The sequence below is a fragment of the Paenibacillus sp. FSL R5-0914 genome, assembly GCF_038004525.1.
Taxonomy (GTDB): domain Bacteria; phylum Bacillota; class Bacilli; order Paenibacillales; family Paenibacillaceae; genus Paenibacillus_AQ.
Window position 1 is genome coordinate 2,998,769 of record NZ_JBBORH010000001.1, and the last position, 230,686, is coordinate 3,229,454.

The following is a 230,686-nucleotide window of genomic DNA, read 5'->3' on the forward strand; positions in this document are numbered from 1 at the left end:
CAGATTATTCTGACCAATCCGCATGGTCAATCGCTACTTGAGAGCTGGAGCGATTTAGAGTGGGAACAAGAGAGTGACATTGAACCTCATACGGAAACGGCTGAGAGTAATGTTCCACCTCCCCTGCGTCCTTTATTTTTGAGCACGTTGAAACAAGGCGGCGATGAGCGTTCTAATGTACATGTCCGGCAGGGCGTGTGGTCCGTCCATATGGCACCTTTATATTCTGAGGGTAGCATTCGTGGAGTGGTTGCTGTTCTGCGTGATGTGACTGAAGAAGTACGACTCGAAAAAATGCGCCGTGACTTCGTGGCAAACGTCTCTCATGAGATTCGGACGCCATTATCGATGATGCAAGGTTATAGTGAGGCTTTACTTGACGGCATGGCTTCTTCACCAGAGGAAAGCAGTGAACTGATTCAGGTCATTCATGATGAATCGCTCCGTATGGGACGTCTTGTAAAGGATCTGCTCGACCTTGCGCGAATGGAAGCTGGACATACGGATATGTTGAAGGCAGAAGTAGATGTGAACGAACTGCTGGAACGAGTGTATCGCAAATTTTCCGTACGTGCGAAAGAGCGTGATATTCATCTGCAGCTAAATAAAGAGAGCGATGTCCTTGTTCTTAAGGCAGCGGATGAAGATAAGCTTGAGCAGGTCTTAACCAATTTGCTCGATAATGCTTTTCGTCATACGCAGGGTGGCAAGAAGATCACAGTTCATACAGGAACTTGTGTCTTAGAAGGGCGTCGCTATTTTGAAATTAAAATTCAGGATGAAGGCGTCGGCATTCCGCAGGAAGATCTGCCTTATATATTTGATCGTTTCTACAAAGCCGATAAGGCACGTGTACGGGGAGAATCAGGTGGAACGGGACTCGGGCTTGCGATTGTTAAAAATATTGTTGAATCGCATCACGGAACCATTTCAGCTTCCAGTAAGTTGGGCGAAAGTACAACCTTTACCCTAAGACTTCCTGTCGAAAAACAGTAATTCCAAACACAATGTGTGATAGCGCCTCTGACAGCAGAGGTGCTTTTTGTTGAAACAAACACATTAATCTTGTTCATCGTGGAACATATCTCATTGTTTATGCTTGGGAGGCCATCAAATGATTTTATCTTTAGACCAAGGGACTACCAGTTCACGAGCCATAGTGTTCGATGAGGACGCTAGAATCGTCTCACAAGGGCAATATGAGGTTAAACAATCTTTCCCACACCCTGGCTGGGTGGAGCATGACCCAGAGCAAATTTGGGCGTCACAGCTTGCAGCTGCAAGAGATGCGATTACTCAGGGCGGGATAACGCCTCAGGAAATATATTCCATTGGAATTACAAATCAGAGGGAAACGGCCCTGATCTGGGATAGAGCAACAGGTAAGCCGATTTATCCTGCGATTGTGTGGCAGGACAGACGTACTGCAGAGCTGTGTGAAGAGATCAAGAGTAAGGGGGTAGAGGTACTCATTGCTAGCAAGACGGGACTCGTTGTGGATGCTTATTTTTCTGCAACTAAATTCTCCTGGATTCTGGATCATGTAGACGGCGCACGAGAGCGGGCGAATAATGGCGAGCTACTAGCTGGGACAGTAGACAGCTGGCTAATCTGGAAGCTTACTGGCGGGGCTGTACATGCTACTGATGTAACTAATGCATCGCGTACGATGCTATATAATCTTCATGAGCGCTGCTGGGACGAAGAGCTAATGGAGGAGCTTCGTGTACCACGCTCCATCCTGCCAGAAGTGAGGATGTCCGGTAGTGAATTTGGAGCAGCAGACGCGCAGTGGTTCGGGACAGAAATACCTATTCACTCTGTATTGGGGGATCAACAAGCTGCTTTGTTTGGACATACTTGTCTTGAACCTGGCAGTGCCAAAAACACATATGGAACTGGATGCTTTATTCTGATGAATACAGGTACAGAAGCTGTAGTCTCCAGTCATGGGTTGTTGACCACTGTAGCTTGGGGAATGGGGGATGAACTCTATTATGCACTCGAGGGCAGTGTGTTTGTAGCCGGAGCGGCTGTACAATGGCTTCAGGAGGGGTTAGGACTCATAACGGAGCCGGCAGGCTCGGAAGACAAAGCACGGGAAGTAGAGGACAGTGAAGGGGTTGTCGTCGTACCTGCTTTTACTGGACTAGGTGCCCCTTATTGGGATATGTATGCACGTGGAGCAGTCTTCGGTCTAACTAGAGGAACCACCTCGGGGCATTTGGTAAGAGCAACGTTAGAGTCATTAGCATTTCAGTCTAGAGATGTAATTGGGGCGATGGAAAAAGATGCAGGCATGCCATTGACCGGACTTCGTGTAGATGGTGGAGCGGTTCGTAATGATTTGCTGATGCAGTTCCAGTCTGATATCCTCGGTAGTGAAGTTACTCGAACTACATATGCGGAGACGACTGCGCTGGGAGCAGCACTTCTGGCTGGATTAACCTCAGGAGTCTGGACAAGAGAGCAGCTAGAAAGCTTTAACAAAGCTGAGAGGGTCTTTTCACCTGTAATGGGTATAGATGAGCGTGAACGACGTTACAACGCCTGGAAAGACGCTGTAGCGCGTACCATGGGCTGGGAAAAACATGAAAGATATCAGTGATCAGGGAGATGCATATGTCTATGTTTAATGGAACAGAATCTGATCTACCGAGTGGACTATCTAAGCCTGCACTTCGAGCACTTCATGGTGCTGGGTATACACAGATTCACCAAATCAGTAAGCTCACTGAGTCAGAGCTTCTGCAGCTCCATGGGATGGGACCAAAAGGGATTGATGTACTACGGCGTGCGCTCACTGAAAAGGGGTTATCCTTTGCCAGCGAGTCCTAAAGAACAGATCAACCTAAAAAGCGGCAAGCTAAGGATAATCCTTGGCCTGCCGCTTTTTAGGTTGTAACGCTTAATATTCAATAACAAATGCAACGTTTTGCCATCCAGCGCCCACTGTCCAGAACAGAACTTTATCTCCGCGTTCGATCTTTCCTGTAGTAATAGCTTTGTGTAGAGCGATAAACGGGCTACTGGTTGAGGTGTATCCGAATTCATCACCTATGTAAACCGCAACCTCACGATCAATACCCACTTTTTCACAAACACCAACGATATTAGGTAGTGAAAGCTGTGAGAAACAGGCCGCTTTTATAGATTCAGGCGCTATGTTGTTATCAGATAGAAGCGTGCGAATCGATTCAGAAGCAGCATCTACGCAAATGGAATCATCAAATGGAATGAACTTCACATTGAATTCTCCAGCCGCGACGCCTTTTCTACCCAGATTAGCCAAGCCTTCAGCCGGGAACATGGAGTTGCCGTAAACGCATGTGTCTGTTTGATAGACAGAATCAATGAAGCCTACCGCATTATCATCGCGCACAAGAAGGACTGCCGCAGCTGCATCACCGAAGTTAGCATAATAGACAGGATCATTCTTATCTGCATGAGGTGCTACATAATCGGATCCGATGACCAAAGCACGTTTAATTCTAGGATTGGCTTGCATTTGACGGCTCACCTGTTCTACGGAAGCAGTCATACCTGCACAGTTAGCGTTGCTATCTATACAAATTGTATGGGATGCGCCGTTAATTAAACGGTGAATCATTAAAGAGTTAGTAGGAAAGATATATTCAGGAGTTTGACTTGCATAGGCAATAAGATCGATATCAGCGCCAGTGAGACCATTTTTATCCAACACATTACTGGCAGCCTCAAAAGCCATCGTAAGAGAATTTTCTTCCTCATTCTTAATGCTATAGCGCGTATCACGACCTAAAGTGGTCAGTAGACCTCGGATATCAATACCCTTTTCGTCAAAATGCTTAATAAAAAAGTCGTTACCAACTTTATTACTGGGATGATAGATATCAATGTCTTGAATACGAATTCCGGTCATATGAATGAATCCTCCTGAAAAACTCTATAGTTTTTTTAGTTATAAGAAGAATTAAGCTGTAACGGTGGAAATGATCTCGATGTTTTCTAGTCCTGCTTTACGACCCAGACGAGCAAGCTGCATTTTAAGAATTGGGTTATTCTCAAGGGTTAGATTTACTTTTACAAATCCATCATTCTTAAACATTACGAAGCAACCTTCCAAAAGAGGCACAACATCAGGAGCAGTTACGTTTAGCTTTCTGCAGTCGATTTGTAATTCATAGTCAGCTGGAGTGATAGGATTAATAGTTTGTTGATAAGCTTGGATAGATTTCAGACCATCTTCTTCAGAAAATGTTCCTTCCAGCTCAATATTGATCACTTTTTTAGTAGTGTCTGTCTTTAAAGTAAACTGTCCCACGTTAACATCTCCCGATATTTTAATTTTACTGAAAATAGTTACTTTATTTCTTCAATCGTTTCGAGAAGAATATTAAAAGCGGTGATGATTCTAGGTGCCCCTATAGCGGGTACTAAGTGTAATAGAATACCTTTGAGTTGTTCTACAGTAACTCCCACACGAAGAGCCATGACATAATGAACACCCAATTGATCAAACTGACCCATCGAAATCAGGGCAGAGATAACTGCGATTTCCTTCCAGTCAGCTTCGATTGTGTTGCGTTGAAAAATATCGCCGTAGGCATTCCCCATAATAAATTCAGCCAAATCGGGGAAATGTTCTTTAATCGGAGCCAGTGCTTTAGCTCCGTAGTCTCCAGAGAGATTCGTGAAGTGGTTCAGACCACTGTTTACATTGTCTTTCATAAGTGACCTCCTAATTTAGGTTCAAAGTACGGTGAGCAGTCGGAGGGACCTCATCACGGTCTGTTAGCAGTTCAATGACGGCAACACGGTTGATGGCAACAGCATCCTTGATGGCTGTTTCGAACTCCTCCGCTGTCTCACATTTGTAACCCTTAGCGCCTAGTGATTCTGCGAATTTCACAGCATCCATAGGGACTTCGTAGATAGTTCCGTCAATACGTCCTGTAGTTTTTTCCATACCTTTTAGAGCCATATCTAGCTGTTTATTATTCACAACAATGAATATGACAGGAATATCCTTGCAGACAGCAGCGTTAATCTCTGCGCCTAGCATCATAAAGCAGCCATCTCCTGTAATGCAGAAGATCGTTTCTTCTGGAGCAGCAACCTTTGCACCAATCGCCATTCCGATGGAATTACCCATACAAGCAAAGTAAGCATCGAAAACAAAACTGCCCGGTTTCTTAACCTTGTACCATTTCGCAGCATGGAAACCGTGACTTCCATCATCAACAAAGACTGTGCTGTTATAAGGAATCAAATCACTCATCGTACTCAAGACCGATGCAAGTGAAAGGTTTGGTAAAATCGGAGGCTCTTCGGTATAATCGGAATTTGTCGGTGCTTCGCGTTTTGTGATGTTGTTCGTGTCAATATTATTGAGATAGTAAACTAGATTGTCCCGTAGATCTCCAGTCACTGGAATCGTTTTAGAGAACAATATTTTTCCGACAAAAGTCGGATCGCTATCAAACTGAATTAATGTTGCAGGATGATTTTCCCTTTTAAGATTACAAATTGTCATATCACTTAAACGTGAGCCGAGAACGATAAATAGATCACTTTGATTCAGCAAGTCATCCCCATGGGTACAACCGCCTACTCCAATTGGACCGTGATAGAGTGGATGATCCCAAGCTATAGCCCCTTTACCACCTGGAGATGTAACTACAGGAATATTAAATGTTTCCGCTAATTGAATTAGCTCACTATGTGCTCCTGAGCGGTTAACGCCTTTACCCGCGATAATTATTGGATTCTTAGAGTTATTTATAGCATCAAGTACACGGTCGATATTAGCATGGCTAACCAGTGATTCGCGTTCAGGGATTACAATATTACATTCCTCTAGCAATTCCGTTTGTACATCAAAGGGAATACAAAGGTGAACTGGACCACGATTACCGCTCAAGGCAATGGATATGGCATGATTAAAGATTGTGCTAAAGTGGTCTCCACGTTCAATAAGCTTGCTATATAAGGTGGCAGGTCTAAACATATCAGCTAAATCAGCTAGAAAAGAGGTAGAGTCCTGACATTGGGGGATTCCAAGCTCTTTAATAGATTGATGGCCAGTAATAAATAGGACAGGTAGGTTGTTAGCCTTAGCATGTGCTGCTGCAGTTAATAGGTTTGTTCCACCAGGACCTGAAGTACCAAAAGCTACACCTAGTTTTCCAGTTTTAAGCGCATACCCGGCTGCTTCGAAGCCGGAACTGGACTCATGTCTCCCGGGAATAAATTCAATACCGTAATCTACCATTTTAAGAACAATAGGACAAATGGATTTCCCGATAATACCAAAGGAATGGGTAACACCTAGGTTCCGTAGTGCTTCCGACATGTAATCTGCGACTGTCTTCAAAAAATACACCTCACAAGTTGATTGTTATTTTAAAATCAAACATTAGAAAACCTGTGCTCTGAATTAGGGCACAGGTTGGTGGCATAAATCGCCATAGAGACTGAACAATTGTTCAGTCGTCTTGGTTTTCTGCAACCTGGCAGTCATGGCCTCTGATTAAAAATGAGGCTGTAGATCCATGGTTTTGCGTCATCCTCTTTCGAAGATTTTGCCAATATTAATTTTAAAATTTATAAGAAGAATTTTCCTTTACAATATATTCCTAGAGAACCTTTGTCAATATATTTTCGCAAATTAACTCGAATTTTGACGAAAGTCTTGTCCAACCTATGAAATAATAGATATAAAAAAACTCCCCCTAAGTCAAAACTTAGGAGGAGTTTTTGGACTTGTTTATATATTTTTGCAAGTGACTTAAAACTTGAAAATATGGATAGTCTTCTGTAGATTAAACACAGCCTGTGTCATTTTCTCAGTTTCTTCAGCAACGGACTGCAGGGCATTAATTTGTTCATTCATAGCGGCGGATACTTCCTCGGTGCCGGCAGCGGTTTGCTGTGTGATTGCAGAGATATTCTCTATTGCACTTGAGATTTTCAAGGCACTTTCCAACATCAGATCACTTTCAGCAGAGAAGGAAGAGATTTGCTCGGTAATATACTGCACACTTTGCACAATTTGAGCAAAGATATGAGCAGATTGAGTGATCATCTCATTCTGTACCTGTACGACTTCTTCGTTGATAGCGATATTGTCAATCGCTTGTTTGATATCAGTTTCGATGCTCCGAACTAAGCCAAAGACTTCCTTCGTTGAAGCCGTTGATTCTTCGGCAAGTTTACGAACCTCCTGTGCGACTACAGCAAAACCTCGACCATGCTCTCCGGCGCGTGCTGCTTCGATGGAGGCATTCAGCGATAAGAGGTTGGTCTGCTCAGCGATCTCTGTGATGGTTTTTGTAATCATCGTAATTCCGCGAGCATTATGAGACAGGGCTTCGATAGTATCAGCTACTTTTTGAGTAGCCTGGATGTTTTTGCGCATGCCTTCAGCTTGAGTATCAACGGACTGCCGTCCTTGTTCAACTAGTTCTAATGTATGTATTGAACGTCTGTTCATTTCTTTCGTTGAGTTCGTATAATTGGATACTTTATTCTCAATATCTTTAATAGATTCTGTCATTTCAGCGATATCCGTAGATATTTCATTTGCACCAAGAGCTAGCTCGTTAGACGAAGAGGCTACCTGTGCCATGACAATTTTCAAATTCTGATTCTTATCTTCGATTCCACGGCTTGCATCCATAACTTGACGAGTGATTTGTGATGCTTCTGTCAAAATCTTCTTGAGCTTGTCAATCATAGTATTAAAGGAACGACTTACGTCCCCCATAGACCCGTTCTCATCGGCTCTACTAGTAAAATCCCCTTTTGAAATACTATGAGATACATTCGCGATGTCATCAAAAGAAGATGTAAGCGTTCTCTCGATAAAGCGGGCCACGGGGAAAGTTAGAGCAGCAAGAACTACGATTAGAACAATACCCAAAATAATGTTGCCTAAGATCATAAAAGTAACTAAAACAGGAATAGCAAATAGTGCGGCAACGAGGTAACATCCGGCAACAATTCTTTGTTTTAACGGAAGTTTATGCATCCAGTTCATTGGTATAATGTCCTCCTTATTAATATTATGTATTGGTGTTATTATATGGGATTTAAAGGTGATTGGTCTATAGTAAGAACTGACATAAATCTTCTTTTCGGAGTAGTTCTTTAGATTTCGTGTCAAAAATCCTCATAAATAGCGGAAATTTTTGCGATAGCAGACTTTACCATCTCTAAAAGTTCTTGCGGTGAAAGTACAATAACCGAGGGACTAAAAGAAAGGATTATCCGGCAGGCCGACTCGATCGTATTAAATTCGGCATCTACGTTTACCCACTCTGCTTTGCTAGTTGGCTCTATCAATTGGACAGAGACGAATCTTTCTCGCTGTAATTCTTTTAAGATAGATGTTCTAACCCTTAGCTTTACTTGATACTTTGGCAGTGCTGCTTTAAAGGCAGTGGTGGACTCTTCCCAGTACTGTTTTAAATCAAAGTCATCAGGTCTTTTAAACCACTCATGAGTCTCCTCAACGTTAACTAATCTGGACACACGAAAGGTCCGTAGTTCATCTTTGCTTTTGGCTACGACATACCATACTCCGCGTTTTGCAACTAACCCAAGAGGTTCAATGAAACGGACCGTTGTCTCGTTGCTCCGGAGATAAGTGATTTTTACTTTGCGGTCCTCCCAAAGTGCTCTCTGCAGTACAGAAAGGAACGGATAAGTCTCATCCGAAGGATGCCAACTGGCGCCATCAATATGAATACGCTCGCTTAGGTAATTTGCTGGGTTACTAAGTCGATGTGAGGATGCAGCCTCTAGTTTGAGAAGAGCGGAAGAGTAGTCGTCTTGTATCCCCAGATCATTCATTATAGATGCGTCAGCGGACAGAAGCAGTGAACCAATCTCTTGTGGCTTCATTCCCGTTAGGGAGGTTCGGTACCCTTCAGTAAGCATCCAACCTCCTTCACGACCACGTTCAGCTAAAATGGGTATTCCTGAAGCACTTAATGCTTCCATATCACGAAACACAGTTCGTTCTGATACCTCGAGTGTTTGGGCCAATTCTCTAGAAGTCATTTTTCCACGATTTTGCAACAGAAGTAATATTGATAACAAACGGTCGGCTCTCATTAGGCTATTGTACCTCCTCGAATTATTGATTAGACGATCACCATTAATCATTTCTAAATCATGATTATATTATATATGTCAGTTGATGTCATATATACGGGCTATACTTATAAAACGTAAGGAATGTTCACAGAATATTGAAATCCGAATTCAGGTGGAAAGGGTTGAGGGCTATGACATTGAAAGGGAAAGTCGCATTGGTTACCGGGAGCAGCAGAGGTGCTGGGAGAGGGATCGCTCTAGAACTAGCAAGAAGAGGTGCTTTTGTCTATATTACAGGGAGGACCACAGATGTATCCGTCACAGAGCATATTAAGGGGAGCATAGATAGCGTACTTAGAGAAATAAAAGAGAGTGGAGGTTCTGGTGCGGTAATACGATGTGACCATACGAAGGATCAAGAAACAGAAGCAGTGATCCGCCAGATCGCTGAAGAGCAAGGTCGGCTCGATATCTTAGTTAACAACGTATGGGGAGGCAATGATTTAGCTATCGAGCAGAAGCCTTTTTGGGAGCTGCCTACAGCTCATTGGGACAATATGTTTAATGCCGGTGTGAGAGCACAGATGATCACAAATTATTACGCAATTCCCTTGATGCGCAAGGCAAAAACTGGTGGTCTAATTATCCATACAACCTTCTGGGATCATTATAAATATTTAGGCAACTTTTATTATGATCTTTCTAAAAATGCACTTTTACGTATGGCTTTCGGATTGTCGAAGGAGTTAAAGGATGACGGCATTGCGGTTATGCCACTTTCACCTGGATGGATGAGAACAGAAGCGGTTCTAGAAGCCATGAATACAGATGAGGAACATTGGCAAGAAGTTGAGGAACTGAACATGAGTGAATCGACGACATATATTGGTCGAGCAGTGACTGCACTAGCCGCTGATCTAGAGGTTATGTCTATGTCCGGTGAGCCACAGCAGGTTGGAAAGCTTGCTGAAAAATATGGTTTTACAGATATTGATGGAAGGATAATCCCTTCGTTCATAATATAGGAAGAAAAAGATTCGTAAAATATAAGAAAGGCCACTCCAATACATTCTGGAATGGCCTTTCTATATTATAGATTAAAGAAGGATGATTTCTTCAGCAGTGTTAATTTCTGGTAAACCAGCGAGTTTCACAAGGACTTGCTTAGGAACGGCTTTGTCAACGGTCAGCAGCATGATTGCAGCGCCCCCAACAATTTTACGTCCCACTTGCATGGAAGCGATGTTTACATCGTTCTCACCAAGCAATGTACCCACGAGTCCGATAATCCCTACTTTGTCGTTATGGGATACAAAGATTTGATGACCTTCAGGAGCAATATCAACTGGGAACTTATTCACTTGAACAATCCGTTCTCCGTAACCTTGCAGCAGGGTGCCGGCAACAAGATACTCTTGGTCACGATCAGCTTTTAGAGTAACAGTAATCAGGTTGGTAAAGCCTTTAGTTTTAGAAGCTTTAGTTATTACTACGTTCACGTCGCGTGTTTTCGCTAAATGCATGGAGTTTACGATATTAACGTCCTCTGCAAAGTGGCGGGATAGCACACCTTTTACAATGTAGCGGGTTAGTGGTTGGGTATCTACATCCGAAAGATCACCAGCGTATTCAACATGGATCTCACGGATAGCAGCAGCTGCAATTTGGGTAACAAAGCTGCCCAGTTTTTCCCCAAGCGTGAAGTAAGGTTGAAGCTTATTCATTACACTTGGAGCCACTGGAGGAATGTTGACCGCGTTAATGAACGGTTCATTACGCAGAATATGCAACACTTGCTCCGAAACATCGATCGCCACATTTTCTTGAGCTTCAATCGTAGAAGCGCCAAGGTGAGGAGTCACGATGATTTTTGGATGAGACAGGAAAGGATGATCTGCTTGCGGCGGCTCTTTCTCGAATACGTCGAACGCAGCGCCAGCAACAATACCGCTATCTATAGCTTCTACTAATGCCATTTCATCAATTACACCACCACGTGCACAGTTGATGATGCGCATTCCCTTTTTCATCACTTCGAATTGTGGGCGAGAAATCATATGGCGTGTTTCCGGAGTAAGTGGAGTGTGCACAGTAATGAAGTCTGCTCCGCGAACAACATCGTCTACGGAAGCCAATTTAACTTCCATCTTTTCAGCACGTTCAGCTGTTAGGAAAGGATCAAAAGCAAGAATTTCCATACCGAAAGCTTTAGCACGTTTAGCCACTTCGCTACCGATTCTGCCCATTCCGAGTACACCTAAAGTTTTGCCACGAAGCTCTACACCTACGAATGTTTTTCTATCCCAGGTTCCACCGATTGTTTTTGCATAAGCTTGTGGAATATGACGGGCCAGAGCCATCATCATTGCGAAAGCATGCTCACAAGTCGTAATTGTATTTCCATCAGGAGCATTGATTACAACAATACCACGCTTTGTTGCAGCATCCAGTTTGATATTATCTACACCAACACCTGCACGACCAATTACTTTTAGATTTTTTCCTGCTTCGATGATTTTGTCTGTTACAGTAGTTTGACTGCGGACAAGGAGGCCATCGTATTCACCGATAATTGCAATGAGTTCGTCTTCGCTGAGTCCTGTTTTTTTGTCAACAACTACATCTTCTGCGTCCATCAATTGCTGAATGCCCAAATCACTGATTGGATCCGATACTAATACTTTAAACATGGTTTCTTATCCCCCTTAAAGTTGAAAAGCTTTATATGTCGAGGACGCCTTTTTGGGCAATCCACAATACCTGAAGATTCACGAACTAGTAGAGAAAAAACATGTGATAATAGTAGATCAACGCGGTGTCGCATAAAAGAAGCTGCGTGCAGAAATGCCGCGGAATCGGTAACTTTGGGCAAAAGGATAGTATAGATTAGGTATTTAGAAATTAAAAAAACTCCCGACCCCCATACTACTGCCGTAGTAAGGGACGAGAGTTATCTTCGTGGTACCACCCTAATTCACTGCAACTTGGAAGAAGCAGTCTCATTGGCCTGCAAAGGCCACACTGGTAACGGAGTTGATCCGATTGCACCTACTTTAAGGTTCGATACAATATCTCAGGAGCGCTAAAGACATCTGTTTGTCACCGGTTTGCACCAACCACCGGCTCTCTGAAGACTTCCAGAATCTTTGTTCCATCATCGTTTTTGATTGATTAATTTTTTCATAATGTAACACGGTAATGTAGATGTGTCAATAGGCTTTGAAAGTAAGCTTTCTTGAAGTGAACTTCATTTTTCGTTATGATTCAATGACTGGTTCTATTCATAAAAAAACGGGAGCTGTGGAATCGTCTCCTTGCTATAGTACTGCTCTCGCCACTTCATAAAATCCTCTACCTGTATAGCACCTGTGGAAATAAGCAGGGTTACTGAGGACTGAACATCCGTAAGATTCAATGAACTGGCTGTACCAGAATGTATCAAATCGTCTATTTTTGCAGTAATGTCCTGAGGATCGTAGGCTGCAAAAATTCCGCGATTTAACATCATATCAGCGATGGATGCGTTCTTTTGAAGGAGAGGCATTTTTTTCCACTGGATAAAGGACATGGTCTTTAGCTCACCAGCAACAGAAGGGATTTTCTGGTTTGTCTTAGAGCCCCACTTTAGCATAGAATCATAAAAGTTCTTTTGTGCGAGCAATCCGAATTTAACCGCACCGGCAGTATAAGGATCATTTTTCAGCAATTTTGCCGTCTCTGCACCAGATGCACTTGCACTTATTTCACCAGAAGCTTTTGAGAATAAAGTTAAGCTTTTGAGTATGTTTAGCTGTGATTGATGTAATAAGGGAGAGTCGGAAAAGATAGAGTCCTGGTTAACTCTTTCATATTGTTTATCTGCTAGAAGGCTAAGATTCTTCATAGCTGCTGCATTTACACGGGCATCTGTACTGCGTGCCAACTTGTCCACTTGTGTGTTCCAATTCTGCTTGAATTCCCGATAAGGCAAAAATACGTTATGATAGAAAGTAACAAGATCCTTCTGTTGGTAAGAGCCCGTGAATTCTTCTAATCCATATCCATTACTGCTCTTTTGTTGCTCATATTTAGCTTCCGTTTTGTCTGCGCCAACCTTGACGCCTGTGAAAAATGCGGCGAAGGCGCAAATAAGGAAAAACAAAAAAAATAGAGTGTACAACATTTGTGTACGGGAGTTACGTTGGCTCATAATAAGTGCTCCTTTTTCTGGGGGAATTATCCTATGTATTATGTATTGATAGCAACATTATGGACGGTTTCTCTTTCGGAGCTGCCCCAAAAAATTAAAGAACAGGCAGGTCACGATGAAAAAATTCAAATTTGGCGAGATTAAGATAAAAAAAGTAGAGCCAGGTCAGTTAACAGACCGTCTTCTGCTCCTCAATCTCTACATTACTCAGGGGCTTACATTAATTATCGGTTTGATATGGATATTATTTCAGAAAAGAAATCCTTTTCAGCTATTAATTTTTCCAGAAAACGTACATTTTGTGGCATGGGGTCTTGGACTTGCTGCTGTAATGCTGGTAGTTGATTATTTATTGACTCATATTGTACCTGAAGAAAGTATGGATGACGGGGGAATAAACGACCTTTTATTTCGAAATCGGCCCGTATGGCACATTGTTGTAATTGCAGCTATGGTATCGATCTGTGAAGAGCTTCTGTTCAGAGGAGCCATTCAGTATTCCATTGGTCCTTATTGGACGAGTATTTTGTTTGCTCTTATTCATGTTCGCTATTTGCGCCACTTTGTACCTACCGGATGGGTGTTCTTAAGCAGCTATGGTCTTGGATATATATACATTCAATCAGGAAGCCTATGGGCACCTATACTATGTCATTTCTTCATCGACCTTTTCTCTGGTCTGGTGATCCGCTACAGGAGGGAATCATGAGTGAGGAATTGAGCCGGTTGAAGTCTCGTCAGAAAAAGCGCAGTGGCGAAGGCAAAACTTCTGGCAAAAGTAAAAAAACGAATCCGCGATCGGAGGGGGCTCCTAGAAAGAGCAATCATTCCCGGACAACAACGGCAACTTTATCAAGGAAAGCGCGCCGTCCGGCAGCTTCTGCGAAGGGATCTAGCGCTGGAAACAAAGAGCAGGAAGAATCTGTTCCATCACGTTCGAATACGTATTCATCAGAACGTGTTCGGCTTAGTAAAATGTTTGTTAACTCTCTGATTTTCATTTTTGTAATATTGCTGGTAGCGCTCCTCTGGTGGGGAATCGAAGGGGCGCCGCCTTTGAGTACTTTATGGTGATTTTTTGGATTTGGGGATTGGTTGTGGTTGTGCTTTTGATTGCGCTAATCATTGCAGTGATTATGGTGAGTAACGCCTTTAGAAGCAGAATTATTACCGAGGAAATAATTTTGAAGTCGCTCCCAGATGAGTTTGATGGATTTCGTCTCTTATTTATAACTGATATCCATCGCCGCCGCCTTCCAACAGCACTGCTGACTCCGTTAAAGGGAAAGGTGGGTGCTGTTTTATTAGGCGGTGATCTAACGGAAAAAAACAGTCCTCTGGATCGACTGACTGATAATATGACTTTAGTGACTTCTATTGCTCCTACCTATGTAGTACATGGAAATCATGATTATCGAGCTGATATTTCACTAATTGATCAGATTATCCGGGGCAGTGGTGCAAAGCTGTTAATGGATGAGAATGTGCGTATTGAACGTGAGGGAGCTTCTCTTTGGTTAACGGGAGTGGATTTTCCGAAAAAGGGTGGTAACACTTCTTATCGTCCATTACCTGAATTAACGTCACGTGCTTCTTCAATAAATAACACTTGTCGTATCATTCTTGTTCACGATCCGCTCTGGTTGTCCAAACGTCAAAGTGTGCCAGCGGATCTGATATTAGCAGGCCACACGCATGGAGGGCAGGTCATTCTTCCTTTTTTGGGTCAAAGACATGTGGAAAATTTCTATCATAAATATGATGCGGGAATGTTTCAATGGCCCAGAAGAGATGGGACAGGAAGGGATGCGAAGCTGCTGATTAGCAGAGGGTTTGGAACCTCTCACTTGCCGATCCGCTGGGGAAGTCCTGCTGAGATGCACGTGCTAACGCTCCGTAAAGAAAAACATTAGAAAATTGTCTTTGTACCGATTGAACGGGTGGACAAAAAAAACAGGTAATCTCCTTTCCATCAAGGGGATTACCTGTTTTTATTTATCCTAATTAGGAATTAGCGCATCTTAAGCTCAATACTGCGAGGATCTACAAAGCTATAACCCTTGCCTTCAAGAGTAGTAAGCAGTTTATCCAACGCTTCAACTGTCCAAGGTAGCTCATGCATCAGAATATTACTGCCAGAATGCAATTGATCCGTCACATTTTTGATTAACTTATCTGTTTTTCCGGTTTCTTTCTCTTTCATTTCCCAGTCCAGTGATCCATTGGACCAGGTCATATACAACATCCCATTCTCAGCGGAAATCTTCTTCCCTACATCTCCGCCAGCACCATGTGGGGGACGGAAAAACTGAGGGGCTTCACCAATAATCTCCTTGACCGCATTTTGAACGTCTTCGATTTGCTTTTTGACCTCAGTGTAAGACTTGTCCTTCAACACAATATGATCCCAGCTATGGTTGCCGATAATCCCTCCGCGGTTATGAATTAACTCTAGAAGCTCGGGATGCGCTTTAACGCGGTATCCATTCACGAAGAAGATCGCTTTGGCCTGATGTTTGTCCAGAACATCCATTAACGGATTAATCATTTCCGCATCTTTGGGACCGTCATCAAAAGTGAGTAACACGACTTTTTTATTTGTAGTTTCCTCATTTGGGACGATGTCGTAATTTTTGTTCATATGGTACAGCAGTGGAATTTCAGCGGAGGCTTCATCCTTACTGGCTGTATTATTACTACCTGTAGTTCCTCCATCTGCTGACGCTTCAGGGGTAGGGCTGGCTGTAACTTCAGGGGAAGGCGCTGTAGTTTCTGCGCTCTGTGTAGCTGCCGCCGTAGGCGTATTGTTTGTGGTGTTTGTATCCTCGGCTGTCTTTCCATTCGCACCGCTGTTGCCACAGGCTGTCAGCAGTAAGGTAGCCAGTAGGAGCACTGATGTCATTTTACCCACTTTTTTCAACTCGCTTTCTTCTTATTAGGTTGCATGAGCGGCAATCTTTCCGCGAACACTAAACATGATTTTACCATACAAGGAGGCTGGAAATATGAATACTTCGTCATTTTTATGTGGGGTGCTGATGGGCGTCGCAGCCAGTATGATTATGTCCAAAAAGCGGAATTCTCTAATGTCTTCGCTGGGGCAATCGGGCGGTTCCATGAGTGGAGCAGCAGATAAAGCAAAAGAAAAAATAATTGGTATGGCTACGACAGGGTTTGGAAACACTGCTGCTTCAAGCAGCAATGCAAGCAGTAATACAAGCAGCAATGCTCAAAGTAATGGTTCGAACAGCGGAACCTCTGAGCATAAAACGGAATCACCGGCAAAATCAAAAGAATCCAATCTCAAATTACTGAAGGATTTCATTCGCAACAATCCTGAAGTGAAGAGCGAAGTGGAGCAAATTCTTAAAGAAACGCATACTGCCATACCGGGATTGTAACCGTAAAGGACTCCTTCAGAATCATTTTGAGGATGAAATATTCCGCAGAATGATTCTTTTTTATATTCAAGGGCTTGAAAATGGTTTATGAATTAGAATAAGCTCTTCAGTAGTGGCAATGCTTTAAGAGGATTTTATATATTTATTTTCGTGCATTTATCTCTGCAAAATGATAACATACATACATAGTAACCATTTTTGGCTCATTACTCGGGACTCATCATACATTATAATAAATGAGCTTGCAAAAGGAGGATCCTGTCATGAGAATAGAGCGATTAAGTCAAGATAAGATACGGATTTTCCTCACTTTTGACGACCTGAGCGAGCGGGGCATCCAGAAGGAAGACATGTGGCAGGAAGTTCCCAAGGTTCATGACCTGTTTACGGAGATGATGGACCAAGCATATAGTGAACTAGGTTTTGATGCTACCGGTCCGCTTGCCGTAGAAGTTTTCGCATTGCCCGCCCAAGGCATGGTCGTTATAGTGACCCGAGGAAAATATGATCACCATCAGTACGGTGCGTCCGGGGAAGAAGAATTGCCAGAAGAGATTTACGAAATGGAAGTTACTCTTGAACAAAGCGACTCCATTGTATATGCATTCCGCGATTTCGAGGTTCTTGTTGAAGCGGCCCATGTGCTCATTGGTAATATTACTTCCCAGGGGAAACTGTATTCTTATAACAATAAATGGTATCTGTACTTCGATCCTAAGGAATTTGAAGAAACAGCGTTGTCAGGTCTTGTTGGCGTACTAGCTGAATTTGGAGATTCCTCACCGGTTACTGAAGCTGTCCTCGATGAATACGGGAAGACAGTAATGCCGGAGAATGCAGTCCAGTTATTGTGCACTCATTTTAAGCGTCAGGATTAAATAGCATGATAGGGCTGATAAGCATCATTTTAGCTGATAAGCCCTATTCTTGTTCTTGATGGTATGGCGGTCATTCTTGAATTAAAGCTGTTATCTGCCTTGCTGTAATCAGCAGAATAAGGCGCTAGGGATATAGGGAGGTTATTCGGTGCTCGTGTTATCGGTTATTTCGTCGGCAGTAGCGCCGGGACTTGCTCTGCTGACCTTTTTTTATTTGAAAGATAAGTATGATCAAGAACCGCTTCATATCGTTATTAAGGTGTTCCTGCTAGGCCTTCTGATTGTATTCCCTGTTATGATCATTCAGAGAGGACTAATGCTGGGACTGAATGGCGGTCCTTATGTGGAGTCGTTTCTCATATCCGCTGGCGTGGAAGAATGTCTAAAATGGTTTGTGCTTTACCATATGATTTACAATCACACCGAATTTGACGAGCCATATGATGGGATACTATACGCCGTAGCGATTTCGCTCGGCTTCGCAACAATAGAAAATATAATGTACGCTTGGTATAGCAATGCATCAATCGGTTCCATGTTCCTGAGAGCACTGCTTCCGGTTTCTGGACACGCTATGTTTGGTGTAATCATGGGCTATCATTTAGGGAGAGCCAAGTTCTCAAAGGGAGCTAAAACAAAAGGGATTCTGTTAATCTCTATCTTGCTGCCATGGTTGTGGCATGGGATTTATGACTTTATTTTGAGTACGACAGCTAACTACTGGATATGGTTTATTGTTCCTCTGATGGCTATTCTATGGTACGGAGGGATGGGGAAAGTGGATAGGGCGAATAGCCGGTCCCCTTTCCGCTTTCTGAAACGAGAAGAAGAGGTTAACCTATAATCGAGATGGACACACTTATATTCAAAGGATTGTTCCTTAGCGGGAGATTCCAGAGAGGAGAGAGGTGTCTTTTTTTGCGTATAAAAGTCCGTATACTTTGCAAACAATGCGGTGAGACCTACATATTAAGAGGGATAAAAGAGCAGGGTGTGATTCAAACCGGCTTTAAGCAATGCCTTTGCAGTAATAGCAGTGGCTTTGAAATCGAAGAGAGAGCATAAGCGCTATGCTATGCAAATTTGGAGTGAAATCCCTCTATTCAAACACTTTAGTCATATTGTGTTACAGAAGGGTGCATAAGACTCCTAGTTTATTGTCAAACTAACGCCAATAAGCTATCGAAAGGAGTCTTGTAGCCCTATGTACAAAAGATTAAGTGCTGTAATGTTCCCGCTGACTGCGCTGCTGTTAATTGGAGCGCTCGTGTGGGGTTATCAGGAGAATCAGGAGAAGAATGCGATCCTAATTAAGGCGGAGAACCAATATCAGCGTGCCTTTCATGATTTGTCTTACCACGTGGAGCGTCTTCATGGAGAGCTGGGAAACACACTAGCTGTTAACTCCGCTTCTAACGGGATGCACCGCAAAGGACTTGTTAATGTGTGGCGGATGACCAGTGAGGCGCAAAATGAAATTAATCAGTTGCCACTCACATTACTGCCATTTAGCAAAACGGAGGAGTTTCTGTCTAAAATCTCAAACTTTTCTTATAAAGCTGGGATTCGTGATTTCGCTAAGAAGCCTTTGACAGATGGTGAATTGAGCAATTTAAAAGCATTGTATAAGAGCTCTGGAGAAATCTCAAAAGATTTGCAAGATGTTCAGAATAAAGTGATTGGTAGCCGTTTGCGCTGGATGGATGTTGAAACCGCATTGGCTACAGAGAATAAGGCAGAAGATAATTCGATTATTGACGGCTTTAAGTCGGTGGACAAACGTGTCGAAGGTTACCCTGACCTGGATTGGGGTCCTTCAGTTGCAAGCATTTACGATAAACGCTCTGTAAAAATGCTCGGAGGTACCCCTGTTTCAGTTGAAGATATCAAACGTAAAGCCATTAAGTTTGCTAATGCAGGCTCAAATGCTAAGGTAGACGTTAAAGAAAACGGAAAAAATACGAAGTGGCCTTCTTATACGGCTACAGTCAGTGGTTCGAATAATAAGCAGATTATCAGTATGGATTTCACCAAAAATGGTGGTTTACTGATCTCTTATTACGATAACCGTGAGATAGGACCTGCTAAGGTGACCCTAGAAGAAGCAGTTACCAAGGCGGAGCAGTTTCTTAAGAAAAAAGGATATCCTCATATGACTGCGGTTAATGCTGACCGTTATGATAATATCGGGAATTTAACCTTTGTAACGAGCCAAAATGATATCTTGATTTATCCTGAGAAAATGACGATCCGCATTGGACTTGATACTGGGACAGCGGTTGGATTTGAGGCTAGCGAATATGTCAATGAGCATAAGGACAATCGTAAAATTCCAAAGCCAAAGCTGACTCTGGCGGAAGCGAAGAAATTTCTGAATTCGGATTTCAATGAGAATTACCATCGCATGGCGTGGATTAAAAATGATGACTCCGTAGAAGTCTTGACTTACGAATTTGGCGGAGAGGTAAATGGTACTCAGTATCGTATTTATCTTAATGCGGACGACGGCATTGAAGAGTCCGTGGAAGAAATCAGGCCTTCTTCAGGAGTAGAACAAAAGTGAAAAAACAGGGCTCATCCATTATTTGGATGGGCCCTTCTTTATTTTTGAAATTCAAATAATATTTATCTCATTGGGTGATATTCCCATGCTATAATCATTGTTAACTATACTGATTTGGCGGTGACATCTTTGTATCCTAAAATTAATGAATATCTATACATACAGGTTGCTTCCAGTGACGCTGCTGAAGCAGAAGTTGAATATAGATCGAGAATTGCAGAGACAGAGGACGACGCATTCCTGATTGAAATTCCTATGCAGGAGAGTGACGGTCGTCTGAAACGACTTTTTATGGGGGACGAGCTTTCGGTTTATTTTATTACTGAGGGTGGCATTAAAAATTACTTTAATACTCATGTTCTCGGGTTTAAAGAAGATGTAATTCGTATGGTCCGGATACAAAAACCAGAGGCGGATTCGATTTTCAAAATTCAGAGGCGAAGCTTTTTTCGGGTGAATGCAGATCTTGAATTAGCTGTGAAGGATAGCTTTGGCAAAAGATTCCTTGTACGTACAGATGATATCGGCGGCGGAGGAACGTCTTTCTTGGTGGATCACCAAGTGAAGCTCGAGGTGGGAGCGAAATTATCCTGCTGGGTTCTAGTGCCTTATCGAAATGGTAGTATTGAGCATGTGGACTTTGAAGGTGAAGTGGTTCGGATTAAAAAGCTTGAAAACGGGCGCCAATTGGCCATGCTGAAATTTGTGGCTATTACGGATAATGAGCGTCAGAAAATAATACGTTACTGCTTTGAACGACAGTTTGATTTCCGCAACCGATAGGCATTTTTCTTAGCTCTATTAAGTGTTCTGATTTTGCACTGAAGTATAAACTGTGGTATAATTTTATAAGTCGCAGGCAATGCCTGCTTTTTTCTTGATAATATCATCAAGCATATCCATTTGTATGTGCTCCTTGATATTGCAGGAACGAACTTGACATCGCTAGATGCTTTTCTTATGAAAGAGTGTTTGAGGAGGAATGCCCCGTTGGATAGGCAGGGTACACATACTTACGACAGAATTAACGTCGCCATCGACGGACCTGCCGGGGCAGGCAAGAGTACTGTAGCCCGATTGGTAGCCCAGAAGTTGTCTTATATTTATGTCGATACAGGCGCAATGTACCGGGCAATCACCTGGTATATGATCCGAGAAGGCATAGAACCGGAAGATCAGAATCAAGTGAACCAAAAAGTTCACGATATGGTTATTGAGCTTATTCCGGAAAAAGACATCCAGAAGGTGCTGATTAATGGGGAAGACGTAACGCCGCATATTCGGAGTCTTCAGGTTAGCGGCCTTGTGTCGCAGTATTCGAAAATCGAAGGTGTAAGGTCCAGACTGAGTCATTTGCAGCGTCAGATGGCGCTTCGCAAAGGCGTTGTAATGGATGGCCGCGATATCGGTACGACCGTGCTGCCCGATGCCGAAGTAAAGATTTTTATGACGGCAAGTGTGGAAGAAAGAGCTCTCCGTCGTTATAAGGAATTGAGAGACGCGGAATCGGTGACGCTTCAGCAGCTTGAACATGATATTGCACAGCGGGATCGTCTGGATGAAGGACGGGAGATTTCACCGCTGCGACGTGCGGAAGATGCGATTCTTCTCGACACGACCTTTATGGATATCGATCAAGTCGTGGAGGCCATTGTATCCCATTGTAGATCTCATGTTGACGGGGAGAGAAATCATTTATGATTTATGTATTTTGCCGAGGATTGCTTCGCTTGATTTACGCAATTGTTTTCCCGCTTAAGATTGTGGGGGAAGAGAATGTGCCAAAGGAGGGCGGGGTGCTGCTCTGTGCCAACCATATTAGTTTGCTGGATCCGATGACTATCGGGATTAAGTTAGACCGTCAAGTAAAGTATATGGCTAAGGCAGAACTTTTTGAGGTTCCTGTGCTTGGCTGGCTCATTAACAAATTGGGTGCTTTTCCGGTCAAACGTGGTGGTGTAAGCAAAGAATCCATTAAAACGGCCCTTAACACACTTCGTGGTGGTAATGTCATGGGTATCTTCCCGGAGGGTACGCGTAACTCTGACGCCGGAGTTGCCAAGAAAGGTGCTGCAAGCTTTGCACTTCGAAGCGGTGCTGCAGTTGTTCCAGCCGCTATTGTCGGTGAGTACAAACCCTTTCGACGGATGGTTGTAGTCTATGGGGCTCCTATAGATCTCAGTCAATTTGCCGGTGCAGGAAGTGAATCTCTCGAGGCTGTTACCGATGTCATTATGGAACGCATCAATGAGATGAAGAAGTCGGGTATACCAACTGTTGGTTAAGGGATAAACGGAATCACAAATTTCGTCCTGTGCTATGATTAAATAACGGCATAGTCGCTATTTTTTGGAACATACTATCTTCAAGTGTAATTTGTAATACCAAGCAATGCTTGTTTTGAACTCTGCTATACGCAGGTTTAAATAAATGGGGTTTTGAATCGAGGAGGCTAATCACATGTCTGAAGAAATTAAAAATCAGGAAACTACGGAGAGCAATGAAACCGTAGAAGCGGTGGAATCCGCTGTGACAGAAAATAACGGAGCTGTAGAAGAAGTTGCTGCCGTTAACGAAGAAGAAGTGACTAACCAAGCTGACTTGGAAATCATTTCTCTGAAAAAAGGCGATACCGTGAAAGGAACAATCGTCAAAATTGAAGATAACCAAGCTTATGTAAGCATTGGATATAAATACGACGGTGTGATTCCGATTCGCGAATTGTCCGCAGTACAACTGGACAACGCTGCTGCAGCAGTAGAAGTTGGACAGGAAGTAGAATGTAAAGTTGTTAGCATCAACGACAACAAGGAAAGCCTTGTTCTTTCCAAACGTGCTGTTGATAGCGAAAAATCATGGGAAGATCTTGAGAAGTACTTTGCTTCCCAAGAAGCTTTCGAAGTTACTGTGGCTGACGTTGTTAAAGGCGGTCTAGTAGCTGATGTTGGAGCACGTGGATTTATCCCAGCTTCCATGGTTGAGCGTCACTTCGTTGAAGATTTCAGCGATTACAAAGGCCGTACCCTTCGCGTTAAAGTGAAAGAACTTGACCGTGAGAACAGCAAAGTAATCCTGTCCGCTAAAGAAGTTCTTGAAGAAGAGTTCGAAGCTAATAAGCTTAAAATTATGGCTGAACTGTCTGAAGGTCAAATCATTGAAGGTACTGTACAACGTCTGACCCAATTCGGCGCATTTGTTGATGTTGGCGGAGTTGACGGTCTTGTACACGTATCCGAAATCGCTTGGAATCACGTAGAGAAGCCTTCTGATGTAGTTTCTGAAGGTGATAAAGTACGTGTTAAAGTACTTAAGGTTGATCCTGAAAAAGGAAAAATCAGCCTGAGCATTAAAGCTGCTGCTCCAGGTCCTTGGGACTCTGCTGCTGGCGAAATCAACATCGGTGATGTTGTAACAGGCGTTGTAAAACGTCTTGTGAACTTCGGAGCATTCGTTGAATTGCTTCCAGGTGTGGAAGGTCTTGTGCACATTTCACAAATCTCCCACAAACACATTGCTACTCCACACGAAGTATTGAAAGAAGGACAAGAAGTACAAGTGAAAGTACTGGACTTCAATCCATCCGAGAAACGTGTTAGCCTGAGCATCAAAGAAACTGAAGAAGCTCCAGCACCTACTGCTAGACCTGAACGCAGCAACAGCAGAGACAGAGCTCCTAAAGAAGTATTGAATAACCCTAACGTTTCTCTAAGCAACGAAGGCCTTAGCTTTACGCTTGCTGAACGTTTTGGAGACAAGTTGGACAAATTCAAAGGTAATAACTAATCCTGCTTTTTGAATATACGGGTAAAGTAATCGGCGAGCCCTCGATACGGGGGTTCGCCGATTCTCTTTTTCCAGTGACAGAAAGATTTATTGGAACTAACATGAGTGTTAGCCAATTTTAATGTTTTTTGCTATGATGAGTATCGTAAGGATGACAGGAGGAATGAATATGGCAAGACCCGTTGTGGCAATCGTTGGGAGGCCTAACGTCGGGAAATCGACGATTTTTAATCGGCTGATTGGCGATAGATTGGCCATTGTAGAAGATAAACCGGGGATTACACGTGACCGGATTTATGGTATTTCAGATTGGAACGGTAAGTCGTTCAGTGTGATTGATACCGGAGGTATTGAAATTGATGGAGATGACACGATTCTGAAATCAATCCGCGTTCAAGCGGAGCTGGCGATTGAAGAAGCGGATGTTATTGTATTTATGTGTGAGGCGAAGAGTGGTGTGACGAATTCAGATGAAGAGGTAGCTCAGATTCTGTTCCGTTCAGGTAAACCGATCGTTCTTGCCATCAATAAAGTGGATAATATGAAGCGTGCAGATGATATTTATGAGTTCTATAGCCTAGGTTTTGGAGATCCAATCGGAATTTCCGGTAGTCATGGTACAGGACTCGGTGACTTATTGGACGCTGTCGTAGAACGTCTGCCAGAGAAAATAGATGATGAATATGATGACGATGTCATTCGTGTAGCTTTGATTGGCCGTCCGAATGTAGGTAAATCCTCTTTGGTTAACGCAATTCTGGGTGAAGAACGCGTTATCGTTAGTGATATTGCAGGTACTACTCGCGATGCTATTGATACGCCTTTTGAACGTGATGGACAACGTTATGTGCTTATCGATACTGCAGGTATGCGCAAAAAAGGCAAGGTATATGAGAACATTGAGAAATACAGTGTTATGCGTGCGATGCGTGCGATTGAACGGGCTGATGTGGTTCTCGTTGTAATTAACGGTGAAGAGGGCATTATCGACCAGGACAAGCATATCGCTGGTTATGCACATGAAGCTGGTAAAGCATCTATTTTTGTTGTGAACAAATGGGATGCCATTGAGAAAGACGACAAGACTATGCAGAACTTCGAATCTAAGATTCGTGACCACTTCTTGTTTATGAGTTACGCACCGGTTGTCTTCTTGTCGGCTTTAACTAAACAGCGCCTGCAAAAACTGCTACCAGTGGTGCAGCATGTATCTCAACAGCATGCACTACGCATTACTACGCATCTGGTGAACGATGTTGTATCGGACGCCATTGCGATTAACCCTCCTCCAACTGACAAAGGCCGTCGCTTACGTATTAACTACGTAACGCAGGTTGCGGTGAAGCCACCGACGATCGTGGTGTTCGTAAATGACCCATCGCTGATGCACTTCTCCTATGAACGTTACTTGGAGAATAAAATCCGCGCGGCGTTTAATTTCGAGGGAACGCCAATCCGTCTCTTTACACGGCGCAAATCCGAAAACGAAGGTTAGGGGAGAAGAAGTGTGGCGCTTGAACTTCTGGTTATCGTTGTAAGCTATTTGCTTGGTTCTGTCAGCTTTAGTGTGCTGTTCGCCAAGCTACTAAAGGGAATTGATATCCGTCAATATGGGAGCGGCAATGCGGGGGCTACCAATACACTTCGTGTACTGGGAAAAGGTCCTGCGATATCTGTGCTAGTGCTGGATGTACTGAAGGGTGTTGCCGCAGTTTGGTTAGGAACTTGGGTAGGCGGCTGGGGAACCTGGGTTGCTGCTCTTTGCGGAATCGCTGCCATTGTCGGACATAACTGGCCGCTTTACTTTCGTTTCCGTGGGGGAAAGGGCATCGCTACTACGATCGGTGTTATGGCCACACTGTGTTTATGGCCTGCACTGCTCGCTGGTGTTATCGCCATAGGATCTATCTTTATCACTCGTTACGTGTCACTTGGCTCGTTGATTTTTGTCGCGCTGACACCGGTCTTTCTATTGTTGACAGGATTTACACAGCCTGTGCTCTGGACCAGTATTATCATTGCGGTTTTTGCCTTCTGGCGGCACCGGACGAACATTGTTAAGATTGTAGAGGGCCGTGAGAACAAGATAGGCTCAAAAGTAAAAGGAGGGAATCGTGTTGTCTGATAAAGTAACCGTACTAGTAGCGGGGAGCTGGGGAACTGCGCTGGCAAGTGTGCTGGCTGCGAATCACTCGGAAGTTTATCTGTGGACACGTAACTCTGATCAAGCTGCCGAGATCAATGGTTCTCATTTCAATAATAAGTATTTACCGGGGATTTCTCTGCCTGCAAACATCATTGCAACCACCGATCTGGAGACCGCAGTTTCCGGTTCTAAAGCGGTTGTTATTGTAGCCCCATCTTCAGGTATGCGACAGGTTGCTCGCAGTCTGAAGCCGTTCTGGAAGGATGAAATGCTATGCGTTCATGCTACGAAGGGCTTTGAGACTGAAAGCAAGAAACGGATGTCCATCGTTATTGCTGAAGAACTCGGCTGTGACGAAGGGCAGATTGTCGTTCTCTCCGGACCGAGTCATGCAGAGGAAGTAGTGCGCCTGTGTCCTACTACAGTTGTTGTGGCTTCACCTGATGATAAGCGTACTGCTGAAGCACAGGAATTGTTCATAAACAATGATTTTCGTGTATATACGAACCGTGATCAGGTAGGAGTAGAGCTTGCCGGCGCACTAAAGAATATTATTGCACTCGGTGCAGGTCTATCCGATGGTCTAGGATTTGGGGATAATGCTAAGGCGGCGCTTCTGACACGTGGACTGGCCGAGATTTCTCGGGTGGGCGTCGAGCTTGGAGCGAATCCTTTGACCTTTGCAGGGCTTGCAGGTGTTGGCGATCTTGTAGTGACTGCTACGAGCCAGCACAGCCGTAACTGGCGTGCTGGCTTTATGCTCGGGCAAGGGAAACCACTGGATGAGGTACTGGAGTCGATGGGAATGGTTGTCGAAGGTATTCGTACCACGGAGGCAGCTTATGCTATTTCCATCAAGCTAGGGGTCCAAATGCCCATTACAGATCAAATTTATCATGTCCTTTTTAAAGGTAGAAGTCCGCGTAGTGCTGTTGAGGCTCTGATGGGCCGTGATCGTAAACCTGAGCTTGAGGCAATATCTCAGGAAACTTGGGAGCAGTGGCATTCCTGATCCTGTTCACCTTTTTCCGCAAATTCTCATATGTTGTATTGGGGATTGACGGAGGAGGGATGAAAAGTGAGCAGAGATTTTTCCAAGGATGCATTGAACGCCATTAACAAAAAGGCGGGCAAGAACATTACGGAAAGTGCCGTCAAAAAGCTAGCCAGTACGGTCAAACCAGGAACTACGCAGAATGAAGCCCAGCTCCGCCAGTTAATTAAGCAGGTGTCATCGATGGCGAAAGTGCCGGTCAGTGAAGCTACTGTGCAGGAAATTGTTAATGCCGTCAAAAAAGGCGGCGCAGGTTCCGGCACAATGGAGTCTTTAATGAAAATGATGCTTAAAAAATAGCTTTAGGTTGGGTGAGTAAAAGATTCAGAATCCATGAGATTCTGTTATCTTTTGCTCTTTTTTTATTTATTGGTAAACTCTCACAGCTAAAATATCTTAATAATAATATATAAAAAATGATGTTTTTTTACAGAATAGGATAAGGTCATGATATAATAATCCCTAATATATTACAGGCGAATGGGGGCTTTGACCTTGGATCCGATGACAAAAATGTGGTTGTCCCTGATTGCAATGCTGATTATGGGACTGTCTGTATTTCTAATAACTTTTGCTCGGAGCAAAACAAAGGGACTGCTTAAAGCACTGCTATCTATCCTTGCGTTTGTCATCATGTTAGTTGGCCTATTGGGCGGAGTTGTTTCGATTATGTAAGCAGTTACATAATGTTGAGGAAGGAAGTAACATCATGAAATCGCAAAATGGCGTCACCGTTATGTTTCAACCTGAAGGTCGTAAAGCTGTGGTGAATCGTGGTATCTCGTTAATGGAGGCAGCTCGTAAAGCCGGAGTGAGCATTACCACTCGCTGTGGAGGCAAAGCAGGCTGTTTGATGTGCAAGGTTAAAATTGCGACTGAAGAGGCCACAGCGCTGAGACCGCCAGGGGATATTGAACGACGTAAGCTTGGAACTACGTTAGAAGAAGGAGTGCGTCTGGCTTGTCAGGCTGCCGTATGGAGCGATGTGACCGTTCAGGTGCCAGAAGATCCACTTAAGGCTGCTGTACGCCGTAAGCTTGAAGCTGCGCGGCGTGGGGAAGAAGATGAGCTGTGGTAGTGTTAGATTGTCACCGTGGGAGGGACTCGGTTGGAGTTTATACGAAGAAAGAAGAAGCTAAAGGCAGGAGCAAGACTTTTTCTGGTAGTGATGTCAATCGCTCTTACTCTTTCCGGATGTCTGTATCCTGGAGAAGAAAAGCGTGCTAGCGTTAATTATCGAGAAAGTGTTAAACGGATACAAGCAGCCGTTGATGATTTTCAACAAGAGGAAGGTGTGCTTCCGATCCTTAATGCGGATGAAGCTACTCCAAGATATGAGAAGTTCCGGATAGACCTAGGCAAGCTGAACAATAAGGGATATTTGGATGATATTCCGGCTACGGCTTTTGAACAGGGCGGAAGCGCTTATTTTCTTATTTTGAATGAGGAAAGCGATCCAGTTGTTAAGGTGATGGACCTTGTTACCGTTCAAAAGGTGAATGATGTGCAGCGTCAGATTAATCGTTATAAATCAGCTCATGACGGCTCTTTGCCCGTACTTGATGAGCTATATCCTGGACTTTACACCATTGATCATAAGAAGGCAGGAACAAGCTCCATATCATTAACTAGCGTCTATTCCGGGCAGGTTCTTGATTTCATCATGGATAAGGCTGGAACGGTCTATGTAGATTATGTCTTTGATATTATAGCTGCCATCGAAAAGAATGGTGGAGAACATGACGAGAAAAAAGATTTGCGACTAGATCTGGAGGAAGCTTCCTATTACGTGCCCGTAAAGTCTTTGCCGTATCTATGGATTAACAATCAGCCTGTCCCGCAGTCTCCTAGTTGAAGTGAAAGTTAAAGCTTAAGAGCGTCTAAGCTTCGGTTATATCCGAAGGATTAGGCGTTTTTGTGTTGTTCAGATATTGCCTTAACTGAAGCTTAATTGTCTTACATAAATCGTAGATGGAATTAAGGTTCAGTTTCATAGCGCGTAAGACTGGATTGCTAGAAATGATGGTAAGAAAGGAGATTCAGCTCAAGCTAGAAATAAATCATGAAATAATCGTAACCGTATAAAATTAGAGGCAAAAGGATGTAGATGACATACGCTAAAATTTCCTTCATGCATATCCACTAAAATAGTTCTATCAATAAATCCTATCTCATATGATGGATGAGTAAGCTTCCGGGCGTCAGACGCCTTGCGGCGCGCACAACTAATTTTTAGAAATTACATTGCAAAATGCGCGATTATGGGTCATAAATTCGTTCCGGATACATATGATGATACTAGTCCAAATGCATGTCCGAGCATTCGGAGTTTAGCGCGGGGCCAGTACGTCCCGGTCGAAAGCAGCTAGGCTTCGGGCGGGCATACGATAAGTCCGGTTGATGTCCTGCAAGGGTCAGATTACCGGCGGAACGCGAAGTCGATGCTCTTCAGGCATTTTTTCTTCGGAGTAATATGAGGAGGGGATCTCTTTTGGAAAAAGTGGATATTTTCAAGGACATTGCCGAGCGTACCGGCGGAGACATTTATCTTGGCGTCGTCGGCGCGGTTCGCACGGGGAAATCGACATTTATCAAGCGCTTCATGGAAACAATTGTCCTGCCTAACATCACGAATGAGGCAGATCGGGTAAGAGCTGTGGATGAGCTTCCGCAAAGCGCAGCAGGCAAAACAATTATGACCACTGAACCTAAGTTCGTGCCTAACAACGCAGTCCAAATCAAGGTTGCGGAAGGGCTTGAGGTTAACGTTCGACTGGTAGACTGTGTGGGTTACGCTGTAGAAGGCGCTAAAGGCTACGAGGATGAGAATGGACCACGAATGATCTCTACACCTTGGTTTGAGGAGCCAATTCCTTTTCAGGAAGCGGCAGAAATCGGGACCCGTAAGGTCATCCAGGAGCATTCAACACTTGGTGTTGTAGTAACAACAGATGGTACGATTGCAGAAATTCCGCGGAACTCGTACGTGGACTCTGAAGAGCGCGTCATTGCAGAGCTGAAGGAAGTGGGTAAGCCATTTGTGCTTGTCATTAACTCCACTCGCCCACGCAGTGAGGAAGCACAGCAGCTCCGTAGCGAGCTAGCCATCAAATACGATATCCCTGTCATGACACTCAGCGCAGCAAACATGACCGAAGAGGATGTAACAGGTGTACTGCGTGAAGTATTGTACGAATTCCCTGTTCATGAAGTAAATGTGAACTTGCCAAGCTGGGTCATGGTGCTTGGAGAGAATCACTGGCTGCGTAGTAGCTATGAGAACTCCGTTCGCGATACGGTAAAAGACATTCGCCGCTTGCGGGATGTCGACCGGCTCGTATCTCAGTTCACAGAGTATGATTTTATCGATAAAGCTGGCCTAAGTGGTATGAACATGGGTCAGGGTGTAGCAGAGATCGATCTGTATGCCCCAGAAGAGCTGTATGATCAGGTTCTGATGGAGGTAGTAGGGGTTGAAATCCGCGGTAAGGATCACTTGCTCCAGCTGATGCAGGAATTCTCACACGCGAAAAGGGAGTACGACCGTTTCTCGGAAGCTTTAGAAATGGTCAAGACTACCGGTTATGGTATTGCTGCTCCTTCACTAGCTGAAATGGCGCTAGATGAACCAGAGCTGATTCGTCAAGGCTCTCGCTTTGGGGTTCGCTTAAAAGCCACCGCACCATCTATTCATATGATTCGTGTTGATGTTGAATCTGAGTTCTCACCAATCATTGGTACAGAGAAACAAAGTGAAGAGTTGGTTCGTTATTTGATGCAGGATTTCGAGAACGACCCGATTAAGATTTGGGAATCCGATATTTTTGGGCGCTCCTTGCATTCCATTGTGAGGGAAGGTATTCAAGGCAAGATCGCGATGATGCCGGATAATGCGCGCTACAAATTGCAAGAAACGCTTGGTCGGATCATCAATGAAGGCTCAGGCGGACTTATTGCAATTATTCTCTAACTTAAATTTAAGCAGATTGGAAGAGTGGGAGAGATCCCACTCTTTTTATGCGTAAAAATAACGAAACTTGATTCCTAGTTCCTATAATAACGGTGAATCTGACTCAATTTTTTTTCTGGAAAGAAGAATTAACCTGGTCTTATAGGTCTATAAAATTAGATGGGAATTAGATGTTTATGCAAGCATAGATGATAATTTCTACTCCTTTTTTGTCTAACTGCTTGAATTTATGGATGGGCTGTATTACTATAAGTTTGTTGCGCTTCAAGGTCTATGGGCGCCAGTGTTCAGTAATAAACGGGATTATCACGTATATTTTACGTTTAAACGGAAACAGTGTATGATACCGGAAATTTACTCAGGGAGGTGAGAAAACATGAATAAATCTGATTTGATCAATGTAGTTACAGAAGCAACTGAACTTCCCAAGAAGGATGCTACTAAAGCTGTAGATGCGGTTTTCGAAGCAATTACAGAAGCGCTGCAAAGCGGTGATAAAGTACAACTGGTTGGATTCGGAAACTTTGAAGTGCGCGAACGTTCCGCACGTAAAGGCCGTAACCCACAAACTGGTGAAGAAATCGAAATTCCTGCAAGCAAGGTACCGGCATTCAAACCTGGTAAAGCGCTGAAAGACGGAATCAAATAAAGATTTCTACATATCAATCCCATAGTCTTTTTAAGTAACAACTATGCCGCCCTCCAAGGCGGCATTTGTTTTTTGGAATAGCATGGGCTGTACATTAGGTTTAGAGGAGGATCAGCGATGACGGATAAAAATACGAGCGAAAATCCGCTTCCGACAGGTAGCGACTATATTGTGGTTAAGGCCAAAGAAAATGGCGTTCAAGTCATTGGGCTAACTAGAGGTACGGATACACGCTTTCATCATACAGAGAAGCTAGACAAGGGTGAGGTGTTGATTGCCCAATTTACCGATCATACCTCAGCAATGAAAATCCGCGGAAAAGCTGAAATTTTAACGAAACACGGACAATTGGAAAGTGAAAGCTGAAAAGCAGGCATAGCCTGCTTTTTTTCAAAATATAGTAAGGGTGAATGATCATATTCACAAAAAAAGTGGGTACTATGGATAAGGGGGCGTGTCCATGAACAAAGCCTGGTTGATTGGTGCCGTATTACTCTTGACTGCGACCTCTGCTGTTATTTTGCCGAAACTGGCAGACTTAGACTCATCCGTACAGCAGAGAAATGGGACAGTGGAGACTTTTACTGGCAGCCATAACACAGTGCTGGGCAATGACAATCTTGTTGATGTTCTGGGCGCTCTTCCGTTGACCTTATCCATAGATAGCGTTGGCTGGGAAGATCATGTTCTGTCACTGGATCTGAAAGTGAGCGGGAACGATCATGAACCTGAGGAACTCTATCAAAATATGGCTCAGGCCATTTCCTTTGCTATTCAGGAAACCTCGAATGTGGATCAACTTCTACTTCGCATTGTGGTAGAAGATAAATGGCTTGGTAGCCGCCGACTGCTGTTAGCTGGTGATATCAGACGTTCTGAATGGTCTTATACGCTGCAAGATGAACTTCAGTCTGCGGGTAATCTTCCTATATCGGATCGTCTCAAAACGGGCTTCCGCATTAGTGAAACCGAGCTCTGGAAGAAACAGTTCATTTATCCTTGAAAGGATTAAAAGAAACTCAGGCGTACCACAGTGCGTGACAAAAAAACATGTGATATAATAGACAAGATTGTGAACAAACGAATTATTATTATGTCAATGGCTTCGGAGGCTGAAATGAAACCGTACTGCATACCGCAACTGGCTAAACCCTACACCGACTACGACATGATTCAGAAGCATACGGATTTGCCGCCGTTTTCTGATGGCCGGGGTCATTTGTTATATATTTTTCTAAATCATGCTTCTTCTGCAAAAGGAAGTGCCGGAGAGTTGTACACGCTTGTGACAGCGCTTGTTCAACTAGGTCTGGACACGCATGAGGTCATTGACCGTTCGAATGATAGACGGGGGGGAGACCCTATGCGTTCCCGTCAATTGAAGGTTCTAGCTGGCGATTACTTCAGCAGCTGGTTTTACCATTTGCTTGCAAAGAGTGATCAGATCGAGATGATTGGAATCTTGAGTAAGGCGATTGCAGATTTCAATGTCTTGAAAGCGAATCTCTACGTGAAGATGAGAGGCATACGTCTTTCGGCTGAACAATACTTGCGGCACATGGTACAGCTGAATATGCGGCTGTTCCTTTCTTTTACGCCTATGATTGAGAACTCCTTAGTGGAGCTGTGGGAAAAACTGCTGGCAGAATTCAGTCAGTGCGAGACCGTTGCTATTGAGCTTCTTCGTAGTGATGATCCTGCGAATGCAGGGAATGGCTATTGCTACTGGAAGATGATGGAGACTGCAACGGAGGAAGAACGTAAGCAACTTCAAGACCTGAACCTTGATCAGAAGGAATGGAAGATGCTAAAAATGAAATATAAATGTGATTCGCAACTGACGGACAAGCTTCATCAATCGCTTCAGTCTATTCAGGGGCTATTGCAAAGCGTTAAAGACGAGAGTTTACTTAGAGAGCTAGAGATCGCGCTGGATCGTTTTCTCCTGCAGATGAAGGTCACAGGACAAGCAGCCGTGGAGGGTTAAGGGATGACTATGGAAAAAACGACAACTGCTGTGGGTGACAACAGCAAACCAAAAGAGCAGTTTGTACATTCCGTATTTGAGAGTATTGCTGGAAAATACGATTTGATGAATGACATCCTAAGCTTTCGCCGCCACAAGGCATGGCGTAAATTCACGATGAAGAAGATGGGGATGAAGCGCGGGGATTCGGCCGTTGACCTATGTTGCGGAACCTGTGATTGGAGCATCGCTTTGGCGGAAGCTTCGCAGACTGGCAATGTAATCGGACTGGATTTCAGCGCAGGTATGCTTGAAGTAGGTCGCCGCAAAGTGGAAGAGCGCAAGCTTCAGGACCGTATTTCGCTGGTGCAGGGCAATGCTATGGAGCTGCCTTTTGAAGACAATGCGTTTGATTATGCAACGATTGGATTTGGACTACGCAATGTGCCAGATCCTGTTCAAGTGCTTAACGAAATGAAGCGGGTAGTGAAACCTGGTGGAATGGTTGTATGTTTGGAGCTATCCAAGCCGATGAAACAGCCGTTTAAAGGTGTATATTTCTTTTATTTCCAGCGTGTGCTTCCATTGCTGGGTAAGTTATTCGCGAAAAGGTACGAGCAATACAAATGGCTGCCAGAATCATTGGCAATGTTCCCAGACCGGGAGCAACTGGCCACTATCTTCCGTGAAACCGGACTTCAAAAAGTGGAATCCTTCCCCTTGACCGGAGGCATCGCGGCATTACATATTGGGCTCAAGGAGAACGGGAATGTTTAAGAAAATCGGTATCTTTTTACAAATGATTAAGTTTGAACATACGGTATTTGCTTTACCCTTTGCCTTTATGGGTGCTTTACTGGGATCTGTGGTCATGAATGATAGCCTCCCATCCTGGAGTCAAATTGGCTGGATTGTAATCGCTATGTTTGGAGCACGCAGTGCAGCTATGGGATTGAATCGATTGATAGACCGAATCAGTGATGCCAAGAATCCACGCACAGCGGGAAGAGCGATTCCTGCAGGGTTACTTAAGATCGGTGAAGTTGTCATTTTTATAGGCATTTCGTTTTTCTTGCTCTTTTGGGCAGCCTTTAAATTGAATCCTTTGTCAGCTAAGCTGTTACCTATCGCTGTATTCCTTCTTGTTATTTATTCATTCACTAAGCGCTTTACATGGGCATGCCATCTTATCCTCGGCCTCACCATTGCGCTTGCACCGCTGGGCGGCTGGGTAGCTGTGACCGGTAGTGTGAATTGGACTTCAATGGTATTTTACTTCACAATTGTGTTTTGGACGGCTGGTTTTGATGTTATATACTCTTGTCAGGATGTTGAATTTGATCTTAAAGAAGGCTTAAAATCCATTCCAGTGCGATTTGGGGTCCAAGGTGCACTCGTTATTGCTCGTGTGTTTCACATTCTTACCGCGATTGGATTCGTATCGCTGCTGTTTTTGACGGATTTAAGCTGGTGGTATGTGGCTGGTATGATCCTCGCATATATTATTCTCTTTTATGAGCATTATATTGTATCTCCGAGTGATCTCAGTCGTTTACAGACCGCTTTTTTCACTATGAACGGCGTGCTAAGCATCGTGGTGTTCTCTTTCACTCTGATTGACTTGGTGGTGCATTTCAAAAAATGACGCTTACTAAACCGAAAAACTTCGTGGTAGGAATTACAGGGGCAAGCGGTGCTATTTATGGTATTCGTCTGATCGAAACGTTGCTATCGCTAGGCTACTCCGTTCATTTGGTAGTAAGTAATGCGGGCTGGCGCGTTTTTAAAGAAGAACTAGGTTATATCGCATCAGACCGGGAAGGCTTTTTGAACGAAAAGTTCAAAGGCTATCCCGGTTCTCTACTTTATCATCCTGTCGCTGATATCGGTGCATCTATTGCAAGTGGTTCGTTTCGTGTGGAAGGGATGATTATTATGCCTTGTTCCATGGGAACATTGTCTGCGGTTGCTAATGGAACCTCCGACAATCTGATGACTCGTGCTGCTGATGTTATGCTTAAGGAAGGACGTCCACTGGTCCTTGTTCCTCGTGAGACACCTCTGCATGCTATTCATCTTGAGAATATGTTGAAGCTGTCCCGTCTGGGGGTTCGGATCATTCCGGCAATGCCGGCGTTTTACTTTGGGCCACAAAGTATGGATGATCTGATTAATTTCATGGTGGGTAAAGTGCTTGACAGCTTTAATATTGAACATCAATTATTTCGCAGATGGGGGGATTGAAAGGATGGAGAATAACAGCCACACCATCATAGGCAAAATCAGCTATACTAACTCATGGCCGGTATTTCACAATTTTCATCCCTCTGCACTGAAATATCCGGCAGAGATGGTGAGTGAGGTACCTGCCATTCTTAATCAGGGGATGAGTCGTGGAACGATTCATGTGGGTGCATTATCCTCTTTTGCGTATGCTGAAGCCAGTGATAAGTTATTGCTGTTACCTGATTTATCGGTAAGTGCGGACGGTCCTGTGAGGTCTATTTTTCTTTTTTCTCGAGTGCCTCTTGCACAGATAGGTACAGGTACGATTGCTGTTACGAACACTTCTGCAACATCGGTAAATTTGCTGAAAATTTTAATGGAAAAGGCTTTTGGCAATAAACCAGAATATATTAGCGCTAATCCTGATTTGGATGCTATGATGCATCAAGCAGATGCCTGCTTACTCATTGGTGATCATGCGATTAAAGCCTCTTGGCAGGATCAAGGGTATATCGTTACGGATCTGGCGGAGCTTTGGAAAGAATGGACGGGCTTAGGGATGACCTTTGCGGTCTGGGCAGTGAATCGAAAAGCTGCGAATGACAAACCGGAAGCCATTGCGGAGATTGCAGAAGCTTTTGCTGAGAGTAAACTGCGGGGACTAAGTGATTTAGATCCTATAGTACTTGCAGCCTGTTCGACAATTGGAGGAACTAAGTCTTATTGGGAAGGGTACTTTCGCAATTTAAGCTATGATTTTGGAGAAAGGCAGCAGAAAGGTCTGAACCTCTATTTCCGCTATGCCTATGAGATGGGTCTGCTGCCGCAGGCAGTGAAGATGGAGATTTGGAGTCATAAACTGTTGACACGGGTGAAGGAATGAAACGACTGCAAATATTCGGATTACTGAACAGAGACATGGATCAGATTGAAAAAGATTTGTACCGTAGCGTACAGGGTGATGACGACCTACTAACCGAGACTTCTCTGCATTTATTAAAAGCTGGCGGTAAAAGATTGCGTCCCGTATTTGTTTTGATGGGTGGGAAATTTGGAAAGTATGATCTTGAGAAGCTGAAGCGTGTGGCGATACCGCTAGAACTAATTCATAGCGCTTCACTAGTTCACGATGATGTCATTGACGATGCAGAACTGCGCCGGGGTGAACTTACTGTTAAGGCCAAATGGGGCGATAAAATTGCCATGTACACCGGTGACTACATATATGCGAAAGCACTGGTGATGACGACGGAGCTGAAGAATCCGCGAATTCATCAGATTTTGTCCAAGGCCATGATTGAAATGTCGATCGGTGAGATGGAGCAGATTCGTGACTTCTTCAACAGTGAGCAAAGTGTGCGTCATTACCTGCGGCGGATTCGCCGCAAAACAGCGCTGTTGATTGCAGTCAGTTGCCAATTAGGTGCACTTGCTGCTGATGCTGAACCAGAGGTGGCTCGTCTACTTTATAATTATGGATACAATGTAGGGATGGCTTTCCAGATTCGTGATGATTTACTTGACCTCTCAGGCACCGAAAAGCAAATCGGTAAACCTCCAGGAAGTGATATGCGGCAAGGGAACATCACCCTTCCTGTCATTTATAGCCTGGAGGATGAAAGATTGCGAGCTCCGCTTCTTGAGGAGTTGAAGTCTATTCGTGAAGGGCACAGCACAGTAGGGCGTGCTATTGATCTTATTCTTTCTGGAGACGGAATTGTCCGTTCCGAGGAGCTGGCTTCGCGATATATCGCGAAGGCACTTGCTGCACTAGATCAGTTGCCTAACAACAAGACTAAGCGTAATCTGCGCGATATTGCCTTTTTTGTAACAGGTAGAGCTTATTAGTATTTTGGTGATCATGAAATTAAACGTTTCCAGAAAGCTCGGTTTCTGTTAAGATAGCGTCAAAACAACCCAACTAATGGGAAATTGGAGAGTGCCTCTATGGAAAAGACGTATCTGATGGTCAAACCGGATGGAGTACAACGTGGATTAATTGGGCGTATTGTCTCACGCTTTGAAGATAAGGGCTTTAAGCTGGTCGCTGCAAAGCTGATTACAGTTAGTGAAGACCAAGCAAAAAGACATTATGCGGAGCATGCTGGCAAGGACTTTTTTTCAGAGTTGGTTTCTTTTATAACTTCAGGTCCAGTGTTTGCAATGGTATGGGAAGGTGATGATGTTGTAGCATTATCCCGTACGCTCATTGGTAAGACGAAGGTAGGAGAAGCCTTGCCGGGTACGATTCGAGGCGACTTTGCCAGCCATACACCGCTTAATTTAATTCATGGATCAGACTCGCCTGAAAGTGCAGAACGAGAAATTGCTAATTTCTTTACTCCAGATGAATTGAATCTTTATAACAAAGAGATCGCAGTCTGGATGTAGGAGCCAAGCGGGAGGCGGGGGATTAACATGTCTGATCGTAATGTTGCAGCATTAACAGCAGATTCAGATTACATCGGGTTTATTCATCATGTTAAGCAAAGCACCGGAATTGATCTGGCTCAGTATAAAGAAGCGCAGATGAAGCGGCGTTTAACGACTCTTCGTGTGAAGAATGGATATCAAACCTTTAGTGATTTTTTTGCCGCAATGATGAAGGACAAGGAATTATTTTATGAATTTTTGGACCGAATGACGATTAATGTCTCCGAGTTTTGGCGGAATCCGAATCGGTGGGAAGTACTGCGAGATATCATTCTTCCTGACATACAACAATCTGGTCGCAGATTGAAACTGTGGAGCGCTGCATGTTCCACTGGAGAAGAACCCTATACGCTGGCTATGATTTTATCGGATAAGAATTTATTGGGGCAGACTGGCATTCTGGCTACGGATATTGACGACGGTGCGCTTTCCAAAGCAAAGCAAGGTTTGTATCTGGAACGTTCTTTAAAGGATGTGCCTAAGGATGTTGCTGCGCGTTACTTTAAACCCGAGGGTCATTTATTCAAAGTTAGCGACACGCTTAAGAAAAACATAGATTTCCGTAAACAGAACCTACTGCTGGACAAGTTCGATGAGGGTTTTGATCTTATCATTTGTCGCAATGTAATGATCTATTTTACTGAAGAGGCGAAGAATAAGCTCTACCATAAGTTCTCGGCTAGTTTACGTCCAGGCGGGTATTTGTTTGTAGGTAGTACAGAGCAGATCTTTACGCCAGCGCAATATGGCTTTGAATCGACGGAAACCTTTTTCTATCGTAAAAAATAAATACTTCTTGCTCCTTCGTCTGTGTACTTTTATAGGTATACTTTCGCTATCGTTCAGTGATACTGGGTAGTAGAATCTGTAAGCTAAGCGAAAGGATCGTTAAACCGATGGACAAAAGCAAGGTCATTGCCGCGTACAAACGAGGCTTTATTACCGTTCGTGAGTGCGGGCAAATTCTCGGTGTAGAAGAAATGCAATTGAAGCGCCTTCTGCAACTGGAAGAGCGTAAGTCTACATTTCCTTCAACAAGTCAGCGGATCGGAAGCTAACAAGTGCCGGACCGAGCCGAGGAGCGCCATTCATACTCTTTAGAGTATGAATGGCGCTTTTTCTTTACACAAAAACCAATTCATTTTGTCGCGAATGGAGTCGTTTTAGGGAGATCCCTTTCTTGTCAAAGAGGATTGCCTATACTATAATGAGCAAAGATCATTAGGATTTTAGCGGTTTACAGTTTAAAAGTATAAAAGGGGGAACGCAGCATGAGTTTGCGCTATTTAACAGCGGGGGAAACGCACGGCCCCCAGCTTACGGCCATTATTGAGGGATTGCCAAGTAATTTGACATTGGATTTTGAAGAGCTTAATTTTCAATTGCAGCGTCGACAAAAGGGTTATGGACGTGGACGTCGCATGCAGATTGAGAAAGATACGGCACAAATTGTAGGTGGAGTGCGTCATGGCTATACTACAGGTGCTCCAGTAGCCTTGGTAGTAGAGAATAAAGACTGGACCCACTGGAAGAACATCATGAATATCGAGCCTATTCCTGGCAGTGACGAAGAAAAACGCCGCGTAAATCGGCCGCGTCCTGGCCATGCAGACCTGAATGGCGGATTGAAGTACAACCATACAGATCTTCGTAACGTACTGGAGCGCTCCAGTGCTCGCGAAACAGCAGCCAGAGTTGCATGTGGCGCTGTAGCCAGACAGCTGCTTGCAGCTTTTGGCGTGAAGGTAGCAGGGCAAGTTATTCGTATCGGTGAAATTGAAGCGCCTGCTAACGATCTGCCTATTGATGAGCTGATTGAGCGGACAGAACAGTCCTCTGTCAGAGTTGTCGACAAAGAAACGGAACAGAAGATGGAGGCTTACATAGATCAGATTAAGGAAGAGGGAGACTCCATCGGTGGGATCGTTGAATGTATCGTCGAAGGACTTCCTATCGGACTTGGCAGTTATGTACAGTCTGATCGGAAGCTTGACGGAGCAATCGCTGGGGCGGTAATGTCGATTAATGCATTCAAAGGCGTTGAAATTGGCATTGGGTTTGAAGCTGGCAAATTGCGAGGATCGCAAGTCCATGATGAAATTATGTATGAAGCTTCTAAAGGATACTACCGTGCAAGTAATCGCTTAGGTGGTTTTGAAGGTGGTATGACTAACGGCATGCCGGTTGTAGTTCGCGGTGTCATGAAGCCGATCCCTACCCTTTATAAACCGCTTCAAAGTGTGGATATTGACACGAAAGAACCATTTACAGCGCAAGTTGAACGCTCCGACGCTTGTGCAGTTCCAGCGGCGTGTGTTGTTCTGGAAAACGTAGTAGCTTGGGAAATCGCAAAAGCTTTCCTTGATAAATTCGGTGGCGACTCACTGGAAGAAATTAAAGCGAACTATGAAAATTACCTATCACAGCTGGAGAGCTACTAATTATGCGTACTATTAATGTAGATTTGGGCGACCGCTCGTATCCTATTCTTATCGGTAGTGGTTTACTAAAGGACATCGCCCATTATTGTACTGAGGCCGGATTTTCGGAGCGTAGTCCACTGTTAGTAGTGAGTGATACTGAAGTAGCGCCAAGGTACTTGCCGGCACTTGAAGAAGCTTTACGTTCTCACGGTTATACTGTGGTTAGTCACATAATGACGGCAGGTGAAGCCTCTAAATCATTAGCCGTGTATGAAGAAGTCATGACAACCGCGATTCAAGCAGGATTAGATCGCAATTCAGCAGTTTTAGCTTTAGGCGGCGGCGTGGTTGGCGATTTAGCAGGATTTGTAGCAGCAACCTATATGCGTGGAATCGGCTTTCTGCAAATTCCAACGACGATCCTAGCTCATGATAGTAGTGTGGGTGGTAAAGTGGCGGTCAATCATCCATTAGCCAAAAATATGATAGGGGCTTTCTATCAACCGTCAATGGTACTCTACGATTTGGATACATTACGTACTCTTCCAGCACGGCAAGTGTCATCAGGTCTGGCTGAAGTGTTAAAGCACGGTCTCCTCGTGGACAAAGAGTTCGCATATTGGTGTCGTGATCATGCCGAAGAGCTGCTAGAGCTGAATGTCGAAGCCTTAGGTTATGCTTTAGAGCGTGGCTGTGCAATTAAGGCAGATGTAGTGGCGAATGATGAGCGTGAGCATGGACTTCGAGCGATATTGAACCTTGGACATACGATCGGACATGCCATTGAAGCAGTTGGTGGGTATGGTGTGTTTCTGCACGGAGAAGCGATTGCGATTGGGATGGCGGGTTCAGCGCTATTGGCTGCGAAGCTTGGGCGGGATACTTCCATTTATGAGGATACTGTATCTATGCTGACCGCGCTGTCACTGCCTGTACGGCTTCCTTCCGAGTATGATGAAGATGAACTGATGGACGCTATGATGCATGATAAGAAATTCAAGGAAGGCAAGATGACCTTTATCGTGCCTGATTCCATAGGCTCTGTAAGCATTGTGAACGATGTGCAGGAGTCGCTTGTGCGAGAGGTTCTCGCAGAGCTTAAGAAGGAGGGAAGACCGTGGTAAACCGAGGAATTCGCGGAGCAACAACCGTGACTAAGAACGAAGAGGCAGAGATTTTACGTGAGACCGTTATATTGCTGCGGGAGATCGTAGAACGTAATGATGTTATAGCTGAGAATATAAGCAATGTATGGATTACGATGACCAATGATCTGGATGCTACTTTTCCTGCAAGAGCTATTCGTGAGATTGAAGGCTGGGAAATGGTTCCACTTATGTGTTCAACGGAAATCCCGGTTAAAGGAAGCTTGCCGATGTGTATCCGGTTGATGGTACAGATTAATACGGATAAATCGCAGCGTGAGATTCGCCACGTTTATCTGAATGAGGCTCAGAAGCTACGTCCGGATTTATCAGAGAGCAAGTCTTAAATTATAGTTGTGGGTTGTCAATGACCCTCGTCATCATGTATAGTGTAGTTAGCCGAGTATAGAAGAGTTTAGTTTAGTTGAGATGAGTATAGTTGAGCAGAGTGCGAGAAGTTTTTTAGATTAGCATGTATCGTGTAAGCAGAGTCTTTATTTTGATATGCACTGAAGTCATTTATCAGTGATATATCTTATTTAGGGATAAGTCTGTAAACACTACATAATTATGCTAATCAATGCTCAAAAACATATACTTACTTACACAAACCCTCTACTTCGGTAGAGGGTTTTTTTGTATTTCGGAACCATTCATATATCTAAGGGGGCATCTAACAATGACGAATCCAAGTGTTCAAGAGGTGGTAAAGCTGTCGCGGGATTATAATCTGATTCCTGTTGTAAAGCGACTGCTCGCGGATATGGAAACACCTATCCGATTATTCCAACGTTTCGCTGAACGTGATCGCGCGTTCTTACTTGAAAGTGTAGAGGGTGGAAAACAATGGGCACGGTATTCGTTCATCGGTAGCGATCCCTTTTTGATGATATCCGGTAAAAAGGGTGCAATTAACGTTGAAGTCGGCGGAGAGAAGAAGCAACTATACGGAAAGCCGATTGAGGAGCTTAAAGCGTTACTTCGTTCATACCGTAGTCCTAAGCTTGACGAAATGCCTCCATTTACTGGAGGGGCTATCGGATTTTTCGGATATGATCTGCTGCAATATTATGAGAAGTTACCTCAGCATCCTGTGGATGATCTCCAAATGGATGATATAAGATTTATGTTTTGCGATCGGATTATTGTTTTTGACCATGTGAAGCAACAGATTCTGCTTGTAGGTAACCTGCATGTAAAAGACGGAGATACAGATTCGGATATCAGATCCAATTATGAAAGTCTGAGTCGTAAGCTGGAGGCTATGGCCGAAGATCTACAAAAAGAAGGCCCTAAGGAAAATGTGAATCGTCGCAGCATTCCGCAGGATATCGAGCTTGGAGAGATTCATTCTAATCTCACTAAAGAGCAGTACATCAACAATGTAGAACAGGCGAAGGAATATATTCGCTCAGGCGATATTTTTCAAGTGGTATTGTCACAGCGGTTGCATATTGAAACGGAAGTTTCTCCATTGCATGTATACCGGATGCTCAGAACTCTTAACCCCTCTCCTTATATGTACTATTTGAAAATGGACGAGGAGATTATTGTTGGTACTTCACCTGAAGCACTCGTAAAGGTAGATGGAAATCGTGTGGAGACACGGCCGATTGCTGGAACTAGACCAAGGGGTGACAGTGAAGCAGCAGACCGGGCGTTTGCTGCGGAGCTCTTGGAGGATGAAAAAGAACGTGCGGAACATCTGATGCTTGTTGATCTGGGTCGTAATGATCTAGGGAGAGTATCCAAATTTGGTTCAGTAAAATGTGATTCCTTTATGGAGATTGAAAGATACTCCCATGTCATGCACATGGTATCGAATGTGTCAGGCACGCTCAGTGAGGATAAAGATTTCTTTGATGCCTTTCTCTCCTGTCTGCCTGCCGGAACGGTTTCTGGGGCACCGAAGCTGCGAGCAATGGAGATTATAGCAGAGCTGGAAAAAGAAGCTCGAGGTGCTTATGCCGGAGCAATTGGATATTTAGGGTTCTCAGGAAACATGGATTCTTGTATCACCATTCGTACCATCATCTTCCGGAAAGGTCGTGCGTACGTACAGGCCGGAGCAGGTATCGTTTGGGATTCGGTTCCTGAGAAAGAGTATGAAGAAACGGTGAATAAGGCGAAGGGCATGCTGAAAGCTATTCGTATGGCAGAAGCTATGTTTCCAACCGAAGTGAAAGAAAAACAAGTTATCAACCAAGATTATATGTACGAATATACCCCTGAACAAGTGGTTTGATTTATATAGTAACTCATTAAGGCTGGGAGGAAGAACATTATGGATGCAACGAAATTAATTCAATCAGGAATCGCCGGACTAATCGAAGGCAAGAATCTGACACGTACAGAAGCACGGGATATAATGGGTGCTATAATGCTAGGAGATGCTTCACAAGCGCAAATCGGTTCACTGCTGACCGCTTTACGAATTAAAGGAGAAACCGTGGAGGAGATTACGGGTTTTGCAGAAGCTATGAGAGGGTTCGGCACATCCGTACTGACTGATCGCGCACGCTTGTTAGATACTTGTGGTACGGGCGGTTCCGGCATCCATAAATTTAATATTTCAACCGCCTCAGCAATTATTTCATCAGCGGCTTCTGTAAGAGTTGCCAAGCATGGAAATCGCTCTGCTTCAGGCAGAGCGGGAAGTGCGGATGTACTTGAAGCCCTTGGCGTAAACATTCATCTGAATGCAGACCAAGCCCGAGAATGTCTGGATCGTATCGGCATTTGCTTTTTATTCGCACAAATTTATCATCCTTCGATGCGGCATGCAGCAGCTCCTCGCAAGGAGCTTGGTGTACGTACGATCTTCAATATGCTGGGTCCTCTTACGAATCCCGCTGGAGCTGACCGTCAGCTCCTAGGGATTTATGACCGAAATAAGACGGAGACGGTGGCTAATGTACTGAAGGAGCTGGGTTCCAAGCGCGCAATGGTTGTAAGCAGTTCGGATGGTCTGGACGAGATCAGCATCTCAGCCTCTACATTAGTGTCTGAACTAAAAGAGGGTGTAGTGAGCACTTATGAAATTACTCCGGAGGGATTAGGTCTTAACAGACATCCACTTGAAGCTGTTTTGGGTGGAGACGCAGCAGAGAACGCAGCAATTATTACCTCTGTGCTCCAAGGTGAGATCAATCCCTACCGAGATATCGTGTTAGCTAATGCAGGAGCATGTATATATGTTGCGGGTCTGGCAGATACCATGGCCGGAGGCGTCGAGAAAGCTAAAGAAGTAGTGGATTCGGGTAAGGCATTATCCAAGCTGAAACAGCTTGTTGTGATGACGGAGGAGCTTAATTATGTATCTTGATAAAATTGTCGCTACAAAGATCAAAGAGGTGGAGGCGCTCAGTAATAGCTTTTCTCTAGCTCAAGCTGAACGTGATATAGCAGCACTCCCTCAGACTAGAGGCTTTCGTAAGGCTCTGACCCAGGGGAAGAACAGGGATATAGGTTTGATTGCGGAGGTAAAGAAGGCATCCCCTTCAAAAGGGCTGATTCGTGAGGATTTCGATCCTGTTTCCATTGCAAAAGGTTATGAAGCGGGCGGCGCTGATTGTTTATCTGTTTTGACGGATACGGATTATTTTCAGGGAAGCGCTGCTTACTTGCAGCACGTGAAGGAAGCTGTAAATCTGCCGCTGCTACGCAAAGATTTCATTATCGATGAGAAACAAATTTATGAAGCGCGTATTCTTGGAGCAGATGCGGTGTTGTTAATCGTTGCTATTTTGACACCGGATAAACTGTCTCATTTTATAGAAATAGCTACTGGACTTGGAATGGATGTATTAATCGAAGTTCATGATCGGAATGAGCTTGCGGTGGTATTAAGTACAGACAAGATAACACATCCTAATATTCTGCTGGGTATTAATAATCGTAATCTGCGTACCTTTGAGACGTCCTTAGAGACAACGGCAGAGCTGGCAGCACTAGTACCTCAAGGGGTACCTGTGATCAGTGAAAGCGGAATTGCAGGGCCAAGTGATATTGACTACTTAAGAACGACTGGCGCTCACGGGGTCCTCGTAGGGGAATATCTAATGCGTCAGGCAAATGTAGAAGAAGCGGTAAATGGATTGCTAGGAATGCTTCCAAATGGAAAGGACCGTGTCCGGCATGGCTGAGACATTGGTAAAAATCTGTGGACTTCAGGACGTTGAAGTGCTAAAATCTATGTTACACTTACCACTAGATTATATTGGATTTGTATTCGCTCCTAGTCGTCGCAGGGTTACTCTGGAGCGTGCTTCCGAACTGATTGCTGAACTTCCGCAATGGAAGACTAGTGAAAAACCTAAAGCTGCAGGGGTTTTTGTTAATCCAGAGCTGAATGAGCTGAGCGAACTGCTTTCCGTTGTGTCACTAGATGTCATTCAGCTACATGGGCAGGAAAGTCCAGCCTTTTGTCAAAAGGTTCGGCAAGCTTTCCCACAAGTTCAGGTGTGGAAGGCATTGTCTGTTGCTGATAAAGAGCGTGATGACGCTGATAACAAATATACATTGGAACAATACGCAGGCTTCGTCGATGCTGTGTTGTTAGATACTTATGATCCTCAGCAGAGCGGCGGGTCTGGGCGCACGTTCGCTTGGGAGAGGTTGCCTGATTATCAGGAAATCGCGCTACGAAATGGGTTGCCGTTATTTGTGGCTGGCGGACTTCATCCTAATAACGTAGGAGAGTTGCTAGATACTTATGCTCCGTACGGAGTAGACGTGTCTAGTGGAGTAGAGAGTGAAGGCGTTAAAGATATTATTAAAATGACAGCTTTTGTGGAAAGGGTGAAGCAATCATGACACAAGTACCGGACCAGCATGGACGTTTCGGTTCATTCGGAGGGCGCTTCGTGCCCGAAACTTTGATGACTGCATTGATTGAGCTGGAGGAAGCCTATGAGAAGTATTCGGCAGACCCTGCTTTTCAAGAAGAAATAGATTATCTATTAAAGCAATATTCCGGACGGGAGACCCCACTGTATTATGCGGAACGTCTAAGTAAACATCTGGGAGAAGCAAAAATATATTTGAAGCGTGAAGATTTGAATCATACGGGCGCTCATAAGATTAACAATGCGATTGGTCAGGGAATTCTGGCTAAAATGATGGGTAAAACCAAGGTGATCGCTGAGACCGGAGCTGGTCAGCATGGTGTAGCTACTGCTACAGTTGCAGCCCTACTTGGTATGGAATGTAAGGTGTTTATGGGGGAAGAGGATACTCGTCGCCAGGCACTCAATGTATTCCGTATGAAGCTGCTTGGTGCTGAGGTAATTCCCGTTACTTCCGGATCGCGTACCTTAAAAGATGCCGGCAACGAAGCGCTTCGCTACTGGGTTAGCAATGTGGAAGATACTTTTTACATTCTCGGTTCTGCCGTAGGCCCACATCCTTATCCGATGATGGTTCGTAACTTTCAGCGGGTTATTGGTGATGAAACGCGGCGCCAGATTCTGGAGGCTGAAGGAAGACTGCCGGATGTGCTTGTTGCTGCAGTAGGCGGCGGTAGTAATGCTATCGGCATGTTCTATCCATTCGTAGAGGATAAAGGTGTCGGTATGATTGGTGTTGAGGCAGCAGGCAAGGGAATTGACACACCATTTCATGCGGCGACGATGAGCAAGGGGACTCATGGCGTATTCCAGGGTTCGATGAGTTACCTTCTGCAGGATGAACATGGTCAAGTAACAGAGGCTCATTCCATCTCCGCAGGTCTGGATTATCCAGGCGTAGGTCCTGAACACTCCTATTTAAAAGATATCGAACGCGCAAAATATGTTCCGATTACGGATGCAGAGGCGCTTGATGCACTGAAGCTGCTATGTGTAACGGAAGGTATTATTCCAGCTTTGGAGTCAGCACATGCGATAGCCCATGTAGTGAAGATGGGTCCAACCCTTACCAAGGATGATATTGTTGTTATCTGCCTGTCAGGCCGGGGAGACAAAGATGTGGAATCGATCATGGCGTACACAGAAGGGAAGGGAAATGAATGACAACCGAAACTACAAACCGGATGGATTTGGTATTCCGGAAGCTTAAAGCTGAAGAACAGACGGCATTAATTCCTTTTCTGACGGTTGGAGACCCTGATCTGGAGACTACGCTTGCCATCATCGCAGAACTGGAGGCGGCAGGTGCAGACATTTTGGAGCTGGGAGTACCTTACTCTGATCCGCTAGCAGATGGCCCTGTCATTCAGCGAGCGTCTGCACGAGCTCTGCGGGGGGAGGTTCACCTGCGTACCTGTATGGAGACCGCGTTAAAAGCTCGTCAAGCCGGAAGCAGCCTGCCCTTTATTTTGTTTTCCTATTACAATCCTATCCTGCAAATGGGGCTGGATACATTTTTCGCAGAACTGAATGCTCATGAGATTAGTGGTCTTATTATTCCAGATCTTCCTGTCGAGGAATCAGAGGAGATGCGTCGCCGCAGTAGTGAAGTTGGCGTTAATCTCATTCCACTAGTTGCACCGACCTCAAGTGAACGTATTGCGAAGATTGTCTCAGGTGCGAGTGGGTTTATCTATTGTGTATCCTCGTTAGGTGTGACAGGGGAACGATCCACTTTCCATGCTGATGTAGAGGCGTTTATTGATTCCGTGCGTCAAGCTACGGATCTGCCGGTGGCTGTAGGATTTGGGATCTCAACTGGCGAACAGGTTGCCCGCTTTGCTCAGATTTGCGATGGCGTGGTAGTAGGTAGTGCGATTGTTCGTAAAATAGAAGAGGTCATTCCGCTGCTCGATAATCCCGCTACACGAAATGAGGGGCTGTTGCAAATTCGAGAATTTGTGGCACAATTAAAAAGACCATAACAGTGTCATTTTGACCTGTGTATAGTGGAGTAATCAACTATGGAGAGCGAGGACTATTCATGAATCCAAAACCGAATATAGTTAATCTCCCTGTCTACAAACCAGGGAAACCTATAGACGAAGTTAAGAAGGAGCTTGGCTTAAGTGAGGTTATTAAGCTTGCATCCAATGAGAACCCGTATGGAGCTTCCCCGAGTGCTAAAGAAGCTATTCTAGCAGAGCTTGAGAATCTTTATCTATATCCAGACGGATCGGCCGTTGAGTTGACGGCAGCACTTGCCAACCGTCTTGGTGTGAACAGCGATAATATTATTTTTGGCTGTGGTTCTGATGAGATTATTGCTCTTATTGCTCGTGCTTTCTTCTTGCCAGGTGATGAGACAATCATGGCTGACCAGACCTTCTCTGTGTATAAGAGTAACGCAGATATCGAAGGCGCTGTGTCCATCGAGGTACCACTTGTAAATGGTACACATGATCTGGATGGGATGTTGGCCCGTATTACGGACCGTACGAAGGCTATCTGGATTTGTAATCCGAATAACCCAACAGGAACGATTGTACCAGAGGAAGCCTTGGTTTCTTTCCTTGATGCTGTTCCTTCCAATGTAATGGTTGTTCTTGATGAAGCATACTGTGAGTACGTAACAGATCTATCTTACTCCAACGGTATCCAATTATTAAATCGTTATACGAATTTGGTTGTGCTTCGCACATTCTCCAAAATTTATGGCTTAGCCGCATTGCGTATTGGTTATGGCGTTGCTAGTCCTGAGATTATTTCATTGATCAACAAGGTACGCGAGCCTTTCAATACCACTCGTCTTGCGCAAGCCGCGGCTCTTGCTGCCTTGAATGACCAAGAATACGTGGAGGAATGCCGTCGTCTTAATAGCGCGGGTATTGTCCAATTACAAGGTGAATTCAAACGTCTGGGCCTTGAATCCTTCCCTGCACACGGGAACTTCATTATGGTAGATGTTCGTAAACCTGCAACCGAGGTTTTCGATGCTTTGATGCGTAAAGGAATCATAGTAAGAGCGGGTCATCAAGTTTACCCTACTTATATTCGTGTTACTGTGGGCTCAGCTGAACAGAACACAGCGTTTATAACTGCGCTGGAACAAACGCTTATAGAGTCTGGTGTGCGCGCTTAGTAATAAACAGCAAGACTAGACTAAAAAAGGCAGGTAGTTCAAAGAACATGACGACAAAAATAGCTATATTCGGTGTCGGTCTGATCGGAGGCTCACTGGCCCTTTGCTTTAAAGGCAAGGAGGGCCTGACCGTCGTAGGACATGCCCACCGTCCTGAATCCGCGAGTAAATATATAAGCAGAGGTGTGGTTGATCAAGCCACGCTTTCTGTTGAAGAAGCGGCACTTGATGCTGATTTCATTTTTTTATGTGTACCGGTAGGGATGTTAGAGGATTATCTGCAGCAATTAAGTAAATTGCCTCTAAAACCCGGCTGCATTATTACAGATGTAGGAAGCACGAAAGCTAGTATTGCCGCATGTGCGGTCTCCTTAGATATTCCTGGAGTACATTTTATCGGCGGACACCCAATGGCAGGATCAGAGCGCTCAGGTGTTGAGGCAGCTTCATCACTGCTATTTGAGAATGCCTATTATGTGTTGACGCCTCCTCCAGGAGTGCCAGATGAGGCTTATCATGCACTGGAGTCTCTACTACACCACACAAGAGCACAGATAGTACGCCTTGATCCAGAACGCCATGATGAGATTGTAGGTGCCATTAGTCATTTACCGCATATTATTGCTGTTGCTTTGGTAAATCAGATTCGTGCCTATGACGATACCGACTCCTTATATAGCACGCTAGCTGCAGGGGGCTTTCGGGATATCACTCGGATTGCGTCCAGCGATCCTATAATTTGGCGAGACATTTTGCTGAACAATCGTTCCGTAATGCTTCGTTTATTGAAGGATTGGAACGAGGAAGTTTCTTCTTTTGTTCGTCTCCTGGAAAGTGAAGATGGCGTAGGAATTGAAGAGGCTTTCCAAGAAGCGAATGGCTTCCGCAGTCAGTTGCCTGAACGGCGTAAAGGCATGATCGCACCTTTATTTGACCTACATATTGATGTACCGGATCATCCGGGGATTATCGGTCGTATCGCTACTGAGCTGGGGGATCAAGGCATTAACCTTAGCAACGTACAAATCATCGAGAGTCGTGAAGATGTGCCGGGTATTATGCGCCTATCTTTTCGACAGGAGAACGATATGGAACGTGCGAAGGTGCTTCTGCAGCAGCACGATTATACCGTATATGTGTAGTTAGTAGCCCTTCCAATATGGAGGGGCTTTTATTTCGTTTTAGGATCTGAAAGAGCATACTGTTGAAAACAGCTACTGCTTCAAGTGGATGCAGAAGAGGGTATTAATAATGAGTGGGGCTAATACAGCGCTTACAGGACAAAAAAAGACCGCTTACAAAGTAAGCGGCTACAGTTCACAATAAATTGGAACCGTGTAGTATTTGGATAGGAGTGGAGAGAAACCATACTGTACTTTTATTATATGTATACGTTTACATTTTGTCAACAGTTTATTAAAAAGAGATTAAAGTCACATTACAGTGATCAAAGTCTTATGGTTGAACTTCATGTTCGTTTATAATCTGTTGTCAGGTCATGCTGACGAGATTACTGCTCTGAAGTCTATTAATGTCATCCTATGAGAATCTGTGATACAATAGATCTGGTATATTTCTAGATTCGTTATAAAATTTATATGCTCATAGAAATATGCCATTTTTCTTTTTATATTCATCACAATCATCATGCCTTAATTATTGGGTGTTTGAATATACATAGGTGTATTTCAAAATTGAAGAACGGATAAGTTGCACGTCATATATTTTCCCTTAAATTCCCACAAGGAACGTTTGTCTTACATAAAAGGTCGACAATATCGTTTCTTCTTGTAATAAACTAAAAAGTTGTAGTAAACCAGCGCAACTTTTAAAGCCCAAACCGGTATAATAAGTACGGACCGGACGGGAAAAGACGTGCAAGGGCGAGGAGGGCCAATCTCACCATGACGGATTCCCAGTTGATCCAGGAAATTAAACAAGGCAACACAGAATTATATTCAGAATTAATGCGTCGTTATCAACGAAAAATATTGGCATTTGTATATCATATGCTTAGAAACTCACAAATGGAGCTAATTGCAGAGGACCTTTGTTCGGAGACTTTCTACAAGGCATTCCGTAGCTTGCATTCCTTTCGAGAGGTAGATGCTTCCTTTTCAACGTGGTTGTACACTATTGCTCGTAATACCGTGCTAAGTGAGCTTCGTAAGAATCGTGCCGGAAATGTATCCCTAGAAGAGAGTGGATATACTCCCGTTGCACCGTTTGAAGTAGCGCCTGAGCAGGCTGCATTGCGTAAAGAACGGATGAATTTGGTTCGTGAGGCAATTAATAATCTTCCGGAGAAACAACGCTCTGCGTTAATCCTGCGTGAATACGATCAGATGGATTATCAAGAAATTGCAGAAATTTTGGATCAGAGTGTAAGCTCCGTGAAATCATTGTTGTTTCGTGCCAGAAGTAGTGTGAAGCTTCAACTCGAATCCTATTTCAATGAGCCTGAAGTTGAAGAGCAGGTTGAGAGGGTGTAAGGCGAATGAATTGCAGGGAAGCGCAAGAATGTATTCCGCTCTTGTGGGACGCTCCCCCCACACATCCTAGGCGGATTTTGCTCGAACAACATATTGAAACTTGTCCTTACTGCGCTGCTGAATGGTCTCTGTGGCAAGAGAGTAGCCAGCTTATGCATGATTTGAAAGAAGAGATTAGTGAAGAGCGTGCAGAAGTTATAAATGTTAAAGTTATGGAGCGGATTTATCTAGAGAGTCCTTGGTTGATGCCAGGGGATGGGAAATCCGCAGGGACATCTGCCATTGTTCGTCATAGGCTTAGTCTCTGGATCGCTTGCTTCCTGGCGGTATTTTTGTCTAGTGTTCTTTACTTTACTATGTTTAGAACACCTGCAGATATCACTGTGGCTCAAAGTGGAATTGTAGAGACTGGCGTTGCTGGCTCTATGGAATGGACTTCTACTTATCCCATTTTAGGCTCTGAAGGTGGGATTATTGAACCGCTTGTAGTAAATATGGGACCTACTCATCCTCAATATTGGATGATGTTATCCATGCTTGGCGTGGGTTTTGCAGTGTTTTCGTTAACCCGGCTGAATCGATATCGCAGATCATAAAGGGTCTATTGATGTATGACTTAACTATTGCAGTATATAATAGTGTTAAGAATGATGTAGGAGTCCCTTTATGTAAAGATAAGGGGCTTTTTTGTATTCTAATACGCATAAAAGAAGACTTTTTATTTCATCCATGTTACATTAAGAGACAAATACTTGGGTGAAAAGGGGGAGGTAATATGCTAATCGGCTTGATACGCCATGGATTGACGGACTGGAACGCAATTGGAAAGATACAGGGGCAAAGTGATATTCCGCTTAATGATGAAGGACGGATGCAAGCTGCTATGCTTGCTGACCGCTTATTACAAGAGCCGTATCGCTGGGATTATTGCATTACAAGTAACCTTTCCCGGGCAGCAGAGACAGGCAAGATCATCGCTGATAAATTAAATGTACCGTTGCTTGATCCTGATGATCGGATCCGGGAACGTGCCTACGGGCAAGTAGAAGGACTTACTGCCGCTGAGCGTGAAGAGAAGTGGGGGAAAGATTGGAGTCAGCTTTCACTTGGTCAAGAAACTGACGAACAGCTTCAAGCACGTGCACTTGCCTTTATGGAGGATATTTCTGCGCAGCATCCCAATCGGAACATACTAGTTATATCTCATGGAGGGTTCCTCGCTCAACTGTATACTGCATTTTACAAAGATAAGTATTCTGAGCGAATTGGGAATTTATCCCTGACAATTTTGGAGAAAAAAGAACGGGAATGGAACCCTATTCTTTATAATTGTACTCGCCATATCCTGCAAAATCAGCGTTAACCCGTGCATCGGGTTATTTTTTTTGCGCAAAGGGGAATAAAAAGGGCTGTATTTCCCATAATGGTAGTAAAACGGTGAGGCGATAAAACATGAATCTGGCGGATATGCTCACTTATGCAGATATTGGACAGCTGACCGCCATAGCGGGACGCTACCGGTGTGAATGCAAGCAGAATTCCAAACATGACTTGATCCAGAGTATTTTGATTATGCTTGGAAGCAGAAGTTTTATGGAGTCTCATATCCGGGAATGTACTCCGGAGGATCTACGGTTTCTGAATACATTACTTTTTGATGAACGCAGCTACTTTAGTCTGGAAGATTTGTTGGCTGTAGCTAGACAGGCTTCTTTTGATGCTCCAGAAGGAAAGACCGGAGGCTTCCGAGAAATGGTGTCTCGTTTCAAAAGCGGAGGCTGGCTCTTTAGCGGTTCCTCCCAGCAAACCAGATACTTGTTCCAAGTGCCTAAAGACTTGAAAGAGCGCTTTCGTGAGACGATGAGCGCACATATCAAGGATAAGGTTGCGGTTAGCTCTGAACCAGCCATGTATCGAAATGAAGGAGAATTGTTATTAAGTGATCTGGTTATGCTTCTGAGATATATCAAGGAAAATGAGCCAGAGCTTAATCAGGAAGGGGCAATGTATAGGCGGTATCAGCAAGGAGTGATGAATGCACTTCATATTCCGGAGGATCTTCTTAGCAAAGGCGGCTGGAGATTTGGTTATGGTAGGGCATGTGAGCATTATCCGCCTAGATTAGCGCTCCTGTATGATTATGTTCGTCATCGCCGCTGGATCACTGAAGAAGGTTTTCGGCTAAGGCTTACGGCGACAGGAGAGGCAGTGTTAGCCAACGGAAAATGTGACTCGTTGATGCAGATATTCTCTTTTTGGTTAAAACTATATAAGGGGGCTGTACCAAACCTGCCTTCACTTGTGTATTGGGTAAGCATTAGTGCTGGGAATTGGGTGAGCGTACCTTCATTAGTGGATGGTATTGGGTGGTTAATTAAACCGTTCTATTATGACAATGCTGCCTCTATTCTGGAGCAACGAATTATTCGGATGATGGTGCACCTTGGGATGCTTAAATTAGGGGAGACTACTGCTGGTCTCACTGTGATGATGACGCCGTGGGGGATGGAGATAGCCGTGCCTAAACATCTATAGTAGTATGAAGGCATACAAGCAAATGCTTATGGGGATTACATACGTAGATGAGGACTTCGCTTTGGTTGTTGATAGGAACAATAGATGAAGTATTGATCAGAATGGGTAAATATGTAGAACGTAGACAGGATTGTTGAATATGATTTAGTAGGTGCCGTCACTTTTGAAACCGAAAACAAAATCATCTTGATGGATATCAAAATATTAAAGCAATAAGGATCTCTTAAACAGCGGAGGTGTATCGAATGGACAAAATGAAGGCTACGTACGAAGTGATGCTAGGACTTGCGGCAGAAATGGTGTGGGATGAAGCGCTGCGAAAGCGTCGCTCCGACATCTTGCACCGTGAGATTGACACGGCGCTGGCTACAGGAGATAAATTGGCTTTTCGAAATCTTACAGAAGAACTTAAAAGTTTGGCATAAAGAAATGCGCTAAGCGCATTTCTTTTTTTATTAAATAGGTACCTGTTCAACTCACTTTCTGTATCAATTAGAGGTGAATGAAGACGAGTGAAAATCTAAATCTAGACGGTTGTCTTCCTCTTTCAATATAATGGGATTTATAACATCGGGCAAATTTGTGAAAAGTGGACGCGAAGAAGGATCGCAAATAGGGAGATGACATTAATGAAATTCAGTGATTTTGAAGTTGAACAGTGGGAAGAAAATCGAAAGTTCTATGATACATGTCTCATACCTTTTACAGGATTAAGTGGGTCCGAGAGTCCTCCTGAGACGGTTCAAGCATTAGAAAGATTACGTGATTTTATGGATTTGGTGGAAATACCGTTTAAGGGACGGATTGTAACTTACCCGGCGATTCAGTATGGAGGAGAAGGATATGTCGATCTAATTAATGAGGTTTGCCGAAAAGTCAAATCCAGTGGTTTCCAGTATGCCGTGGTGTTAACAGCAGATATAGCACTTCTGGAACAAGAAATTTTTGAAAGCGATTTAGTACTCTCTCTGCCTATCATTGAGGGCTCTCTGGAAGGTAAGATTAATAGTGATATTGGTATGAAAATTCAAAAGATGTGGGGACGGTGAGTCTCTTTTAAATGTGACAGAAAATCAACAATTGTAAGTGAAAATCACTTTTTGGCCTGTCACAAATTAGACAATATTCTTGACGGGTTTTAGTGCCTAAGCTATTATTAGGTTGAATCGAAATGGTATGTGATGTATTTCATTGAAAAGATTTGAAAACGGATTATTTATAGTAAGGCATCTCTGATCGGACACCTTAGATACTTTCTTATATCTTGAGAAGGGGGTTATATAACAGTATGAGCAGCCATAATGATCAACAGGATATTTGGCCTGAACAACCACCCAGCCGTAAAGAGATGTCGCGCAGGCAATTTTTGACCTACACGCTAGGTGGCGCTACTGCTTTTATGGGGGCAGGTACAATTCTCCCAATGGTCCGTTTTGTCGTGGACCCAATATTACATAAGAAGGGCGCAGGTGATTTTATAAAGGTTGCTGAAATTAGCAAAATCACCGAAGAGCCCCAAGAGTTTACGTTTGAATTGAAACAGAAAGACGGATGGTACGACAGCACAGCGACGCTGACTGCGTGGATCCGTAAAGACGCAAAGGGTGATATTTATGCGCTTTCACCCATTTGTAAACATTTAGGATGTACGGTTGGATGGAACAATGATAAGGCACATCCGGACGAGTATCACTGTCCTTGCCACGGTGCGCGTTATACCAAACTCGGCAAAAATCTCGAAGTAGCTCCAAAACCGCTTGATCAGTATAAAACGAAATTTGATAACGGGTGGGTTCTTTTGGGTGATATTGTGCCTAATACAGTAGCTAGTGAGGAGGCGTAGGTTCTAATGTTTAAAAATGTCTATAACTGGATTGACGAACGTTTGGATGTTACGCCAATTTGGAGAGACGTGGCCGACCACGAGGTTCCTGAGCATGTTAACCCGGCCCATCACTTCTCTGCGTTTGTGTATTGTTTTGGCGGACTGACCTTTTTTATTACAGTGATTCAGATCTTATCGGGTATGTTCTTAACGATGTATTATGTTCCAGATATTATCAATGCTTATGCAAGTGTTGAGTATTTACAATCTAGTGTTGCCTTTGGACAAATTGTTCGCGGAATGCATCACTGGGGTGCCAGTCTTGTCATTGTTATGATGTTCCTTCATACGATGCGCGTCTTCTTTACAGGCTCTTATAAAGCTCCGCGTGAGATGAACTGGGTAGTTGGAATGCTCATCTTCTTCGTAATGTTGGGGCTTGGTTTAACGGGTTACTTATTGCCTTGGGACAATAAAGCTTACTTCGCGACTAAAGTAACACTCGAAATTGCTAACTCTGTTCCAGTGATGGGACCCGTATTGAAAGAACTTATGCAAGGCGGTACGATTGTTGGTGCAGAAACGTTGACTCGGTTCTTCGCACTTCATGTATTCTTCCTCCCAGCGGTGCTTCTTAGTCTGCTCGTAGGACACTTTATTATGATCCGCAGACAAGGGATTTCTGGACCGTTGTAAGTTAATCTAAGAGAGGAGGAATACGGATGGCACATGGAAACAATTCTAAGGAAAAGGTTGTATATGTCGGTGATACCAGAGTTCGTAAAGGCAATGGATTTATCACACCTCCAGACTATTCAGCCTATCCTGGTAAATCGGAAGCCTTTATCCCTAACTTTCTACTGAAAGAATGGATGGTTGGCGTCGTTGTACTTGTAGGAATATTAGTGCTTACTATTTCAGAGCCAGCGCCGCTAGGGTTTCCAGCGAATGCGAGTGCTACGGTTATCCCAATTCCTGACTGGTATTTCTTGTTTCTCTATCAGTATTTGAAGCTTCCTTATGCTTCAGGTGATTATATCGTTCTGGGTACATTAGGTGTAACCGGTGTAGCTTTTGGTTCACTTCTTTTAGCACCATTTCTTGACACGGGCAGAGAACGTCGCTTCTATCGTAGACCGATCGCTTCATCTTTGATGTTCTTATCGCTAGCGGCGATTGTGTACTTAACAAATACCGCTTGGACGGAATACAAACATGAAATGGCTGAAACTGGTCAAATTCCTGAAGATGTTCAACGGGAAGAGAAGGCGGCAGAGAATAGGGCGAAGGGGCTTCCAACCTCGAGTGCAGTTAAGGCAAAGGAAGTAGCGATTGTAGATAAGGATGATCCGGCTATGGGGCTGTTTAAGCAAGCTACTTGCATCTCTTGTCATGCGGCGGATTTGAAAGGGGCAGGCGGGCCTTCACTTCGCGGCGTTGGGGACACCCATGATAAAGAAGCAATCCTTACTATTATAAAAGAGGGTCAAGGACAGATGCCGAAGATGTATGATATTGCTCTGGGAGCGGGGCTTTCGGATCAAGACATTGATGCCTTGGCAGACTGGCTTGCCAAACAAAAAAGCGAACAGTAAAATAAAAATAACGCAAAACCTGATCGAAACTGCGGTCAGGTTTTTGTATGTCTAAATGTAAAGTTGCCACTACTTGGGAGGTTAATGATCTGTATGTCCGTTCTTGATAAACTGTTTAAGCACCGAGGAATCATTTGGTTGTTATTTATTGTGAATCTTCTCGGTACCATTTATGGCTACATATGGTATGGCAATCAATTGGAGTTCACGGCGGCTAACTTTCCGCTTTGGCTGCTCCCGTTTGTTCCAGATAGTCCAACCGCGAGCCTGTTCTTTACCTTGGCGCTGTTGCTAATGCTCTTTCCTCCAAAAAGCTATACGGGAAACAATGTAAGGGAGCTTATTGAGGCGTTAGCGGTTGTGACGTCTGTGAAGTATGGGATTTGGGCAGTAAGTATGATTTTTGCTGGAGGTTATCAAGGAGATATTCTAGTTTGGAAAGACTGGATGCTGGTGATCTCTCATTTGGGGATGGCGGTAGAAGCTTTGATCTATGCACGATTCTTTTCTTTCCGCAAAATGATTCCGCTAGCGCTGTTCTGGACCCTTGCTAACGATATGCTGGACTATTCCTATGGAATATACCCATGGTTACCTTCTGTACTGAATGATGATGTCACACAGGTGCAATATTTCACGATGGCGCTTACGGTGTTTAGTGTAATTGTTGCTTGGTTGTTTAGTAGTAGACAAAGACCCGTAGACTCTATCTATCAGTTTAAGAACAGGTTATAGTAAGCGGTTCTAACCCTTGTCCGCCTGCCATACATTTAGAATTATAAGAAGTATAAGTTTTATACTATACTTTATCCTTATAATTTTACGAGAAACGAATATCGTCTAATAAAGACGACAACGTCGTTTCTTCTTAGGTAGGAGGGGGATGTCTCATGCTCCGAGGGAGATATTATGTGTTGGTTATTCTAGTGTTTTGCTGGTTATTGACCAGCATGAATGTTGAAAAAGCCTCAGCAGCGCAAGGGAATGCTGGTGAAGGTTCTGGCAAGGTTTCGAAGCAAAGCGCCGACGTTAGTTCGGGCAACGGTTTGACAGTGATGAGCGGAAAGACTGGAGCACAGCAGCTAGAACAAGCCGCTGAGGCATTGTATGGGTATGTCTTGGAAGGGGATGTGATGAAGGTCCGACAAGAGACCGAAGAGATCTCTAGGATCATAGTGTCCTCTTCTTTTGAAGGAATGACCTCTGTAGAGGGCATTAATGCGTTGTCAGGGGTCATTATGGACCTGAAGGCTGCTGTGGCAAGTGCAAAAGTATCTCAGCAGCAATTGGAGGCTACAGCTACCAGGTTACGATTAGCTGCCAACAGTCTTAATCAACCCGGACAACCCATTTGGCTTCAGTATTATAAGCTAATTCGCGAGGATTTAAATGCGATGGAACAAAGTGGTGCTACAAATGATCTGACGGGATGGAAAACGGCTGTAGAGAGGCTACAGGGCAGGTATGAAAATATCCGGCCAGCGGTGATCGTCTCTCGGAAACCTGAAGTTGTAAATGCATTTGATTCTTGGCTCTCATATGCCGCAGGCATTCCTTCTTCCTCACAAAAAATCGAACGGGCCCGGTTGCTTGAAATTGTGTCTTATGGTCAGGATACTGTGCGGGTAATGTTCGGAAAAGAGAAGGATGAGCCGGCTTTGTCAGTACCCCTGGCCTCACAAGAATTTGGGATTTGGGGAGGACTAGCCGCAGGGTTTATTATCGCTGTATTAGCTTATGCGGGTTATCGTAAGTACCGTGGAGAGAATCAGAACTTCAAACCAATTTAGTGGAATGGTTATATAAATAAGTAAAAGGAGCGGGGAAGAGTCCCCCGCTCCTTTTTTAACGAATCAAAACTTATATATTTGGGGCCCCCGCAAAGTACCTGAGTACGTATCGAAGCAAGACCCCAGTTTGTGGGGATATTTTATGTTTCTCTGAATCCCTCGCCTTGTACGTCGTGCACATCGCTAATAATTACGAACGCGTGCGGATCAATCGATTTGACCAGTAAACTAAGACGGCGAATTTCCTGCCTTGAAACTACACAGTACACCATATGTTTGGCTTGCTTAGAATACGCACCGATTGCAGGGATGAGTGTTACACCTCGTTCTAGTTCAGCAGTTATTAGATCAGCAATTTGAGGTGCCTCATCACTAATGATTGTAAATGCTTTGGCGGCATAAGCGCCTTCCTGGATAAAATCGATGACACGGGATGCTATGAACACTGCAACGAGTGTGTACAGAATTTTTTCTTTGGGAATATAGAAGATGGAAGAGCCGATAATGAAAATGTCGATGGCCAGAATAATCTGCCCCATACTCCAGCCGAAATTCCGTCCCAGAATTCTTGCCACAATGTCTACGCCACCTGTAGTGCCACCAAAACGGAACACAATCCCAAGTCCGGTTCCAAGGGTTACCCCTGCGTATAGTGCAGCAAGAATAAAGTCATGTTCGGTACTGAAAGGAACAATCCATCCAGCAGAGATCAATCTTTCGAAGATCCACAAGAAAAGGGACAAAGATCCGATTCCTACCCCTGTGTATACAATTTGGCGGCCGCCTAGGACTTTCCAACCGAGCAGAAACAATGGGAGATTGATTAGAAGTGTTGTTAAAAAGATTGGAATGTCAAAGGCATAATTAAGCAGCAGTGTGATTCCCGTTACGCCGCCTTCCATTAGTTGACTGGGAATGATGAAATACAATAGTCCGAATGCATATACTGCGGTTCCGAGCATGATAGGGGCAACTGTTTTGCTGATTGAAATTACCTTGTTTGAATTCATGGAATCCCTCGTTAGGCCTTGTTAAGGCAGTTTTTCTTTTCCTATAATAAGTATACCTTTTCTTGCAGGTGTTAAAATATTCAAAAAAGATTTGTCTTCAAAACGTCTTTACGATAACATAGGGGCAAACAGAAGGCAAGATATACAGAGGGGGCAAAGATACATTTTATGGATAAAAGTCTTGGTGACATTCAGCGTGAAGTAGACGCTTATATATCGCAATTTAAAGAAGGATACTTCAGTCCGCTGTCTATGTTAGCCCGCATGTCCGAAGAAGTCGGAGAATTGGCGCGGGAAGTCAATCATGAATTCGGTGAGAAGCCGAAGAAATCTGATGAAGCAGAGAATTCTATAGAGCTTGAACTGGGAGATATTTTGTTTATTACTGTTTGTTTTGCAAATTCTCTTGGGATTGATTTGACTGAAGCACATAATAAGGTCATGCATAAGTTTAATACCCGAGATGCTGGTCGTTGGACACCAAAAGACACCGATTAGGCCTCTATAACATATGCTGTACCAAACGAACGGGATTTAGCCGTGAGGATGGTGAGGATATGGATCAAAGGGATTATGTAAGAGAAGCCTATCGCTCTATATTGCGTAGTGACTTTGCAGAAGCTATTGTATGCTTTGAAGCCGCGATTGCAGCAAGTCCGGCTGATGCTGAAGTCAGATATCGTTGTTCCATAACGTATGCCCGCAGTGGTATGCTAGATAAAGCTTTAGTTCATGCTCAGGCGGCTATGAAGTTAGATGGCAGCAAACCTGAGTATAGTCTACATCTACAGCATCTTCAAGCTATGATGCATGTACAGGAAGCTAAGCGGTTGATAGAAGATGAAGATAACAGAACTCGTAACCCGTATCATCCGATTACGCTACTTAAAGAGGCCATCACCCTTGATCCATTATATGGGGATGCTTATGTATGGCTTGCCATCGCACATAGTCGGGTGAATGAACATATGCAGGCTATGGCCGCCTTGAAAGAAGTGATTTCTTTACATCCGGATGATTCTGGCTTGCGAGAATTGATGGTAGACCTTCAGAAATCCATACAATCGTATATGCAGTAACTATATAACTAGTGAAAGCGAGGATGAAAAGATATGAGCAACAAGATCAGAGTTATCGTATCCGGTGCAGGCGGGAGAATGGGTAAAGAGGTTGTTAAACTTGTGCTGCAGGACGAAGAGTTGGAACTAGCGGCTGCGGTAGATCGTTCAACAATGGATATAGATGCAGGCCGTCTAGTAGGTCTCGAAGACTCAGGAGTTATTGTAACTTCAGATCTTGAGGCTGCCCTCGCGGGAAGCAACGGAGATGTTGTGGTCGATTTCACTACACCACAATCCGCGTATATGAATACAGTGCTAGCCATTAAATATGGAGTGCGTCCGGTTATCGGTACAACCGGATTCACACCGGAGCAAATTGTGGAACTGGACAAGCAGTGTCAAGACCAGGGGATAGGTGGACTTATTGCTCCAAACTTCTCCATAGGGGCTATTCTGTTGATGAGATTTGCGGCTCAAGCTTCAAAATACTTTCCACATCTGGAGATTATCGAGTATCATGGTGACCAAAAACTGGATGCTCCATCCGGAACTGCAGTCAAAACTGCAGAGATGATTTCAGAAGTACGGGAAGAGCTTCGTCAAGGAAACCCTAAAGAAGAAGAAACGATTGAGGGTGCGCGTGGGGGTTACTATAATGGATTCCGGATACATAGTGTCCGTCTTCCTGGTGTGTTTGCCCAAGAAGAAGTGATTTTTGGTGGGTTCGGACAATCCTTAAAAATCCGGCATGATTCTTATGAGCGAGCAGGCTATATGCCAGGCGTTAAGATGGGTATTCAAAAGGTAATGGGATACACTGGCTTGATCTATGGATTTGAGCACTTTATAGAATAGACAGGGGAGAACACCATGTTAAAGATCGCATTTATTGCACATGATCGTAAAAAAGATGAAATCGTAAATTTTGTATTAGCCTATGAGCATGTATTTGTAGGTCATGAACTATTTTCTACGGGGACTACTGGCCAACGGATCATGGATGTGACTAGCTTGAAGATTCATCGCTATATGTCAGGACCATTGGGTGGAGATCAGCAAATTGGGGCAATGGTAGCCCAAGATGAATTGGATCTTATTATTTTCTTGCGCGACCCATTAATGGCACAGCCACATGAACCAGATATTACAGCTTTACTTCGTCTATGTGACGTATATGGTATCCCTGTAGCAACGAATATCGCAACAGCTGAGGTGCTTGTGAAGGCGATTGATCGTGGTGACTTTGCTTGGCGTGAACTCGTCCATAAATACAAACCAGGTGTTGATGAATGAAGCTGGACATTCTTGTATTTGGGGCTCATGCGGATGATGCGGAGATCGGAATGGCAGGTACGATTGCGAAGCATACCGCTGCAGGACTAAAAGTAGGTCTGTGCGATTTAACAGCTGCGGAAATGTCCTCGAACGGTACTGTAGAGCTACGCATGGAAGAGGCACAGCAAGCTGCTGATCTGCTTGGCGTGTCTGTGCGGACGAATTTGGGTTTATCTGACAGAGGGCTGTTTATAACAGAAGAGCATGTGGCCGCTGTGACAGCAGAAATTCGCCGGTTTGCTCCTGCGATTGTTTTTGCTCCTTATTGGGAAGATCGTCATCCGGATCATATTGCGTGCAGTAAGTTAGTAGAAGAGGCTGTTTTTAATGCTAAACTACGTAAATATATGCCGGACAAGCCGGCAGTTCCGGCTCCACAGCTGTTTTTTTATTTTATAAATGATCTAGGACGTACGGATCTTATTGTAGATGTTACTAAACAATATGGGCTGAAGGAGCAGGCGTTGTCCTGCTATCGCTCCCAGTTCACCAAGCCGCTCGGTGCCGATGCTGTATCCACACCGCTAACGGAAGGTTATATTGAACGTGTTCGTTCCAGAGACATGTTGCTTGGACAGCGGAGACTTATTCCCTATGCGGAAGGGTTTGCAACAAAAGTTCCCTATGCAGTAGATCTGTTTACTGCAGGGGATCAAACTATATAAGGTATAGAAGGGGACGGAATATGGATCGTTTGAAAATAGGCATCACTTGTTATCCGTCTCTTGGCGGCTCAGGCGTAGTAGCGACTGAATTAGGAAAACTCTTGGCCGAGAAGGGACATGAAGTTCATTTTATTACACACAGCATTCCGTTTCGGTTAGGGAAATTCCAGAAAAATATATTTTACCATGAGGTAGAGGTTAATGATTATTATGTATTCAAATATCCTCCTTATGATTTAGCACTTGCTACGAAGATGGCTCAGGTTGCCAAAATGCAGAATTTAGATCTGTTTCATGTTCATTACGCCGTTCCGCATGCTGTTTGTGCTTTCCTTGCTAAGCAGATGCTTGGTAATGATATAAAAGTTGTAACGACTTTGCATGGCACTGATATTACGGTACTTGGACAGGATGAATCGCTAAAAGATCTAATCCGTCTTGGAATTAATGAAAGTGATGCCGTAACAGCCGTATCGAAGGATCTCATTAGAGAAACACGAGAAGTGCTGGATATTACGCGCGAGATCGACCTCACTTATAACTTCGTTGATCATCGTGTCTATTATCCACGGGATGTATCGAATCTGCGAGAAGATTTTGCTTCTCCTGAGGAGAAGATCTTGATGCACATCAGTAACTTCCGCCCAGTTAAAAGGGTAAGCGATGTTGTCGATATCTTTGCTAAAGTGAATCGTGAAATCCCTTCACGTCTGCTGCTTGTTGGCGAAGGGCCGGATCTTCCTAAGATTCAAGCTAAGATCAGTGAAATGGGTCTGGATGATAAAGTCCGCTTCTTAGGAAGACAGGATGAGATTGCTCAAGTTATTTCGTTGGCTGATCTTCTTCTGTTACCTTCTGAGAAGGAAAGCTTTGGTCTGGTCGCCCTGGAAGCGATGGCCTGTGGTGTTCCGACTATAGGTTCGCAAACCGGAGGCATTCCGGAGCTCATAGAACATGGCAAGACAGGATTCATTGCTCCAATTGGTGATACAGAAACTATGGCGAAATATGCAATCAAATTCCTATCGGATGATCGCATGGTGGAGCAGTTCAGACAAGCTTGTCTGGAAACGGCCTGCAAAGATTTCTGTAAGGATTCGATTACAAGTCAGTATGAGGATATATATTACCGTGTGCTCGGGCGCAAGGTACCTAGACTGGATACAGTCAGGGGGTAAGGAGTTCGTAATGAAATGGAAAATGGCGCCATCTGCTATGGCTCTTGCGGCGGAAAATGTAATTTCTGAGCTAACGCAAAACGGCCATGAGGCTTTTTGGGTTGGAGGCTGCATTCGCGATGAGCTATTGGGTAGGCCAGTGCATGATATGGATATTACAACTTCAGCAGTGCCGGAGGAAGTGATAGCCATCTTCGCACGCAGTATTCCGACAGGGCTAGCACATGGGACGGTCACCGTGCTTCAGGATGGGCATGGATTTGAGGTGACGACATACCGAACTGAAAGCGGATATGTCGATCATCGTCGTCCGGACCATGTTGAATTTGTTAGTGATGTGAAGGAAGATCTTCGTCGTCGTGATTTTACGATTAACGCGATATGCTGCGGGCTGGGTGGAGATTTGATTGATCCCTTCGGAGGCGAGAAGGATCTAGCTCTCCGTGTGATCCGCTGTGTGGGTGATGCAGAGGAACGGTTCGATGAGGATGCGCTTCGCATGCTTCGCTGCGTTCGTTTCGCATCGGTGTTAGATTTCTCCATCGCTAAGAATACGTGGAGGGGGCTCCTGCGTCAGCGAGATAAGCTGGCGCATATTGCTGTGGAGCGTGTCCGCGCGGAGCTGGACCGCATCGTAGAGGGGCCGCATCCTCGGCGCGGCCTTGCTATGCTAGCGCGCTGTGAGCTGCTCGCGCGCGGCAAAGCCCCGTTCCCCTGGACCGGAACCGATCTGGCGGCTGCTGCCGCTTTAACGGCCGGGATAGGGGAACTGAGAGCGCCCACCTGCGGTGGGCGCTTCTCCTCCATGCCCTGAAGCAGTCGGCCCAAGAGGCCGATGAGCTGCTGCGGGCATGGACGTTCTCTGGGATGACGCGTACCAGCGTCGTCCAGGTGCTGCGGGTCCGCGAAGCTTGGACCGCTGCCCTGGAGGCTGTGCCGCCGGGGGGACCGGGCGGCACGGATCTACTGCGGCGGCGCTGGATCGCCGCAGTGCTGACCTTCGGCGTGGAAGCCGCCGAAGGGTGGCTCTCGCTGCTGGCGATCCTGCCAGCAGCTGCCCTTCCCGCTGCGAATCAGCCAGCGGTCACGGAAATCTCGCCCGCTGTCACTATGGTGCCTGCAAGAGAGTGGATCGCACAAATGCCATTGAAGAGTCTCTCGGAGCTTGCTGTTACAGGCAATGAGTTGGCGGAAGTGCTTGAGAAACGTCCAGGACCTTGGCTTGGCAATATGCTAAGTGCACTTCTGCAGGCGACTGCTTCGGGAGATCTTCTTAACAATAAACAAGAATTGCTGCTTGAAGCAAAAAGGATGGATGGACATGAGCTATGAAAAAGCGCTGTCGCTAACCGGGTTGAAGCAGGAAGCTTCTGATTCGAATTGGCTAGACAGAGTTCAGCTCCTGGAGTCTGTCGTATCTACTCAGGAGGAAGCCAAACGATTGGCGGAAAACGGTGCGCCAGAAGGAACAACCGTAATCGCTGAAGAACAGACCGGTGCTAGAGGGCGAATGGGTAGGAAATGGTTTTCTCCTCGTGGCAAAGGCATTTGGATGAGTATTGTATTGCGTCCGAAGTTACCTTTGTTACAGACTCCTCAGTTAACACTGCTTGCTGGGGTTGCTGTCTGTAAGGCAATTCGCCGTGTAACCGGAGTAGACGCCGGGATTAAATGGCCAAATGATTTGCTTGCGGGCGGTCGAAAGATATGTGGAATTTTGCTCGAGTCTTCTCTAAGAGAAGGAGAGCTTCATTATTGCATCGCCGGGATTGGAATTTCTGCGAACTTGACTGAAGACGATTATCCTGATCATCTGAAGGAAGTAGCGACTTCTCTTCGGATTCAGCGGGGCGGTGTCCCTATTGACCGTTCGGAGCTGGTAAGAGTTGTATTGAATGAGTTAGAGCTGCATTTCAATCTATACATGGAACAAGGTTTTAAACCTATCAAAGAGCTGTGGGAGTCGATGTCAGTTACTTTGGGTCGCCAGATCGCTCTGAATAGCCCTCAGGGACGATCTGAAAGTGTTGTGGTAGGTTTGGATGAGTTAGGTGGACTAATCCTTAAAAACAGCGCAGGAGAGATTTCTAGCGTATGCTCAGGTGAAATCGAGCTTTTATAAATCTTTTTTATATGACAGGGTGTCATCCCCTGTCATATTTTTTTCGTGTATTTCCGAGTCCTTTTTGTTATACTATGGGGCAGAGGCGGTATCGTTTTGCGAACTGTACTCTTGATCTGATGAACTTATAATGGTTTTATTATTGGAATCACCTTCATAACTGCGTTAGACGGTTACGTTGGATTCTGCTCTGAGCCGTAAGGACCGAGACAGAAGGGACGATCGCGAGTGACTCTTTTTTGCCCTTCGGACCTTTTTAGCAAATCGTTGCTAAAAGGTTTTTTTGTTGCGATTTTTACGGGGATGTAATTTCAAAAAGGAGGACGAAGAGAGAAATGGCAAACAAACAAGCACTTAATATTGTGAAAATGAAAAAAATGAAAGCAGATGGTGAGCGGTTAAGCATGCTGACTGCTTATGATTACCCATCGGCTCTACTTGCTGAAGAAGCCGGTATCGATCTTATTCTGGTGGGTGATTCCCTGGGAAATGTGGTACTTGGATATGATACAACTTTACCTGTTACGATTGACGATATGGTCTACCACACTCGTTCGGTAACTCGGGGCGCACAAAAAACATTCATTGTGGCAGATATGCCATTTATGACCTACCACGGAAGTATAGATGAAACCTTGCGGGGTGTGCGCAGACTGATGCAGGAAGGGCGGGCTCATGCCGTCAAAATGGAAGGCGGTCTCGAAATTTGTGAGACAGTTACTGCGGTTGTAGCTGCGGGAGTTCCTGTGCTGGGGCATATTGGACTTACACCGCAATCGGTAAATATGATTGGCGGCTACCGCATTCAAGGTAAGGACGCCAAAGATGCAAAACGTCTGATGGATGAAGCTAAGGCCCTTGAAGCAGCAGGTGCTTTTGCAGTGGTACTGGAGCTGGTGACAGAAGAAGTGGCACAAGCAATTTCTGAGGCACTGAGCATTCCGACCATTGGGATTGGTGCAGGTCGTTATTGTGATGGACAGGTATTGGTTTTCCATGATTTGTTGCGTTATGCCTCACCCTACCGTGAGAAACGTTTTGTCAAAACCTACGCGGATGTGGGTAGCCTGATTCGTGAGGGTATCAGCCAATATGTGCAAGAAGTGAAGAATCGCTCGTACCCAGATGAAGGTCATGTTTTTAAAGCAGATGAAACCGTTCTGGAATCTTTATACGGCGGTGCCGGAAAGGATGGGGAATAAGATGAGAGTCGTCAGAAGCATTAAGCAACTGCGCGAAGCTTTGGAATATATGAGACAAGGTGGGCATACCCCGATTGGGTTTGTTCCAACCATGGGATACCTGCATGAAGGACATGCCAGTCTGCTTCGGCGGGCAGGAGAAATGAGCAACACGGTCGTTATGAGCATATTTGTGAACCCGCTGCAGTTCGGACCGAATGAGGATTATGATTCCTATCCGCGCGATGAAGAGCGTGATTTGGAGCTTGCGGAACGCGAAGGTGTCGATATTGTATTTATCCCCAGTGTGGAAGAAATGTATCCGCAGCCTACCCGGACTACTGTCTCGGTATCAGAGCTTACCACTCGACTTTGTGGGGCTTCGCGTCCAGGGCATTTTAATGGCGTAACAACAGTTGTTAATAAACTATTCAATATCGTGCAGCCAGATTATGCTTTCTTCGGGCTAAAGGATGCTCAGCAAGTAGCTGTGCTCCGCAGAATGGTATCTGATTTGAATATGAATGTTGAAATTGTACCTTGCCCTATCGTTCGTGAAGGAGATGGACTTGCACTTAGCTCGCGTAACGTATTCTTATCTCCAGAGGAACGTTCTCAAGCACTGGTGTTATCTCGTTCCTTGCGTGAAGCACGTCAGTCTATTGAAGAAGGAAAAGTAACAACCGTTGCTGAAGTGCGGGAATTGTTGACCTCGGTTATTTCCAGCTCTCCTTTGGCGATCATTGATTATGCGGAAATACTGACTTTCCCTAATCTGGAAGGCTTAGAGAACGAAGTTTTATTAACGGATGTAAATGAGGAAATTATTATTGCGCTTGCCGTGAAGTTTGGCAGAACGCGATTAATTGACAATAATGTATTTATTCCAAAGGAGGTTGCCGCTCTTGTTTAGACATATGATGAAATCCAAAATTCACCGCGCGACGGTGACAGAAGCGAATTTGAATTATGTGGGAAGTATTACCATTGATGAGAACTTAATGGAAGCGGCAGATATTCTTGAGAATGAAAAAGTGCAGATCGTGGACAACAATAATGGTTCACGGTTAGAAACCTATGTTATTCCAGGGCCTCGCGGCAGTGGTGTGATCTGCCTAAATGGTGCAGCTGCACGTCTTGTTCAACCGGGAGATACAGTAATTATTATTTCGTATGCGATGTTGTCTTCGGAAGAACTGGAGTCGCATAAGCCAACGGTGGTATTCGTGGATGAGAACAACAGACCAGTGAAGCTGGCTGATCATGAATTGCATGCTACAATCGCTTAAATTATGGACTTACGCCATGTAATGAATGGCAGGGATGAAAGACCCCGTTCTCGCAGAAAATGAAGTCAGGCAAGCTGAACTGATTTCATCTTCAGTAAGGGGGGATAGCCCATGTTTCAACATTTGTTTGCTGAAATGAACAAGGTGCTTCAGGAGATCGTTACAGATTACCCTACAGCGGAGGGTGCCCGCCGGAATGAGCTTTTATGCAATTATAATATGCTGCATCGACTTAGTGATAAAGTGATGGATGAATGGCTGGCCTTTGCAGAGAAGCTAAGTCACTTTCGTGAAAGTGTAGATTTTACGACTGTGGTTGAAGAGGAAGTGCCAGAGCAGGAAGCACCCGAGCTGTGCATGGATACTTTTGTCAGAGGTCAAGGGTATTATAAGCTGCTGATGTATGGGAAATGTATTGAACAGTTTAAGGAAGTTATTGTGCAATATCCGGATAGCTTGGCTGCTCGATTATATTTAGCCATCTCTTACCTGCAGGAAGGGGAGGGGGAAGCTGCTTGGAGTCATCTGAACCATATGCTCGGTTTGATACGGGAAACCAAGCTGAAGGCAATGGTTTATAACGCTTTAGGTTGCATCAGGGCCTCTCAAGAACGGTTCAATGAAGCGCAGGAGCTGTTTGGCCTTTCTTTGCAACTTGACCCGGCACTTCCTGAACCAACCGTTAATTTGGAGGTTTGCCGCCGCCGAGGAGGTAAGCTTCATTTCGGAAATCAGCTTGTTTCATTATTGTAAATTATTACGTTTACGGTTTATTATTCCGCATTTTCATTCAAGCGATGCATCCCCTGAACCAGTGGTGTGCATCGCCTTTTTTCGCAACTTCTGTTATGCTGATTAAGAGTCTCAATTGAAAGGGAATAGAATTATAATGAAATTTGCCGTGCTTGATTTTGAAACAACGGGAACCCAATCCGTGGGTGAAATTATCCAGGTTGGCCTTGCAATTATAGAAGAAGACCGGTCCATCTCCCGGGTATATGGTTCCTATGTCAAGCCCGGAACGCCGATACCTCCTTTTATAACTGGTCTAACGGGGATTACCGACGATGATGTAAAGGATGCACCTGAGCTGGATGAGATGATGATGGAGCTTGTCCCACTCTTGGATGATGTTGTGCTTGTAGGGCATAATGTCGCATTTGACTTCCATTTTTTGCAAAATGCTTTAGACCGATGTGGGTATTTACCATTTCAAGGGCGGATTTTAGATACGATTGATTTTCTGAAAATCTGCTTTCCTTCTCTCACATCCTATCAACTAGGATCAGTTAGTGCACATTTTGGAGTGACGCATGATCGTCCGCATCAGGCAGACAGTGATGCACTCGCAACTGCTCTTGTATTGCTGAAATGTCTGGAGGAGCTCTACGATTTGCCTCTGCTGACGATTCAGAGACTCTGTGAGCTGTTTACGGAAGAGGATAGTGATCTGGGTTGGTATTTTGATGGTCTGCTGCGTGAACGGGAAGCGGAGACGCTTCAGCCCGAAGGTGATCTGACTTTCTATCGTCAATTAGCGCTTGCTGTAGGAGACTGGAATGAATTAGCTCCACCTCGAGACGAGCATGCTGAGAATCCACTACACAATTTATCTTTTACAGATTATATGGATGAAGTAACGAAACGACTTAAAGAAACTTTGCCACAGTATGAAAGCCGAGAAGCTCAGGATATTATGATCAATGAGGTGATGACGGCACTTGCCGAAGACAAGCATCTATTGATCGAAGCAGGGACAGGAACCGGTAAATCCCTTGGTTATTTATTGCCTGCCATATACCAAAGCGTACGAACTAATGAAAAAGTCATGGTCAGCACTCATACTATTAATCTGCAGGATCAATTGCGTGAGCGTGATATTCCTTTGTTAACGCAGGTAGTTCCTTTTCCATTTAAAGCTGCAATTTTTAAGGGCAGAGGGCATTATTTGTGTCTTCGTAAGTTCGAACATAAAATTAATAAAAAAGACTTTATAAGTCCGAGGGAAGATGCGCTTACTGCGGCTCAGATGATCGTTTGGCTGACACAAAGTGAATCAGGAGATGACGAAGAGCTCAATCTAAGTGGACGTGGCGGAGATTTTTGGGAGACGGTGGCAAGCGATACCGATTCTTGTCTGGGTCGCTCGTGTCCTTGGTTCCGTAAGTGTTATTATCATCGGGCTAAGCATGAAGCTGGTATTGCAGACGTGGTCATTACGAACCACTCTAAGCTTTTCGCAGATGTTAAGGCTGGGCATCAACTACTTCCCGCTTATGAACATCTTGTAATAGATGAGGCCCATCATCTGGAGGACGTGGCTGGCAAGCATTTAGGCATGCATATGAAGCATTTCACGGTGGCACATACATTATCGCGTCTTTATAAGGATAGTCGAAATGGCCAACTTCCTACACTTCGCCAAATGCTTCAGTCATCAGGCAGTGAGGAAGCTTCTGAATGGAGCGGAGTGATCGATAGAATCTATCCGGACCTGCTTACCGTAAAAGAAACCTGGGATCTGCTTAGTGATAAACTATTCAGCCTCTTGCCGGAACGTAGCGATGCAGCGGCGGGAGAAGCCGGCCAGTTAGTCATGCGGCTACTTCCTACCCGTAAACCGAATGATTGGGATGAATTGGTTGCTTTAGAGAATACTATGAATCTGACATTAAGCGAAATTATCCGTAAAGGTGATAAAATGCTTAATGAGATGCGAGATCAAGAAGGTCAATCTTCCTCAGATAGTCTAGTTACCGATATTAGCGGCTTATTTAAGGATTTAGCTTCTATACGTGAGCAAGTACGGTTTTTTATGGGATTAAATGATGAGAATGTAGTATATTGGCTGGAGGCGAATGGAAATTATCGCAGTAAATCGCTACAGCTGTATGCCGTTCCTGTTGATGTTAGTACTCAGCTTAAGGAGCTGTTTTTCGACAAGAAGAAAAGTATCGTACTAACTTCGGCGACACTCTCTGTGGATAAATCTTTCCAGTTTATGATTGATAATCTCGGACTTAATGAAGCTGCGGAAGAGGGGCGTCTGATGACATCACTCCTGCCTTCTCCCTTTAAGTATCGGGAGCAGGCGCTGTTAGTTATTCCGCGGGATTTCCCTAGTGTGAAGGGGAGTGTAGGCGATGCCCGATTTGTCGATACACTCGTACAGTCACTAGCAGAAGCAGCTATTACAACACGTGGGCGGATGCTTGTCCTGTTTACTTCTTACAAGATGCTACGCCAGGTTTACGATCCTCTGAAAGAGGCTCTAGCCTCACAAGAGATCACGGTGCTAGGTCAAGGCGTGGAGGGGGGCAGCCGTAGCAAGCTGATCCGCCGTTTTCAGGACAGTGCAGCTTCTGTACTATTAGGAACAAGCAGCTTTTGGGAGGGTGTAGATATTCCAGGTGAAGCATTAACATGCTTGGCCATCGTGAGGCTCCCATTTCAACCGCCAAACCACCCTCTAGCGGAAGCGAAGTCTGAGTTATTACAAGCCCAGAAAAAGAATCCGTTCATGAAGTTGTCTGTTCCTCAGGCGGTTATTCGCTTCAAGCAAGGATTTGGGAGGCTGGTACGGACAGCGCAAGATCGGGGTATTGTTATTGTGTATGACACAAGGGTGATAGAATCTCACTATGGGAAGTATTTCCTCTATTCGTTGCCTGGCCCGAAAATGGAGCATATGCTTACGGATCAAATGGTTCCTCGTATAGCGGAGTGGTTGGAAGACGGAGGCGTTTCTTGAAAAGAACGTCATCGATCTTATTAATCACTCTACAAGGAAGGGCGGTATAAGAATACCGCTCTTCCTTGAGACGAGGTGCAGATATTTCGATAGGATTTGAACAGAATATCACTTAAATTAGGAGGTAAATTATGAAATCGGATAAAATATCAGAAGCCGTTGTTCGCAGACTTCCTGTGTACTTGCGTTTCTTGAATGATCTCCAGAAACGTGAAATATTAACCGTTTCCTCACAAGAACTAGGACAAAAACTTGATTTAAATCCTGCTCAAATTCGTAAAGATTTAGCTTATTTTGGAGACTTTGGTAGAAAAGGTATCGGGTATGACGTAACTTATCTTATTGAAAAAATCCGTCATATTCTGAAGCTGGATCAACAATTGAATGTGGCTTTAGTAGGTGCTGGTAACCTTGGACATGCATTATCTAATTACAATGCTTATCTGAAAGATACTATGAAGATTACCGCTATATTTGACTCCTATGCACCTAAGGTAGGGCGGAAAATCAACTCTCTTACCGTTCAACCGATGGAGGAGCTTGGTCAGACGGTTCGTGAGCAAGGTATTCGAATTGGGATAATTACTGTGCCTGATTCAGAAGCGCAGAATGTAGCAGATATTCTCATTGAGTCTGGCATTGAGGCGATTTTGAATTTTGCACCAGTGATTCTAAAAACACCATCGAATATCCGTGTTCATGCTGCCGATTTTACAACGGATTTGCAAAGCCTTGCTTATTATTTGAAAGACGGAAAGGAAGAAAGCGGAAATGAAGAGCAGTAAAACGATTATTAAGGGCGGGCGTTTTCTTATTCCGGGAACGGATGAGCCGGTTCTGAGCGGATATATGACTATTGAAGATGATTTGATCACTTACATAGGAAAAGAAGAACCTTTAATGGAAGATGATGTGCAAGTTGTTGATGGCAGTCGTCTGCTGTTTATGCCAGGTCTGGTAAACACACATGGCCATGCCGCAATGTCATTGCTTCGTGGTTATGGAGATGATTTAGCACTTCAGGTGTGGCTTCAAGAGAAGATGTGGCCGATGGAAGCGAAATTCACTGGAGAAGATGTATACTGGGGAACCTCCTTGTCGGTACTGGAAATGCTAAAAGGTGGTACTACAACCTTCTTGGATATGTATGATCATATGGATCGAGTAGCAGAGGTAGTCGAATTATCAGGCATCCGTTCCGTACTGATGAGAGGCGTAATCGGATTATGCCCAGAGGAAGTACAAAATCACAAGCTTGCGGAAGCGATTTCTTTTGCACGAAATTGGCATGGTAAGGCTGATGGTAGAATTACGACGATGATCTCGCCACACGCCCCATATACTTGCCCACCGGACTTCTTTGTTAAGTTTGTACAAGCGGCACATGATTTGGATTTACCGATGCATACCCATATGTCCGAGACCAAACGCGAAGTGGAGCAGAATGTGGTGGATTACGGACTTCGGCCTGTAGCGCATTTAGAGAAGCTTGGAATGTTCACACGTCCGTCTATTGTTGCACATGGCGTTCATTTGAATGATGAAGAGATCGAGATACTGGCTCGTCATGATGTAGGCGTGTCTCATAACCCAGGAAGTAATCTGAAACTGGCTAGTGGAGTGGCTCGGGTTACGGATCTTCTAAAGGCTGGTGTGAAGGTGTCACTGGGTACAGATGGTGCGGCAAGCAATAATAACCTGGATATGTTTGAAGAGATGCGTCTTGCAGCCCTCATCCATAAAGGTGTAAGTGGTGATCCGACGGCTGTCCCAGCTCCGGAAGCGCTGCGTATAGCTACAGAGTATGGCGCAAAGTCTATCTTTTTAAATGATGTGGGTAGACTCGCTGTTGGCATGAAAGCGGACTTTATCGCGATTGATATAGACCAGCCGCATTTGCTACCACACACAGATCTGTTGTCTCATGCTGTATACTCTGCCAGCGCCAAGGACGTTGAGCATGTATGGGTGAATGGTAAACAGGTTGTAAAACATGGAGAATGTATAACGCTAGATGAGGAAGCAATCCGTCGTAAGGCGCAAGAATCATTTGATGGACTGCTTAAACGATAGTCTAAGATCATAACGAATAACTGAAAGGCTGTGACTTTCTGCGATTGCAAAGTTACAGCCTTTTGTGTTTCTGATAATTAGATCATTGAATTGGATATGAAACTTTGGATAAACACACAGGTGTGTTATATAATCAAAAAAGATATATTACTAGAAAGGGAGCTGTACCTTGAAGAAAAGGAAAAAATGGATCCTCCTGGGGTCAGTTCTGATTCTGCTCCTTCTGTTCGGACTTATCCAGTTCTATGCTTATATTATGAAAGATCAATGGAACGAGCGAGATATCGCTAAGGATGTCGCTAAAACCAGTGCTGGTCTGACAGAGGTAACCAAAGCGCAGAAATCCGTGTGGGATGATAATGCGGTGTACTGGGTCTTAACAGGGAAGAATGAAGCCGGGACCGAGTTGATGGTTTGGGTACGTTTTACTGTAGACGGGAAGTTTGCTGAAGGAACCGACGCAGTATATGCTGAAGAACTAAGTAAAGGGACCTCTGAAGCGAAAATGCGTAGCCTTATAAAAGCCGATCTTCCGGACATCAGCATTGAGCGGTTGTTGCCAGGAGTATATAACGGGGAGTATGCTTGGCAGCTTTTTTATAAACAAAGCGGTCGATATTATTATCAATTTTATCGGTTCTCAGATGGGGCTCGAATGGGTGAAGGTTACAGTTTACCTAGCCGCTAAATTAAACAAAAGCATTATAGGAGAAACAAGCGGACCATTTATGGTTCGCTTGTTTTTTAAATGACATATTATTTGATATACTATAAGTACACGAATTGTGATATACTATAAGAGTAGTTTTTATGTATTGGTATTTAAAGATTCATACGAAAAAAGGTCTGTTAGTTAAGAGTAACAGCCCTTTTTTTTGTCGAATTAAATCAATAAATTTAATAAAATGGAAAGAATTAAAAAATAAAATTTTAAATATCTTCACACTTTTTTTCAATATAGTATATACACCTGTGATATACTACTGTTTGTAATTAGAACAGTGTTAGTAGAACGTCAGGCTCTGATGAGCTCTTAGCAGCTATGACTTTGGATCATTCTGTTTACATTTTTTCATCTTTGAGAGGAGGACGTTTCTTGAAATTACGTCTTGTACCTGTACTGATAACGTCTCTACTGTCGGCTATGCTATTATTCGGAGGATTCTTTTTATATCGTCAGTTTGCTTTACAGGAACCGCTCCAAAAGATTGTAACCGGATTTGAGGGAGTAAATACTTCACATATTAGTATTAACCGCGATGAGGTCACTTTGAAACTTGATTTGCAGCCGGGCACGAATTTACGTGATCTAGTATCGTATGTATCCAAAGAAGGAAAATCAGTGATTGAAGGACGTAAACTTAAACTCGATGTGGAGCAAAATTCAAGTGAACTATTGGATGATTACTGGGATAAAGCGATGTTCTCTGTAGCTGAAGCCATGGAGAGCCGTAAATATACGATTATACCTACAGAACTTGATAGATTGAAACAGCAAAATACGGAATTTAAAGATGTGATAGCATCTACTGATATCGACGACAACAATGTGTACGTAAGCTTGAGTAATGGAAAAGAAAGCAAATTTATTATTTTGCCGCGAAAACCTGCGACCTTGGGGGTATGGAATAATGCCTAAGTACCTTAAAGAAATTTTACTCGGATTTATTCCTGTGCTGTTTATTTTCATGGCTTTTTTAGGTATTAATATATTCCCGATTGTTATAGCAGCTGGAATGCTTACTGCATTACTTATAATTGCTCATTTGCGTGGCGGGCTTACGGTGAACGCTGGTGCAGGGAAGAAACGCCAGAAGGAAGGGCCTTCAAAGCTCACTTTTGAAGAAATTGGTGGGCAAGACAATGCGAAGCAAGAGCTTCGTGAGGCACTCGATTTTTTGATCCGGCACGAGGAGATTAGTAAATTTGGGATTCGTCCTTTGAAAGGGATTCTGCTCACTGGCCCTCCAGGAACAGGTAAGACCCTTATGGCCAGAGCAGCAGCGCATTATACAAACTCCGTATTCGTAGCTGCATCAGGTAGTGAATTTGTAGAAATGTATGTTGGTGTCGGGGCTGGTCGGATCCGCGATTTGTTCAAGGATGCTCGTAACCGTGCTGTTAAGGAGAACAAACAAAGTGCCATTATTTTTATTGATGAAATTGACGTAATTGGCGGTAAGCGCGAAGGCGGTCAGCAACGTGAATATGATCAGACCTTAAATCAGCTATTGACCGAGATGGATGGTATTTATAATAACGAAACTCCGCGTATTTTGCTGGTAGCTGCAACAAACCGGAAAGAAATGCTTGATTCAGCATTGTTACGTCCTGGACGCTTCGACCGTCATATTCAAGTGGACATGCCTGACAAAAAGGGCCGCAAATCGATTCTCGAATTGCATGCGAAGAATAAGCCTCTTCATACAGAGGTGAGTCTCGACAAAATCGCTGAAGAAGCCTATGGCTTTTCCGGTGCTCAGCTTGAAAGTGTCATGAATGAGGCTGCGATTTATATGATGCGTGAGGACTTGACGAAAGTTGAGCAGCGGCATCTGTCGATGGCGATTGACAAGGTAATGATGGGTGAAAAAACGGATAGAGAAACAAATCATGAAGAGAAAAAGAGAGTCGCCATTCATGAATTGGGACATGCCATCATGGCAGAGCTCCTTCGTCCCGGAAGCGTTAGTCAGGTTACGCTGACTCCGCGTGGGCAAGCCCTTGGTTATGTGCGACATAATCCTCAGCAAGAGCAGTATTTGTACACCAAAGATTATCTCGAAGATCAGATTATGATTGCACTTGGTGGAGCAGCTGCTGAAGAAATGTATTATGGTGGACGAAGCACAGGTTCACGCGGTGATTTCGATCAGGCGCTGAATATTGTGGAAACGATGATGAAGTCAGGTTTAACTTCGCTGGGTATCGCTAAGCTGGAAATGGTTACCACTGAAGAGCTTATGAAGGAAAATAGTAAGATATTGGATGAGCTGATGACACGCACTCGTGAGCACCTTGAAAAGCAACGAAATGTATTTGATTACTCTCTTGACATTTTAATGAAGGAAGAAGTACTCTCTGGAGAGCAATTTCGATGTCAATTTCGTGACAGCGTCCTTTTACCAGCATAAATATTTATGCTGGTTATTTTTTTTTACTTTTCAGGCATGCTAAGATATCATTATATGTCGGGCTTTATAAATTTTTGCGACAGACAAGGTACAATACAAAAGTATAGATACCTGAAAGGATGGAGACTTTTTTATGAATTTCAAAAAAATAGGTGTCATCGGCGGTGGCACAATGGGACAAGGTATTGCTGAAATGTTAGCAGCCAAAGGCCTGGATGTATTACTAGTGGAGAAAACCGCGGAGAAACTGGACTACTCTTACGAAATGATCGAGACAAGTCTAGATAAGCAACTGGAGAAATGGGCGATCACTCAAGCTGAGAAGAAGCTGATTCTTAGCCGCATTCAAAAAGTGACACATTTCGCGGAGCTCAGCTCTTGTGACATGGTTATCGAAACCATTGTTGAGGATTTGGAAGAAAAGAAAAAGATTTTGAATCAATTGGATCAAGTATGCCCGAACCACATTATTCTTGCCAGCAATACATCAACACTTAGCTTGACTGAACTTGCAAGTTCTACGATGTATCCGGAACGCGTGATCGGAATGCATTTCATATATCCTGTAGCTAAAGTGGATCTTGTAGAAATCGTACGTGGTCTGAAAACTTCAGATGCTACTTTTGAAGATACAAAATCCTTTGTTGATGAGATTGTTGAGAAAAAAGGTGTAATGATTTATGAATCCCCAGGATTTGTAACATCACGCCTCATTTGCTTGTTTATCAATGAAGCTATGCATGTGCTGCAAGAAGGCGTTGCCTCCGCACAGGATATTGACGATGCTATGCGTATTGGTTATCAATTCCAATATGGACCGCTTGAAATGGCTGACAGATTTGGCCTGGATTCGGTACTTGCGGCACTCGAAAATATGTTCCGTGAATACGGAGAACTGAAATACCGTCCTTCTACAATTCTTAAGAAGATGGTACGTGCAGGACAACTGGGTATGAAATCAGGAGAAGGCTTCTTCAAGTACGACAAGGATGGTGACCGTGTATGAATATTTTAGTTATTAACTCAGGTAGTTCTTCTTTGAAATATCAGCTGTATAACATGACCGATGAATCGGTTTTGGCTAAGGGTTTGGTTGAACGTATCGGGATGGATTCCTCCATTCTGAATCATAAACCTACTGGCAAAGCGGAAGTGACAGAAGTAAGCGAAATTCTGGAACATAATACTGCGATCCGCAAAGTCCTTGCTTGTCTTACAGACAAAGAGCATGGTGTAATTGAATCTATTAAAGAAATTGATGCTGTAGGTCACCGCGTAGTGCATGGTGGAGAGTTCTTCAAATCCTCCGCACTTGTGGATGCTGACGCAAAAACGAAAATTCGTCAATTGTTTGACCTTGCACCACTGCATAACCCAGCAGCAATGATGGGGATTACGGCTTCTGAAGTAAATATGCCAGGTGTACCGCAGGTTGTTGTATTCGATACTGCATTCCACCAAACCATGCCTGAAAAAGCTTATATGTACGCTATTCCTAGAGTATTGTACAATAAATATAAAGTTCGTCGTTATGGCGCACACGGTACATCACACGACTTCGTAAGCAAGGCTGCTGCGGAGTACTTGGAGCGTCCGCTGGAAGATCTGAAGATCATTACTTGTCATATCGGTAACGGCGGTAGTGTAACTGCAGTTCAAGGTGGAGTGTCCGTGGATACTTCCATGGGTATGACCCCTCTGGAAGGTTTGATGATGGGTACTCGCAGTGGTGATCTGGACCCAGCAATTGTCCCTTACGTGATGAACAAGGAAGAATTGTCCGTAGGCGAAGTTAACTCCATGTTGAATAAACATAGTGGCCTCTTAGCAATTTCGGGCGTAAGCAGTGACATGCGCGATATTATTGATGGTATGGAAAAAGGTGAGCCTAATTCCACACTAGCTTTTGAAATGTATGAGTACCGCTTGCGCAAGTATATCGGTTCATATACGGCTGCTATGAACGGTGTAGATGCGATCGTATTTACTGCCGGTGTTGGTGAAAATGCTTCATTGCTTCGTGAGAAACTGCTAAATAACCTTACGTTCCTGGGTATTGAGTTGGATGCTGAAGCTAACAAAGTTCGTTCCGGCGATCCACGTCGTATCTCTACGGAAGATTCCAAGGTACAAGTGCTAGTAGTTCCGACAAACGAAGAACTTGTCATTGCACGTGATACACACCGTATTGTGCAAGGAATTAACGGCTAAATTAGAGGAGAGATTGAAGGCATGGCTAACAAGAGTGTAATTAAGAACGTGAATGAACATGTTGGAGAGAGTGTTGTTATCGGTTGTTGGGTAAACAACAAGCGCTCCAGTGGTAAAATTCAGTTCCTCCAGCTTCGCGATGGTACAGGTTATATTCAGGGAGTTGTAGTGAAATCAGAAGTGCCTGAAGAGGTATGGGATGCAGCTAAGAGCCTCACACAGGAAAGCTCTTTGTATGTGACCGGAATTATCCGCGAGGAACCTCGCAGTCAATCTGGTTTTGAAATGACTGTAACTGGAATTGAAGTCCTGCATCTTACAGAGAATTATCCAATTACTCCGAAAGAGCATGGCGTAGATTTCTTGATGGATCACCGTCACCTTTGGCTGCGTGCCTCGAAGCAGCGAGCTGTTCTGGTAATTCGTGCGGAAATTATTCGTGCAATCCAACAGTTCTTCAACGAGAGTGGATTTACAAAGGTGGATCCTCCGATTCTGACGCCAACGTCAGCAGAAGGAACTACTAACTTGTTCCACACGAAGTACTTCGATGAGGACGCCTATCTAACACAAAGCGGACAGTTGTATATGGAAGCTGCTGCAATGGCACTAGGCCGTGTATATTCCTTTGGACCAACTTTCCGTGCAGAGAAATCTAAGACTCGTCGCCACTTAATTGAGTTCTGGATGATCGAACCAGAAATGGCCTTTACAGATCACGAAGAAAGCTTGAAGGTTCAGGAAGAATTTATTAGCTTCGTAGTGCAATCTGTATTGAAGAATTGCCGTGCGGAGTTGGAAGCGGTAGGTCGCGATATTTCCAAGCTGGAGAATATCAAAGCACCATTCCCACGCATTACTTATGACGATGCGATCAAGTTCTTGAACGATAAAGGCTTTGAAGATATTGCTTGGGGTGATGATTTCGGTGCACCTCATGAAACAGCAATCGCAGAAGCATACGATAAACCTGTATTTATTACTCATTATCCTGCTTCTTTCAAAGCGTTCTATATGAAGCCAGATCCAAACCGTCCGGAAGTCGTACTGTGTGCGGATATGATCGCTCCAGAAGGCTACGGAGAGATTATTGGTGGTTCACAGCGGATCGATGATCCTGCGCTGCTTGAAGAGCGTTACAAAGAGCATAATCTTTCGATGGACTCTTACAAATGGTACATGGATCTGCGTACTTACGGATCTGTACCTCACTCTGGTTTTGGACTTGGACTTGAGCGTACTGTAGCTTGGATCTGTGGCCTTGACCATGTACGTGAGACTATTCCATTCCCACGTACACTGTACCGTCTCTACCCATAAGTTCTTATATTTGAAGGGGGACGTTCATGGACGGCAAAGGATGGAGTACCTGGGGCGAAGGCGTCTCCTTCGGTCTGGAGAACGGAATGGCCGTCATACCTTACGCATTACTGAAGTATTACCGGAAGCTGAATTTAAGCGGAAGTGAAGCTATGCTGCTGATACATCTGCTTTCTTTCAGGCAGGTGGAAGGGATTGACTTCCCTTCTCTTGAGGAGCTTCAGGTTGTAACTGACCGTAGCATATCTGTACTAGCAGGAGAGTTGCAGAAGCTTATGAAGGAAGGTTTTATTAGCATCGATGGAGACAACGATGAGCTAAGAGACATCCATTATGAACGCTACAATTTCTCAGGGTTATACGGAAAGCTTGGTGCTTATCTAGCGACAGTTGTACAAGAGCATGAGCAAGATAAGCACGTAGGTGGCTATGCAACGTCGGCACCTCGAGCTGCTTCAGGGGGTGGATTCGGCGGAAAGCCCCCCTCATCTCCTTCTCAACTTGGGGCTGAAGAGGAAAGCCGAAATCTATTCAGTATTTTCGAAAAGGAATTCGGACGTCCGCTATCTCCAATGGAGTGTGAGACGATATCCAGTTGGGTGGATCAAGACCGGTATCCCGAGGAGCTGATTCTGTTAGCGCTGAAGGAATCTGTATTTGCAGGAAAGGTTCATTTCCGTTATATTGATCGAATATTGCTGGAATGGGCCCGCAACCGGGTCAAGAACGCTCAGGATGTAAAGAACTATACACAAAAATTCCGCAATGGTGGAAGATAGATAGATTAGGAGAGAACCGCACTGCTTTAGCCCATCGCTAAAGTCAGTGCGGTTCTTTTTAATATTTTTATAAAAAAATGCAGGGGTAGTTGTTATCGGGCGCGTCTATTGCTGTGGGAAGGAGGGGAGAGTCATTGAAGAAGAGGTATTAATCCAGCGGATTTGCCAAGGTAACGAGGATGCGTTCCGTCAATTTGTAAATACATACAGTCAGCAAATTTACAAAATTACTTATTCTGTATTACGCGATGTCAAAATGGCTGAAGATGCTGCTCAGGAAGCTTTTTTACAAATGTACAAATCTCTCCCTGACTACCGTTATCAAGGCTTAAAGTCATGGATTACACGGATCGCCTTAAATAAGGCAATTGATGCGAAACGTAAACGTGATCGACTTAGGGAACTTCCTGTTGACTATGAGCTTGTACTGAGCCAGACCGCTTCCAACGAAGAGGATGTGTTGTCAGGTGTTATACGCCGTGATCGGATGGATCGGCTGCTCGGTGAAATCAATAGCCTGCCTGAAACTCATCGTGAAATTATGGTGGCTTATTATCTGGAACATAAAAAATATGATCAGATTGCTGCAGAGCAGGGAATTTCCCTGAAGACGGTAGAGTCCAGATTGTATAGGGCGAGACAATGGATCCGAAATCATTGGAAGGAGGACGAATGGCTATGATGAAGCGTGGAGACGATCTAATCCAACGGGAACAAGCGAAATCTTATATTGAAGGTCACATGGACGAGGCGACCAGAGAAGATTGGGAACAGTTGCTGCTGGAAGATACGGAAAGTTTTACTTCATACATGGAAATGTTGGATGAGCTACAGGAGGATCTGCCTTCATTGGAGAATTCGTCTATTTTTACAGAGAGGGTTATGGCAGATTGGGCTAGTATGACGGAATCGTCAGCAGCATTGGAACAAGTGACGGTTGAAGAAGGGGTACGGCGATATCGCTGGTATGAAAAGACAATCTTTCATTATGCGGTTGCCGCGTCACTTACGCTGTTGATAATGACATCTGGTATGTTTGATAAGCTGCACACAGGTCAAATGGAGCTTATGATCCCTAAAAAAGATAATTCCCCATCATTTAGCGAGCAAGTCATACAGACAACTAGCGGATGGTTGGATCAGCTAATGGGCAGCAGAAAGTGATGAGAGGAGAAATGAAATATGCAACAGCAGCGTAGTAAATTAAAAGCTTTTTTTCTTAATTTGATTCCTGGAGCAGGTCATTATTATATGGGAAAACGCCCACAGGGAATTGTTTATCTTCTGTTAAGCTTTGGCATCTTATTTATGTCATTCTTAATAGCTGTGGCTGAAGGTGCCGAGGATATTCTATTAATGGGTGTGATAGGGTTCCTACTTATTGGGACGGTTTCGATGGTGCATCTGGTGGTTAAAATGCTCCAGATGCCTGCTCCGGCAATGACTCCAGATGGATCGAATTTTGATTTTTCTTCAATGCCCGTTAAGACAGACGATAATGAGCGTGTACATGTAATTTTATTATCGTTCATTCCAGGATTGGGTCATTTTCATATGGGGTTGATGCAGCGAGGATTGTCTTTCCTCATTTCTTTCTTCGGTTTTATGACCGTGATGTTATTCCTGGCAGGGATTACGTCAAGTGATGTTTTCCTTCTCCTGTTTGGCGTATTACCAGTGATTTGGTTATATTGTATGTTTGATGCGGTTCAGTTAATCCATCGTAAGCAAGCTGGAGAAGAAATGGTAGATCGTACTTTATTCGAAGAGATGGAGGCTGGGCGTGAGGAGGGGCGCCGTAGCAAAGTTTTGGCTACATTGCTTTCTGCTTTTCCGGGTGCCGGACAAATGTATCTAGGGCTGCAAAAAAGAGGATTACAGCTCATGCTGCTATTTCTAGGGAGTATTTATGTCATGGACCTACTGCGTTTAACGCTGCTATTCTTCCTCATTCCAGTCATTTGGTTTTACAGTTTGTTCGATGGCTTACAGCTTGTCAGCCGACATGGACGTGAACCTTTACAGGATAAGCCAGTCATAGAAGGATTTTTAAATCATCAAGGATGGCTTGGAGCTGCTCTGATATGTCTAGGACTGTATTACATTGTAGTTAATGTCGCAGTTCCTGCGCTTGATATCAGATTTCCTGGATGGCGTTTAGAGTATATAGTCAATGAATATTTCAGGACTTTTATCGTATCTGTGCTGTTGATTGGCGGTGGTTTGAAGCTGATGGCGGGAAGCAAGAACAATAAAGGGAGAAAAGGGACGGGTGGTCATTCTTGAATAATCCGACAGAATTACAGCAAGGAGTTAATGTTTCAAGTGAACGTCCGGTTGCTGAAGATAAATCAAGACGCTGGCGTGTAGGAACGTTGTCGATGGGATTGAGCCTTTTATTTCTGGGAGCTCTAATTATGGTCTCGCAGTGGAGGGGCGCGGAGGTGTTCGAGACGACGTTAGCTTGGTGGCCGATCATTTTTATATTATTAGGCTTAGAAATTGTAATATACACTTTATGGTTTCGTGGAAAAGGAAAAATGTATTATGATGTGCTAAGCGTTCTGTTTGTTGGGTTTATAGCTGTATGTTGTCTAGTTTTTGCGGGATTTAGTTCTTTAGGATTAACACAGGAATTTCGCCGTACCGTTTCAGCTGTGCAAGAAAGTTACGCATTGCCAGATTGGAAGGGAGCCGTTCCAGAGGGCGTTAGTACCATCATTATCCAAGCTGCAGAACCTTATGGGATTAAAGTAGATCAAACGGGTGGAAACGAGCTGAATGTATTCGGGAGTTATTCTTCAAATAAAGGGAAGCTACAAGAAGCACAAGAGCAACAGCTGCTTCAAACTAAGCATGTTGGGAATACGCTATACATCATTTTAGGGGAAACTCCTAGAGATCTGCTATTCGATAATTCTAGGAACACGCTGGACGTGACTGTTGGGGCTCCGGCTAATGTTAAAGTGATTGTTCGAGATACTTATGGAAATGTTGTAACGGGCTAATCATGGCCTTAAATTGAAAAAAAAGATCGCTTCCTGACCAATGTGGTATGGGAAGCGATCTTTTTATTTTACGAATGCAGCTCTTTCTCAAGCGCAGCGCCCATTTCACGGGAACGTTCGGCACAGCGATTTACTGCCGCGATGACAGTTTCAAAAAATTCTCCCTGCTCGAGTACTTCTATCGCTGCTTGTGTAGAGCCATTCGGGGATGTGACCTTCTTACGAAGTGCAGCTGGATCCTCGCCCGTCTGTTGTACCATTCTAGCAGCGCCTAGCACTGTTTGAACAGTTAGCTGTGTGCTTTGTTCAAGCGGCAATCCACCACGGATACCTGCGGCGATCATAGCTTCCATCATATAATAAATATAGGCAGGCCCACTGCCGGAGATACCCGTTAAGGTCTCCATGCGTTCTTCATCAATGACTGTTGTTAGTCCGACAGCTTCAAAGATGTTGAGTGCTAGGCGTCGTCCTTTCTCATCTACTTCTTTGGAAAAGGCTATGCCAGTGGCACCAAGACCTATGGAACTAGAAGTATTCGGCATAGTACGGACGATGGGTTGCTCTTTGCCAAGCAGACCTTGCATCGTTCGAATGGACAGCCCAGCAATTACAGAGACTATGATCTGATCAGGTGAGAGAAGTGGGCTGAGTCCCCGAAGTGCTTCTGCAGCGTCTTTTGGTTTCATAGCCAACACGATTACTGGTGAGTTCCGTAGGTAATCTGTTTTTTGTTCAGGATCATTTGTACCGATTACACCGTAACGACTTCTTAGTTCTGCCAGACGTTCACTACTGCTACGGTTAAGCATAATAACATTATCGGATTTTACGATACTACGGCTAATCATCCCGCGAACGATGGCTTCTGCCATAGAGCCTGCGCCATAAAATACAATATTATGATTCATAAGTGGAATGGAAGGTTGCTGACACATGGCTCAAAATCCTCCTAAAAGTGGTGTAATTAAAAACGGATGCATGGACACTAACCCCGAATTTGACCTGTTCCGTAAATCTTATATTTGGTTGAAGTAAGAGCAGGCAGACCCATCGGTCCACGGGCATGGAGTTTCTGTGTACTAATGCCGATCTCTGCACCAAATCCAAATTCAAAGCCGTCTGTGAAGCGGGTTGAAGCATTGTGGTAAACAGCTGCAGCATCAACCTCCTGTAAGAAGCGTGAAGCGTTATCCGGATCTTCAGTTACGATACATTCCGAGTGCTTCGTGCCATAATGGGCGATATGCTGCATAGCTTCGTCTAAATCGCTGACGATTTTGATATTCAAGATATAATCATTATATTCAGTAGCATAGTCCTCTAATGTTGCAGGTAATGCCCATGGGACAAAGGATAATGTTTCCTGGCAGCCACGTAATTCAACGTTAACATCACGGAAAACTTCGGCCAAAGAAAGCAGATACTCGTTTGCGTAATCCTTATGAACGAGTAGCGTCTCCATGGAATTGCAAACTGAAGGGCGCTGTGCTTTGGCATTCAGACTAATGTTCTGAGCCATTTCTGGCAAAGCGCTTGCGTCGAGATAAGTATGGCAGATGCCTGCACCCGTTTCAATGACGGGCACGGTTGCGTTAAGCACAACATTTTGAATCAGAGAACTTCCTCCGCGAGGGATAATCACGTCAAGTAGTCCGTTGAGCTTAAGCATTTCATCAACGGAGGAACGGTTGGGATCTTCGATCAACTGTAGCGCATTTTTCGGCATTGAAGTATTTGCTAGAGCGTTGTGAAGAACCTCGACAATTTGTCGGTTGGAGGACAGGGCGGAGGAGCCACCACGCAACACAACAGCGTTACCAGTCTTTAGACACAGACCAGCGGCATCAACAGTTACGTTTGGACGTGCTTCATAGATGATGCCGATGACACCGAGTGGAACACGGAGTTTCTGGATGTTGAGACCATTTGGACGTTCAATAGTTTCTAGCGTGTCACCAATTGGATCAGGTAATACAGCGATTTGTTGAAGTCCTTCTGCGATACTGTTAATTCGGCCTACATCTAACGCTAGTCGATCAAGCATGGACTCGGGAGTACCACTTAAGCGTCCGCGTTCCAGATCTTCCCGGTTGGCAGCAATGATAGCTGGAGCTTCACGGCGCAGTGCATCAGCCATAACTAAGAGAGCTTCATTTTTTTGGCCGGTAGTTAGACTTGCTAATACTCCGGTTGTTTCTTTGGCTAATTTTGCTTTATCGACAACTTCACTCATGACGATTCCTCCTTAAATTTGTATGGATAAGATTTCTTACCTCAATGTAATCCATTCGTCACGGTGAATGACCTCCAGCCGGTGTACTTCTCCCAGCTTCGGTACAATCTGACGGCTGGGTAAGCCTTGAATACTGCGCAGCTGAGCGTCATCGTAATTCACAATCCCGCGTCCCAGCAATTTGGAGTCTGGTCCAAGGACTTCTACAACATCACCAGCGTGAAAGTTGCCTTCGATCTGCTTGACGCCGACAGGCAGAAGACTATGACCGCCATGAAGCAGCGCTTCAACGGCGCCTTCGTCAACGTACAGGGAGCCGAGTGGGGTGGACATAAAGCCAAGCCATTGCTTTTTAACAGGTAAAGAAGATAACTTAGTTGCAAAATAAGTACCTCGGCCCGTGCCTGACGCTGCGAGTTGTAAATCTCCGGGCTCGGTAGCTCTCCCAACAAAGACGGGCACACCGCCTCGTGTAGCGATCTTGGCAGCATCGATTTTTGAACGCATGCCACCTGTCCCCACACTAGAGCCAGCTCCACCAGCAATAGCATAAATCTCCGGCGTAATATCATCAACGAACTGATAACGAATAGCATCGGGATGTTTCCGAGGATCTCCACTATATAAGCCATCCATGTCGGTTAAGACGAGCAATCTGGTGGCTTTCAGCAAGTTAGCTACGAGCGCGGACAAAGTATCGTTATCACCGAATTTCAACTCATCAACGGAGACGGTGTCATTCTCGTTAAATACGGGTACCGCTCCTTGGCGAAGCAGCTCTTCTACCGTCATCATAGCGTTGTTCATAGCTCTGCGACTACAAAAGTCGGTACGGGTTAGCAGGATTTGTGCAGTCGTTATTCCATGCTCGGCAAAAGCCTCCTGATATGCCTGCATGAGCAGCACTTGGCCTACAGCTGCCGCTGCCTGCTTCTCATGTAGCAGTTTCGGACGTGTGGGATAACCGATACTGCGAAAGCCTGCGGCTACAGCACCTGAGGTTACCAATAACACCTCGCAGCCATTTCTTTTCAATTCGGCAATCTCTGAAGCAAAAAAAGAGACGGCTTCGCGATTCAATCCACCTTCCATTCCAGTCAGCGAGCTGCTGCCTATTTTGACTACGATTCGTGTGGTCATTCTGTTCACTTCCTCAATAATTTATAGATCCTGAAAATGACAAAAAGCCCCCATCCTTAGACTTAGCAAAGGACGAAAGCTTGTAAACTTCCGCGGTACCACCTTCATTGATGAGGGATCATCCGACTTCATTCTCGTAACGGGAGGATCCGTCCTGCTTAGCACAGGCCGCTCGGGGGTAGGATTCGGAACGAAAACCGCGGTAAATTCTTTCAGCCTGTCGGAATTTACTCTCTAGGCGCGGTTAGACTCATTCTTACTGGTCCCGTCTGCACGTTTCACTTATTTTCAATAGAATACCATGGAGATGGTTGCTTTGCAAAGGAAAAACGAAGGAACTATTTCTCGCATTAGAAAGCTTTGATTATTCAGTTTAACCTCTAAGTAAGGGGGTTGGATACTTATAATCTGTTACCAAGAGGTGGATTAAATTGACTAAAGACAACAATCCTGAGCAGGCGCAGAATCAAGATCTAAACGAAAAAGCGGCCAGTTAATGAAAGTGCGGCTCGGTGTCAGATGATCTGAGCAGCCTTCCAAGGGACTATTCTTCGGTTAATTCAGATACCGTAGATTTAAATGTTTCTACAAAAGCCTTAGCGGCTTTAGATAAATAACGTCCGCGTCGATAGGCTACGACAAGTGTTCGGCTAGGGGCAGGATCAGTGAGCGGTAAGTAGACAGGGACGAATTCACTCCGCGGTGCACGGGCAATAAAATGAGGCACAAGAGTTACACCCATTCCAGTGGCGACCAGTGACTGAACTGTTTCCATGTTATTGCTCTCAAAAACAATTTTTGGTTCGAAGCCAGCGTTTCGGCACAGATCCATAGTCATTTTACGGAAGCCTTGGCCTTCTTTAAGTACGATAAATGGCTCGTCCTTTAGTTCTTCCAAAGAGGTCTTAGTTCCATCTAAGCTACGTTTAGCTAGCGGGTGTTCGGGTGGGACTGCAAGATCGATCCTTTCCTCACCCAGTTCTTCGTAAGCAAGAGCCGGAATTTCGAGCGGCAATGAGAGCAGGCTTAAATCAGTCTGACCACTCGCAGTGAGCTTCTCTAGGTTCATGGAGGAGTCTTCGAGCAGAGTGATTTCTACTTCCGGGTAATTTTGTTTAAAAACCGGAAGCACATGCGGCAGTAAATGTGCACCAGTGATCGGCATACTGCCTACAACGACGCGCCCGGTACGCAGTTCAGAAATATCAGACATTTCTTGTCGCAGCAGTTCTACGCCATCAATGATGATTTGAGCTTGCTCTACGAATTTAGATCCAGCATAGGTCAGTTCAACAGAGCTGGTATTTCGCTGGAACAGCATTACACCGAGCTCTTTTTCCAGCTTGGAAAGCTGCTGACTGAGTGATGGTTGGGCAATGTGCAGCTTGTCCGCTGCACGGGAGAAGTTTTTTTCGGCTGCGATTTGCAGTACATATTGTAGTTGTCTCAGTTCCATGTATAAACTCCTTTGGGAGATTGTTTTTACTTATAAGTATAAACTATGAAACTGAAGTTTTATATAGGTTCACATGTAAGTTCGTGCACGAACGCACTGACCGGCAAATAGGAAGGGGTGGATTACCAGTATTCGCTGGAGTCCTTTATGTTTGCCGGTCTAATTTCGATGCTACGCTATTAGTCTTACTATACTTTGCGGGCTGGAGAGATGCTTTGAGGGTTGTTAAATATATTTCCCGGGTCATATTTAGCTTTGACTCTCCGTAATCTAGGATAGTTCGCTCCATAATATACTGGTCCGGAATTTTTAATTCCCTGGTCTGGAACGTTGATGTAGCTCCCCACGATAAATGGCTGCAGCTTCCGGCGTGTATTTCGTACTACGAATATATTTCTGGCAGCTTCCGATTTCTTGATCCATGAGCTATTCCACTCAACATAGAATTTCGCTTTACGCCAGTAAAAGGCTGTAGATTTGGGTGACTTACGGCTCACAGCTCCACCCCAGTTGAGGAAAAAGAAACCTGCGAATTCTCCCTCCACTTTCTCTAAGAATTCACGCATGGACTTAATTGCCTTGTCCGGGAAGGATTTTCTTACGAAACCGCTGGAGAACTGGTTGCTGACTCTTTGAGTTAGCACTGGATCAGGCGCTAACATAAAACTCACTACTTTTGTATAGGGCAAAGAGCGGATGATTTGATTCGTAGGCGTTCCAACGCTCGTAACGGGCTTTAAGAGGCGGGAAGCCTCTGCCTTTGATCCGAGGAACAGCCCTGTCATAGTGACATTACCGCCTTTTTTCGGACCAATGGATAATTCACTGCCCAGTTTGGTATTAACGCAAGGAGCCCAGAGTTGCCAAGCTTTGAATACCTTCTCGAACTGATCCCAAGGCCAGGTGATACGAAAAACGGTAGCCGAAGCTGGAGCAGGACGTACTTTGAATTTGTAACTGGTGTAAACTCCGAAATTCCCCCCGCCACCTCCGCGGGAAGCCCAGAGGAGATCAGAGTTACTATTCTTATTGGCACGAATAATTTTCCCTTTAGCATCAACCATTTCGAGTTCGATTAGATTATCACTAACAAGGCCCACGGTTCGCTGGAGCGGTCCGATACCCCCGCCTAGGGTGATGCCTCCGATTCCAACCGTAGGGCTATCACCGAATGGAGCCATATATCCTTGCCCAGCAAGCGTGTGTGCAATTCTCCCCACTGTATTTCCGGTACCCACAACAACAGTTTTTGATTTTTTATTTAGTTTGATTTTCTTCATTTCACTTACATCGATGACAATTCCTCCGGTGACCTGTGAAAGATTAACCTCCAGAGAATGTCTACCGCTTCTTGCGCGGATGGGGACTTTATTCTCGTTAGCCCATTTTATGGCGTTCGCAACATCTTGTGTTTTTTGTGCGAAAACAAACACTTTCGGGAATTTGTCAGTATGCGGATCCCAATTCTTACGTGCCGTTTCATACCCTTGATCACCTTTGAAAATAACTCGCCCGGTAAGTCCCGTTCCTGACCTCAATTGTTCCAACTCCTTCTGCGCTAACAAATGCACTGCATTTCAACAACCAGGACCCGATATAGTATGAAGGGCATTCGTCTAAGGAGTGGGCTGACTAGGGTCTCAGCAAAAAAATCATCTTCAATTTATAGGTTAAACCTATCACTTCTATAGATATCATATCTTGGAATTATAAAGATGGTGATGTTATATTTAGATCATTCAAGAGAGACTCCACGCTCTCTTCCAATGAACGATTCTATTAATGAGGTGAAATTATGAGCAACAAGACAATGTTTGAAAAGATTTGGGATAATCATGTTATTCATCAAGAGGAAGGTAAACCTAGCATTATTTATATCGATCTGCATTTGGTTCATGAAGTAACTTCTCCACAAGCTTTCGAAGGACTTCGCCTCAGTAACCGCAAGGTTCGCCGTCCTGAGCTGACTTTCGCTACAATGGATCACAACGTTCCTACCAAGGATCGTTTTAATATTAAAGATCCAATTTCCAAGCAGCAAATTGATACACTTTCTAAAAACTGTGCTGATTTTGGTGTTAGATTGTTCGACCTGAATGATATCGATCAAGGCGTTGTACACGTAATGGGACCTGAGATCGGCTTGACGCACCCTGGTAAAACTATCGTTTGCGGTGACAGCCATACCTCCACACATGGAGCATTTGGTGCGCTGGCTTTTGGTATCGGTACTAGTGAAGTTGAACATGTAATGGCTACCCAATGTTTGCAGCAATCCAAAGCTAAGACTATGGAAGTTCGTTTCACAGGTAAACGCAATCCTGGTGTAACAGCAAAGGATATGATCCTTGGTGTTATTGCTAAGTATGGTACTGATTTTGCAACAGGTTATGTAATTGAATACACAGGTGAAGCTATTCGTGAGCTGTCGATGGAAGAACGTATGACCGTCTGCAACATGTCGATCGAAGGTGGAGCAAGAGCAGGTTTGATCGCTCCTGACGAAACTACTTTTAACTATCTGCGTGGACGTCAATATGTGCCGCAAGGCGAAGCATATGACGCTGCTGTTGAAGGATGGAAGAGTCTTGTTAGTGACGAAGGTGCTCAGTATGATACGGTGGTTGAATTCGATGTGGAGACATTGATTCCACAAGTGACTTGGGGTACTAGCCCGGGCATGGGTACAGATATCAACTCTAGCGTGCCAAATCCGGCTGACTTTACCACTGAAAATGAACGCAAAGCTGCTGAAAAAGCGCTTGAATATATGGATTTGACTCCTGGAACTCCTATTTCTGAAATTCCAATTGATTATGTATTTATCGGTTCTTGTACTAACGGACGGATCGAAGATTTGAGAGCGGCAGCCGTGGTAGCAAAAGGCCATAAAGTCTCTGACAAGGTTACTGCCATTGTTGTTCCTGGATCTGGTCGTGTTAAAATGCAGGCTGAGAAGGAAGGGCTTGATAAAGTCTTTACTGACGCGGGCTTTGAATGGCGCGAAGCGGGATGCAGCATGTGCCTTGCGATGAACCCTGATGTACTGCAACCTGGGCAACGCTGTGCATCTACCTCGAACCGTAACTTTGAAGGACGTCAAGGTCGCGGTGGACGCACGCATCTGGTATCCCCAGCAATGGCTGCTGCAGCTGCGATAAAAGGCCGTTTCACTGATGTACGTGATTGGAATTATAAGACGGAAGCTGTCAGCTCATAGAACTAGAGAGAACACGGGAGGATAAAACTATGGATGCTTTTAAAAAATTAACAGGAATTGTTGCACCAGTAGATCGGGTGAATGTAGATACGGATGCTATTATCCCAAAGCAGTTCTTGAAACGGATTGAACGGACGGGATTTGGACAATTTTTGTTCTACGAATGGCGTTTTGATGAAGCTGGTAACGATAACGCTGCCTTTGAAATGAATAAGCCACGCTATAAAGGTGCTTCTGTCTTGATCTCACGTGCTAACTTTGGCTGTGGTTCCTCACGGGAACATGCACCTTGGGCGATTATGGATTATGGGTTCAGAGTTGTCATTGCACCTTCTTATGCAGATATCTTCTACAACAACTGCTTTAAGAATGGCATTTTGCCGATCAAGCTTTCGGAAGAGCAAGTGGATGAGCTGTTTAATCGGACAGCCGAGCATGATGGCTACCAATTGACCGTGGATCTTGAGAGCAATACACTTCACGATGAATTTGGACTGAGCATCAGCTTTGATCTGGATGAGCACCGTCGTCAGTTCTTGCTGCAAGGTCTGGATGATATCGGATTAACCCTTCAGCATGCAGATGAAATTGCTGCGTATGAAGAGCGTCATGCGGCTAAGTTATTCTCTTAATAATAGGATATAACTGGTTTCGTTCTTAACTTTTACAAAAATTACGCAAAACTTCTATTTCCGGGTGTCGGAAATAGAAGTTTTTTTGCTATAATCGAAATATTGATTGGTGATAAAGGAAACATTTGGTGATTTCTGTCGTCTTAGTACTTATCTAGATCTATTACTTGCAGAAGGAGCGGGGAAATGAAAAGAGTTGGGTATCGAACGTTGCTACTATTGTTGCTGCCATTATTATTACTATCATTCACTGGACGTGAAGCTGCCGCAGCTGGTAGCAGCTCAGGCAGAATTATTATGGACAATCAAGAGCTTGCTTTACCAAAAGGAATTAAACTTGAGAACGTCAATGGTAGCGTTATGATTCCCGTCAGAGTGGTAGTGGAGAATCTTGGATTTGAGGTATTGTGGGAGCAGCAGGCCCGCAAAGTAACGGTTCACCAAGATGGAAAAAGCATTGAGCTGGCTGTAGGAAAAAAAACAGCTGATGCGGATGGAGTAACGTTTGATTTAAATGCAGCACCCAAGCAAAGCGGTGGTACAGTTCTCGTTCCGATTCGCTTCGTAAGTGAGCAGTTCGGTCTAAAGGTTGGCTGGGATAATAGCGATAAAACGGTCTATTTGACGGGTGGACAAGCTTCGGTGGCTACACCTGAGGGAACCGTTACTAGTCCAACAGCAACAAGTACTCCTTCTCCAACTCAGATGACTACACCCGGCGTGGATAATGGCACAAGCGCTGGAAGTGTTTTGCCCTCACCGACACCACAATCATCCTCAGTACCAGGAAGCACTGGTGTGAATGCAGCAGGTCCGCTTGTAAATGGGGTAGCCTTCACTGAGAATCGATTAATCATCGCTGTTTCTGGGGCTCCTAAACCTAGCATCACAAAAATGAGCAGTCCAGATCGAATCGTCGTAGATTTTCCCGGTACAGCTTTTGCTCCAGATTTCGTAGGAGGTCTACCGAGTATTACCACAAACGGAAGTCCGCAAGGGAAGCTGGATGTTACTGGTTACCCTCTAGTTTCTGAGATCCGGTATGCGTTGTTCAGTGTAAGTCCTTCTACTGTTAGGTTCGTGATTCAAACGGTCGGGAGCCAGCCTTATCAATTAAGTACGGATGAAAGTACTGGACTGGTGACACTAGATTTGAATGTTACAGGGAGTGAAGGGAATACCTCAGGTGGTAGTGGAATGACAGGAAAGCCAGTTGTAGTTCTCGACGCGGGCCATGGAGGGACACAATCAGGAGCAGTCAGTCTCACGGGTAAGCTGGAAAAAGACTTCAATCTGTCAGTTATCCGTAAAGTGCAAACACTACTTATGCAGGAAGCTTTGGTTGACGTCGTATTTACTAGGACTGAAGATATTACGTTGGGTCTTCAGGATCGAGTAAATATCGCAGAAGCAGCAAAGGCTAATCTATTTATTTCAGTGCATGGGAATTCACTAGAGCTGGGTTATCCGAATAGAGACAAAATAAATGGCAGTGAAACGTACTATTCGCGTAGTGGGAGTCTGCCGCTTGCTCAGGTCATGCACAAACATCTGATAGCAGGTACTGGATTCAAGGACAACGGAGTAAGAACGAAAAGTCTGCATGTTACAAGAGAAACCAGTATGCCGGCAGTACTTCTAGAAGTGGGGTATCTTACTAATTCAGGAAATGAATCAGGGATGTATAGTGAGCAGCTTCAAGACAAATTAGCGAGAGAAATTGTAGCCGGTATTAAGGAATATCTAGGACTTTAATGCTTAATGTTGGTGAGATTTCTCAATTTTTATGGAATATATTCGCAACCTTTATAGATTATTAGCGTCTAATAGAGGTCTGAGGTTGACGTAGACAGGCCATCACGATCGCCATTCACAGGCGAATACTAGATTTAGAGGTGAAGAATGAAGAAATTCAGTTTGATGTTGTTTTTGTTGCTCTTAGTATTTGTTTTGCCTGAGAACGGACATGCTGCTGCCGGGAATAGCAAGATTTTTCTGGACGGCAAGGAGCTGACCGCAGGGCAAAATGTCCCGGTTGAGAATGTGAATGATACAATCATGGTGCCGTTAAGGTTGATCTCTGAAAGCCTTGGATATAACGTGGGTTGGGATCAGAAGAGCAAGACGGTAACGATTGAACAGCAAGGAAAGGTCATCAAATTGGTTGTGAATCAAAAGATAGCCTCAGTTGATGACAAGACAGTAACACTTACCACAGCACCTATCCTTCGTAGTAATACGACACTTGTACCGATTCGGTTCATTAGTGAACAGTTTGGATTAAATGTCTCGTGGGACAACGTGAAGAAGAGTGTGTATCTTATTACCCCAGGATCCTCAAATGATAACGGCAGTTCAGGTGGAAATACTGAAAATGGTGGATCTGAGGTTGTACCGCCGGTAGATCCTTCTAAGAATTTAACGATGGTAAATGGTGTGAGCTTTAGCGAAAATCGTTTGAGCATTGCCATGGAGGGTAATTCAGTACCGAAAGTGACAGTGATGACTGGGCCGGATCGGTTAGTTGTTGATTTACCTAATGCCACCTTCTCAGACCTATTTGGCACAGGACAGATCCTTGATCCTGACCTAAACGGTAGCTTGGAAGTGAAAGATTATCCCGATGTATCAGGAGTACGTTACTCCCTTTATAGCACGAATCCTTATACAGTACGTTTTGTAATCGATTTGAACTATGCTAAGAATTACAACGTTAGCGTAACTGGAGACGATTCTAAGCTGGTTGTAATCGATCTAAATGCGGAAAGCACTGATGATACTACTACACAACCAGGAAATAATGGCAGAAAGCTAGTAGTATTAGATGCAGGGCATGGGGCTAAAGATTCTGGAGCAGTGGGTGTTACAGGTAAATACGAGAAGAATTTTAATTTGGCCATCGTACTTAAGACAGCTGAATTGCTGAAAAAAGAAAGTAATATTGACGTCGTGTTAACACGAAGTAATGATACTTTCTTGGAGCTTAAAGAAAGAGCAGCTATGGCGAATAATTTAAAAGCTGATATCTTCATATCTGTACACGCCAATAGCTCAGGTTCCTCATCAGCTAGTGGAACAGAAACGTATTATCAACGGGAAGCCAGTAAAGCATTGGCGAACGTGATGCATAAATATCTTGTTCAAGCTACAGGGCTTAGCGATCGCGGTGTACGTTATGGGAATTTCCATGTTATCCGTGAAACGAAAATGCCTGCAGTATTACTTGAAGTGGGATACCTTAGCAACAAAAAAGATGAAGCATTGCTCTTTACAGATGCACTTCAAAACAAAGTTGCGGCTTCAATAGTGAGTGGGATTAAGGAATATTTGGGTATAAAATAACAGACCAGTGGCAGACGAGCGCCGCAAAGTCAGCTTTCTGCTTTTATTTTAAAAGGCAAGAAGTGGTTTTGCGGTACCTGTCTGCCCGTATTCATCTAGAGGAGGCGTTTATTAATGATGAAACAAAAATGGAGTACAATTGGGATCGCTACACTGCTTCTGCTAGTGATTGCTGGCTGTGGAGACAAGCCTACTGCGGCTCCAGCAAATGGTGTGGAGCAAGATACTTCAAATGTTGTAAGTGGTGCGGGGGAAAGTACACCGGCTCCAAGCGATGAACCAGGAAATGAAGTGACTAGCACTCCGCAACCGACAGCAGATAATAGCAACACAGAAACTCAGGCAACTGCAAAGCCAGTAGCAGATGAGAAGCAAAAACAGAGCCAGAGTATCGATGCATATTATACGGATTCACAAGTTATGGATCTGATTCCTGCTAAGACTAGCATTAGCTTCTCTGACGATGCCCAGAAATATACAGAGACGTTCAAAGCATTGCAAAGCAACGAGAATACTGACCTTGTATCATTATGGGGCAAAATTGAACTGAAATCGTTAAAGTTTGTTGATGGTCAAATTGTGATGGATCTTCATAAACCTGATGAAGCACAGCTGGGTGCTGGTGGGGAGTCCTTAGCGATTTCATCACTTGCCAAAACCTATTTTCAATTTGAAGAAGTAAAAAGCATCGAAGTTTTGGTGGATGGTGAAAAGGTTGAAAGCTTGATGGGTCATGTTGACCTAATGCATCCTATGACTAGAGATAATATCTAATTGTTATTACAACAAAGGATAAAAGCATCTAACTGACGAACTTTAAACTATACTATTTATTTGAGTCATAGAGAGGGGAATAATCTATTGTCCGCGCAAAAAAGGTCAAAACGTCCATTGAAGGCTTATTCTACGAAAGCAGTATCGGCTGTTATGGCTGGAACCATGATTTTTAGTGGCGCAAGCGCAGTGTTTGCAGATACAGCCGCTACAGCAGCAACAACTACTACACAATCTGTAGGCATTTTTAGCGATGTGAAGGCAGGCTTTTGGGCTGAAAAGCATATTTATAAATTAGCATCACAAGGAATTGTGGTTGGAAATAATGGTTTATTCCGCCCGGGAGATTCTGTAACTCAGCAGGAAGCCGTGCTTATGGCATTACGGTTTATGAAGTTGCAGGATAAAGTGGATACTTCTTCAACGGTTGCCTTACCTAATGATTTTAAGGTTACGAATTATTACAAGGATTATGTAGTGTTGGCCTTTCAACAAGGTCTACTTGATAAGGCTACTGAAATGGCTCCAGATAATCTGAAGACTTCTTGGGGAGAGCGTAAAGCCTCCCGCGAATGGATTGCTGAACTCTTAATTCGTGCACTAGGAAAAAGTGCAGATGCAGCCGTAGCAGCTAGTGCGCCGACAGGCTTTGCGGATGATGCTAAAGTGTCTGCAAACAAAAGAGGGTACATCAACGTTGCTGTTGATCTGAAACTAGCCAATGGTCTTGACGGTAATCGCTTTGATCCACAAGGGGCTGTGACCCGTGCTCAATTGGCGACCTTTTTCAGCCGCGCAGAAGCTCACAATACGGTTGAATATGACAACACGGTATCAGGAACAATCAGTCAATTAGCAGGTGGGAAACTCTCCGTCTATAACAACGGAAAGACTTCTACATATACCCTGGGAGCAAGCACCGCTTATTACACAAGCGCTTCTGAAAGTAGAATAAATCTAAGTGATGTCCAACCTTACACAAAGGTTACTGTAATTGGAGCGACATATAATGCAGCCTATGTTGAAGTGACTGACCCTACACAACAAGTGGAGAGCCTTTCCGGAAGCTTCGCAATGGTAGCACCTGGTAATAAGCTATGGCTGAAATCAGCTACTGGGTTCACTGAATATTACTACGATGAAGCGACTACCTTTGAAGATGCGAATGGGACTTCAATTGAACCTGCTTCGCTGGTAGCAGACAGCATAGTTACGTTACAGCGTGAAACTTATAGTGGTTCACATAAAGTGGTCAAGGTTCAAGTGACTTCAGGCGTTGTTAACAAAACGACAACAGGTACCGTTCAAAGTATAGATCTTCCTGGGAAAAGCATTACGTTTAAAAATGCTGCTGGTACGGTGGAAACCTTTAAATGGGAAGATGGAACTTCATTATTCAGCTCGCAATCATCAGTGCTGCAGCCAGCAGATTTAAAGACAGGTGCTGCTGTTAAATATACGATTAAGGAAAATGTGATACGTACTGTAGAAGTGACAGAAGGTGTTGAACGGACAGTTCAAGGTGTACTTACCGAACTGAGTAATTCAACAGTTGTGTATAAAAAAACGGACGGAACACGTGAAGTTAAACTGTTAGGCACGAAGCCGGTGATTGTTATTCCGAATATGAATAGCGCTGTGGCTGATGATCTTATAGCTGATACAGTAGGTGGGGACAAAATTCAGCTTACGCTGAACAGCAGTGATCAAGTCATAAAGATTGAAGTGTTAAGCCGTCAAATTGAGCAGTATAGTGGAGCGACGGTTATTGACTATAATACTAAAACACAGCTGTTGACAGTTATGGATACTGAAAAAAAGGCACATGTCGTTCAGTTGGATGAAAAAACAAAATTGTTGATCGAAGGCGTACTTCCTAACTTAAGTAATGTCGGTACGAAACTTGTTGAGAACCGTAAAGTGAATTTAACGGCAATAGGTCAACGGGCTCTGTCTTTGGAAATTGTCACAAAGTACGAAGGAACCCTGTCTGCTGTTAATTCTTCTTTTAAAACAATTGTATTGAAGCTTAAGGACAGTGGGCAAACTATAACAATGCCTTATCCACAATTGGTTGATATTTTTGGGAAGACTAATCCAACCTTAAGTGATGTTCCTGTTGGTAGTAATGTGACAGCCTCACTGACAACTAGTCAGGATCTAATTGCAGTATTGAAAGTAAAGACCGTTCTTCAGGTTGAAGCAGCAACCGTTAATTCTGGAACCAACCGTATAAGTATTAAATGGAATGGGGGGACCAGTGAGATTAATACTGCAGCGCTCCCAATAACAAATGAAGCCGGTGAGAGCATTAAGCTAACCGCTTTGAAATCGGGAGATTATCTGAATGTGACTTTTGATGGAAGCACACCGCTCGCTATTCAGGCAGTTAAGCTTACTACGGGTCAGATTAGTTCAGTAGGAGCTGCAACGAATAGCTTAATTGTGAAGGAGTATGCTGGAGCAGCACAAAACTTTACTGTAAGCGGTGGGGTTAGAATCATACGTGATGGCGCCACAACAACTGCTCTTAGTAACTTAACAACAGCGGACAGAGTGGAGATTCGTAAAGACACGGATGGAGCGACAGTCATTCGTGTGTTACCACAGTTAACTCGTTCATTCTCTCGCTATGACAGTACGACGAACTCATTGGTGACTAAGAGAGCTAATCTGAACGATAAGTATCAGTTCACTCTTGCTTCAAATGTATATATTCATCAAGGAGATACGACATTGTCCGTGCAATCTCTGAAAGAAAATGATAATATTATAATGTATTTCAATAATGATATCGTGGTTGAAATTGTGAAACAATAGTAGCAATGGTGGATTTCTGAGTGAATCACCGTCTTGACACAGGAGCTTTGCCTGCGTCAAGACGTTTTTTTTGAAATATAAGAAAGTATAAGAGTTGTATTTTCTTGAAATGTATGAAACCATACGTTATAATACAGACTTTGCTTATATTTCTTTACATTAGAGATGACACGCTCATGTGAGTTTTAATGAGCGTAATCGCTCCGTGGAGGGGACGCTATGAAAGTTGCAGAGGTCCGCCACATTTTGGATACGATTGGAGACTTGTTCCCTGATGCTCATTGCGAGCTAAATCACAGTAACGCTTTTGAATTAACGATAGCGGTACTGTTATCAGCCCAATGTACGGATGCAACGGTGAACAAAGTGACCGTGGACCTGTTCCAAAAGTACAAAGCCCCCATCGATTATATTTCTGTACCGCTGGAGGAATTGGAGGGGGATATCCGGCGCATCGGCCTATATCGTAACAAAGCTAAGCATATCCAAAGCCTATGCTCTATACTCATAGAACAGTATGGTGGCGAGGTGCCTGAGGCTCATGACTTGCTTGTAACTTTACCCGGTGTAGGTCGTAAAACTGCAAATGTAGTAGTATCCAATGCTTTTGGAGTTCCTGCCATTGCAGTGGACACGCATGTGGAGAGGGTTGCTAAACGACTTGCATTAGCAGGCTGGAAAGATTCTGTGCTGGAAGTGGAAAAGAAGCTGATGAAGGCTGTGCCACGTGACGAATGGACGATCACTCATCACCGGCTTATCTTTTTCGGACGATATCACTGCAAGGCACAGAACCCAAAATGTCAAGTTTGCCCGCTCCTTGATGTATGTCGAGAGGGCAAAAAACGTATGAAAACAGCTGTTGTCAGGAAAGCTAAAGATCATACGCCAAAAAGTTAGAGTTGAAGAAGAGGATGGGATAGAGATGAAATGCATTTCTGTATACACAGATAATTTTGAAGTGTTCTCGGATATTTTTGATCGCGTAGTGGAAAGCCCACTCGAAGAGAACGAAGAGCAAGAAGTAGAAGGTATCACGATCAGTCATTCCGGTGACGTTCCTGAACACTATTTTGAGCGTATGTCAGTGAAACCTGAGGTTGTTGTAATGAGAGATAAATCTCGTGGTTTGACTATTCTGCAACACGGAAAAGTATTCGAAATTCTGTTGCCTGTTTCGGAAACTGCATAAATTTAGAAGTGATAAAAGGAGTCGGCCCTAGGGTTGGCTCCTTTTTTGCTTCTTACTTTTCTAGCGAAAAAGCAGAAAGATGTTTGAATAACCTCATTTCGTAAGAGATGATAGGTTATTTTGTAAGTAGTGTGTATTTAATTTGTGTCAAACTGGTGATAAACTGTAATTATTATTTATAAAAAAGGTTCTGCGTGACATCACAGAAATTACACCTGTATAAACATTGAATAAGCATAAACGTCTTCGGCGTCCTTATAAGGACGGTAAGCGTTTAAGCGAGAAATATAAGGATAATGTGAAACTTTTACTTTCTTATATTTTAAAAATGAGTCTGATTTCGTATTATTGAATGGGTTATATTCAAAGCATGATTAGATGGTAACAGTGGAGGTGGAGAGTCAGTGAGAGCGGAACAGGTTAGAATCGAGAAAGAGACATTAAGTGAAACGGCATCGCTGCTTTTCCAGTTGCGTGGATTAATGCATCGCTGGGGTGATGAAGGCTCTGAACGTATATATGAAGATTTACAACATAAAGAGGGTGGGAATGAGCTGACCCTTGCTTTTTGCGGACATTTTTCGGCAGGGAAATCCAGTATGATCAATCTTCTTTGCGGCAGTTCAGTGCTGCCTTCTGGACCTGTGCCGACTAGTGCGAATATTGTCTCTATTCGCAGTGGAGTTCCACGAGTGCTTATTTATCCTAGAGTTGAAGGAAGTAAACATGATCCTGCTCCTATAGAGACAACTCCAGAAAAATTACAAGAATACTGTCGAAATGGTGGTGAATATTCCGCAATTGAAGTGTGGAATGAGATACCACTGCTAGGCAAGGATGGCGTACTATTGGATACACCTGGTGTAGATTCGACGGATGATGGTCATCAGGCGGCCACCCGCTCTGCGCTGCATTTAGCTGATGTCGTATTTTATGTAATGGATTATAACCATGTACAGTCAGAGAATAATTTGGCCTTTGCTAAAAATCTTAGTGACTGGGGTAAACCTTTGTATCTGATTGTTAATCAGATCGACAAGCACAGGGAACAAGAGATTTCCATTGAGGAATATAAACGTCAACTTGAAAATGCTTTTGAACAATGGGGGATTCATTGTGCGGGAATTCTATTCACCTCTCTCAAAAAGAAAGAGCATCCTCTTAATCATTGGGATCATCTACTCAGCCTTATAACCGAACTGTTGGAACAAAAGGAACAGCTCCTTCAATATAGCTTGTCTCGTTCTATTCATCATACAGCGGATTCTTCTCTAACTGCATTCCGTGAAGATCAGCAGGAGGAAAGAGCAGCTCTCCTTGAAGAACTAGAAGGTACGAATGCAGAGACAGTGACGAATGAACTGAAGTCACTCGAAGAAGAGAAGGAACGACTTGAGGCGTTGCCTCAGCAGTCACGAGCGAGTTTGCGAACTGGCCTAGACACCTTACTTAATAATGCTAATCTAATGCCTGCAGATGTAAGAGAGGCGTCGGGAAGTTATATGGAAAGTGCTAGCCCTACGTTTCGATTAGGGTTATTCTCTACGGCTGCACGGCGGGAGAAGGAACAAAGTAAACGATTGGCAGTCTGGCAAGGACTGTTGACCCGAGAGGTTTCCGCTCAGCTGGAATGGCATTTGATTCAGCTGGTACGTGATTGGGCGGAGAATCTCGGGCTGTGGGAGGAGGAGGCGGAGACGACTCTGAAGCAAGGATTCCCGGCGGTGAGCCAGGAGTGGCTGGCGGCTGCAGTTAAGCCGGGAACGGGGTATAGCGGCGAGACGCTGCTCAATTTCTGCCGCACACTTGCGGCTGATATTAAGAGCCAGTTCCGCCGTGCCGCGTTAGCGGTGAGCGATGAGCTGTTAGCGAAGCTGCCGCCGCTCATGGAGGAGCAGCGTGCCGTACTCCAGCGCCGCGAACAGGCTCTTGCGCGGCAGGCGCGCGCCGTTGACGCGCTAGCCGCGCTGGACCGCGCGGCAGCTGCCCGCGCGCACGAGCTCGCGGCGCTGCTGCCGCCGCGCCGGCCCTCACCCCCGGCATCCTGCCGGAGGTGAGGGTAACCCCGCGAGCGGCTGCGCAAAGCGCCGCACCGCGGGAGGTCCAGCCGCCGCAAAACGTCGCGGCTGGAAGTGCCGCCGCCGCAAATTGGGCGGCGGGAACGGCTTCACCGGCGGGCGGACGCCGCCGGCTATCGGCAGCCGCTGACGCGCTGGCGGCTGCGGCAGAGCTGCTGCGCCGCGAGCCAGCGATGGCATCGGCGGCGCGGAGTCTGGCCGCACGGGCGGAGGATCTCGCCGGCGGCCGCTTTACCCTCGCGCTGTTTGGTGCATTCAGCGCGGGTAAGTCCTCCTTCGCCAACGCTTTGCTCGGCGAAGAAGTGCTGCCCGTGTCTCCACATCCCGCCACGGCTGCGGTCAACCGCATATTGGCGCCGGAAGGTGACTTCCGCCATGCCAGCGCGGTTGTCACAATGAAGACCATGGCAGATTTCTGGGATGACATCTGCCATTCTTTCAGTGTGCTGCAACTAGGAGAACCACAGCAAAACTCATGGACAACAGTTCTAGCAAGCTTGCCTGCTAGGGGAGTTCATCCCTCTGCGTTGCCACATGCTGGATTTCTAAGGGCAGCAGCGGCTGGCTGGGCAGAAGCTGAGCCCTTGCTGGGAACGGTGCGAACGGTTGATTTAGAAGAATACCGAGGCCTTGTAGCGGAGGAGACCCGAGCCTGTTTTGTGCAGGGGATTGATTTGTATTATGCCTGTCCATTGACCGAAAGCGGAATTGTACTCGTGGATACACCAGGAGCCGACTCATTGCATGCTCGTCATACAGGCGTAACCTTTAATTACATGAAAAACGCAGACGCGATTTGTTTTGTTACCTATTACAACCACGCCTTTTCAAAAGCAGATCGAGGTCTGCTTGCGCAGCTAGGCCGAATTAAAGATAGCTTTGCACTTGATAAAATGTTCTTTATTATCAACGCTTCTGATCTTGCTTCAGGCGAAGATGAATTGGAAGAGGTACGAGAACATGTTGCTCAAAATTTACGTGCAGGCGGCCTACGCTCGCCGAGAATTTATGCACTCTCTAGCTTGCTTGCTCTGGAAGGTAAAACTCAGCATGATTATGAACGCTATGAGGCTTCCCGTTTCCATCATTTTGAGCAAGCCTTATCAAGCTTTGCGGGAGATGAACTTCCTCAGCTTTCACTTAACGCAGCTGCAGAGAGCATCGCATCTGTTCGCCGCAGGGCGGAAGAGTGGCAGAATCTCGCTTCCATGGCGGCAAACGAGCGTGAAGCAGGATTAAAAGAAATGCAAGAACGTCGTCAGCTAGCTATGAAGAGACTTTCCCTATTGGAGACCGAAGAACGTCCTAGCAGAGATCTTGTTCATGAAGGTGAGGAACTGATCTATCATGTCTGTCAACGAATTAGCTTCTCCTTCACCAGAAATTTTCAGGAATCTTTCCACCCCTCATTATTACGTGAGGACGCAGGAAATTTAAAAGCTATCTTCGCTGCGTGTGGTGCAGAGCTGATGCGTACCACTAAGCGTGAATTGGAGCAAGAGCTGTGGGCGACAACGCTGCGACTAGAAAGTACCGGGCGTAGACTTGTTCATGAAGCGGCTGAAGCGGCTGCTACTGAGCTGTTTTTCTCTACTCAAGAGTTTCATCTGATGGAGAATGAAGAAGCAGCATGGCCTTCTCCTAGTGAGCTGGAATGCCAGCTTCAGTCCGTGGAATGGCCAACCTTATGGGGACATTTCAAATCCCCTCGCTATTTCTTTGAAGGCGCTGGCCGGGAGCAAGTCAAAGGTGCGGCTGAGCCTCTTGTGAAAGAAGCTGTTAATGTTGCGGCTGCAGAGCAGAAGAAAAAATTGCTTGCGCATTATGTCGATTGCATAACCAGAGAATTAAAGGTTGCTGCAGAACGCCTACAAGAAGGGTTAGCGGAGCAAGAGAAAGCGATGTTAGATCTCCTTAAAGGGGGTGAATCCGCAGATCATTGGGGTCAATTAGGTCACCAATTATCTCACTTGGAACAATCTTTCGTTGATAGATTAGACAAAAATCTTTGAAATTTGTAGGAAATTGTCGAAGAACACTTGCAATCTGGCGTATGATGGATGAAAATAAAGAAGCCTGAAAATATACAATGAAACTGTTTTGTTTTCAGAAATTTATGGAAACGAGATAGTCAATTTGCCGAAAGAGGTTGAAATCGACAATGTGGGGAGCTCCTTTTTCAGCTCAAAGCCGCAAGCTGCTGCTACTGGGCAGCGGGGAACTGGGTAAGGAAGTCATAATCGAAGCTCAACGTCTTGGCGTAGAGACCGTAGCTGTAGACCGTTATAGCGATGCACCAGCGATGGGTGTGGCTCATCGTTCACATGTTATTGATATGCTGGATGCAGAGGCGCTTAAAACGCTTATTCGCTCAGAAAAACCGGATGTTATTGTTCCGGAGATTGAAGCAATCGCTACTCATGCTCTTCAAGAGCTTGAAGAGGAAGGTTTCTTCGTTGTTCCGACCGCACGAGCGGCTCGTCTGACCATGGACAGAGAAGGCATTCGCCGACTTGCTGCTGAAGAACTTGGATTGCCAACAGCGGATTATCGTTTTGCAGATAGTCTGGAAGAACTGCATCAAGCCGTTGCAGAACTAGGCACTCCTTGTGTCATCAAGCCGATTATGAGTTCTTCCGGTAAAGGTCAGAGTGTTTGCAAAAGACCGGAGGATGCGGAAGAATGCTGGAACACTGCTTTGGATGGAGCGAGAGCTAAAGGGACTCGTGTTATCGTAGAGGCATTCGTTACCTTTGAAAGCGAGATTACACTTTTAACGGTGCGGTCCGTGTCTGGCACGATATTTTGTCCACCTATTGGGCATATTCAGAAGGACGGGGATTATGTCGAATCATGGCAGCCTCACTTTATGAAGGCGGAACTTTTGGATGAAGCTCAGTCTATTGCCAAGGCAGTTACCGATCAGCTCGGAGGTTTTGGTATTTTTGGAGTGGAGCTTTTCTTGACGGATCGAGGCGTATTGTTTAGTGAAGTGTCCCCTAGACCTCATGATACGGGGATGGTAACGATGGCAACGCAGGATTTATCTCAATTTGCAGTGCATGTCAGAGCTATTCTTGGTTTTCCAGTCCAGTCAGTACAATTACTGACACCAGGTGCCTCAGCTACGCTGAAGGCTGAAGGAGAAGGACGAGCTTTTGTTGTGACCGGAATTGGTGAAGCTTTGGAACTACCTAGGACTCAGGTTCGGGTGTTTGGTAAACCAGAAGTCCGTCCAGGGCGGCGGATGGCTGTAGCGTTAAGTGCGGCGGAAAATGTGGAAATCGCGCGGACGGTAGCCAAGCAGGCAGCGTCTATGCTAAAAGTGGAGGTAAATGAGGATGAACAGTAGTACCATGGCACCTGTACTGGAAATTCGCAAATGCGGCTTGAATGATCTGGAGAGAGTGACAGCGCTTCTGCGTGAATTCGGCTATCCAACAACGCTTAGCGTGATGAAAGAGAGACTGGAAAGCATGGAGAATAACCATCTCCAATGCACGCTTGTTGCAGAACTAAACAATGAAGTTGTGGGAATGGTCGGTCTTAGACAGGTAATCTCGTATTACAAACAGACAGATTGTATCACTGAGATTACTGCACTTATCGTATCAGAAGAACTCAGAGGAAACGGACTCGGTAAAAGACTTGTGGCCGCAGCTGAAGAATGGGCACGTGAGCAAGGTTGCTGTCAGCTCTTCTTGAGAAGTGGTAACCGCGTAGAACGCGCACCGGCACATGCTTTTTATCGTCATCTAGGTTTCGAAAAGACAGCAGGCTATCGCTTTAACAAAGCGTTGCTATAATACTTATAGGTTCCGATCATCCCCATCCCAGCTACGGCGGGATGGTTTTTTTTGCTCAAAATCTATTTAAATAACTTAACCATAGATGGAATAGTTTGAATCATATAGAATGAATTTTACGACAGTTAAATAAATCTTTTCCAAAGAGGGATGAGAAATGTACAAGTTAATTCTTGCTGAAGATGAAGAAGATGTTAGAGAAGGGGTCATCGGGCAGATTGATTGGGAGCACTATGGTTTCGAAATTGTAGAACAGGCGGAGAATGGACGAGAGGCAGCGGATGCGATAGATCGTTTGCTCCCGGATGTAGTGGTGACTGATATTCAAATGCCTTTTATGAACGGGCTGCAGCTGGCGGAATGGATTCGCGATCGGCATCCTAATACCAAGATCATTATTCTGACGGGGTATGATGAATTTGAATATGCACAGAAGGCGATTAAACTACAAATTGATGAGTATATTTTGAAACCGTTTTCTTCTCAGGAATTGATTGATGTTCTTGTTAAGGTTAGAGCCACCATAGAGGCTGAAATCGCAGAGAAAGAAAATGTTTTTGTACTCAGCGAGCATTATCGAAAAAGTCTGCCTGTACTGCGTGAACAGTTCTTATCTTCACTAGTTTCACGCAAGCTACGAATGAATGAAATAGACGAGAAAAGCTCGGAATACGGAATAGATCTACATGGAAAATGGTTCCAAGCCTCGGTAATTAGTGTGGATTATATTCGTCCAGAGCGGGAAACGGTTGGACATATCTCAGGTAAGCAAATTTCTTTACGTGATACAGGAGAGAGGAATTTACAGCTATTCGCTGTGCTGAATATTGCAGAAGAACTATGTACTAAGCATAGTTTTGGCAGGGTGTTTATCCATCGTGATGAGGTAGTGCTCCTTTCCATTTGTGATGCAGGTGAAGAAGCTGAAATTACGGGGAAGACCTTTGAGATTCTAGAAGAAATCCGCCACAATGTGCAGCGGTTTCTAAAGCTAACGGTAACCGCTGGTTCTGGAACGGTGTGTCACTCGCCGGCTATGCTATTTAACTCCTTTGGAGATGCCATGCAAGCGTTAGATTATCGGCTCATTCTCGGCAATAACCGAGTCATTTGGATCGAGGATGTGGAGTCACGTTCGAATACATTCTTGACCTATGATGAACTGACCCAGCAGTCCTTAATCCGAACCATTAAGATGGGAACCGTACAGGAGCTTAAGGAAGTCGTTGAGGAGTTATTTGGCGGATTAGATGCTGAGCAGGTATCTACTCAGGATTATCAGATTTTTTTGCTGGAGATTATTACATCCATCCTGCGTGTAGCCAAAGAATCCGGTAGTGATGCTGCTAAATTCGTAGGATCTGGCATTTCTTCATTAACCGATATGAATAAATTCAATAGTATGAGTGAAGCCAAGCAGTGGATTATTACGATCTGCAGCCGACTAATGGACTCCATTGCTTTAGAACGCCAATCCAGCTATAAACTGCTTATTGATGAAGCTAAAGATTATATCCGTAGCCACTATGAGGAATCAGATATTTCTATCGGAAAGGTTTGCCAGCATTTACATATTAGTACGGGTTATTTTAGCAGTATTTTTAAGAAGGAAATGAAGATGACATTCGTTAGTTATCTCTTGCAAATCCGATTAGAGGCAGCAAAGGAGCTTTTACGGTCCACGGAACTGAAGGCTTTTGAAATCGCTGAGAAAATTGGCTTTGCTGATCCTAACTATTTTAGCTTTTGCTTCCGTAAAAAATATGGTCAGTCTCCCAAAGAGTATAAAAATAGCTCCAGAGGAGGGTAGTCATGCGGCAAGAAAAGTCCTATTCTTTTCGACTTCGGCCGCAGCATCCCAAAGGGGGGAAACGTCGATTGTCCTCCAAGCTGCGGAGCATTCAAGTGACAATTACGCTCACTTTTACATCCGTTGCCGTTCTAGTAGCCGTCGTTGTTAGTCTTATGCTGTATAACAAGTTTGCGAAGACAGCAGAAGAAAATGCCAATATGAATATGCAGCAGATTATTGAGCAAGTGAACTATAATTTGGAGCTTTATGTAAAAGGTATGCGAAATATTTTTGAAACCGCAGAAGATCAAATTACGAATAGTCCCTCCGTGGACTCCGCTTTACTGATGGAAAGAATGGCGATGTTAATGGGAAGTAGAGAGGATCTGGTTTCTGCAGCGGTTTTTACTCCTCAGGGGAAATACGTCGTGGGTACAGCAGGACAGAAGCTGCGCAGCAACACACAGTTAGAAACTCAGAGTTGGTTTACTACGGCCAAAAGAACATCGGAGATCTCCTATTCAGCGCCCCATATTCAGAACTTGTTTAAAGGTCAATACATTTGGGTCGTGTCGATCAGTAAACTCATTCAATATCAGGAAAATGGAGTCCTAAAAACGGGTATCCTCCTGATGGATTTTAACTTTCGCACCATAGATGAGCTGAGTAAGCAGGTTAAGCTTGGTAAAAGAGGATACGCTTACATCCTCGATCAGTTAGGCAACATCGTGTATCATCCGCAGCAGCAGCTTATTTATGCTGGTTTAAAGTATGAGAATGTGGAGCCGGTATTGGAATATGCTTATCGTAGCTATTTGGATGAGTCTACAGGTGAAAAACGATTTATTACAGTACGTACGTTAGAACAGACCGGGTGGAAAATAGTAGGTGTTGCTTATTATGACGAGATCGTGACCACCAAGCGTGATCTGAACACCTTTTTATCCTGGTTCTTAGCGGTAGTTATTTTATGTGTAATTATCGTATCTGTCGTTTTGTCTGCGCGAATTGCCCGCCCGATCCGTAAGCTGGAACGGACACTTCAGCAGGTAGGAGAAGGGGATCTTAATACTCGAATCGATGTGAGTGGCGCCTATGAGGTAGAACAGTTGTCTAAACGCTTTAACCTCATGCTACAGCGTATTCGTCAATTGATGGATCAAATTATTTATGAACAAGAGACGAAACGTAAGGGTGAGCTTGAAGTTCTGCAATCCCAGATTAATCCACACTTTTTGTACAATACTTTGAACTCTGTGATCCGGCTTGCTGAGCGTGGTAAGACGGAGGAGGTCGTTACAATGATTCAATCTTTATCTAAGTTTTTCCGAATTAGTCTAAGCAAAGGGAATAATATGATTACCGTGCAGGAAGAGCTTGATCATATTCGTCATTATCTTGTCATTCAGAGCTTTCGTTTTAAAAATAAATTCCGCTACGAGATCATTGCACAAGATGAAGTACTGCAGTGTCAGACGATTAAGCTGATTTTGCAGCCGATTGTAGAGAATGCCTTGTATCACGGAATAGAAATGATGCCTGATGAAGGCTTTATCTCTATCCAAGCAGAACTGAAGGACAATCTTGTCATTATAAGGATTAGTGATAATGGATTAGGAATGTCCAAGGAGACTATGAAGGTTATTTTGACAGGCGGCAGTAAGAGTATGAGTGGTTCGGGGGTAGGCGTAAGAAATGTGAATGAGCGTATTGAGTTGTACTATGGCCGTGAATATGGACTTTCTTTTGAAAGTGAAATTGAAGAAGGCACTACGGTTACCCTTATCTTCCCGGCACTAGCAAAAGGCGAAGGCAATGAAGGGCTTAAGGAGGATGAGACATCGTCATGAAAACCTTTCGTTTTTGGCTAACCTTGTTAATGTGTGCGGTGTTATGGACTACAGTTACCTCTTGTTTTAATTCAGCGCCCAATTACATCAATACAAATAAGACCCGTAATATTCATCTTATTGTGAAAATGAACAGGGGCGATTACTGGAATACGGTTAAATTGGGAGCAGAAGCTGCAGCGCAGGAATTCAACGTCAAACTAACCTTCAAAGCTCCGGACTCCGAGAGTGACATCACAGAACAGGTGAAGATGGTGCAGGACTCCATAAAAGAAAAAGCAGACGTGATTATTTTAGCTGCAAGTAGTTACATGGGGCTTGCTCAGGTTGTAGATCAGGCGGCGTATTCCAAAATTCCTGTCATATCCGTAGATGCGGAAGTAGGTTCAGCAAGAGTAAGGACATATATTGGCTCGAACGGCTATGAGGCGGGTCAAAAATCTGCAGAACGATTGATCAAGCTGTTAAAAGGATACGGCGAGGTTGGCATTATTAACTTCACCAATTCAACGCAGAGTGAGAAGCTGGAGTCTTCTAACGGCATTGAGTATGGTGCAAGAGACGCGGAGGAGCGGGAGAAGGGATTTTTAAATTACACTGCACGTTATCCGAATATACAAGTGGTTGAGATTTCATACACGACCTCCAGTATTAAGGATGCAGAAGATCTTACGCAACTGATGCTGCTGAAGCATCCGAATCTTCGGGGAATCGCGAGCCTGAATGAGACTGCTTCACAGGGGGCGGCAATGGCTATCCAAAGTCGGGGGCTGCAAAATATAAAAATGGTAGCCTTTGATAGCTCTCCTTCCATGATGGAATTGCTGCAGGACGGTACTGTTCAAGCAACAGTGATCCAAAATCCTTTTAGCAACGGGTATTTGGCTGTAAAACATGCCGTTGAAGTGATCGAAGGAATCGATGTACCAGAACGCGTCGATACAGGAACAAAGCTAATTGATTTGGACAATATGCTGTGGCCAGAGAATCAAAAGCTGTTATTTCCGTTTGTTAGATAGAAGCTGATTTAAAATAGGCGCCGAAGGCGTTTATGCTTATACGTTTCGTGTAACGGATACCATCCTTGAATGGGGCGGTATTCGTTTTTTATTTTAGAATATAAGAAAGTATAAATTTTTAATGAAAATCATCCTTATATTTCTTCTTGGGTTCATTAGAATTTTTATAGTAATGAGTAGGATTTTATATTCGCAAGCGTTTTCAGGTGAGGCATAATATGGATGTACCCGAGACGATCAGGGGCAAACAAAAAAAGAAGTATAAATAGGAGGTCAATGAATAATGAAAAAAATCACTTCCGTTCTATTAGCTAGTGCTTTGCTGGGTGCTGCTCTGACAGGCTGTGGTGGCAACAACAAAACTACAGATAGTGCTACAGACAAGGCAACTAACGCTCCAAAGACTGAGAACTCGGGCACTACAACAGAAACGCCTAAAGTTGGGGTCGCCATTTACAAATTTGACGATACTTTTATGACAGGTGTTCGTAACGCTATCGATAGTGCTGCTAAAGGCATCGCTACAGTAGATATTGTAGATAGCCAAAATTCACAACCCACACAAAATGACAAGGTTGACTTATTCATCACTAAAAAATATAACGGGATGCTGATTAACCCAGTTGACCGTACAGCTGCTGGCGTCATTATCGAAAAAGCAAAAACAGCAAACATTCCAGTGGTATTCCTTAACCGCGAACCGCTTCCTGAAGATATGAAGAAATGGGATAAAGTTTATTATGTAGGTGCGAAAGCAGAAGAGTCCGGTACAATGTCCGGCCAACTGATTGTTGACTACTGGAAAGCACATCCTGAAGCGGACAAGAACGGCGACGGAGTTCTCCAATATGTAATGCTGAAAGGTGAACCAGGACACCAAGATGCTGAGCTTCGTACTACTTACTCTATTCAAGCTATCGAAGATGCAGGAATCAAGGTAGAGAAGCTGGCTGAAGATACAGCAATGTGGGATCGCGTAAAAGGACAAGAAAAAATGGCGGCATTCCTTGGCTCCCACGGCGACAAAATTGAAGCTGTTCTTGCTAACAACGATGATATGGCCCTCGGTGCAATCGAAGCTCTGAAAGCTTCAGGCTACTTTACGGGTGACAAATTCATGCCGGTAGTAGGTGTGGATGCAACTGCTCCTGCGATTCAAGCGCTGGAAGATGGAACAATGCTCGGTACGGTGCTGAATGATGCGAACAACCAAGGTAAGGCTGCCATCACAGTTGCTGCTCTGCTTGCTAAAGGCGAAACGCCTTCGAAAGACAATGTAGGCTTTGATATCACTGACAACCAATACGTATGGATTTCCTACAAAAAGATTACGAAAGACAACATAGCTGACGCTAAGTAATTAACATCGGCTACAGAGTTACTCATGATCATATGACAGCACGGGGAGCGGATAACCGCTCCTCGGTATTTCTTTTAGGCAGGGAACAGGATGGAACCGCTGTGCCTCTCATAAAAAAGAAAAAAAGCGTAGGGGGCGTAACAACATGGAAAAAGCTGAGTTTTTGCTGGAAATGAACAACATTACTAAAGAATTCCCCGGCGTTAAAGCGCTGGACGATGTTAGTTTAAAAGTAAGACCGGGTTCGGTGCATGCACTTATGGGTGAGAATGGTGCAGGTAAGTCCACACTTATGAAATGTCTTTTTGGTATTTATTCACCGGATGCCGGTGAGATCTTTTTGGATGGCGAGAAGGCTTCTATCAGCAGTTCAAATGATGCGTTAAAAAGTGGTATTTCGATGATTCACCAGGAGCTGCATCCCGTGCCGTTCCGTAGTGTTATGGAGAATATCTGGCTAGGACGTTTTCCAACGAAGGGAATCGGACCGATTCAGTTTATTGACCATAAGAAAATGTTCACTGATACAGAAAATTTGTTTAAAGATCTGGATATCGACCTGAATCCCGAAACATTAGTGGGTAAGCTTTCCGTATCCAAAATCCAATCCATTGAAATTGCGAAGGCTGTCTCTTTTCACTCCCGAGTTATTGTAATGGATGAACCCACTTCTTCCTTAACCAGTGTGGAGGTGGAACATTTATTCCGGATCATACGGGATCTCAGAAGTAGAGGCGTAGCTATTATCTATATATCTCACAAAATGGAAGAGATTCTCGCAATCTCTGACGAAGTTACTATTATGCGTGACGGTAAAAAAATCGGAACCTGGCCAGCGGCGGAATTAACTACAGATATTATCATTTCAAAAATGGTGGGCCGCGATTTGACCAGCCGTTTCCCTGAACGCTTCAACGTACCTGGTGAAGTATACATGAAAGTGGAAGGCTTAACCTCTCCGGAGGAAAGATCTTTTAAAGATGTGTCTTTCGAATTAAGACGTGGAGAGGTCCTTGGTGTTGGGGGTCTGGTAGGTGCCCAGAGAACTGAGGTAATTGAGGCGTTGTTCGGTTTGCGAGCCTTGAAATCCGGAACGATCTCTATTAAAGGCAAGGTTGTTACTATTAATTCTCCGAAAGATGCTAAGAAACACGGAATGGCTTTGCTTACCGAAGAGCGTCGTGTAACCGGTATCTTCCCAGTTTTATCTGTCCATGAGAATGGTGCGATTGCTAATCTCCATCGTTACCAAAAACCGTACCTCTTGCTGAATAGCAAGAAGAAAAAAGTTGAAGTAGATAAAATGATTGAAAAATTACGAACTAAAACACCTACAACCAAAACGTTAATCATGAATCTTTCTGGTGGTAATCAGCAAAAGGTGCTACTCGCCAGATGGCTGCTTACTGAGCCCGAAATCCTGCTTCTGGACGAGCCGACCCGTGGTATCGACGTAGGGGCTAAATTCGAGATTTACTCCATAATTGCCGACTTGGCCCAGCAAGGGAAGAGTATCATTATGATCTCCTCTGAAATGCCGGAGCTGCTCGGAATGTCTGACCGTGTAATGGTCATGTCGGAAGGACGACTTACAGGAATATTAGAAGGCGAGCAAGCTACGGAAACCGAAGTTATGCGTCTCGCTGCACAGCATTAAGGAGTGCGGATAGGAGAATATGCTTGCGTAATTTTAAGGGGGATCACTACTAATGAACGTTAAAAAAGCTCAATCCTTTGTGACTCAAAACGCAATTTACATTGTGCTGGTACTGCTGATTATGGGGATCATCATATATGATCCAAACTTTATGTCCATCAACACCCTACGTGACGTACTGATTCAGTCGTCTACACGCGTTATCATCGCACTTGGGGTTGCCTTTATCCTTATTACGGCAGGTACTGACTTGTCCGCTGGACGGGTGGTTGGTTTTACGGCGGTTATCTCCGCTTCGATGCTGCAAATCCCAGACTATTCCCGTCGGTTTTTTCCAGATCTTCCGCAAGTGGAAGTAATCCTTCCTATAGCAATTGCTATCATTGCTGGTCTTCTCTGTGGACTTATAAATGGTATTGTCGTTTCCAAGCTTCACGTTCCGCCATTTATCGCTACCCTGGGTACAATGCTCATCGTGTACGGGCTGAACTCCCTGTACTTCGATATGGATCCTAACCAATCCCAGCCAATCGGTGGTCTGCGTCCTGATTTCACCAAGATCGGCTCGGGCTTCATCGGGAGCGGCCAATATTCAATCCCGTATATCGTGCTGATAGCCTTGGGTGTCGCCGCCATTGTGTGGGTGGTATTTAATAAAACTAAGCTGGGTAAGAACATGTATGCGATTGGCGGAAATATGCAGGCAGCTAAAGTATCCGGTATCGATGTTTCCAAGAACCTGATTTACATCTATGCCATTGCTGGTGCGCTTTATGGTCTGGCAGGCGTTCTGGAAGCTGCTAGAACAGGTGGAGCAACTAATAACTACGGTAACATGTATGAGCTTGATGCCATTGCAGCTTGTGTAGTTGGTGGTGTATCTACAACCGGGGGTATCGGTACTGTGCCGGGTGTTCTAGTGGGGGTTATCATCTTTACTCTCATTAACTACGGTCTGACCTTTATCGGTATTAGCCCGTACTATCAGTTGATTATCAAAGGTTTGATTATTATAGCCGCTGTCGCATTTGATATGCGGAAGTACTCTTCGAAGATGTAGCAGCGTGGTCGCGTGGTGATTAAGGGCTAACTCCGGGGAATATTGGGCTTACGATCGCTGTTGTTCTCAGATTCCTTGATTGATACCGCGTTAGCGGTTGGAATCTGAGAACAAAGGCGACCACTTCGTTTCTACAGCTCCAAAATTCCCCTCCGTTATCCTTATCACCTCGCTGGGGTAGGGCAGAAAAAGCGTTTGCTAGTTATCGCAAACGCTTTTTGGCATGCCTTTTTCGATGGCTTCGCTTCGAAAAAGTAGCAGGTAAAACAAACAACTAACACTGTCACAAATAAAATTGCGACAACCAAAACTGCTATAACTAAAACTGTTATAACTAAAACTGCCGCAACAACACTGCTACAACAATACTGCTACAACTAACACCGTCACAACCAACATCACTATATCCAATACCGCTACAACAATATCGTGCGAACACCTTCTCCTACTGCCGCCAGTAACCCTATAGCGATTTAGCCACGTCTAAGACCAACTTATATTACATGCAGACACTTCACTTGTTTTTGTTTGAAATGTGGCAAATGAACGGTATAAATCCCGTAGAATCAGCTGAAATGAGCTACAAGTGGTAAAAGAACGGTATAAATCCCGTAGAATCGGCGGAGTTGAGTTATTTGAAGCGGATGCATGAAGAAACAAGGGCATAAATACCCCAGAAATAGCGGAAAAGAGCCAAAGTGGAAGAATAAAGGGCATAAATACCCCAGAAATAGCGGGAAAGTGCCATAGTGGAAGAATTAGGGGTATAAATGCCCCAGAAATACCGAAACGAGCTGCTGTGGAAGAACAGGAGGTGTAACTGCCATGAATCGATAGAAACGAGCTACATAGTGAGATAGTGTTGACGAAACACGCTGATAGCAGCGGAGAGAACGGAATGATTGCGTACAAGCGGTAGCGTTCGCCTATGTCTCCGAATTTCATCCGAAACTGAGGTACAAATCAAGGAATTTGGAGACAGCAGCGATGGGAGCAACGTTCCGTTCGTGGAGCGGCCGCTCAGCACATACCGCATCATCACATCAATCGCACTTCCGTGCTCGCTCAGCACATCTCGCACAAATCAAACCCACCCACATACTTACTCTGCACATCCTACGTTACTCCTCGCTCCAGGCGTGCTCTATCCAAGTCCCTCCGCCCGTTAGTCCGCTCACGCAAGCCCCGCCTCACCACTTGCACAGCTTTCAGTCTCGCCGTCACGTTCTCCCTCACGCAACACCTATTACACACCCTAACCCTTCTCCCACACCTCAAAGATCAAAATCACATAAACCAACATTCTCCCATATTCTATAGGCAAATGCCTTTGTTAAAGGGGAGCGACTCGATGTTAAGGATTAGATTGAATGAGCTGGGGAAAGGGAATGACAATGGTCCATTGCAAGCGGATGTATGGAGATGGGACGGCATTGGCTGGAACGAATATATTACGCAGCAAGAAGAAGATTTCATACGCACAGAAGAGGAGCTGTTCGTTACGATCCCGGCAGAGGCGGGATTATATCGTGTAGACTACTCTAATAAGCCTTATGAGACGCCGTATGTATTACCGGAGTGGGTTGATGACGAATTAAGGAATACTGGGCTACATCCGGCGCCCTTTAATCTTAAAGAGGGTATGCTCTGGGGATATATTAACGACGAAGGTCGTGCTCAGATTGAACCTAGATACGAATATGCTGAGGATTTTCAGAAGAACGGGCTAGCAATTGTACAACGAAAAAACAGTAGCGGACTGATCGACAGCTCTGGAAGGGAGCGGGTGAAGCCCATTTACTCGTTTATTGCCCCTTTTTCGGAAGGACGCGCAGTAGTATCAGATGCGAAAGGGTACACATTTATCGATGAAAAAGGTAAAGAGGTGACTCCAGCCCGTTATGATTATCTAAACTCATTGCATGAGGGACTTGCATTATTTTCGAAACAAAATACAACGGGTGGTCCATCACTATATGGGTATGTAGATGCGCAAGGCAAAGAGGTTTTGCCTGCAATTTATGTGGACGCCAATGATTTCATGAATGGTGTGGCTTTGGTCAAGATTAAAGAGGGAGAGTACGCACTCATTGATCCTGAAGGGAAGATTCTCTATACGTACAATCACCCATTCGTAGGGAGTCCGGGTGATGGGCTGCTCTCCTATCAAGCGACTGAGAACGGTAAGTACGGCTATTTAAACACGGATGGAACAGTAGCTATTCAGCCACAATTTACTTCTGCCTTACCTTTCTCTGAGGGGCGTGCAGTGGTGAATACCGCTGAGAACTATGGCAACGCCTACGGGCTGATTGATAAACAAGGAAAAATGATTATCCCCGCGAAATATTATGAAGTCCTGCAGCTTGGTGAAGGTAGAGCAGCTATAGGAACACCAATATTCCCTAGTCAACCTTATCGAGGCTCACGTTACATTATCGCTGATGCAGAGACAGGAGCAATTCTGAGCAATCATACCCTGCTTGGTGTGAATAATTATCAGGACGGACTGGCATCTGTATATGATGCTAAGGAGACTTTTTTTATAGATCGAACTGGAAAAAGAGCAGCTCAGCCTCCAGTTATTCAAGGGACGGGAACACTTACCCTCAGTGGACGCCTAATTAGAGCAGATATAGATCAACGTACAGCATATTATGATCGTCAAGGGAAGCAGATTTGGAGGCAAAATGGAGTCATCCCACTGAGACCTCCATATTCCGTAGTCGAGAAGAAGTACAAACCGAACAGGGATTATCTGGTTTACTATCCGGTTGTTGAAGGAATTGCAAGCGCGGAAGTTTCTAGAGAGGTTAATGATAAATTACGGAAGCTTTCGCTAGTCGAAGACCCAGGTAGTAATGGAGCAACACAGGATTTCAGTTATAATGGTGATTTTTCAGTGTCCTTTTTCCGCAAAAACCTTCTAGTGCTGGAGTTAACGGGTTACCGTTATCCTTTTGGAGCAGCCCACGGCATGCCTACCAAAATCTATACACATACTAATGTACGTAACGGAAGGTTCTATAAGCTAGGTGATTTGTTCAAGCCAGGAAGTAGATACGTGGAGAAGCTCAGTAAAATCGTAGGTAAGCAGATTGAAAACGATCCTGAGTACTCCTATGTTTTTCCGGATACGTATAAAGGAATTACCTCAGCTCAGCCTTTCTTTGTAGATAATGAAGCGTTATATCTTTATTTCGCACCTTATGAGATTGCTCCTTATTCTGCGGGTTTTCCTACTTTCCGTATTCCTTATGCAGAAATTATGGGACTTATCTCTACTGAGGGAGAATTTTGGCAATCGTTTCACTAGTTACTTATTATCTATTAGCACACAGAAGTTGCTATTCTCTCGAGAATGGCGACTTTTTTTGCTTTTTAACGCCAATATCGAATGCAATTCATGCTCAGGAAACTTACAATCAAGACTAGTAAATGTTAAAAATTAGAAGAGCACAGCTGATAGATTTATGCTACAATGACTGAGGAACAAATTACAACTTTGTAACATTTGTAGCTAGTCACTCTAAGCAGAAACATATATTACACACAAGAAAGAGGAGATGGCAGAATGAAGAACAAGAGATTAAGAGCAATTATTGGTGGTAGTGTAGCAGCTGTTATGGCACTTAGTATTTCTCTTCCACTCGAAGCGAATGCGTCCTCAACTGAGGTAACAGTAATTAAATCAGGTACTAGCTATGAGCAGGTTTTACAATATTTAAAACAAGCTAACCTACAGGGACTCCCTATTTTTAATAGCACAATCGTGGTAACCAAGCCTCAAACAGGAACGGTTCCAAATAAAGATACATCTACCGGAACTCCGGTTACTAAGCCTTCGGATACAACTACTGTAACTAAGCCTGTAACTAAGCCTTCGGATACGACTACTGTAACTAAACCTGTAACTAAACCTACAGAAACTACACCTACTACAGGTGCTGCGAGCAATAAAGGAACTTATGTTCAACAGATCGTAACGCTGGTAAATAAAGAGCGTGCAGCAGCTGGTTTGAAGCCTGTTTCTGGGTTGGACAGCCTTCATAAAGTAGCAGCTACAAAGGCTACGGATATGCGTACTAATAACTACTTTTCACACACTTCACCTACGTATGGTTCACCATTCGATATGATGAAATCCTTTGGTATCACTTATAACGCTGCAGGCGAGAACATCGCTATGGGCCAAAAAACACCAGAAGAAGTAATGAAAGCATGGATGAATAGTCCTGGTCACAAGGCTAATATTTTGAATGCTAATTTCAATTATATCGGTGTAGGTTATGACAATAACTACTGGGTTCAAGAATTTATTGGTAAATAATCGAAAAAAATGTTGCTGGAATCAAACGTTCTCCGATGAAAATCGGGGAACGTTTTTTTGTACCCAAACTTTAATCGCTAAATTTTTTTGAAAAATTTTCGTATTCAGATTCGGGTTAAATAAGCGGATTAGCTGGATTTATTTCTATTTTAGACATTTGCAAAACCGGTATGGAAGATTTATGTTTATGTACATAGTTAAGATCTTTGTAAAATGTGGAACAATACATAATAGAACGGCACACGGAGGGATGGCTTTGAATGATTCAAAGTGGACATGGCGCACGGTCAGCCTGATTTCCATAGTAACAACAATAATTCTAATTGTAGGTTTAGTTTATGCGGTCAGAGACATCATCTATCCGGTTGGAGAAGCGTCAGGGACCAACTTACCTCAGCAAACAGCCGCTCCAGTGACGGAGACGGTTAAGAAGCTCAAAGTTGTTGCTCTCGGAGATTCGCTAACCAAGGGAACTGGTGATAACACCGGAGAAGGATTTGTTAAGCGTACGGTTAGTGGTTTATCCGCTAAAGGTGTCGAAGTTGATTTACTGGGTAATATGGGAATTAATGGTTTAACAACTGCTGGACTGCAAAGCAAGCTGGATGAAGATGGTATAGATTACGCGCTGCATATGGCGAATGTCATTCTGCTCTCGATCGGAGGGAATGATTTATTCAAGGACTCCAATATTTTGCAGAATAGTGGCGCACTTCAAAGTGAATCCACGACTGATCAAGAGCTGACTCCAGAGTCTTTGCTAGCAGCCCTTCCGGAAGCAGTAGAAAGATTAGGTAAGATTCTGGAGAAAATCACGGAAATCAATCCAAACGCTCAAATTTATTATATGGGGTTATACAATCCCTTTGGTGATATACCAGATCTACTTGTACCAGGTAATCAGGCGGTTGCGAAGTGGAATAATGCAGCAATGGATATTATTAATAAGCACAGCAATATGACATTGGTTCCAACCTTCGACTTGTTTAACAAGCATTTGGGCAAATACTTATCAACGGATCATTTTCATCCGAATGGGGATGGCTATCAACGAATTGGAGAGCGATTCATTCAGGCTATACACTAGAACAGAAGTGAGAGCCAGCTTTCTAAGAATGATGATTTGTATTAGATAAAATATCCTTTGAGCAAGTACTAGCCGAGGAAATGACAGTAACAAGGAGCTAAGGAGAATATGACAAAAGCGAACAGTGGAGAATCCAGCCCGGTCGTCTTGTCTGTAGACGGGGTACGGAAAAAAATAGGGCGAAAGTGGATTATAGATGATGTTACGTTTGATGTGAGAGAAGGAGAAATCTTTGGCTTCCTCGGACCCAATGGAGCTGGGAAGACAACTACGATTCGAATGCTTGTCGATTTGATTCGTCCAAGCGAGGGCAAGATTACGGTATGTGGTTACAATGTGAACCGAAATCCGGAAAAAGCGTTGCAATTTGTCGGCTCTATCGTTGAGAATCCTGAGGTATATACTTATTTGACGGGATGGGAGAATTTACAGCATTTTGCCCGAATGCAGCCAGGTATAGATAATGCACGTATTAATGAAGTTGTAGATATCGTTCGGTTGGATCAACGAATCCATGATAAGGTAAGTACATATTCGCTTGGGATGAGACAACGACTTGGTATAGCGCAGGCTCTTCTGGGACGTCCGCGTCTGCTTATTCTGGACGAGCCTACAAATGGCTTAGATCCAAAGGGAATTAAGGAGCTGCGAGAATTTATACGCAAACTAGCAGATGAGGGTTTAGCGGTATTTGTATCGAGTCATTTACTTAGTGAAATCCAGCTTCTCTGCGACCGTGTTGCAATTATTAGTAAAGGGCGAGTACTTGCAGTGGGTGCGGTTGATGAGCTGATCGCTCGAAATTCTCCGTATGTACTTTGGGAGCTGGAGCCTTTTGCTGTTGCTAAGGGATTACTGGCTGATCGCCCGGATATTCAGATTCAGAATCTGGAAGACGTTACCTTGGATGATTCAATAATTGCAGGTATGGGCCCGAATTCTTTAATCACAATTATGGAGCAGGATTTGATCCCCGAGATTGTGGCTGTTATGGTGACTGCTGAAATCGAAGTTAGGGCTGTGCATAAAATCAATCCGACACTGGAACAGCTATTCTTGAAACTAACGGAGGGTGAGAACGTTGAATAATATGCTTCCGCTAATCCGTAATGAATGTTTAAAAATCATAAAAAAGAAACGGTTTTATGTTATACTGCTGATTCTGATTGTACTGGTGCCTATGTTCACCTACGCTCAAATGCGCTCAGCTGAGCGTAGCCGAGATAAATTCAACTCCGATTGGCGCCTGGAGATCCAGCAGCAGATCATTGATAATCAAAATTCTTTGGGTAGCGACCGAATTCCAGAGGAATGGAAGACTTATCGGCGAATATTTGTACAGCAGCTACAGTACTACCTTCACCATGATGTGAATCCGAACGAGCCAAGTGGCGTTACCTTTACCCGTGAGTTTATGGATAATTCCGTTACTTTATTTATTCCGCTGCTCATTATGGCGGTAGCCTCGGATTTAGTTTCTGCGGAGCGAACTACAGGGACGATCAAAATGCTGCTGACAAGGCCAGTTAAGCGTTGGAAAGTTTTGTTTAGCAAATTAGCGGCTCTGCTTATGTTTGTCTCGCTTATTGTGCTCTCCACCTTTGTGATCAGCTACCTTATCTCTGGTCTTGCTTTTGGATATAAGGGCTTTAATATCCCTGTCTTTACAGGCTTTAAGATCAGTGGAGACTCGGTGGATATGTCTACTGTGCATGCAGTACCACAGTGGAAATATATGCTTATGCAAGGTGGATTGGTCTGGTTCGTAAGTGTCGTAGTTGCCCTGCTTGCTTTTATGATCTCTGTACTTGTAAGGAGCACTGCTGCTAGTATAGTGGTCATGATGGCAGCGCTGATCGCTGGAAATATTCTGACTAATATGGCCTCAGCCTGGACAACAGCGAAATATTTATTTATGGTAAATCTTGGACTGACTGGTTATTTGTCAGGAACTCCCGCACCCATAGAGGGGATGTCCTTGTCATTTTCCATGGCTGTACTGGCTGTATGGGGGGCTGCTTCGGTGATCATTTCATTCGCCGTCTTTACGAAAAGGGATATTTTGAATTAGAATGTACAAAGTGACGAAAACGTTTGTTTGCATTTCTAGAGATATAAGAAAGTATAAGTTTTGCACTTATACTGTATGTCTTATATTTCTCGCTTAAAGGCTTACCGTCTTTATAAGGACGCCGAAGGCGTTAATGCTTGAGTATAGAGAAAAGAAGGAGGAGCATGAATGCTCGAACAGATCGATATGTTTGCTGAAGTTTCTAATAACGGCGAGAATAGCCGTACTGGATACGATGCTGACGACATTCAAGTGCTCGAAGGTCTGGTTGCAGTACGCAAACGACCTGGCATGTATATCGGCAGTACAAGTTCTTCGGGACTACATCATCTAGTATGGGAAATTGTAGATAATGCTGTGGATGAGCATTTAGCCAAGTATTGTACGAAGATTGACTTACTACTTCGCAAAGATGGCTCAGTAACGGTGACGGACAACGGTCGTGGGATTCCAACTGGAATGCATAAGACAGGAGTGCCAACGCCGCAAGTTGTATTTACAATTTTGCATGCAGGCGGTAAATTCGGTGGATCTGGTTACAAGAAATCAGGCGGTTTGCATGGCGTAGGGGCTTCAGTAACGAATGCTTTGTCTGAATGGCTTGAAGTAGAGATTTATCGTGAAGGCAAAATCCATCGTCAACGTTTTGAATATTGGGTGGACAAGAAGGGGAAAGAGCATGTTGGGGAACCAGTAACGGGCCTTGAAATTCTGGGCAACACCAACAAAACCGGTTCGAAAATTACTTTTAAACCGGATATTCGCGTCTTTCCAAATGGAATTGCCCTGAATTATGATACGCTGGCAGAGCGAGTACAGGAGATTGCCTTTCTGAATTCCGGTCTGCGTATTACGCTGCATGATGAGCGGAGCAATCGTCAGGACGAGTTCTTTTACGAGGGTGGAGCAAGCCAATTCGTACAGTTCTTGAATGAGGGCAAGGATGTTCTACATGATGTTATTCACTTCAGCGCTGAAAAGGACGATATCGAAGTGGAAGTAGCCCTTCAGTACAATGGAGGCTATACAGAAACCTTGGCTTCCTTCGTTAACTCCATTCCTACTCGTAGCGGCGGTACTCATGAGACAGGCTTTAAGACCGCGTATACTCGTGTGTTGAATGATTATGCCCGACGTACACAGCTGCTTAAAGAAAAGGATAAGAATTTAGAAGGAAATGATTTGCGCGAAGGTATGATGGCTGTCATTAGTGTCAAAATGTCCGAGGTTGAATTTGTTGGACAGACGAAGGATCAGCTTGGTAGTGCTTCTGCTCGTAGTGCAGTAGACTATATCGTATCTGAGAATATGGCTCGTTTCCTGGAAGAAAACCCACAGGTAGCACAGAGCCTTCTGAAAAAATCAATTCAGGCCTCGAAGGCTCGGGAAGCGGCTCGCAAAGCCCGCGATGAGATCCGTACAGGTAAGAAACGTAGCGAGAGCTCGAATCTTGGCGGAAAATTATCACCTGCGCAGTCTAAGGACGTTACACGAACTGAGCTGTTTATCGTAGAAGGTGATTCAGCTGGTGGCTCAGCGAAGCAAGGCCGTGATTCAAAGATTCAGGCGATCTTGCCGCTAAAAGGGAAACCGATGAATCCGGAAAAAGCCAAGCTGCTGGATATCCTGAAGAACGATGAATATAAAGCGATCATTTCCACGATTGGTGCAGGAATTGGTCCGGATTTTACCGTCGAAGACAGCAATTATTCCAAAATTATCATTATGACCGATGCGGATACAGATGGAGCGCATATTCAGGTGCTGCTGCTGACATTTTTCTATCGTTATATGAAGCCGTTAATAGATGCCGGAAAGGTTTTTATTGCTCAGCCTCCGCTTTATAAGCTGACCCGCAAAACGGGCAAGCTGGAAACCGTAAGGTATGCATGGAGTGATGAAGAACTGCAAAATTACTTAAAGGAATTCGGCAAAAACTTCGAGCTTCAGCGTTATAAAGGATTGGGTGAAATGAACCCTGATCAGCTGTGGGAAACAACGATGAATCCAGAATCGCGTACACTGCTTCAGGTGCAGATAGAGGATGCTGCTAAGGCTGAGCGTCGTGTTTCTACACTGATGGGTGATAAAGTCGATCCTCGTAAACGTTGGATTGTTGAGAATGTCGATTTCACTGAAATTGTAGAGTAGTTGCAGTTAGTAGTGCTGCAAGTGACGATAATCCCGATTTTCAAAAAGCTTGGTGATTCTTGGAACGTTGGGGAATTTTGGAACTGTAGGAGCGATAGCGCCCGCCTTTGTCTCCCGATTTTATCCGCATTAGCGGTGTAATCAAAGAAATCTGGAGACAACAGCGGCCGGAAGTCCAAAAATCCCTGGAGTGTTCATGAGAATTACCACACTATTTTAAAACGGGCAGTTTGAGGAACAGAAGGTGAGCAAAGTGAGTAGTTTATCAGAACAATTTTTGCCGGCTTTTCTGGAAGAGGTCGTCGGTGACCGCTTTGGTCGGTATTCCAAATATATTATTCAGGACCGGGCGATTCCCGATGTCCGCGATGGACTTAAGCCTGTACAACGCCGTATTCTTTATGCGATGTACGATTCTGGCAACACGCCTGACAAGCCGTACCGCAAGTCGGCCAAAACCGTCGGGGATGTAATGGGTAATTACCATCCACATGGTGACTCCTCGATTTACGACGGTATGGTTCGTATGGCACAGCCATGGAAGATGGGGCATGTTCTTGTTGACGGTCATGGCAACTGGGGCTCGATGGACGATGACCCAGCTGCGGCAATGCGTTATACAGAAGCACGCTTATCTCCGATTGCAATGGAGATGATGCGTGATATCGAGAAGCGGACGGTGCTGTTTAAGGACAACTTTGACAATACAGCCAAAGAGCCTGTGGTTGTTCCTTCCCGGTATCCGAATCTACTCGTAAACGGCACGAGTGGGATTTCCGCAGGCTTTGCCACTGAGATTCCGCCACATAACCTACGTGAGGTTATTGATGCTTGTATCGCAGTGATGCAGAAGCCGGATATTGAACTTGAAGATATCATGACCTTTATGAAAGGTCCGGATTTCCCTACAGGCGGCACTATTATGGGCGGAGACGGCATCATGGATGCTTACCGCACTGGTAAAGGCCGTATTTATTTACGCTCCAAGACTGAGATTGAAAATATGCGTGGAGGCAAGCAACAAATCGTGATTACGGAAGTTCCATTCCAGATTGTAAAATCACGACTAGTTACCTCCATGGAGAATATTCGATTAGAGAAGAAAATCGATGGCATTGCTGAAGTTCGTGATGAGAGTGGACGAGAAGGACTTCGGATTGTAGTTGAACTCAAGAAAGAAGCGGATGCCCAAGGCGTTTTGGCGTATCTGCTCAAAAAAACCGATCTTCAAATCACCTATAACTTCAATATGGTGGCGATTGTCAACAAGGCTCCGCAACAGCTTGGTCTTAAAGCCATCCTGGAGGCTTATATCGCGCATCAGCGTGAAGTAGTGACTCATCGCACCCAATTTGATCTGGAACGCGCAGAAGACCGTGCTCATGTCTTAGAGGGCTTGGTTAAGGCACTGAATATTCTGGATGAGGTCATCGCTGCCATCAAAGCATCGAAGAACCGTCAGGATGCTCAGAACAATCTCGTGTGGATGTTCGGGTTCAGTGAACGTCAAGCGGATTCTATTCTTACCTTACAATTGTATCGTCTGACGAATTTGGAGATTACTTCACTCCAAAAAGAATTGGATGAAATGATGGCAAAGATTACACATCTGCGTGGCATTTTGGAAAGTGACAAGAAGCTCGTAGCTGTAATCCGTAAGGAATTGCTGGAGATCCGCGACAAATACGGGATCGATCGCCGTTCGCTGATCCAAGGCGAAGTTGAGGAGCTTAAGGTTAGCCTTGAAGCGCTGGTCAACGCAGAGGATGTGTTAGTAGCACTTTCCGCAGACGGTTATATTAAGCGTACAAGTATGCTTTCCTTTACCCGCTCTGGTGGGGAACGTCATACATCAGGCGTTAAAGAAGGCGATCATATCGTTAAGCTGCTCGATGTGAATACCCGTGACAGTCTGCTGGTCTTTACGCGCAAGGGGCAGTACTTCTTACTTCCGGTTCACCAGATTCCAGAGTTTAAATGGAAAGAACCAGGTACTGCGATTGTTAACGTTATCGGATTGTCTAAAGGGGATGGAATCATTAGCGTGATTCCGGTCAATAATCTTGATGATCCGCAGCAAAGCCTCGTGTTTATCACCCGCAGAGGTCAGGTTAAGCGTACAGAGCTCAAGGAATACTCTACAAGCCGCTCTGGAGCCGTAGCAGCCTGTAAGGTAGCAGACGGTGATGAGATCATTACAGTGGCTACTAGTACGAATGACAAGGACATTGTACTCGTGACTCGTGAAGGAATGAGTATTAGATTCCATGAGAATGAAGTTAATCCTATGGGCCGTGTTGCATCCGGTGTAAGAGGCATTCAGCTTCGTGAGGGCGATGAGGTGATTTCTTGCTTCTGGGTCAGTGAAGATGAAGGTGAAATCCTTTCTATCTCCGATATCGGATATGCGAAACGTTCATTACTAGTGGATTATCCATCTCAAAGCCGCGGTGGCAAAGGGATGCCAACCTTTGAATTTAAGGAAGGCAAGCGAGTACGACCAAATGGCAGTAAATTGGCAGGGGCTTTCTATTGCAGAGAACCGCTGGAACTTAATGCAATTACACGGGAGAATGCACATCATACATTCTCTTCTGAATCTGCACCACTCGGAGAGCGTCGTTCTACAGGCAAACAGATTGTTCCTGTGGAGAAAAAGGATGAGATTGTTAATCTTTTCCCAGCAGTTAAGTAAAACAAACTAGTAATAAACAGATTTGTTAAAATAACTTATCAAGGTGCTTAGTCAATTCTTCTTGAGAACTGACTAAGTGCCTTTTTTTAATTTTCCCGCTTATCAGTTTAGAAGATTTATTTTTCTTCTTTTGCAGGAAATGGAATTTGTTTCGCGAAAATGTAGTTATACCGGATAGAACCGCAAGGAAAGGAAGGAATCAGTGTGCACGCTTCTGAATTCAGTAAAATTTGGCATAAAATTTTAAAAGATTACAAACTACATATGGACAGTAATCTTGCCCCATCGCTAACGGATGCCCAACTCACAGTACTTGAACTGCTTCAGGAACGTGATGCCATGAAGCCTTCTGATCTGGCTCCACATCTGGCGACCAGTCCTGCAGCGGTTACTATGTTACTTGATCGGATGGAGAAAAATGGGCTTATCATTCGGGAGAGAGATGCTGCGGATCGCCGTATTGTATGGGTGAGTATAACGGAAATTGGAACGCAGGAGACTGTACGTGGTTTGAAGATCCGCAGTGATTTTTTTGCAGAAGCGCTTGATCCGATATCCTCTCATAATCAACAGCTACTACTCTATTTAATGGGCAAAATGGTTGTTACAACTACACCGGAAGGTTCTACACCATGAATATATACAACAACACTTTATTTCAAAAAAAAGAAGGCCATCCATTAACGGATAGCCTTCTTTTGTAATTCCTTGGACCATAAATCCCAAGGATGGGTTTGCGGAGGCAGGGAAATAAGTTCTACTTCTTCTTTAGTAACAGGGTGGGGAAAGCCTACAAGTGCAGACCACAGTGCAATTTGCTGTCCAGGTCTGTTCACCGAAGCTCCATACTTCTGATCACCGTATAAGGGGCAGCCGATGGAGCTAAGCTGCACTCGAATTTGATGTGAACGACCGGTAAGTAAATCGATCTTGAGCAGGCTGTAACCCTCAGCGCTGCCAAGTACTGTGTAATCCAGAATGGCTTCCTTACCGCCGGGTGTTCCTTTCCGGACTACAGTGACGGTATTGCTCTTGGCGTCTTTAAGCAGCGTATCGGTAAGACGGCCATGAGATGCTGGTGGTTTTCCGTGCACGACCGTTAAGTACACCTTATGAAAGCTGTGAGTTCTGACACACTCGGATAGTCTTGAGGCTGCTTTTGATGTCTTGGCAAAGATCATTGCACCCCCAACCGGACGATCCAGGCGGTGGACTAGCCCCATATAGACGTTGCCAGGCTTGTTAAAGCGTTCCTTCACATCTTCTTTGAGCAGGTTGAGCAGATCAGGATCTCCAGTAGCATCCTCCTGAACAGGAATATTCACGGGCTTCACTATGCCTAGAAGATGATTATCTTCGTATAACACTTCAAAGCGCTTCGACATTCCGTCCAGCGGCTCGTTGCTGCCAGATAAATGCTGTGTCATGGCTTACGCCTCCCAGCGTCCCAGAATACCGCATGGCAGGTTCATGCCGGAGGAAGTGATCGGAAGACCGATTTCACCGGAGGTGAGCTTCCCGCCATAACGTTTACCCATGGTCATCGACAACATATTACGTAGGACAGTTGGAGAAATCCCAGTGGTGTATGAATTGATTAGCATAAACAAAGGTTTGTCGCTCATTATTTGCATACAGCTCTCAAGGAAAGGATATAAGCTGGATTCCAGCTTCCACATTTCTCCGCCAGGTCCTCTTCCATAGGAAGGCGGGTCCATTATAATCGCATCATACTTACTACCACGACGTTGTTCACGTTGTACGAATTTGAATACGTCATCCGTGATGTAGCGAACTGGACGATCACCCAGGCCGGACAGCTGGACATTTTCTTTGGCCCATTGCACCATTCCTTTGGCTGCATCCACGTGAACAACAGAAGCGCCGGCACTTGCTGCGGCTACAGTAGCTCCACCAGTGTAAGCAAATAGATTCAGTACAGAGATCGGACGGTTAGCAGCCGCAATCTTGTCCATCATCCAGCTCCAGTTGGCCGCTTGTTCAGGAAATAACCCTGTATGCTTAAAATTTGTAGGACGCAAATGGAATTTTAATTTTCCGTAACTAATTTTCCAATCATCCGGAATTGTTTTCTTCATTTCCCATTGTCCACCACCCGCTGAGGAACGGTGATAATGACCGTGTACATCACGCCATTTCGCTGTCTCATTGGAGAGTGGCCAAATAATTTGTGGATCCGGACGGCGCAGGATAATGTCACCCCAACGTTCAAGCTTCTCTCCACCGCCAGTGTCAATTACTTCATAGTCTTTCCAGTCGCTAGCTATATACATTTTTTAATCCATCCTTCAAAAATTCATTTAGCCTTTATTGTACATCATTTCACCATATAGCTACAAACAAAATACGCACAAGCCCAACACTCTACTTATTTTATCCAATGAAGATTATGTGTATAATATTTCCATGCTCACAGCTATTATTCTGGCAGATCAAGCAATGATTGTGTATGATCAGATATCAGAGTCTTTACAATATTTATGATCGGAGAATAGCAGCTTATGTTCAATCTCGCGCCTCTATATTTCCCGATAACTGCAAATCCAGCACAAACTAGTGAATTTCTACCCAGTCAAGCTTTGCAGCCATATATTCGCTGTTTCTGGGGCTCTGTCACACCGCGTATTCCTACAGAGGCATCCGTTCACGTAGTGGACAAGGCATCTGGTTACGAACCTCGAATGGAAACAATTATTCCAGATACATGCATGGACATTATTTGGAATCTGAATGAGTCGACAGGCTTAACAACTACCGTTTTTTCCGGCATCAATGATGCTCCTTTTGAAGTCCCTTCAGACAGAGGGGAAGGTATGATCTCAACCTTTGGTATCCGATTTCATTTCTGGGCCGTTCATTTTTTTGCAGATGACCATCTCCGGGATGTCCTGAATGCATTTGTAGATGTGGACCAATACTTTTGTACTTTTAAAAAAGAGCTTGGATTTCTGCTGGAACAAGCAAATTCTATGAATGAAAGGATAGTGGCAGCTGAGGCTTATCTTTTTCAGCGTCTTGAGCATGGTGGACGGACTAATGATCGGATGATGAATGCAATTTATACCCTAATTAAACAAAAGGGTGTGGTAACAGCTGAGGATTTGGAAACCAGCTCTAATCTAAGCCGACGCCAACTTGAAAGACTTTTTCAAGAATACATAGGTGTATCACCTAAAAAAACAGCTGACCTTGTACGATTTCAAAATGTATGGCGGGAAATGTATCAACTGCCTGTGCAGACGAAGAATATGCAGGATCTTATTTTTACGTATGGATTCAGCCACCAGCCTCATTTTATAAACAGTTTCAAGAAATATGCAGGAAGAACACCACTTGAGGCTTTAGTCTATGCGGGCAGATAAATGTCGCAATTTTGCAATACAAAGGGTGCTAGCCTTGTTAAACTCAAGTAAGAAATGGGCACTATGATGATGAGAATGAAAGGGGACAAATTATGATTTCGTCTTTTGAAGGTACTAACATCTACACTAAGGATACTGCTGCGTTGGCTGCATTTTATTCGGAGGTGCTAGGGATTCCAATTCCGTTCGAAGGCTACGGCAATTTTGATGGCGCAAAGATTGGATTCGACAAGAAGCAGCCTGGAATCATCATTTGGGATGAGACGAAATGGGAAAAGCTCACGACTGGCTTTGTTAATTTAGTATTCAGCTGTGATAATCTCGATGAGACGTACGAGCAGTTAAAGGCTAAGGGACTGGATTGTCAGCCACCGGTTACGATGGCGTATGGCGGGAAAGAAATGAATTTCCGCGATCCAGATGGTAATCACATTACCTTGCTCGAAGGAGCATACTAAATAATTTTGAACAAAAAAGGGATTGAACGCAAACATCAACCGTGTGAATAAACGGGAGTTTGCGTTTTTTTTATTTTATTCATTTGACAATGATAATCATTATCAAATAGAATGAGGGTGAAGCACACATCATTTAAATTTTATGTTTAGTAATGGGAGGAACAGAAAGATGACTAAAGTGCTAGTGGCATACGCCAGTCTAACTGGAAACACTGAGGAAATGGCTGAATTGATTGTAGAGGGAATACGCCAAGCAGGCGGTGAAGCCGTTTTGAAATCGGTCACTGAATGTAACGCGGTTGAGATAAATTCATATGAAGGCGTTCTGTTAGGAGCATACACTTGGGGAGATGGTGAGCTACCTGATGAAGCTCTTGATTTCTATGAGGAGATGGATGAGCTTGATTTGACCGCTATGAAATCAGCAGTTTTTGGCAGTGGAGACACAGGTTACGCGATTTATTGTGGAGCCGTGGACTTATTCGTGGAGAAGTTAAAGGAACGTGGAGCTGTGATATTACAGGATAGTCTTAAGATTGAATATGGCCCGAACGCTGCTGAAAAAGAAGCTTGCCGTCAATTCGGTCGTCAATTTATCGAAGCTTGTATGGTGGCATCATAGGATGGGCGGGCCAGCGGGAAGTTGGATGAAGAAACAAGTGAATTTACATACGCCTCCATATAAACGACTGCATGATTATCGAGTGGAGCACATTATGCTTGGAGGGGCCGAGAATTTATCAAGCGGAGCTCCAGCGACCGGGCTCCCACGCTGGCGCCAGCAGGTTCAATATGCTGTAGGGCATACACTTAACGACTTTTATAGTTTGCTGCCTGAAGTTCGAAGGGAGACACCGATACAATTTCTGTTAGAGCGTCGTTGGCCACCTAGGGGGGATGCTTTTCCTTCATTACTGCAATATTGGGATATCAAGACGAGTATAGCGGATGAACTAATGCGTATCGTTTCGACCAATCATTTACTGGAAATTCCGGTAATGCTATACGAGCAGTGGTATGTGCCAGTCCCGGAGATGAGCTTGGAGCTTTCGATGATTACTCAATTAGCTTGGAATTCTACTCAGAATGGTCGAAGCCTGAACATTCAGAAATTTATGGTGAATGGCAATGAGGATACTATTGCGGGCTTTTTGCATATGACTAACGTCTTTTGTTATGCGGCTTACGGTGAACCTGCGGAGACCGTGGAAATCTACTCCTTGCTAGAGGGGCGTAAATACTCTTACAAGGGAAATGCAGTCCCGTATAAGGAGTCTTTGGATTATGTTCGATTGTTATCTGTATTTCTGGAGCAGGACGTGCACGCTGATGGCTCATTAAACTGTAGCGACCGTAGAAATGATAGAGGCGAAGCTAATGTTGGAGGCTTTGGGCTCATGTGATTACTCCTAATAATAAAATAAGGCCTCCTGCTCTACAGGCGAGAACGCCCATTAGACAGGAGGCTTTAATTCTATGGATTAGCCGATATAACGGTAATAATCCTGTTTATTCTGAATGATAAAGCCACAGCTTTCATATAGCTTAAGCGCATTGGGATTATCTAGAGCGACCTCGAGATTAATTCCATTATAGTTTTTACGTTCTCGTTCGATCGTTTGAAGGAGTGCACTTCGTCCAATGCCTAGCCCCCGTAGCTTCTTGCTGACAGTAAATCCATAAATCCAGGTTTCATTATCTTCGGTCCACAGCCGCATTTTACCAACAGGTTGTCCGTCCATTTCGATCATAATATGTTCTTGCAGGCCTTCCTGTTTCTGCAGGTCATAGAGTTCGGCAGCATCTTCAGTCTTTATGTCAAAGCCTCCACAATCCAGCTCAACGAGAATTGGGGCTTCGTCTTCGCGAGCAGGGCGTAAGATCACAGTCCCTGTGGCTGAGCTTGCTTCAGAAGAAGCAACCGAATTTCCGCCCCATTTCATTTGGTATTCCGCGTGATTAAACTCTAGTGGTAGCGTTTGAAGGAATGCTACACCAGATGATGAGGCAGCAGGAGCGTTTAGAAGTAGGGTATCAACATTGCCTCGTTTGATAATAGTTTGCGCTCGGTTCCACAGTGAGGTGAAGATGCCCCGTCGGCGGTAGCCTGGTCGAACCATGCCACAGACCTCCATATCGCTTCCAAATCCATAAAGTCCTAAGAAGCCGACGAGTAAATCATCTTCATATGTCACGAGCCATTCCGTATCTCCTACGCTTGATGGCTGGCGAAGCATATCCCAATTCAATTTCAGTGAAATTCCATCATATTGCTCACAGCGTTCTTGTAATTCTTCTATATTTCTCAAAGTATCAGTAGTAGTCAAACCCGTTTCCTCCTAAAGTGTATTTGAACTAAGTGTATTAGTTCGAATAGGTTAATAAAGCTTCACGGAAACGGGAACGGAGATCAGTCTCGCTCGCCTGTGTTCCCGCTCAGCACGTCCTTATACTCCGGATGCTTCTCAAATTGATGAGCTGCATAGGAGCACACAGGAACAATTTTTAAATTTTCATTTCGAGCCTTATCTACAACAGCCCGTACAAGTTCTTCACCGGTACCTTGACCGCGCAGTTCCTCAGAGACGCGAGTGTGGTCAATGACCAATTCCCCAGCATCTTTATCCAAACTGTATGTGATCTCGGCAAGGTCCTTACCGTCATTCGCAACAAAAAAACGTCCTGTTCCAGTTTGAATTTGCATCTTATGGCTTCACTCCTAAAATGTTATTGCCTATATTTTACTACCACGATTTGCAAAAAGCGAGGAACGAAGCAGATTGATTGCTCGCCCTGGACGTTTGATGGTGTTCCATAGATGGATTTATCGAGGAAGTTAGGATTATTGGTGTGAATGATGCGCTCATGTTACTAAAGGCAGTTGCTTTGTAATGTTTGTTCTGCAAGTAGTCTGGCTTTGCGGAATGGGGATAGGAGGCAGACGTGATCGAGTGACTTTTGGCGAGCCGAGAAGGTGGAAGGGGTTGAATTTCTGGACAACCTAGTGTGCTGGATACGCAAGCCGGCTCAGACATTCCCGGCACTCTGAGGTAGGAATATCCAGGACAGCCGGACTCATGGGAATCCTTGAGACCTCAGCATGCCCAAAATCCCTGTTATCATAATCATCCACTGGAGCTTTCGGACTCAGATGACGTTATTTGCAAATTTTTAGCCGTTTGAGTAAAGTTTCAGACTCCATTGCAGCTATTCCTTAGGAAAAAGCACAAATTAAGACGATTTCTATGCCAATAGCACCTATGGAGTCCGATAGAACCCCAAATTGGGGGGAATACTGCTTATAAGGTCCACTGTGCCCGATAGCAACTTCGTGAGGGTATGTGTTCACCGATGGAGCCGAACTGTAATGTCCTGCTGCATATGAGTAGCAATTCCCTTTTAGACTCTCGCAATCTCAAAATCAAAGTGAGATGCAAATAAATTCTGCATTCAAACAGTAGTCAAGCAGCAGTCAATGAATTTTTATACACTCCCGTTTATAAAGTAGCTTGCGTATTCTCAGGATAATACAATAAGATTAAGAGAATATCTCACTACTGAAAAGAACCGCTAGCAGGAGGAATCATTGTGGAATACAAAGTTGAGGTTGAATTTGGATCGATTTATGAGTTGTTGAATAGCTTACATACTTATCTATGCAAAAAATCCTATAAGAAGATTGACCTAGGGGTAGCGTGGGTTACTGAAATTGAAAGCACCCTAAGTGAGGAACTATTATCCCGTCTGAAGGAAACTGAACTAAACAATGAATGGAAAATGTTGAATCTGCTCATTTACTGTTGTCCATTCAAGGATGATGTAGACAGTGTATTGAACTGGATTGAAGGGTTAACAGTTGGCGAGTTATATGAGACCTTATCAAAATATGTAAAGGTATTTCCAAGCCATATGGAGGATTACCGTAATCGCGTAGTATTTTTACTCTCCGAATGGAACCGCCAGTACTTTAGTCAATGCAATCCTGCGATTCTAAGCAAATTACAACAGCATACGGATTTGAAGAACATGGAGCTTAATGCACTGGAAACTGCTGATTTTGTGAACAAAACGACCAACGGATTCTATTTCATGCCTACTGATGGGCTTAAGAAGCTTGTATTAATTCCACAGTATCATTTTCAGCCTGCTAATATCATCTATTGCTATGGTGAATTAACAATCTGTCATTATGCGGCCTGGATTTCGATGGAGAACGAGGAAATTTCACCTTTTATGTATAGAGCCATTCGTAGTCTGGGTGAAAAAAGCCGCCTGAAAATTCTCCAAGCTCTTAGCGGTGGTCGCAAAACATTCACCGAAATTGTTAAGCATGCGGGAATCTCGAAGGGGATTGTTCACGATCATATTTTTAATCTTCGTTGTGCGGGTTTGCTTCATGCCTATATTGAAGGGGAGAATGTCACCGGATATAGTCTGCGTCTGGAAGGCATTCATCGGATGAATGAGCAGCTATTTGAGTATTTAAAATAATCATTTCACAAAAAAAATATAACCATCTAAAAGTCAGAATTCTCTTATGCAGAGAGGGTTTTGGCTTTTTTTAGTTGTCTTAATTCTCATTTGATTCTGTTTATAGAGAATTTTTTTAAAGTTCTCTCTTTACAGAACTCAAAAACCTTTCTATAATGAACATCAGAAGTTATTCATACTTAACAGGTAGGAATTATAGTTATTATTCTATTAGAGAGAAAAGGGAGATAGGTACATGAGAAAAAATGCGATTGTAATCACTTCATTACTGCTTACGGGTTCACTGTTACTTTCTGCTTGCGCTAACAACAGTAATAACGAATCCTCGTCTGGTAACAACGCGGCTGCAGGGTCCAATTCAACCAATGTGGAAGCAACAACTCCGGCAGAGACTGTTCCTGCGGGTGCGCTAAGCGAGCCTTTTACCGCAACCGATTTGTCCAAACTTCCAGCAGTTGCACAGAAACGTACAGACACCATTATCGTAGGGTTAACGGACCCAAGCGGAGCTTTTACTCCGTATTTTCAGCAAAGTGGTTATGATGGCAATGTATCTTCACTGCTATACGCTTCTCTCGTAACTGTAGACGATAAAGGCGTTCCAACACCGGAGCTTGCAGAGAGCTGGGATGTTTCGGATGATCAGCTTACATACACGTTCCACTTGAGAAAAGATCTGAAATTCAGCGACGGTTCACCATTGACAGCAGATGACGTGGCTTTTACTTGGACGATCCAATACGACAAATCGTATGACGGTAGCTCCCAGCTTCCATCACTAAATGTTAAAGGCGGCAAAGCCTATAAAGATGGTACTTCTACAGCAATAGAAGGGATTAAAGTGATTGATCCACAGACGATCTCAGTGACACTTGAGCAACCAAACGCAACAGCGCTGGTACAGCTCGGCTCGAATGTTCTGTCGAAAGCTTACTATGGCAAGGACTATAAATTTGGAGATCTTGAATACATCAAGAAGCTGCATGAGAAGCCACTTGGAGATGGACCTTACAAGCTGGAAAAATTTATTCCGGGGCAAGAAGTACGTTTTGTGGCGAATGAGAATTATTTCAAAGGTAAACCCAAAACGGAACATTTCATTTATAAAACTACGGAAGGCGATGTATGGCAGTTCGTAGAAACAGGTGAGGTAGACTACGCTTCTTTTAGTGCGACAGACGAGAATATCGAGAAGCTGAAAGCGCTCGGTTTTGTGAATATTATTCCTTACACTCCAAGTACCTACGGTTATTTGCAAGTTAATCTGAAGCATGAACAGCTCAAGGATAAGCTTGTACGTCAAGCCATTGTGTACGGTCTGGATCGTCAGAGTATTTATGTAGATGCAGCGCAAGGTGCAGGCTCAATTGCCAACATCCCGGCATCCCCTATCTCTTGGTCTTACACGGAGGAAGGCATTAATCCTTACAAATATGATCCGGAAAAAGCAAAACAATTGCTGGATGATGCAGGCTGGACAGTAGGCGCGGGTGGTATCCGTGAAAAAGATGGCAAACCGCTTACCATTCACTACCTCGGCTCTAAGAGCAAAAATACAGATATTTTCATTGCTGTAGCTAAAGAGAATTTTGAAGCACTGGGTATCGATTTCCAGCCTGAGGTTTTTGCAGACTTTAACTCTTTGGTATCTAAGGTAGAAGGCGGGGACTACGATCTCGTATCCTTCTCCACTAGTATGTTGACTGATCCGGCTGACGGGTTCATGCAATTCTTCGATGGAGAAATCACGGATTATGACAATCCGAAATTCCTGGAGCTATACAATAAAGCCTTGGCTACTACTGATATTGAAGCACGCAAAGCGGTATACAAAGAGCTGTATCAGCTCTTCAATGATGAACTGCCTATTATTTTCACAAGTTACAAAAAGACTGTATACGCCTATAACGGACGTATTGAGAATCTATCGGTCAGCCCGTTCATCGGTCTTGCTGGCAGTCTGCCAACTTGGAGCCTGAAATAAATAAAACAGTGTCCCCTGCTCTGATGAGCAGGGGACAAATCATAAGGAGTCTGTCATGAGCGCTTATTTATCGAAAAGACTGTTGTATATGGTCATTATCTTATTTGCGGCATCATTATTGATCTTCTGCCTGTATGCATCAACCCCCGGCGATTTCATAACTGGAAATATCAAATTGACTGCAGAACGTAAAGCTGAGCTGCGTGAGATCTACGGCTTGAACAAGCCGATGCTTGAGCGGTATGGAATCTGGATGAAGAATGCGCTGCATGGCGATTTCGGGTATTCCTTAGCCCAACAAAAGCCTGTGCTGCAGCTTTTTAATGATTATATTTGGAATTCCTTTCTACTGGCTGCCGTTTCCACGTTTCTGACGTGGGTGATTGCAGTTATTATTGGTGTGATTTCAGCCTATAAGCAATATTCATGGTTCGATACTCTCGTGATGATCGCTATATTCGCAGCAATGTCACTGCCGTCATTTTTTATAGGCTTATTCCTGATCAAAATCCTGGCCGTCGATCTCAAGTGGCTCCCTCCGGGTGGAATAATCACGACAGGTAGTAATGCTACGGGTCTGGCGTATTTTAAGGAGATTGTAACGCATATGACCCTTCCGGTTGTTGTTATGACTCTACTTGGATTGGGCTCACTCACCCGTTATTTCCGCAGTAATATGATCGATGTCTTAAAACAGGATTATATCCGCACCGCCCGTGCCAAAGGCTTAAAAGAACGCAAGGTGCTATTTACACACGCCTTACGTAATGCCTTGCTGCCCGCAATTACACTGGTTGGTTTCGAGCTTCCAGCACTATTTGGCGGATCACTTATTATTGAAAAAATATTCAATTGGCCTGGGATTGGCCAGCTGTATATGCAGTCCTTCGGACTTAGGGATTATCCTTTGCTGATGGGCTTTACGATGTTTATTGCCATACTTACCGTCATAGGAACGTTGCTTTCGGATGTTTTGTACCGGATTGCCGATCCTAGAGTTCGGCTATAGAGAGGAGGAAGCTGACGTGGCAGTTCAAAGTAATGTAGCGGGAATCTCCAAGCCCCAGACCACCAAAGGAAAATCCTCTTTATTCCGGCAATCCCTTCGGAGGTTGTTAAAGAACAAGCTGGCGGTATCCGGATTTGTGGTAGTGATCTTTATGTTTGCGCTTTGTTTTCTTGGTCCTCTGTTCTCACCCTATACGGATAACAAAATTAATATGGCATTGATGAACAAGGCACCTAATATGAAGCATTGGCTTGGCACTGACGCGCTGGGCAGAGATATTTTGACCCGGGTGATGCAGGCAGGACGCATTTCACTAACCGTAGGACTGGCATCAATGGTTCTTTCGGTGTTTATCGGGGCTCTTTTGGGAGCCATAGCTGGGTATTACCGCGGAATCGCCGATCAAATCATAATGCGGATTGCGGATCTTCTATTGACGGTTCCGAGTTTGCCGCTGCTCTTTATTTTTGGAGCATTATTATCGGAGTGGAAGATTCCAACGGACTACCGGATGTATATCGTTATGCTTATGCTCAGCATTGTGAGCTGGCCAGGTATGGCGCGTATGGTACGGGGGCAAATGCTTAGTCTGCGAGAACGTGAGTTTATGCAAGCAGCTGTAGTATTAGGCCTTCGGGATCGCCGTAAATTATTTAACCATTTGCTGCCGAACATTATCCCGCTGCTGATCGTTATGGCAACGCTCAACATCGGTGGTGCTATTCTGAGTGAATCGGTTCTTAGCTTTTTTGGGCTAGGTGTTATGCCGCCAACGCCAACCTGGGGCAATATGATTGACGCAGCGAATAATATGATCGACTTCAAGGATCGGCCGTGGCTGTGGATTCCGCCTGGGCTATCCATCTTCGCGACAGTAATCGCGATCAATATTTTTGGTGACGGACTCCGGGACGTACTTGATCCTAAACAGAAGAGGTAGGTGACCCTCACATGAGTGATTTAATGAATATAGACGGTCTAAGTACATACTTCTTTACGGAAGAAGGAAAAGTGAAAGCCGTTGATGATGTAAGCTTCCGTGTCCGTGAAGGAGAGACGGTCTGTATCGTCGGAGAATCGGGCTGCGGCAAAAGTGTAACTGCGATGTCCATCATGGGTCTTATTGAAGAGCCAGGGGGCAAGGTTGCCCATGGTAAAATTGATTTTCAGGGTGAAGATTTGTTGCAAATGGACAAAAACACACTGCGAGCCATCCGTGGCAACGAGATCGCGATGATATTCCAGGAGCCCATGTCCTCTCTTAATCCTGTAATCAAGATCGGTGAACAAATTATGGAGCCGTTGATCGTGCATTTGAAGATGAATAAGAAGCAGGCGCGTATCCGGGCGATTGAACTAATAAAACAGGTAGGCATATCACGACCTGAGCAAATTGCTGATAGTTATCCACATGAATTAAGTGGAGGGATGCTGCAGCGGATAATGATCGCTATTGCTATCGCATGCAGTCCAAAGTTATTGATTGCAGATGAACCGACAACGGCGCTGGATGTAACGATTCAAGCACAAATTCTGGATATGCTTCGTGAAATTAAAGACAACTCCGGCATGTCTATTCTATTAATCACCCATGATCTGGGTGTAGTCGCGGAGATGGCTGATTACGTGATTGTTATGTACTCCGGAAAGATTGTGGAGGAGGGGGAGGTTGTTGAATTGTTCAACAATCCCAAACACCCTTATACGAAAGGGCTGCTCAAATCGAAGCCAGTTATCAATCAGCGGCAGGATGAGCTGTATTCCATACCAGGTCAAGTGCCAAATCCGCTAGAGCTGGTACCCTCTTGTTATTTTCATGACCGCTGTGAGCATTGCATGCCTGTATGTGTCAGCCAGCAGCCCCAGCTTAAAGAAGTGGCCAGCAGACAAAAGGTAGCTTGCTGGTTGTATGAGGAGGCGGTTGTTCATGCCTGAGGCACTGCTTGAGGTCAATCATCTGAAGAAATATTTCCCTGTCACTAAGGGATTGCTTAACCGGACGGTTGGGCATGTAAAGGCTGTTGATGATATTAGCATCACGCTTCAGCCAGGGGAGACGTTTGGGCTTGTAGGAGAATCCGGGAGCGGAAAGAGTACGGTCGGACGGACGATTTTACGGCTAACGGATAAAACGGCAGGCGAGATCAAATTCAAAGGGATAGACATTCATTCTTTGTCTCCCGCTGAATTGCGAAATATCAGACCCCAAATGCAGCTAATCTTTCAAGACCCGTATAGCTCACTTAACCCTCGGGTCCGCATAGGTGATGCTATCGGAGAAGCTTTACTGGATCATGGGTTATGCTCAAAATCAGAGGTTCGTGATCGGGTGCTTGAGGCGCTTGAGGCATGTGGTTTATCCTCTTATCATATTGATCGCTTTCCGCATGAATTCTCAGGAGGACAGCGACAACGGATCGGAATCGCGCGTGCGCTTGTGCTGAATCCTGAGCTAATCATTGCAGACGAGCCAGTCTCGGCCTTGGATGTGTCCATCCAAGCACAGATTATTAATTTATTTAGTAAGCTGCAGCAGAGCCGTGGGCTCACCTATTTGTTTATCTCCCATGATTTGAGTGTGGTTGAGCATTTATGTTCAAGAATCGGTGTTATGTATCTTGGATCTATGATGGAGACGGCTTCTAGAGATGAATTATTTAAGAATCCGCTCCACCCGTATACCAAGGCATTGCTATCAGCTGTTCCAATACCTATACCCAAGCTGAAAAGGGAAAGAATTGTCCTTAAGGGGGATATCCCGAGCCCAGTGAACCCGCCTTCCGGTTGTAAATTTCATACCCGGTGTCCCTATGCACAAGAGGTTTGCAGATCTGAAATCCCGGTATTCCGGGATGCCGGCAATAACCATTTTGTAGCTTGTCATTTGGTCTGATAGCTGTCAAAGATACAATGATGATTCGCTCCTAAGTCTTGAATAATTAAAGTTGAATTGTATAATAATACAATTTGACCTTATTTTTGCCTGTGCTCAAAAATTTTTAAGGGTTTCGAAGCCAGGTTAATGGGGTAATAGAGAGTGGTTAGGTTAGACGTACATATCTAATCGGTCTAGTATAAAATCCCTACTTAGGAGGAATCATCGTGAATACAACAGTACGTTTGACAGAAAGATCCGGCTCGACTTCTTCACAGCGCAGAAAAGGCTTTGTACCGGTAGTCGTGTACGGTGCAGGTTCAGATAGCCAGTCCTTTACAGCGGATGCTAAGACAATTACCGGGATTTTGGCTAATAACCCTCGGGCAGTATTAACCTTGGAATTACCAGACTCGGGTAAAAAGAACGTTGTCATCCAAGAAATCCAGCGCCAGCCAGTATCCAAACAACTGCTGCATATTGATTTTCAACAAATTGATATGAAGGCTAAATTGGATACAAAAGTGGCATTCCACTTTACAGGTGATCCAGTAGGTGTGAAGAGTGGCGGCGTGCAGCAAATTGAATTGCATGAGCTGGATATTCGCACACTTCCAGATAAATTAACGGCATCCTTTGAGGTGGATCTCAGTGGACTAGATATTGGTGATCAATTGCTGGTGTCTGATCTTCCGAAGCATGAAGGCTGGGAAGTATTGACGCCTGAGGACACTTTGATTGTCCGGATCGCACCTCCAGCAGCTCAAGAGCCAACCGATGAAGATGCTGCTGAACCAGCTGCAGTCGAAGCTTCTGGTGAAGATAAAGCAGAATAGAATAGTGATTAAATCATAAAGAGCAGATAGAATCCTACCCAAGGAGCTGTCTGCTCTTTTTGTTTTGTCTTCGTGAACACGAATTAATAAAATAAGTGCGGTCTTTCGTATAGTTTCTTAAATGGGATTTATGGTTGTTTCGCCTCATTTAGTTAAAATTTTACAGAAAATCGTTGACGAATAGGCCGCGAAGGCTGAAAATGAGGACAATTACCATGGTAAAGAATTCAAAAGTTCCTGTTGTCGCTGTTTGAAAACGCTTTAGTATTATGCTTCAAAGAACTCTCATTGCCCAGTTCATCATGATTATGAGGAGGAAAGTTATGAAGATGAGGAAGCTGTTTTCGATCTTAATGACAAGTCTGTTGGTGCTTGGGGTAGCTCTACCTTTTGCTGGAAAAGCGAGTGCAGATGCCACAAGTGATGCTTCAAATCGTGCTTTAATCTGGTTGAAGGCCCAGCAGGATGCAACAGCGGGGTATGCTTTTGAGGGATTGGTAGATAGCTTTGAGGATTTCTGGGGTCCAAACAACCCCAAACAGATTGTATACACGTATGATCAAGCTGTTGCAGCCATTGCCTTTATTGTAAAAGGTGAGCGGGCACGGGCAGAGCAGGTGTTGAACAAAATGCGGGACATTCAGGACCCTTCGGGCTTCTGGCTGAACTCTTATTGGTATAACAATGGCTACGGAGAAGAAATTCGTAAACATGTGGGGCCGGTTGTATGGATGGCAATGGCAGCTATGGCTTATGAAAAGCAATATAATGACACGCGATATCGTCCGATGGCGCTCAAAGCGCTCGATTGGAGCTTACAGTATAAAAAAGCAAATGGCAGTATCGCAGGAGGATGGAGTGCTTGGAGTAACTCCGATGAGCCTTGGAGCTCAACCGAGCACAATATCGATATTTACCGAGTGCTGCAGTATTATGCTTCGGTGGATTCCTCAAAGGCTGCCACATACAATAGCGCAGCTTCTGGAGTCAAAACTTTCCTGGATAATTATGTGTGGGATGACAGTGTCAAACGCTTCAAGGGAGGCTGGAAAAACGATACGAATCTGATTGATCCTAAAATTCCTTTAGATGTGAATCCATGGGGAGTACTGGCTTTAGGAGTATCTGGAACGCATAACTATGGAGCAAGCTTAGCCTATGTTGAAAATGCCTCCGGCACCCCGGGGACCCTTGCAAATCCGCGTTACAAGCAGACGCTTACTTACAATGATGCTGGGAATACGCTGACCGGCTATGATTTTGACTGGACGGATGAAGTTTTACCCGCATATGACGATAACGGGAATCAAATCGGTAACACGGGTGCTGATGTATGGTTTGAAGGAAGCGCATTTATGTCGCTCGCCTACTTTATGCAAGGCAATGTATCTAAAGCGGATGCCATTAACACTGAAATTATTAAAAAACAAGGCACAAGCGGCGCTTCGCTTGGGGGAATCCCGTACTCACTGAAAGGGACCAGCAACAGCTATTGGGTGATGGCGCAGCAAAACTGCGTGTCCAGCACGGGTTGGTTAATTCTATCCCTGCATCGATTTAACCCATTCACCGGGCAATACTTGACGGGTGGTGGTAATACTGGAGACACGATAGCACCTACTACACCTGCTAATCTGACAGTAACCAGCAAGACGGATACAGCAGTTAACCTGAGCTGGTCTGCTTCAACTGATAATGTTGGTGTAACGGGATATCTCGTTTATCGCGGAACACAGCAGGTAGCCTCTGTGGCGGGAACTACAGCAACTGTTAGTGGACTTACTCCGAGCACAGCCTATACGTTTACAGTAAAAGCTACGGACGCAGCAGGTAATTTATCATCCGCTAGTAATACCGCAACAGTTACTACTAATCCCACTGGAGGCAGCGGAGGCGGTGATCATGTGACGGCTGACTTTACAGCAGGGGTAACGAGACTTTCTTCAACAGAAGCGAGCATTTATATTACACCTGTAACCAGTGCTCTTTATGTAGATGTGCATTATAAGGTTAACGGGGGGCCACAGCTTAATTACCGGATGATCAATAGCTCAGGTACATGGAAACAGACTGTGAGTGGGTTAAGTGCTGGCAGCAGCATTGAGTACTGGTTCACTTATGAGAAATCCGGTCCACAATATGATTCAGCGCATTATACCTATGTGCAGTAAGGTTAATGAAAGACTTAAACGATAAGATTTGTAGATAGAGCAAGTAAAATAAAGAAGGCTGTCCCAGATGCCATAGTATTGGCTCGGGAGGGCTTTCTTTTCTTTGTTTTAGGCTATGTTAAATCATATTGTTGATATTTAAGTTTTACGAGCGTTTGTTCTGTTATTAAGATGACACTATGGTAAGGAGTTGATTACCCATTGGATTTGAAGGAAATGAAGTAAATTCCAACGGAATCATTTCAAGGTATCGTCGAAATGGACGAGGGGTTTAGTGCAACAAATTTACTTTTACAACGTATATATAGTGCTTCCATATTTAGGGATATTAAAGGGATTAAGAGGAATGTTACTGAAGTATATCTACGAACTAACAAGGTTTTCCATTAGTATTAATTCAAATAATTAGAGGTGATTTCATGAACAAATCTGGATTTATATTTTTTATTGCTGCAATTATATTTTTAATATCAGGATGTCAAAAGGCTGGTTCCAACGATGAATTAGCTAAAGCGCAGGTGCAGGTTAGTGCATTAGGATCATCATTTAGTATCCCTACAATGGATGGATATGAAGTTAGTTATGTACAACATAAATTCCCTCCAAAGGACAAACAAGGCAACTTTATTGGAGATAATCAAGAAGTTTTAGTCATATATACGAAAAACAAAGGGAAACTGGAGAAGTTAACAAAGGAACAAAAAGCGTCCAATGAAAGAGAAATCATCTACGGACCTTATCAAGGAGAAACACTCATTGAAATAACCTATAGCAATACTCAAGTTGATTTGAATGATGCTGATATTATTGGTATTAGCGGCAATCAGGTGCAAAAAATAAAAAAAAATGATTATACGTTTTTAGCATTCAATGTTTCAAAAGGTTCAATCACTTTAAAGTTCAACAGTTTGGATGAGGATACAATTCTAAGCATTGCTCAACAAGTAGTAAATGAAAATAAATAGGATGGAGTGCTGCTGTACATGGAATGCTTAGGATGTAGAATCGCTAACGGTATTGAACCTGACTTGAATATTGTTTATGAAAATGAATTTATTACTTGTGTGCTTGATATTGCTCCTTTTAATGAAGGACATACTCTAATCCTCCCCAAAAAGCATTACTGTGATATCGAAGAGATGGAGTCAGAGACTGCTTATGCTATCATGGATGCTTCGAAAAAACTTTCAATTGCTTTGAAGAGCTTGTTTAAACCTGACGGTATAAGAATTTGTCAAGATGGAGGGAAGTTTAACGACCTTACCCATTACCATATGCATCTCATTCCGAGGTACGAAGGTGATGGATTTATCTGGGGTGAACCATTACACCCACATGGTGCTGAAAAACGATTAAGCCAAACCAAAAAAAAGATTCTGAAGACATTAAGTGAAGAAAAGAGAAGGAGTCGATAAAGACTCCTTCTCTTTTTGCCATAAATTAATATGCTAGCTTAAATCAAAGAATACAGTGCGGGTAAAAGAGCGAAGATCCTCCTCTAGACGGAGGTTCACTCTTTTCTTGTGTCGTAAAATCTTGGAGGGAAACTTTAATGCAATGATTTGTTTCAGTAGGAGATTTAAGGGGGAGTGTTTTATTTACAACGTAACAGTGTTATGTTACGATGTTTTCGAGGAGTGATCGCATATGGAAGATGATTTGATTTCGAAGAAGCAACTACTGGATTTAACCGGTATTTCATATGGGCAATTGTACCGCTGGAAAAGGAAGCAGTTAATCCCCGAGGAATGGTTTATTCGCAAATCTACCTTTACTGGACAAGAGACTTTTTTTCCTAAAGAGATGATCTTGTCGCGAATTCACAACATTGTGAATATGAAAGATGGGCTTTCTTTGGATGAAATGGCTGATAAGCTATCGGATAAGGCATCCTTTGAGAAGGTGAGTTTAACTGCTAAGGAAATTATAGAACGTAACATTGTTTCGACAACAACACTGAGGAAATTTGGAGAAAGTCTCGGTGATGAAAGTAAATATACTTTTGAGGAGCTCGTTCATTTATTCGCTGTAGACCGCCTACTTAGTGCTGGGGAAATGAGTATGGAGGAGGCGGAGCTTCTGTTTCGCACTTTGCAGGAGAAAGTTTCAAGGCTCGAGAGTGGAAGCTGGGAGTTGTTTTTTGTCCGGAAAATGGGGGTTTCATCCTTCATTCTGGCACAAGCGCCTGCGGAGTTATGGTTTGATGAAGGGGTTAGATTAGTCAGTAAAATGACATATGCAGATTTGATCGAACAATTGAAAGGTAAGCTTGCCTACAAGCTTGTTGAATAGGAGGAAGAGTAATGGACAAAAATCAGCTGCCTGATTTGATAATAAACGGGGTTAGTGGTGGGGCCGGAGGTACTTACAACAACGTAAACATGGATGGTGTAGGTAAAGTAGTCGGACCGATCGTGGCGCGAATGTTTAAAGGAAATGGGCATATGAATTTGAATGATGATCTCACAGCAGAAGAAGCAGAATGCAACGGGGTCATCAAAGTGATGGGTAATATGCGTTTTGGTACCCTAAAGGTGGATGGGGTTCTTAATGTAGGTAAGAGTTTTCGAGGTGAAAGCTGTACCCTTAACGGAATGGTGAGTGTCAAAGGGGATTGTGAACTTGAGGATTTTGTAGGTGAAGGTAGCTTTAGTGTTGGTGGTTTACTAAGTGCCGGTCATGTGGATTTCAAACTGCAGAGTCAAGGGAAGGCTAATGAAATTGGTGTGGAAAGCCTCGTGATACGGCAAGTGAATAATGGGTTTTGGAGTAAGATGTTTAGCGGAATCATCCCTAAACTTCGACCTGAGCTATGTGCTCGAACGATCGAGGGAGATTTTATAGATGTAGAATATACAACTGCGGATATCATCAGAGGAAATATTGTCATTATTGGCCCAGGCTGTACACTCGGACGGGTAGAGTATCGCGAACAAATTACAGTGCATCCAGAGGCTAAGGTTGGAAAGGTGGAGAAGGTCGGTGAATGATAATCTGAAAATAATTGGAACAACATCTTCAGCCGGTGGTTCTTTCAAAGATGTTAAGATCACTGGAGAATGCAAATTCGCTGGAGATGTGAATTGCGAGAAGATGAATCTGACTGGAAATGCCAATATAGCTGGAAATCTGCATATGAAGCAAATGAAAATCACTGGCGAAATTGCACTCGAGGGTAATCTTGAAGGGGATTCCTTACGTGGACAGGGTGAAATAAAAGCAGCCTCCGTAAAAATCGATGAGCTTCATCTCTACGGAAATTTGGATGTGAAGGGTGATTGTGAAGGGGAAAAATTGCAAATTTCTGGTGCCTTAAGCGTAGCTGGATTACTTAGTGCTGAGCATTTGGAGATTAAATTGTTTGGTCCAAGTAGTGCGAAGGAGGTTGGGGGCAGTATCTTAACCATTAAGAAGAGTAAAACGGGGAGACTGCTGCATATGATGAAGCCAACTTCGAAAATACTGTTTGAAGCGGGGCTAATCGAAGGCGATGCTATTGATCTGGTCAATACAAAGGCTAATATGGTAAGGGGAGAACGTGTAATCATTGGTCCGGATTGTGAAATTGAAACGGTGGAATTCCGCGATACACTAGAAGTTCATAAGCACGCAACAGTGAAGCATCAAGTGAAGATATAAAGAGAATTGTATAATCATTTTTTTGAGAAAAAGAGGAGTGGAACATATGAGTGCTGCCAAATCGCCCAATCTGGGTATTGTAATCGCAGGTCTCCTATTAGGAATTTTGATGGCCTCCATGGACAGCACCATCGTTGCAACTGCAATGGGTAATATTGTTGGGGAGCTTGGCGGAATGGACAATTTTGTCTGGGTGACATCAGCCTATCTCGTAGCCGAGATGGCGGGTATGCCCATTTTCGGCAAGCTGTCTGATATGTATGGTCGTAAGAAGTTTTTTATTTTTGGAATTATCGTATTCATGGCGGGTTCGGCTCTCTGTGGAACGGCTGATACAATAACTCAGTTAGCTGCGTACCGGGCCATTCAGGGCATTGGTGGCGGGGCGCTGGTGCCAATCGCTTTTGCCATCATGTTCGATGCTGTTCCGCTGGAGACGCGGGGCAAGCTCGGCGGGGCATTCGGAGCAGTATTTGGATTGTCGAGTATATTTGGTCCATTACTGGGTGCGTATATTACCGATCATATTGCTTGGCAGTGGATATTTTATATTAACTTACCCCTTGGACTGTTGGCTTTTGCGATGGTCGTATTCTTTTATAAAGAATCGCATGAGCATTCTAAACAGCCCATTGACTGGTTGGGCGCGGGTACGCTGCTTGGTTCAGTCATTTGCTTAATGTTTGCGCTGGAGCTAGGCGGGAAAGAGTATGCTTGGAATTCTTCCATGATTCTTGGTTTATTTGCAGCCTTTGCCATCCTTGCAGCAGTGTTTCTTGTTGTAGAGACTAGAGCGAAAGAACCGATTATTTCCTTTGCTTTGTTTAAAAAAAGATTATACGCGGTGAGCATTATCTGTGCACTATTTAGCGGTGCAGCCTTTATTGTGGCTTCTGTGTATATTCCGATCTTTATTCAAGGGGTATTGGGCGGATCAGCTACAAATTCAGGACTTGTATTGCTACCAATGATGGTTGGCTCAGTGGTTACAGCTACGATGGGCGGATTTCTGATGTCAAAAACCAGTTACCGCAGCCTGCTGATTCCTACATTCGCACTTTTGGTGATCGGTACTGGACTTGTAGCGACACTCACGCCGGATGCTTCACGACTGCTTGTTACTTTATATATGATTTTAATTGGGCTAGGGATTGGTGCTTCATTCTCAGTGCTAAGTACGGCATCTATTCATGGATTGACGGCACAGCAACGCGGCTCTGCCAGCGCAACACTGAATTTCATTCGTTCATTGGGCATGACCATAGGCATTACTACCTTCGGTATCATTCAAAGTCACTATTTCTCAGGCAGTCTTACCAAGCTACTATCGGCTAATGGTGGAGGAGCGGCTCCGGCGGGAGCTATGGATTTTAAAGATCCGCATGCTTTGCTCTCACCTGAGACTAGGGCGCTCATTCCACCTGAAATTCTGGGTAAGATTACAGCTGGTTTATCCTCATCCATTGTAAACACCTTTGCTTGGGCGGTGATTCCTGCAGCTTTAGCGTTATTGGCTTCGTTCTATATGGGACGTCAGAAGATGGATGCCTCTGCGGAGGGGGATGTTCAAGCGTCTGGGCATTAGCATGTAGTCTAGATAATATTCGTTTGATTATGTTTCAGTGAAAATAGACATATAAAAAAACGACCACCACTTCGGGTACTTCCTAAGTGGTGGTCGTTTTTTGTCTAAAGACATATATGCCCTCCATCACTAGTCCCGCAAACAGGTAGAAAATGGTCGATTGTACTGCGAATTTGGTTCACAAGTATCTGACGGTTTCCCTGATAAGGCGTTCTGCTCTCTATCTCGCCAGAAGCTCAGATTCTGATACTCTGAAAACGTAATCAAAATCTGGGTATAGGAGATTCCGATATGGGGGTACCTGCTGGCGAACTGCTTCCCAGCGTCGATCCGGTTCATCGATCCCGCTGGAAGATGAAGAACAAACATAAGTTGTTCTTCATGGCTTTTCCATTTCTTGTTGTCACCTTTATTTTCTATTATCTGCCGATCAGCGGATGGATTTATGCCTTTTATGATTTCATTCCCGGAATACCGTTGTCTGACACGCCTTACGTTGGTTTGAAATGGTTTAAGACGATTGTATCTAATCCGACACAGACCGCAGAGGTTCTGCGGGTGCTGAAGAACACGCTTGCCATGAGTTCACTCGGATTAATTACATCCATCTTTCCAGTGATCTTTGCCATTATGTTGACTGAGATTAAGTCAGGCTGGTACCGCAAGTTGGTGCAGACACTAACCACGATTCCAAACTTTATCAGCTGGATTCTGGTATATGCATTGGCATTCTCGTTGTTCTCTGTAGATAACGGTGTCATCACTCACATTTTAGTGCAGCTTGGAGTGGTTGATGAAGGGTATAACTTCTTAGCCTCCAGCTCAAATATTTGGGTCACGATGATCGTTTGGTACTGGTGGAAATCGTTAGGCTGGGGTGCCATCCTCTATCTTGCTGCAATCGCAGGCATTGATCAGGAATTGTACGAAGCTGTTGAGGTGGATGGTGCAAGTCGGTTCCGCAAAATTTGGCATATCACCATTCCAGGTCTGATTCCAACCTTTTTTGTACTGCTGCTGCTCTCCATAGGTAATCTAGTCAATAACGGGATGGAGCAGTACTTTGCCTTTCAAAATGCGATGAATAAGGATTCTATTGAGGTGCTGGATCTTTATGTATACAACATCGCTTTCGCGAACAACTTTCCTTTTGCCACGGCCGTCAGCATGTTGAAATCGGTTGTCAGTGTAATTCTACTATTCGCAGCGAACACGTTGTCTAAGATGGTGCGTGACGAATCTATCATTTAAGTCAGGGGTGATCCCACTTGAGAAAGAAAAAACTAACGGCTGGAGAACTTATCTTCCAGATTATGATCTATACGCTCTTTGGATTGTTCACCCTGTCATGCATCTACCCATTCTATTATTTGTTCATCAATACGATCAGCTCGAATGATCTTAGCGCAGCGGGGGATATCAAATTTTATCCAAGACAGATCCATTTTGATAACTATAGTAAGGTGCTAAGAATCAGCGGTTTAGGACATGCGGCAACAGTCTCCGTGTATAGAACGGTTGTCGGGACGTTGCTTACTGTGGGGTCTTCAGCTTTTTTAGGATATTTGTTCACCAAAAAGGAAATGTGGGGCCGGAGTATTTGGTACCGGAGTGTCGTGGTTACGATGTATTTTAGCGCAGGTCTGATCCCTTGGTATATAACAATGCACAATTTGCATCTGACCAATAATTATCTGGCTTATATTTTGCCTACGATTATTACCCCATTCAACATCATTTTGGTCAAAACCTTCGTTGAGGCCATTCCTCCATCCCTTGAGGAGTCAGCGTCTATGGATGGTGCTGGTTACATGCGGGTGTTCTGGAGCATTATTGTACCGCTTACTACGCCAATTTTGGCTACGATTACGATTTTTTCCGCAGTGAATCAGTGGAACTCATTTATTGATACGGCGTTTCTGATGACAGATACGAAGTACTTTACGCTCCAATTCTTGTTATGGCGTTATTTGAACGAGTCCAGCTCGCTCGCAGCTTTAATTCGTAATTCACCAGATATGGCCGCTAGTGTAGCGAATATGCAGACTCCAACCTCTGTACGGATGACCGTAACGATGATCGTCGTATTGCCGATTCTAATCGTGTACCCATTCTTCCAGCGCTTTTTCGTCAAAGGGATTATGATCGGTGCGGTTAAGGGCTAATGAGCTACCGGATCGGTAACGAAATGGGGTTTTCCTCTGCTAGGAGCAGAGTTGAACTATAAGTGAAGATACGAAAGGGAGGGTATAAAGCAATGAGACTAAGAAGAGCATCGCTTGTCATGCTATCCGTAATCCTGGTCTTTGTTCTGGCAGCATGTGGCGGGGGGAATAATACGGCTAACTCGGGTAAAAACACGAGCACAGAGAAGCCTACTTCCGCTGCAACGAATGCGCCGGCGGAAGAAACAGCAGCACCGGATGACGGAGCACTTGATCATTCCAAGCCGCTGAAGCTGACCGTATTCTCTACAACAGCTAACTATGCGGGTCCACAAACCGGGTGGTTTGCCAAAATCATCAAAGATAAGTTCAATATTGAGATGGACATTGTTGCTTCAAACCTGACAGGTGGAGATACCAAAATCTCTGCAATGATGGCTTCCGGAGATCTTGGGGATATCATTATTTTCGGTGATGACAAAAACCATTATCCAAATGCGATCAAAGGAAAGCTTCTCTTAGACTGGACACAAGATGGACTTCTGGACAAATACGGAAAAGACATTGGGAGTACGTTCCCAAAAGCTATTGAGAAAGCAAAGGTTGCTTTTGGTGGTGGATCATCCGTTTTTGGCATCGGAAACAGCGTAGCTTCTAATCCATCTGGACCTTCTGAAGGGAGAGATATGACTTGGGGGCCAGACCTGCGATGGGATCTTTATCAACAAATCGGAGCACCTGAAATTTCAAAGATTGAAGATTATCTGCCCGTGCTGAAAAAAATGCAAGAGCTTGAACCAAAAAATGAGCAAGGAAAGAAAACCTATGCTTTCTCGATGTGGTCTGACTGGGACGGCAACTATAAAATGACACTGGCGAAACAGTTCGCCAACATGATGGGCTATGACGAAATTCCTGATACCGCTGTATATGTTAAAGCAGACGAAGAGAAATATTATGACTTCTTATCCGAAGACAGCTGGTATATGAAGTCGCTCAAACTGTATTTTGAAGCTAACCAAATGGGTCTGGTGGATCCAGATTCTATGACACAAAAATTCGACGATGTTGTAGCGAAATACAAGGATGGTCGTCTGTTATTCTCTTGGTTCCCGTGGCTAGGGGCAGCAAACTACAATACACCGGAAAGAACAGCAGAAGGAAAGGGGTTTGCATTAGTTCCGTTCAAGGATGAGCTGATGTATTCCACTGGCTTCAATGTATACGGTGGTAACGGTATTATAGCAATCGGTGCAAAAGCTAAAGAACCTGCTAGAATTATGGAATTCATTAACTGGATGTATACTCCGGAAGGTGCAATGATCTCTGCAGGAAGCGGAACAGCGGTGCCTAACGGACCTAAAGGTCTGACTTGGGATATGGATGCAAGCGGTAAACCTGTCGTGACTGACTTTGGTTGGAAGGCTTATGCCGATCAACAGAATACGCAAGTGCCTGCAGAATATGGTGGTGGTGATTACTACTACGGCTCTAATCAAATGAACTTCTCTTTTGTAGTTCCGGCGATGGTGAATCCAGACAATAAAGAGCCATACGATCACAATCTATGGACGACAACCCTAGAGCGTAATCCGTCTAAGCTTGATAGTGACTGGAGAGCGAAGATGGGCGTTCTGACGCCTAAAGAGTATTTTGAGAAAAATAATCTATTGGCCGTAGCACCACAAGGCTTCACTGGAAAAGAACCATTGATGATGGACAAAACACTGGAGCAAAAGAACAAACAAATTGGTACGGTCATTCAACAAATTTCTTGGAAAATGGTTTTTGCTAAAGATCAAGCTGAATATGACAAATTGAATAAAGAAATGCATGATAAGGTGAATGGCCTCGGCTATGCCGAAGTTATGGATTTCTCGATTAAAAAGGCTGAGGAACTGTTCGAGGCTCGTAAAAGCGTGAAATAAGGTGTGATTAGAAAAATACAAATAGGGCGGGGCGGCGTGGAGGCTGTTCTGCCCTATTCTATTCAATTAAGGATAAATGTGGTATTCTCACATTGATATATATATATAGAACGCTTACAGGAAGAAGGAAGAGGATCATTCGGATGGTAAGAGTACTTAAGCGTAATCATACCCCAGTTGTCAAATCCTTACGGAATACCTTATTCATCTATCTAGTTATCGGAACACTTCTTCCGCTTCTCTTAGTAGGATTCGTAACCTACACCTCTATTTACTCTATTCTTTCAGGGAAAATTGGCAATGGTATAAGTGCAAGCTTGAAACAGGAAGCCTCTAGCTTGGAGAATGCCATCGACAATATGGATTTTGCCTCTAAACAGTTTGCGCTGGATGGTCAGATTGTGGAAGAAATGTCCTCATTTATTCAGGAAAAGCAAATTTATCGCAAATCGCAAATGATGAACTCCATCAACCAGAAGATCAACCTCGTTAATTTCACGAATCCCTACATTGGACTTACAGCCTACATTATGCCAAGCAGTGATGATCCGGTTCTGTTTACGAATATGAGTGCGCGCAGAAATTTCGATATCAGTACGTTACCTTCTTTTATGCGATATAACGGAGCTGATTATTATGGACCGCATTCTACGATGTATGCCGTCGGCGATAATCTCGTGTTCTCAGAACAGCGCATTGTACGCGTACCAGGTGAACATAAGCTATATATTTATTTAGAGACGAATTACAGCCTGCTTCGCAAAATATTTAATCAGGAATCTTACGGAATGAAAGTAAACCATCTACTTGTGAATCAAGAGGGCACTAGCACTTATGTCATTGATGGTAAATTACCTCAAGGAATTATCAAAGCTGCTGGAAGCAACTCTAATCTATCACATGAAACACTTACCGGATATCATCTGTTTCGATACGCTAGTCCACAGGGATGGAAGCTTATTGCAGTAGTTAAAAAGTCCGAATTCAACAGTGAAATTTATTCTTGGTTCTATAAAATGATCCTGCTCGCGTTCTCGACACTACTCTTTGCCGGAGTTCTGGCTTGGATGATTTGGAAAAAGATTTATGGTCCTTTGCGCAAGGTTAACCTTGAAATTAATCGAATGGCGGAAAATGTTACCTCTCCGGTTGCCTACACGAATGTGGAAGAGTTTGATTTTGTGCTTAGTAACTTCCAGCAGATGAAGAAACAGGTGAATGAGCTGATTGTTGCGGTAGCCCATAATGAGAAGCAGAAAAGCCAATTCGAGATTGAAAAGCTACTTAGCCAGATTAACCCTCACTTTTTGCATAATACATTGAATACGGTGCAGTGGATGGCAAGGCTTAACGGTCAGAAGGAGATCGACAAGCTGGTTACTCTTCTTGTAAAGGTGCTGCATTATAATCTGGGCAAACAAAGCATCATTGTTACCCTTGGAGAGGAAATTGAAGCGATCCGAAATTATATGGAACTGCAGCGCATCCGTTATGACTATGAATTCGAATTTAACGTGGAGGCTGATGAGGATGTATTGTCTGTGGCTGTCCCCAGATTCTTACTTCAACCTCTTGTTGAGAACTCGATTTATCATGGACTAAGCGATAATGGCAGGGTGGACGTCTTGATTACAGAGCATGGTGAAGGAGAAGTTCAGCTGTGTGTAAGAGACAATGGGGCTGGAATGGATGTGGATACGTTAGATCAACTGCTGTCAGAGGATGGCGCCAAGAAACGGGGGCTCGGAATCGGATTCTCGTACGTGAACCGGATGCTCAGAACCTACTATGGAGAACAAATGAAGCTAGAGATGTACAGCAAGCTAGGGGAAGGTACGGTTGTATCTATCGTGATTCCGAGGAAAGGTAAGGAGGACTTCGATGATTAAGGCTGTAGTGGTTGATGACGAGAGACTTGTGCGGAAAGGCTTCATATCTCTAATTGATTGGTCATCCTTAGGGGTTGTGATTGTCGGCGAGGCGGGAGATGGCAAATCGGCCTTGGAGCTACTTCAACAACAGGATGTGGATCTGTTATTTGTAGATTTGACCATGCCCGGCATTTCTGGGTTCGAGCTAATTAAACTAGTAAGGCAGCGTTTCGCAGGTATTCGCTGTGTTGTGCTTACTTGCCATCATGAGTTTGACTATGTGCAGGAGGCCATGCGTTTAGGAGCCGTTGATTATATTGTCAAAACTCTATTGGAGATGGAAAATGCGGACGAGACTATACGTCGCCTGGTCGATCGCATCAAATGGGAGGACAATACAAGGGATGCACTGGTTCATGGTGAAGGTAAAAGGATAGCTGCAGACAAGGCACTGCTCTATTTACCATTAAGCAGCCACTGTAATGAAGAAGAGTTATTTCACCTATCCTTCGTGAAGAATAATCCGCTGATTACCTTTCATGAGATGTGGATGTCGCCCTTGCTTCACCGGTTCTCGGAAGAGGAGGGGAAGCGTGAGCTTAAGAACCAGCTTTCTGGGAGATGGCAGACCGCGCTCATCAGTGGGTTAAGAGATCAGTCACTACAGGAATTGGAGGAGCAGCTCACCACGAAGCTTCGGCATATGCTATTTTATCATTCTAGTGCTGAAGAACTGACCTTTCTGAATTATGAGGAACTAAAGAAGGAAATAGCGATTCCCCATTTAAAACCGGATGAAGCTGATCTATTCGTGCAAGCTCAAAATCTCAAGTGGACGATTGATGGAAACGAATGGGAGAATTTTGTAACGAACATACTCCTGCAGAAGCCAAGGCAAGATAGATTTCTAACGTTCGCCCATTCCCTTTTGCAAAGCTGGAGTTCTTTACTTTTGAAGTCAGAGGATGCTGTTCAACTGGAACGGGATATTTCTTTTAATTTGAACTGGTGCCATTGGAAGACCTGGCTGCGCCGATTTTCTGATCATGTGGGAAGGAGAATGCTCGAGCTAGGATTGACTAAAGAGGTGATGTCTTGCCTTATTCGCGCAGTTCGTTACATGCAGAGCCATGCAGGTGACAAAATCAATCAGAGCGACGTAGCGGCGGAAATTAATATGAGCCGTGGTTATTTCAGTCAATGTTTCGCTCGTTTTGCCGGGGAGACCTTCGGTGAATGTTTACGGGGAATGCGGCTTGAGTTGGCTAAATCATTATTGCGGGAGACTTCATTACCCGTCTGTGAGATTGCTTCAAGGTCTGGCTTTGAAGATGACCGTTATTTCAGTAGACTGTTCAAAGAACGTATTGGTCAACTCCCGAGTGAATATCGTGCGGAGGGGAAGGACCAATGATGAGATTGTGTAAATTTATCCTCTTACTTGTAATGATGATCGGACTTACATCATGCCGTGACCAGAACAAAACAGTAGATTCTACTCGAAGTCCTCAGGGTGAGGTCGAAGATGCTTCTGTAGCGTATAGCAAATACGAAGATCCGATCGTGATTCGTGTAGGATTTAAGGTTCCCGATTCCAGGCTAAATACAGGTGACAGCAACGACAACAATCCAATCACCCGTTATTTGGAGAGCATTACGAATATCAAGGTAGTTCACTCTTGGGAAGCGAAGGGTGAAGATGCTTTTAATCAAAAAGCACAGCTTGCGATCGATAGCAATGATTTGCCGGATGCGATGGTTGTTGATCGAGATCAATTGAAGAAACTCATTGATAATGACATGATAGAGGATCTTACAGAGACCTACAATGTATATGGCTCTGATTTAATTAAGGATATGTACAATTCTACTCAGGGTGAGGCATTATCCGATGCTTCTCGATACGGCAAATTATACGGATTGCCTAATGTAGCCATAGATGCGGATTCGCCTGTTCTGCTCTGGGTGCGTCAGGATTGGCTGGATAAACTGGAGCTGCAGGCACCGCAAACCTTCGAAGATATTGAGAACATAGCGAAGGCTTTTATTGAGAAGGACCCCGATGGCAATGGCAAAAGAGATACGGTCGGACTTAGCGGCTACAAGAATATCATCTATGGGACAAAGCCATTAGTAAATGGTCTGGATGCTGTGTTTAGTGCATTACATGCTTTTCCCACCAATTGGATCAAGGATAACGCTGGGAATATTGTATATGGATCCATTACACCTGAGACCAAACAAGCGCTTGCCAAACTGGCTGATTGGTATAAAAGAGGGTTGCTGGACCCTAATTTTGCACTTTATAAAGAAACGCAAGAGCCTATTATTACAGGGAAATCAGGCATGTTCTTTGGCCCGTGGTGGATGCCATATTATCCTTTGTCAGAGGCGGTTGCTCTCGATACGAAGGCAGAATGGAGAGCGTATGCTGCTCCACTTGATGAGTCTGGTAAGTTTGTTGCTCATTTGGCTCCGGTAACAGACCGTTACCTTGTTGTGCGTAAAGGTTTCGAGCATCCAGAGGCGATTATGAAGCAGTTGAACGTGTTTACAAGACTTGAGAGAAGACAAGACCCTAATTCGGAGGAAGTTAAGAAGCTGGATGATTTCTCTGCGCAAACAGGAATTCAGCTGCGTGCTTATTATCCGTTTGACCTTTTAATTGATTATTCGGATGCGATAGAGAAACATTATGCAGATATCCAGCAAGCTTTGCATGGCAAAATAGACCCGGAAACATTAAATCCAGATACCCGTCTCATTTATGATCAATGGGTGGAGGACACTGAACAACCAAAGAAAGATCTGGAAGGCTGGAAAGCAGCGAATGCATATAAATATGGAGTTGCCGTCTTAACCTCAACTGCTATTGAGGGAGTGCGGGGAGTATTTTACGGAAACACCCAACTAATGAAGAGTAAGTGGACGGAGCTTCAAAATCTGGAGAGCGAGACATTTTTGAATATCATTGTGGGCGATTCACCGCTTAGTGACTTTGATGTTTTTGTAGCGAAATGGAAGAGCCTCGGCGGGGAGGCGATTACGAAAGAAGTTGCTGAAACTGTAAAGGTGAAGTGAGCACGGGATGATATAGATTTTTTCGCTAAAAGTAGCGGAGTGAATGGACTGATTGTGGAAAAGTGGAGTGTCCTCACCAAGGAAACTGGAGCACTGATCGATAATTAGGGAATTTCTCCCTGTAATTCTGAGATTTCTGCTCATCTGACTAATAATTAGGGAAATTCTCCCTATAATTTCGCTGATTTGTTGGCAAATACCGATATTACTCTGATTTTTAGGGAGGATTTCCCTCTTTCTATTCATTTAAAACATTTACCAGCTATTTTCAGGGAGCTTTTCCCTAATAATTCTCAAAAAAAGAAGCTGTCCTTTAAGTAGCCTTTACTACTTTTGAGACAGTTTCTTTTTTTGTCCTATTCTTCGTCAGTGCTGATTTTTTGAAGTAAGTAGCGAAGCTGCTCTACTTCCTCGCTGGTTAATTTACCAACTAGGCTCTTGTTGTAATCATCTAAAATAGACTGAAGAATTGGCGAGAAATCGATTGCTTTAGGCGTTGGATACAGTAGTTGAGAGCGTCGATCATTAGGATCTGGTTTACGTTCAATATAACCCGAATTCTCTAATTGCTTCACGGAGCGTGCGGTGGTGGCTTTATCGAATTTTAGTTCAGAAGTTAGTTGATCTTGTGTAATCCCTGGTCTGGAAGTAATTAGTTTTAGAAAACTATGTTGCCCGCCACTACCTATTCCATAGGGCATGAATTTTTTTACCAATTGCTTTTGATTTTGACGATGAAAATAGGAAATCAACTTTCCTATAGGCTCTTTTTCCAAGATATAGACACCTCTTTGGGTTTATAGTTCGCGCATTTGCTACTCTGAGACAAAGTGTACAATAAATTCGTTGCGTGCGCAACTAAATTGATGTACACTGGGTAAGTAAGTTTTGTTGCGTACGCAACTAAACGTTGATTTTATATTCAATGAGGTGTTAGTTTATGAGTTCTATTAGCGCAACTTATCAGGAAGATAAGGAAATTCAGAAGAAACGATGGATGATTTTAATTGTTCTGAATATTTTCACCTTCATGTCCACACTTGATGGTAGTATTGTCAACATCGCTCTGCCAGAATTATCGAAACAATTGAAGCTGCCTATGGCACAAATCGAATGGGTAACCACAGGATATTTGATGGCAATTTGTGCTGCGATTCTTTTCTTCGGGAAGCTTGGAGATATTGTCGGGAAGATTCGAATCTTTAAGATTGGTACGATAGTTTTTGTTATTGGTTCTATGCTGTGTGGATTTAGTTTAAGTTTACCTGCATTACTTGCTTCACGTGTCATTCAGGCTATCGGAGCTTCGATGACAATGGCGAACAGCCAGGGAATCGTTACGGATATCTTTCCTGCCAATGAGCGGGGGAAAGCGCTTGGTTTCATAGGTACATTCGTGTCTCTGGGAAGTATAGCTGGCCCTAGCTTAGGTGGGATTATGGTTTCAACATTAGGCTGGGAGTATATCTTTTGGGTGAACATTCCTATTGGAGTGATCGCTATCCTGTTAGGCTGGAAGGTACTGCCTAAGGATTTAACTAGGACGAAATCTACAATAGACGTTCCAGGTAGTTTACTCTTCGCTATTTTTATCATAAGTTTGTTCGCAGGGCTATTATTGGGACAGCAGCTCGGTTATGGCGATAGCTTAATTGTGACGTCTTTAATCGTAGCTATAGCCAGCTTCATTGCTTTCTTATGGACGGAGCTTCGCCGGAAAGAACCGCTACTACAATTATCATTATTTAAGAATCCGTTGTTTTCATTAAGTATTTTATGTGGGTTTCTCGTGTTTACAGCGAACTTCTGCTTTAATATCATCGCGCCGTTTTATGCACAGAATATGCTGAATCTATCGCCCTTTGAAGCGGGATTCCTGTTGATGCTGTTACCGATATGTATGGTAGTCGTAGCACCAATAAGCGGTGCTTTATCGGATAAAATCGGGTCTGAATTCCTAACTTTTGCAGGGCTGGTAGTCATGGTTATTGCTCAGTTTGGATTAGCTGAGCTTCATGAAGGAAGCTCTGTTGTGCTGGTAGGCGTGTGGATCGCTATGTTAGGAATAGGGAGTGGTCTGTTTCAGTCGCCAAATAATTCGCTTGTGATGTCCAAGGTGCCTAGAACTCAGCTTGGTTCTGCGGGCAGCGTCAACTCGCTTGTTCGTAATGTGGGGATGGTCGTTGGTATTACGATAGCTACGACGATTCTCTTTCATGTGATGAGCAGTGAAGCTGGTTATCGGGTAACAGGTCTAGTTCCAGGTCGACCAGAGTTATTTATCAGTGGGATGCATGTAGTGTTCATGACTTCGGCATCCATATGCTTTGTGGCTGCACTGCTAACGGGTTGGAGAATGATTAGTGCAAGAAGCACCAGAGTGCAGACTTCGGAAAGACCATAAGGAATAAAAGAAGAAGATCCTTCTGACGCTACGGCGTGGAAGGATCTTCTTTGTGATGATATTGAAGGGCTTTCTTAATGGCTTGCAAGTATTGATACCGATAATGATCATCCGGTTCTAAATAGGCACCCTCAGCCCACTCGTTCCAAGCGTTAATATAAATAAAATCACTTTTGAACATCTTCTTGGTCCTCTCAATTTGTCGTGACAGGTATTGACCGAATTTGTGAGGATTTGCACCTAAAGTACTTTGTCCGGCAGCACCTTTGCGTGGTGTATTATCCCAGTTAACAAATGCTCCCGGATATATAATTTCCCCATCCCTATGAGGTGTCCGTTCTAACATAGATTCCCATAATTCATCGTAATCAATGACAATATGCTTTTGATCCTCCACCTGCTTGGAACTCCATAAGTGCTTTACACCACCATGTGCGAATGTGTAGTGAGGCTCGAATTCTAGACTGGCGTCGAACCCGTGCTCTGCCTTTAGGGGGAATCCGCCCAGTGTCCGGACAAGATGAAGCCCCTTAAGTCCGTTTTGCTGAGCTAAATCACGCCAACATTGAAGCATTTCATCACACCGAGGGATGCTGGAGGATCTATAGATAATAAATACTGGTTTGCCGTCTACGCAAATATATCGTTCATCTTTGAAGGCCTCCAACAAAGCATGAAAATGCATTCGCCAATCCCGTTCTTCTCCATATTCTTGTGGCATCAAGACATCTTCTTCAGTGCCATCCCAGCTTCGTGTCCAAGGTTCGTTAGCCCAAGACAGACAAAAGGGGAAGTCAGGCTCTTTGCTGGCAAGAATCTGCTGAACCGGTTGTTCCAGAAGTCGCCTGCCATTGAACCAATAGTGATAATAACAAAAACCATAAATGCCATGAGCTTTTGCAGTTTCTGCCTGCCATTGTTTCACATTAGGGTCCGTTAAATCGTAGTAGTTATTATTTAATGGTTTTTTCGGTTGATCATGTTCAGGATAAAGGGCTGTAGCCTTCCTGACATTTGTCCATTCTGTAAATCCCTCTCCCCACCAGGAATCGTTCTCTGCTATCTGATGAAACTGAGGCAATACAAAAGCGATGCATTTCAAGTCAAGTCACCCCCTATGGTTCCGTGAATATTTTTTTGAGAAGCAGCTTTCCCTGCTGAAGATAAGAATGATTGTACTTCACTTCCTTTAGAGCACGAGAGGCCGAACTTCTCCTTGCATCACTATGAGCAATATAGTACTTGAAGCTCTCAGAGAGCTCTTTAAAGTTCTGGAAACGAATAAGGCCTTCTTCTGTGATGGGGTAACTTTGAAAATGGGGATGATCTTCCACGAACTGAAATACACCGCAAGCAGCGACCTCCATAATTTGCTGCACAGATCCTGTGCAATTGATGATGATCCTTGCTCCATTATAATAGTTAGATATTTCTATTTTATCGTAGGTGATGTCTATGAAATTTTTGGTGGGCTCCCACCCGCTACCAAAGGTCATTATCTTGAGACCATGAAGTAGTTCCGAATGAGCTAGGGTTTCAAGAACACTATTCATTTGAAAATGGCCGAGAATGAGTACGTCACTGTGGTAACGGTTCTCCACACGTCTTGGATAATAGAGTTCTGTATCTGGAGCATAAGGGAGGTAGCACGAATGTTTCTCACGTAAACCTTGATAATAGATTAGATTAGCTATGTTCTGTGTGAAAATATAATCGAATAACAGCGCTAGATTACGTTCTGTTCGCGTAAGGCAGGTCGCATCTGCCATCCATACGGCCTTAGGAGCGTTATAAGCTTTGAGGGCAGGAATATTCTCCTCAGGGAACAGGGATTCTGATCCCAAGGCTAATATCAGATCAGGCTGATACTGGGCTAAATATTCTTCTAGATTATGATGTAACTTAATGGCAAGCACTTCTTTGACCAGATGCCTTAGCTGATCTTTAAAAAGTCGTACATTAGGCATTTTATCACTTATCTCTGAGGGGACCAGAAGCAATACTCTTAATTGCTTTAGTTCCCGTGTTATGGTTTCCGCTCTGTAAGAGTTCTCGAGAATGAGATTATGGTGTTGCGATTGATGAACTTGGCTGATGGAGACTTCGTGAGTTGAGGGCCTTTGAGGAGTGAGCCTAGTAGCTGTCTTCTTCATAATTCCTCCTGTATTCATTGGAGCCAGTCGTTCGCTCTAGCACCTAGTCTTGCTAATCATTATATGTGTAGGGGGTTCATTTGACTTTAGGTATAAGACCATTAATCTGAATCTTGAAGGAAAAAGCGGATTTAGTAAAAGATGTATATCTATCTATGACCGGATTGTCTTGTCTAACATAAAATATACTATAAAACCTGAAAGGGATGATCGTCTTGCCAACCTTCGATAATATTCTTGTTACAGGAAGTCAGACCATTCAAAATGATCTGCATGTTAACGGGAATGAGACTATCGATTCAAATCTGCACTTGAATGGTAGTCAGACGATAATGGGAAGCCTTAATGTGAACGGTAGTGAATCTATACTTGGTCATTTGGGTGTAACCGGTGAAATTAGTGGTGCAGGTACCATCAAAACTGCGACCCGTTTGATCGCGGTGAATCAGGCTTTGTCACCAGTTTCAGCACCTACGAGCCTTCAACAAGTCAGATATTTCGCTGTGGGAGTTTCAAGTCAGACAGGACTCGTGCTGAAGGGCACGGATGGAAATGACTATGTATTATTTATCGATTTGACCGGGGGAACACCTAATATTGGGATCCAGCGGGCTTAAATCTGATAACATTAACATCTTCAAGCTCTGAACAATAAAAAACAGCAAGTCGCCTAGGTACAATTAGGGACTTGCTGTTTGAGGTTTCTATTAGTTCTTAAAGCTGTGAATTGGAGCAGGAATTCGTCCGCCTCGGTTGATGAAGTTGGCACAATTGAAGCCGTTAACAGCCATGACAGGCGCATATCCAAGTAGGCCGCCAAATTCTACGATTTCGCCTACATCCTTGCCAATGACAGGAATGACGCGAACAGCGGTTGTTTTGTTGTTGACCATTCCGATAGCAGCTTCATCGGCGATGATGCCAGAGATCGTCTCTTTGGTGGTACTTCCCGGAATAGCAATCATGTCCAGTCCTACAGAACATACACAGGTCATGGCTTCTAGCTTCTCAAGCGTAAGAGCACCACGCTGTACGGCTTGAATCATTCCGTGATCTTCACTAACTGGAATAAAGGCTCCACTGAGTCCACCAACATAGGAGGAGGCCATCACGCCACCTTTTTTAACATTGTCATTTAGAATCGCCAGAGCGGCTGTTGTTCCTGGTGCGCCAGCTTCTTCCAGACCCATGACTTGAAAGATCTCCGCAATGGAATCGCCAATTTCTGGTGTTGGAGCCAGAGATAAATCGATAATCCCAAAAGGCACGTTCATCCGTTTCGATGCTTCCTGCGCAACTAGTTGTCCCACACGCGTAACTTTAAAAGCAGTCCGTTTGATCGTTTCACACAAGGTTTCGAAGTCCTGACCTTTTACTTCCTCTAATGCACGCTTGATTACACCCGGGCCACTGACGCCAACGTTGATGACACATTCCCGTTCACCGACCCCATGAAAGGCTCCAGCCATAAAAGGATTGTCCTCGACAGCATTACAGAAGACAACCAGCTTAGCACAGCCGATGGAATCCCGATCCTTGGTGCGTTCCGCAGTTTGAATAATGATATCACCCATTAATTTCACAGCATCCATATTGATTCCACTTCTGGAGGAGCCGACGTTGACGGAAGAACAGACTCTTTCAGTGACTGCGAGTGCTTCTGGGATACTGTCGATTAGAATACGATCACCTTTGGTGCACCCTTTTTGCACAAGCGCAGAGAAGCCGCCAATAAAGTTAACGCCAACTTCTTTGGCAGCCTTGTCCAAAATTTCCGCTACAGGCACATACGTATCCGTCTTCACGGCACCAGCAGCAATAGCAATAGGGGTCACAGAAATCCGTTTATTAACAATGGGTACACCGAATTGTCTTTCCAGATCTTCACCTGTTTTGACGAGCTTCTCGGCGGATCTAGTGATTTTGTCGTATACGTTTTGGTTAAAAGTTCTCATATCTGTATGTGCACAATCCATGAGGCTGATCCCCATCGTTATGGTACGTACATCCAGATTCATTTCACGGATCATCTTATTCGTTTCTTGTACTTCCACCAGTGATATCATGGTCATCCTCCTAAATGCGGTGCATAATATTAAAAATATCCTCATGCTGAAGCTTGATTTCCACGCCGATTGCTTCTCCGATCAAATGTAAATCCTCAACAATATCCTCAAATGCTTTAGTCGCGCCAGAAATGTCTACAATCATCATCATGTTAAAATAATCTTGTACAATCGTCTGAGAAATATCCAGAATGTTCAAATTGTGCTCGGCAAGATATGTACATACCTTGGCAATAATCCCTACTTTATCTTTTCCTAATACAGTAATAATCCCCTTCATAAATACAGCCTCCCTTTGTATATGGTGATTACGCCGTGTAAACGGAATGAACCATTCCAATCATTATTACAAATGCTGAAGCAAGCTTCAACCAAAGGTTTTTTGTCCGTTTGATCATTTTTATATAAAGTCCTATGAATTTAAAGAAAATTCGATTGACAGTATATGAAAAATATGATGAAGTGAGAGATTGATACGATACTCTGAAGGAGTAAATATGACTACACAAAAATATAAAAATATGGTTGAAGAGCGGACCAAACAAACCCTCCAGGAATGGTCGGAACTGTCGGAAGTTAACGAGAAGGACATTTATCGTTTTTTGCATAATTTGAAAGGTACGGCAGGAACAGTGGGGTTACAAGAAGTTGAACAGTTTGCCGATGCAACGTTGCCCTATTTCATGGAAAGTAGCCTTAAGAGCTGGTCTATTGAAGAGTGGGGCGATTATTTGTATCCGCTTATTCCACTGTTTAACCAAGATTCATCGGTTTCTCTAGGTTCAGTTAAGACGTTAGACAAAAAAGGAAATGATGATGCGCTCCCACATAATGATATTTTGCTTATTGATGATGATGTAGAATTAGTGGCTTATTTAAAAGAATCATTGGAGAAGCAGAACTATTATGTAAGCATTGCCTTGTCCGCTGAACGAGGTCTCAAGATTTTTTATGAAACCAAACCGGATCTAATTCTTCTGGATATTCTTTTGCCTGATATCAGCGGAATTGAGGTCTTGAATCAAATTATCGGCAAAGCCAAAAAAGAACGTATTCCAATCATCATTATAAGTGGGGAGTACTCCAAAGCGACTCAACTGCATGCGTATAGGCTGGGTGTGATGGATTTTTTATCGAAGCCTGTAGATATTGATTTATTTCTGGCTTTGATTAAAAACCGCTTTGAGTTAAAGCGGGAGTGGCAGGAATCCATCATTGTGGATGAATTGACGGGTGCGTTTAATCGAAAACACTTTAATCAAGTGATGAAGCAGCTGATTTGCGATTTTAAGCGCACGGAACGGGTGTTTTCTTTAGCACTGATTGATCTGGACTATTTCAAAAAGATTAATGATACATATGGTCATCTAATCGGAGATGAGGTATTACAGTCCTTGTCTGAGCTTGTAAAGGGTTCGATTCGCATGGAAGATACCTTTTGCCGCTTCGGTGGAGAAGAGTTTGCTGTGTTTCTGCCAAATACGGATGCAAGTTCTGCATTGACAGTAATAAACCGTATTCAGGAGCAATTTGCTGCCACCGACTTTTTTGCGAAGAATGAAGTCTTTCATGTGACCTTCTCGAGTGGGATATCAGAGGTAACAGAAGCTGAGAATATTGCCGATAAAATTGTAGAAGAAGCAGACCAAGCTCTCTATGCCAGCAAAGATGCCGGAAGGAATCAGACTACACTCTACACGGACCATTTATCGTCGACTAAAAAGCATTCGGTTCTAAATGTAATTGTTGTGGATGATGATGCGTTGATTCGAAAAATAGTGACTCATCAGATTGATACTTGGGAGCCGGAGGATATTGCTGAGGTGAATATCAGCAGTTATGCGAATGGGCTGGATTTCTTGCAATCGGATTGGTATTCCATAGATGAGAAATATATCATTCTACTAGATGGTGTGATGCCGGATCTTGATGGCGTTGAAGTCCTGGAAAGAATTCGCAAGACGTATCCGGAAGTGAATATATTAGTGATCATGCTGACAGGGAGAAATAATCAGGCGGATATTGTACATGCTCTGCAGATGGGTGCCGATGATTATGTAGTAAAACCTGTCCATATGCCTGAGCTGTTGTCCCGAATGGAACGGTTGGCTCATAGATTTTTGTTCTAACACGAAGGGAATTGTGCGAATATGCAAAAAATAATGGTAGTGGATGATGAAGAAGTATTACGGATGTTAATCGAGGATACATTGGAAGATTTGGAGAATGTTGAGATTCACACAGCGGAGAATGGGTTGGAAGCTCTAACTAAGCTGTCTACGGATCCTTATGATTTGGTGATTCTGGATTATATGATGCCGGAAATGACAGGGATTGAAGTGCTTCAGCAGCTGGATGAGGAGAAAAAGAAAACTACAGCTATATTAATGTTAACGGCCAAAGCTCAAGATGTAGATCGAATTCGAGCAGTTGAAGCAGGTGCGCGTTACTTCATGCCGAAACCATTTAGTCCGATGGAACTCTTGCAGATTGTGGAGGGGATCCTGAGTGGTGAAGAAAAGTAACGCTAATCACAGCATCAAAAATAAATATTTCCGCATCATTGTATTAGTGTTTTCTTTAATCATTCTTATGGGAACTGTTTTTTTTATTTTCATAAACTATGAGCAAGATGAATTAAGTAGAGAACGTGAAAGTTTGCAGTATAAAGCAGACACGATCAGTGAGATGGCGAGCACGTTAAATGAGGTGTTTTTCCGAGCTAGGGGATTCACTTTGCTTAAGGACGAGAATGAATTAAAGCTCTTAAATGCAGCCCTAGTAAAATTTGATCAAATTCTGGATACGTATTCTAATCTTAATTTATCCGCCGAAGAAGCCTTGTTTAGAGATGGTTTAAAATCATTTTATGTCCAGTATAAAAATAAAACGCTACCGGAAGCGATTCGGCTTGTCGAGGCTGATGATTATGCTGCTTTGAGAGTACTATCCGGAGATGGTATTACTAAATCAGTGAATGATTTTCTAACGTATACGAAAGAGTACAGACAGCGATCCGATGCAGCATTAAATACCATGGCTATGGATTATATCAAACGAGCTAACGAATTCACCTTTATCGCCTTCTTTTTTAGCACGATTATTCTACTGTTCTTTACCTTTATGATCTGGCGGATTCTTAAGAATTTGATTAATCCTATTTTGAAGCTGGAAGGGGCCACTCATTCCTTGGCTGCCGGTGAGGAAATTCTTCTCGGCAAGCTTAAGCATCAAGATGAGATTGGTCGGCTTTATAATGCATTTCTAAATATGGCCAGAAGTATTCAGGACAAAGAAGAAGAATTGATGATGCAGAATGAAGAGCTGCACGCGCAGCAAGATGAACTTCAGGATCAGCAGTACAGACTGCAACGTTCGCTTAGTGAAATAGAGAGTATGATGAAGGCACTCGATCAATCCTCAGCGGTGGGGATCCTTACAGATAAAGGCGTATTTACCTACGCGAATGATAATTTAAGCAAATATACCGGCTATAAAAATTCTGAAATTATCGGTTTTACCTATAAGTTATTTGAACTCTATAATATATCTAGAGAACAAATGCAGAAGATCTTCAACAAATTATATACGGGCGGGGTATGGAGCAATGAACTCCAGATTCTGACTAAAGACGGATTGCCAATCTGGATGCATCTGACTGTCGTGCCGTATCTGAACAATGAGGGTGTGATTTATCAGTACATTTTTATCGCGTATGATGTCACCTCTATGAAAAGTGTACAGCTGGAGTTAGCGGAAACGCTGAAGAATACAGAACAGACCAAAAAAATGCTTGAACTTAATAATCAGCTGAATCATGACATTACGTACACCTTAGATAAACAAGAATTTGCAGATAAGTTTATTCAGTTCATGCATCACCTGTATTCATTTGATTCGAGTTTCTTCCTTCTTGTAAAAGATAAGATCGCGGCTGTTAAAGGGATTCCTCAGGAAAATGTAGCGCGTTATCTCGATAATGAGAACAATGAAATGTTATATCGTTTGAAGACGGAAAAAACCTATCTGATTAAGCGTCTAGCTACGCAATCGGAACAGGGAATTTCTGCGAATGAGGTCTACTGTTATGATTTCTATACCACTGTTGTAAATGCAGAAGATGAGATTCTAGCTGTATTTTGCGGAACCCGGATTGGACATTCTTTCAGTAAAGAAGAGATTAATGAGGTTCAAGGAATGATGAACCGCGTAGCTCTGGCGATTGAACGTTTATTCATGTACGAAGAGATTGAACATGGGCGAAAGCTGAACCGCGATATCGTGAATAACGTAAACGAAGGCATTCAGTTCGTGAGTACAGAAGGCATGATGCTTCAGATGAATAAGGCGCTGTGCAACATCGTTAACTATGACTGGATTGAAGGTACACTGACTCCTAGAAAAGAATGGATGGATTATTTCATCGAACGCTCGAATGAGAACCATGAGCTTCGGTCGTTTTTTGAACAAGCAATCTCTGAGGATGCTCTGGAGTCCAGCAGTATGCAATACTCCATTGGAACGGAATCCAAGAAGCATATTGATGTTTATGCGATTCCTGTTTTCCGCCGGGAGCTTAGAATTGGTACATTGTTTGTATATAGAGATATCACTAGGGAGTACGAGCTGGATCTTATGAAATCTGATCTTGTCAGTACGGTAAGTCATGAGCTGAGAACGCCATTGTCGAGTGTATTAGGATTCACGGAACTGCTATTGTCCAAAACCATGAAGCCTGAGAAGCAGCTGAAGTATTTGGAGACGATTCATAAGGAAGCGAAGCGGTTGACTGAGCTTATTAATGATTTTCTGGATCTGCAGAGAATGGAGTCAGGGAAGCAGCAGTATATCACGGAGCATGTAAATCTTAGTGAAATTGTCCTTGGGGTTATCGATCAATATAAACTTAGTAGCACGCATCATGTGCTATTGGTGGATGAGGCTCTGAATGCGGAGGTAGATGTGGACAAGGATAAGATCGTCCAAGTTCTAACGAATTTGTTAAGTAATGCGATCAAGTTCTCACCGTCTAACAATGAAGTGAAGGTACTGCTGCATAATGAGCCGGATCATATTATTGTGCGTATCCAGGATAATGGTCTGGGCATTCCAAAGGATCAAATCGGACAGCTATTCCAAAAATTCAGACGAGTGGATAACAGTGCCTCCAAAAGAATTGGTGGAACAGGTCTCGGTCTTGCCATCTGCAAAGAAATTATTGAGAAACAAAAGGGAACCATCGGTATTGATTCGGTAGAGGGTGAAGGGACAACCGTTTGGTTTAGCCTCCCAATCCTTAATGCAGAAGCAAGCCGGCAGCAAGATGAGCTGAATAAATGGAATGCTGATAAAGAGCTCAAACCGAATGTAATGATTGTTGAAGATGATTATAGTCTTTCGTTGCTTTTATCAGAAGAGCTTAAAGGGAAGGGGTTCCGTGTTACCCATCACTATCATCCACAGCAAGCTTTTGATCAAGCCTTGAAAACACCATTTGTTGCGATCGTGGTTGATTTGATGCTTGGTGAAGAACTGGACGGCTGGGATTTGATCCGAATGCTAAAAGAGGATTCGAGAACAGAGAATATTCCGATTGTTATCTCTTCTGCTCTGGATCAATCAGATAAGAACCAATTGAATGATGTGATACAGAAGTATTTGACGAAGCCTTATCCGCCAGGTGAGTTATCAAATACGCTTGAAGAGATTGTGAAGATAAAGACAGGGGTAGGCGAGGTATTATTTCCCGAAAGTAAGAAGGATTTATAGTTTTTATTTATCACAATATTTTATAAATAGTATCATTTTTTATAATGAAACCGATCAAAACAGGGCAAATCATACTGTTTTGATCGGTTTTTACGTACTTTATTGATACTTTTTCAATAATTAACAATTTTTAGGTGAAAATGACTTCATTGATCGTTTACAAATATTGTGATAGCCTGATTTTATGAGGTTCTAAAAAAGGCTCAGATAAATTCAATTGAGGCACGGATCATAACCAGATTTCATGTTTAGGAGAGGTGGATATTGTTGCAACTACAGGTAACGAACAGTCCTTTTAACGAGAACCAAGTCGAGCTTCTCAATCGTCTTCTACCAACCTTAACGGAGACGCAGCAAATATGGCTCAGTGGATTTTTGTCCGCGATTGGACGTACTACGGCGGCAGCGCCAGCAGGTGCTGAACTTCAAGTGCCATCGAATACGATTGGAAACACAGAGGTTGGTGCTGCCGTAACGAGCCAACCAGCAGCCTCACGGGAAGTGACCATATTATTTGGTTCGCAAACGGGTAATTGCCAGCGGCTTGCGGGGAGCTTGTCCCGCAAACTGGAAGAGCAAGGATTTCAGGTCACACTCTCCGCGATGAACAATTTCAAACCTACAGCGCTTAAAAAGGTTGAGAATCTACTTCTATTGGTAAGTACTCATGGAGAAGGTGAACCACCTGATAATGCAAGGATTTTTCATGAATTTCTTTACAGTAAAAGAGCTCCTCAATTAGAGAACCTGCGGTTTTCAGTTCTGGCTCTGGGAGACACCTCTTATGAATTTTTCTGTCAGACGGGTAAAGAGTTCGAGCAGAGGTTAGAGGAGCTTGGTGGTAAGCGCCTAAGTCCACGTGTAGATTGTGATCTCGATTATGACGATTCCGTTGCCGAATGGTTTGAAGGTGTAATTGGTGCATTAAATGCAAATTTAAATGCTCCAGCCATTGCTGCAAAAGCGGTTCAAGCCGCGGAGGACGCAGAGTCACAAGAACCTCTATATACTCGTAATAATCCTTTTAAGGCAGAGGTACTGGAGAATCTGAATTTGAACGGACGCGGCTCGGACCGGGAGACTCGCCATTTGGAACTATCGCTTGAAGGCTCTAATATACAGTTTGAACCTGGGGATGCACTGGGAGTATACCCAGAGAATCATCCTGAACTGGTGGACGCTATTATTCATACTATGGGCTGGAATCCTAATGATAAGGTTCCGTTTAATAAGAAAGGTGATGAAGGAGCCTTACGTGAGGCACTTCTGCATCATTATGAAATCACTGTATTGACCAAACCTTTGCTGGAGCAAGCGGCAAAGCTGTCTGCTTCAAACAAGCTGAGTGAGTTATTAGCTCCAGATCGTGCTTCGGAGCTTAAAGAGTATATTCAAGGACGCGATCTACTCGATTTGATCCAGGACTTCTCACCGTGGGAAGGTCCAGCCAGCAGTTTTGTGACGATTTTGCGGAAGCTTCCTGCACGGTTATATTCTATCGCTAGCAGTTATAAAGCTAGCCCGGATGAGGTTCATCTAACCGTCAGAGCTGTACGTTATGAGGCTCACGGTAGGGAACGTTACGGTGTCTGCTCAGTGCATTGCGCAGAAAGAGTAGAGCCGGGAGATACATTGCCTATTTACATTCAGCATAATCCTAACTTTAAGCTGCCGACTAATCCGGATGCGCCGATCATCATGATCGGACCAGGCACAGGTGTTGCACCATTCCGCTCTTTCCTAGAGGAACGTGGAGAGCTGGGAGCGGGAGGGAAATCTTGGCTGTTCTATGGGGATCGGCATTTTGTAACAGATTTCCTGTATCAGACAGATTGGCAGAGAATGCTAAAGGATGGCGTTCTAAGCAAGCTGGATGTCGCCTTCTCACGTGATACCGAAGAGAAAGTATATGTACAACATCGCATTTTACAAAAGAGTCGTGAGGTTTATGAATGGCTGCAAGAAGGTGCTCATATCTACGTTTGCGGTGACGAGAAGTACATGGCGCATGATGTTCATTCTGCACTGCTTACGGTAATTCAGAGTGAGGGCGGACTGAGCCTTGAAGCTGCAGCGGCTTATCTGGAAGATATGCAACAGACGCAGCGTTACCAGCGTGATGTCTATTAATGGATAGATGGAGTTATCGAATGACTTCGGGGGGAGATAACAACAATGGCAAACAATGAGAAGGTTCAGCCGATCGGCGGGCCTCCAAGTGATGTTGAGTATATTAAATCGGAGAGTAACTATCTGCGGGGTGCATTAGTTGAGACACTAAGCAATCCGATTACGGGTGGTCTACCTGAAGATGACAATCGGCTGCTTAAATTTCACGGAAGCTATATGCAGGATGACAGAGATTTGCGCAATGAACGGGAACGTCAGAAGCTGGAGCCAGCATTCCAGTTTATGCTTCGCGTAGTTGCCCCAGGTGGTGTAGCTACACCGGAACAATGGCTGGTGATGGATGATCTGGCACAGAAGTATGGTAACGGAACCTTACGTCTGACTACAAGACAGGCATTTCAAATGCATGGCGTTCTCAAATGGAACTTAAAAAAGACCATTCGAAGCATCAATGATACGCTAATGACAACCCTTGCAGCTTGTGGGGATGTCAACCGTAACGTAATGAGCAATCCGAATCCTTATCAATCTGAGGTGCATGCAGAAGTCTATGAATGGGCGCGCAAAGTTAGTGATCATCTATCCCCACGTACTCCCGCTTACCATGAAATTTGGCTAGACGGTGAAAAGGTAGTGGATAGTTTAGGAGATCGGGCAGAAGTTGAACCGATCTATGGTCCGGTATATTTACCGCGTAAATTCAAGATTGGTCTTGCGGTGCCCCCTTCAAATGACGTAGATGTGTTCTCGCAGGATCTAGGCTTCATCGCTATTCTTGAGAATGATAAGCTGGTAGGGTTCAACGTTTCTGTAGGCGGCGGTATGGGAATGACGCATGGCGATACCAGCACGTATCCTCAGCTTGGCCGTATCATTGGTTTTTGCCGTCCTGATCAATTGATCGATGTAGCGGAGAAGACAGTAACGATTCAGCGAGACTATGGAAATCGTTCTGTCCGCAAAAATGCACGGTTCAAGTATACGATTGACCGCCACGGTCTGGAATGGTTTGTCGATGAGCTGCATGAAAGACTCGGATGGCAGCTTGAGGCGGCACGTGAGTACCATTTCGACCATAATGGAGACCGCTATGGCTGGGTGAAAGGTACCAATGGAAAATGGAATTTGACGCTTTATATCCAAAGCGGACGGATTCATGACCAAGAAGGGTACACATTGATGACTGGACTGCGGGAAATTGCCAAGATTCATACCGGGGATTTCCGGCTTACGCCGAATCAGAATTTAACGATTGCTAACGTAACCACTGCCAAAAAGCGAAAAGTTTCTGAGCTGGCTAAACAGCATGGACTTACGGACGGAGCTCATCTGTCTGCGCTACGACGCAGTTCGATGTCTTGTGTGGCGCTACCAACCTGCGGACTTGCAATGGCTGAAGCAGAACGTTATTTGCCTTCGTTGATTGATAAGCTAGAGCTTGTCCTTGATGAAGCTGGTCTACGCGATGAGGAAATCGTGATCCGGATGACAGGCTGTCCTAATGGGTGTGCAAGACCGGCACTAGGCGAAATCTCGTTTATTGGTAAAGGTCCAGGCAGATATAATATGTACTTGGGAGCAGGGTTTACGGGAGATCGCTTGAACAAAATGTATAAAGAAAACATAGATGAAAAAGAAATTCTGGAGACGCTGGAGCCAATTCTTCATCGTTATTCAAAAGAACGTCTGCATAGAGAGCATTTTGGAGATTTCGTGATCCGTGCAGGCTATGTCAAAGCGGTTTCGTCAGGTCTTAATTTTCATGACTAATCTAATATAGACTGAAGAGGTGTCCCAGAGCCTGCATTATGGCTGCTGGGACACCTCTTTGTTGGTTGGCCTTACCTAGAATAAGGGAAGTTTTTTAGTTTCAGACAGGAATAAATATTTTTTTTGCTTAATGATTTGGATTTCTCGTGTTTTTCTTTCATAATATAAAGGGGAAACTAAATACAAAAGAAGAGCCATTGCCCGAGAGTGATGTGTTCTGTACAGAAGAGGCGATATTATGATTATCATGAAAACGATGGAAGAAATCGAAAAAATGCGTGCGGCGGGAAAAATTCTCGCTGAATGTCATCGTCAAATTGCGCAAATTCTACAGCCGGGAATTACTACCTGGGAGATTGATGAATTTGCAGAAAAATTTATACTGTCTCAAGGAGCAACTCCTGAGCAAAAGGGATATAACGGATATCCGTACGCAACCTGTGCCTCTGTAAATGATGTAATCTGCCACGGATTTCCGAAAAAGGAACCACTTAAAGATGGAGATATAGTAACCATAGACATGGTAGTTAACTTAGATGGCTGGTTGGCAGATTCCGCTTGGTCATATGGGATTGGCAACATTAGTGAGCAGGCGACTAAATTGCTAGACACCACAAAGGAATCTTTATTCCGTGGTATCGAGCAAGCAGTTGCAGGCAACCGTATCGGGGATGTCGCTCATGCTATTCAAGTTTACGCAGAGTCTAATGGTTTTTCTGTTGTGCGTGATTTTATTGGCCATGGGATTGGTTCAGAAATGCATGAAGCACCAGAGGTACCTCACTATGGTCCAGCTGGCAGAGGACCTCGTCTTAAAGAGGGGATGGTATTTACCATTGAACCGATGCTGAACACAGGCAGCTACAGAACAAAAATTGATGCGGATGGTTGGACTGCACGTACTATTGACGGCGGTCTGTCAGCACAGTATGAACATACATTAGCTATCACCCCTCAAGGAACCATTATTCTGACTGAACTATAATTTAGGGTAGAAAATAGACCTGATTAGCTTCATCTTCTCATGATGTTGCTGATCAGGTCTTTTTGTTGTTCAATTAATCAGTTAATCAGTAATGTTGCGAGTATAATATTCAATGATATCTTTTCGACGAATAATTCCGACAAACACGCCTTCTTTATCAATCACAGGAACAAAATTCTGATCTGCGGCGAGCGTCAACATATCCTCCATTTCGGCATTTATGAGAACGCTCTCGTTATGAACATGCTTCTGGATATCGCTTACTGGAACTTCTCCTATATTGTCAAAAGTTAGACCTGCTGTGTTTTTTAGCTTCCACAATAGATCACCTTCCGAAAGTGTTCCTACATATTTTCCTTCATTATCAATAATAGGGATAGCCGTATAATGGTGCTGCTCTAATTGTTCTAAGGCTTCCAGCATGGATAGTGAATTAGTGATGTAGGCAACTTGATCTTTAGGCAACAAAAAAGAGGATATTTCCATCGGCATGAACTCCTTTGTATTGAGATTTTTTTAGTTAGGCTACTTTTATTTAAACATACTTTTTGAAGGGATAGGTGTTTTAAATTTTATTATTTAATTATAGGTGAAAAGACCTATTTAATGATAGTCGTATTTTGTCGATTAAAGATAAGGTATATTATCCTAGAGTGGAGTTGTTCAGATGGCGTTATATCGTAGGCTTTCTTTAACGGTTAAATTTGTTCTGGTAGTAAGTTTAGTTATCATTGTTATCTTTTTCTTTAGTCTAATCGCGAATCTGCTTAATCTTCGAAGTGTGAGCATATCGAACGGTGAACTAGAGGCGGAAGTTGCTGGGCGAAGTTATGCGGAAACTATTCAGAATAGTATGGTAGACATAGAGTCGGCAGCAAAGGTATTCACAGATGTACTGGTTGAATCAAGAGAACATCAAACTTTGAGTCGTGAAGAAGTTATTTCTACAATGAAATCGATGCTTGAGAATAGACCCGAGCTTTTTGCAATTAGTACATTGTGGGAACCCAATGCCTTCGATCAAAACGATCAGGCTAATATCAATAAGACGCCATATGATGATGGTACGGGGCGTTTTATTCCTTATGTTCTTAGAAATCAAGGTTCAATAACGGTTGAACCCTTAAAGAATTACGATGTAGAAGGTGCGGGTGATTATTACCTTTTACCTAAAAAAGAGAAAAAACCGATCTACATTGAACCCTATTCCTATGAGACGACTGGCGGGGCTATAGAGATGATTTCGGTTATGCTGCCCATTTTGGACAAATCAGGCACTTTTCTTGGGACGGTAGGATTTGATGTTTCGTTATCAAAGCTCCAGGAGGATGCTGATAAATATAAACCTATGGGTGGATACGTTTCTCTAGTCACGGGTAATGGTAAATATGCAGCTAATCCTAATGATCCAGAAAGTGTACTTAAAGATTTCGGTGATACGGAAGAGAAAGCTGCACTGTGGAGACAAGTGAAGAATGGGAAGTCGGTTCAGGGGTACACCAATAATTCCAAAGGAGAAAATGTACTTCGTATTTTTGTTCCGATTCCACTGCCAGAAAGCGATCAGGTATGGTATACGCAGACTGCGATTCCTAAAGCTACAATCATGGCTGATTACGAACAATCGAAAACAGAATCATTTATTATCATGCTTGTTGGGATGCTGATTCTAGGAATAGTTATAGTCTTACAATTATGGTTAATGGTGATCAAACCGCTTCGAGTATTATCTGAGAAATTGCAGCTTATGGCTCAAGGGGACTTAACACAAACATTGCAGGTTCGAAATGATGATGAATTCGGTAAGATGTCTTCTCATTTTAATCAGATGACATATAAGCTTCGAGAAATGTTTGGACTTGTGGCTGATTTATCGATGTCAGTGGGTGCTACTTCTGAAGAGTTGACAGCGAACGCGGAACAGACAGGGAAAGCTGCTGAACAGATTGCTGTGGCTATTGGACGAGTCGCCGAGGGAGCGCAACTGCAGAATGGTTATGCAGGAGAATCTTCTCTGGCGATGAGCGATCTTAGCATTGGAGTGCAACGTATCGCTGACTCTTCATCAGCGGTGTCTGCATCTGCAGACGAAGTAACCGATCAAACGAAGAGAGGCAGTGCACAGCTTCAAATGGCTGTGAACCAGATGACAGAGCTTAAGCAATCCGTGGATGAGACGAGTCTGGCGATTGAACGACTAGGTGAAAGATCTGTACAGATTAGTGGGATTATTGGTCTGATCTCGAATATCAGTAAACAGACTAATCTATTGGCATTAAACGCAGCAATTGAAGCATCCAGAGTGGGTGAACAAGGTCGTGGATTTGCTGTAGTAGCTTCGGAAATACGCATGTTGGCGGATCAAACGAAACAAGCTGCCGAACAAGTTACTGAATTAGTCGAACATGTGGTCCAAGATACTAATCAAGCCTCACAGGCTATGGCTGTTGGTAATGAGCAAGTACGTATCGGTGTGCAGGGTGTATCTGACAGTGATCTTTTGTTTACATCGATTCTTGCTGAAATGACACAGGTTACAGATCAGATTCAGGAAGTATCTGCTGCTGCACAGCAGATGACTGCTGGTACAGAGCAAATTTCAGCTAGTGTAAAAGTATTAGCTGAACTTGCATCAGAAGCGTCCGCAGATTCACAAAGTGTTGCAGCAGCCTCAGAGGAGCAGCTTGCTTCTATGGAAGAAATCTCAGCTTCGACGGAATCCCTCAGCTCAATGGTGCAAGATTTGCTGGACAAATTGTCTTATTTTAAAATTTAAACTGATGTGATATCGTGATTACAGGTGGGAAACCCTGTCCTTTTCTAAAGGATTAGGGTTTTTCCATTTATTACATAATCTAAAAGGTATCTACATGCCATCGGATGTGCTATAATCAATATATCGAAAGTAGTTACCTGCTAATTCACATAGCGTAGAGGGTTATTCTTAAGATGACAATAACCTTGTACCATATGTGAATTTTTATTTTTTTAGAGATTTTGTAAGAGATTTTTTTGGGATAAGAATAACATGTAAATTAAAAAAAGGTGGTAATTATATTATGCAAACAGGAACAGTGAAATGGTTTAACGCAGACAAAGGCTTTGGTTTTATCGAGGTTGAAGGCGGAGAAGACGTATTCGTACATTTTAGCGCAATCACTGGTGACGGATTCAAATCTTTGGATGAAGGACAACGTGTAGAATTTAACGTAGTTCAAGGCAATCGTGGTCAACAAGCTGAGAATGTTGTAAAACTCTAAAGTTGTGAAAAAAATCCCCAAACTTATAGTTTGGGGATTTTTTTAAATATAAGAAATTATAAGTTTCACACAATACTTTATGTCTTATATTTCTCGCTTAGTAGAAAGGTGGCGGATGTAAGTGCAGGTGTTTGAAGACTGGAATTTAAAAGTGAAGAAAACCTTTAACGCTACAAGCAACAAAGAAGTATTGACTGTGTCTGAAGCCGGTAGCTTGCTTGGTCTGTCTAAAGATCAAATGAAAAGCTATGTAGACCAGCATAAGTTAACCAAAGTCCCAATTATGAGAAGTGTTGTCAGGTATCTTTTACTGAAAAGTGAAATCGATACGATCCTGAACAAAACCTAATGTAACCTCAATATACTTTGCAGACCCATCCTTGATAGGATGTGGTCTTTTTTTTTGCCTCATAAATTTCTTATAAAAAGAAACTTATCGATCCAATGATCGTCTATAATAATGGGATATTTAGGTAATGGAGGGTAGGCACAAATAAAAAGTGATGTTCATTAATGGTGAGAAGTCGCATAAACAGAAAGGGTAATTCATTCAAATGAAAAATAAACAGAGCACTCATCCACCTGCTTCATTTGCTTTAAGTAGAATCGAGAAAAAGAAAGTGAAAAAGAATAAAATCAGCAAGAAAATGAAGATTTGGTACTTTTCGATCGCTACCATACTTCTTGTTGGGCTGGGATCCTTTATTTTCCGTAAAGAACTAATGATTTTTGGGTTTGATAATGTTGTAGCACCAACTATTGAACACACCCTTGAAGAGTCTTATGTGCCGTTGGAAGACACTGAAGAATCTGGATTACAAGCAACAAAGGGAAATAAAGACCGTCCTTTCTCTATCCTTCTACTAGGCACCGATCAGCGTGGCAAAGAAAACGGACTTTCTGATTCCATTATTTATACAGTTATTCGACCTGTAGACCATAAAGCACTGCTCGTCTCCATTCCCCGTGATTCATATACTGAAATTATTGGAGCAGAAAATATCAAAGGAGCACGAAAAGAAACCAAGATTAATGCAGCGCATTCCTACGGTGGTCCTCAGATGAGTGTGGATACCGTTAAGAATCTACTGAACGCACCTATTGATTACTATGCTACTATTAATTTTAATGGGCTTGTGGGTGTTACAGATGCTCTTGGAGGAGTGGTGCTTCCAATCACCAAGGTGATAGAGAATAAGAGCCCCGATCATGAGAAACTAAGAATTGAGCCGAACAAACCGATCTATTCCGGTAAGGAAGCTTTAATGTATGTAAGATATCGGGAAGATTCTGATTTTAAGAGAACAGAGAGACAAAGGATTTTCCTAAAAGCAGCGCTTGATCGGATGAAAAGAATAGATAATATTCTTAATATACAGAACATTATTGAAATTGCTGGCAGTAACTTTAAAACCAATATGAAGTCAGATTTTATTTTGGATTTGGCTAAGAAGGTAATTCTTGAAGGTAGAACCCCTGAAATAACGAGTCATATGCTCCGAGGGGAAGGAAAACATACGGATCAATGGTATTATATACTCGATGAAAATGATGTAAAGCGTACCCATGATATGATTGAGATTTGGCTGAATCCAGAATCTACTGAGGCTGATCTAATAACTGCTTCTAAGGATGATGCTGCATAATATTTTTGCTATTCTATTTTATATTCACACGGAGGTTAGCTTCTATGGCAGTAAAATCAAAGGAGCAAATGATACTCGAATTTAAGTCTCTTATTCCATTCGTGAAATCATTAGAAGAGGTGCCAGATAAACATTGGGATAAGCCCATAGCTACTGGTAAATGGACCGTGAAGGATATTCTCTGTCACCTCATGCTCTGGGATAAATATTTCTATGAAGGTGCTATTAAGAAGATTATTTTGAAAGAACCACTAACAACGAAACATTTGGATTTTAACGAATTTAATGCTAATGCGATTGAGTATGCCAAATTGTTATCCAAGCAAACCTTGATTGAACAATTTGTGCTCTACAGATCTAGAATTTTAGATGCAGTCTCTGGATTAACGGATGAAGAATGTGATTTGGAATATAAGGATGGAGACCGCAAGAAGTTCAGTGTTCGCAAGTATATGAGAAGTTTTATTCCACATGATAAGCATCATAAAAAACAGATTGAACAATTTCTAAAATACATACAGCAAGGTTGAAAGTTTGCCTTTTATGGCTTAAACTTTAGCGCGATTCTGAACCAATTTCATGGATTGGCGAATGAGTATTGGGCCGAACATGCTGCCGGCTGAGGCGGCTATAAAGGAATGTAAGGGAAACCTAATGGCAAAGTAAATGACCGTTCCAGCTACAAAGTCAATAAGAATGAATTTCTTGATCTCGGATAGTGGGATTGTGACGAATACAAATGATTCTTTATTTTTCAAGTGGTTGACCTCCTATTTGATAACGCAGCATATAAATCCACTGTTCATTCTATTTTGAGAACAAGATGTCCCATTCGAAATATTTAGACTAACGGCATAGAAGAGTAAAGGGTGAAGACTCGAATGGATAATCAGGATCATCAAAAAGAGCGGAAACCGCTATTATATATACAGACAGCAAATCATGTTATGGAAGAAATCAGGAAGAGAAAGCTTCAGTCACATGATCTTGTCCCATCTGAAGGGGAGATTGCGAAGTTGTACGGTGCCGACTTTAATAAGCCTGGCTTTGAATTTGTTCGACCATTACCTAGCCATCAGCTATATGAGCCCATCGTGACTGATATGAAGCGAGTAAATGGAAAACGGTTCTTGCTACGTTTACGCATGCCGGTACAAGCCTATGAATTATATGGTGCGCCGAAGGAACTTGAATTAGTGTATGATTTTGAGCATGAAGGTACGGTTGACGTATCACTGCAATGGTTCGGAAAAGAAGCCAACCGCCTTCCAGAAGCAAGCTGGTTCGGTTGTGCATTGAATGTCGATAATCCTAATCTTTGGTTGATGGATAAGATGGGCTTTCCAGTCTCACCTTTGCGTGTAGTGAAGGACGGGAATCGTAATCTTCATGCCATTGGACGTGGCGTTAGTTATCAGGGGGCAGATGGGAGCGCCTTTATCGAAACCATGGATGCTGCGTTGGCTGCACCGGGTCAAAAAAGACTGCTACAATTCGATAATTCTTTTGTTTCTCTAGATAAAGGATGGCATTTTAATTTGCACAACAATATCTGGGGTACCAATTTCCCTATGTGGTACGGTGAAGATGCAGTATTTCGTTTTCGTCTAAATTTACAATCGAACCGTAAGTAAAATAATAGATGTACTTGTGACTGAAATGCACCCCTTAGAATAAACATTGGAAAACCCTGGGTCCGAGGTCTTTCTATGAGGTGCATTTTTGCTCAGTTTCTGCAACTGATAAGATCTCAATGTTAAAAAGACAAATTTCCACTTGGAAAATTTGGTTTTCATAGGTGATATCCCATATTCCGCCGATTTCTTCTACCGCATTCTTTACGCTTTTTAGACCGATACCATGAAAATGCTTGTCTCGTTTTGTTGTGGCTAATTCTCCGAAATGATTCGTACGTATTGAATGCTGATATGGATTCTGTATTCTGATAAATAAAGTACCCTTATGATAATGAAGTTGGAATTTAATATAAGGCTGAGTCACACCTGGATGCCTGCATGCTTCTATCGCATTATCAAGGGTGTTCCCTAGAATAATGCTAAATGCATAAGCATCTAGGTCAAGCTGAGGTGGAATCTTAATATCCGTTTGAAAGGAGATACCCAGCTTTTTGGCAAATTGCGACTTGTAATTAATGATAGAGTCGATTAGGATGGAGCCGGTATTACTTTCACCTGAAGAGAGTTCTATTACTCCAAGAAGCTTATCCACATCATTCAGTCCGGCTTCTTTTTCCCCAGCTTGTAATTGAGACCTCAGGCCGAGCAAGATATTCCTGAAATCATGTTGAAACGTAAAGACTTCTTGCTGCCTTTCTTTCGTGAGCAGATACTGGTTCATATAGTAGGTGTTCTGCTGTTCCAACAAGTAGTTTTTATTCTGTGCCGATTGTATGGTTAATACACGATCACACAAAAGAATGATCAGGAAGTTGATCAATAGCATTCCTCCGGACAAAGTCGGATACAACGCCGGATATTCCCGCAATGACAGCTCGCCCGATAATTTTGCAATACTGAGAATGCTGATAAACGGAAAGCAGAACAGCCCGATCCAATACCAACTGCTTAGACTGCCCTCGCCAAAAGCTTTGGTAAAACGAAGCGTGATCTGTACCAGTATAAACATCAGAATCTTAGACAAAAACAAGGTAAAGATGTATCCGCTTGTCGTATACACAGGTGCAGTAGCTGCATCTGAAAGAATAATCAGTGCGACTATAAATAAAGCAGCACCAATACGCCATTGTATTTTTCCTTTATACAAAAAGGACAAGAGAACGATCCCCACTATATTAAGCCCTAGCATCCATAAGCCGGGGAGTGGGCTGTAATGAAGGAGGAGTACGAAAATATAATAAGCAGTGTATACGGAATAAAGGATTACTTTGGATTCCCAAAGTCGTGGGAAACAATGATCATAGAAATAATGAATGATAAATGGGAGAGCTGCCAGTGTGAGGGCATAGAACAGCTCATCCAGTAGAATATTATTCAAGCAGACTCCCCCTGAATTGCAAATAACTCTTTTTCACTACGGTGCTTTGCTTATCGCTAATCGGAAGTTCTTCCCCACTCGTTAATACAATTTTTTTGCCCTGAATTTGTTTTATGTAATCGAAATTCACAAGATACGATTGATGAATCCGCACAAACTGCTTCGAAGGTAACTTTCCTTCTTCTATAGATAAAGTACTGTAATATTCCGTTTGATCTTCCGTTGTTTGCAAAATGATTTTTCGGCGATCACTTGCCAAGTACATAATATTACGGATTGGAATAAGTAGTTTAGTTCCACTTTGGTGTACAGGCAGTAATTTTGGTTGGTTTTGCTGACGCTTGACCTTTATTTGCTGAATCATAGAGATTAGTTTTTTTTCAAAAGACTCGTTATGTATAGGCTTCTTTATAAAACCGGAAGGTTGAACGTCAAATAGTTGAACATGATACTCTTCGTGGCTCGATACGTAAATCAACCGAACCCTATCATTATCACAATCTCTCCGTAATATATGACCCGCTGTTATTCCGCTTATTCCCTTCATTTCTATATCCATAAAAATAAGATCAAATGGACAACCATGTTGAATGGCTTTCGTGAAACTTTCACCAGAATAGAATATCGATACCTCTATCTTTACAGTCTGCTGAATGGGATGGTTAAGGATCAATCTCTCAATATATTCTGTTGCCTTGAAATCATCATCACAAATAGCAATATGTATCATGTGAAATTCCCCTCCTGTGTTATAAATAATAATACATTATATGGGAGTATAATCAACCTTTATCCTTTTAGGGATCACTTGGAAGCGGCGAAAGTTACATTTATTCCCGTGTTTTTTACCATTGCGATTAGTAATTCTAGTAAACATGCTAATTTAATATCAATTAGTAGCAGACGGTATGGAGGAGTTGAAAAATGAATACAACAATCTTTGAAGCTGAGGGATTAACTAAACAGTACGGCAGTGCAAATGCGCTTCAAAATATAAATATGCAGATTAAACAGGGTGATATCTATGGTTTTGTAGGTGAGAATGGAGCAGGTAAAACCACACTCATGAAAATAATTAGTGGCTTAGTTTACCCTACAAAAGGGACTATCCAATTGATGGGTAAAAGTAGTGAGAAGGACATCGCACGAGTCAGGAAAAAAATGGGGGTTTTAATAGAGCTACCTGCCCTCTATCCCCATATGAATGCTGAAGAGAATTTAAGCTTTTATTGCAAGATTCATGGTATTTCGGATTTTAAGAGAATTAAAGATGTGCTGAATTTAGTGGGACTAACGGATGTTGAAAACAAAAATACAACGGAATATTCTCTGGGCATGCGTCAACGCTTAGGGCTGGCAATTTCCCTTCTCAATGAACCGGAATTTTTAGTGTTGGATGAACCGATTAATGGACTTGATCCTACAGGAATTGTAGAAATGAGAAAATTATTGGCTAAGCTGGCACATGAAAAAGGGGTTACCATCTTGATTTCCAGCCATATCTTGAGTGAGCTCCAATTGTTAGCTACCAAATTCGGGTTTATTCATAAAGGGCAGTTCATTAAGGAAGTCTCTGTGGAAGAACTCTTACAATCAGCCGAAGCGCAAATTTGTATTAAGACCGTTGAAATAGCTGCGGCAATAAACGTGCTTAAGAACGATCTTAATATTCATTCGATCACATTGTCAGAAGCCGGAGAAATATTGGTTCCCAAGGATTTGACAGATCTTGAACAGTTAATGTCAACGTTAATTAGAAATGGAATTCCACTTGAAGGAATTAACCTGTCCACAGCAAATCTTGAGCATTATTATATGGATCTGATAGGAGAATGAGCAATGAGGGATTTTCTGAAAGCTGAGTCTTACTTTATAAGAAGGGATATCATGTTTAAGGGAATTTCTCTTCTGTTCCTTATAGCAAGTCTGGTATTAGCAATCTGGATTGGCGGTAAAGCTGGTTTTGAAATCGGTAATCTCGCGGAACCCTTAACGATTGTGACACCTTTATCTTTATTTTTTTATTTTATTATTCCAGTTTACGTATGTTTTTTTGCAACCGAAGGATTTGAATATGGATCTATCAAAGTTATCCTGGCTTCCGGACAAAGTAGGTTTATCTATATCACGGGGAAATACCTTTCTGTTTTTAAAATTATTATATGGTGGATTTTACAATTTACAGTAGTGTTTTATCTCGCTTATATGATAGCTGCTTTGATAATTGGGACTGACATCGGTAATCGTAATTTTTTTGCTGACTTGATTCAGGTTTCCCGTGTACTGGGATTAAATATCCTTTATTTATCAGCTTATGCTGCTCTAATCATTATGGTAGGTATTCTTATTAAAAGAACGGCTTCAGCGGTGGTTGTAACTTTTCTAATTATATTCGGAGACTTCATGATATCCGGTTATTTCCGTGATGCTTCCTCCGCATTGTTAAGGGGGATTTCAGACCATGCTTTAACGACCCAAGTTATGAAGTTTTCCGGAATCTACGTCGTTAATTCACAACATATAGTCCTAACCGGAGCAAAGAGCTTTATGGAAGTGGTGCTGATTCCTGTGATTATCATAGCTATTAGTTTGTCTGTCACCTATATTTCGTTTGGAAAAAGAGATATACACGCGTAGATAAAGGAGGAATTGAAATGGACAGGGGTAATAGGTCACCAAAAACGATCGTTATTGTAGGTGCGTTGCTAGCTATTGTAGTTTTTGTTGTTCTTTTTGTTGGTATTGAGATGGGATGAGGCTAGTCTCAGTATATGTCGCGGGGAGTTATGTGAAATGAAATACAATGTAGTATGGATCAGCATTAAAGAGTTATTTCATCCTTACCGTAAAAACATTTGGATAATCAGTATTGTTATGTTGGTGACTTCTATAGGAAGCTTTTTGACTCCTTGGTTTACCAAGCAACTTATTGACATTGGTATTCTAGGTTTGGATTTTTATCGAGTTATTCAATACGTAGGACTAATTTTTTTAGTATTCCTTATCCAACAATTACTTGGTATTTTTCAATTCTATTACTACAAGGAAATAAGTGTGAGAATACCATATGACTTGAATAAGAAAGCTTGTAAACATGTGTTATCCGTACGCACGAAATTTTTTAAAGACAGAAATTTCTCAGTTGTGATGTCCGAGCTTTTTCAAGATATCGCCAACATATCGTCTTTGACAGACACGCAATTTTTAACATCTTTCGTTAATCTATTTAAAGTTTTCGCCGGCTTAACAGCATTGTTTTATATTAACTGGAAATTAACTCTAGTTATGCTCGCTACAATTCCAGTCAAAATGCTAATTAGCAGTTTTTTATATAAAAAGCAAGTAAAGGTATATGAAATCATTATGCACTTGCAATCAAATTTCTCAGAATGGTTAGGGGATGCAATTAGTGGCATTGAAGCGATAAAAGTATGGGGGATTACTGGAAAACGACTAGCGAAACTGAAAGTGAATCTGGATGGAAGTAAAAATGCTAAATCCAAGTTAATGCGTTATGGATTTATTGATAGTATATCGGGTTCATTTATGACGACATTGTTTACTTGTGGTCTTTACTTGTACGGTGCTTGGTTAATCCAAAAAGATGAAATCACTATTGGCGGTCTGGTATCTTTCATTTCGTACTCATCATTGGTATTTGAACCAATTACTATCATATCGTATTTGATTACTCAATTATCCAGCGTGAAACCAGCTTTTGAGCGGTTTTTAAAATTTCTAAATACGGATGCTGAAATTGATATACCGGAAGCGAAGGAATTATTAGAATCAATATCTATCAATGATCTGAAATTCGAAAACGTATCCTTGGTTTATGAGAATGAAAAAGCTCTGGATCAAGTGAATTTCACCATTCAAAAAGGTGAGAAAGTAGCGATTATTGGTTTGAATGGCAGTGGCAAATCATCCGTTGTAAATCTGCTGCTAAGATTCTATGAGCCTACTGAAGGCAGCATCAAAATAAACGATAAAGATGTGAAAGAGTATACTTTTGAATCCTATCGCTCAATATGGAGCTTGATGGCTCAAAACAATTATCTTTTCAATGATACTGTGGCGAACAATATCAACATTTCTGAAGAGCTTACACTTACTGAGATATTGGAAAGCTGCAAACAGTCAGGGGCATATTCATTTATCCAAGACCTGCCCGAAAAAATGGACACTCGAATTGGTTACAATGGCGCTAAACTATCGGGTGGACAAAAACAAAAAATAGCACTCGCCCGAACATTAGCACGTAAGGATACAAAAATTCTGCTATTGGATGAAGCAACCTCAAGCTATGACTATTACTCGGAGCAGGTTTTTAACGAGGAATTGTTATCTTCAGATCGTTATATGATGACTATCATTATCACGCATCGACCGGAAGTATTAAAGAGATTAGATAAGATTATTTATTTAAATGGTGGCAAGGTTCTTGGGATAGGAACTTTTGATGAGTTGTATACATCTCAGGAGAGTTTTAGAGATATGATTACTAGTACGCAAAGGGAGGAAACCCCGGATGCCTTTTATTCCTTTTCAAACGAGAGCGAATCTACATTACGTCTATGACATGAATAGAAACAGTATTTATAAAATCAAACAGAATCAGTATGAAGCGTTAAGTCATATTTCTGAAGGCAGTTATGAGGAAGCTGATGTAAATGTGCTTAAAGATTTTCAAAAGAGAGGGCTTTTAGCTGAATCTCCGATTCTACAAATTGAGCATCCGGCAAGTCAAATGTTGGAGTACCAGTTAGAGCGCTGTGTTAACTCAATCACTTTTCAAATGTCTCAAAATTGCAACTTGCGTTGTGGTTACTGTCCTTACTCAAGCAATGAAATTTATAATAATCGTTCACATTCTGCCCTGAATATAACCTGGGATACTCTGCAGCAAGGGATTGATTTCCTTGTAGCCCATTCTAAAGACGTGGACCACTTGCATGTAGCTTTTTATGGTGGGGAGCCTTTGATTGAAAAAAAACTCATCATAGATACTATGAAATATACACAGGAAAAAGTCAGCGGCAAAGAAATTTCCTTTGGTATGACTACTAATGGCACACTTCTGGATGATAGTTTTGCAAGGGAAGTTCGTGATTTTAACATATCCATTATGATTAGCCTAGATGGACCGAAGGATGTTCATAATGAAAATAGGACGTTTGTAAATGGACGTGGTTCCTATGAGATTGTATATCGTAATGTTGTACATATTCGAGATAACTATCCTGATCTATATCAAAAACTGAAGTTCAATACAGTTATTAGTCCAGATGGTAAGTTCGAAGAAATCTTTGATTATTTTAGAGCGGGAGAAGGAGTTAGTGACCTCTCTAAAGTTAACTTTAATACACTATCCATGAACTATACAGAGACGGAATTCGTTTATGGTGAGGCTTATTTTGAAGAACGAAATTACGAAGCTTTGAAGGCATATCTATTGCTGCTAGGAAAAGTAAAAGAAGAGCCTGTGGCCTATCATAAACGTGATATTGAAACCATTTATAGCTACAAAGAGTTTCTTTCGCCAATCAATGAGACCCCAAAAATTGCTCATCCTAGCGGGACTTGTATACCAGGCTTGAAAAAACTTTTTGTAGATGTAAACGGTAACTTTTTTCCTTGTGAGCGTATAGATGAAAATTCTTCACTGATGAAAATGGGGAATCTTCAGGATGGTTTTGATATTAAAAAGGTTCGAGAAATATTGAATGTTGGAGCAGTTACGGAACAACACTGTAAAGAATGCTGGGCCTTTCATTGCTGCTCTATATGCCCCGCTGCAGCGGATAATGGAAAGGATGAACATTATTCAGAAAGCTATAAGCTTAGCAAATGCAACAGGGTTAAAGCGTCGGCATTAGAGAATTTGAAGAACTATACGATGATGAGGGAATTTAAATATCAGTTTAAAAGAGAGGATATTTCACTGTGAAGAAAAAACTGGCGGTTTACCCTTTTCACAAAGGTCTGATGCCTTTATTGCTAACAGAAAGTGAGCTTCAGAATTTCGAGCTGATGTATGCCGTAGTTCCAAAAGGCTGGGAGTCATTCGATGAAGTGGACGACACTAAAAAGGCTTTAATATGTGATGAAGAGAGCTTTTATTTAAATGATCTGATTAACTCTGTTGATGTACTGTTATTATGTAAGCCTCAATTTCAAGTTGATGAATCAGGTTACTGCCGGTTAACTTCTCTTGCAGAAGAGAAGGGAAAGCATATTATGTACGTGGCTGAATTGAAAACTGTATTAAACCAATCAACCATAGAGGGTTGGGAATGTCTGAATCTAGAGCATCCTTCTATATCGAAACAGAAAGCATTAGCGAGTATCGACGTCCCAGTTATTTTAATTATGGGGATGGGGGAAAACTGCGGAAAATGGAATTTGCAGCTTAAACTAAGTGAAAACTTTCGCAATTCGGGATATAAGATGAGTTTGATTTCCAGCAATGCACTATCTAGATTATGGGGATACCATACAATCCCAGACATTATAGACGGCAATGATCTAACGTTTTCAGAACAGGTCGAGAGTATGAATGCCTATATTAAATATATAGAACAAGCTGAGAATCCAGATGTCATTATTATTGGAGTTCCAGGAAGCATTCTTAAGTATAGCACTTCAGTTCCCAATGGATATGGGTATATACCTTTCCTAATCAGTAATGCAGTCACACCAGATATCACAATATTAAGTTTGTATAACGGAAATTACGAAGAATCCCATTTGAAAGAAATGAAGTCCACTTGTTTATATAAATATGGCGTTAATATTGATTACTATCATATTTCTGAGAATGTTTGTTTATATAATCCAGAAGCAAGACAACTAGAATACTATTCTGTAGATTATCGAGACTCAATGGAAAACAATTCCTATTCTCAAGAGGGGATGTATACTTTTAATCTTTCTAATTTTACAAGTCAAGAAGAGGCTTTTAGAAGAATTATAAGTGAGCTACAAAATAATATTCCGATGATTTAAAGGAGGAGAAGGAGTTGTTGCATCTAAACGAACAGGTTATAGAAGAAACAGTCAAAAATTATGTCAAAGAATTCGATAGAACGACCAATCTATTAGGTGTAACTTCTGTTAGAAATATCATTTATATTTTAACAGATCTCGAGAATGAACTAGGATTCCAAATCAATGATTCTTTTGTCCGTGAAATCAAAGACTTAACTGTAGAAAAACTTATTGAAGTTATACCGAAACATCTAAAGTAGTGGCATAGAAATTTCGCTCTATCATTCTCAATGCTGACATAAGAGATGTATTCAAAACAGACCCTATGACAAACTGAAAGGAGGGGACTAAACAATGGAACTGAATAAAAACGCTTCTCAACAAGTAGCTCCTATGGTCTCTACATTTGCAGCTTGCTGGTGTATGTGCCTATGCCTTATTTTTACAGAAAAAAGACATAGTGACCAATTAGATGCTTTGAATGCTGTTAAAAATTAGTGAATTTATGCATCATTAATTGAGATCCTGTTTTTGACGAAGTTTTATTAGAAAATTGGCTGTTTTGGATACATCCTTTATGTCAGCATTTAAACTCTAATATAAAATCTCCGGCAACAATATTGCCAGGAGATTTTTTTGTTCAGGGCTTGTTTTGATTGGGCTGATATCGGAAGAGTACTGAAAGTCACAGAGGATTATTTTAATTATCGATATAATGAAAGCGTTATCTTTTTTATTGCAGTTTACTTAAATTAAAAGGAGATAAGCTATGAGAGTGAGCAAAGTTTCTTTTAACCAGCTTGTGTTTATTTGTTTAGGGATTCAATACATGTTAATGCATTTGTTCTCTGCAGGCGAGGCGATTGTCATCACATCCATAGAGCTTGTTATATACATGATTTTTACCGTTGTTGGCCTTGTAGGATTTTTTATGCGGAGCAGAAAAGTGGATAGTGAGGCTATTTCCGGATTGGTCGCATTATTCTTCAGTGTATTATGGATGGTATCTTTATTTTCGCAATTTAAGAAAGAAAGCTACCCAGATGCTTTAACGGTAATTAATTCGCTTGGCGTAGCTACTGCCTTACTTGTGCTTCTGGCTGAGTTCATCATTATAGCTAAGGCCTAGCGTAAACACAAACAAAAAAAACAAGGCAGGTCTATTTAAGACTTGTCTTGTTTTTTGTGCATCCCCAGAAATGAAAGCTCACCCTGTGCATTCCGCTTAAATTCATACTCTGAATCATGCTTCGTATGATGGAATCCTGTTTCCGAGATTGGATAAAAGGGAGTGACCTCTACATCATTCCAGACAAAATAGTAATCTTGCCCACTACGCTCCACGCTCGCTTTGCAGCCATATCCCTCATAGGTTCCCATATATGAAGCATAAATGCTGTCATCAAGCGGGAAGGCATGTGGAGAGACAGGCACCCTTTCAGGTTCGCCGAATACTAATCCAGCTAGCGATTCTGTTAACTTAGTGACGGGTACGCAATCATAATTAGTCAACATGATGACGCTTGTTTGATCTTCAGGGTATCTATGCAGTTCACTTCGGAAGCCGCGATAGGCACCGCCGTGATACATTCTTTTTCGATCAAAACGTTCGTCCAAGAACCAACCGAATCGATATTTGAGATTACTGGAATGAAAAGCCATCTCTAGGGTGTTATGAGACACTAATTGATCAGAGTACAAGGCTTGATCCCACAGGAAAAGATCGGCAGCCGTCGAATACATCCCGCCAGCGGATAAGATAGAACTCATATCTATGTATTCCCCCTGAGTATACTCTCCCCAAGAAGAATGATAAGGCGAGGCTAATTTCGGAATAATTTGCTGGTTGTTATAAACTCCTGTATTTACCATGCCCAGAGGCTGTAATATAAAAGTAGTGATATAATCTTCAAATGTCATCCCTGTAATCTTCTCAATAATCATCCCCAGCAAATAATAACCTGAGTTGTTATAGGCAAATGAAGTGCCAGGCATAAATGCAGGGGGCTGACTCACAAATAGCTGAAACATCTCCTGTGGAGTCAGCTTTAGCTTATTTAATTTTTGATTATATTCGGGTATGGAAGTGTAGTTGGCTATACCAGAGGTATGTCCCAGCAGGTGAAGGATGGTAATCCCCTCTAGTGCATGCTGCTGAGGGAGATATTTTAGGATTGGATCTTCCAGTCTAAGACGTTTTTGTTCTTTTAGCATCAGGATAGCCATGCCAGTGAATGATTTGGTAAGTGACCAGATCCGGAATTTGGTATCTAAAGTGTTCGGGACCTGATGTTCAAGATTCGCATATCCGTACGCTTTATGTAACTTGATTTCTCCACGCTGAGCTATTAAGACTGTGCCACTTAATGGCCAGCTTTGTTCGTATTTATCTAAATAGTGCTCCAGACGCTGGAATTGTGTATCCACAGGTAACCCCTCCTTAAAGGCATATTCTAACATAATAATAAATTCAGTTGAAGCGGAGAGAAATCGATGAGATATGATTGTTTGATTATTGATGATGAAATTGAACTTGCGGAGACCACCTGCGAATATTTTAATTTGTTTGATGTTCAAACCGCATTTGTTACGAGCGCCGATGCCTGTCGGAGCTTTTTGAGTGAGCATCAGGTGTCGATGTTACTCCTAGATATTAATTTAGGTGGTGAATCCGGCTTCCAGTTATGCAAAGAACTGCGTCAGACGACCGGGATTCCCATCCTGTTTATTAGTGCCCGCTCCAGTGAGGATGATGTATTAATTGCGCTAGATATCGGGGGAGATGATTATATTCATAAGCCGTATACCCTGAGAGTGCTGCTGGCAAAAGTAAAGGCGGTGCTTAAACGGTACAACAACGAAGTTGTAGCCGAGTCCTCCCTTCTTGAATCCGGACCCATACAGATTGATCCCGAACTCAGAAGGGCAAGTCTTAACGGCGTACCCCTCAAGCTGAAAACAATGGAATATAAATTGCTAAAGTTTTTGATCCAGCATAAAAATCGGGTAATCCCTAAAGAGGAGCTATTTGCAGGGGTATGGGGAGATGTTTTTGCGGGAGATGGCACCTTAAATGTACATATCCGTCATCTTCGTGAGAAGATTGAGCAGAATCCTAACGATCCACAGTACATCCGCACCGTATGGGGCATCGGTTATGCTTTTGAGGATAAATAGTGATGACTAAAAAATTGCTACTGGCGCTAATGCTCACTATACTCGCTGCAAGTATAACTCTCTTATTCTTGATATTTAATTTGAAGGTGGAGACCCCAACAGACCGAGTGGCGATCAATACCATTGTTAAGCTTACAGAGCAGCATTGGGATAAGCTTGAGCCGAAACTGTACAATGAAAGTCCCTATGATTTCGCCATTATTGATACCTCTGGTAAATTAAAATATCAGACTGAAAATGCGATTTCCGTTAGCGTTAACGAAGCTATCAATAATCGGGATACCTTAGTCGACGTTGTTGTTCAGGATCAGCTGGTGGGTAAAGTAATTATTAATAATGATTACCGTACGATTTTTATACATATGAAACAACAATTTATACAAGTTTCTGTTGCAATGCTGCTTTTGCTTACAATTCTAGGCATCCTCTATATTGGGTTCCTGAATAGATCCATTCTTCGTCCATTTCGCAAAATGCAGCTATTCGCGAACCATATCGCAAGAGGCGATCTTGAAGTGCCTCTGGAAATGGATCGTAATCATCTATTTGGTGCTTTTACCGAAAGCTTCGATATGATGCGGGAAGAGCTTGCGGCGGCTAGGCACAGTGAATATTTAGCGAATAAGAGTAAGAAGGAGCTGGTTGCTAGTCTCAGTCATGATATTAAGACACCAGTCGCTTCGATGAAGGCGATTACGGAACTGATGTTATTAAGCGCAAGAGATGAGAAGACAAGCAGACAGCTAAATACCTTGTATTCCAAAGCGGATCAGATTGATCGTCTGGTCACAGACATGTTCCATTCCACCTTGGAGGAACTGAATGAACTAAAAGTCAGCTTAACGGAGGAGCATAGTCACCTGCTGACCCAAATTATAAATAATGTGAACTTCTACGAACGGATTTCAGCTGCATCTGTGCCAGACTGCATCATTATGGTGGATCCCTTACGGATACAGCAGGTCATCGATAATGTGGTGAACAATTCCTATAAGTATGCCTTCTCCGGTACACCCATCGATATTACATTCGAGATTAGGGATCATTATCTGGAGATTGATGTTCTGGATTATGGTCCGGGTGTTCCTGAGGAGGAATTGCCTTTAATATTCAATAAATTCTTTCGGGGCAGTCTGGCCGTGAGCCAGAACGGTGCAGGTCTAGGTCTGTACATTTCTCGTTATATGATGCAAAAAATGCAGGGCGACATTGTATGCTCCAATCGGGAGGATGGATTTACTGTAAAGCTGCTGATTCCTTTAGCAGGATAGAATTAAGAATTCGCTAAGGATTGCACAAAGACATGTTAAGAACATTTAACGTACGATTAGGTTGCAATTACGAATGAGTCTGTGATTGCAGCCATTATATTGTGCGTAGAGCTAGGGTTACTATTAGCGTAATTAATGAGCATGAACGTAAATGGAGTGTTCAACATGAACGAAGTGAATAATAAAGTATTGATGCAGACCCATAAGCTTGGAAAAACCTTTTCCCATGGAGGAACTCAGCAGCATGTATTAAAAAATCTAGATCTGACCTTATATCATGGTGATTTCACGATTATCATGGGCAGCTCTGGTTCTGGTAAATCAACACTGCTGTATGCCATTTCGGGAATGGATAAACCAACGCTTGGAGAGGTCTTGTTTGAAGGTCAAGATATTACGGCGATGAGTAATGATCAGCTGGCGATATTCCGGCGGAAGAATTGTGGATTTGTGTTTCAGCAGATCCATCTGCTCGATTCAATGAGTGTGCTCGACAATGTATTATCAAGTGCTTTTCTTGTCCAAAAGGATAGAGCTGGGGCTGTGGAAAAAGCCAAAAAGCTGCTCTTAGATGTAGGCCTGGATGACACCATCTGGGGTAAGTTTCCAGCGCAAATCTCAGGAGGAGAAGCTCAGCGTGCCGGAATTATCCGGGCCCTGATCAACAGTCCAAAAGCGGTCTTTGCGGATGAGCCGACTGGAGCGCTAAATAGCTCAGCAGGAATAGGGGTACTGCGTGTCCTAACCGAGGTAAATAAGCAGGGGCAAAGCATAATTATGGTAACCCATGATCTCAAAACTGCGCTGCGTGGTAATCGGATCTTGTATCTGCAGGATGGAGTAGTCATCGGAGATTTGCGCCTTTCCCCTTATAGCGAAGATAGTGGACCTGAACGGCAGCAGCAATTACAGTCCTTTCTGACCGAATTGGGGTGGTAGGGATGAGAAGCTTAATAGGAAAGCTTGCTTGGTCCAATATTCGTAAAAGAAAAAGTGCAACGATTACGCTCTTCGTATTGATTATGATTGCTGCGCTGCTGCTGAACATTGGCCTCACAGTCAGCTTGAAGCTTAATTCTTTTCAGCAAGAAAAAATATCGAAGCTAAATACACCTGATATCACCGCTTATTTTCCTTTAAATGAGAATGTGAAGAATTATGAATCTCTGGTGGATAGCTATCCTTATACTGAAACATGGGAGAATGAGGCGGCGCTTCTGCTACCTGATGTAAAGATAAACTACGGGGGAAACAATACAGCTATTGCTTTCTTGATTCTTAATAAGGATTCGCAGCGCTCTATGGGACTATTTAATACCACTTCTCGGTTGGAACCTGCGGATCAAAATACAATTTATTTGCCGTATATCTTTCACGGAGGCTCAGGGTATAACCTTGGGGATACGATCTCGTTTGAATACGATAACAACAAATTTACTTATACCATCGGTGGATTTACGGAGGAACCCCTTTTTGGGACATTGACGAATGGGGCTTTGAAAATATTTTTAAACGATGAAGGTTATAAGCAATTAGAGGAACGGCTTGGGAAAGAAGTTCAATTTAATTTTTTATCTGTACAATTAAACGAACGGGAGAAAGAAGTCAAGCTGGAGCAAAAGTTGAGTGAACAGATTTTTGGATCTGGAAACACAAGTTCATTTTTAGTCATGCGAACTGATGTGGGGCTCGAAGGTAACCGCGTTTTTGTGAATATTTTAGCCGCTATTCTGATTGTATTTGCATTGATTATGGTTGTAATCTCGTTGATTGTGATCAGGTTTCAGATCTTCGGGAATATTGAGGATAACCTAACCAACATCGGTGTTTTGAAAGCGAACGGTTATACGTCAAGGCAGATCATATCCTCATTTCTTTTACAGTTCGTCTCAGTATCTATAATGGCCTCCATACCGGGAAGTTTGATCTCTGTTCTAGTCATGCCCTTAGTAGGTAATATGATTTCGTCTTCGGTTGGACTGTTGTGGCCGACAACTTTTGAATTATTAAGTGCTTTGTTGAGTTTGCTTATCGTTACGGTGCTGATTCTCTTAGTTGCCTACCTGTCTAGTAGAAAGATTCGAAGGATTACTCCGATAGCAGCTCTTCAGAGCGGGCTTCTTACCCACAATTTTAAGAAAAATCATTTTCCGCTAGCGAGCACTTCATTGAATTTGCAATTCGCCTTAAGTCTGAAGTCTTTATTTAGACAGACCAAGCAGAATTTTATGATCGTGCTGATCGTTGCAGGGTTGACCTTTTCGAGTATATTTTGCTCCATCCTTAATTTTAACTTTAAAGGGGATACTTCAGCCGTTTTAGATTTAGTGGGTCTAGAACGTACCAATTTGCAACTTGATCTAAAAAAAGCTGATCATGATCCAAAGATATTTGCAGAAGTAGAGGCCATGCCTGAGGTTCAGAAGATCTCCATATTGGAAGGTAGAGTAGCTTCTATAGATGATTCCAGTTTTATGATCCGTGTATCTGATGATTATGCCAAGCTGGAGACGCAGACGGTCTATAAAGGTAGGCAGCCCATTTTTGATAATGAAATTGCGGTATCCGGTGTAATTGCAAAAATGAAAAATAAATCGATTGGGGACGAGATTCCAGTTACGTTTAATGGGGTAACCCAAAATTATTTGGTGACTGGTCTTAGCCAGCAGATTAATCAGTTAGGTATGGTTGCTACTATAACAGAAGATGGAATGAGAAAATTGCAGCCGAATTACTCAGTCCAGTCCATTAATGTGTACTTAAAGGAAGGGGAAGATCCTCAAATCTTCATTCAAAAGCTTGAAGAACGTCTCCCTGGACAATGGAACGTAACGAACATTTTAGACATGTTAGAAAGCACGCTCAGTACATTCACTTCAGCAGTATATTCTATGACAGCAGTCATTACCGCGGTCACAATTATAGTGGTTAGTTTAATTTTGTATTTGGTGATTAAGACGTTGATTATGAAACGTAAGCGGGAATTCGGTATTCTTAAAGGTATCGGATATACGACCTTTAATCTGATGACACAGATTACGTTCAGTCTTTTTCCGGTGATTGTAGTTGGAGTATTATTGGGGAGTTTAGCAGGTTATTTTTTCTCGGATTCGGCGTTTGTATTATTGCTTTCAAGTCTAGGCATTTATAACGTTCAGCTGACGGTTAGTCTGCCTCAAGTGCTTCTACTGTGTGCTGTCATTCTAGTTGTTGCTTATGTGGTATCCATGTTAGTTGCAAGACGGATTCGGAAGGTCAGTGTATATGATTTGATTATGGACTAAGAGCTTGAACAAAAACAACGAGATGGAGGTAGGCCGCATCTGTATTAATAGGTTTCACAGCCACTCCATACTCGTTGTTATTTTTATTACATATTCATTCGTCCGTCATCATAATTGAATTGCCAATCGATGCCGAATTTATCTTTTAGACTACCATAACACGAGCTCCAGAAGGTTTCTTGTAATTCCATACCTACTTTTCCGCCTTCTTTAAGCTTATGGAAATATTTCTTTATGCCATCCAAATCTTTACTAACTACCGAAAGACTAATGTTATTTCCTTCCACAAAAGGCATGCCCGGAAAAACATCAGAGAACATTACATTACTGCCTTCGATATTCAAGCGAGTGTGCATAACTAAATCTTTGGCTTCTTCAGGAAGAGTGAAATTGGGATCAGGTGGTGTTTCGCCAAAGGTCATGATTTGTGGACGTTCAACGCCAAATACCTCCGCGTAAAATTCTGCGGCTTGACGGCAATTCCCGTTGAAATTCAGATAAACATCGATAGACATTTACTTCACTCCTTAAAAGTTTTATTGGCATCGAAAGCATAGTTTAAAGTTAAAATTTAAGATATCTCGCGACTTCCATATTGTATCATTTACCAGTGTATAAACAAATATACTTATAGTCTCATTTGGTATGAACTTTTACATGATTATAAAAAGGAGCCGCTGGAGTGTTATCCAGCGGCTCTTTCCCTATGATTTAATTCGTTTACCGAGCAGAATTAGTAGCCATATGATACCGGCTCCTACTATGGCATGACCGAGACCGGCAATATGCGGTAAGAAGCTGATATCAGTCCCGTTAATTTGCAGCATCCCGCGAGTGGCCATAGTACCGATCGTGATCAGGAGACCAATGTTATATACAATGTACCATGCGCCAAAGGATTTAGCTTCATGGATATTAAATAACTTGGCTAGGATCAATGCGATTATAAAGAAGAAGAAGCCCAGTACAAGGATATGAGTATGAAGTGCAACTAAGATGGTGTTTCCTTCGAAATCATTCATTTTGGTAATTTCACGATAAGCAACACCTGCTATCAAACCAAGAATGGCATAGAAAAAAGACGTGTAATACAATTTTTTCATGATCATGACTCCTTTATGTTTATTGTTATATTGAAATCATATCTTTCAAATAAGAACGCAGTATGAACAAATGATTATATAGTGATTAATTTCACGGAATTGACAAAAATAAATCTCTTAAGCATGTCCCACATAGTTTCCACACAATATTCATCTATAATCATTAATATTATTGAACCCCACTATTCATTGAATTCAGGGTGTTCGATGGCACGGGAGGATGAATATGAAAAAAGCGGATTGGATCATAGCCATTCTAGTTATGGGAATGGGTCTGATGTGCATGTTGGTTTCAGCAAATTTTTTTCGTATTGATTTTTTCCGTATTATAAAGTAGGAGATGGTTTTTTTGAAAAGAGGAGTATTTGCAGTAATCTGTGTTGTTATTTTGTCATTTGGAATTGGAACAGCAGCTTATGCTGCCGGGTTTGCTCCAAGCACTTTTAAAGAGATGTTGCCCTTTATGAAAGAAAGACATCCTAACTTAGGTGATTCCGAGCTAGAACAAATGTATAAGAGCTGTCATCAACAAGAGGGCATTTCTAATACTCGTGGAATGATGTAAGGCTATGCTGATATAGAGTCAACTATAAACAACGCCTTTTAAAAAGAACCCTTTGTTGCATACAACAAAGGGTTCTTTTTTTATCTTTATCATCGCATAAGTATCGTATTACAATCTTAAGTTACCGGGTTCAATGCTCCCTGATACTCATACATTAAATTGTCAATAATCTGCTGTACGGACAATATCTCTTTAATCTCATGAACTCTGGACCCGGCAAACACTAACCCGTTCTTAACATCTCCTCTAAGGGAAGTTAGCAGGGATTCCATGGTACAGAAGCGATGCGAACATACCTTTAGACAATTAGAGCATTTGGCTATTTTTAATTTGGCATCATCACTAATACGATCTGTGAATTCATTACGAATCGCTCTGCCATCTAGCCCAACTGTAGACTTAATTAGAATAGTATCACCTTGCTGAGCATCTACATATTTTTGCTTAAAGGCCAGAGGAGCATCACATTCATGGCTCGCCACGAAACGAGTTCCCATCTGAACACCAGAAGCGCCAATCCGAAGGGCTTTTGCGATATCATCTCCCGTCAGAATCCCACCAGCAGCAATAACCGGAATCGAAACGGCTTCTACAACCTCAGGAAGAATTTCGAACATGGATCTCTCTGTACCCAAATGGCCCCCGGCTTCAAATCCTTCCACTACGACTGCAGAGGCACCAAGTCTTTCGGATATTCTGGCTAATTTGGCGGAGGAAACAATAGACACCACAGGAGTACCATACTCTTTACCCCAAGCATAAATATCTCTGGAAATCCCGGCTCCAGAAATAATAAAGTCCACTTTTTCTTCCAAAGCGACCTTCATTTTATCAGCAAAATCCTTCATCGCGAATAGAACATTCACACCGATATATCCAATCCCTTTTGAGAGCTCTCTTGTTTTGCGAATATGCATTCTCAGTTCATCAGTGGTGATTCCTGTCCCGGAAATGGTGCCGATCCCGCCTGCATTGGCTACAGCAGCAGCTAAGCCACTTAAGGATATGCCTACGCCCATACCCCCTTGAATTACAGGAACCTTGGATTTAATATGCCCAAATTGGATTGTTGGCAGTTTCATATACGCACCTCTTTCACTAGTTGTAGACCGTTATAAAATGTCTACTGGAGTAACAGTTATAAAGGTATCACAGTTAAATCTTTGCAGATGTGACTGTGCGCATGCTCAAACTATGTTAAATATCATGTTCATATTATAGGAGGGGGAAATATAGAAATCCGTTTATGATACAATAAATAGCAATATTATAAGGAGAGAAGGACTATGTATGGAGTTTGAATATTTGCTTCGTGTAGTTGGAGCTGGAATTTGTGGTGTTTTAGTTGGCTTTGAACGAAAAAGTCGGATGAAAGAAGCGGGAGTTAGAACGCATTTTATTGTTGCTTTAGGTGCTGCACTTATGATGATCATTTCAAAATATGGATTTCAGGATCAAGCTGATTGGTCCTATGTTAAGCTCGATCCCGCACGTATAGCTGCCCAGGTAGTAAGTGGAGTGGGATTTCTTGGTGCAGGAATGATTTTCATGCATAGACACACTGTGAAGGGCCTGACAACTGCAGCGGGGATTTGGGCAACGGCGGGACTAGGGCTGGCGATTGGATCGGGTCTTTATATTCTTGGTGGAGGAGCAACGATTATTATCTTACTTGGGCAAAAGATTTTGCATGGCCGATACAGTTGGCTGGCCTCACCGAAAACGCAACAGATTGTGATCTGTCTGACTAATTCAGAAGGAGCCGTGAGTAGAATTCAACAGCTACTTGAAGAAAAAAATATTACCATTTTAAGCTTTCACGCTGAAAATAATAGTCTTGCCTCCGAATTGAATTTAGAAATTATCGTAAAATTTCCTGAATCGTTTAATGCTGTGAAATTGTTGTCACTGATACAAGAGGACGCGTCTGTTAAGGCGATAGAGTTTCAATAATTTTTTTAACACTCCGCATCAAAAGTTGGTTTCTATATGAAGAACTTGCTTTTGATGCGGGTTCAATCTCCATTTCACTATCAATCCGCGCACGATTCTACTCTTTTTCCAATATTCAGATTCACAAAACTTCTGCATCGATCCCAAACCTCTTTTTGTTTTTAAGATATTTCCTCCAACTCTAAATTAAGTTTTTCCTATTATTAGTTTCCACTCGGTCTATTATGAGAGAGGTTTTGGTCTTTGATGTTATGTTTGTGTTATGTATTTATTGGAGATTGTTATAAAAATCACATATTAAACGCTTTCATTTATTTCGAATAAAAAAATATGTCATTTATATTGACATACAATCAATGAGCCTTTATTATTAATCCCATCACTGGAGAAACTAAACTGAAATTTAATCAAATAATACATTAGCGTAGCTTAATTGGCAAATTTTTTCTTATTTTTATAGTTTTATTAGTTTGATTAATGCACTGAAGAAAATAATTAGGAGAATGTCTGTGAAAAAGCACGATCAGGATTTTATGAAGCGGCAAAATCGTTTGACGGTCTTCGAAATCATAAAAAATCAACAACCAATTTCTCGCGCTTCCATCGCCAAACAAACGGGTATGAGCCCTACAACTGTAAGTCGAATTGTTGGGGAATTAACTGAACAGGGCTATCTACTGGATTCGGATCAGGTATCGTCAGGATTAGGTCGGAAATCAACGTTGCTAGCTATGGTTGACGCTTCTGTATTGTCGGTTGGGGTTGAGCTGGATCGCAGTCTTATGATTGTAGGTATCGTAGATTTGCAAGGTAAGCTTCTCTGCAGCAAGCAATACCCGCGTACTCCGGACGAGAGTCCAGACAAGACACTGGAACGAATCAATGAAGCGATTGAACAACTGACGCAGCAGCATGTGATTGACAGAACGCGTATCGTCGGTATTGGCGTTGGACTTCCTGGCATTGTGAATAACGAAGAAGGTATTGTTGTCTTCTCTGTTCAGCTTGGATGGAAGAATGTTGCCTTAGCAAAACGCCTAAAGGAACTAACCGGTTTTGAAATTGCTGTTGATAATGAGTTGAAAGTTAGAGCTCTTGCTGAACACCTCAAAGGCGCTGCTGTTGGATCTGTCCGTACCGCACTATTGGGCTTCGGGCAAGGCGTTGGCTCGGCGATGATCCTTGAGGGAGAGATTTATCGCGGGGTGATGAACAGTGCTGGTGAAATAGGGCATACGACAGTGGATCCTAACGGAATGATGTGCGAGTGCGGTAAGGCGGGTTGCTTACAGACCTATATAAATATCAGTTCATTGTTGTCGGAAGCCAATCGGATTCGTCCGATTCGCACGATCGAGGAGTTATTTGAAGCAAAGGATGCAGGAGAGCATTGGGCGGTTCATTTGATCGAGCGTGCGCTCATGTATATGGCGATTACAATCAACAATGTCGTATGCATGTATAACCCTGATAGTGTGATCCTGAGTGGAGAACTTGTAGACAAATTTCCGGATATTTATGAAGCAGTCGAGAAGCTATATCTTTCACGCTTCACATGGGAACCCCTTCGTGGGTCTTTCTCCATTCATCGTTCGATGTTGAACGAGAATGGTGTAATTATCGGATCTGGACTACTATCGCAAAATCGTTTTTTCGCATTGGATTAAAATAATTACATCGAAGGAGGTTGTACATATGGGGTTTACAACATTAGTAGAAGAATATCGCGGTGGCTTACTGGAGAATGTCCATTATGGTGCAGTTAGCGTGGTCGATGAGAAAGGTAATATTTTGTATAAAGCAGGTAATCCGGAGCATATGACCTATCTTCGTTCAGCTGCTAAACCATTCCAAGCTTTACCGGTTATGAAGCGTCGGATCGATGAAGTTTACGGTTTGACAAGTAAGGAAGCCTCACTCTTTACTGCTTCGCATCGGGGAGAGGCCTTTCATATTGAAGCACTTGAATCTCTTTTTCAGAAAATGGGATTAAAAGAAGAGGGACTTCATTGTTGTTCTACATACCCACTGAATGAGGAAGCCAAGGCAGAACGCCATCGGGCGAATGAGCCCACTCGTAAAATCTTTCATAATTGCTCAGGTAAACATGCAGGGTTAATGGGCCTTAGCAAATATATGGGTTGGGATATAGATACTTATTATGATCCTAACCATCCCGTGCAACAGGAGATCATTGATATCATGGCTTATATCGCAGAAGTATCGAAGGAATCCATTCCTCAAGGGATTGATGGCTGTGGTCTTCCTATCTTCGCACTCCCTCTTCATAAAATCGCTTATTCATATTTAAAGCTAGCCTGTCCTGATTTGATTGAGAATACGGAAATACGTAACGCAGCTGCTGCGACTGCAAAGCTTATGAACGATAATCCGGTGATGATTGCGGATACGAAATTCGTCTGCTCAGAGCTTCTAAAGGATGATAATCTGACGGCAAAGGGCGGCGCTAAAGGTGTATATGGGATTGGACTCCGAAAGGAACGAATCGGTATCTCGCTAAAAGTATCCGATGGCTCCGAGCAAGTATGGCCTTGTATCATCGCATCGATTCTGGAACGTTTAGGCTATAGCAATCAAGATACGATTGATCGTTTATATGCACTCGTGCCGAACACTATTGTCAATGATGGCGGCACAATTGTGGGCGAGCGACGTGCTGTATTCCAATGGGAAGTCTGATTATAAGGATCGAGAATAATCTTCAAGTCTCATGAATAATCGGACTGGGAGCTTTTCTAATACATCGTTTCTAAAGGGGAGTGTATAACATGAAAGCAAAAGGAAAAGTATGGTCAATGTTCATGCTGCTGCTTATTACAGTAGTAGTGACTGCAGGGTGCGGCAACAAAGCGAACAACGAGGGACAAGGCGGCAATACCGCTGGTGGAACGGAAACTAGCACCCCAACTACAAAAAATGATAAAGACATTGTAATTGCCATCAATGCTAACTTTATTACGCTGGACCCTCATAACGCAAGCGATACACATTCAATCAGCGCTGCCAGAACGATGTACGAAGGTCTAATGGGTTTTGATGAGAATATGAACGTAGTTCCTGTCCTTGCTGCTAGCCATTCCATAAGTGAAGACGGGTTGGTCTACACGTTCAACTTACATGAGAACGTTAAATTCCAAGACGGTACTGACTTCAATGCTGAAGCGGTTAAAGTAAACATCGCCCGTATTCAAGATGAGAAGAACAATCTGAGATTGCGCAAAAGCTTTGCAAAGGTAGCAAAAGTGGAGACTCCTGATGCCAAAACCGTGGTTATTACACTCAGCGAGCCATACAACGCATTTTTAAATAAAGTAGCTATGGCACCTATTATTAGCCCGAAAGCTTTAGAAGAAAACGGAGCTGATATTTCGAAAAAACCTGTAGGAACGGGTCCGTTTAAGTTCAAAGAATGGGTGCAAGGTGATCGTCTAGTTGTTGAGAAGAATACGGATTACTGGCAAAAGGACTTGCCGAAAGTGGATAGTATAACCTTTAGACCCGTACCAGAGAATGGATCACGGATTGCGATGCTGAAGACTGGTGAGGCTGATTTCATTTATCCAATGCCTACCGAGCAAGTATCCGAGGTTGAAGGCCTTGAAGGAATTACTATAGATACCATCGATTCAACCATTGTTCGTTATGTAACTTTGAATACGATGAAGAAACCTTTCGATGATGTAAAGGTACGTCAAGCCATTAACTATGCTATCAACAAAGATGCGTATATCAAGGTGGTGAAATCGGGTCTTGGCGCTAAGCTTGATTCCACGATGTCATCCAAAACACAATATTATTCCCCACAAACAGGTTATGACTATGACATTGAAAAAGCTAAGCAATTGCTTGCGGAAGCGGGTTATCCAGACGGATTCGAAACCGAAATTTGGGGTGAGAATGAATCCGAAACTATGAAGGGTATGCAATTTATCCAACAACAGCTAGCGCTTGTAGGCATTAAAGTAGAAGTGAAGTCCATGGAAGGCGGTACTTTATCCGACCAAATTAACGCTGCTAAAACACCTGAAGAAGCAAAAATTCAAATGTGGTATGTCAGCTGGTCTCCATCCTCCGGTGATGCAGATGGTGCTACTAGAGGGTTGTTCAGTAGTGAAATGTTCCCACCAGCTGGCTCGAATACAGCTTATTATAAAAATGAAAATGTAGATAAATGGATTGCTGAAGCAAACAAATCTGTTGATCCGGAAGCGGCTAAATCCATTTATGCAAATATTCAAAAAACAGTATGGGAAGATGCTCCGTGGGCATTCATGGGCGTTGACCAAATCATCTCAGGCAAACGATCGAATCTGGAAGGTGTCAAAGTCTTCCCGGATGGTTCCATTAATGTCCTAAATGCAGAAGTGAAATAATTCAAGTCAAACGCAAGATTTAATTTCCCAAGAATTGAACGAGGCCGCTTCTTAAGAATGGTAGGAAGCGGCCTCAACTAAATCATTTGTCGATACTGAAGGGGGCTTATGAGTTGGGTAGATATGCTTTACAAAGACTCCTCGGGGTTATTCCGTTGCTATTCATTGTATCGGTATTAGTCTTTCTGTTTATTCACTTAATTCCGGGCGATCCGGCCCGGCTTATTGCGGGTAAAGACGCCACACTTGAAGAGATTCATGGCATTCAAGAGCAACTAGGTCTCAATCTGCCGCTGTGGAATCAATACATAAACTACATGAGCGATCTACTAAGTGGTAATCTGGGCAATTCGATTCGATCAGGGATTCCAGTAACCGATATGCTAGAAAGTAGAATAATGCCTACCTTGTGGTTAACGTTTCTCAGCATGGCTTGGGCGCTTGTCATTGGTCTTCTAATTGGTGTTATTTCAGCGGTTTATCGTAATAGATGGCCTGATCACTTAGGCACATTGACAGCCATTTCGGGGATGTCGATTCCTGGATTCTGGTTAGGTTTGGTACTCATTCAAATTTTCTCGGTAGAGCTTGGTTGGTTTCCGACCGGTGGTGTAGATTCCTGGAAGTCGTATATTCTTCCTTCCATTACACTTGGAATGGGAATTATGTCGATGCTGGCTCGTTACTCACGGTCATCGATGCTAGAAACGTTACGGGAGGATTATATCCGTACTGGACGTGCGAAAGGCTTACGCGAGTATGTTGTTATTAGCAGGCATGCGCTGCGCAATTCTCTAATACAGGTCGTTACTGTAGCTGGACTTCAATTTGGATTCTTGCTTGGTGGATCGGTTATGGTTGAGACAGTTTTCAGTATTCCTGGTCTTGGTAGACTGCTGGTGGATTCCATTTTGTTCCGGGATTATACAGTTATTCAAGCTTTGCTGCTGCTGTTTTCAACACAATTTATACTTATCAATTTAATTGTAGATTTATTGTATGGCGTACTCAATCCGAAAATCAGGTTTTCTCAGTAAGCTAGAGTAACTGAGAGGCAGAATTACGATAGTTTTCTATAGGGTGAATATAGGATTAGGAGGGATATCATGAGCGACAATTCGGCGGTAATGGGAACTAATTCTCCTATACCCGGAGAGGTAATAGCCCCGGAGAAAACAAAAGGCCGCGCGGGTGTTTTTATTCGCAAGTTCAGCAAACAAAAGATGCCCCTTGTGGCTGCATTTTTTATCATATTGCTTTTTTTTATTGCCATTTTCGGGCCATTTCTGACCCCTTATAATCCTGATGAACCGAACTATGATGCGCTAATGCAGGGTCCGTCTGCCAAGCATTGGGCGGGAACGGATGAATACGGCCGTGATATTCTAAGTCGCTTAATTGATGGTACAAGGTTGACTTTGGCGGTCAGTCTGAGCTCCGTTTTGATTGCAGGTGTACTTGGAACCATCCTTGGTCTTGTCAGTGGATATTATGGCGGTTGGCTGGATCGGATTATTATGCGTGGCAGTGACGTATTGTTCTCATTCCCTGATTTACTGCTTGCCATTGGGATCGTCGCTATACTTGGGCCTGGTTTATCCAACGTTGTGATTGCAGTTGCAGTCTTCGGTACACCCTCGTTCGCCCGCATTATTCGGAGCGTAACATTATCTGCGAAGGAAACATTGTTTGTTGAAGCTGCCCGTTCAATGGGTGCAAAGAATCGTCGAATCATTTGGCGACATATTTTTCCTGAAACAGTCCCTAGTATCATCGTTAATCTATCTATGAAAATTGGCGGGGCAATCTTAGCCGCTGCGTCACTGAGCTTTCTTGGAATGGGTGCGAAGCCAACGGAGCCCGATTGGGGGGCAATGTTAAGCATGGGGCGCGATTATTTAAGTATAGCTCCACATATCGTTTATTTTCCGGGTTTAGCTATATTTTTGACAGTACTTGCATTTAACCTGGTCGGGGACGGACTGCGCGATGCTCTTGATCCCAAAATGAAAAACTAAGGAGGGACAAGACATGACTCAAAATTTGCTGGAAGTACAAGGGCTGAAAACGGAGTTCAAACGCGGCGATGGAAGTATAACGGCAGTTGCAGGTGTTGACTTTGTGATTAAGAAAGGTGAAGTGCTGGGTCTAGTTGGAGAATCCGGCTGTGGCAAAAGCGTTACCTCACTGTCGATTATGCGGCTCCTTAAGGATACGCCAGGCAGAATTTCTGGCGGTTCTGTTCGTTTCGAGGGAACGGATCTGACAAAGGTTACGGACAAAGAGATGCGCCAGATACGGGGAAATGAAATGGCGATGATTTTTCAGGAGCCGATGACTTCGCTTAATCCTGTGCTGAAGATTGGTTTGCAATTGATGGAGCCGATAATGTTGCATTTGGGTTATGGTCGGAAGAAGGCTCGTGAACATGCCATTCATATGTTGCGGTTAGTTGGTATACCACGTGCGGAAGACTTGGTGGATGAATATCCGCATCAGCTCTCTGGCGGTATGAGGCAGCGTGTCATGATTGCGATGGCGATGTCTTGCCACCCGAAACTGCTGATTGCAGATGAACCAACAACGGCGCTTGATGTAACGATTCAAGCTCAAATCCTTGATCTAATGAAGCACCTGAAAGAAGAACAGGATATGGGAATGCTGCTCATAACCCATGACCTTGGTGTAGTAGCAGAACTATGCGACCGTGTAGTTGTTATGTATGCTGGTCGTGTAGTGGAGGAAGCTTCCGTTCATGAACTATTTGCAAGACCGCAGCATCCATATACGAAGGGATTAATTCAATCCGTTCCTAAGCTGCGTCAAAACGTACGTCGCTTGGATTCCATTAAAGGGAATGTACCTGATCTATCACAAATGCCAGCAGGTTGTAAGTTTGCGCCACGCTGCGATTATGTCACAGAGCGTTGTCTCTCGCAGGAGCCAGAGTTACTCCCGATTGAGGGACTAGAGCGAAAGAGTCGTTGTTGGCTTACACAGCAGGAGAACACGGAAGGAGGGGAACGTTTGTGAAGGAGACTCCACTCATTGAAGTTAAAAGTCTGAAGAAGTTTTTTTCGGTGAAGAAGGGCTTTTTCGGAACTACTAGATATTTGCACGCAGTTGATGGGATCTCATTCGCTATACGTAAAGGAGAAACGTTCAGCCTTGTGGGTGAAAGTGGCTGTGGTAAATCTACTACGGGTAGATTAGTGACTCGCTTGCTGGAGCCGAATGACGGTGAAGTGTGGTTTAAGGGTCAAAATATTAGCCATATCTCAGACAATCAAATGCGGCCTATTCGTAAAGATATACAGATGGTGTTCCAAGACCCCTATGCTTCGCTTAATCCACGGATGAAGGTGAAGGATCTTGTGGCTGAACCTCTGCTCATTCATACAAAGCTCTCGTCCAAAGAACGGGATAAACTAGCATGCGAGTTACTAGAGACAGTGGGATTGAATAGTATCCACGCCGAGCGCTACGCTTTTGAGTTCAGCGGTGGGCAGCGACAACGGATTGGAATCGCCCGGGCGTTGTCTGTTCGCCCAAGCTTAATCGTAGCAGATGAGCCTGTGTCAGCACTGGATGTTTCGATTCAGTCACAAGTGCTAAATCTGTTGCAGGATCTGCAGGAAGAGTATGGCCTGACATATTTATTCATTTCACATGATCTAAGTGTTGTTGAGCATATTAGTGATCGAATCGGAGTTATGTATCTTGGTTCGCTCGTAGAGACGGCGGATAAGGATACCTTGTATGATCGTCCAATGCATCCATACACACAAGCACTGCTATCTTCTGTACCTGTACCCGATCCTACCTTAAAGAAGGAGCGCATTATTCTGAAGGGAGATCTTCCAAGTCCGGTTGACCCACCGTCGGGATGCCGTTTTCATACAAGATGTCCCTCCTGCATGGAAATCTGTAAGCAGCATGTACCGATATTCCGAGAAGTCGAACCAGGTCATGAGGTTGCGTGTCATTTATTTGATGAAGAAATGCTGAAATTAGAGCGGTAGCTGAAATTGTGAGATAACTTTACGGAAAAGAAGGGACAGCGATGAATATCTTATTCGATTCCGCTAATGTGGCGGATACTATTGTCTATTTAGCTTATGACGAGGAGTCTTTTCCTTTTAAGCTGGGATCGCCCCACAAACAGTGCAGCAGTGTGACTTGGTTACATGCTCGCACTGAGGAAGAGTCTGATGTGTTAGCGGTAGGAATGGGAAAGCGCAAGGATATTACGCTTGAGAGGATTCGCCGAGCGGGTGGAGCTGCTGCTCGTGCAATTCTGAAGGAAGGACGCAGTAGTGCTTCACTTGTTCGCTTAGCATCCGAGGCTATAAATAGGAATAGGGATATTTCTGCTGCTGATGAATTACAAGCTTGGATGGAAGGCTGGATTCTCGGCTTGTACCGTTTCCAAACTTATCGGGGAACTACCAAGGTGGAAGGCTCTGTTGATTTACAGCTTCAATCGATAGATTGGCCTGAGCTGTCATCGATTGAATTGGAAGCTGTACGGGTTTCTGCGCAGATACGCGCTGAAGGAGCCGTAGTTGCTCGCGATCTTGTGAATGAAGTACCTGGGACACTGAACCCTGATCGTTTTGCGGAATGGATGGCAGAATTTTTCGACCGTGATGATGCTGCTTTGAAAGTCCATATCTATCGAGGACAGGAGCTTGTGGAACTTCAGATGAATGGGTTGCTCGCAGTTGGAGCGGGGAGTAAGCACGCTCCAGCCCTAGTTGAAATTCGTTACAAGAGTAACCCTGAATTACCGATGTTAGCACTGGTAGGTAAAGGTGTAACCTTTGACTTAGGTGGCATGAATGTGAAGACGGCTAGCGATATCAGCGATGCACGCATGGATATGGGTGGTGCGGCTGCTGTAATTGGGGCTATGGATATTTTGATACGGAAGCGTGCCAATGTAAATGTGACCGCACTTATTCCAGTTGTTGATAATGTGCCAGATGCTGAGGCGATGTTACCTTCGTCTGTTATCCGCTACCCTAACGGGCTAACCGTTCAGGTTGCGAATACGGATGGCGAGGGTCGACTTATCATAGCGGATGCGCTTATTCATGCCGCGAATATCGGAGCAACCCAAGCTATTGATATCGCTACCTTAACTGGAAATGTCGGTGCGGCGCTCGGATTAGGCATCGCGGGCATATGGGGCGATGCAGATATAACGCAGAGTCTAGTTGAGATTGGTGAGCGCAATGGAGAACGACTGTGGCCCATGCCGTTAATGGATGAATATGAAGCAGATCTCCAGAGTAATTACGCCGATCTCCGCAATGTTAGTACTTCCCCTTTTGCAGGTGCGATTACAGCAGCCCTATTTATTCGGCGCTTTGTAGCAGAATCTATGAGCTGGGTTCATATTGATATGGCTGGGACGGTACAGTACAAACAGGATGTGGGGTACTCTGAAGCTGGAGCGACGGGATATGGTGCACGTCTGCTCGCCGATTATGTCATGAAGCAAGTGCATCATTAACAACTGGAAGAGTGGGTGAAAGTTATGAGATTGGAAATCATCGCTACTTGTATGGATGATGCTCTGACGGCTGAGGCGAATGGCGCAGATCGTCTTGAGCTTATTACTGCCATTACGGAAGGTGGATTAACACCAGGAATAGGGTTGGTGGAGCAGGTAGCCAAATCGGTTAGCATTCCTGTCTTTGTTATGGTCCGTCCGCACAGTCGATCATTTAACTATTCCAAGGATGATATTTTGACCATGGCTGCAGAGATCAGGCAGATTGCAGCCAGTGGTGCTTCGGGAGTAGTTCTTGGCGCATTAACACCGGAAAAAAAGATCGATGAGCATGCGCTTGAAATATTATTGCCGTTGACAGATGGCTTACAAGTAACCTTCCATCGTGCTTTTGACGAGCTGGAGGACCAAATTGCAGGTTATCAGACGCTTTGTAATTACCCGCAAATCACTCGTATACTTACCTCTGCTGGACCAGGTCCGGCACCTGAAGCCATTCCCGCTATGCGTAGGCTAGTAGAGGAATCAAGAGGTAGTTCGATAAGTATTTTGGCTGGAAGTGGTTTGAAGCCAGAAGGTATTACATCGTTTGTTCAACAGACCGGAGTCACAGAAGTACATTTTGGATCGGCTGTTCGTCATGGCAAAGATGCTTTGTCGCCAATCGATCCAGTAGCCCTGCGGGCGTTAGCTAAGAATATTCATTCGAACGGCTAATAATAGATAGTGAAAAGGTGAATGGTTATGCATAAGGCTGAGAGCTATGTAGTAGGAATTGATTTAGGCGGAACAAAAATTGCCGCAGCATTATTCGATTCAAAGGGTACCATGTTGAATCGGGAATTAATGGAGACAGCTGGCGCGCGCACCGCTGAAGAGGTGGTGCAGCGAATGATCGGAATGATCCGCTCTGTATCCGAAGGGCGACCGCTGATTGGAGTCGGACTGGCTTCTCCTGGAGCTGTGAATAGCCAGGATGGAATCGTAATTCACGGTACCAATCTTCCTGAATGGGATAATGTTCCACTGAAACATTGGATGGAGTCAGAACTTGGCATAGAAGTGAAGGTGGTAAACGATGCGAACGCTGCGGCTTGGGGCGAGTATGTAAGAGGGGCTGGTAAAGGCTCGAACAACATGGTGTATGTTACCTTCAGCACAGGAATTGGAGCTGGAATTGTTATGGATGGTGAGCTACTGCTCGGAACGAACTCATTTGCAGGAGAACTCGGTCATAATATTATTGACCCGAACGGAACGGAATGTAGCTGTGGAAGATATGGATGCTGGGAAGTATTTGCTTCGGGTACAGCGATTCGGGATATGGCACTGCGGAGTATGGAGAGCAGAACGTCGATGATTACAGAGCTGGCTAGTAGAAGTGGTGAAAAGATTAATTCTCGACACGTCTTCGAAGCGATGGCACTAAAAGATCCGGTGGCTGTCGAGGTGATTGAGCGAACGATTCATTATATGGCGATTGGATTAGCTAACGCGGTACATACATTTAATCCTGATCGCATTGTAATTGGTGGAGGCGTAAGCAAAGCTGGTGAACTACTGTTTCCAGCGCTGAGAGAGAAAACAGAGGAACTTGTCATGAAGCCGTATAAAGGAACTTATACTATTGAATCAGCAGGTCTGAGGGATGATGTAGGTCTTATAGGCGCTGCAGCATTATTTCATACCGTCTAGACTATCTGAACTATTTATCAAAGCTAGCAAACGGAGGGGCTGAAGAGATGGGTACAAGAGAAGAAAGAACGAGATGGTTCTTACAGGATAGATTCGGTATGTTCATTCATTGGGGATTATATTCCATTCCAGCACGAGGTGAGTGGATTCGTGGAAACGAGCGAATGAGTAGAGAGCATTATATGACGTATTTCGATGAATTTGACGCATCTCGATATGACCCGAAGAAGTGGGCCAGCGCAGCAAAAGCAGCGGGGCAGAAGTATGCGGTTCTTACGACCAAGCACCACGACGGATTCTGCTTGTTTGATAGCAAGCTAACAGATTTTAAAGCGACTAACACGCCTGCTGGACGTGATCTCGTTCGAGAATATGTAGACGCTTTCCGGGCGGAAGGTATTGCTGTAGGTCTGTATTACTCTATTATTGATTGGCATAATGATGACTACCCTGGATATGGTGATAAAGCGCATCCTGATCGGGATAACGAAGCGGCTAAAGACAAGCCGATTGATTTTGATCGATACTTGGAGTATATGCATGGACAAGTGAAGGAACTGTTGACGAATTACGGCAAAATCGACATCATGTGGTTTGACTTCTCCTACGACAATATGACCGGAGAGAAATGGAAAGCAACGGAGCTAATCCGTATGATTCGCTCTATCCAGCCGGATATTATTATCGACAATCGTTTGGGTGGGAATATCCGCGCGGCCGAGCCAGAAGAATATGCTGGAGATTTCTTTTCTCCAGAGCAGATCATTCCTCCCGGTGGCATTGTTGACGTGAATGGTCAATCCATTCCATGGGAAGCATGCATTACGCTTAATGATAACTGGGGCTACCATTCCGAAGATAAAAATTATAAATCAACCCAACAGGTCATTCGCTCAATGGTCGAATGTATCAGTAAGAATGGGAACCTCCTCCTTAATGTTGGACCAGATGCTAAGGGTGAAATGACACGGGAATCACTGGTTATCCTTGACGAAGTTGGGGAGTGGATGCGCCTTAATGGCGAAAGTATTTATGGATGCGGGAAGTCTTCGCTGCCTAAGCCAGAGTGGGGACGTTATACGCAAAAGGGCAAGAAGTTGTATGCACACGTCTACGACCGTGGAATTGGCCCGATCTATTTCCAAGGCTTGAAAGGGAAGATTAAAAAGGCTAGATTACTACGTGATGGTACCGAGCTAAAGGTGGAGGTGCCTTGGATGGCTGAGGAATATTCGGATGTTGACGGTGGAGCGTTTATTACATTAAAAGGGGCTAAGCTTCCCGACGAGATGGATACGGTTATTGAGCTTGAGCTTCTTTAATTAAACCAGATAGAGTGTCCCATAAGTCATGAATGGTTGCTGGGGCACTCTATTGTCCGAAACTCTGTTTTAAAGGCTGGAAATTCGCAAATAACGTCCTCTGGGTCCGTAACACTTAGAGGGGGCTGACTGACACTGTGAAAGCTGTTGAAGCAGGCAGCCAACGAATCAGAATACAAAGCGGCGATTCTCCAAATAACAGGAGAATCGCCGTTCTGTGCATACTAAAGGCGAGCCTTGCGGAAGCCTTCATATATATTGAGGACCGCAATTAAAATCAAGACTGCTATTCCTCCACCTACTAGCCCCGTTTCAAACTGGTTAGCTGTAGTAGTTAATAAATTAGACATGTAGTTAATGAATTCTTGGTTAAATACATTCGGATTTATAAGGATAATAGCGAATACAATAAGCACAATGAGCTCGAGGGCCGTATTACATAATGCTAATTCTCTAGTCCATTGTCTCTTGATTAATTTATATATAGTTAATGCGACTTCTAATCCGATCACAATAAGAATAATAGGCCAATAATCAAGTAACACATGCTGATTAAAAGCTGGGGCTACGAAGTTAAGTGCGCCTTCACCGCCTCTATAGACTCTGATCAGGTGTTCAGCATTAAAATAAACAGTAGCCCAAATGGCAGTCCACAGTAAACTTCCGAACACTTCGAAGCTTGTAATTGCTTTTTTCTTATGGACAAGCGCGATATCCTTCAAATCATCAGGAGTCCATTTCCTTAATTTTGTAGTAAGTGGATGACCTTCCTTTCCTTTATCCGCCCGTTCGATAATAGCGAACACAATAGTTATCCAAAAAAAGACTTGGATTCCTACTTCAAGGAAGGTTCCAATTCCTCTACTTATAACTGCAGTAACAATATCCGCAACTGTTTTATCGCCGTTATAGCCAATCAAGTAATCAGCAACCAGAGCGATTAAAGAAACAACTACAGCGATGGGTATAATCATTTTTAATAACGTAACATATAAATCGAAATAGCGTGGGCCGATGAGATACATGGGCTGATCGCGGTACTCACTAGCTAAAATAGCGGGATTGCCCAATTTTGCAAGGACGGCTTTTACCTCTTTTTCGTCATAATCATCCGGTAACATATCCTCGATGGTAGATCGTAATTCGAGAGCGATATCCTCCCGATTTTGTTCCGGTAACCTCCGAGTCACTTCGTGAATGTAAATCTCAATCAGCTTCATGGTCATCCTCCCCTTGTAATAGGCCGTAGAGTTCTTTCGAATTCTTAAGCCATTCTTCCTTTAGCTGTAAAAAAATTTCTACGCCATAGTCACTTAGAACATAATACTTACGGGGTCTGCTCTCGGATGTGTCCCAGCTGCTCGTCACTAATTCCTGTTTCTCTAATCGGCGAAGTAATGGATATAGAGTGCTTTGATCGATGATGATGCTGGATTCCTCCAACAATTGAACGAGCGAATATCCATACTGGGGTGTTCGTAATTGACTTAAAACGGCTAGCGTTAACGTACCTCTTCTAAGCTCTGTGATTAAAGAATTTAATAAAGTACTCATTCACCCACCTCATTATTTAAAATATAAGGATTTATAATCTCTTATAAATTGTTCTTATATTTTTGGTTTAAACGCTTGCTGTCCTTGAGAGGACGTCGAAGCCGCTTATACTTACTATGTGTCATACAGTATTCGATCTATACTATGCATCATACACTATTGTTGTTCTAACATCAATTGAATAAAATAATCTTCTAAGAAATAAATAATAAAATTTTTCTATTTTGTGAAGCAGTTTGATTAAAAGGAGGTTGTGAAATGATTCCATTTTTTAGTGACATCCCGAATGCTTCTACATGGGAGGTAGTTAAACCGGTTCATAAGGGTTGGTCAAAGGGAAGTTGCTAATATGCTGAGCCGAGCGGAGAGTGTTCTGGAGTGGTATGATGATTTGCAAACCTATATTCCGAAGTGGTATTTGGCAAGTGTGTAGGGTTTCTACTGAGCTTGACTCCTCATCAGTTTACTAGTATACTCATATTAATAAATCAAATAACACATAAAATAAACAAACGATGGACGTGACCAAATGAGAAACAATGGATTCACTGAAGATAACCAATTAAGCTTATTGATCTGGTTGCGGCTGGTTAGGGTATATGAGAATAGTAACGATCTTTCCAATGAATTCTTGAAGCAATTTAACTTAACAGTTAATCAATTCGATACCTTGGTACAAATATTATTACATCAGCCTGTAACACAGATGGAAATTGCCGAGCATCTAACCATTACTAAAGGTGGGGTATCCCATATGCTTGGCAGATTAGAGAAAGAAGGATGGATTGAACGCAAACAGGATTGGAAAGTGAAGTACATTACTTTAACGGAAAAGGGCCAAACACTTATTGAGAAGGTACTGCCCTTGCAATCGGATTTCCAAGCCTCGTTATTCGATCCACTGACAGATGAGGAGAAGAAAGTGTTTTACAGCATGCTTAAAAAGATTCATCGCCATAGCCAAGATGAGAATCGACTCCCGCGAGGTGTTCAGTAGTATCGCAAAAGCTTTATTGATAATAAAGCTTACTTTTTTCTTCATCAGTATACTAGTAAACTTAAATTCGACAAAACTCATTAGGAGGTTTTTAAAATGAAACAACAACCCATAAACGGACAACATCATGTGTCTATGCTTACTAAGGATGCTAAACAAAACTTATGGTTTTATACAGAGGTACTGGGACTGAGACTTGTAAAGAAAACGGTCAATCAAGATGATCCATCCATGTACCATCTATTTTATGGAAATCGTAATGGTGCTCCTGGAACCGAAGTATCTTTCTTTGAAATGCCAAATGCAGGTCAGACCCGCAAAGGGACGAACAGTATTAGCTCTTTCTCCCTTCTTGTTCCTAGCGATGAAGCCTTGTCGTATTGGGCTAGTCGATTAGATTCTTTTGAAGTTCCTCATGAAGCGATAGTAAGTATCGGGGAACGTAAGTCGCTTACTTTTTATGATAGAGATGAATTGACGGTCCATTTAGTATCGGCTGAAAAAGATAACGGTATCGAGCTAGTTGAACCGTGGATTACAGAAGACATCCCTCCAAAGTATGCCATCGTTGGGTTAGGACCCGTTGAATTGACTGTACGTGAGGCTGGCCGCACAAAGGCGGTTTTGGAAGATATCTTGGGCTATACACAAGTTCGGACAGTACCCTCCATGGGTGATTCCAAGAATATGGTAGATATATATGAAACGGGGAAGGGTGGTTTATACACCGAGCTCCAGGTCAAAGAAGTAAATGACAAAGATCGGGAGAGACCGGGTAAAGGGAGCATCCATCATGTGGCTATAAGAGTGAAGGATATCGAAGAACTAACCGAATGGGCCGCTAAGATCACTGCTGCAGGCTTTAAAAATACAGGGGTCATTGATCGTTATTACTTCCATTCCTTGTATTTCCGGGATCCGAACCATATTCTTTTTGAGCTTGCTACAGATGGCCCAGGATTTGAGATTGATGAAACTTTTGACGCGCTAGGAGAGAATTTGACCTTACCTTCATTTCTGGAAGAACGTCGTGAAGAGATTGAATCGAAGCTTCATCCTATCCGCTAAACCTAATACAACTATGAAAAGAGGACATAATCATGATGGAACAATATAGAATCGATGAGAAAAAAGGGTTGGAGCTAGGTTTATACACGTTAGGTGATCACACCACAGACGCCTTAACAGGAAAAGCAATTAGTGAACGACAACGGATTCAAGAGATCGTAGCGGCTGCCAAATTAGCTGAGGATGCTGGATTAGATGTATTTGGGGTAGGCGAGAGTCATCAACCGAAATTCATTACCTCAGCTGCCTCGGTTGTCCTTGGAGCCATTGCAAATGCAACCGAACGTATAAAGCTTGTCAGTTCAGCAACTGTGCTAAGTACAGCAGATCCTGTACGTGTATATGAGGACTTTGCAACATTGGATTTGTTATCAGGCGGTAGAGCAGAGATTGTTGCTGGACGTGGATCGCGTCTCGGGGCCTATGAACTTTTTGGTTATGACGTAAGAGATTATGAAGAATTGTTCGAAGAGAAAATTGAATTGCTCATGAAAATAAATGAGTCCGATCGCATAACGTGGGAAGGGAAATTCCGTCCTGCATTAAATGATATGGAAATCTTCCCTAAGCCCTTAAATGGAAAGTTGCCAATTTGGCGAGCGGTTGGGGGACCTCCAGCAAGTGCAATTAAGGCGGGAAGAATGGGAATCCCGATGATGCTGACCACCCTTGGTGGACCGTCATCTGCCTTTAAAGGTTCTGTAGACGCGTATCGTATGGTTGCTGCAGAGTCAGGGTTTAATCCAGCAGACCTTCCCATCAGCACAACTTCTTTAATGTATATTGATCCGGACTCACAAAAAGCATTCCGCGATTATTATCCATATATCAATCACTTGATGAAAGAGCTTCGTGGGTCTTACTATCCGAAAGAACAATTTGCGGAAGCGATGAGTGTGAGAAATGCACTGCTCGTGGGAAGCCCGCAACAAATTGTGGAGAAGATCCTCTATCAACATGAGATGTATGGCCATAATCGTTTTCTAGCTCAGATTGATGTCGGTGGGTTACCTTATGCTCAAGTGGAACAAATGATTGACCTGTTCGCATCTGAAGTAGCACCAGCCGTAAGACGTGCTACAGCTAAGAAATAAGAAAGAGGGGATAGTATGAAGATCATTGGGATTTCAGGATCCATTGTTGGATCGAAGACTAGAATTGCTGTACAGCAAGCACTTAACAACATCACAGAAAAGCATCCGGATTTCGACGTAGAACTAATTGATCTAGGAGATTATAAGCTGGAATTTAGTGATGGACGCAGCTACATGGATTATACAGGTGATACCAAAGTTGTTCTGGAGAAAATCATGGCGGCCGACGCGTATATCATTGGCACCCCAGTTTTTCAAGCTTCGATTCCAGGAACACTTAAGAATCTATTTGATTTACTCCCGGTTAATGGGTTTAAGGATAAAGTTATCGGAATTGTAGTAACTGCAGGTTCTTCAAAACATTACTTAGTGGCAGAACAACAACTGAAACCGATCCTCTCTTATATGAGAGCGGTGGTGGTTCCTAAGTATGTTTTTATTGAAGAGAAACAATATGACCGGAAAGTAATTGTGGATGATGATATTATTTTTAGACTGAATCGACTAGCTAATGAATTGGTGAACACCACGAATGCGATGCAGCAAGTGAAGCAAGCGGAAGAAGCAGCGTTTTTCTTTTAAAAAGAAGGGCTCTGTTTAAGAAAATACCTTCAGTCTGTAATATAAAAGGGGATTTTATCCCTAACGTTGTATTTCGTGCAACAGAATGGATCCAAAAGAAAGGGGATCTGAATTCTGTTGCATTTTTTACAATTAAATATAGGTTAAAACTCTTTTTTGAAGGTTTTCTGCAAATTCTAATGTACGAAGTGCAACAGAAACCTTTTTTTGAGGTCTGTATATGACTTTCTATTGCACATTATGCAATGGAATGGAGCTCATATTCTAATTTAATCTCGTATTTCAATAGAATCAATAGTAATATCGACATAGACATGAGCAAGAACTTAACCATTTTGTTAAATAACTGGAAGTATATAATTTGAGGATTCATTTCTGAAAAGGGGGAGTAGTGTGACGAATAACCTTATTGCAAATAGTAGGTTGTATAATCAAATGATTGCAGGCTCTTTACATCACACACCAGAGCAGGTCGTGAAAAAAATGGGGGCTATGCAAGCGCAAGACTATATGCAGGCGGTTTGGGCCATCGGACTACGTTCTCCTGCTACGAAATTAGCTGATATAGAGCGTGCAATCGCTGACCGTAAGATTATACTTACTTGGACGCTGCGAGGTACGCTTCATTTCGTCCCAGCAGAAGATGTAAAATGGATGCTACAGCTCTCTGCACCGCGTTTAGCATCACAAACGAAGCGGCGAATGGCTGAGCTTGGACTTGATGATCAGACACTGGAGCGCTGTAGAGAAATTATTGTGGATGCTCTAAAGGGCGGGAAGCAGATGGATCGTTCGGTCCTACTTCAGCTAATAGAAGAGGAAGGCATCCACACGGGGAATCAACGCGGTTATCACATGCTCTGGAATAGTGCCTATCAAGGACTGATTTGTTTTGGTCCGATGAATGGTAAACAGCAAACGATTGTATTGTTAGAGGAATGGGTGCCAGATTGCCGTGAGCTATCTTACGAACAATCGTTGCAAGAACTCGCGTTGCGGTATTTTACAGCCCGTGGATTAGCGACCGTTCAGGACTTCGCTTGGTGGGCAGGCATAACCCTTACAGATGCCAGACGAGGGCTAGAATCTGTGAAAAAAGAACTTCAATCGACAGATATAAATGGCAGTGAGTATTGGATGTCTAACCATCGAGTAGTTTCAGCGGATGAAGAGTCAGGTATCTATTTACTTCCAGGTTTCGATGAGTACATTCTTGGTTATAAAGACCGGAGTGCTGTACTTGAACCTGAGACGGCTCCTTTAATTGTTCCTGGCAACAACGGTGTTTTCCTGCCTATGATTGTTGTTGGTGGCCAAGTTATAGGTACATGGAAACGTTCGATTAAGAAAAAAGGAATTGAGATAGTCATTCATCCATTTAGAGAACTTGGAAATGCTGAAGAAGCTGTGTTTAAAGCTGCTGAAAGATATGCTGCTTTTATCGGGCTGCCGATACTCAATTTTAGCGTGTCTTCTACATTGACATGAGAATGAAAATATCGTTCAGGGGTGAAGATCAAGTTCATGAATGAGGGCGAGTTAAGGTGCTTTATAGAAGACGAATACATATGGAACAGGTGCAGGCACTAACGCACTTATTAGCCCCTGAAAGTTGATTTTTCAGATAGTTCTGATAAGAACGTAACCCGGCAGGTGCGACCTGCCGGGTTTATTCATAAATCTAATTGACTATATGAACTAAATTCGTCTAGCTAATTCTGCACCCTCCCAAATAGCATTAAGCGCTCTGCGAGCTTGTACTGCATCCCCAATTACATGATAAGGAATGGAGCTTTCCTCCAAGAAGTTCTGAAGGGGTTGCTTGTTTAGGGCGCGTGATCCTACTGCGATTACTACATAATCGGCTGGCAGGCTGAGAAGCTCCCCATCTTTTTCAACCATCACGCTATTCTTTTGGATCGTCATGCACTTGCTATTGGTCATTAATCTAACACCGTGGCCATATAAGCTTTCCATTACACAGATTTTACGAAGGATACCCAGATCATTTGCTACATCGGCTTGCATTTCTACAACAGTGATTTGATTTCCGCGTTCGACCAGGAGCTCAGCGACCTCGAGACCGACCAAACCCCCTCCAATAATAACAACTCGACCTTCAGGATGAGCTGTTCCCCATAATACATCATGTGAATTTACTACATGACTACTCAGAACACCTTCTACTGGAGGAATAATTGGGGCCGATCCGATTGCAAGAATGACTTCATCCGGACTGATTTCTTGAATAAGCTCTGGAGTAACCTCCGTATTCATTCGGATTTCTACACCTTCACGTTTAGCCGTCTCTCCCATATTCAGAGCAGCCGCGGCCATTTCTTCTTTACGCGGTGCGGCACCAGCGATATAAAGCTGTCCGCCTAGAATGTCATTCTTTTCGCATAAAATTGGAGAATGCCCACGACGTTTCAGTGTGATTGCTGCTTCTAATCCGGCTGGCCCACCACCGGCTATAAGTACTTTTTTTGGTGTGCTCGCTCGCTGTAATTCATATTCACTTTCTCTTCCGGTAGCAGGATTAAATACACAGCTGATGAAAGGCACCTTCGGATTTACGAATCCATCGAAGCAGCCTTGATCACAACCCACACATTTAACAATGGTGTCCGCGCGTCCAGCTAATGCTTTGTTACAGAATTCAGGATCTGCCAATTGAGCGCGGCCAATAGCTACGAAATCAGCCAGTCCTTCGGCAATAATTCGATTAGCAATAGCTGGATCATTAATACGACCTACAGCTATAACTGGAATGTTAACCACGGATTTAATTTGTGCTGCATTATCTACATTGAAGCCCACAGGTAGATCGATAGGTGGTACTTCATATTTGATAGCTGCGCCTGCTGGAACTCCGCGCGATACATTAATCGCATCAATACCAGCATCCTCAGCGAGTTTCGAGAAGAGCTTCATATCTTCCAGTGTAAGTCCGCCGGGAAGATCCTCGATAGCAGAGATTCTCATCAAGATAGGGAACCTAGGTCCAACGGCTTCTCGAATGGCACGGATACAAGCGAGCGGAAAGCGACAACGATTCTCCCAGGAACCGCCGTACTCATCCTGACGGAAGTTCATCGCTGGGCTTAGAAATTGTTGTGGCAAATAACCATGACCAGCATGGAATTCTACACTGTCAAATCCAGCTTTTTTCGCACGTGAAGCAGCATCTGCGTAAGCTTGAACCATCTCACTAACTTCGTGATTCTCCAGCTCTCGGGGGATATGTGTTACACCCTCGAAAGGGACAGGGGAGGAGGAGACTTGAATCAGGTTGGGAGTTACTTTCCCTCCATGCCATAACTGAAGACAGCTTTTGCCGCCTGCATCACGAATAGCATGAGCCAATTGGGTCATACCAGGAATGAATTTATCATCATAAATGGCTGGAGCATCCTCAGAAGCAGCCGTTGGGTGAACGGTTGTTACTTCAACTGTATTTAAGCCGTTACCTCCTTTTGCGCGTGCTACATGGTAATCAATCAAGCGCTCGCTGACATACCCACCCGGAGCATTCATTTTTGTTCCCATGGCAGGCAAAATGACCCGGTTCTTAAGCTCCATATTTCCTATCGTACCTTTGCTGAACAAATGTGCGAATTCCATGCTATAACTTCCTCTCTATATATAGGTTAAAAATAACTAGGTTATTTTAACCTATACTATCGAACGGAACGATAAAAGTATGTGCATAAAATCACGAAGTATTTGGCACAAATGCAGTCCTTGAGGTAAGATAAGAAAATGACCGGAAATGAAGTCCGGTAGTTCGGAGGATGAATATGGATATTGAAGTCTTGATTCTGGCTCAATTAATGAAAGGGTCAAAACATGGTTATGAGATTAAAAAAAATATCATTTTCGTAATGAGTAACGATAAAATCGTTAATAATAATTCGCTGTATCCGAAGCTGAAATTGTTTGAAAAGCGAGGTTGGGTGATTAAAAAAACGGAAATGCAGGAAAACCGGCCTAAACGGTATGTGTATTCCATCACAGCCGAGGGTGAGGAGCGGTTTCATATCTGCTTGAACGAATTTTCACTGGAGACTATTCGTATTGATAATGAATGGTCTATTCGTCTTGCTTATTATGAGCTACTGGATCAGGAGGCCCGCCGAAGATTACTTGATTACAGAGAGACTTACATGAAAGAGAAGCTGGAACATTTACAACAGTTATCCCTAGTGGTTGGGAACGGTGAAGATTTGGATTACTCTGAAGAGCTATATTTTTATACCCGAAGTATGGTATTACATGAGCTAGAGTTAATCCATGAGCTTTCCCATAAACTGGACGCCTTGGATATGCATTGATCCGTATCTCGCTGTCGATCATCATTGTAACTGAAATTAATGGAGAAGGGGGTTTTCCTTGAGAAAAGTATACTTATTAACCCTTGGTCTTGTACTCCTGTTTATTTTTTCAGCCTGCGATCAAGAACAGGCAAGTGATTCTGTAATTAAGGAAGTAACGGTTACAACCAAGGGGAGAGTCATTCAATCTGTCTTAAAGCCACTTGAAAGGAACACTAATTCAGAAGAAGTTAATGTATCTTTCCAAAGCCTTATGGCTGAACCGGATGTTTCAATTCCCTATGTGAAGCTTGGAGAAATCATAGAAATCGAATTTAGCAATACAGCCCCAAACAGCTACAAATTGACAGATTATATTTTGAAAGATAATGGTACTTTAAAGTATAAAAAAGAAACAGCAGAGCCGGTAAATGTTGAATGGGCGGATAAGACAGCTACTTTTAAGCTCGATTCGACTATGGCGGCTTTTCTTAGTTCAGATAGTAAGGATTATGAATCAGGGGCAACTATACGGGGATTTTGACTGACAGGCGAGTGGCTAGACCAGACTAAGAAAATCACGTTTGTTATTCGAACAGATGCTAAGTAGGTATGGAGATCATCATAGTGTATAAGGGAGAACCCGGGATTGCGATTCATCAATCAAAAAGACTAACCAGAAAGTCTGGCTAGTCTTTTATGTTGTTCGATCTTTTTATTTCACTTTAATGCCCATGGCTTGCGCAACCTTAGTGAATACTTCGGTATTTTCGTATACTCCTGTAAACAACTGAGCGTTTTTGCCCATGGCCGTAATTGGAATATCCACTGCTGTATGACCTGAAGTTGTCCAGTCTACAACGAAATTCTGTTTAGAGTTAGCGATGGCAAACGGACCATCTTCTTTGGAAATGCCGTCACCTGATTCATCTTCAGCGTCTACGGCTTCAATAGAGAATCCACCTGTTTCATGGTCGGCGAGAACTAGGACAAGGGTATCCGGATTCTTTTTAGCGAAATCTTTGGCAATCTGTACGGACTTATCTAACTCTTGTCCCGCTTTAATCGTCATCTTGGCATTGTTTTGGTGTGCAAATTCGTCAGTACCCTCTTCTTCAACCATCAGGAAAAATCCTTTTTTATTTCCTGCAAGCGTGTCTATCGCTTTTTTCGTCATTTCAGGCAGGGATACAACCGGGTTGTAGATATCTCCTTCACCCTCTGGCTTTTGCTGGAACATTTCCTCATTTGCAAATAACCCGAGAAGCTTGCCGCTTTTCGCCTTTTGCATATCGGTTTTGTTCGTTACGTAGGAGTATCCAAGCTGTTTAGCTTTGTCTACAAGGTTCCCTTGCGTACCTTTGCTCTTCTCTGAAGGATCTTCAGCTGGCTCATCTGCGAACTTACCTGGATTCCCAGCAGGATACCAGAAGTCTTCGCCTCCACCGAGAAGAACGTCAACTTTGCTCTTGGTCAGAAGCTGCAGAGCGATATCACTTTGTTTGGAGCGATCTTCAACATGAGCACCGAAGGCAGCGCCTGTAGCATCAGTAATTTGGCTGGTAGTTACAACGCCTGTAGATTTCCCTGCTGATTTTGCATATTCCATAATGGTTTGTACGGACTTTTTATCTGCATTCATCCCAATGGCACCGTTATAAGTCTTGACTCCGCTGGCATAGGCTGTGGCTGAAGCAGCTGAATCTGTAACAGGGACAGTGGAGCTTGTATGAATTAATCCAGCATATGGCATAGAATCCATCGCTAGATTTCCTTTTTCACCTACTGTAGCTAGGCGGATGGCATTGCGCTGGGCAGTACCCATTCCGTCACCGACAAACAGAATCACATTTCTTGTGTTTGATGAAGCTGCATTGGCCTGATTTGGTGCTTGTGTAGTGACTACGTTGGAAACGAAGAGAGCAGTTGCTGCAGTCGCTACAATTGCCGTCTTAACGCCGTACTTTTTCGGTGATTTCATAATTTCCCTCCTAATGTATGTTTACAACCTCATACTATAGTAATTACATTAAGAGAATGTTTTCGGATATTTTAAAAAATGTAAATTGTAGCGTGCTTGAAAGGATAGGATTTACAGTAGGTAAGATTTCAAAATAAAATATATCTAGGTGTATTATTACAATATTGAATATATTCATCTCCGAATACAGATTTTAAATGCTGCTCTTCCTGAAGAATAAGTAAATGAATGGCTACTATGTTAAGAAAGAATATAATTAGTGTTAATGAATTTGGATACATAAGATACAATCCAAGAAACATGAGATCAAAACCGACAAATGCGGCATTTCTACTAAATTTATATATACCGTGCGTGATGAGTTTTGTTACAGTAGACTTATCAATCCCAACTCTCCACGAAGTACGCATGGCAATCATTGCTTGTATGAAAATGGAACATCCGAGGGTTACTACACCAACGCCGATAAAGTGAATCGCCGGATGATTAAAATGTTCTCCTACTAGTGTAACTATGTATGACTCCGCTAAGGAAAACGTAAACCACGCTGCTCCCCACACAAAAGTAGTAGTCTTAACGAACAGCTCGGTATAATGGATCATAGATCGTTTATTTCCTTTAGCTAATACGTTTCCTTTAATGTGGTTCTTTTTGTAAAGTATAAGGAGCTTCAAAAGGTAAGAAATAAGGAATATGGAGAAAAGAATTAGGGATAGGATATTTTTTAGATTACTCATTGTAATTTCCTCCTCACTAATACATATGAATGATTGCTCATATGTTTGCTTATATCTTATTTCCTGATGCTGTGCATGTCAACTAAATATTGATTTAGGGGGATAATGTGAAGACGTCAACGTATAAAAGATGGTGGTTAGGGGTCCTGATTATTTCGGCTATTGCATTAGTAAGTACTGGAATCGGAATGCTGGTCAAGCCATCGGGGTTGTCAACATATACTTCAAAAGAGTATAAAGTCACTTTGAAGTATCCCTCCGAGTGGGAAGTGAATCCAGAATATGCTGAGAGGTATCAGGGGAACGACGGATTTTTTCAATTATCCGCTATTTCTGGAGAGGGGTTATCCATCGATGAAGTAGCAAACAAGGATGCATTTCATCAACTGAAGCCTT

The 230,686-nt window shown here is 43.4% G+C and carries 219 protein-coding genes, 1 riboswitch and 1 other annotated feature (2 of these 221 cut by a window edge); of the genes, 181 read left to right on the plus strand and 38 right to left on the minus strand.

Annotated features, from left to right (window positions below; translation table 11 throughout):
- The 3 genes from MKX60_RS13200 to MKX60_RS13210 form a co-directional block, all read left to right on the plus strand.
- On the plus strand, positions 1-996 hold the 3' portion of the coding sequence (locus MKX60_RS13200) for an ATP-binding protein (RefSeq protein WP_076284549.1). It extends 441 nt beyond the left edge of the window; only the last 996 of its 1,437 coding nucleotides appear in the window; its start codon lies beyond the left edge, outside the window; the stop codon is at positions 994-996.
- A 118-nt stretch (positions 997-1,114) separates the two neighbouring features.
- The gene (gene glpK, locus MKX60_RS13205; protein WP_341060064.1) at positions 1,115-2,608 is read left to right on the plus strand and encodes a glycerol kinase GlpK; all 1,494 of its coding nucleotides are present in this window, start codon (positions 1,115-1,117) and stop codon (positions 2,606-2,608) included.
- A 14-nt stretch (positions 2,609-2,622) separates the two neighbouring features.
- Entirely contained in the window at positions 2,623-2,838 is a 216-nt protein-coding gene (locus tag MKX60_RS13210) for a DNA-binding protein (protein WP_339242753.1), read from the plus strand.
- A 70-nt stretch (positions 2,839-2,908) separates the two neighbouring features.
- Here the strand turns inward: MKX60_RS13210 and MKX60_RS13215 are convergent, their stop codons facing one another.
- The 6 genes from MKX60_RS13215 to MKX60_RS13240 all read right to left on the minus strand — a co-directional run bounded on the left by MKX60_RS13215 (position 2,909) and on the right by MKX60_RS13240 (position 9,099).
- Positions 2,909-3,901 (minus strand): 3-oxoacyl-[acyl-carrier-protein] synthase III C-terminal domain-containing protein, encoded by a 993-nt coding sequence (locus MKX60_RS13215; protein ID WP_042190247.1) that lies wholly within the window; start codon positions 3,899-3,901, stop codon positions 2,909-2,911.
- A 51-nt stretch (positions 3,902-3,952) separates the two neighbouring features.
- Complete coding sequence (locus MKX60_RS13220) at positions 3,953-4,303, minus strand: hypothetical protein (protein WP_341060066.1); 351 nt, start codon at positions 4,301-4,303, stop codon at positions 3,953-3,955.
- 38 nt (positions 4,304-4,341) lie between these two features.
- Positions 4,342-4,710 (minus strand): carboxymuconolactone decarboxylase family protein, encoded by a 369-nt coding sequence (locus MKX60_RS13225; protein WP_042129622.1) that lies wholly within the window; start codon positions 4,708-4,710, stop codon positions 4,342-4,344.
- A 10-nt stretch (positions 4,711-4,720) separates the two neighbouring features.
- Positions 4,721-6,364, minus strand: a complete 1,644-nt coding sequence (locus MKX60_RS13230; protein WP_341060068.1) for a thiamine pyrophosphate-binding protein — start codon at positions 6,362-6,364, stop codon at positions 4,721-4,723.
- A gap of 118 nt (positions 6,365-6,482) precedes the next feature.
- Positions 6,483-6,578: riboswitch (cyclic di-GMP riboswitch) on the minus strand.
- A 191-nt stretch (positions 6,579-6,769) separates the two neighbouring features.
- Positions 6,770-8,020, minus strand: coding sequence for a methyl-accepting chemotaxis protein (locus MKX60_RS13235; protein WP_042190241.1), 1,251 nt, complete (start codon positions 8,018-8,020; stop codon positions 6,770-6,772).
- Positions 8,021-8,142: 122 nt separating this feature from the next.
- Complete coding sequence (locus MKX60_RS13240) at positions 8,143-9,099, minus strand: helix-turn-helix transcriptional regulator (protein WP_341060070.1); 957 nt, start codon at positions 9,097-9,099, stop codon at positions 8,143-8,145.
- A gap of 173 nt (positions 9,100-9,272) precedes the next feature.
- On the opposite strand from MKX60_RS13240, the gene MKX60_RS13245 reads away from it, so the two are divergent.
- Positions 9,273-10,106 carry an SDR family NAD(P)-dependent oxidoreductase gene (locus tag MKX60_RS13245; protein ID WP_341060309.1) on the plus strand — a complete coding sequence of 278 codons (834 nt, stop codon included), beginning with the start codon at positions 9,273-9,275 and terminating at the stop codon, positions 10,104-10,106.
- A 72-nt stretch (positions 10,107-10,178) separates the two neighbouring features.
- Here MKX60_RS13245 and serA read toward each other — a convergent pair whose 3' ends face one another.
- Positions 10,179-11,771: a phosphoglycerate dehydrogenase gene (serA, locus tag MKX60_RS13250; protein ID WP_076284555.1), complete on the minus strand. Its 1,593-nt coding sequence runs from the start codon at positions 11,769-11,771 to the stop codon at positions 10,179-10,181.
- Between the two features lie 246 nt (positions 11,772-12,017).
- Positions 12,018-12,248 (minus strand) — a binding site (T-box leader).
- Between the two features lie 110 nt (positions 12,249-12,358).
- Positions 12,359-13,270 (minus strand): hypothetical protein, encoded by a 912-nt coding sequence (locus MKX60_RS13255; protein ID WP_042190235.1) that lies wholly within the window; start codon positions 13,268-13,270, stop codon positions 12,359-12,361.
- A 115-nt stretch (positions 13,271-13,385) separates the two neighbouring features.
- On the opposite strand from MKX60_RS13255, the gene MKX60_RS13260 reads away from it, so the two are divergent.
- From MKX60_RS13260 to MKX60_RS13270, 3 genes are read left to right on the plus strand one after another with little or no spacing between them, the layout of a single operon-like run.
- Positions 13,386-13,979 (plus strand): CPBP family intramembrane glutamic endopeptidase, encoded by a 594-nt coding sequence (locus tag MKX60_RS13260; RefSeq protein ID WP_042190233.1) that lies wholly within the window; start codon positions 13,386-13,388, stop codon positions 13,977-13,979.
- Positions 13,976-14,344, plus strand: a complete 369-nt coding sequence (locus tag MKX60_RS13265) for a hypothetical protein (protein WP_076299568.1) — start codon at positions 13,976-13,978, stop codon at positions 14,342-14,344. Before MKX60_RS13260 ends, MKX60_RS13265 begins: the two co-directional genes overlap by 4 nt.
- Positions 14,338-15,183, plus strand: coding sequence for a metallophosphoesterase (locus MKX60_RS13270; RefSeq protein ID WP_076299569.1), 846 nt, complete (start codon positions 14,338-14,340; stop codon positions 15,181-15,183). Before MKX60_RS13265 ends, MKX60_RS13270 begins: the two co-directional genes overlap by 7 nt.
- Positions 15,184-15,281: 98 nt before the next feature.
- Here the strand turns inward: MKX60_RS13270 and MKX60_RS13275 are convergent, their stop codons facing one another.
- Positions 15,282-16,190, minus strand: coding sequence for a polysaccharide deacetylase family protein (locus MKX60_RS13275; protein ID WP_445670751.1), 909 nt, complete (start codon positions 16,188-16,190; stop codon positions 15,282-15,284).
- 85 nt (positions 16,191-16,275) lie between these two features.
- On the opposite strand from MKX60_RS13275, the gene MKX60_RS13280 reads away from it, so the two are divergent.
- The 50 genes from MKX60_RS13280 to MKX60_RS13525 all read left to right on the plus strand — a co-directional run bounded on the left by MKX60_RS13280 (position 16,276) and on the right by MKX60_RS13525 (position 60,133).
- Entirely contained in the window at positions 16,276-16,671 is a 396-nt protein-coding gene (locus tag MKX60_RS13280; RefSeq protein ID WP_042190229.1) for a hypothetical protein, read from the plus strand.
- Between the two features lie 263 nt (positions 16,672-16,934).
- Positions 16,935-17,549 carry a genetic competence negative regulator gene (locus tag MKX60_RS13285; RefSeq protein ID WP_042190227.1) on the plus strand — a complete coding sequence of 205 codons (615 nt, stop codon included), beginning with the start codon at positions 16,935-16,937 and terminating at the stop codon, positions 17,547-17,549.
- Between the two features lie 148 nt (positions 17,550-17,697).
- Entirely contained in the window at positions 17,698-18,393 is a 696-nt protein-coding gene (gene prsW, locus MKX60_RS13290) for a glutamic-type intramembrane protease PrsW (RefSeq protein WP_042129603.1), read from the plus strand.
- A 360-nt stretch (positions 18,394-18,753) separates the two neighbouring features.
- Positions 18,754-20,112 carry a germination protein YpeB gene (gene ypeB / locus MKX60_RS13295; RefSeq protein WP_341060071.1) on the plus strand — a complete coding sequence of 453 codons (1,359 nt, stop codon included), beginning with the start codon at positions 18,754-18,756 and terminating at the stop codon, positions 20,110-20,112.
- Positions 20,113-20,241: 129 nt separating this feature from the next.
- Positions 20,242-20,895 carry a flagellar brake protein gene (locus MKX60_RS13300; RefSeq protein WP_042190221.1) on the plus strand — a complete coding sequence of 218 codons (654 nt, stop codon included), beginning with the start codon at positions 20,242-20,244 and terminating at the stop codon, positions 20,893-20,895.
- 207 nt (positions 20,896-21,102) lie between these two features.
- Positions 21,103-21,813, plus strand: coding sequence for a (d)CMP kinase (cmk, locus tag MKX60_RS13305; protein WP_231573321.1), 711 nt, complete (start codon positions 21,103-21,105; stop codon positions 21,811-21,813).
- Positions 21,810-22,397, plus strand: a complete 588-nt coding sequence (locus tag MKX60_RS13310) for a lysophospholipid acyltransferase family protein (protein WP_042190219.1) — start codon at positions 21,810-21,812, stop codon at positions 22,395-22,397. The genes cmk and MKX60_RS13310 overlap by 4 nt, the downstream gene beginning before the upstream one ends.
- Before the next feature lie 175 nt (positions 22,398-22,572).
- Positions 22,573-23,895 (plus strand): 30S ribosomal protein S1, encoded by a 1,323-nt coding sequence (rpsA, locus tag MKX60_RS13315; RefSeq protein ID WP_256716304.1) that lies wholly within the window; start codon positions 22,573-22,575, stop codon positions 23,893-23,895.
- 169 nt (positions 23,896-24,064) lie between these two features.
- Positions 24,065-25,390, plus strand: coding sequence for a ribosome biogenesis GTPase Der (gene der, locus MKX60_RS13320; RefSeq protein ID WP_042190218.1), 1,326 nt, complete (start codon positions 24,065-24,067; stop codon positions 25,388-25,390).
- A gap of 12 nt (positions 25,391-25,402) precedes the next feature.
- A complete protein-coding gene (gene plsY, locus MKX60_RS13325; RefSeq protein WP_042129592.1) occupies positions 25,403-26,020 on the plus strand; it encodes a glycerol-3-phosphate 1-O-acyltransferase PlsY in 618 nt (205 codons plus the stop codon).
- Entirely contained in the window at positions 26,013-27,053 is a 1,041-nt protein-coding gene (locus tag MKX60_RS13330; RefSeq protein ID WP_076299572.1) for an NAD(P)H-dependent glycerol-3-phosphate dehydrogenase, read from the plus strand. Before plsY ends, MKX60_RS13330 begins: the two co-directional genes overlap by 8 nt.
- A 66-nt stretch (positions 27,054-27,119) precedes the next feature.
- Entirely contained in the window at positions 27,120-27,395 is a 276-nt protein-coding gene (locus MKX60_RS13335; RefSeq protein ID WP_076284557.1) for a stage VI sporulation protein F, read from the plus strand.
- Between the two features lie 195 nt (positions 27,396-27,590).
- Positions 27,591-27,770, plus strand: a complete 180-nt coding sequence (locus tag MKX60_RS13340; RefSeq protein WP_042129589.1) for a DUF2768 family protein — start codon at positions 27,591-27,593, stop codon at positions 27,768-27,770.
- A 34-nt stretch (positions 27,771-27,804) separates the two neighbouring features.
- A complete protein-coding gene (locus MKX60_RS13345; protein ID WP_076299573.1) occupies positions 27,805-28,173 on the plus strand; it encodes a 2Fe-2S iron-sulfur cluster-binding protein in 369 nt (122 codons plus the stop codon).
- Between the two features lie 30 nt (positions 28,174-28,203).
- A complete protein-coding gene (locus MKX60_RS13350; protein ID WP_256716305.1) occupies positions 28,204-28,950 on the plus strand; it encodes a DUF3939 domain-containing protein in 747 nt (248 codons plus the stop codon).
- Positions 28,951-29,586: 636 nt separating this feature from the next.
- On the plus strand, positions 29,587-31,065 hold the full coding sequence (spoIVA, locus tag MKX60_RS13355) for a stage IV sporulation protein A (RefSeq protein ID WP_042129583.1): 1,479 nt from the start codon (positions 29,587-29,589) through the stop codon (positions 31,063-31,065).
- Positions 31,066-31,441: 376 nt separating this feature from the next.
- Positions 31,442-31,714: an HU family DNA-binding protein gene (locus tag MKX60_RS13360; RefSeq protein WP_036676223.1), complete on the plus strand. Its 273-nt coding sequence runs from the start codon at positions 31,442-31,444 to the stop codon at positions 31,712-31,714.
- Positions 31,715-31,831: 117 nt separating this feature from the next.
- Entirely contained in the window at positions 31,832-32,080 is a 249-nt protein-coding gene (gene mtrB / locus MKX60_RS13365; RefSeq protein ID WP_042190204.1) for a trp RNA-binding attenuation protein MtrB, read from the plus strand.
- Positions 32,081-32,174: 94 nt separating this feature from the next.
- Positions 32,175-32,717 carry a hypothetical protein gene (locus tag MKX60_RS13370; protein ID WP_076284560.1) on the plus strand — a complete coding sequence of 181 codons (543 nt, stop codon included), beginning with the start codon at positions 32,175-32,177 and terminating at the stop codon, positions 32,715-32,717.
- Between the two features lie 30 nt (positions 32,718-32,747).
- On the plus strand, positions 32,748-33,701 hold the full coding sequence (locus MKX60_RS13375) for a heptaprenyl diphosphate synthase component 1 (RefSeq protein ID WP_231573320.1): 954 nt from the start codon (positions 32,748-32,750) through the stop codon (positions 33,699-33,701).
- 3 nt (positions 33,702-33,704) lie between these two features.
- Positions 33,705-34,457, plus strand: coding sequence for a demethylmenaquinone methyltransferase (locus MKX60_RS13380; RefSeq protein ID WP_094870064.1), 753 nt, complete (start codon positions 33,705-33,707; stop codon positions 34,455-34,457).
- Positions 34,450-35,325 carry a UbiA-like polyprenyltransferase gene (locus MKX60_RS13385; protein WP_042190197.1) on the plus strand — a complete coding sequence of 292 codons (876 nt, stop codon included), beginning with the start codon at positions 34,450-34,452 and terminating at the stop codon, positions 35,323-35,325. The genes MKX60_RS13380 and MKX60_RS13385 overlap by 8 nt, the downstream gene beginning before the upstream one ends.
- On the plus strand, positions 35,322-35,924 hold the full coding sequence (locus MKX60_RS13390; RefSeq protein ID WP_042190195.1) for a UbiX family flavin prenyltransferase: 603 nt from the start codon (positions 35,322-35,324) through the stop codon (positions 35,922-35,924). Before MKX60_RS13385 ends, MKX60_RS13390 begins: the two co-directional genes overlap by 4 nt.
- A gap of 4 nt (positions 35,925-35,928) precedes the next feature.
- Positions 35,929-36,789: a menaquinone biosynthetic enzyme MqnA/MqnD family protein gene (locus MKX60_RS13395; protein ID WP_076299575.1), complete on the plus strand. Its 861-nt coding sequence runs from the start codon at positions 35,929-35,931 to the stop codon at positions 36,787-36,789.
- Complete coding sequence (locus MKX60_RS13400) at positions 36,786-37,754, plus strand: polyprenyl synthetase family protein (protein WP_076284562.1); 969 nt, start codon at positions 36,786-36,788, stop codon at positions 37,752-37,754. Before MKX60_RS13395 ends, MKX60_RS13400 begins: the two co-directional genes overlap by 4 nt.
- 99 nt (positions 37,755-37,853) lie before the next feature.
- The gene (ndk, locus tag MKX60_RS13405; RefSeq protein WP_060622704.1) at positions 37,854-38,297 is read left to right on the plus strand and encodes a nucleoside-diphosphate kinase; all 444 of its coding nucleotides are present in this window, start codon (positions 37,854-37,856) and stop codon (positions 38,295-38,297) included.
- Between the two features lie 27 nt (positions 38,298-38,324).
- Positions 38,325-39,128, plus strand: a complete 804-nt coding sequence (locus tag MKX60_RS13410; RefSeq protein ID WP_076284563.1) for a CheR family methyltransferase — start codon at positions 38,325-38,327, stop codon at positions 39,126-39,128.
- A gap of 107 nt (positions 39,129-39,235) precedes the next feature.
- Positions 39,236-39,397: a hypothetical protein gene (locus tag MKX60_RS13415; RefSeq protein WP_170880309.1), complete on the plus strand. Its 162-nt coding sequence runs from the start codon at positions 39,236-39,238 to the stop codon at positions 39,395-39,397.
- 213 nt (positions 39,398-39,610) lie between these two features.
- Positions 39,611-40,780 carry a chorismate synthase gene (gene aroC / locus MKX60_RS13420; RefSeq protein ID WP_042190184.1) on the plus strand — a complete coding sequence of 390 codons (1,170 nt, stop codon included), beginning with the start codon at positions 39,611-39,613 and terminating at the stop codon, positions 40,778-40,780.
- Between the two features lie 2 nt (positions 40,781-40,782).
- The gene (gene aroB, locus MKX60_RS13425) at positions 40,783-41,886 is read left to right on the plus strand and encodes a 3-dehydroquinate synthase (RefSeq protein WP_076284564.1); all 1,104 of its coding nucleotides are present in this window, start codon (positions 40,783-40,785) and stop codon (positions 41,884-41,886) included.
- Complete coding sequence (gene aroH / locus MKX60_RS13430) at positions 41,880-42,254, plus strand: chorismate mutase (RefSeq protein ID WP_042190180.1); 375 nt, start codon at positions 41,880-41,882, stop codon at positions 42,252-42,254. Before aroB ends, aroH begins: the two co-directional genes overlap by 7 nt.
- A 332-nt stretch (positions 42,255-42,586) precedes the next feature.
- Complete coding sequence (gene trpE, locus MKX60_RS13435) at positions 42,587-44,152, plus strand: anthranilate synthase component I (RefSeq protein ID WP_340971559.1); 1,566 nt, start codon at positions 42,587-42,589, stop codon at positions 44,150-44,152.
- Positions 44,153-44,191: 39 nt separating this feature from the next.
- The gene (gene trpD / locus MKX60_RS13440) at positions 44,192-45,232 is read left to right on the plus strand and encodes an anthranilate phosphoribosyltransferase (protein WP_341060072.1); all 1,041 of its coding nucleotides are present in this window, start codon (positions 44,192-44,194) and stop codon (positions 45,230-45,232) included.
- Positions 45,222-46,052: an indole-3-glycerol phosphate synthase TrpC gene (gene trpC, locus MKX60_RS13445; protein ID WP_341060074.1), complete on the plus strand. Its 831-nt coding sequence runs from the start codon at positions 45,222-45,224 to the stop codon at positions 46,050-46,052. Before trpD ends, trpC begins: the two co-directional genes overlap by 11 nt.
- The gene (locus MKX60_RS13450; RefSeq protein ID WP_076284567.1) at positions 46,045-46,722 is read left to right on the plus strand and encodes a phosphoribosylanthranilate isomerase; all 678 of its coding nucleotides are present in this window, start codon (positions 46,045-46,047) and stop codon (positions 46,720-46,722) included. The genes trpC and MKX60_RS13450 overlap by 8 nt, the downstream gene beginning before the upstream one ends.
- Positions 46,719-47,918 carry a tryptophan synthase subunit beta gene (gene trpB / locus MKX60_RS13455; RefSeq protein WP_042190170.1) on the plus strand — a complete coding sequence of 400 codons (1,200 nt, stop codon included), beginning with the start codon at positions 46,719-46,721 and terminating at the stop codon, positions 47,916-47,918. Before MKX60_RS13450 ends, trpB begins: the two co-directional genes overlap by 4 nt.
- Positions 47,915-48,739 carry a tryptophan synthase subunit alpha gene (trpA, locus tag MKX60_RS13460; protein WP_341060076.1) on the plus strand — a complete coding sequence of 275 codons (825 nt, stop codon included), beginning with the start codon at positions 47,915-47,917 and terminating at the stop codon, positions 48,737-48,739. The genes trpB and trpA overlap by 4 nt, the downstream gene beginning before the upstream one ends.
- 59 nt (positions 48,740-48,798) lie before the next feature.
- Complete coding sequence (gene hisC / locus MKX60_RS13465; RefSeq protein WP_341060078.1) at positions 48,799-49,896, plus strand: histidinol-phosphate transaminase; 1,098 nt, start codon at positions 48,799-48,801, stop codon at positions 49,894-49,896.
- 47 nt (positions 49,897-49,943) lie between these two features.
- Positions 49,944-51,038, plus strand: a complete 1,095-nt coding sequence (locus MKX60_RS13470; protein ID WP_076284570.1) for a prephenate dehydrogenase — start codon at positions 49,944-49,946, stop codon at positions 51,036-51,038.
- A 762-nt stretch (positions 51,039-51,800) separates the two neighbouring features.
- Positions 51,801-52,388 carry an RNA polymerase sigma factor gene (locus MKX60_RS13475; protein ID WP_042190156.1) on the plus strand — a complete coding sequence of 196 codons (588 nt, stop codon included), beginning with the start codon at positions 51,801-51,803 and terminating at the stop codon, positions 52,386-52,388.
- 5 nt (positions 52,389-52,393) lie between these two features.
- Positions 52,394-52,984, plus strand: a complete 591-nt coding sequence (locus MKX60_RS13480) for an anti-sigma factor family protein (protein ID WP_042190154.1) — start codon at positions 52,394-52,396, stop codon at positions 52,982-52,984.
- Between the two features lie 179 nt (positions 52,985-53,163).
- Positions 53,164-53,751: a histidine phosphatase family protein gene (locus MKX60_RS13485; RefSeq protein WP_042190151.1), complete on the plus strand. Its 588-nt coding sequence runs from the start codon at positions 53,164-53,166 to the stop codon at positions 53,749-53,751.
- 89 nt (positions 53,752-53,840) lie between these two features.
- Positions 53,841-54,923 (plus strand): hypothetical protein, encoded by a 1,083-nt coding sequence (locus MKX60_RS13490; RefSeq protein WP_341060080.1) that lies wholly within the window; start codon positions 53,841-53,843, stop codon positions 54,921-54,923.
- A 245-nt stretch (positions 54,924-55,168) separates the two neighbouring features.
- The gene (locus MKX60_RS13495) at positions 55,169-55,348 is read left to right on the plus strand and encodes an IDEAL domain-containing protein (protein ID WP_042129535.1); all 180 of its coding nucleotides are present in this window, start codon (positions 55,169-55,171) and stop codon (positions 55,346-55,348) included.
- A gap of 204 nt (positions 55,349-55,552) precedes the next feature.
- Positions 55,553-55,972 (plus strand): DUF2487 family protein, encoded by a 420-nt coding sequence (locus tag MKX60_RS13500; RefSeq protein ID WP_149646826.1) that lies wholly within the window; start codon positions 55,553-55,555, stop codon positions 55,970-55,972.
- Between the two features lie 239 nt (positions 55,973-56,211).
- A complete protein-coding gene (locus MKX60_RS13505) occupies positions 56,212-56,766 on the plus strand; it encodes a QcrA and Rieske domain-containing protein (RefSeq protein WP_042190144.1) in 555 nt (184 codons plus the stop codon).
- 6 nt (positions 56,767-56,772) lie between these two features.
- Positions 56,773-57,444: a menaquinol-cytochrome c reductase cytochrome b subunit gene (gene qcrB / locus MKX60_RS13510; RefSeq protein WP_042129529.1), complete on the plus strand. Its 672-nt coding sequence runs from the start codon at positions 56,773-56,775 to the stop codon at positions 57,442-57,444.
- 26 nt (positions 57,445-57,470) lie between these two features.
- Complete coding sequence (locus tag MKX60_RS13515; protein ID WP_042190142.1) at positions 57,471-58,343, plus strand: menaquinol-cytochrome c reductase cytochrome b/c subunit; 873 nt, start codon at positions 57,471-57,473, stop codon at positions 58,341-58,343.
- 93 nt (positions 58,344-58,436) lie between these two features.
- The gene (locus MKX60_RS13520; RefSeq protein ID WP_341060082.1) at positions 58,437-59,078 is read left to right on the plus strand and encodes a DUF1405 domain-containing protein; all 642 of its coding nucleotides are present in this window, start codon (positions 58,437-58,439) and stop codon (positions 59,076-59,078) included.
- 155 nt (positions 59,079-59,233) lie between these two features.
- Positions 59,234-60,133 (plus strand): sporulation protein YpjB, encoded by a 900-nt coding sequence (locus MKX60_RS13525; RefSeq protein WP_076284573.1) that lies wholly within the window; start codon positions 59,234-59,236, stop codon positions 60,131-60,133.
- 140 nt (positions 60,134-60,273) lie between these two features.
- Here the strand turns inward: MKX60_RS13525 and MKX60_RS13530 are convergent, their stop codons facing one another.
- Positions 60,274-61,143 (minus strand): YitT family protein, encoded by an 870-nt coding sequence (locus MKX60_RS13530; RefSeq protein WP_042190138.1) that lies wholly within the window; start codon positions 61,141-61,143, stop codon positions 60,274-60,276.
- A 168-nt stretch (positions 61,144-61,311) separates the two neighbouring features.
- Here MKX60_RS13530 and MKX60_RS13535 point away from each other — a divergent pair, with 168 nt between their 5' ends.
- From MKX60_RS13535 to MKX60_RS13665, 27 genes are all read left to right on the plus strand, one after another.
- A complete protein-coding gene (locus MKX60_RS13535; protein WP_036676271.1) occupies positions 61,312-61,641 on the plus strand; it encodes a nucleotide pyrophosphohydrolase in 330 nt (109 codons plus the stop codon).
- 59 nt (positions 61,642-61,700) lie between these two features.
- Entirely contained in the window at positions 61,701-62,222 is a 522-nt protein-coding gene (locus tag MKX60_RS13540) for a tetratricopeptide repeat protein (protein WP_341060083.1), read from the plus strand.
- Between the two features lie 33 nt (positions 62,223-62,255).
- Positions 62,256-63,059, plus strand: coding sequence for a 4-hydroxy-tetrahydrodipicolinate reductase (dapB, locus tag MKX60_RS13545; protein ID WP_042190132.1), 804 nt, complete (start codon positions 62,256-62,258; stop codon positions 63,057-63,059).
- A gap of 15 nt (positions 63,060-63,074) precedes the next feature.
- Complete coding sequence (locus tag MKX60_RS13550) at positions 63,075-63,497, plus strand: methylglyoxal synthase (RefSeq protein WP_042129517.1); 423 nt, start codon at positions 63,075-63,077, stop codon at positions 63,495-63,497.
- The gene (gene bshB1, locus MKX60_RS13555; RefSeq protein ID WP_076284575.1) at positions 63,494-64,204 is read left to right on the plus strand and encodes a bacillithiol biosynthesis deacetylase BshB1; all 711 of its coding nucleotides are present in this window, start codon (positions 63,494-63,496) and stop codon (positions 64,202-64,204) included. The genes MKX60_RS13550 and bshB1 overlap by 4 nt, the downstream gene beginning before the upstream one ends.
- Before the next feature lie 20 nt (positions 64,205-64,224).
- Positions 64,225-65,382 carry an N-acetyl-alpha-D-glucosaminyl L-malate synthase BshA gene (gene bshA / locus MKX60_RS13560; protein ID WP_341060084.1) on the plus strand — a complete coding sequence of 386 codons (1,158 nt, stop codon included), beginning with the start codon at positions 64,225-64,227 and terminating at the stop codon, positions 65,380-65,382.
- 10 nt (positions 65,383-65,392) lie between these two features.
- Positions 65,393-66,196, plus strand: a complete 804-nt coding sequence (locus tag MKX60_RS13565) for a CCA tRNA nucleotidyltransferase (RefSeq protein WP_341060085.1) — start codon at positions 65,393-65,395, stop codon at positions 66,194-66,196.
- A 53-nt stretch (positions 66,197-66,249) separates the two neighbouring features.
- Positions 66,250-66,714 (plus strand): hypothetical protein, encoded by a 465-nt coding sequence (locus MKX60_RS13570; protein WP_341060086.1) that lies wholly within the window; start codon positions 66,250-66,252, stop codon positions 66,712-66,714.
- A complete protein-coding gene (locus MKX60_RS13575) occupies positions 66,704-67,504 on the plus strand; it encodes a biotin--[acetyl-CoA-carboxylase] ligase (protein ID WP_341060087.1) in 801 nt (266 codons plus the stop codon). The genes MKX60_RS13570 and MKX60_RS13575 overlap by 11 nt, the downstream gene beginning before the upstream one ends.
- Positions 67,505-67,839: 335 nt before the next feature.
- Positions 67,840-68,706: a 3-methyl-2-oxobutanoate hydroxymethyltransferase gene (panB, locus tag MKX60_RS13580; protein WP_076284579.1), complete on the plus strand. Its 867-nt coding sequence runs from the start codon at positions 67,840-67,842 to the stop codon at positions 68,704-68,706.
- Between the two features lies 1 nt (position 68,707).
- On the plus strand, positions 68,708-69,598 hold the full coding sequence (gene panC / locus MKX60_RS13585; RefSeq protein ID WP_341060088.1) for a pantoate--beta-alanine ligase: 891 nt from the start codon (positions 68,708-68,710) through the stop codon (positions 69,596-69,598).
- Positions 69,591-69,974, plus strand: a complete 384-nt coding sequence (panD, locus tag MKX60_RS13590) for an aspartate 1-decarboxylase (protein WP_042129504.1) — start codon at positions 69,591-69,593, stop codon at positions 69,972-69,974. Before panC ends, panD begins: the two co-directional genes overlap by 8 nt.
- Positions 69,975-70,085: 111 nt before the next feature.
- Positions 70,086-70,727, plus strand: a complete 642-nt coding sequence (locus MKX60_RS13595) for a tetratricopeptide repeat protein (RefSeq protein WP_042190119.1) — start codon at positions 70,086-70,088, stop codon at positions 70,725-70,727.
- 136 nt (positions 70,728-70,863) lie between these two features.
- Positions 70,864-73,725 carry an ATP-dependent DNA helicase DinG gene (gene dinG / locus MKX60_RS13600; protein ID WP_341060089.1) on the plus strand — a complete coding sequence of 954 codons (2,862 nt, stop codon included), beginning with the start codon at positions 70,864-70,866 and terminating at the stop codon, positions 73,723-73,725.
- 131 nt (positions 73,726-73,856) lie between these two features.
- Positions 73,857-74,510 carry a redox-sensing transcriptional repressor Rex gene (locus MKX60_RS13605; protein ID WP_076284581.1) on the plus strand — a complete coding sequence of 218 codons (654 nt, stop codon included), beginning with the start codon at positions 73,857-73,859 and terminating at the stop codon, positions 74,508-74,510.
- Positions 74,497-75,798 carry an amidohydrolase gene (locus MKX60_RS13610; protein ID WP_076284582.1) on the plus strand — a complete coding sequence of 434 codons (1,302 nt, stop codon included), beginning with the start codon at positions 74,497-74,499 and terminating at the stop codon, positions 75,796-75,798. Before MKX60_RS13605 ends, MKX60_RS13610 begins: the two co-directional genes overlap by 14 nt.
- Positions 75,799-75,967: 169 nt before the next feature.
- Positions 75,968-76,486 carry a cell wall elongation regulator TseB-like domain-containing protein gene (locus MKX60_RS13615; protein WP_076284583.1) on the plus strand — a complete coding sequence of 173 codons (519 nt, stop codon included), beginning with the start codon at positions 75,968-75,970 and terminating at the stop codon, positions 76,484-76,486.
- Between the two features lie 408 nt (positions 76,487-76,894).
- Positions 76,895-77,437, plus strand: coding sequence for a hypothetical protein (locus MKX60_RS13620; protein ID WP_042190109.1), 543 nt, complete (start codon positions 76,895-76,897; stop codon positions 77,435-77,437).
- A complete protein-coding gene (locus MKX60_RS13625) occupies positions 77,430-78,932 on the plus strand; it encodes an AAA family ATPase (protein WP_076284584.1) in 1,503 nt (500 codons plus the stop codon). Before MKX60_RS13620 ends, MKX60_RS13625 begins: the two co-directional genes overlap by 8 nt.
- 133 nt (positions 78,933-79,065) lie before the next feature.
- On the plus strand, positions 79,066-79,938 hold the full coding sequence (locus tag MKX60_RS13630) for a 3-hydroxyacyl-CoA dehydrogenase family protein (protein WP_042129488.1): 873 nt from the start codon (positions 79,066-79,068) through the stop codon (positions 79,936-79,938).
- Positions 79,935-81,143, plus strand: coding sequence for an acetate/propionate family kinase (locus tag MKX60_RS13635; protein ID WP_042190106.1), 1,209 nt, complete (start codon positions 79,935-79,937; stop codon positions 81,141-81,143). Before MKX60_RS13630 ends, MKX60_RS13635 begins: the two co-directional genes overlap by 4 nt.
- Positions 81,144-81,164: 21 nt before the next feature.
- Positions 81,165-82,463 (plus strand): asparagine--tRNA ligase, encoded by a 1,299-nt coding sequence (gene asnS / locus MKX60_RS13640; RefSeq protein WP_036676308.1) that lies wholly within the window; start codon positions 81,165-81,167, stop codon positions 82,461-82,463.
- 26 nt (positions 82,464-82,489) lie between these two features.
- A complete protein-coding gene (locus MKX60_RS13645; RefSeq protein WP_341060090.1) occupies positions 82,490-83,242 on the plus strand; it encodes a DnaD domain-containing protein in 753 nt (250 codons plus the stop codon).
- Positions 83,243-83,468: 226 nt separating this feature from the next.
- Complete coding sequence (locus MKX60_RS13650) at positions 83,469-83,924, plus strand: RNA polymerase sigma factor (RefSeq protein ID WP_256716311.1); 456 nt, start codon at positions 83,469-83,471, stop codon at positions 83,922-83,924.
- Entirely contained in the window at positions 83,921-84,406 is a 486-nt protein-coding gene (locus MKX60_RS13655; protein WP_076284585.1) for a hypothetical protein, read from the plus strand. Before MKX60_RS13650 ends, MKX60_RS13655 begins: the two co-directional genes overlap by 4 nt.
- Positions 84,407-84,424: 18 nt before the next feature.
- On the plus strand, positions 84,425-85,528 hold the full coding sequence (locus MKX60_RS13660) for a hypothetical protein (protein WP_076284586.1): 1,104 nt from the start codon (positions 84,425-84,427) through the stop codon (positions 85,526-85,528).
- A complete protein-coding gene (locus MKX60_RS13665; protein WP_081393085.1) occupies positions 85,525-86,250 on the plus strand; it encodes a hypothetical protein in 726 nt (241 codons plus the stop codon). Before MKX60_RS13660 ends, MKX60_RS13665 begins: the two co-directional genes overlap by 4 nt.
- A gap of 68 nt (positions 86,251-86,318) precedes the next feature.
- Here the strand turns inward: MKX60_RS13665 and proC are convergent, their stop codons facing one another.
- From proC to MKX60_RS13690, 5 genes are all read right to left on the minus strand, one after another.
- Entirely contained in the window at positions 86,319-87,188 is an 870-nt protein-coding gene (gene proC, locus MKX60_RS13670) for a pyrroline-5-carboxylate reductase (protein ID WP_341060091.1), read from the minus strand.
- A 50-nt stretch (positions 87,189-87,238) separates the two neighbouring features.
- Positions 87,239-88,486: a glutamate-5-semialdehyde dehydrogenase gene (locus MKX60_RS13675; protein WP_341060092.1), complete on the minus strand. Its 1,248-nt coding sequence runs from the start codon at positions 88,484-88,486 to the stop codon at positions 87,239-87,241.
- 36 nt (positions 88,487-88,522) lie between these two features.
- On the minus strand, positions 88,523-89,626 hold the full coding sequence (gene proB / locus MKX60_RS13680) for a glutamate 5-kinase (protein ID WP_341060093.1): 1,104 nt from the start codon (positions 89,624-89,626) through the stop codon (positions 88,523-88,525).
- Between the two features lie 544 nt (positions 89,627-90,170).
- Positions 90,171-91,082 (minus strand): LysR family transcriptional regulator, encoded by a 912-nt coding sequence (locus MKX60_RS13685; RefSeq protein WP_076284590.1) that lies wholly within the window; start codon positions 91,080-91,082, stop codon positions 90,171-90,173.
- A gap of 188 nt (positions 91,083-91,270) precedes the next feature.
- On the minus strand, positions 91,271-92,620 hold the full coding sequence (locus tag MKX60_RS13690; protein ID WP_341060094.1) for an FAD-binding oxidoreductase: 1,350 nt from the start codon (positions 92,618-92,620) through the stop codon (positions 91,271-91,273).
- A 257-nt stretch (positions 92,621-92,877) separates the two neighbouring features.
- On the opposite strand from MKX60_RS13690, the gene leuC reads away from it, so the two are divergent.
- The 18 genes from leuC (at position 92,878) to mglC (ending at position 117,684) form a co-directional block, all read left to right on the plus strand.
- A complete protein-coding gene (gene leuC / locus MKX60_RS13695; RefSeq protein ID WP_042190084.1) occupies positions 92,878-94,302 on the plus strand; it encodes a 3-isopropylmalate dehydratase large subunit in 1,425 nt (474 codons plus the stop codon).
- Between the two features lie 29 nt (positions 94,303-94,331).
- Positions 94,332-94,934: a 3-isopropylmalate dehydratase small subunit gene (gene leuD / locus MKX60_RS13700; RefSeq protein ID WP_042190082.1), complete on the plus strand. Its 603-nt coding sequence runs from the start codon at positions 94,332-94,334 to the stop codon at positions 94,932-94,934.
- Between the two features lie 186 nt (positions 94,935-95,120).
- Positions 95,121-96,689 carry an N-acetylmuramoyl-L-alanine amidase family protein gene (locus tag MKX60_RS13705; RefSeq protein ID WP_341060095.1) on the plus strand — a complete coding sequence of 523 codons (1,569 nt, stop codon included), beginning with the start codon at positions 95,121-95,123 and terminating at the stop codon, positions 96,687-96,689.
- A 147-nt stretch (positions 96,690-96,836) separates the two neighbouring features.
- The gene (locus MKX60_RS13710) at positions 96,837-98,276 is read left to right on the plus strand and encodes an N-acetylmuramoyl-L-alanine amidase family protein (RefSeq protein ID WP_076284593.1); all 1,440 of its coding nucleotides are present in this window, start codon (positions 96,837-96,839) and stop codon (positions 98,274-98,276) included.
- A gap of 114 nt (positions 98,277-98,390) precedes the next feature.
- Positions 98,391-99,050, plus strand: a complete 660-nt coding sequence (locus tag MKX60_RS13715) for a GerMN domain-containing protein (RefSeq protein ID WP_076299595.1) — start codon at positions 98,391-98,393, stop codon at positions 99,048-99,050.
- Between the two features lie 87 nt (positions 99,051-99,137).
- Positions 99,138-101,870, plus strand: a complete 2,733-nt coding sequence (locus MKX60_RS13720) for an S-layer homology domain-containing protein (protein WP_081393086.1) — start codon at positions 99,138-99,140, stop codon at positions 101,868-101,870.
- A 219-nt stretch (positions 101,871-102,089) separates the two neighbouring features.
- Positions 102,090-102,770: an endonuclease III gene (nth, locus tag MKX60_RS13725; RefSeq protein WP_042190074.1), complete on the plus strand. Its 681-nt coding sequence runs from the start codon at positions 102,090-102,092 to the stop codon at positions 102,768-102,770.
- Positions 102,771-102,795: 25 nt separating this feature from the next.
- Positions 102,796-103,062, plus strand: coding sequence for a hypothetical protein (locus MKX60_RS13730; RefSeq protein WP_042129455.1), 267 nt, complete (start codon positions 102,796-102,798; stop codon positions 103,060-103,062).
- 404 nt (positions 103,063-103,466) lie between these two features.
- Entirely contained in the window at positions 103,467-105,119 is a 1,653-nt protein-coding gene (locus MKX60_RS13735) for a dynamin family protein (RefSeq protein WP_341060096.1), read from the plus strand.
- Entirely contained in the window at positions 105,116-107,152 is a 2,037-nt protein-coding gene (locus MKX60_RS13740) for a dynamin family protein (protein WP_341060097.1), read from the plus strand. Before MKX60_RS13735 ends, MKX60_RS13740 begins: the two co-directional genes overlap by 4 nt.
- A 149-nt stretch (positions 107,153-107,301) precedes the next feature.
- Positions 107,302-108,492 (plus strand): formate-dependent phosphoribosylglycinamide formyltransferase, encoded by a 1,191-nt coding sequence (gene purT / locus MKX60_RS13745; protein ID WP_339271732.1) that lies wholly within the window; start codon positions 107,302-107,304, stop codon positions 108,490-108,492.
- Positions 108,482-108,946 carry a GNAT family N-acetyltransferase gene (locus MKX60_RS13750; protein ID WP_231573317.1) on the plus strand — a complete coding sequence of 155 codons (465 nt, stop codon included), beginning with the start codon at positions 108,482-108,484 and terminating at the stop codon, positions 108,944-108,946. The genes purT and MKX60_RS13750 overlap by 11 nt, the downstream gene beginning before the upstream one ends.
- Before the next feature lie 157 nt (positions 108,947-109,103).
- Positions 109,104-110,756, plus strand: coding sequence for a response regulator (locus MKX60_RS13755; protein ID WP_076299597.1), 1,653 nt, complete (start codon positions 109,104-109,106; stop codon positions 110,754-110,756).
- 2 nt (positions 110,757-110,758) lie between these two features.
- Entirely contained in the window at positions 110,759-112,588 is a 1,830-nt protein-coding gene (locus MKX60_RS13760; RefSeq protein WP_081382893.1) for a sensor histidine kinase, read from the plus strand.
- The gene (locus MKX60_RS13765; protein WP_076284597.1) at positions 112,585-113,607 is read left to right on the plus strand and encodes a substrate-binding domain-containing protein; all 1,023 of its coding nucleotides are present in this window, start codon (positions 112,585-112,587) and stop codon (positions 113,605-113,607) included. Before MKX60_RS13760 ends, MKX60_RS13765 begins: the two co-directional genes overlap by 4 nt.
- Before the next feature lie 283 nt (positions 113,608-113,890).
- A complete protein-coding gene (locus MKX60_RS13770; RefSeq protein WP_143764073.1) occupies positions 113,891-114,967 on the plus strand; it encodes a galactose ABC transporter substrate-binding protein in 1,077 nt (358 codons plus the stop codon).
- A 145-nt stretch (positions 114,968-115,112) separates the two neighbouring features.
- A complete protein-coding gene (locus tag MKX60_RS13775; RefSeq protein ID WP_076284598.1) occupies positions 115,113-116,624 on the plus strand; it encodes a sugar ABC transporter ATP-binding protein in 1,512 nt (503 codons plus the stop codon).
- A 52-nt stretch (positions 116,625-116,676) separates the two neighbouring features.
- Positions 116,677-117,684, plus strand: coding sequence for a galactose/methyl galactoside ABC transporter permease MglC (gene mglC / locus MKX60_RS13780; protein WP_341060098.1), 1,008 nt, complete (start codon positions 116,677-116,679; stop codon positions 117,682-117,684).
- Positions 117,685-118,528: 844 nt separating this feature from the next.
- Here the strand turns inward: mglC and MKX60_RS13785 are convergent.
- A complete protein-coding gene (locus MKX60_RS13785) occupies positions 118,529-118,765 on the minus strand; it encodes a hypothetical protein (RefSeq protein ID WP_341060099.1) in 237 nt (78 codons plus the stop codon).
- Between the two features lie 270 nt (positions 118,766-119,035).
- Here MKX60_RS13785 and MKX60_RS13790 point away from each other — a divergent pair, with 270 nt between their 5' ends.
- The 8 genes from MKX60_RS13790 to MKX60_RS13825 all read left to right on the plus strand — a co-directional run bounded on the left by MKX60_RS13790 (position 119,036) and on the right by MKX60_RS13825 (position 130,654).
- Positions 119,036-121,000: a WG repeat-containing protein gene (locus tag MKX60_RS13790; protein WP_076284600.1), complete on the plus strand. Its 1,965-nt coding sequence runs from the start codon at positions 119,036-119,038 to the stop codon at positions 120,998-121,000.
- A gap of 258 nt (positions 121,001-121,258) precedes the next feature.
- A complete protein-coding gene (locus MKX60_RS13795; RefSeq protein ID WP_341060100.1) occupies positions 121,259-122,014 on the plus strand; it encodes a CAP domain-containing protein in 756 nt (251 codons plus the stop codon).
- 250 nt (positions 122,015-122,264) lie between these two features.
- Positions 122,265-123,101 carry a GDSL-type esterase/lipase family protein gene (locus tag MKX60_RS13800; protein WP_076284602.1) on the plus strand — a complete coding sequence of 279 codons (837 nt, stop codon included), beginning with the start codon at positions 122,265-122,267 and terminating at the stop codon, positions 123,099-123,101.
- Positions 123,102-123,209: 108 nt separating this feature from the next.
- Entirely contained in the window at positions 123,210-124,190 is a 981-nt protein-coding gene (locus MKX60_RS13805) for an ABC transporter ATP-binding protein (protein ID WP_341060101.1), read from the plus strand.
- Positions 124,183-125,172, plus strand: a complete 990-nt coding sequence (locus MKX60_RS13810) for an ABC transporter permease (RefSeq protein ID WP_042190048.1) — start codon at positions 124,183-124,185, stop codon at positions 125,170-125,172. Before MKX60_RS13805 ends, MKX60_RS13810 begins: the two co-directional genes overlap by 8 nt.
- Positions 125,173-125,340: 168 nt before the next feature.
- Positions 125,341-127,323, plus strand: coding sequence for a DNA topoisomerase IV subunit B (gene parE / locus MKX60_RS13815; RefSeq protein WP_042190046.1), 1,983 nt, complete (start codon positions 125,341-125,343; stop codon positions 127,321-127,323).
- Positions 127,324-127,576: 253 nt separating this feature from the next.
- Positions 127,577-130,018 (plus strand): DNA gyrase subunit A, encoded by a 2,442-nt coding sequence (gene gyrA, locus MKX60_RS13820; RefSeq protein WP_042190043.1) that lies wholly within the window; start codon positions 127,577-127,579, stop codon positions 130,016-130,018.
- Positions 130,019-130,222: 204 nt separating this feature from the next.
- Positions 130,223-130,654, plus strand: coding sequence for a MarR family winged helix-turn-helix transcriptional regulator (locus MKX60_RS13825; protein ID WP_234532054.1), 432 nt, complete (start codon positions 130,223-130,225; stop codon positions 130,652-130,654).
- Between the two features lie 44 nt (positions 130,655-130,698).
- Here MKX60_RS13825 and MKX60_RS13830 read toward each other — a convergent pair whose 3' ends face one another.
- Positions 130,699-131,445 (minus strand): RluA family pseudouridine synthase, encoded by a 747-nt coding sequence (locus MKX60_RS13830; protein WP_231573316.1) that lies wholly within the window; start codon positions 131,443-131,445, stop codon positions 130,699-130,701.
- Positions 131,446-131,448: 3 nt separating this feature from the next.
- Entirely contained in the window at positions 131,449-132,312 is an 864-nt protein-coding gene (locus MKX60_RS13835; RefSeq protein ID WP_042129425.1) for a class I SAM-dependent methyltransferase, read from the minus strand.
- A gap of 228 nt (positions 132,313-132,540) precedes the next feature.
- Here MKX60_RS13835 and MKX60_RS13840 point away from each other — a divergent pair, with 228 nt between their 5' ends.
- From MKX60_RS13840 to MKX60_RS13855, 4 genes are all read left to right on the plus strand, one after another.
- Entirely contained in the window at positions 132,541-133,401 is an 861-nt protein-coding gene (locus MKX60_RS13840) for a helix-turn-helix domain-containing protein (RefSeq protein ID WP_341060102.1), read from the plus strand.
- Positions 133,402-133,493: 92 nt separating this feature from the next.
- On the plus strand, positions 133,494-133,859 hold the full coding sequence (locus MKX60_RS13845) for a VOC family protein (protein WP_042190035.1): 366 nt from the start codon (positions 133,494-133,496) through the stop codon (positions 133,857-133,859).
- A gap of 169 nt (positions 133,860-134,028) precedes the next feature.
- Positions 134,029-134,481, plus strand: coding sequence for a flavodoxin (locus MKX60_RS13850; RefSeq protein ID WP_042190032.1), 453 nt, complete (start codon positions 134,029-134,031; stop codon positions 134,479-134,481).
- Between the two features lie 25 nt (positions 134,482-134,506).
- Entirely contained in the window at positions 134,507-135,262 is a 756-nt protein-coding gene (locus tag MKX60_RS13855) for a hypothetical protein (protein WP_341060103.1), read from the plus strand.
- Positions 135,263-135,340: 78 nt separating this feature from the next.
- On the opposite strand, the gene MKX60_RS13860 is transcribed toward MKX60_RS13855, so the two are convergent.
- Positions 135,341-136,186: a GNAT family N-acetyltransferase gene (locus MKX60_RS13860; RefSeq protein WP_076284608.1), complete on the minus strand. Its 846-nt coding sequence runs from the start codon at positions 136,184-136,186 to the stop codon at positions 135,341-135,343.
- Positions 136,187-136,269: 83 nt separating this feature from the next.
- Positions 136,270-136,563, minus strand: a complete 294-nt coding sequence (locus MKX60_RS13865) for a GNAT family N-acetyltransferase (RefSeq protein WP_042190028.1) — start codon at positions 136,561-136,563, stop codon at positions 136,270-136,272.
- 884 nt (positions 136,564-137,447) lie between these two features.
- Here MKX60_RS13865 and MKX60_RS13870 point away from each other — a divergent pair.
- The 20 genes from MKX60_RS13870 (at position 137,448) to MKX60_RS13965 (ending at position 161,494) form a co-directional block, all read left to right on the plus strand.
- Entirely contained in the window at positions 137,448-138,350 is a 903-nt protein-coding gene (locus MKX60_RS13870) for an ArsR/SmtB family transcription factor (RefSeq protein ID WP_076284609.1), read from the plus strand.
- 235 nt (positions 138,351-138,585) lie between these two features.
- Complete coding sequence (locus MKX60_RS13875; RefSeq protein WP_341060104.1) at positions 138,586-140,334, plus strand: ABC transporter substrate-binding protein; 1,749 nt, start codon at positions 138,586-138,588, stop codon at positions 140,332-140,334.
- A 55-nt stretch (positions 140,335-140,389) separates the two neighbouring features.
- A complete protein-coding gene (locus tag MKX60_RS13880) occupies positions 140,390-141,343 on the plus strand; it encodes an ABC transporter permease (protein WP_339242616.1) in 954 nt (317 codons plus the stop codon).
- A 16-nt stretch (positions 141,344-141,359) separates the two neighbouring features.
- The gene (gene opp4C / locus MKX60_RS13885; protein ID WP_339242614.1) at positions 141,360-142,283 is read left to right on the plus strand and encodes an oligopeptide ABC transporter permease; all 924 of its coding nucleotides are present in this window, start codon (positions 141,360-141,362) and stop codon (positions 142,281-142,283) included.
- An 11-nt stretch (positions 142,284-142,294) separates the two neighbouring features.
- Complete coding sequence (locus MKX60_RS13890; RefSeq protein ID WP_341060105.1) at positions 142,295-143,278, plus strand: ABC transporter ATP-binding protein; 984 nt, start codon at positions 142,295-142,297, stop codon at positions 143,276-143,278.
- The gene (locus MKX60_RS13895) at positions 143,271-144,236 is read left to right on the plus strand and encodes an ABC transporter ATP-binding protein (protein WP_076284613.1); all 966 of its coding nucleotides are present in this window, start codon (positions 143,271-143,273) and stop codon (positions 144,234-144,236) included. Before MKX60_RS13890 ends, MKX60_RS13895 begins: the two co-directional genes overlap by 8 nt.
- A gap of 209 nt (positions 144,237-144,445) precedes the next feature.
- Positions 144,446-145,054: a 50S ribosomal protein L25 gene (locus MKX60_RS13900; protein ID WP_052404365.1), complete on the plus strand. Its 609-nt coding sequence runs from the start codon at positions 144,446-144,448 to the stop codon at positions 145,052-145,054.
- A gap of 323 nt (positions 145,055-145,377) precedes the next feature.
- Positions 145,378-147,225, plus strand: coding sequence for a fibronectin type III domain-containing protein (locus MKX60_RS13905; protein ID WP_341060106.1), 1,848 nt, complete (start codon positions 145,378-145,380; stop codon positions 147,223-147,225).
- A 419-nt stretch (positions 147,226-147,644) separates the two neighbouring features.
- Positions 147,645-148,190 carry a hypothetical protein gene (locus MKX60_RS13910; RefSeq protein ID WP_341060107.1) on the plus strand — a complete coding sequence of 182 codons (546 nt, stop codon included), beginning with the start codon at positions 147,645-147,647 and terminating at the stop codon, positions 148,188-148,190.
- Between the two features lie 18 nt (positions 148,191-148,208).
- Positions 148,209-148,640 carry an HIT family protein gene (locus tag MKX60_RS13915; RefSeq protein ID WP_341060108.1) on the plus strand — a complete coding sequence of 144 codons (432 nt, stop codon included), beginning with the start codon at positions 148,209-148,211 and terminating at the stop codon, positions 148,638-148,640.
- A 232-nt stretch (positions 148,641-148,872) separates the two neighbouring features.
- Complete coding sequence (locus MKX60_RS13920; protein ID WP_076284615.1) at positions 148,873-149,517, plus strand: YhbD family protein; 645 nt, start codon at positions 148,873-148,875, stop codon at positions 149,515-149,517.
- A gap of 11 nt (positions 149,518-149,528) precedes the next feature.
- On the plus strand, positions 149,529-150,215 hold the full coding sequence (locus tag MKX60_RS13925; protein ID WP_341060109.1) for a hypothetical protein: 687 nt from the start codon (positions 149,529-149,531) through the stop codon (positions 150,213-150,215).
- Positions 150,208-150,864 carry a hypothetical protein gene (locus MKX60_RS13930; protein ID WP_076284617.1) on the plus strand — a complete coding sequence of 219 codons (657 nt, stop codon included), beginning with the start codon at positions 150,208-150,210 and terminating at the stop codon, positions 150,862-150,864. The genes MKX60_RS13925 and MKX60_RS13930 overlap by 8 nt, the downstream gene beginning before the upstream one ends.
- A gap of 46 nt (positions 150,865-150,910) precedes the next feature.
- Positions 150,911-152,449, plus strand: a complete 1,539-nt coding sequence (locus MKX60_RS13935) for an MDR family MFS transporter (RefSeq protein WP_341060110.1) — start codon at positions 150,911-150,913, stop codon at positions 152,447-152,449.
- A gap of 291 nt (positions 152,450-152,740) precedes the next feature.
- Positions 152,741-153,700, plus strand: coding sequence for an ABC transporter permease (locus MKX60_RS13940; RefSeq protein ID WP_042190003.1), 960 nt, complete (start codon positions 152,741-152,743; stop codon positions 153,698-153,700).
- Positions 153,701-153,717: 17 nt separating this feature from the next.
- Positions 153,718-154,614 carry a carbohydrate ABC transporter permease gene (locus MKX60_RS13945; protein WP_042190000.1) on the plus strand — a complete coding sequence of 299 codons (897 nt, stop codon included), beginning with the start codon at positions 153,718-153,720 and terminating at the stop codon, positions 154,612-154,614.
- Between the two features lie 92 nt (positions 154,615-154,706).
- Positions 154,707-156,542, plus strand: coding sequence for an ABC transporter substrate-binding protein (locus tag MKX60_RS13950; RefSeq protein WP_042189997.1), 1,836 nt, complete (start codon positions 154,707-154,709; stop codon positions 156,540-156,542).
- A 143-nt stretch (positions 156,543-156,685) separates the two neighbouring features.
- A complete protein-coding gene (locus tag MKX60_RS13955; protein ID WP_339797314.1) occupies positions 156,686-158,431 on the plus strand; it encodes a sensor histidine kinase in 1,746 nt (581 codons plus the stop codon).
- Positions 158,424-159,827: a response regulator transcription factor gene (locus MKX60_RS13960; RefSeq protein ID WP_076284621.1), complete on the plus strand. Its 1,404-nt coding sequence runs from the start codon at positions 158,424-158,426 to the stop codon at positions 159,825-159,827. The genes MKX60_RS13955 and MKX60_RS13960 overlap by 8 nt, the downstream gene beginning before the upstream one ends.
- Complete coding sequence (locus MKX60_RS13965) at positions 159,824-161,494, plus strand: extracellular solute-binding protein (RefSeq protein ID WP_341060111.1); 1,671 nt, start codon at positions 159,824-159,826, stop codon at positions 161,492-161,494. The genes MKX60_RS13960 and MKX60_RS13965 overlap by 4 nt, the downstream gene beginning before the upstream one ends.
- A 356-nt stretch (positions 161,495-161,850) precedes the next feature.
- Here the strand turns inward: MKX60_RS13965 and MKX60_RS13970 are convergent, their stop codons facing one another.
- Entirely contained in the window at positions 161,851-162,270 is a 420-nt protein-coding gene (locus MKX60_RS13970; protein ID WP_076284623.1) for a MarR family winged helix-turn-helix transcriptional regulator, read from the minus strand.
- 164 nt (positions 162,271-162,434) lie between these two features.
- Between MKX60_RS13970 and MKX60_RS13975 the strand changes: the two genes are divergently transcribed.
- Positions 162,435-163,898 carry an MFS transporter gene (locus MKX60_RS13975; protein ID WP_341060112.1) on the plus strand — a complete coding sequence of 488 codons (1,464 nt, stop codon included), beginning with the start codon at positions 162,435-162,437 and terminating at the stop codon, positions 163,896-163,898.
- A 28-nt stretch (positions 163,899-163,926) separates the two neighbouring features.
- Here the strand turns inward: MKX60_RS13975 and MKX60_RS13980 are convergent, their stop codons facing one another.
- Together MKX60_RS13980 and MKX60_RS13985 are read right to left on the minus strand one after the other, a co-directional pair.
- Entirely contained in the window at positions 163,927-165,000 is a 1,074-nt protein-coding gene (locus MKX60_RS13980) for a glycosyltransferase WbsX family protein (protein WP_341060113.1), read from the minus strand.
- Between the two features lie 13 nt (positions 165,001-165,013).
- Positions 165,014-166,051: a glycosyltransferase family protein gene (locus MKX60_RS13985; RefSeq protein ID WP_341060114.1), complete on the minus strand. Its 1,038-nt coding sequence runs from the start codon at positions 166,049-166,051 to the stop codon at positions 165,014-165,016.
- Between the two features lie 206 nt (positions 166,052-166,257).
- Here MKX60_RS13985 and MKX60_RS13990 point away from each other — a divergent pair, with 206 nt between their 5' ends.
- Positions 166,258-166,668 (plus strand): hypothetical protein, encoded by a 411-nt coding sequence (locus tag MKX60_RS13990; protein ID WP_256716382.1) that lies wholly within the window; start codon positions 166,258-166,260, stop codon positions 166,666-166,668.
- A gap of 90 nt (positions 166,669-166,758) precedes the next feature.
- On the opposite strand, the gene MKX60_RS13995 is transcribed toward MKX60_RS13990, so the two are convergent.
- Positions 166,759-168,114 (minus strand): PFL family protein, encoded by a 1,356-nt coding sequence (locus tag MKX60_RS13995; protein ID WP_256716384.1) that lies wholly within the window; start codon positions 168,112-168,114, stop codon positions 166,759-166,761.
- A 13-nt stretch (positions 168,115-168,127) separates the two neighbouring features.
- Positions 168,128-168,397, minus strand: coding sequence for an ACT domain-containing protein (locus MKX60_RS14000; protein ID WP_042189980.1), 270 nt, complete (start codon positions 168,395-168,397; stop codon positions 168,128-168,130).
- 217 nt (positions 168,398-168,614) lie between these two features.
- Here MKX60_RS14000 and MKX60_RS14005 point away from each other — a divergent pair, with 217 nt between their 5' ends.
- From MKX60_RS14005 to map, 6 genes are all read left to right on the plus strand, one after another.
- The gene (locus MKX60_RS14005; RefSeq protein ID WP_076284628.1) at positions 168,615-170,246 is read left to right on the plus strand and encodes a diguanylate cyclase; all 1,632 of its coding nucleotides are present in this window, start codon (positions 168,615-168,617) and stop codon (positions 170,244-170,246) included.
- 21 nt (positions 170,247-170,267) lie between these two features.
- Positions 170,268-170,642, plus strand: a complete 375-nt coding sequence (locus MKX60_RS14010) for a response regulator transcription factor (protein WP_076284629.1) — start codon at positions 170,268-170,270, stop codon at positions 170,640-170,642.
- Complete coding sequence (locus tag MKX60_RS14015) at positions 170,629-173,886, plus strand: ATP-binding protein (RefSeq protein WP_143759559.1); 3,258 nt, start codon at positions 170,629-170,631, stop codon at positions 173,884-173,886. Before MKX60_RS14010 ends, MKX60_RS14015 begins: the two co-directional genes overlap by 14 nt.
- Before the next feature lie 267 nt (positions 173,887-174,153).
- Positions 174,154-176,016, plus strand: a complete 1,863-nt coding sequence (locus tag MKX60_RS14020) for an assimilatory sulfite reductase (NADPH) flavoprotein subunit (RefSeq protein ID WP_341060310.1) — start codon at positions 174,154-174,156, stop codon at positions 176,014-176,016.
- A 45-nt stretch (positions 176,017-176,061) separates the two neighbouring features.
- On the plus strand, positions 176,062-177,786 hold the full coding sequence (gene cysI, locus MKX60_RS14025; protein ID WP_341060115.1) for an assimilatory sulfite reductase (NADPH) hemoprotein subunit: 1,725 nt from the start codon (positions 176,062-176,064) through the stop codon (positions 177,784-177,786).
- A 238-nt stretch (positions 177,787-178,024) separates the two neighbouring features.
- On the plus strand, positions 178,025-178,771 hold the full coding sequence (map, locus tag MKX60_RS14030) for a type I methionyl aminopeptidase (protein WP_042129378.1): 747 nt from the start codon (positions 178,025-178,027) through the stop codon (positions 178,769-178,771).
- Between the two features lie 81 nt (positions 178,772-178,852).
- On the opposite strand, the gene MKX60_RS14035 is transcribed toward map, so the two are convergent.
- Positions 178,853-179,257, minus strand: a complete 405-nt coding sequence (locus tag MKX60_RS14035; RefSeq protein ID WP_042189973.1) for a CBS domain-containing protein — start codon at positions 179,255-179,257, stop codon at positions 178,853-178,855.
- Between the two features lie 181 nt (positions 179,258-179,438).
- Between MKX60_RS14035 and MKX60_RS14040 the strand changes: the two genes are divergently transcribed.
- The 5 genes from MKX60_RS14040 (at position 179,439) to MKX60_RS14060 (ending at position 184,207) form a co-directional block, all read left to right on the plus strand.
- Entirely contained in the window at positions 179,439-181,547 is a 2,109-nt protein-coding gene (locus MKX60_RS14040; RefSeq protein ID WP_076300542.1) for a methyl-accepting chemotaxis protein, read from the plus strand.
- A gap of 283 nt (positions 181,548-181,830) precedes the next feature.
- Positions 181,831-182,031, plus strand: a complete 201-nt coding sequence (locus tag MKX60_RS14045; protein ID WP_036685790.1) for a cold-shock protein — start codon at positions 181,831-181,833, stop codon at positions 182,029-182,031.
- A 121-nt stretch (positions 182,032-182,152) separates the two neighbouring features.
- Positions 182,153-182,380: a helix-turn-helix domain-containing protein gene (locus MKX60_RS14050; RefSeq protein ID WP_042189969.1), complete on the plus strand. Its 228-nt coding sequence runs from the start codon at positions 182,153-182,155 to the stop codon at positions 182,378-182,380.
- A 205-nt stretch (positions 182,381-182,585) separates the two neighbouring features.
- The gene (locus MKX60_RS14055) at positions 182,586-183,677 is read left to right on the plus strand and encodes an LCP family protein (protein WP_341060116.1); all 1,092 of its coding nucleotides are present in this window, start codon (positions 182,586-182,588) and stop codon (positions 183,675-183,677) included.
- A 44-nt stretch (positions 183,678-183,721) separates the two neighbouring features.
- A complete protein-coding gene (locus MKX60_RS14060) occupies positions 183,722-184,207 on the plus strand; it encodes a DinB family protein (protein ID WP_339266070.1) in 486 nt (161 codons plus the stop codon).
- An 18-nt stretch (positions 184,208-184,225) separates the two neighbouring features.
- Here the strand turns inward: MKX60_RS14060 and MKX60_RS14065 are convergent, their stop codons facing one another.
- Positions 184,226-184,435: a hypothetical protein gene (locus MKX60_RS14065; RefSeq protein WP_076300540.1), complete on the minus strand. Its 210-nt coding sequence runs from the start codon at positions 184,433-184,435 to the stop codon at positions 184,226-184,228.
- A 123-nt stretch (positions 184,436-184,558) separates the two neighbouring features.
- On the opposite strand from MKX60_RS14065, the gene MKX60_RS14070 reads away from it, so the two are divergent.
- Positions 184,559-185,311, plus strand: coding sequence for a hypothetical protein (locus tag MKX60_RS14070; protein ID WP_341060117.1), 753 nt, complete (start codon positions 184,559-184,561; stop codon positions 185,309-185,311).
- 73 nt (positions 185,312-185,384) lie between these two features.
- On the opposite strand, the gene MKX60_RS14075 is transcribed toward MKX60_RS14070, so the two are convergent.
- Together MKX60_RS14075 and MKX60_RS14080 are read right to left on the minus strand one after the other, a co-directional pair.
- On the minus strand, positions 185,385-186,692 hold the full coding sequence (locus tag MKX60_RS14075) for an ATP-binding protein (RefSeq protein WP_076284637.1): 1,308 nt from the start codon (positions 186,690-186,692) through the stop codon (positions 185,385-185,387).
- The gene (locus tag MKX60_RS14080) at positions 186,685-187,422 is read right to left on the minus strand and encodes a LytR/AlgR family response regulator transcription factor (RefSeq protein ID WP_052404359.1); all 738 of its coding nucleotides are present in this window, start codon (positions 187,420-187,422) and stop codon (positions 186,685-186,687) included. Before MKX60_RS14080 ends, MKX60_RS14075 begins: the two co-directional genes overlap by 8 nt.
- 194 nt (positions 187,423-187,616) lie before the next feature.
- On the opposite strand from MKX60_RS14080, the gene MKX60_RS14085 reads away from it, so the two are divergent.
- The 8 genes from MKX60_RS14085 (at position 187,617) to MKX60_RS14120 (ending at position 194,811) form a co-directional block, all read left to right on the plus strand.
- On the plus strand, positions 187,617-188,528 hold the full coding sequence (locus tag MKX60_RS14085; protein ID WP_339266060.1) for an ABC transporter ATP-binding protein: 912 nt from the start codon (positions 187,617-187,619) through the stop codon (positions 188,526-188,528).
- A 3-nt stretch (positions 188,529-188,531) separates the two neighbouring features.
- A complete protein-coding gene (locus MKX60_RS14090) occupies positions 188,532-189,329 on the plus strand; it encodes an ABC transporter permease (protein WP_341060118.1) in 798 nt (265 codons plus the stop codon).
- Between the two features lie 156 nt (positions 189,330-189,485).
- A complete protein-coding gene (locus MKX60_RS14095) occupies positions 189,486-191,273 on the plus strand; it encodes an ABC transporter ATP-binding protein (RefSeq protein WP_341060119.1) in 1,788 nt (595 codons plus the stop codon).
- Positions 191,274-191,367: 94 nt separating this feature from the next.
- The gene (locus MKX60_RS14100; protein ID WP_341060120.1) at positions 191,368-192,642 is read left to right on the plus strand and encodes a radical SAM/SPASM domain-containing protein; all 1,275 of its coding nucleotides are present in this window, start codon (positions 191,368-191,370) and stop codon (positions 192,640-192,642) included.
- On the plus strand, positions 192,639-193,700 hold the full coding sequence (locus MKX60_RS14105; RefSeq protein WP_341060121.1) for a TIGR04066 family peptide maturation system protein: 1,062 nt from the start codon (positions 192,639-192,641) through the stop codon (positions 193,698-193,700). The genes MKX60_RS14100 and MKX60_RS14105 overlap by 4 nt, the downstream gene beginning before the upstream one ends.
- A 14-nt stretch (positions 193,701-193,714) precedes the next feature.
- Positions 193,715-193,942 (plus strand): hypothetical protein, encoded by a 228-nt coding sequence (locus MKX60_RS14110; protein ID WP_341052848.1) that lies wholly within the window; start codon positions 193,715-193,717, stop codon positions 193,940-193,942.
- Between the two features lie 94 nt (positions 193,943-194,036).
- Positions 194,037-194,180 (plus strand): hypothetical protein, encoded by a 144-nt coding sequence (locus MKX60_RS14115; protein WP_156113154.1) that lies wholly within the window; start codon positions 194,037-194,039, stop codon positions 194,178-194,180.
- A 271-nt stretch (positions 194,181-194,451) separates the two neighbouring features.
- Positions 194,452-194,811, plus strand: coding sequence for a hypothetical protein (locus MKX60_RS14120; protein WP_060622809.1), 360 nt, complete (start codon positions 194,452-194,454; stop codon positions 194,809-194,811).
- Between the two features lie 35 nt (positions 194,812-194,846).
- Here MKX60_RS14120 and MKX60_RS14125 read toward each other — a convergent pair whose 3' ends face one another.
- Complete coding sequence (locus MKX60_RS14125; protein ID WP_341060122.1) at positions 194,847-196,109, minus strand: serine hydrolase domain-containing protein; 1,263 nt, start codon at positions 196,107-196,109, stop codon at positions 194,847-194,849.
- Positions 196,110-196,175: 66 nt separating this feature from the next.
- On the opposite strand from MKX60_RS14125, the gene MKX60_RS14130 reads away from it, so the two are divergent.
- From MKX60_RS14130 to MKX60_RS14145, 4 genes are all read left to right on the plus strand, one after another.
- Positions 196,176-196,859: a response regulator transcription factor gene (locus MKX60_RS14130; RefSeq protein WP_042189943.1), complete on the plus strand. Its 684-nt coding sequence runs from the start codon at positions 196,176-196,178 to the stop codon at positions 196,857-196,859.
- A gap of 2 nt (positions 196,860-196,861) precedes the next feature.
- Positions 196,862-198,130 carry a HAMP domain-containing sensor histidine kinase gene (locus MKX60_RS14135; RefSeq protein WP_076284644.1) on the plus strand — a complete coding sequence of 423 codons (1,269 nt, stop codon included), beginning with the start codon at positions 196,862-196,864 and terminating at the stop codon, positions 198,128-198,130.
- Positions 198,131-198,295: 165 nt separating this feature from the next.
- The gene (locus MKX60_RS14140; protein WP_042189939.1) at positions 198,296-199,069 is read left to right on the plus strand and encodes an ABC transporter ATP-binding protein; all 774 of its coding nucleotides are present in this window, start codon (positions 198,296-198,298) and stop codon (positions 199,067-199,069) included.
- Positions 199,070-199,071: 2 nt separating this feature from the next.
- Complete coding sequence (locus tag MKX60_RS14145) at positions 199,072-201,414, plus strand: ABC transporter permease (RefSeq protein ID WP_341060123.1); 2,343 nt, start codon at positions 199,072-199,074, stop codon at positions 201,412-201,414.
- Between the two features lie 86 nt (positions 201,415-201,500).
- On the opposite strand, the gene MKX60_RS14150 is transcribed toward MKX60_RS14145, so the two are convergent.
- Together MKX60_RS14150 and MKX60_RS14155 are read right to left on the minus strand one after the other, a co-directional pair.
- The gene (locus tag MKX60_RS14150) at positions 201,501-201,929 is read right to left on the minus strand and encodes a VOC family protein (RefSeq protein ID WP_042189935.1); all 429 of its coding nucleotides are present in this window, start codon (positions 201,927-201,929) and stop codon (positions 201,501-201,503) included.
- Positions 201,930-202,118: 189 nt separating this feature from the next.
- The gene (locus MKX60_RS14155; protein ID WP_094870196.1) at positions 202,119-202,517 is read right to left on the minus strand and encodes a DUF2871 domain-containing protein; all 399 of its coding nucleotides are present in this window, start codon (positions 202,515-202,517) and stop codon (positions 202,119-202,121) included.
- A 349-nt stretch (positions 202,518-202,866) separates the two neighbouring features.
- Here MKX60_RS14155 and MKX60_RS14160 point away from each other — a divergent pair, with 349 nt between their 5' ends.
- A complete protein-coding gene (locus MKX60_RS14160) occupies positions 202,867-203,082 on the plus strand; it encodes a hypothetical protein (RefSeq protein WP_234532155.1) in 216 nt (71 codons plus the stop codon).
- Positions 203,083-203,198: 116 nt separating this feature from the next.
- Here MKX60_RS14160 and MKX60_RS14165 read toward each other — a convergent pair whose 3' ends face one another.
- Positions 203,199-204,164 carry an NAD(P)H-dependent flavin oxidoreductase gene (locus MKX60_RS14165; protein ID WP_341060124.1) on the minus strand — a complete coding sequence of 322 codons (966 nt, stop codon included), beginning with the start codon at positions 204,162-204,164 and terminating at the stop codon, positions 203,199-203,201.
- A gap of 208 nt (positions 204,165-204,372) precedes the next feature.
- Between MKX60_RS14165 and MKX60_RS14170 the strand changes: the two genes are divergently transcribed.
- The 12 genes from MKX60_RS14170 to MKX60_RS14225 all read left to right on the plus strand — a co-directional run bounded on the left by MKX60_RS14170 (position 204,373) and on the right by MKX60_RS14225 (position 217,964).
- Positions 204,373-205,035, plus strand: a complete 663-nt coding sequence (locus MKX60_RS14170; protein ID WP_341060125.1) for an MgtC/SapB family protein — start codon at positions 204,373-204,375, stop codon at positions 205,033-205,035.
- A gap of 503 nt (positions 205,036-205,538) precedes the next feature.
- Positions 205,539-206,702 (plus strand): ROK family transcriptional regulator, encoded by a 1,164-nt coding sequence (locus MKX60_RS14175; RefSeq protein ID WP_256721763.1) that lies wholly within the window; start codon positions 205,539-205,541, stop codon positions 206,700-206,702.
- Positions 206,703-206,730: 28 nt separating this feature from the next.
- Positions 206,731-207,735: an asparaginase gene (locus MKX60_RS14180; RefSeq protein WP_339242520.1), complete on the plus strand. Its 1,005-nt coding sequence runs from the start codon at positions 206,731-206,733 to the stop codon at positions 207,733-207,735.
- An 89-nt stretch (positions 207,736-207,824) separates the two neighbouring features.
- On the plus strand, positions 207,825-209,429 hold the full coding sequence (locus MKX60_RS14185) for a glutathione ABC transporter substrate-binding protein (RefSeq protein WP_341060126.1): 1,605 nt from the start codon (positions 207,825-207,827) through the stop codon (positions 209,427-209,429).
- A 113-nt stretch (positions 209,430-209,542) separates the two neighbouring features.
- Positions 209,543-210,466: an ABC transporter permease subunit gene (locus MKX60_RS14190; protein WP_042189920.1), complete on the plus strand. Its 924-nt coding sequence runs from the start codon at positions 209,543-209,545 to the stop codon at positions 210,464-210,466.
- A 69-nt stretch (positions 210,467-210,535) separates the two neighbouring features.
- Positions 210,536-211,447: an ABC transporter permease gene (locus tag MKX60_RS14195; RefSeq protein ID WP_076286574.1), complete on the plus strand. Its 912-nt coding sequence runs from the start codon at positions 210,536-210,538 to the stop codon at positions 211,445-211,447.
- A gap of 13 nt (positions 211,448-211,460) precedes the next feature.
- The gene (locus MKX60_RS14200; RefSeq protein WP_042189916.1) at positions 211,461-212,462 is read left to right on the plus strand and encodes an ABC transporter ATP-binding protein; all 1,002 of its coding nucleotides are present in this window, start codon (positions 211,461-211,463) and stop codon (positions 212,460-212,462) included.
- Complete coding sequence (locus MKX60_RS14205) at positions 212,459-213,451, plus strand: ABC transporter ATP-binding protein (RefSeq protein ID WP_042189914.1); 993 nt, start codon at positions 212,459-212,461, stop codon at positions 213,449-213,451. The genes MKX60_RS14200 and MKX60_RS14205 overlap by 4 nt, the downstream gene beginning before the upstream one ends.
- A 41-nt stretch (positions 213,452-213,492) precedes the next feature.
- Positions 213,493-214,947, plus strand: a complete 1,455-nt coding sequence (locus MKX60_RS14210) for a leucyl aminopeptidase family protein (RefSeq protein WP_341060127.1) — start codon at positions 213,493-213,495, stop codon at positions 214,945-214,947.
- A 24-nt stretch (positions 214,948-214,971) separates the two neighbouring features.
- On the plus strand, positions 214,972-215,664 hold the full coding sequence (locus tag MKX60_RS14215) for a copper homeostasis protein CutC (RefSeq protein WP_341060128.1): 693 nt from the start codon (positions 214,972-214,974) through the stop codon (positions 215,662-215,664).
- A gap of 27 nt (positions 215,665-215,691) precedes the next feature.
- On the plus strand, positions 215,692-216,642 hold the full coding sequence (locus MKX60_RS14220; protein WP_143764145.1) for an ROK family protein: 951 nt from the start codon (positions 215,692-215,694) through the stop codon (positions 216,640-216,642).
- A 47-nt stretch (positions 216,643-216,689) separates the two neighbouring features.
- Positions 216,690-217,964, plus strand: a complete 1,275-nt coding sequence (locus MKX60_RS14225; protein ID WP_341060129.1) for an alpha-L-fucosidase — start codon at positions 216,690-216,692, stop codon at positions 217,962-217,964.
- Positions 217,965-218,188: 224 nt separating this feature from the next.
- Here MKX60_RS14225 and MKX60_RS14230 read toward each other — a convergent pair whose 3' ends face one another.
- Both MKX60_RS14230 and MKX60_RS14235 read right to left on the minus strand, forming a co-directional pair.
- Complete coding sequence (locus tag MKX60_RS14230; RefSeq protein ID WP_341060130.1) at positions 218,189-219,184, minus strand: HAAS signaling domain-containing protein; 996 nt, start codon at positions 219,182-219,184, stop codon at positions 218,189-218,191.
- Complete coding sequence (locus MKX60_RS14235) at positions 219,171-219,518, minus strand: PadR family transcriptional regulator (protein ID WP_076129886.1); 348 nt, start codon at positions 219,516-219,518, stop codon at positions 219,171-219,173. The genes MKX60_RS14230 and MKX60_RS14235 overlap by 14 nt, the downstream gene beginning before the upstream one ends.
- 529 nt (positions 219,519-220,047) lie before the next feature.
- Between MKX60_RS14235 and MKX60_RS14240 the strand changes: the two genes are divergently transcribed.
- The 5 genes from MKX60_RS14240 (at position 220,048) to MKX60_RS14260 (ending at position 224,747) form a co-directional block, all read left to right on the plus strand.
- Complete coding sequence (locus MKX60_RS14240) at positions 220,048-220,515, plus strand: MarR family winged helix-turn-helix transcriptional regulator (protein WP_042189900.1); 468 nt, start codon at positions 220,048-220,050, stop codon at positions 220,513-220,515.
- Positions 220,516-220,611: 96 nt separating this feature from the next.
- Positions 220,612-221,583, plus strand: coding sequence for a ring-cleaving dioxygenase (locus MKX60_RS14245; protein ID WP_341060131.1), 972 nt, complete (start codon positions 220,612-220,614; stop codon positions 221,581-221,583).
- A gap of 32 nt (positions 221,584-221,615) precedes the next feature.
- Positions 221,616-222,677: an LLM class flavin-dependent oxidoreductase gene (locus tag MKX60_RS14250; RefSeq protein WP_197071232.1), complete on the plus strand. Its 1,062-nt coding sequence runs from the start codon at positions 221,616-221,618 to the stop codon at positions 222,675-222,677.
- A 15-nt stretch (positions 222,678-222,692) separates the two neighbouring features.
- On the plus strand, positions 222,693-223,259 hold the full coding sequence (locus tag MKX60_RS14255) for an NADPH-dependent FMN reductase (protein ID WP_042189896.1): 567 nt from the start codon (positions 222,693-222,695) through the stop codon (positions 223,257-223,259).
- Positions 223,260-223,652: 393 nt separating this feature from the next.
- On the plus strand, positions 223,653-224,747 hold the full coding sequence (locus MKX60_RS14260; protein WP_341060132.1) for a winged helix DNA-binding domain-containing protein: 1,095 nt from the start codon (positions 223,653-223,655) through the stop codon (positions 224,745-224,747).
- A 210-nt stretch (positions 224,748-224,957) separates the two neighbouring features.
- Here MKX60_RS14260 and baiCD read toward each other — a convergent pair whose 3' ends face one another.
- Positions 224,958-226,883 (minus strand): bile acid Fe-S flavoenzyme BaiCD, encoded by a 1,926-nt coding sequence (gene baiCD, locus MKX60_RS14265; RefSeq protein ID WP_339266006.1) that lies wholly within the window; start codon positions 226,881-226,883, stop codon positions 224,958-224,960.
- A gap of 176 nt (positions 226,884-227,059) precedes the next feature.
- On the opposite strand from baiCD, the gene MKX60_RS14270 reads away from it, so the two are divergent.
- Both MKX60_RS14270 and MKX60_RS14275 read left to right on the plus strand, forming a co-directional pair.
- The gene (locus tag MKX60_RS14270) at positions 227,060-227,593 is read left to right on the plus strand and encodes a PadR family transcriptional regulator (protein WP_052404357.1); all 534 of its coding nucleotides are present in this window, start codon (positions 227,060-227,062) and stop codon (positions 227,591-227,593) included.
- Between the two features lie 58 nt (positions 227,594-227,651).
- Positions 227,652-228,116 (plus strand): hypothetical protein, encoded by a 465-nt coding sequence (locus MKX60_RS14275; RefSeq protein ID WP_341060133.1) that lies wholly within the window; start codon positions 227,652-227,654, stop codon positions 228,114-228,116.
- Positions 228,117-228,287: 171 nt separating this feature from the next.
- Here the strand turns inward: MKX60_RS14275 and MKX60_RS14280 are convergent, their stop codons facing one another.
- A complete protein-coding gene (locus tag MKX60_RS14280; RefSeq protein WP_341060134.1) occupies positions 228,288-229,553 on the minus strand; it encodes an alkaline phosphatase in 1,266 nt (421 codons plus the stop codon).
- Between the two features lie 128 nt (positions 229,554-229,681).
- The gene (locus MKX60_RS14285) at positions 229,682-230,290 is read right to left on the minus strand and encodes a methyltransferase family protein (RefSeq protein ID WP_341060135.1); all 609 of its coding nucleotides are present in this window, start codon (positions 230,288-230,290) and stop codon (positions 229,682-229,684) included.
- A gap of 107 nt (positions 230,291-230,397) precedes the next feature.
- On the opposite strand from MKX60_RS14285, the gene MKX60_RS14290 reads away from it, so the two are divergent.
- A protein-coding gene (locus tag MKX60_RS14290; RefSeq protein WP_341060136.1) for a peptidase M56 crosses the window boundary here: on the plus strand, positions 230,398-230,686 show its 5' portion. 242 nt of this gene lie beyond the right edge of the window; the window shows 289 of its 531 coding nt (coding positions 1-289); it begins with the start codon at positions 230,398-230,400; its stop codon lies off the right edge, out of view.

Bases quoted from the DNA above. Each gene is read 5' to 3' on its own strand.
- MKX60_RS14055 (WP_341060116.1), top strand. From the start codon at position 182,586: ATGAAAAATAAACAGAGCACTCATCCACCTGCTTCATTTGCTTTAAGT.
- dapB (WP_042190132.1), top strand. From the start codon at position 62,256: ATGAGCAACAAGATCAGAGTTATCGTATCCGGTGCAGGCGGGAGAATG.
- MKX60_RS13240 (WP_341060070.1), bottom strand. From the start codon at position 9,099: ATGAGAGCCGACCGTTTGTTATCAATATTACTTCTGTTGCAAAATCGT.
- MKX60_RS14120 (WP_060622809.1), top strand. From the start codon at position 194,452: ATGAGAGTGAGCAAAGTTTCTTTTAACCAGCTTGTGTTTATTTGTTTA.
- MKX60_RS13530 (WP_042190138.1), bottom strand. From the start codon at position 61,143: ATGAATTCAAACAAGGTAATTTCAATCAGCAAAACAGTTGCCCCTATC.
- MKX60_RS13675 (WP_341060092.1), bottom strand. From the start codon at position 88,486: ATGAGTGAAGTTGTCGATAAAGCAAAATTAGCCAAAGAAACAACCGGA.
- MKX60_RS13835 (WP_042129425.1), bottom strand. From the start codon at position 132,312: ATGTATATAGCTAGCGACTGGAAAGACTATGAAGTAATTGACACTGGC.
- MKX60_RS14180 (WP_339242520.1), top strand. From the start codon at position 206,731: ATGGGGTTTACAACATTAGTAGAAGAATATCGCGGTGGCTTACTGGAG.
- MKX60_RS14145 (WP_341060123.1), top strand. From the start codon at position 199,072: ATGAGAAGCTTAATAGGAAAGCTTGCTTGGTCCAATATTCGTAAAAGA.
- MKX60_RS13940 (WP_042190003.1), top strand. From the start codon at position 152,741: ATGGGGGTACCTGCTGGCGAACTGCTTCCCAGCGTCGATCCGGTTCAT.
- MKX60_RS13755 (WP_076299597.1), top strand. From the start codon at position 109,104: ATGTACAAGTTAATTCTTGCTGAAGATGAAGAAGATGTTAGAGAAGGG.
- MKX60_RS13625 (WP_076284584.1), top strand. From the start codon at position 77,430: ATGCCTAAGTACCTTAAAGAAATTTTACTCGGATTTATTCCTGTGCTG.
- cysI (WP_341060115.1), top strand. From the start codon at position 176,062: ATGGCAAACAATGAGAAGGTTCAGCCGATCGGCGGGCCTCCAAGTGAT.
- MKX60_RS14175 (WP_256721763.1), top strand. From the start codon at position 205,539: ATGTCTGTGAAAAAGCACGATCAGGATTTTATGAAGCGGCAAAATCGT.
- leuC (WP_042190084.1), top strand. From the start codon at position 92,878: ATGAGCAACAAGACAATGTTTGAAAAGATTTGGGATAATCATGTTATT.
- MKX60_RS13310 (WP_042190219.1), top strand. From the start codon at position 21,810: ATGATTTATGTATTTTGCCGAGGATTGCTTCGCTTGATTTACGCAATT.
- MKX60_RS13385 (WP_042190197.1), top strand. From the start codon at position 34,450: ATGTTTAAGAAAATCGGTATCTTTTTACAAATGATTAAGTTTGAACAT.
- MKX60_RS13795 (WP_341060100.1), top strand. From the start codon at position 121,259: ATGAAGAACAAGAGATTAAGAGCAATTATTGGTGGTAGTGTAGCAGCT.
- MKX60_RS14185 (WP_341060126.1), top strand. From the start codon at position 207,825: ATGAAAGCAAAAGGAAAAGTATGGTCAATGTTCATGCTGCTGCTTATT.
- trpB (WP_042190170.1), top strand. From the start codon at position 46,719: ATGACACAAGTACCGGACCAGCATGGACGTTTCGGTTCATTCGGAGGG.
- MKX60_RS13525 (WP_076284573.1), top strand. From the start codon at position 59,234: ATGCTCCGAGGGAGATATTATGTGTTGGTTATTCTAGTGTTTTGCTGG.
- MKX60_RS13950 (WP_042189997.1), top strand. From the start codon at position 154,707: ATGAGACTAAGAAGAGCATCGCTTGTCATGCTATCCGTAATCCTGGTC.
- MKX60_RS13985 (WP_341060114.1), bottom strand. From the start codon at position 166,051: ATGAAGAAGACAGCTACTAGGCTCACTCCTCAAAGGCCCTCAACTCAC.
- MKX60_RS13345 (WP_076299573.1), top strand. From the start codon at position 27,805: ATGAAATCGCAAAATGGCGTCACCGTTATGTTTCAACCTGAAGGTCGT.
- MKX60_RS13535 (WP_036676271.1), top strand. From the start codon at position 61,312: ATGGATAAAAGTCTTGGTGACATTCAGCGTGAAGTAGACGCTTATATA.
- MKX60_RS13215 (WP_042190247.1), bottom strand. From the start codon at position 3,901: ATGACCGGAATTCGTATTCAAGACATTGATATCTATCATCCCAGTAAT.
- MKX60_RS13775 (WP_076284598.1), top strand. From the start codon at position 115,113: ATGGAAAAAGCTGAGTTTTTGCTGGAAATGAACAACATTACTAAAGAA.
- der (WP_042190218.1), top strand. From the start codon at position 24,065: ATGGCAAGACCCGTTGTGGCAATCGTTGGGAGGCCTAACGTCGGGAAA.
- MKX60_RS13575 (WP_341060087.1), top strand. From the start codon at position 66,704: ATGAGCTATGAAAAAGCGCTGTCGCTAACCGGGTTGAAGCAGGAAGCT.
- MKX60_RS13450 (WP_076284567.1), top strand. From the start codon at position 46,045: ATGGCTGAGACATTGGTAAAAATCTGTGGACTTCAGGACGTTGAAGTG.
- MKX60_RS13760 (WP_081382893.1), top strand. From the start codon at position 110,759: ATGCGGCAAGAAAAGTCCTATTCTTTTCGACTTCGGCCGCAGCATCCC.
- MKX60_RS13935 (WP_341060110.1), top strand. From the start codon at position 150,911: ATGAGTGCTGCCAAATCGCCCAATCTGGGTATTGTAATCGCAGGTCTC.
- MKX60_RS14235 (WP_076129886.1), bottom strand. From the start codon at position 219,518: ATGAGTACTTTATTAAATTCTTTAATCACAGAGCTTAGAAGAGGTACG.
- MKX60_RS13830 (WP_231573316.1), bottom strand. From the start codon at position 131,445: ATGACACAGCATTTATCTGGCAGCAACGAGCCGCTGGACGGAATGTCG.
- MKX60_RS13770 (WP_143764073.1), top strand. From the start codon at position 113,891: ATGAAAAAAATCACTTCCGTTCTATTAGCTAGTGCTTTGCTGGGTGCT.
- MKX60_RS13380 (WP_094870064.1), top strand. From the start codon at position 33,705: ATGACTATGGAAAAAACGACAACTGCTGTGGGTGACAACAGCAAACCA.
- MKX60_RS14170 (WP_341060125.1), top strand. From the start codon at position 204,373: ATGGAGTTTGAATATTTGCTTCGTGTAGTTGGAGCTGGAATTTGTGGT.
- MKX60_RS13635 (WP_042190106.1), top strand. From the start codon at position 79,935: ATGAATATTTTAGTTATTAACTCAGGTAGTTCTTCTTTGAAATATCAG.
- MKX60_RS14225 (WP_341060129.1), top strand. From the start codon at position 216,690: ATGGGTACAAGAGAAGAAAGAACGAGATGGTTCTTACAGGATAGATTC.
- MKX60_RS13540 (WP_341060083.1), top strand. From the start codon at position 61,701: ATGGATCAAAGGGATTATGTAAGAGAAGCCTATCGCTCTATATTGCGT.
- glpK (WP_341060064.1), top strand. From the start codon at position 1,115: ATGATTTTATCTTTAGACCAAGGGACTACCAGTTCACGAGCCATAGTG.
- MKX60_RS13265 (WP_076299568.1), top strand. From the start codon at position 13,976: ATGAGTGAGGAATTGAGCCGGTTGAAGTCTCGTCAGAAAAAGCGCAGT.
- MKX60_RS14285 (WP_341060135.1), bottom strand. From the start codon at position 230,290: ATGAGTAATCTAAAAAATATCCTATCCCTAATTCTTTTCTCCATATTC.
- trpC (WP_341060074.1), top strand. From the start codon at position 45,222: ATGTATCTTGATAAAATTGTCGCTACAAAGATCAAAGAGGTGGAGGCG.
- MKX60_RS13370 (WP_076284560.1), top strand. From the start codon at position 32,175: ATGAACAAAGCCTGGTTGATTGGTGCCGTATTACTCTTGACTGCGACC.
- ypeB (WP_341060071.1), top strand. From the start codon at position 18,754: ATGTACAAAAGATTAAGTGCTGTAATGTTCCCGCTGACTGCGCTGCTG.
- MKX60_RS14070 (WP_341060117.1), top strand. From the start codon at position 184,559: ATGGATAATCAGGATCATCAAAAAGAGCGGAAACCGCTATTATATATA.
- serA (WP_076284555.1), bottom strand. From the start codon at position 11,771: ATGTTTAAAGTATTAGTATCGGATCCAATCAGTGATTTGGGCATTCAG.
- MKX60_RS13790 (WP_076284600.1), top strand. From the start codon at position 119,036: ATGTTAAGGATTAGATTGAATGAGCTGGGGAAAGGGAATGACAATGGT.
- MKX60_RS13245 (WP_341060309.1), top strand. From the start codon at position 9,273: ATGACATTGAAAGGGAAAGTCGCATTGGTTACCGGGAGCAGCAGAGGT.
- proC (WP_341060091.1), bottom strand. From the start codon at position 87,188: ATGTGTCAGCAACCTTCCATTCCACTTATGAATCATAATATTGTATTT.
- trpD (WP_341060072.1), top strand. From the start codon at position 44,192: ATGGATGCAACGAAATTAATTCAATCAGGAATCGCCGGACTAATCGAA.
- MKX60_RS14155 (WP_094870196.1), bottom strand. From the start codon at position 202,517: ATGAAAAAATTGTATTACACGTCTTTTTTCTATGCCATTCTTGGTTTG.
- aroB (WP_076284564.1), top strand. From the start codon at position 40,783: ATGCGTACTATTAATGTAGATTTGGGCGACCGCTCGTATCCTATTCTT.
- qcrB (WP_042129529.1), top strand. From the start codon at position 56,773: ATGTTTAAAAATGTCTATAACTGGATTGACGAACGTTTGGATGTTACG.
- MKX60_RS13520 (WP_341060082.1), top strand. From the start codon at position 58,437: ATGTCCGTTCTTGATAAACTGTTTAAGCACCGAGGAATCATTTGGTTG.
- MKX60_RS13255 (WP_042190235.1), bottom strand. From the start codon at position 13,270: ATGAGCCAACGTAACTCCCGTACACAAATGTTGTACACTCTATTTTTT.
- MKX60_RS13915 (WP_341060108.1), top strand. From the start codon at position 148,209: ATGGAATGCTTAGGATGTAGAATCGCTAACGGTATTGAACCTGACTTG.
- MKX60_RS13910 (WP_341060107.1), top strand. From the start codon at position 147,645: ATGAACAAATCTGGATTTATATTTTTTATTGCTGCAATTATATTTTTA.
- trpE (WP_340971559.1), top strand. From the start codon at position 42,587: ATGACGAATCCAAGTGTTCAAGAGGTGGTAAAGCTGTCGCGGGATTAT.
- MKX60_RS13895 (WP_076284613.1), top strand. From the start codon at position 143,271: ATGCCTGAGGCACTGCTTGAGGTCAATCATCTGAAGAAATATTTCCCT.
- MKX60_RS13750 (WP_231573317.1), top strand. From the start codon at position 108,482: ATGAACAGTAGTACCATGGCACCTGTACTGGAAATTCGCAAATGCGGC.
- MKX60_RS13975 (WP_341060112.1), top strand. From the start codon at position 162,435: ATGAGTTCTATTAGCGCAACTTATCAGGAAGATAAGGAAATTCAGAAG.
- MKX60_RS14150 (WP_042189935.1), bottom strand. From the start codon at position 201,929: ATGTCTATCGATGTTTATCTGAATTTCAACGGGAATTGCCGTCAAGCC.
- hisC (WP_341060078.1), top strand. From the start codon at position 48,799: ATGAATCCAAAACCGAATATAGTTAATCTCCCTGTCTACAAACCAGGG.
- mtrB (WP_042190204.1), top strand. From the start codon at position 31,832: ATGACGGATAAAAATACGAGCGAAAATCCGCTTCCGACAGGTAGCGAC.
- aroC (WP_042190184.1), top strand. From the start codon at position 39,611: ATGAGTTTGCGCTATTTAACAGCGGGGGAAACGCACGGCCCCCAGCTT.
- MKX60_RS13705 (WP_341060095.1), top strand. From the start codon at position 95,121: ATGAAAAGAGTTGGGTATCGAACGTTGCTACTATTGTTGCTGCCATTA.
- baiCD (WP_339266006.1), bottom strand. From the start codon at position 226,883: ATGGAATTCGCACATTTGTTCAGCAAAGGTACGATAGGAAATATGGAG.
- proB (WP_341060093.1), bottom strand. From the start codon at position 89,626: ATGACCACACGAATCGTAGTCAAAATAGGCAGCAGCTCGCTGACTGGA.
- MKX60_RS14215 (WP_341060128.1), top strand. From the start codon at position 214,972: ATGAGATTGGAAATCATCGCTACTTGTATGGATGATGCTCTGACGGCT.
- MKX60_RS13500 (WP_149646826.1), top strand. From the start codon at position 55,553: ATGAAATTCAGTGATTTTGAAGTTGAACAGTGGGAAGAAAATCGAAAG.
- MKX60_RS14200 (WP_042189916.1), top strand. From the start codon at position 211,461: ATGACTCAAAATTTGCTGGAAGTACAAGGGCTGAAAACGGAGTTCAAA.
- MKX60_RS13235 (WP_042190241.1), bottom strand. From the start codon at position 8,020: ATGAACTGGATGCATAAACTTCCGTTAAAACAAAGAATTGTTGCCGGA.
- MKX60_RS13685 (WP_076284590.1), bottom strand. From the start codon at position 91,082: ATGGAACTGAGACAACTACAATATGTACTGCAAATCGCAGCCGAAAAA.
- MKX60_RS13765 (WP_076284597.1), top strand. From the start codon at position 112,585: ATGAAAACCTTTCGTTTTTGGCTAACCTTGTTAATGTGTGCGGTGTTA.
- mglC (WP_341060098.1), top strand. From the start codon at position 116,677: ATGAACGTTAAAAAAGCTCAATCCTTTGTGACTCAAAACGCAATTTAC.
- MKX60_RS14250 (WP_197071232.1), top strand. From the start codon at position 221,616: ATGATGGAACAATATAGAATCGATGAGAAAAAAGGGTTGGAGCTAGGT.
- MKX60_RS13905 (WP_341060106.1), top strand. From the start codon at position 145,378: ATGAAGATGAGGAAGCTGTTTTCGATCTTAATGACAAGTCTGTTGGTG.
- bshA (WP_341060084.1), top strand. From the start codon at position 64,225: ATGGATCGTTTGAAAATAGGCATCACTTGTTATCCGTCTCTTGGCGGC.
- nth (WP_042190074.1), top strand. From the start codon at position 102,090: ATGAAAGTTGCAGAGGTCCGCCACATTTTGGATACGATTGGAGACTTG.
- MKX60_RS13875 (WP_341060104.1), top strand. From the start codon at position 138,586: ATGAGAAAAAATGCGATTGTAATCACTTCATTACTGCTTACGGGTTCA.
- MKX60_RS13925 (WP_341060109.1), top strand. From the start codon at position 149,529: ATGGACAAAAATCAGCTGCCTGATTTGATAATAAACGGGGTTAGTGGT.
- MKX60_RS13805 (WP_341060101.1), top strand. From the start codon at position 123,210: ATGACAAAAGCGAACAGTGGAGAATCCAGCCCGGTCGTCTTGTCTGTA.
- MKX60_RS13710 (WP_076284593.1), top strand. From the start codon at position 96,837: ATGAAGAAATTCAGTTTGATGTTGTTTTTGTTGCTCTTAGTATTTGTT.
- MKX60_RS13595 (WP_042190119.1), top strand. From the start codon at position 70,086: ATGTTTCAACATTTGTTTGCTGAAATGAACAAGGTGCTTCAGGAGATC.
- MKX60_RS14280 (WP_341060134.1), bottom strand. From the start codon at position 229,553: ATGAAATCACCGAAAAAGTACGGCGTTAAGACGGCAATTGTAGCGACT.
- MKX60_RS13400 (WP_076284562.1), top strand. From the start codon at position 36,786: ATGAAACGACTGCAAATATTCGGATTACTGAACAGAGACATGGATCAG.
- MKX60_RS13550 (WP_042129517.1), top strand. From the start codon at position 63,075: ATGTTAAAGATCGCATTTATTGCACATGATCGTAAAAAAGATGAAATC.
- trpA (WP_341060076.1), top strand. From the start codon at position 47,915: ATGACAACCGAAACTACAAACCGGATGGATTTGGTATTCCGGAAGCTT.
- MKX60_RS14255 (WP_042189896.1), top strand. From the start codon at position 222,693: ATGAAGATCATTGGGATTTCAGGATCCATTGTTGGATCGAAGACTAGA.
- parE (WP_042190046.1), top strand. From the start codon at position 125,341: ATGCTCGAACAGATCGATATGTTTGCTGAAGTTTCTAATAACGGCGAG.
- MKX60_RS13845 (WP_042190035.1), top strand. From the start codon at position 133,494: ATGATTTCGTCTTTTGAAGGTACTAACATCTACACTAAGGATACTGCT.
- MKX60_RS14080 (WP_052404359.1), bottom strand. From the start codon at position 187,422: ATGATACATATTGCTATTTGTGATGATGATTTCAAGGCAACAGAATAT.
- MKX60_RS13475 (WP_042190156.1), top strand. From the start codon at position 51,801: ATGACGGATTCCCAGTTGATCCAGGAAATTAAACAAGGCAACACAGAA.
- panC (WP_341060088.1), top strand. From the start codon at position 68,708: ATGAGAGTCGTCAGAAGCATTAAGCAACTGCGCGAAGCTTTGGAATAT.
- MKX60_RS13280 (WP_042190229.1), top strand. From the start codon at position 16,276: ATGAATACTTCGTCATTTTTATGTGGGGTGCTGATGGGCGTCGCAGCC.
- MKX60_RS14010 (WP_076284629.1), top strand. From the start codon at position 170,268: ATGCAAAAAATAATGGTAGTGGATGATGAAGAAGTATTACGGATGTTA.
- map (WP_042129378.1), top strand. From the start codon at position 178,025: ATGATTATCATGAAAACGATGGAAGAAATCGAAAAAATGCGTGCGGCG.
- bshB1 (WP_076284575.1), top strand. From the start codon at position 63,494: ATGAAGCTGGACATTCTTGTATTTGGGGCTCATGCGGATGATGCGGAG.
- MKX60_RS13890 (WP_341060105.1), top strand. From the start codon at position 142,295: ATGAGTGATTTAATGAATATAGACGGTCTAAGTACATACTTCTTTACG.
- MKX60_RS14240 (WP_042189900.1), top strand. From the start codon at position 220,048: ATGAGAAACAATGGATTCACTGAAGATAACCAATTAAGCTTATTGATC.
- MKX60_RS13645 (WP_341060090.1), top strand. From the start codon at position 82,490: ATGGACGGCAAAGGATGGAGTACCTGGGGCGAAGGCGTCTCCTTCGGT.
- MKX60_RS13865 (WP_042190028.1), bottom strand. From the start codon at position 136,563: ATGCAAATTCAAACTGGAACAGGACGTTTTTTTGTTGCGAATGACGGT.
- MKX60_RS14270 (WP_052404357.1), top strand. From the start codon at position 227,060: ATGGATATTGAAGTCTTGATTCTGGCTCAATTAATGAAAGGGTCAAAA.
- MKX60_RS13285 (WP_042190227.1), top strand. From the start codon at position 16,935: ATGAGAATAGAGCGATTAAGTCAAGATAAGATACGGATTTTCCTCACT.
- MKX60_RS13270 (WP_076299569.1), top strand. From the start codon at position 14,338: ATGGTGATTTTTTGGATTTGGGGATTGGTTGTGGTTGTGCTTTTGATT.
- MKX60_RS13655 (WP_076284585.1), top strand. From the start codon at position 83,921: ATGATGAAGCGTGGAGACGATCTAATCCAACGGGAACAAGCGAAATCT.
- MKX60_RS13920 (WP_076284615.1), top strand. From the start codon at position 148,873: ATGGAAGATGATTTGATTTCGAAGAAGCAACTACTGGATTTAACCGGT.
- MKX60_RS13965 (WP_341060111.1), top strand. From the start codon at position 159,824: ATGATGAGATTGTGTAAATTTATCCTCTTACTTGTAATGATGATCGGA.
- MKX60_RS13225 (WP_042129622.1), bottom strand. From the start codon at position 4,710: ATGAAAGACAATGTAAACAGTGGTCTGAACCACTTCACGAATCTCTCT.
- MKX60_RS13880 (WP_339242616.1), top strand. From the start codon at position 140,390: ATGAGCGCTTATTTATCGAAAAGACTGTTGTATATGGTCATTATCTTA.
- MKX60_RS13390 (WP_042190195.1), top strand. From the start codon at position 35,322: ATGACGCTTACTAAACCGAAAAACTTCGTGGTAGGAATTACAGGGGCA.
- rpsA (WP_256716304.1), top strand. From the start codon at position 22,573: ATGTCTGAAGAAATTAAAAATCAGGAAACTACGGAGAGCAATGAAACC.
- MKX60_RS13485 (WP_042190151.1), top strand. From the start codon at position 53,164: ATGCTAATCGGCTTGATACGCCATGGATTGACGGACTGGAACGCAATT.
- MKX60_RS13715 (WP_076299595.1), top strand. From the start codon at position 98,391: ATGATGAAACAAAAATGGAGTACAATTGGGATCGCTACACTGCTTCTG.
- MKX60_RS13470 (WP_076284570.1), top strand. From the start codon at position 49,944: ATGACGACAAAAATAGCTATATTCGGTGTCGGTCTGATCGGAGGCTCA.
- MKX60_RS14195 (WP_076286574.1), top strand. From the start codon at position 210,536: ATGAGCGACAATTCGGCGGTAATGGGAACTAATTCTCCTATACCCGGA.
- MKX60_RS13505 (WP_042190144.1), top strand. From the start codon at position 56,212: ATGAGCAGCCATAATGATCAACAGGATATTTGGCCTGAACAACCACCC.
- asnS (WP_036676308.1), top strand. From the start codon at position 81,165: ATGGCTAACAAGAGTGTAATTAAGAACGTGAATGAACATGTTGGAGAG.
- MKX60_RS13630 (WP_042129488.1), top strand. From the start codon at position 79,066: ATGAATTTCAAAAAAATAGGTGTCATCGGCGGTGGCACAATGGGACAA.
- MKX60_RS14000 (WP_042189980.1), bottom strand. From the start codon at position 168,397: ATGAAGGGGATTATTACTGTATTAGGAAAAGATAAAGTAGGGATTATT.
- MKX60_RS13415 (WP_170880309.1), top strand. From the start codon at position 39,236: ATGGACAAAAGCAAGGTCATTGCCGCGTACAAACGAGGCTTTATTACC.
- MKX60_RS13955 (WP_339797314.1), top strand. From the start codon at position 156,686: ATGGTAAGAGTACTTAAGCGTAATCATACCCCAGTTGTCAAATCCTTA.
- MKX60_RS14085 (WP_339266060.1), top strand. From the start codon at position 187,617: ATGAATACAACAATCTTTGAAGCTGAGGGATTAACTAAACAGTACGGC.
- MKX60_RS13730 (WP_042129455.1), top strand. From the start codon at position 102,796: ATGAAATGCATTTCTGTATACACAGATAATTTTGAAGTGTTCTCGGAT.
- MKX60_RS13490 (WP_341060080.1), top strand. From the start codon at position 53,841: ATGAATCTGGCGGATATGCTCACTTATGCAGATATTGGACAGCTGACC.
- MKX60_RS13570 (WP_341060086.1), top strand. From the start codon at position 66,250: ATGACGCGTACCAGCGTCGTCCAGGTGCTGCGGGTCCGCGAAGCTTGG.
- leuD (WP_042190082.1), top strand. From the start codon at position 94,332: ATGGATGCTTTTAAAAAATTAACAGGAATTGTTGCACCAGTAGATCGG.
- MKX60_RS14130 (WP_042189943.1), top strand. From the start codon at position 196,176: ATGAGATATGATTGTTTGATTATTGATGATGAAATTGAACTTGCGGAG.
- MKX60_RS13395 (WP_076299575.1), top strand. From the start codon at position 35,929: ATGGAGAATAACAGCCACACCATCATAGGCAAAATCAGCTATACTAAC.
- MKX60_RS14045 (WP_036685790.1), top strand. From the start codon at position 181,831: ATGCAAACAGGAACAGTGAAATGGTTTAACGCAGACAAAGGCTTTGGT.
- MKX60_RS13565 (WP_341060085.1), top strand. From the start codon at position 65,393: ATGAAATGGAAAATGGCGCCATCTGCTATGGCTCTTGCGGCGGAAAAT.
- MKX60_RS13610 (WP_076284582.1), top strand. From the start codon at position 74,497: ATGAAGAGCAGTAAAACGATTATTAAGGGCGGGCGTTTTCTTATTCCG.
- MKX60_RS13850 (WP_042190032.1), top strand. From the start codon at position 134,029: ATGACTAAAGTGCTAGTGGCATACGCCAGTCTAACTGGAAACACTGAG.
- MKX60_RS14245 (WP_341060131.1), top strand. From the start codon at position 220,612: ATGAAACAACAACCCATAAACGGACAACATCATGTGTCTATGCTTACT.
- MKX60_RS13495 (WP_042129535.1), top strand. From the start codon at position 55,169: ATGGACAAAATGAAGGCTACGTACGAAGTGATGCTAGGACTTGCGGCA.
- MKX60_RS14095 (WP_341060119.1), top strand. From the start codon at position 189,486: ATGAAATACAATGTAGTATGGATCAGCATTAAAGAGTTATTTCATCCT.
- MKX60_RS13260 (WP_042190233.1), top strand. From the start codon at position 13,386: ATGAAAAAATTCAAATTTGGCGAGATTAAGATAAAAAAAGTAGAGCCA.
- ndk (WP_060622704.1), top strand. From the start codon at position 37,854: ATGGAAAAGACGTATCTGATGGTCAAACCGGATGGAGTACAACGTGGA.
- MKX60_RS13660 (WP_076284586.1), top strand. From the start codon at position 84,425: ATGCAACAGCAGCGTAGTAAATTAAAAGCTTTTTTTCTTAATTTGATT.
- MKX60_RS14210 (WP_341060127.1), top strand. From the start codon at position 213,493: ATGAATATCTTATTCGATTCCGCTAATGTGGCGGATACTATTGTCTAT.
- MKX60_RS13855 (WP_341060103.1), top strand. From the start codon at position 134,507: ATGAAGAAACAAGTGAATTTACATACGCCTCCATATAAACGACTGCAT.
- panB (WP_076284579.1), top strand. From the start codon at position 67,840: ATGGCAAACAAACAAGCACTTAATATTGTGAAAATGAAAAAAATGAAA.
- MKX60_RS14220 (WP_143764145.1), top strand. From the start codon at position 215,692: ATGCATAAGGCTGAGAGCTATGTAGTAGGAATTGATTTAGGCGGAACA.
- MKX60_RS14165 (WP_341060124.1), bottom strand. From the start codon at position 204,164: ATGAAACTGCCAACAATCCAATTTGGGCATATTAAATCCAAGGTTCCT.
- MKX60_RS14060 (WP_339266070.1), top strand. From the start codon at position 183,722: ATGGCAGTAAAATCAAAGGAGCAAATGATACTCGAATTTAAGTCTCTT.
- MKX60_RS13960 (WP_076284621.1), top strand. From the start codon at position 158,424: ATGATTAAGGCTGTAGTGGTTGATGACGAGAGACTTGTGCGGAAAGGC.
- MKX60_RS14140 (WP_042189939.1), top strand. From the start codon at position 198,296: ATGAACGAAGTGAATAATAAAGTATTGATGCAGACCCATAAGCTTGGA.
- MKX60_RS13515 (WP_042190142.1), top strand. From the start codon at position 57,471: ATGGCACATGGAAACAATTCTAAGGAAAAGGTTGTATATGTCGGTGAT.
- purT (WP_339271732.1), top strand. From the start codon at position 107,302: ATGTGGGGAGCTCCTTTTTCAGCTCAAAGCCGCAAGCTGCTGCTACTG.
- MKX60_RS13990 (WP_256716382.1), top strand. From the start codon at position 166,258: ATGATCGTCTTGCCAACCTTCGATAATATTCTTGTTACAGGAAGTCAG.
- MKX60_RS14135 (WP_076284644.1), top strand. From the start codon at position 196,862: ATGACTAAAAAATTGCTACTGGCGCTAATGCTCACTATACTCGCTGCA.
- MKX60_RS13840 (WP_341060102.1), top strand. From the start codon at position 132,541: ATGTTCAATCTCGCGCCTCTATATTTCCCGATAACTGCAAATCCAGCA.
- MKX60_RS14005 (WP_076284628.1), top strand. From the start codon at position 168,615: ATGACTACACAAAAATATAAAAATATGGTTGAAGAGCGGACCAAACAA.
- MKX60_RS14090 (WP_341060118.1), top strand. From the start codon at position 188,532: ATGAGGGATTTTCTGAAAGCTGAGTCTTACTTTATAAGAAGGGATATC.
- MKX60_RS13800 (WP_076284602.1), top strand. From the start codon at position 122,265: ATGGCTTTGAATGATTCAAAGTGGACATGGCGCACGGTCAGCCTGATT.
- dinG (WP_341060089.1), top strand. From the start codon at position 70,864: ATGAAATTTGCCGTGCTTGATTTTGAAACAACGGGAACCCAATCCGTG.
- MKX60_RS13210 (WP_339242753.1), top strand. From the start codon at position 2,623: ATGTCTATGTTTAATGGAACAGAATCTGATCTACCGAGTGGACTATCT.
- MKX60_RS13410 (WP_076284563.1), top strand. From the start codon at position 38,325: ATGTCTGATCGTAATGTTGCAGCATTAACAGCAGATTCAGATTACATC.
- MKX60_RS13360 (WP_036676223.1), top strand. From the start codon at position 31,442: ATGAATAAATCTGATTTGATCAATGTAGTTACAGAAGCAACTGAACTT.
- MKX60_RS14035 (WP_042189973.1), bottom strand. From the start codon at position 179,257: ATGGAAATATCCTCTTTTTTGTTGCCTAAAGATCAAGTTGCCTACATC.
- MKX60_RS14115 (WP_156113154.1), top strand. From the start codon at position 194,037: ATGGAACTGAATAAAAACGCTTCTCAACAAGTAGCTCCTATGGTCTCT.
- MKX60_RS14230 (WP_341060130.1), bottom strand. From the start codon at position 219,184: ATGAAGCTGATTGAGATTTACATTCACGAAGTGACTCGGAGGTTACCG.
- MKX60_RS14040 (WP_076300542.1), top strand. From the start codon at position 179,439: ATGGCGTTATATCGTAGGCTTTCTTTAACGGTTAAATTTGTTCTGGTA.
- MKX60_RS13480 (WP_042190154.1), top strand. From the start codon at position 52,394: ATGAATTGCAGGGAAGCGCAAGAATGTATTCCGCTCTTGTGGGACGCT.
- MKX60_RS13605 (WP_076284581.1), top strand. From the start codon at position 73,857: ATGAAATCGGATAAAATATCAGAAGCCGTTGTTCGCAGACTTCCTGTG.